Source organism: Cellulomonas fimi ATCC 484, from assembly GCF_000212695.1.
GTDB classification, from domain to species: domain Bacteria; phylum Actinomycetota; class Actinomycetes; order Actinomycetales; family Cellulomonadaceae; genus Cellulomonas; species Cellulomonas fimi.
Genome location: NC_015514.1, coordinates 401,288 through 631,973, shown reverse-complemented (window position 1 = coordinate 631,973; position 230,686 = coordinate 401,288). Strand labels below are relative to the sequence as shown.

Below are 230,686 nucleotides of genomic sequence, written 5' to 3'. Positions count from 1 at the left end.
CCACTCGTCCGGCACCCGGCCCGGGTCGTCGCCCAGCTCCACGATCCGGTTCTCGGCGTCCACCAGCACGACGTGCGGCTGGTACGTGCGCGCCTCGGCGTCGGACATCGTGCCGTACGCGATGAGGATGACCACGTCGCCCGGGTGCACCAGGTGCGCCGCCGCTCCGTTGATGCACACCTGCCCCGAGCCGGCCTCGCCCGCGATCGCGTACGTCGTCAGCCGGGACCCGTTCGTCACGTCGACGACGTCCACCTGCTGGCCGGGCAGCAGGTCCGCCGCCGCGAGCAGGTCCGCGTCCACCGTGATCGAGCCGACGTAGTGCAGGTCCGCCTGCGTCACCGTCGCCCGGTGGATCTTGCCGGTCATCATGGTCCGCTGCAGCGTGGTCACGCGCGCGCTCCTCCCTGGGTGGTCGCACCAGGCGCCACCGCACCGTCGGGCAGACGGGACGCCCCGAGCGTCACCGCCGTGTTGTCGATGAGCCGCGTCGTCCCGACGCGCACCGCGAGCAGCAGCAGGGCCACGCCTGCGGTCGTGTCCGCGACCTCCGTGAAGTCGTCCGGGTCGACGAGCGCCACGTAGTCCACGTCGTCGTCCGCGACGCCCGCGGCCGTCAGCGCCGAACGTGCCGCGTCCCGCACCTGCTGCGCGCCCGCCCCCGCCCGCGCCCACTCGGCCCCGGCCCGCAGCGCGCGGGACAGGCCCCGCGCCCGCTGCCGCTCCGCCGGGGACAGGTACGCGTTGCGGCTGGACAGCGCCAGCCCGTCGACGTCGCGCACCAGCGGGGCACCGACGACCTCGACCGGCACGTCGAGGTCGCGCACCATCGCCCGGACCGCGGCGAGCTGCTGCGCGTCCTTCTCGCCGAACAGCGCCACGTCGGGCCGCGTCAGGTGCAGCAGCTTGAGGACGACCGTGAGCACGCCGTCGAGATGACCGGGGCGAGCCGCCCCCTCCAGGACGTCGCCGATCGGGCCCGCGCCCACGCGGACCGCCGGGTCACCCTGCGGGTACATCTCCTCGACGCCCGGTGCGAAGACCACGTCGGCCGCGTCGAGCAGGCCCGGGCCGCTCAGCAGCGCGAGGTCCCCGTCGAGGTCGCGCGGGTAGCGGGACAGGTCCTCCGCGGGGCCGAACTGCAGCGGGTTGACGAAGACCGTCACCACCACGACGTCCGCGAGGTCCCGCGCGTGCGCGACGAGCGACAGGTGCCCCGCGTGCAGCGCGCCCATCGTCATGACGACCGCACGGCGGTACGGCCGCCGCTCCCCGGGACCGCCGGGCCGTGCGTCCTGCTCGGCGAGCGCCGCGGCGAGCTCGGCGCGCGTGCGCGCGAGCACCGGCGTCGTGCCTGCTGTCATCGGTCGTCCTCCTGCGGGCGGGTGGGTCCGCTCGGGCCGGTCGGCCCGTCCTCGGTCCCCTCCGGCGGGTCGCCGGGGGACCGTCCCTCCTGGTCCAACCACCCAGCATCCCCCGTCATGCCCTGCGCCGCCGGTGGGGTGGTGGACGTCACGTCGCCCGGCTCGTCCGGGACCGCCTCCGCGAGCGCGTCGAGCAGGCGCGTGGCGGCGTCGTCGCCGACGAGGCCCGCGGCGAGCGCGCGCTGGGTGGCGCCGCGCGCGAGCGCCCGGTAGCCCGTCAGGACGTCCACGGCACCGGAGTCCGCGGCCAGCGCGCTGAGGACCGCGACGTGCTCGCGCACCGTGCCGTCGTCACCGCGCCGCACGGGCCCGGTGAGCGCACCGATCGCCCCCGTGCCGCGCTCCCCCGACGGGTCGGACGGCGACTCCGCGCGCAGCGCCCCGTCGAGCGCCGCCTCGAGGAGCGGCCCGAGCATCCGGCCCGGGTCCTCGACGCCCGCCGCCGCGAGCGCCTGCGCCGCCTGCGCGACCAGCACGACCAGGTGGTTCGCGCCGTGAGCGAGGGCCGCGTGGTACAGCCCGCGGGCGCCCTCCTCGACGACGACGGGCTCGCCGCCGACCTCGACGACGAGCGCCTGACCGATCGGCAGCACCGCCGCCGGGCCCGTCACCGCGAACGGGCAGCCCGCGAGCCGGGCGAGGTCCAGGGACGTGCCCGTGAACGTCATCGCCGGGTGGATCGCGAGCGGGATCGCACCGACCGCCCGGGCTGGTCCGAGCACGTCCGCGCCGAAGCGTCCCGAGGTGTGCACGACGATCTGCCCCGGCTGCCACGCGCCCAGGTCGGCCAGGCCCTGCACGAGGTCCGTCAGCGCGTCGTCCGGGACGGTGAGGAGCACGAGCTCCGCGCGTCGCACGACCTCCGGCACGTCGAGCAGCGGCACGCCGGGCAGCAGCGCGTCGGCCCGGTCGCGCGACTGCGCCGAGATGCCCGACGCCGCGACGACGGGGTGGCCCGCGCCGCGCAGCGCGTTGCCGAGCACCGCGCCGACCCGGCCCGTGCCCACCACGCCGACGCCCAGACGTCCCGGACGTGTCACGCGCGGTCCTCCGGGCCGGGTCCGGTCGGGTCCGCGAGCCGCGAAGGGGCGTCGGCCACGACCGCCACGGGGTCCACGAGCGGTACGGACGGCTCGGCGGGGTCCGTCGGTGCGTCACCGACGACCGCGACGACCTGCCGCATCCACAGCTCCGGCCCTTCGCTCGCACGGGCCGTGCGCGCGCGCTCGGACTGCTCGTCGAGGAGCGCGACCGCGACCGCCGCGTCGAGGTGCGCGATCTCGGGCGACACCGGACCGGGCGTCGAGTGCACCACGAGCGACGCGAGGCGCAGACGCCGCTGGAGCGGTCCCTGCTGCAGGCCCAGCGACTGCGTCCGCTCGTGCGGCACCACGTCGACCTGCCGGAACCAGCGGCCCCGCCGGATCACGAGCGCGCGCTCCGTGACCAGCACGCCGTGCCGGCGCCAGCCGAACGGGTCGACCCACCGCGACCGCGGGGGCGCGACCGTGAACCCGTGCGCCGTGTCCGTTCCCGTCAGGGCCGCGTCGACCACGGCGGCCGGGTCCTCCACGCCGAGGTCGTGCAGGACCAGCCAGACGGCGGTGCGGACCTCGTCGCGCGTCGCGACGGGGTGCAGCACGGTGTCGCGCTGCTGCTCGCCGGACACCGCGTACCCCGCGACGTTCATCTCGACGCGCCACCAGTCCGGGCCGCGCCACCACAGGCCCTGCGACGCGCGGATCGCCTGCACGCGGCCCGGCGGCACGGTCTGCGCGCGCGACTCGGTGAGCCCGTGCCGCAGCCGGATGCCGTCGGGCGAGGTCGCTGCCCGGAAGCTCGCACCCTGGTTGATGCGCGACCACGCGTACGACACGACGCCGAACAGCGCCGGGAAGAGGAAGAACACCGACGCGAACGACTCGGTCACCAGGCCGAGGACGACCGCCCCGATCGTGCCGACGACGACGCCGACGCTGGCTCCGGACCGAAGCGTCGCGACGACCAGACGGCCCATCGGCACCTCGTAGACCTGGTGCTCGGGCGCGGCCTCGAACACGGGCCGCACCGTCGCCGGGCCGCCCTTGCCGAGGTCGACTCCCGCGGTCGCCGGACCGGCGCCGTCGGGCAGCGGCGCCGCACCGCCGGCGACGACCGCGTCGGCAGGCGGCGGACCGCCGGCACCGGGACCCGTCCCGGTCGGCCGCTGCAGGCCCGCGGCGAGCGCGAGCAGCTCGGCCCGCAGCGCGAGCGCGTCCTGCTCGCGCAGGAAGGCGAGGGAGACGGCCGACCCGGAGCCGCCCGCGACCTCGAGCTTGAGCTCCGCGAGCCCGACGAGCCGCGCGAGCAGCGGCTGCACGACGTCCACGGCCTGCAGCCGGTCCAGGCGGGCCTGCCGCTGCTGCCGGAACACGATCCCGGTGTTGAGGTGCACGGCCTCGTCGGTCACCGCGAACCGCGTCATGCGCCACGCGACCGCCGAGTACGCGAACCCGACGAGCGCGACCGCCGCCAGCGCCCCGAGCACGATGAGCCAGCGCTGCCCCTCGAACAGCTCGAGCAGGCGCTGCACGTCGTCCGCGGCCTGGTACGACCCGACGACGAGCACGGCGACGACGATCTTCCACCCCTTGAGCACCGGGGTGACGGGGTGCATCCGCCGCCAGTCGACCTGCGGCGGGGCCGCGGTCCCGCTCACAGCCCCGCCAGCCGCGCCTCGCCCCGCGACGCGAGCCGGTCGCGCAGCCGCGCGGCCTCCTGCGGCGGCAGCCCCTCGATCGACGCGGTCGTCGAGGGCGACGCGGTGTGCAGCTGGACCGACGCGATGCCGAACCGGCGCGCGAGCGGGCCCGCCGTCACGTCGACGTACTGCATGCGGCCGTACGGCACGACGACGAGCTGGCGGAACAGGATGCCGCGGCGCACGAGCAGGTCGTCCGCTCGCTCGGCGTACGCGAGCGCCCCGACCTGCCGGGGCACGAGCAGCCCGATCCACAGCCCGAGCGCGGCGACGGCCGCGGGGAACACCCACAACCAGGCCGCGTCGACGAGGACGGCGAGCAGCACGGTCGCCGCGAGGAACGGCAGCAGGGAGATCGCGGTCACCGTCAGCCGGGCCGCCGCGAGCTTCGGCGAGACCCGCGTCCACGTCACCCCGAGCGGGTCGAACAGGTCGCCCGTCGCCGCGCGCGCCACCGTCTCCTCCGTGACCTCCATGCGTCCATCCTCCCACCGCGGCGACGACGCAGGGTCAGCCGTTGGTCGGAGGGGGCCGGTCGGGTGACGTGCAGGCACGGGCGGTCACGTTGCGGGCGCGGGGTGCGTCAGGGAACCGTGAGCACCGTGGACACCGCCCTGTTCGAGTCCGAGCGCGCCCGCCTGACGGCCGTCGCCGCGCGGATACTCGGCGGGACCGCCGAGGCGGACGACGTCGTGCAGGAGGCCTGGCTGCGCCTGGCCCGCACCGACCACGTCGACGACCCGCCCGCGTGGCTGACGACGGTCGTGACGCGCCTGTGCCTCGACCACCTGCGCCGCCGTCAGACGCGGTCGGCAGCCGAGGGTCACACTCCGGCCGGCCCGCCCGACGGCGCGGACCCGGAGGTCGACGCTCTGCTCGCGGACCGCGTCGGGGGCGCGCTGCAGGTCGTGCTCGACGCGCTCGCGCCCGCGGAACGCGCCGCGTTCGTGCTGCACGACGTCTTCGCGTACCCGTTCGACGAGGTCGGCGAGATGCTGGGCAGGTCGCCTGCTGCGGCCCGCAAGCTCGCGAGCCGCGCTCGGCTGCGGCTGCGCGGTGCGCCCGACGCCGACGACCCCGCCGTGCGCGCCGGCAACCGGCGCGTCGTCGAGGCGTTCCTGGCCGCCGCGCGCGGCGGCGAGCTCGGCGCCCTGCTCGACCTCCTCGCCCCCGACGCGGTGATGCGGGCCGACCGCGTCGGCCAGCGGATCGGCGCCGACGCGCTGTACGACGGCGCGGAGGCGGTCGCCGGGCGGTTCCGCGGCGGTGCCCGGGGGGCACGTCTCGTGTCCGTCGACGGCGAGCCGGGCCTCGCGTGGGTCGTCGGCGGCGACGTCAAGGTCGCGTTCGCGTTCCACCTCGACGGCGGGCTCGTCCGGGAGATCGAGCTCCTCGCCGACCCCGAGGTCCTGGCCACGCTGAGCATCGTCCCCGCGGGCGCTGCGGAGAGGGGCGACGCATGAGGTTCCGCACGGAGGTCGAGCCGCACGAGCCGATGCGCGGCCTGGAGGTCCCGCCCGACGTCGTGCGGGCCCTCGACGGCGGCGCACGCCCCCGGGTGGTCGTCACCCTGCACGGTCACCGGTGGAGCACGCGGGTCGCGCTGCTGCGCGGGCGGCACCTCATCGGGCTCAGCAACGCCCGCCGCGCCGCGACCGGCGTGCAGGTCGGCGACCACGTGGACGTCGACGTCGAGCTCGACACCACGCCCGTCACGGTGGACGTGCCCGACGACGTCGTCGCGGCCCTGGTGGCCGACCCCGGGGCGCGGCGAGCGTTCGACGGCCTCACCGTGAGCCGTCGACGCCAGCACGTCCGCACGGTCGAGAGCGCCCGCACGCCCGCGACCCGCGCGCGGCGGGTCGCGGCGCTGCTGGAGGCGATGCGCACCCGGGCGGAGCCCGGGCCGTAGTCCAGGCTCCGCCCGGGTGCGGCCCGGGTCGGCCCGCGTCGGTCAGGGTGCCTCGACGACGCGCACGACGTTGCCGGCCGGGTCGAGGAAGGCGAAGTCCACGCCGCCGAACGGCCGGCGGGCAGGCTCCTGCAGGAGGTCGACGACGTCGCACGCCTCGACGCGCGCGAACGCACCCGCGAGGTCGCCGGTCGCGAGCGACACCGTGGCGTACACGCCCTTGGCCATGAGCTCTCGAACGGTGCGGTGCTCGGCCTGCGTGACGCCGTGCGACGCGATCGGAGGGCCGAGCACGAGCGCCGCACCACCCGAGCCCGAGGCCTCGTCGGACGGTGCGGCCGGCGCGAACGTCAGCCAGCGCAGCGAGCCGGAGCCGACGTCCTCCCGCACCTCGAGGCCCAGCACGTCGCGGTAGAGCGCGAGCGACGCCGCCGGGTCGAGGTGCGGGAGGAACGCCCGGTGCACCCGGACGTGCACCGGTCAGTCCGCCGCAGCGGCGACGGGCTCCCACACGAAGCCGTCGGCGTCGACGCGCGCCGTGCCGTCCGTGCCGATCGCCAGCCGGTGCGACCCCGAGCCCTGGGGGTCCACACCGAACTCCGCCGCGAGGCCGGTCCGCTCGTACAGGCCGAGCGTGACGCGCCCGTCGCCCGGCTCGAGCTCGACGTACTCGCCGTAGTCCTTCGCGACCTCGAACCCCCGCTCGACGAGCGCGGCCGTCGCCGCCGCGACGGCACCGACGCCGAGGAGCAGGACCGTCCGTTCGACGGTGCCGCCGGTCGGCGCGGTCCCGGCCGGTGCCGCCGTGGCGACCTTCCAGACCGTCCCGTCGGGGGCCTCGACCACGCCCGAGTAGCCGCCCCACGGCTGCGCCTCGGCCCGCTTGACGACCCGGGCGCCGGCCGCGTGCGCGCGCTCGACGACCGCGTCGACGTCGGCCGGGGAGTGCAGGTCGACGCCCAGCGTGAACCCGCGGAAGCCCGTCGACGGCGCGTCCGACGCGCGCGTGCGCACCGGGACGTCCGCGCCGAGGACCGTGCGGTAGAAGGTGTCGGCCGAGGCCGTGTCGGTCACCTCGAGGGTGACGTGCTGGATGCTGGTCATGGTCTGCCCGTCGTTCGCTGGGGTGGGTCACCCTCCTGACGCGGGCCGCGGCGCGAGTGTGACGCTCAGACCGACGCGTCGGGTGCCGCCTCGTCGCCGCGCACCGCACCCTCGTCCGGCGGCGGGACCCGGCAGAAGCGCTCGACGACGAGCCCGACGACGGCCAGCACCACGGCCCCGCCCGTCGCGACCGCCGCCGCACCCGCGCGCCCGCCGTTGCCCGGGACGGCGAGGTCCGTGACCAGCGCGAGCGCCTGCCCGCCGTACCAGCCGGCCAGCAGCGCGCCCGTGTAGCACGAGGCCTTCGCGAGGACCGCGGTGCGGGCCGCGCGGATCGGGTCGAGGCCCGGCCGCTTCCCGCGCAGGAACTGCCGCACGGCCCAGCCCATCGCGAGCACCACGCCGGCGATCACCACCTCGACCGCCGCGACGAGCCACGGCACCTGCGGCGGCGCCGTGCCGTTGCCGACCAGCACGTCCAGGACGATCCACGTCACCGCCGCGACGACGGCCGCGACCGCGAGGAGCGTCGGCCAGCGGGTCGCCTGGATCACGGGGACGGCGTCCGCGGCACCTGCGACGGGTCGGCCGCGGGGGCGTACCCGTCGGGCGGGAGCACGGAGTCCCGCACGGGCGCCTCGACGACCGGCACCCCGCTCGTGCCCGGGACGGGGGCCGTCAGCCAGTCGAGCGCGAGCCACCGCACGCCGCCCCGGTCAGGTGCCGTCGCCGCGAGGGCCGCGACCGGGCCGCCGCCGAGGCCCGGCAGGATCGCGTCCGGGTCGAGCTGCGACCACGGCTCGAGCACGAACGCCCGCTCGTGCGCCCGCGGGTGCGGCAGCTCCAGGTCGTCCGTGACCGCCAGCACCGACCCGTACACGACGATGTCGATGTCGAGCGTGCGCGGCCCCCACCGCTCGGCGCGCTCGCGGCCGTGCGCGTGCTCGATCGCCTGGGTCGCACGCAGCAGGTCACGCGGCGAGAGCGTCGTGCGCGCGAGCACGACGGCGTTGAGGTAGTCGGGCTGCTCGGGCCCGACGGCGGCGGTCCGGGCCAGCGGCGAGACGTCCGTGACCTCGACACCGCGCGTCGCCGCGAGGTCGGACACCGCGTCCCGCAGCGTCTCCTGCGCCGCACCCAGGTTCGCGCCCAGCGCGAGCACGACCTCGACCGGCTCGGCCGGGGCGTCGTCCAGCGCGTCGGTGACGATCTCGCCCGTGACGAAGCCCTCGGGCTCGTCGTCGTACGCAGGCACGGGGCCGGGCATGACCTGCGTGGCCGACGGGTCCCACGACGCCCCCGTGAGCGCACCGCTCGGCGAGCCGGTCGGGACGTCGGGGCCGGGGGCGCCGAACGGGACCGGTCCGGCGCCGACGAGGCCCGGCGTCGGTGCGGCGGGACCCGGCGCGACCGGCCCGGGCGGCGGCAGGGCGGGCATCGCCGGGAGGACCGCGGTCTCGTCGAGCGGGCCGTCGACGGGACCGCTCGACGGCCCGCCGGGCGGCGGGGCGACGTGGCCCGACGGCGGGGTCGCGGGCAGCGCGACGGGCGCGACGGGTCCCGTCGGCGGCGACGTGAGGTGGCCCGCCGCCAGCGGTGCGGCGTGGCCCGCAGGTGGCGTCGTCGGCAGCGGGCGCGGCGCCGAGGCCCGCAGCTCGCCCGTGTACGGCTCGGCGGCCGGGAGCTTGGTGCGGTCGCGGCGGATCGCGACGACCACGTCGCCGAACGGCACCGGGATCGGCGCCTGCGGCTTGTGCACGGCGACGTCGACGGCCTGCACCGCCCCGGCGGCCAGCACCGTCGCGGCGATGCGCTCCGCGAGCGTCTCGACGAGGTCCACGGGCTCACCCGCGAGGACGGCAGCGACCTGCTGCGCGAGGACGCCGTAGTCCAGCGTGTGCGCGAGGTCGTCTCCCGCGGCCGCGCGGCGCGTGTCGAGGTGCACGACGACGTCCGCGACGAACGTCTGGCCCTCGCGCCGCTCGTGCTCGAACACGCCGTGGTACCCCGTGGCGGCGATCCCGCTCAGCCGGATCTGGTCGAGCCGCCGTCCGTTGCCGTCGTACGCCGCCCCGTGCTCGTCGTGCGTCGTCACGTGCTGCTCCTCATGCTCGCGTCCTCGTCGACCGGAAGCTCGTCCTGCTCGGGTGCCCACGCGCCGGGGGGTGAGGCGTCCCCGACGACGCCGGCCGGTCCGGCTCCGGCTCCGCGCCACGCGGCCGCCACCCGGACCGCGTCGGCCGAGCCTGCCACCTCGTGGACCCGCACGCACCACGCCCCCGCGGCGGCGGCGAGCGCCGAGATCGCGGCGGTCGCGCCGTCGCGGGCCAGGGGCGGTGCCGGGGTGCCGTCGGGACGCGCCAGCAGGTGCCCGAGGAACCGTTTGCGGCTCGCACCGACCAGCACCGGGAAGCCGTCACCGAGCAGCTCGGGCAGGCGCGCCAGCAGCGGCCAGTTGCTCGCGCCCGGCTTCGCGAACCCCAGCCCGGGGTCGAGCACGACCTGCCGGTCGTCGACACCCGCGGCCCGCAGGTGCGCGACGCGCGCCGCGAGCTCCGCCCGCACGTCGGCCACGACGTCGTCGTAGTCGTCGAGGTCGTCCATGACGTCGGCGTGCCCGCGCCAGTGCATCGCCACGTACGCGACCCCGGTCTCGGCGACCGCACGGGCCATGCCCTCGTCGGCCAGGCCGCCGGACACGTCGTTGACCAGCACCGCGCCGCGCTCCACCGCGGCCCGGGCGACGGCCGCGCGCGTCGTGTCGACGCTGACCGCGGCTCCGCGGGCCGTGAGCTCCTCGACCACGGGCAGCACGCGCGCGAGCTCCTCGTCGACGGGCACCCGGCGTGCACCGGGACGCGTCGACTCGCCACCGACGTCGAGGAGGTCCGCGCCGTGCGCCAGCAGCTCCAGCCCGTGCGCGACCGCGGCACCGGGGGTGAACCAGCGGCCCCCGTCGGAGAACGAGTCCGGCGTGACGTTGACGACGCCCATGACGAGGGTCCGCCCCAGCCCGCGCAGCCGGTCCGGGAACGGCTCCGGGCCGGGGTGCGGGCCGGTCGTCGCGGGTCCGTCGGGGCGGGTCACGGTGCCGAGCCTAGGGGTGGGTCGCGCTGCCGTCAGCGGCCGAGGACCAGGCTCATCGCCTCGGCACGGGTCGCGACGTCACGCATCTGCCCGCGCACCGCGGACGTGACGGTCCGGGACCCGGGCTTGCGGACCCCGCGCATGGACATGCACAGGTGCTCGCACTCGACCACGACGAGCACGCCGCGCGGCTGGAGCACCTCGACGAGCGCGTCCGCGACCTGCGACGTCAGCCGCTCCTGCACCTGCGGGCGCCGGGCGTAGACGTCGACGAGCCGCGCGAGCTTGCTGAGCCCCGTGATGCGGCCGTCCTCGCCAGGGATGTAGCCGACGTGCGCGACGCCGTGGAAGGGCACCAGGTGGTGCTCGCACGTCGAGTACACCTCGATGTCCTTGACCAGCACCATCTCCTCGTGGCCGAGGTCGAACGTGGTGGTCAGGACGTCGGTCGGGTCCTGGTAGAGCCCCGCGAAGATCTCCCGGTACGCGCGGGCGACGCGTGCCGGCGTCTCCAGCAGCCCCTCACGGTCCGGGTCCTCGCCGACCGCGAGCAGCAGCTCACGGACGGCGGCCTCGGCCCGCTGCTCGTCGTACTCGCCCACGGCCCGGCCGCCGCCCGTCACCGGGTTGATGCGCGACGGGACGCCGTCGGTCACGGCCTCACTCACCGTCGCGGCTCCAGCCCTTCGTGTCCGGCGTCTGCCCCGGCGGGAGCTCGATGACCTTGGTCGGCGGGTTCCCCTCGCCCACCACGGCGGCCTCGTCCTCGGGGATGACGGGGTGGCCGTTCTGCGCGGCCTTCTCGGCGGCGGTCATGACGGGGCCCTGGTTCGACACCGCGCGCTGGTCGCTGGAGAGCCACACCTGGCGCGGCTCGCGCTTCACGACGGGCGTGAAGATCTCCGCGAGCTGCTCGGCGTTCAGCGTCTCCTTCTCCAGGAGCTCCAGGACCAGGGTGTCGAGCACCTCGCGGTACTCGACGAGGATCTCCCACGCCTCGTCGTGCGCCCGCTCGATCAGCGCCCGCACCTCGAGGTCGATCGCGCCCGCGACGTCCTCCGAGTAGTCCCGCTGGTGGCCGACGTCGCGGCCCAGGAACACCTCGTTGGACTCCTGACCCAGCCGGATCGCACCCAGCCGGCTGCTCATGCCGAACTGCGTGACCATCCGCCGGGCCGTCGCCGTGGCCTTCTCGATGTCGTTGCTCGCGCCCGTCGTCGGGTCGTGGAAGACGAGCTCCTCGGCGACGCGGCCGCCCATCGCGTACGCGAGCTGGTCGAGCAGCTCGTTGCGCGTCGTCGAGTACTTGTCCTCGATGGGCATGACCATCGTGTAGCCCAGCGCTCGGCCGCGCGGCAGGATTGTCACCTTCGTGACCGGGTCGGTGTACCGGAGCGCCGCCGCCACCAGGGCGTGACCGCCCTCGTGGTACGCGGTGATCTTCTGCTCCTTGACGTTCATCACGCGCGTCCGCTTCTGCGGGCCGGCGATGACGCGGTCGATCGCCTCGTCGAGCGCGTGGTCGTCGATGACCTGCGCGTTCTTGCGCGCGGTCAGCAGCGCCGCCTCGTTGAGCACGTTCGCCAGGTCCGCACCCGTGAAGCCGGGCGTGCGCCGTGCGACGCCCACGAGGTCGACGTGCGGCGCCATCGGCTTGCCCTGCGCGTGCACCTGCAGGATGCGCTCGCGGCCCCTCAGGTCGGGCGGCTCGACCGCGACCTGCCGGTCGAAACGGCCCGGCCGCAGCAGGGCGGGGTCGAGGATGTCGGGGCGGTTCGTCGCCGCGATGAGGATGACGTTCGTCTTGACGTCGAACCCGTCCATCTCGACGAGCATCTGGTTGAGCGTCTGCTCGCGCTCGTCGTGCCCGCCGCCCAGGCCCGCACCGCGGTGCCGGCCGACCGCGTCGATCTCGTCGACGAAGATGATCGCCGGCGAGTTCTCCTTGGCCTGCTGGAACAGGTCACGCACACGGCTCGCGCCCACGCCGACGAACATCTCGACGAAGTCCGAGCCGGAGATCGAGTAGAACGGCACGCCCGCCTCACCCGCGACGGCGCGGGCCAGGAGCGTCTTGCCCGTCCCGGGCGGCCCGTACAGCAGCACGCCCTTCGGGATCTTGGCGCCGACGGCCTGGAACTTGGCGGGCTCGGAGAGGAACTCCTTGATCTCCTGGAGCTCCTCGAGCGCCTCGTCGACGCCCGCGACGTCCGCGAACGTGACCTGCGGCGACTCCTTGCTCACGAGCTTGGCGCGCGACTTGCCGAAGCTCATCACGCGCGAGCCGCCGCCCTGCATGTTGGACATGAGGAACCAGAAGACGCCCAGGATGATGACGAACGGCAGCACGATGCTCAGCAGGCTCGACCACCACGACGTCTGCGGGACCTCGGAGGTGTAGCCGTCCGGCAGGTCCGCCGACGCGATCGCGTCCGCCACCGCGGGCCCCTGCGGAACCACGTAGAAGAACTGGACGAGCTTGCCGAAGTTGTCGTCGCCCTTCTCGAAGTCCGCCTCGAGCGTCAGGTCGACCCTCTGCTGGCCCTCGGTGATCTTCGCCGACTCGACCTTGCCGTCGGCGAGCAGCTCGAGCCCGTCCGAGGTGTCGATGCGGCTGATCCGCGGGCTGGTGAGGGCCGTGGCGCCGATCCACAGCAGCACGACGGCGAGCACGATCCACAGGATCGGACCACGGGCAAGTCGCTTGAGGTTCATGGGCGATCGGGGCCAGGCCCCTCATCCTCCGCTCGCAGGGCTGGTGGCCTTCGAAAGTACACGGTGTTCCTGAGGCTTCCCTTGCCTGTTCGCCCAGGGCACATCCCGCCCGCGCGCCGTCACCCGGCCGCAGGCGGGCCGGTCAGGCGTACACGTGCGGCGCGAGCGTCCCCACGAACGGCAGGTTGCGGTACTTCTCCGCGTAGTCGAGGCCGTAGCCCACGACGAACTCGTTCGGGATGTCGAAGCCGACGTAGCGCACGTCGACCTCGACCTTGGCGGCGTCCGGCTTGCGCAGCATCGTCGCGATCTCGACCGACGCCGGACCGCGCGAGCGCAGGTTCGACAGCAGCCACGACAGCGTCAGGCCCGAGTCGATGATGTCCTCGACGATGAGGACGTGGCGCCCGAGCAGGTCGGTGTCGAGGTCCTTGAGGATCCGCACCACGCCCGAGGACTTGGTGCCCGAGCCGTACGACGACACGGCCATCCAGTCCATCTGCACCGGCGAGTGCAGACGCCGCACGAGGTCCGCCATGACCATGACCGCGCCCTTGAGCACGCCGACCAGCAGCAGGTCCTTGCCCGCGTAGTCCGCGTCGATCTGCGCGGCGATCTCCTCGAGCCTCGTGTGCAGCTGCTCCTCGGTGAGCAGCACGCGCTCGAGGTCGTCGCCCATGTCGACTGCGTCCACCGTCACCGCTCCTGTCGTCCGACGTGCTCCGGCCCGGGAGGGCCGAGGAAAAGCCTGCCACACGCCCGACGTGCCGCGACCCCGCCCGGCAGCGCCACCGCCCCCTGCCCGTGCCAGTCCGTGACCAGCGCGTCGACCGCGAGCACGTGCGCGCGGGCGAGCGACCCCGCGGGCGCCCCCGCCGCGACCGCTGCCGCCCGCAGCGCCCGCCGCCGCACGGCGTCCGGCGACCCGCCGAGCACCCGGACGTCGAGCACCACCCGCCCCCCACCCGCCCCGCCGCCGACCGTCGCCACGCCGAGCTCGTCACCTCCGGCCGAGTTCGCCAGCTGCAGCTGACGACCTCGCCTGGAGCTGACGCACTCGGCGGGGGTGGTGGGGGTGGGGGTGGGGGTGGTGGGGGTGGGGGTGGTGGGGGTGGGGGTGGGGAGGGTGGCGGTGGTGAGGAGGGTGGCGGCCAGGGTGTCGAGGGCGGCCGCGTCCTCGCGGAGCTGGTCGGCGGTGCGGGCCAGGGCGTCGGCGACGCCCGGTCCGAGCTCGCGCTCCAGGACGGGCAGCACGCGCCCGCGGACACGGCTGCGCAGGGGTGCGTCGTCGTCGGTGCCGTCGTTCGTGGGGTCGTGCCAGGGGTCGAGGCCGAGCGCCGCGCACGCACCGAGGGTGTCGGAGCGCCGGAGCCCGAGCAGCGGCCGCCGCAGGATCCCGCGCACGGCCGGCATCCCCGCGAGAGACAGTGCTCCCGAGCCGCGAGCGAGCCCCAGCAGCACGGTCTCGGCCTGGTCGTCGCGCGTGTGGCCCAGCAGCACGGCAGCCGCGCCGAGGCGGGTCGCGGCACGGTCCAGGGCGGCGTAGCGGGCCGTGCGCGCGGCCGCCTCGGGCCCCCCGGTGCCGCCCACGTCGGCGCGCGCGACGACCACGGGGTCGAGGCCCAGGTCACGGCACGTCGCCGCGGCGCGCTCCGCGACCTCGGCAGACCCGGCCTGCAGCCCGTGGTCGACCACGACCGCGCCCGCCCGCAGCATCCGCCCGGCGCGCCGCACCGACCGCCCCGCGACGAACGCGGTCGCCGCTGCGAGCGCGAGCGAGTCGGCACCGCCGGAGCAGGCCACGAGGACGAGCGCACCGTCCGGCAGGCCGTCCACGGACCGCGTGACGGCGGCGCGGACGGCGGCGACGCGGGGGTCGGGACCGGTCATCGCGGCGCCCGGACGGGCAGGGCCGGGCGCCGGGTCCGCGCCCGACCCGGCAGGCGCACGGGTGCACCCGAGTCGGCGAGCAGACGCGGGGTCATCCGTGGACGCGGCGGACCCAGGTGGCGGGGTCGGCGATCTCGGCGGGGCTCGGCAGGGCGTCGGGGCCGGACCACACGGCGTTGAACCCGTCCCGCCCGACGGTGCCCTGCACGGCGCGGACGAACGCGGCGCCGTCGCGGTACTGGGCGAGCTTGGCGTCGAGCCCGAGCAGCCGGCGCAGCACGCGCTCGAACCCCCGCGCGGCGGCACCTTCGTCCCGGCGGGCCTCGAACGCGCGGCGGATCGTCCGGACCGTGGGGACGACGCGGGGGCCGACCTGGTCCATCGAGACGTCGGCGTGCCCCTCGAGCAGCGCCATGACGGCCCCGACCTCCTCGAAGACTGCGCGCTGCCGCTCGGTGAGGACGTCGAGCACACCGCCGCCCCCCTCGGGACCGAGCAGCGCCTTGGCGACACGGCCGAGCAGGTCGAGCGCACCCGGGGCGTCGGGGTCGCGCGTGCCGTCGACGCCGGGCACGGTCGCGGCGACGTCGGCGAGGAGCTCCGCCGACCGGGTGCGGATCACGTCGGCGAGCCACGGCGCGGCGGCGAACTGCAGCGCGTGGGTCTGCTCGTGCAGCGCGACCCACAGGCGGAAGTCGGCGGCGTCGACGCCGAGCGTGCGCTCGAGGTGCAGCACGTTCGGCGCGACGAGCAGCAGCCGTCCGGGCTCGCCGGGTGCGGCGGTGAACGGGTCGAACTGGCCGAGGACCTTGCCCGACAGCAGCGCGAGGACGCTGCCCACCTGCGCGGCCCCGACGGTGCGCGCCCCCGGCGGCAGGGGCGTCGGGGTGCCGTCGGGCCGGCGGCCGAGCGGCGCTGCGAGACGCGCGAACATCTCGGTGTTGGCGAGCGCCCAGCGCGGGCGGTCGACGACGAGGACGCGGGAGACGTCCTCGGGCGCGGCGCCGTCCACCGCGGCGAGCCCGGTGATCCGGGACGCGTGGCCGCCGGCACGGTGGGCGGCGTCGCGCAGGCCCGCGACGAGGTCGTCGAGCTCGGCCCGCGACGCCGCGGGACCGGGCCGGGACAGGCGGCCCGCGACGCGTGCGGCGGCGGGCCAGTCGACGGGTGCGGTGTCGTCCATCACGTCACGGTAGACGGCCGCCACCGCCCAGGGGTTCCCGCGGGGCGGGTGTCAGCCGCAGCCGCAGCCCGACAGGGACGTGACGAACCCGTCGATCGCCGCGCGCGGGCCCCACTGGCCGGCGGCGGGCGTCTGGTCGGCGAGCACGACGAAGACGAGCTGGCGGCGGTCCGCGTCGAGCACGGTGCCCGCGAGGGCGGTGACGCCGGGGAGGCTGCCGGTCTTGGCCCGGGCCAGGCCGCGCGCGGGCGACGTCGTGTAGCGCTCGGCGAGGGTGCCGGTGAGGCCGGCCACGGGCATGCCGGTCGCGACGTCGCGCAGCCCCGGGTTCGCCGGGTCGGTCGACGCACGCAGCAGCCCGAGCAGCAGCTGGGGCGACAGGACGGACCCGGACCCGAGGCCGGACGCGTCGGACAGGTGCGCCCCCGCGGTGTCGACGCCGAGGGTGCCGACGGCGTGCAGGACGGCCTGCGCGCCGCCCTCGAAGCTCGCGGGCAGGCCGGCGTCGATCGCGACGAGCCGCGCCACGACCTCGGTGATCGAGTTGTCGGAGGTGTCGAGGAAGTAGTGCACGACGTCCTCGAGCGGCGCGGACCGGACCTCGCCGAGGACGGTCGCCCCGGGGGACGCGGTGACGCGGGTGGGCGTCCCCGTGACGGCGATGCCGGCCTCGGTGAGCCGCTGCGCGAACGTCTTGGCGGCGGCGAGCGACGGGTCGGGCCAGCGCGGCGGGTACTCGCCGTCGCGCATCTTCGCGATGTCGACGGCGAGCGCGGTGACGGGCGCGGCGAAGCCCGCGCTCACGTCGGCGGGGTTCCACGCGGGGCTCAGGGACGGGCCGGTGAACAGCGAGTCGTCGAACCCGAGCGCGACGCTCGTGCGGCCCTGGAGCGCGAGCTCGCGCGCGACCTGCGCGGCGAGGTCGGCCAGTCCGGCGTGCCCGACGGTGGCGTCGGGGTCGCCCTCCCCCGCGGCGAGCATCATGTCGCCGCCGCCGACGAGGACGACGCGCTCGCCGTCGGGCTGCACGACGCGGGTCGGGAGGGTCACGTCGGGACCGAGCGTCTGGAGCGCGGCGACGGCGGTGACGAGCTTCGCGGTCGACGCGGGGGTGCGGCCCTGGTCGGCGAGGTGCGACGCGAGCACCTCCCCGGTGAGCTGGTCGGCGACGACCACGCCGACGCTCGGCCCCATCCGCGGGTCGGCGACGAGCCCGTCGACGAGGCCCTGCAGCGCGGCGGAGGACGGCACGGGCGCCTGCGCGTCGAGCCCGGGGAGCGCGGCCGCGGGGTCGCCGGGGTCGGTCGCGCCCGGTGCCGTGGGGAACGGGGCGGGCGGTGCGGGCGACGGCTCGAGGGTCACCAGCCCGGGCACGGCGTCGTACGCGTCGGCGGTGGCGTACGCGCCGCCCGCGAGCACGACGACGAGCGCCGCCGTGCCGACGACTCGTACCGCTGTGGCCATGATCACCTCGTGCCTACCGGGGGCGGGGCGGGACGCCCGCGCGCCGGTGCGTCAGACTACTGTCCGAGACAAGGGCGCCCCCGACACCCCGGCGCGCCGTCACGACGACTGAGATGTCGCCGGGTCCGCCGACCCCACCGGGCGCGGACGTGGTGCGGAGGAGTGCTGTGGAGTTCGACGTCACGATCGAGATCCCCAAGGGGCAGCGCAACAAGTACGAGGTGGACCACGCGACGGGCCGCATCCGGCTCGACCGGATGCTGTTCACGTCGACGCGGTACCCGGACGACTACGGCTTCATCGAGGGCACGCTGGGCGAGGACGGCGACCCGCTGGACGCGCTGGTCCTGCTGGAGGAGCCGACGTTCCCGGGCTGCCTGATCCGGTGCCGCGCGCTCGGCATGTTCCGCATGCGCGACGAGGCGGGCGGTGACGACAAGGTGCTGTGCGTGCCGACGGGCGACCAGCGCGCGGCGTGGCGGCAGGACATCGACGACGTCTCCGACTTCCACCGTCTGGAGATCCAGCACTTCTTCGAGGTCTACAAGGACCTCGAGCCGGGCAAGTCGGTCGAGGGCGCCCACTGGGTCGGCCGGGCCGACGCGGAGGCGGAGATCGAGCGGTCCCGCCAGCGCGCGATCGACGCGGGCTACCACCAGCACTGACGACGCACGACGACGGCCCGTCGCCCCTGCGGGGGTGGCGGGCCGTCGTCGTGCGGCTGCGGGTCGCACCTGCGTGCGTGCCGCGCGGCGGTGCTCAGGCGGTCGTCAGGGCCGGCCGGCGAAGGGCATGGTCCCGGCCCAGCGCATCGAGACGAGCCGGACGGGCTTGTTGAACGTGGCAGCCTCGACGATCTGGCCGTTGCCGGCCCACATCGCGACGTGGTGGATCGCGTTCGGGTCGTCGGGGTTGGTCGACCAGAAGACGAGGTCGCCGGGCCGGAGCTGGTCGTAGGAGATCTTGAGGACCTGCTTGTACTGGTCGCGCGAGGTGCGGTTGAGGCTCACGCCACCCGCGGTGCGCCACGACGTCCCGGTCAGGCCGGAGCAGTCGTACCCGTCGGGACCGACGCCGCCCCACACGTAGGGCTTGCCGAGCTGGGTCTTCGCCCACTCCACCGCGGCGACGCCGCCGCCTGCCGAGCCGCGCGAGCGGCCCGTCCCGAGGCCGTACGCCCCGCCGGTCGCGGGCGGGGTCGTCGGCTGCGTGGTCGTGCCGCCGCCGGTGGAGCCGCCCGTCGAACCGCCCGTGGAGCCACCTGTGGAGCCACCTGTCGACCCTCCGGTCGAGCCGCCGGTGCCACCCGTGGAGCCTCCGGTCGTCCCGCCCGTGGACCCCCCGGAGCCGCCGGGCGTGCCGCCGGTCGAGCCCCCCGTGGTGCCACCGGTCGACGCGCCCCCGCCACCGGTCGACGCACCGCCGGAGCCACCGGCGGGCGAGGTGGGCGCGGCGGGTGCGGCCGGGGGCCGCAGGGCGGCCTGGCGCGCGGCCTCGTCGGCGCGGGCGCGGCGCTCGGCGTCGAGCGCCTCCTGCCGGGCGCGCTCGACCTCGGCGCTGGTCTGGCGCGCGGCCGCGAGGGCGGCGATGAGCGTCTCGCGCTCGGCTGCTCCCGCGGCGAGGGCCGCGTCGGTGTCGCGCTGGGTCTGCTCGGCGGCGGCGAGGGCGTCGGACGCGACCTTCTCGGCGGCGTCGGCCTCCTGCTCGGCGGCGCGCGCGCGGTCGGCGAGCACGGTCGCGACGAGCTGCGCGGCGCGGTACTCCTGCACGGCCTCGTCGGCCTTGCCGGTCATCTGGTCGAGCGCGCTGCTGCGGCGGGCGACGTCCTGGAAGCCGTCGGCGGACAGGACGGCCTGGAGCGCCTCGACGTTGCCGCCGGAGCGCGCGGCCTCGCGGGCCATCGCGACGAGCGTGCGGCGGGCGTCCTCGGCGCGGGCGTCGGCGTCGGTCGAGCGCTGCGCGGCGTCGGCGGAGGCCGCGCGGGCGGCGTCGGCGTCGGCGAGGGCCTGCGTGTAGGTCTCGCCGGCCTGCTGGACGGCGAGCTCGGCGGCGTCGGCCTGCGCGGTGAGCTGCGCGAGGCGCAGCTCCATCTCGGCGACCGAGCGGGCCGCGGTGTCGACGGCGCGGCGGGCGTCGCGGACGTCCTGCGCGGACGGCGGGGTCGGGTCGGCGCCCGCCACGTCGGCTCCGAGGAGCCCGGAGGTGGCGGCGACGACGGCGACGGTGACGAGCCGCAGGGTCCGGCGCGTGCCGCGTCGGCGGGCGCCGTCGTCGGTCGCCGACGACGGCGTGGGGTCGATCCGCAGCACTGATGGGCCTCCGTGGACGCTCTCACGGGCCCCTCCCCGGGCCCGTTCGCGCTTCGACGCTACCCAGCGAGTTCACAGAAGTGAACAGCAGTCACACGAGTCCCACGAGTCACACCGTTGTGGTTCGGGACGTACCGGACGTACGCTCACCCGTTCGGTCCATATCGGCATGTCGGCGCCTGTACTTCACCCCCTCCGGCCATCTCAGATGCCGGGACGGCTGTGTCATCCATCGGATGCCGCCTCGTACTCTCGACGACATGTCCCGCCGAATGTGTCGCTGACCAGCGCACGTTCGGCATGCCTGCGGGCAGGTTCCGGTCGCCCCGACCAGCACCCCCGCGACGAGCCAGCCGCTCGACACGTGCGCCGACGACGGGCGCCCGCGCGCTGCCGATCTACCAGACGACGTCGTACGTGTTCGACTCCGCGCAGCAGGCCGCCGACCGGTTCGCGCTCAAGGAGCTCGGGCCCATCTACACGCGCATCGGCAACCCGACGACCGAGGTCGTCGAGAACCGCATCGCGAACCTCGAGGGCGGCGTCGGCGCGCTGCTCGTCGCGGCGGGCCAGGCGGCCGAGACGTTCGCGATCCTCAACGTCGCCGAGGCGGGCGACCACGTCGTCGCGAGCCCGTCGCTCTACGGCGGCACGTACAACCTGCTGCACTACACGCTGCCGAAGCTCGGCATCGAGACGACGTTCGTCGACGACCCGCACGACGCCGACGCGTGGCGCGCGGCCGTCCGCCCGAACACCAAGCTGTTCTTCGCGGAGACGATCCCGAACCCGAAGTCCGACGTGCTCGACATCGAGCTCGTCGCGGACGTCGCGCACGCCAGCGAGGTCCCGCTGATCGTCGACAACACCGTGGCGACGCCGTACCTCATCAACCCGCTGCAGTGGGGCGCCGACGTCGTCGTGCACTCCGCGACCAAGTACCTCGGCGGGCACGGCTCCGCGATCGGCGGCGTGATCGTCGACGCGGGCCGCTTCGACTACACCGCCGACCCCGAGAAGTTCCCCGGCTTCAGCAAGCCCGACCCGTCGTACCACGGCCTGGTCATCGGCGAGGCGCTCGGGAAGGACGGCGCGTTCGGCGTCAACCTGTCCTACATCCTCAAGGCCCGCATCCAGCTCCTGCGCGACCTCGGTGCCGCGGTGTCGCCGTTCAACGCCTTCCTCATCGCGCAGGGCGTCGAGACACTGTCGCTGCGGGTCGAGCGGCACGTCGCGAACGCCCAGAGGGTCGCGGAGTGGCTCGAGGCGCGCGAGGACGTCGTGCGCGTGCACTACGCGGGTCTCGAGTCGAGCCCGTGGCACGCCAACCAGCTCAAGTACGCGCCGCGCGGCGCCGGTGCCGTGCTGGCGTTCGAGCTCGCGGGCGGCTCCGAGGCCGGCCAGGCGTTCGTCTCCGCGCTCGAGCTGCACTCGAACGTCGCGAACATCGGTGACGTGCGCTCGCTCGTCATCCACCCGGCGTCGACGACGCACAGCCAGCTCACGCCCGAGGAGCAGGCGAAGTCCGGCGTCACGCCGGGCCTGGTGCGGCTCGCGGTCGGCATCGAGCACGTCGACGACATCCTCGCCGACCTGGACGCCGGCTTCCGGGCCGCCAAGGGCGTCTGACCGCCCCGTGACGCCGTCCCCGCCGCCCGCCGACCGTGGCCCCCGTCCGGGGGACCGCGCCGGCGGCGCCGGGGACGGCGACGCACCCGTCCCCGGCGGCGGCGACGCGCCCGTCCCGCCGCCCGTCCCCCAGCCAGACGAGGTCCCCGTGCCCGAGGAGACGTTCACCGTCGCGCCGTCCCGCACGCGCGCCCGCACGCTCGCGAGCCGCGTCCCGCTGCCCGAGCGACCGCCCGTGCCCGCGTCGGCGGCCTGGCGCGAGGGCGACCCGGTGGGGCGGCGGCGGTTCGCGGACCTCGGACCGTTCGCCCTGGAGTCCGGCGGCCGGCTGCCGGCCGTGCGGCTCGCGTACGAGACGTGGGGCACGCTCAACGAGGACGGCACCAACGCGGTGCTCGTGCTGCACGCGCTCACGGGCGACTCGCACGTGACCGGCGACGCCGGGCCGGGGCACCCGACGCCGGGCTGGTGGCAGTCGATGGTCGGGCCCGGCGCGCCGATCGACACCGACGAGTGGTTCGTCGTCGCGCCCAACGTGCTCGGCGGGTGCCAGGGGTCGACGGGACCCGCGTCGACCGCACCCGACGGGCAGCTGTGGGGCGGGCGGTTCCCGCTGCTCACGGTGCGCGACCAGGTCGCCGCGGAGATCCGGCTCGCGGACCTGCTGGGCATCGACTCGTGGGCGCTGGTCATCGGCGCCTCGATGGGTGGCCTGCGCGTCCTGGAGTGGGCCGTCACCGCCCCGGAGCGCGTGCGCTCGCTCGCCGCGATCGCCACCGCGGCGCAGACGTCGGGCGACCAGATCGCCGGGTTCCACACCCAGCTCGCCGCCATCCGTGCCGACCCGAACTACCGCGACGGCGACTACTACGACGCGCCCGACGGGCACGGCCCGCACGTCGGCCTCGGCATCGCCCGCCAGATCGCGCACCAGACGTACCGCAGCGCGTTCGAGCTCGACGAGCGCTTCGGACGCATCCCCCAGGGCGCCGAGGACCCGCTCGAGGGCGGCCGGTTCGCGGTGCAGTCCTACCTCGACCACCACGGCGACAAGCTCGTGCGCAGGTTCGACGCGAACAGCTACGTCGTCCTCACGCGCACGATGATCACGCACGACCTCGGCCGGGACCGCGGCGGCGTCGCGGCGGCGCTCGCGCAGGTCACGGCCCGTGCGCTCGTGGTGGCCGTCGACTCCGACCGGCTCTTCCCGCCCGCGCAGTCCGAGCGGGTCGCGGCGGGCATCCCCGGCGCCGGCCCGGTCGCGACGATCCACTCCGACTACGGGCACGACGGGTTCCTCATCGAGGAGGACCAGGTGGGGCGTGTCGTCGCGCAGTTCCTGGCCGACGAGGTCCGCGCGCGCTGACTCGGGCACGATGGGCGGATGGCCCACACCGACCTCGCCACCGCGTCCGCCGCCCTGCACGCCCAGTGGGACCGGCTGCGCTCCTGGGTCGGGGAGGTCCTCGACGACGACGTCGTGGACGCCCCGTCCGTGCTCGACGGCTGGTCCGTCGCGGAGCTCGTCGCGCACCTCGGCCGGGCGATGGACGCGCTCGCCGCCTGCACACCCCTGCCCGACGGGACGGTGCCGTTCACGCTCGGCGAGTACGTCGGCACCTACGTCGCGCGCTCGCAGGACATCTCCGACACGACGCGTGACCTGGCCCGCCAGATCGCGCCCGACCCGCTGCGCGCCGTCGACGCGATGGCCGCCGCCGCGTTCGCGAACCTCGACGCGCTCGGGCCGCGGGACCGGGTCGTGCAGGCCCGGCGCGGCCCGGTGCTGCTCTCGACCATGACGGTGTCGCGCGTGCTCGAGCTCGTCGTGCACGCCGACGACCTGGCGCGCTCGGTGCGCCGCGTCCGTGGCGCGGGCCCCGGCCGCGACCCGGTGGACCCCGGCGCGCTGGACCTCGTCGCGGGCGAGCTGCTCGCGATCGTCGTCGCACGCGGCGGCTGGAGCGTCGACGTCGCCGACCCGCGCCGGTGGGTCCGGCTCGCGGCGGGGCGCACGCCCTACGACGTCGACGAGCTCGCGCTCGCGCTGCGGCCCGAGCACACGTCGGAGGCCGTGCCCGACCTCGGGCGGATGCTGCCGCTGCTCTGACACGCCTCGCGCGGCAGCCCCCCGGCCTGCGACCTGGGCGTACGGTGGCCCGGTGATCGCCGCCTCCGTGAGCCGCTTCGCCCCCGACGACCCGCTGGACGGCCTGGAGGTCGGCGAGCGACCGGCCCCCGAGGCACGCGACGGCTGGAGCGTCGTCGCCGTGCGCGCCGCCGCCCTCAACCACCACGACCTGTGGTCCCTGCGCGGCGTCGGGCTGCGCGCCGAGCAGCTCCCGATGATCCTCGGGACCGACGCCGCCGGGGTGACCGCGGACGGCCGCGAGGTCGTCGTGCACGGCGTCGTCGGCGGCCCGCACGGGCGCGGCGTGCCCGCGGACGAGCCCCGCAGCCTGCTGTCCGAGCGGTACCCCGGCACGCTCGCCGAGCAGGTCGCGGTGCCCACGTGGAACCTCGTCGACAAGCCCGCGGAGCTCTCGTTCGTCGAGGCCGCGTGCCTGCCGACCGCGTGGCTCACGGCCTACCGGATGCTGTTCACGACGGGCCGCGCCCAGCCCGGCCAGCGCGTGCTCGTGCAGGGTGCCGGCGGCGGGCTCGCGACCGCGGCCGTCGTGCTCGGCGCCGCCGCGGGCCTCGAGGTCGTCGTCACGTCGCGCGACGCCGCGAAGCGGGAGCGCGCGCTCGGGCTCGGCGCCGCCGCCGCGGTCGAGACCGGCGCGCGCGTGCCGCGCGTCGACCTCGTGCTGGAGAGCGTCGGACGGGCGACGTGGTCGCACTCGGTCCGGTCCGTGCGCCCCGGCGGGACGATCGTCGTCGCGGGCGCGACCAGCGGCGACGCGCAGGCCGCCGAGCTGCAGCGGATCTTCTTCCAGGAGATCGCCGTGCTCGGGACGACCATGGGCACGCGCGACGACCTGGAGCACCTGCTCGCGTTCCTCGCCCGCACGGGTGTGCGCCCCCTCGTCGACTCCGTGCACCCGCTGGCCGACGCGCGGACCGCGCTCGCGCGCCTTGCGGGCGGGGAGCAGTTCGGCAAGATCGTCCTCGAGGTCTGAGACGGCCGGCGGCCGCGGGGCCGCACGGCGACGGGAGGCGCGCGTGGGCGGGTGGTCGCCGGACGTGCTCGGCGACCCCTTCCAGGTGCGCACGCTCGAGCTGCGTCCCGACGACGAGGGCGACGTCGTCGCGAGCCTCGTGCGGTACGCGCCCCCGACCGACGAGCCCGTGCGGCCCGTGCGGGCGGTGCTGTACGTGCACGGGTGGTCCGACTACTTCTTCCAGACCGAGCTCGCGGCGCACTGGCACGCGCGCGGCGCCGCCTTCTACGCCCTCGACCTGCGCAAGTACGGTCGCAGCCTGCGCCCGTGGCAGACGCCCGGCTACGTCGACGACCTGACCACCTACGACGAGGATCTCGAGGCCGCGCTCGGCGTCGTCCGCGCCGACCTGGGCGTGCACGGCCGGATCATGGTCATGGGCCACTCCACCGGCGGGCTCGTCGCCGCCCTCTGGGCCGACCGGCACCCCGGCGAGCTGCACGGGCTCGTCCTCAACAGCCCGTGGCTCGAGCTGCAGGGGTCGTCCGTCCTGCGGCACGTGTCCGGGCCTGCCATCGCGCAGCTCGCGCGCTTCCAGCCGAAGGCGCCGCTGCCCAACATCGACCCCGGGTACTACGCCCGCACCCTGAGCGCCCAGAGCGGCGGCGAGTGGACGTACGACCTCACGTGGCGGCCCGTGCCCTCGTTCCCCGTGCGCGCCGGCTGGCTGCGCGCCGTCATGGCCGGGCACGCGACCGTCGCCCGGGGGGTGCACGTCGCCGCGCCGGTCCTCATGCTCGCGTCCGCGCGCACCGTCATCAGCCCCCGCTGGACCGACGACATGCGCGCCGCGGACGTCGTGCTCGACGTCGAGCTCCTCGCCCGCCGCGCCGTGCAGCTCGGGCCGCTGGTCACCGTCGTCCGCATCGACGGCGGCCTGCACGACCTCACGCTGTCCCCGCCGCCCGTGCGGGCGCGGTTCTACGCCGAGCTCGACCGCTGGACGGCCGCGTACGGCTGGGGCTGACACGAGGTCGGCGGACCGGGTCCGACGCACCTCGACCGGCGTCAGGCGCGGTCGACGCCCGTCGCCTCCGCGAGCGTCGGGCCGCCGTCACCCAGCCGCCACGCCCGCCAGCCGTCCACGCTGCTCTCCGCACCGATGACGGCCGCCGCGGCGACGTCCGGGTCGGCGTGCACCGAGCCGTCCTCCAGCTCGACGTACCCGTCGGGGCGCAGCATCGCCTCGAACCGCTGGCCCCGGCGCTCCCGCACCCAGACGAGCGTCGTCACGGCGCGGCGGCGCTTCGCGAGCGTCGCGAGCTCCGGGTGCGGCGCGTCGAGGAAGGTCGGCGCATCCTGCGGCTCGTCGTCGTCGAGCGGCAGGAACACGGCGGTCGGGGCCGTGACCGCGTCCTTCTCGCGGGCGACGTCGATCCGGTACGCCGGGAGCTCCGCCGACGTGGACGGCTCCGACGCGGCCGACGTGGGCGTCGCGGCCGGCGCGACCGGCTCCACGTCCGTCGGCTCGGCCACGCGGTCCACCGGCGGTTCGGCCGCGGCCGTCGGGGCGGTCGGCGCGGGGCGACGGCCGTGCACGTCGGTGTCCGACGGCAGCGGCGCCTCCGACGCCGGCACGAACGGCCGCGGACCGGCGACCTCGGGCGGCTCCGCGGCGGTCCGCGGGCGCAGCTGCTGCTCCGCGGCCGTGCGCAGCCCGTAGATCGGGGTCAGCGTCATCGGGGCGGGCGCGGTCGTCGTCGTCGCGGGGGTCGCACGCGTCGGCGGGTTGGTCAGGTTGGCGGGCGTCGGCCCCGTGCGGGCGAGCGACGACGGGCGGCCGTCCTTCGTGACGTCCTTCGGCTCGCGCGCCGGCCCGAACGGCAGCGGCGTCGGCTCGGTCACCGTGGTGCGCCGGGCGATCGGCGTCGGCGCGGGCGGGTTCGGGCGCGGCGGCGGCGTCACCGACCGCAGCTCACCCGTCATCGGGCGCCGCCCCGTCGTCCCGCGCTCCGGCTCGTAGGCCATCGCGGTCGCGAACGCCTCGCTGGACCGCACGAGCCGCAGCGCCGTGGGCTCGACCGGACGGCGCGCGCCCTCGTGCGTCGCGAGCGGGGACACGTCGAGCAGCCGGCTGTCGTCGACGCCGCGCACGACGCCGACCTGCAGCACGTCGACGTGCCGGCCCGGGCCGCGCAGGAAGCCGAGCGTGTCGGACGCCTCGGCCGCGACCTCCGAGCAGAGCACCACGAGCCGTACGCCCTCGCGGCGGCTGCTCGTCGTCCCGGACGCGACCTGCTCACGGAACGCCGCGAAGTCGATCCCGAACCGGCTCGGGTCCGCGTGGTAGGCGCGGGCCAGGTCCGTCGTCGTCATCCGGCCCGCCGCACCCGCGTGGCGCAGGGCCGCGACCACGGCGTCGTCGTCCACGACCTGCACGACCTCGACCACCACCGGGCGGCCCGTGGCGTCGAGCGCGAGGAGCTCCGGGAGGTCGGCGTGGTCCGGGGCGCTCGCGCGCCAGCGGACCGCGAACAGCGGCTCACCGGCGACCGCGCTCAGGTGGTGGGTGAGGACCGCGGCGCACTCCTGCGCGAACGAGCCCGCCAAGGGCTGCATCGGCTGGACGAGGCGCGGCCGCCCCTCGTCGAGCTCGAAGATGGGCATCGCGGTCCCCGGCCTTCCTGGGCAGGCGACGGCCGATCGCCAACCCCGTAGTCGCTCGCGGCATCCCCGACCGGATGCGCGTGCGACCACACTGTCCCACAGCGTGCTGGGCTCGTCAGCCCGTCGAACGGGTGGTGCGGCATGATTCCGCCGCACCCGCCCGGTTTCACCGGGTGCGTTCTTGGTCACCCGTCCGAGTGCTGGGCACCCGTCCCGGTTCGTCCCCCGCCCCGGCGGCGGTCCCGGACCGCCGGGTCAGCCGTCCGCCAGCGCCGCCTCGACCCGCTCGACCTTGCCCGTGAGCTCGCCCGAGCGGCCCGGCCGGATGTCGGCCTTCAGGACGAGGCTGACGCGGTGACCGTGCCGGCCGACCGCCGCGGTCGCGCGCTTGACGACGTCCATCACCTCGTCCCACTCCCCCTCGATCGTGGTGAACATGGCGTCGGTGCGGTTGGGCAGCCCGGACTCGCGCACGACGCGCACGGCGTCCGCGACGGCCTCGGTGACGGACTCACCCGCACCGAGCGGGGCGACGGAGAAGGCGACGAGCATGCGGCCACCCTGACCCGTCGTCGCCCGGGTGTCCAGCCGTGGCCGGCGGGTCAGAGGTGGGACGCCAGGAGCTCGGCGAGGTGCAGGCCCTGGACGCCCGCGAGCTGGTCGGCCTGGGTGCGGCACGAGTAGCCGTCGGCGAGGTACACGTCGCCCGGGGCGGCGTCGCGCAGCGCGGGCAGCAGGCTGTTCTCGGCGACCGCGACCGACACGTCGTAGTGGCCCTTCTCCATGCCGAAGTTGCCGGCCAGGCCGCAGCAGCCCGCGAGCGCCGAGAACTGCGCGCCCGCCTCGGTGAGCAGGCGGCGGTCCGGGGTCCACGTCATGACGGAGTGGTGGTGGCAGTGCGGCTGCACCACGGCGGTCACGTCGGACAGGTCGGGGAGCTGCCAGCGGTCGCCGGGGCCGATCGGCGTCGGGGCCGTGAGCAGCTCGGCGAGGGTGCGCGTCTCGCGCGCGACCGCGACCGCGCGCGGGTCGTCGGGGAGCAGGTCGCGCAGGTCGCTGCGCAGGACCGCGGTGCACGACGGCTCGAGGCCGACGATCGGGACCCCGTTGACGGCGAACGGGCCGAGGACCTCGAGCAGGTGCGTGAGCTGCTTGCGCGCGCCGTCGAGCTGGCCGGTGCTGATCCAGGTGAGGCCGCAGCACGCGTCGTGGTCGGGCACGAGCACCTCGTAGCCGGCCGCCCGCAGCACCTTCACCGCGGCGTGCGCGACGGACGGCGCGAGCGTGTCGCTGAACGAGTCGACCCACAGCAGGACGGGCGGGCGGCCGGACGACGAGGTGTCCGCCGCCGTGCCCGACGCGACGGTCACCGCGCCGTCCGCGCCGTGCCGCGCCCACGCCCGGAACGGGGTCCGGGCGAACGTGACCATCTTCCGGCGCGTGTCCATGCCACCCGCAGCGAGCACGAGCTTGGCGACCGGCCGGATCCCGAGGACCGCGTTGACCAGCGACGACACCCCGGGGACGGCGGTGATGAGCCGGGCCCAGCGGGGCAGCCAGCCGAGCGCGTAGTGGTTCACGGGGCGCAGCCGCCCGCGGTAGGTCCGGTGCAGCACCTCCGCCTTGTACTGCGCCATGTCGACGCCCGCGGGGCAGTCCGACGAGCACGCCTTGCACGACAGGCACAGGTCGAGGACGTCGTGCACCTCGGGCGACGACCAGCCCCGCGAGACGAGCGAGCCGTTCGCCATGTCCTGCAGCACGCGTGCGCGGCCGCGGGTCGAGTCCTTCTCGTCCTTCGTCGCGAGGTACGACGGGCACATGAACGCACCCGTCTCACGGCCGTCGGCCCGGCACTTGCCGACGCCGACGCAGCGGTGCACGGCCGTCGTGAAGTCGCCCGCGTCGTGCGCGAACGCGAAGCCTGTCGTCGCGGGCAGGGGCTTCGCAGCCGGGCGGCGCAGGTCGGCGTCGAGGGGGCGCGGCCGGACCAGCACGCCGGGGTTGAGCAGGTCGCGCGGGTCGAGCAGGTCCTTGAACGCGCCGAACACCTCGATGGCGCGCTGGGAGTACATGACGGGAAGCAGCTCCGAGCGCGCGCGCCCGTCGCCGTGCTCGCCGGACAGCGAGCCGCCGTGCGACGCCACCAGGCGCGCGGCGTCGGTCATGAACGCGCGCATGGGGTCGCCCGAGCGCTCGAGCGGCACGTCGATCCGCAGGTGCACGCAGCCGTCGCCGAAGTGCCCGTAGGCGAGCCCGTCGACGCCGTGCGACGCCATGAGCGCCTCGAGCTCGCGCAGGTACGCACCCAACCGCTCGGGCGGGACGGCGGAGTCCTCGAAGCCCGGCCACGCCTGCTCGCCCGACGGCGTGCGTCCGCCGAGGCCCGCGCCGTCCTCGCGGATGCGCCACATCGCGGTCGCCTCCGGCCCGGGCGGGAACAGCCCGACGGCCGTCGTGCCCGCGTCGGCCGCGAGCGCGCGCGCCCGGTCCAGCGCCTCGTCGAGCGTGTCGCCGCCGACCTCGACCATGAGCCAGCCGGCCCCCGGCGGGAGGTCCGGGACGGCAGCCGCGCCGCGCACGCGCCGCACGACGTCGACGAGCCGTGAGTCCATGCCCTCGATCGCGAGCGGGCCGTGCGCCAGCAGCGCCGGGACCGCGTCGGCCGCCGCGGGCATGTCGGGGTAGCCGAGCACGACGAGGACGGGGGCCGCGGCGACCGGGACCAGGCGCAGCGTGGCGCCGAGCAGCGTCGTCACGGTGCCCTCGGTGCCGACGAGCGCCTTCGCGAGGTCCGTGCCCCGCTCGGGCAGCAGGTGCTCGAGCGAGTACCCCGACACCTGGCGGCCGAACCGTCCGAGCTCGGTGCGCAGCAGCTCGAGGTTGCCGCGGACGAGCGCGTCGAGGCCCGGCACCGCGTCGAGCGCGCCCGCACCGGAGCGGGCCTCGAACCGGCGACCCGTGCCGTCGAGCACGTCGAGCGCGAGCACGTTGTCGGCCGTCCGGCCGTAGGCGACGGCGCGCGGGCCGCACGCGTTGTTGCCGATCATCCCGCCGAGGGTCGCGCGGGTCCACGTCGACGGGTCGGGGCCGAAGCGCAGGCCGTGCGGGGCCGCGGCCTTCTGCAGGGCCGCCATGACCGTGCCCGGCTCGACGCGTGCCGTGCGGGCCTCCGGGTCGACCTCGAGCACGCGGTTCACGTGGCGGGAGAAGTCGAGCACGATCCCCGGGCCGACCGCGTTGCCCGCGACCGACGTGCCCCCGCCGCGGGACGTCAGCGGGACGCCGAGGTCGCGCGAGACCTCGGTCGCCGCGAGGACGTCGTCGACGTCGCGCGGGAACGCGACGACCTGCGGCACGACGCGGTAGTTGGACGCGTCGGAGGAGTACTCGGCGCGGCGGCGGGACGAGTCGTCGACGACGCCGCGCAGCGCGGACCGCAGGGCGTGCACGACGTCGTCGGTACGCACGGCGGTGTCGGTCGGGGCAGCCACGGGGTGCAGTCTGGCACCGCCCACCCAGGACCCCGCCCACCACCCCGCAGGCTGGACACCCCGCATCCCCCGCCGCCGAGCGCGACGCGTCCCGGCGAGACCGCGACGTGCATGCGCCGGTCTCGAGGGGACGTGCCGGTCGGGGCGGGGCGCGGAGCGGGACGCGCCGGCGGGGTCAGTCGAGGGCGGCGTCCAGGGTGATGTCCGTGCCCGTCAGGGCCTTGCTCACCGGGCACGTCGCCTTGGCCTGCTCGGCGGCGCGGACGAACCCGTCGGCGTCGAGGTTCTCGACCTCGCCGCGGACCGTGAGCGTGATGCCCGAGATGCGGAAGCCGCCCGCGGGGTCGGGGCGCAGCGTCACGTCGGCGGACACGTGCAGCGCGACCGGCGTGCCGCCGGCCTCCGCGATGACCGCGGACAGCTGCATCGCGAAGCACGACGAGTGCGCGGCGGCGACCAGCTCCTCCGGGCTCGTCGTGCCGCCGGCCTCCTCCGCGGCGCGCTTCGGCCACGAGACGTCGAACGTGCCGGCCCCGGAGCTCGTGAGCTCGACCTGTCCACCGCCCTCGTTCAGGGTGCCGTTCCAGGCGGTGCGTGCGGTGCGCGTGGGCATGCGGGTCTCCTCGGTCGTCGGCGGCCCGCCCCTGCGACGGGCCGCGACCCACGCTAGGAGCCGGTGCGCGTCAGCGCGCGCGCTCCAGGTGCTGCGACACGATCTGCGTCGGCGCACCTGCCTCGCGCAGCGCCCACGCCGCCCGCGCGTGCATCGCCCGCCTCCGACGCTCCTCCAGACCCGCGTACAGCGCGCCCCGCACGATGTCGTGCCGGAACACGAGCCGGTCCGCCCGCGCGTGCACCAGGCCGGCCGCGAGCGCCGTCCGCAGCGTCCGCCAGCAGTCCGGCAGCGGGCAGCCGACGAGCGCCGCGAGGTCGGTGACGACGAACGACGTGCCGAGCACCGACGCGTGCGCGAGCAGGTCGACCACGTCGTCGTCCAGGTACTCGAGCCGGCCCCGCACGACCGTGTCGAGCGCCGGCAGCCACGCGGACCCCTGCACGTCCACGACGCCGTCGCGCGTCTCCAGCGCGCCCGCCGACCGGGCGGTCCGCACGACGTCGGTGACGAAGCGCGGGTTGCCCCCGGTCGTCGCGAGCGTGCCGCGCAGCGCGGGACCGACCGAGCCGCCGACGAGCCGCTGCGCGAGCTCCACGGTCGCGACCGGCCCGAGCGGCCGCAGCTCGACGTACCGGGCCCCGGCCCGCACCCACGCGTCGACGACGCCGGACAGCTCGGGGCTCGACGGCAGGGGGCGCATCGTCAGCACGACGAGCGCGCCGGGCAGGTGCCCCTCGTGCGCGAGGTCGAGCAGCACCCCCAGCGACTCCGCGTCGGCGTGGTGCACGTCCTCCAGCACGAGCACCCACGGCCCGCTGTCGCCGCGCCGCCGCAGGAGCGCCGCGAACAGCTCGGTCGCGCGCGCGGTGCGCTGCGCGGCGAGCGGCGCCCGCTCCCGGCCGGCGTCGGTGCGCTGCGCGTCGAGCAGGTCGGCGAGCTCGGCCTCCACGGGACCACGGGCCCCGACGCCCGGCGGGTGCGTGAGGACGGCGTCGGCGAGCAGCGTGAACGGCGCGCGCCGCTGCGTCGTGGCGCGGGCGGCCCGCAGCTCCAGGCTCAGCAGGCGCGCGCTCGACGCCAGCGCCTCGACGAGTCCCGTGCGCCCGATGCCCGCCTCGCCCTCGACGAGGACCGTGCCCCCGTCACCGCCCGCGGTCGTGGCGAGCAGGTCGTCGAGGTCGTCGAGCTCCGCGGCCCGCCCCACCAGCGGCCACGTCCGGCCGGGCTCGGCCGAGGTGCTCATGCGCCCGATCGTAGGACGCGACCCCCTGCCGCGTCCGGACGACCTGCGGTACGGCCGCGGGACGACGACGGCCCGGTCGCGCAGGGAGCGACCGGGCCGTCGGGCCGGTGGTGGGGGGACGCCACCGGCGGGGGGGAAGGGCTGTCAGCCCACGTACTCCCAGTGCCACGCCTCGGGCTTGCTGCCCGTGCGCGCGGCCCACGTCGGGTGGGTCCAGGAGAACGACGGGGCGTGGGACTGCATCCAGGCGAACTGCTTGGTCCCGAACGTCTCGATGCCGCCGCCGAAGTCGACCGCCACACCGGTGCCGTGGTTCGACGTGCCGGGCGCGGCGCACAGCCAGCCCTTGGTACGGCGGCACGCGACCTGCCCCGCGTACGAGCGGTAGGAGTCGGAGATCGTGAGGTTGGCACCGAACGCGGCGACGTACTCGGCGTTGAGCTGCTCGAGCGCCTCGGCGGCGTCGCAGCGCAGCTGCACGGACGAGTCCCACGAGACGCCGCACAGCGCCTCGCCGGGGATCCGGCCGTTGGCGTAGCCGAGCAGGGACCGCTTCCAGGCCTCCCGCTGGGCGGCCTGCTCGGCGGCGACGCGGGCCGCCTCCGCCGCGGCGGCGGCCTCGGCCTCGGCCTGCGCCTGCGCGGCGGCGGCCGCGGCGCGGTTCGCCTCGGCCATGCCGCGCACCTCCTGCGCGAGCGCGGAGACCTCGGCGGCCGCGGTCCGGACGGCGTCCGTGGTGGCGGACTGCGGGTCGACCACGGCGGCTGCCGCACCGTCCGTGGCCGGAGCGACGGGAGCGACGGCCTCGGGGGCGGCCGGGGCGGGAGTGACGTCGCTGCCCGCGGCCGAGGAGCCGGAGGTGGTGTCGACGCTCGACGGGTCGACCTCCTCCTCGACCGGCGCACGCTCGTCGCTGCGCGACGCGGAGTCGCGCGTGCGCGCCTCGAGCGGGTCGTCGATGGCCTCGACCAGCGCCTCGAGGTGGGCGGCTGCCTGGTCGAGCTCGGCCAGACGGGCCGCGTCAACGGCGGCCTGCTGGGCCTCCGTGCGCACGACCGTGCTGTCGGCGAGCACGTCGTCGGCGATGTCGACGGCGTCCGCGACGTCCGCGCGCTGCGCCGCGGCGGCGTTCTCGGCAGCCTGCTCGGCGGCCTCCGTGGCGGCCTGCGTGGCCTCGGCGCGCGAGGAGACCGTCGCGGTGAGGCCGCCGCCGAGCCCGACGGCGAGCGCCGCCACGACGCCGACCTGGGCGAGCCGGGTGTGCGGCCGGCCGCCGCGCGGCAGGACGTGCACGCGCGGCTGCTGGGCGCGGCGTCGGGCGACGCGTGTCGCAGCCGTGTCGGTGGTCGGCTGGTCGGCGGTCGGCTGGTCGGCGGTCCGCTGGTCCGTGGTCCGCGGGTCCCCGGTCGGCACGTCGGCGCGGCGGACCGCGGACGAGGACGACGGGTCCGACGACGACGCGGGCGACGAGGCGACGGACCACGAGGCCGTGGGCCACGAGGCGACGGACGTCGAGGTGGCGGACGACGCGGCAGCCGACGACGCGGCGGTCGATGCCGTGACGACGGGCACGGCCCCCGTGCGCAGGGCCCGGCGCGTGGGACCGGTCGTCGTGGGTACGGCGGGCGCGGCGGGCGCGGCAGGCGCGGCAGGCACGGCGGTGCGCGCCGCGGTCGCCCACGCCGGCGTGCGGCCTGCGGCGGGGGCGGTGCGCGGGACGTCGGCGGCCGCCGCGGGCGCGACGGAGGACGCCTCGGGGACGGCGGGACCGGCCGGGTGCGTGGCCGAGGGGACGACGGGTACGGCGGCGGTGCGCGGCGCGACGTGCTTGCCGCCCCGCGACCGACGCGCCGGGATCGGCAATCTGTCACTCACGCGTTTCACGTTAAGTGCGTCGGTCGCCCGGTCCGACCACTTGAGGCGCAGATCATGTGCGGATCCCGTCACACTCGCGTCACAGAATTCACAGGCGCCCGGATGGCAAGCGCGTTCCTGCAGGTCAGAGGCTTGTGTTTTGCGCATTTCGGACATATGTGGTGCCGCGCGGCGGGCGATCTCGGTCGGTGTGGCATTCGTCACGCAAGCGCGACAGAGAGGGCCCTTGCGCGCCCGCTAGGCTTCCGCCGTGCCCGCCGACCGCCCCACGCCGCCCGCCCCGCGCGGCCTCGACGACCTCTACGACATCGGCCGCCTGGCCGCGCGTCTGGGCGTCGAGCACTCGACCATCCGGGTGTGGCTGTCCCGCAAGGTGCCGTGGCTCCCGCAGCCCGACGGCCGCCTCAACGGCGGCGCCGTGTGGCGCGCCAGCACGCTCGAGGGCATCGAGGAGCGGCGCACGCCCGGACGCCCGGGTCGCAAGCGCGCCTTCGCCCCTGCGACGGCGTCGGCCGACATCGCGCGCACCGGGCCGCTGCCGGTGGTCGACGTCGCCACCGGCAGCATCCCCGTCGTCGCGACCGTCACCGGCTCCCTCCCCGCCGTCGCCGCCGTCACCGGCTCCCTCCCCGCCGTCGCCGCCGTCACCGGCTCCGTCCCCGCGGTCGCCACCGTCACCGGCTCCCTCCCCGCGGTCGCGGCCGTCGCCGCGGTCACCGGCTCCGTCGCGGCCGTCACCGGCTCCGTCCCCGCGGTCGCCACCGTCGCGCACGGGTACCCCACCGTCTGACCGCCCGAGCGGCCCGCCCGCCGCGGCCGCCGTACGCTCGCACGGTGGGTGCCGCACCGGACCCCGGACGCGCGGACGACGTCGCCGACGCGATGCGCGCGCTCGCGCGCGAGCACTTCCTGCCCCCCGACCAGCGCGGCCGCGCGGCCGAGGACCACCCGCTCCCGCTGTGGCACGGCCAGACCAGCTCGCAGCCGAGCACCGTCGCCGCGATGCTGCGGCTCCTCCAGGTGCCCGTGGGTGCCCGTGTCCTCGACGTCGGCAGCGGCTCGGGGTGGACCACGGCGCTGCTCGGCCGGCTCGTGGGCCCGACCGGCCGCGTCCTGGGGCTCGAGCTCGACCCGCAGCTCGCGGCCTGGGGTGCGGGCAACGTCGCCGCGTGGGACATGCCGTGGGCGCGCGTCGAGCAGGCCGAGCCCGGCGTGCTCGGGCGGGCCGTCCCCGGCGGCTGGGACCGCGTGCTGGTCTCGGCGGCGCCGCGCGAGCTGCCGCCCGCGCTGGTCGAGCAGGTCGCCGAGGGCGGGCGCATGGTCATCCCGGTGCGCTCGACGATGCTCCTCGTGGAGCGCGAGGGCGGGCACGTGCGGGTCAGCACGCACGGGTCGTACACGTTCGTGCCGCTGCGCTGAGCGGGACGGCCCCGCCCCGGGGAAGACCGGCGTAAGAGACATCCCTGCACAGGGGTGACGAATCTCGTGACTGGTCAGTAACGTGCACGAGGCACCCGGTGGTCCTCGGCGCAGGAGGCGCGACGCGGACGGGTGCCTCGGTCCCATCGAAGCCAGGGATGTGTCCATGTCACGTCGTCCGTTGCTAGCCGCGATCACCGCCTTGTCCGTCACCCTCGGCACCGCCGTCCTCGGCGCGCAGGCCGCGGTGGCGGCCCCGCCGCCGGACACGCCCGCGGCGGGCGACCCGGCCCTGATCGACCCGCGCGCCGCGGCGCGCGTCAGCCGTGACCTGCAGTCCGCCACCGGGCGGGTCACCGCGTTCGTCCAGCTCGACGCCAAGTCCGCCGCCGATGTCGTCGCGGACGGCGGCTCCCCGGCCGCGGTGCGCGCGCAGGCCGCGCAGACCGAGGAGATCGCCGAGGAGGTCGTCCCGCAGGAGCAGACGGCCCGCGCCGCGAAGAGCGCCGAGCCGCAGCGCATCGCGACCCTGACGAACCTCGTCGCCGGCACGCTCGTCACGGGCGACGCCGCGGAGGTGCGCGAGCTCGCCGAGAGCCCCGACGTCGTCGCGATCTACCGGGTCGCGCGCAAGACGGCCGACAACGCCAACCAGGTCGCGTTCACCCGGGCGCTCGAGACGTGGCAGGACACCGGCGAGACCGGTGAGGGCGTGCGCATCGGCGTCATCGACACGGGCCTCGACTACACGCACGCCGACTTCGGCGGCCCGGGCACGGTCGAGGCGTACGAGGCGGCCTACGGCGAGGACGGCTCCCAGCCCGTCCCCGCGGGCCTGTTCGACCCCGCGAAGTACCTCGGCGGCTACGACTTCGCCGGACCGCTGTACGACCCCAGCACCGACCCGCTGCCGGGCTCGACGCCCGTGCCCGCGCCGGACGAGAACCCGATCGACTCGCTCTACCTGTCCGACAACTCCGGGCACGGCACGCACGTCGCCGGCACCGCCGCCGGCTACGGCGTCACGCCCGACGGCACGACGTTCGAGGGCGACTACAGCGAGCTGACCGACGTCTCCGACTGGATGGTCGGGCCGGGCACCGCACCGGGCGCCGGGCTCTACGCGTTCAAGGTCTTCGGCGACATCGGCGGCTCGACGGAGCTGACGTCGCTCGCGCTCGACCGCGCGGCCGACCCGAACGGGGACGGCGACCTGGGCGACCGGCTCGACATCGTCAACCTGTCGCTCGGCTCCGACGGCGCCCCCGCCGACGACCCCGACACGCTCATCGTCGACGCGCTCGTCGCGCTCGGCACCGTCGTGGTCAACTCCGCGGGCAACGCGGGCGACCTCACCGACATCGGCGGCTCCCCCGGCAACGCCGCGGGTGCACTGACCGTCGCGAACTCCGTCGGCGCCCCGCAGACGTACGACGGCATCGAGGTCACGGCCGCGGCGAACCCGGCCCTGATCGGCATCCACCCCGGGCAGAACTCCGTCGCCTACGGCGGCCCGGACGTCACGGCCCCCGTCGGCTTCGTCGGCGCCACGTTCGACGGCTGCACGGCGTTCACGCCCGCGCAGGCCGCGGCCGTCGCCGGAAAGATCGCCTACCTGTGGTGGGACGACGACGACGCGACCCGACGCTGCGGCTCCGCCGCCCGGTTCAACAACGCGCAGGCGGCCGGTGCCGTCGGCGTGCTGCTCCCGACCGAGGAGACGGTGTTCCCCGCCGGCATCGCCGGCAACGCGAACATCCCGGGCGCGCAGCTCACGGCGACCGCGACCGACCTGCTGATGCCGGAGATCACCGCCGGCACGCTCACGGTGCACATCGGCCCGTCGCTCGCGGGCGCGGTCGTCACGGACATCGCGGGCGACGCGCTCAACCCGGGCTCGTCGCGCGGTGAGCACGGCTCGCTCGGGCACGCCAAGCCCGACGTCGCGGCGCCCGGCACGCTGATCTTCTCGGCGGCGTCCGGCACCGGCAACGAGCCGCACTCGCTGTCCGGCACGTCGATGGCCTCGCCGCACGTGGCGGGCATCGCGGCGCTGGTCCGTGGCGCGCACCCGAGCTGGGACGCGACGCAGGTCAAGGCGGCCGTGGTGAACACGGCGACGCACGACGTCTACACCGGCCCGCAGCAGACGGGCGAGGTCTACGGGCCGCGGCGCGTCGGCTCCGGCCGGGTCGACGCGGTGCAGGCCGTCGGCACGAACGTCGTCGCCTACAACACGCAGGACCCCAAGCAGACGTCGGTCGCGTTCGGCGTGGTCGAGGTCGGTGCGGAGACGGTCGTGCAGAAGAAGACCGTCACCGTGAAGAACCTCGGGTCCGCGAGCGCGCGGTACACGACGTCCGTCACCACGGCGACCACCACGGGCGGGGCCACGATCACGGCCTCCCCCGCGTCGTTCACGCTGCCGGCAGGCGGTTCCGCGATCGTCACCCTGACGCTCACGGCGGACCCGTCGACCCTGTCGCGCGACCTCGACCCGACGTCGTCGGCGACGACCGCGGGCGTGCCGCGCGAGTACGTGTCCGAGGTGGCGGGCCGCCTGGTCCTCACCTCGGGCAGCCAGGAGCTGCGGGTCCCGGTGCAGGCCGCACCGCGTCTCGTCTCCGACCTCACCGCCACGCCGGTCGCGTTCGCGGACGCGGCGGCCGACACGGCGGCGCTCGAGCTCGACGGCCGCGGGGTCGCCGAGGGCGGCTGGTACTCGCTGACCACGCCGCTCGTCCTGGGCGCGACCGACGCGCGGCGTGACGCCACGCCGACCGGGGTCGTCACGTCCGAGTCCACCGTCGCGGCCGGTGACATCCGGTACGTCGGGTGGGCGTCCACGGCTCCCGAGGTCGCGGCAGCAGGCGGCGACCCCGCCGCGGAGGGCGTCCTGGGCCTCGGCCTGGCGACCGACGCGGAGTGGGCGGACCTCGGGCTGAACTGGCTGCCGGTCTTCGACATCGACCTCGACGCCGACGGCACCCCCGAGTTCCAGACGGTCGTCGAGAAGCTGCCGGACACGGACATCACGCTGTCCAACACGTACGACTTCGCGTCGGGCGACGTGGTCAGCCAGTGGCCGGTCAACGGCTTCTTCGGCGACGTCGAGGCGGGCGTGTTCGACAACAACGTCCTCGTGGCGCCGGTGGACCTGGCGGGCATCGGCGTGACCCCGGGCACGACGCCGGAGATCACCGCCTGGACGTACTCGCCCGACTACGCGGTGACGCCGCCGTCGATCGACTCGGCGGAGCCGTTCACGATCGACCCGTTCGCACCGCCGTTCTGGTTCGAGAACGACATCGCGGGCGCGTTCTCCTCGCTCGGCACGGACGCCACGGCGATCCCCGTGCACCGGTCCTCCGGTGCGATGTCCGGGCAGCTGCTCGTCCTGCACCACCTGAACGCGGACGCCGCGTCCCGCGCGCAGGTCGTCGACGTCACCGTCCCCGAGCCGACCGCGACCACCACGACCCTCACGGCGAGCGGTGCGTCGCAGGCCGGCCAGGAGATCACGCTCACCGCCACGGTCGCCCCGGCGGCCGCGACGGGCACCGTGGCGTTCCTCGACGGTGACAAGGAGGTCGCGTCCGCACCGGTCGCGTCCGGCAAGGCGACCGCGAAGGTCCGGCTCGGCGCCGGCTCGCACGCGCTCACGGCGGTGTTCACGCCGGACAGCGCGCTGTACGCGGGCTCCACGTCGGCCGTCGTCACGGTGAACCTGAAGAAGTCGGGTTCGTCGACCGCGCTCACCCTGTCCCGCAACTCGGGGCCGTTCGGCGCAGCCGTCACCGCGACGGTCACCGTCACGGGCGCGACCGCCGCCCCGTCGGGCACGGTCGAGATCCGCGAGGGCTCGAAGGTGCTCGGCACCGGCGAGCTCACGGTGCAGGGCAACGTCGGCACGGCCACCGTGGCCCTGCCGCGGGACCTGACCGTCGGGAGCCACCAGCTCACGGCCGTCTACCCGGGCAGCGCCGACGTCGCTCCGTCGAAGTCCCAGCGCTCGTACCGGGTGACGCCGGCCACGGCGAAGGCGACGCTGTCCGCCGAGTCGTGGACGGTCGTGCGGGGCTCGAAGCCCGTCGTCACGGTCACCGTGAGCGGTGCGGCCGGTGCCCCGGTCCCCACGGGCAAGGTCACCGTGCTGCACAACCTGACGACCGTCGCCACGGTCACCCTCAAGGACGGCACCGCGACCGTCACCCTTCCGGCCGTCAAGGTCGGGGGTTACGTCACCGCGCTGTACAGCGGCGACAAGGGCTACCTGCCCACCGCGACCGCGCAGGCGATCACCGTCACACGGTCCTGACGGTCGGGGCCGAGGGGCCCTGACCTGCGGTTCCACGCCCGGGGGCGCGCTCCCGACCGGCACGGCTCACGTCGTCCGGTCGGGGGACGCGCCCCCGTCGCGTGTCAAGTCCTGTGCACGACGCGTCGATGCCTGACGTATGCCGATGTTCCGACGCAGTCCCCGGCCCACGGACGGGTCCGTGGTGCCCTCGCCGCACGGTCCTGCGGGCGCCGAGCGCGTGGACACCGCGCCCGGTGTCGTCGAGCCGCTGAACGCCGCCGAGCTCGTGTGGACCGCCCAGCAGCGGGGCCTCGTCGAGGAGCTGTGCGACGGTGCCGTCGAGCCGCGCACCGTGGGTGACCTCTTCGACCGTGTGCACGCCACGTGGCTCGCGACGCAGGACCGGCCCGACCCCGAGCCGCTCATCAACGCGTTCGGCGTCGCCCTCGGCGACCTGCTCACGCACCGCGTCCCCGGGCTCGCCTGGGCGTCGTTCCGCGACGCGGACGGCTCGGAGCTCGTCGTGTCCCACCCGACGAACGACCTCGTGCTGTTCCCCCTGGCCGCGGTCCGTCGGGAGTGGGGCACGGCGCCCGAGGGCTGGCTCGTGTCGTCCGTGCACCGGTCCGCCGGTGCCGCGCTCGCCGTGCTCGCGGGCGGTCAGCCCGAGGCCTGAGCCCCCGGCGGAGCGCGCGGCGCAGCGCCCGGAGCCGTCAGAACAGCGTCTCGACGACCGCGTCCGGCACGGGCTGCCGGGTGACGGCGACGGGCGCGAGCGCGAGTTCGACCTCGTGCGCGGGTGCCGTCGCAGCCCGGCGCACGTCGGACCGGTGCTCACCCCGGCCGTCGCGCGCCTCGCGCGCCGCGATGCCGGCCAGCTCGTCGGCGCGCTCGTTGAACCGGTCGCCGCGGTGCCCGCGCACCCACGCGAACGCGACCGGCCCCGGGCGCTCCGCGATGGCGCGGTCGATCGCCTGGACGAGGGCGAGGTTCTGCACGGGACCGCCGCTCGCGGTGCGCCACCCCTTGCGCTTCCAGCCGTGCACCCACTCCGACGAGCACTTGATCGCGTACTGCGAGTCGGCCTCGATCCGCAGGGGCTCGTCGCCGGGGTGCGCGAGGATCGCCTCGAGCACCGCCGTGAGCTCCGCGACCTGGTTGGTGCCTGACGGCCCGCCGCCGCTCGCGCACGTCCCGTCGTGGTTCGCCCACGCCCAGCCGATCGCCCCGCCGGGGTTGCGCAGGCACGAGCCGTCGGTGCTGACCGTGATCACGAGGGTCGATTCTGCCGTGCCGGACGACCTGGTCCGCGCAGGGGCTCAACCGTGGCGTGGTGCGCGCCGATGCAGGACGCATGACGACGATCGACGACGCCGACCTGTTCGGCGAGGCCTTCGGGGGCTTCCGCACGCTGGGCGAGGGACGCCGCCCCCGGCACGGGCTGCTGACGGCGCTCGTGCTCGTCGCCGGTCTCGCGCTCGTCGCGGTCGCGTTCGTCTGGGCGCGCGACGCGCGGGCCGCCGACGCGCCGGCGCACGTCGAGCCGCTCACGCTGCTCGCGGCGTTCGGGGACGCGCAGACCGCGGTGGACAGCATCCCCGCGGACGCCGCGAGGGCGCTGCTCGTCGAGCCGTCGTCGACCCGGTTCCTCGTCGAGACGGCGTCCGGCAAGCACTACGCGGCCGTGAGCCGCACCGGCGAGCTGTGCGTCGTGACGCTGCCGTCGGGCGACGTCCCGGAGGCAGGCTGCGTCGCATCGGTCGCCGACGCCCGCATCGCGAGCGGCGACGTGTGGCTGGCGGCCGACGCCGACCGTGCGCCGACCGACGAGGGCTGGCGCTCGGCGGGGCCGAACGTGTGGGTGCGCGGCTGACCCTCCGCCCGGCGGACGCCCGCCGCAGCGGCCCGACCGCGCGCGCCGGCCGGGGCGAGCACGTCGCCGGCCCGACCGCACCTCAGTCGGCCGAGGCGAGCGCGTCGACGACGCGCCTGACGCTCGACGCGAGCCCCCACCGCTCGGCGAGCGCGACGAGCCGCTCGGGGTCGGCCGCGACCCGCGGCAACGCGTCGTCCACGTCCGCGACGGGCGCGTCGTGCGCGACCGTGACGACGCGCGGCGCGACGGCCAGGTAGTCGGCCGCCTCGACGAGCCGCCGCCGCTGCGTCGCGGTGAGCCCCGCGTCGCCCGTGTCGCGCGCCGCGAGGATCCCGTCGAGCGAGCCGTAGCGGTGCACGAGGGTGGCCGCGGTCTTCTCCCCGATCCCGGCGACGCCCGGCAGCCCGTCGCTCGGGTCGCCGCGCAGCACGGCCATGTCGGCGTACGCGGGCCCGGACGCGACCGCGTAGCGCTCGGCGAGCCGCGCCTGGTCGACGACCTCGAGGTCCTTGATGCCGCGCACGGTGTAGAGCACGCGCACGTGCGCCTCGTCGTCGACGAGCTGGAACAGGTCCCGGTCGCCCGTGACGACGTCGACGGCGGCCCGCTCCCCCGCCGGCCGCGCCTTCTCGCGGGCGACGAGCGTGCCGATCACGTCGTCCGCCTCGAACCCGGGGGCACCCACGCGCGCGATCCCGAACGCCTCCAGGACCTCGACGATGACCGGCACCTGGGGCGTGAGCAGGTCGGGCACCTCCTCGACGTCGGACCCCCCGGGCACGGGCACCGCGACGCGGTGCGCCTTGTACGACGGGATCGCCTCGACGCGGAACGCGGGCCGCCAGTCGTCGTCCCAGCACGCGACGAGCCGGGTCGGGCGCCGGTCGACGACGAGCCGGGCGATCATGTCGAGCAGCCCGCGCACGGCGTTGACGGGCGTGCCGTCGGGCGCCTTGACCGAGTCGGGCACCCCGAAGAACGCGCGGAAGTACAGCGAGGCGGTGTCGAGCAGCAGCAGCCGTCCGTGCGCAGTCATGCCCGGGACGCTACCGGGGCGGTCCGACGCGGCGCCGCACGACCGCGCGTGCCCACGACACGGGCCGGCGCCTCGCGCGCGACGGAGGTGGCATGCTGCTGCCGCACGCGCACGGCGGCAACGGAACGGCGGCAGGGAGGGGGAGGACGTGCCTCGCATCGACGCCCCGACGGTGGCCGAGCACCGGGCCGCGCGGGAGCGCGCGCTGCTCGACGCGGCCCGGGAGCTGCTCACGGCGCAGCCGGACCGCGTGCCGACGCTCGCGGAGGTCGGTGCCGTCGCCGGGCTGTCACGGTCGAGCGTGTACGAGTACTTCCGCTCGCGCGAGGACCTGCTCCGCGCGCTCGTCAGCGACTCGTTCCCCCGCTGGCAGCGGCGCCTGGACGCGGGCCTCGCCGCGGCGGACGGTCCGGGCGGCCGGCTCCTGGCGTTCCTGCGCGTCAACCTCGAGCTCGTGGCGGACGGCGAGCACGCCCTGGCGCGCGCGCTGTCACTGGTCGCGCCGTCGGACGACCTCGCGCGCGAGTCGCGGGCGTTCCACGAGCGGCTCCTGCTGCCCGTGGCCGAGGCGCTGACGGAGCTGGGCGTGGCCGATGCCGAGACGGCGACCGAGCTGGTGAACGCGGTGGTCCACGCGGCGTCGCGCCGGGTCGAGCAGACCGGCGACCTCGAGCGGGCCCACGAGGCGGCGCGCGCGCTGCTCGCCGCCTACGTGGACGCGCTCGCTCCCGGCGGCGACGCCGCCTGAGGACGGGGTCAGGCGGGCCGCAGGCGCCCGTCGACCATCTCGAGCACCCGGTCGCAGTGCTCCAGGACGTCGTGGTCGTGCGTGACCATGACGGTCGCGACGGCGTGCTCGTGCGTCTGCCGGGCGAGCAGCTCGACGACCTCGTGGCTGCGGCGCCGGTCGAGGGCCGCGGTGGGCTCGTCGACGAGCAGCACCGAGGGCGACGCGACGAGCGCGCGGGCGATCCCGACGCGCTGCCGCTCCCCGCCGGACAGCCGCCCGGGACGCCGGTGGGCGTGCTCGGTCATGCCGACGGCGGCGAGCAGCTGCTCGGGCGGCGTGGCGGCGCGGCGGCCGGTGATCGTCTCGACGAGCCGGAGCTGGTCGATCGCGGTGAGGGCGGGGACGAGGTTGCCGGACTGGAAGACGAAGCCGACGTGGTCGCGCCGGAACCGTGCGAGCGCGCGCGTGGTCAGCGTCGTGAGGTCGGTGCCGTCGACGACCACGGAGCCGCCGGTGGGCCGCGTGAGGCCGCCGGCGACGGCGAGCAGGCTCGACTTGCCCGCGCCGGACGGGCCGACGACGGCGACGAGCTCGCCGGGCGTGACGGCGAGGTCGACATGGTCGAGCGCGGCGACCTCGCGGTCGCCGTCGCCGAAGGTCAGGGTGACGTCCGCGAGGGCGAGCCCGGTGCGGGTGCGGGGTTCGGTGGTGGTGGTCATCGGTGCTCTCCGAGTGCGGTGACGGGGTCGACGGACGCGATGCGGGCGGTCGCGACGGTGGCGCCGACGAGCCCGAGCCCGAGCAGGAGGGCCGCCCCGGCGGCGATCGGGCCGCCCTCGAGCGCGAACGGCATGCCGGTGCCCTGCAGGAGCGCGCCGAGGCCGAGCCCGGCGGCGACGCCGAGGGCGACGGACCCCGCGAGCAGGATCGCCGCCTGCAGGACGCCGTCGGTGAGCAGGTACCGGGTGGAGGCGCCGATGGCGCGCAAGACGGCGAGCTCGCGGGTGCGCTGCACGGTCCAGAGCGTGAAGAACGCGCCGACGACGAGGGCCGAGATCGCGTAGAGGAAGGCCTGGATGAGCTGCATCGTCATGAGCTCGGCGGTGTAGCCCGGGGAGGAGTCGAACGCGGCCTCGATCGTGCGCGCGGTCGTGCCGGCGGCCGCGTCGCCGGCGGCGAGGTCGGGGGTGCCGTCGACGCCGCGGAGGGCGACGACGCTCGCGACGTCGTACGCGTCGGGGTCCGCCGTCTCGCCGACGGCGACGCCCGCGTGGACCTCCTGCCAGGTGCGCAGGGGCACGAAGCCGATGTCGACGTGCCCGAAGGTGCGCTGGTCGGTGGTGAAGCCGACGACCTCGAGCGGGATGCCGAGGCGGTCGACGGTCACGACGTCGCCGAGTGCGACGCCCTCGTCCTGCGCGGACACGCTGAGCAGGACCTCTCCCTCGGCCCCGGGGACGCGGCCCTCGCCGGCGGCCGGCAGGACGAACCCGCCGGGCTCGACGCCGAAGAGGGTCAGGTCGAGCGCGGTGCCGTCGTCGTCGTGCGCGTTGACGATCGCGGTGCCGAGGAGCTCGGCGTCGCTGACGTCGGGGCGTGCGGCCCACGCGTCCCGCTCGGCGGCGGTGACCTCGGAGCGCGTGAACGCGGAGTCGGTCCTCGTCCCGGAGGAGAACGCGACGGCGTCGACCGGGCTGCGCATGAGCCCGGAGACGCCGTCGACGACGAGACCGGAGGACAGGCCGGACAGCAGGACCATGAGGACGGCGATGAGGGCGACGACGGCGCCCATGAGCCCGAACCGGGTGCGGGCGAAGGCGAGCTCGCGCAGGGCGAGGAACACGGTGGACCTCTCGAGAGGGCGGACGCGCCGGGTTCCCGACACGATGTCGCCATCTTACCGACATGCTGTCGGCGCCCGTGCCGTCTGCTGCGTCACACGTTCCGCAGCCGAGGCTCAGACAGTCGCCGGCTCGCGCGGTGGCAGGCCGAGCTGCTTGCGGAACAGGCGGCGCTGGACGACCCACCCGGCGGCGGCGACCGCGAGCCAGACGACGAGCAGCAGCACCTGCTCGGCGCCCTCGTCGGGCCGGCGCAGGAAGCCGAGCGTCGACGGCCACAGGAGCGCGAGGCCGGTGAGGATCACGCTGGCACCGCCCAGGACGGTGAGCCACAGCAGCGCGCGGCGCCGGTACTTCTCGGCGAGCGTCGCGGACGCGACGGCCACGGCGGCGACGAGCACGAGACCGAGGACGGCGCTCGTCCCGTCCGTGGCGAGGGCGGACCACAGCTTCGCGCCGATGACCGCACCGGCGACGAGCCCGACGACCACGGCCGCGAAGCGGAACACGAGCGACACGACCAGCCAGACGAGGACGGCGGTGATCCCGCCGACGAGCAGCGCCGTGCCGGTCGACTCGCCGAGCGCGTCACCGGCGAGGTACCCGACGGCGAACCCCGACGCGAGGAGCGCGAGGTTGACCGACCGGATCCCGAAGAAGCAGAGCAGCACCCCGACGGCAACGACCACGAGCGCAGTCCCCATCGCGCACCCCCTCGCGTCTCACGGTAGCGACGACGCCGGTCGCCGCCCAGAGGCGTGGAGGGGGACCTGTCAGGTGGAGGCGCGCACGACGAGCGACGTCGGGAGGGTGATCGCGGCGGGCTCCTCGCCCTCGACGACCTCGAGCAGCAGCCGCACCATCTCGGTGCTGATCCGCTCGAACGGCTGGCGCAGCGTCGTGAGCGGCGGGTCGAGCGTCGCGGCGAGGCCCGAGTCGTCGAACCCGCCGACGGCCACGTCGTCAGGCACGGTGCGCCCGGACTCGCGCAGCACCGGGATCGCTCCCGCCGCCATGAGGTCCGACGCGACGAACACGGCGTCGAGGTCGGGGCGGCGGGCGAGCAGGTCGCGCATGCCGGCGGCCCCGCCCTCGCGCGTGTAGTCGCCGTGCGCGACGAGGCTCTCGTCGTAGGCGTCGCCGAGCTCTGCCCGGTACCCCTCGAGGCGCATGCGGCCGCCGGGGGTGTCGAGCGGGCCCGTGATCGTCGCGATGCGGGTGCGGCCCCGGTCGAGCAGGTGGCGCACCATGCGCCGCCCGCCGCCCAGGTCGTCCGCGGCGACGTACCCGAGCTGCCCCTCGAAGCCGAGCGGGATGCCGCAGGCGATCGTCGGTATGCCCTGCCGGACGAGCTCGGCAAGCACCGGGCTGCCTGCGTGCGACGAGATGAGCAGCACCCCGTCGACGTGCCCGGCGCCGACGTAGGACAGGACCTGGCTCTGCTCCTGGGGCGTGCCCGCGACCATGAGCAGCAGCGGCATCGACCTGCCCGCGAGGGCCTGCGCGGCGCCGCGGAGCAGGATCGAGAACGTGGGGTCCTCGAACAGCAGGTGCTGCGGCTCGGTGAGCAGGAACGCGACCGAGTTGGACCGGCCGGTCACGAGCGAGCGCGCGTGCTGGTTCATCGAGTAGCCGGTGGTGCGGATCGCCTCCTGCACGGCGGCGAGCGCCTCGGGCGAGACCCAGTGCCCGCCGTTGATGACGCGGGACACCGTGCCGCGGGACACGCCGGCGGCGGCGGCGACGTCGCGGATCGTCGGCCGTCGTCGCTGCGCGGGGGCGGAGGTCGTCGCGTCCATCGGACCAGACTCTATGCGGCGGACCACGTCGTCAGGCCTTGACCGAGCCGGCGGCGAGGTCGACCTTCCAGTACCGCTGCAGCGTGAGGAAGAGGGCGGCGAGCGGGATGATCGACAGCAGCGAGCCCGTGATGACGGAGGTGTACATCGCGGGCTGCGACGCACCCTGGTTGAGCAGGCCGTTGAGGCCCACCGTGAGGGGGTACAGCCGGTCGTTGCCGAGCATGATGTAGGGCAGCATGAAGTTGTTCCAGATGCCGACGAACTGGAACAGGAACACCGTCACCAGGCCGGGGCCCATGAGCGGCACGGCGATCCGGGAGAACGTGCGCCACTCGCTCGCGCCGTCGGTCCGCGCGGCCTCGAGCAGCTCGTCCGGGACGGACGCGGCGGCGTAGATGCGGCACAGGTAGATGCCGTAGGGGCTGATGAGGCTGGGCAGGAGCACCGACCAGTAGGTGTTGGTCAGGTTGATCTCGGCCAGCAGCAGGTACTGCGGGATCGCGAGCACGACGCCGGGCACCAGCACGCCCGCGAGGATGAGGTTGAAGACGAGCTTCTTGCCGCGGAACGGGTACTTGGCCAGCGCGTACCCGGCCATCGCCGAGATGAGCACGGACAGCCCGCCGCCGACGCCCGCGTACAGCGCGGTGTTGAGCATCCACCGCCAGTAGAGGCCCCCGCGGTAGCCGGAGAGCTCCGCGACGTTGTCGAGCAGGTGCGTCGACGGCAGGAACGTGAACGTCGAGAACAGCTCGTTGGCCGACTTGGAGGACGCGACGAGCACCCACAGCACGGGCAGCAGGCAGTACACGGCGCCGACGACGAGCACGGCGCTGCCGAGCACGGACGGGCGCTCCCGGCGCTCCGGCCGCAGCGGCTGCGCGACGCGCACGACGGGACGCGTGAGGCTCGTGGTCGTCATCGGGACTCCTGGGAGAAGGCGCGGCCGTCCTGCACGACGCGCAGGAACAGGTAGGAGAGGGCGAACGTCGCGAGCGCGATCACGACGGACGTGGCGGCGGCCGAGTAGATGTCGTCGCGCGTGAACGCGTCGCGGTACACCTTCATCAGCGGGCTCCACGTGGTGGAGATCGTGTTGGTCAGGGGCCGCAGCGTCATGGGCTCGGCGAACACCTGGAGCGTCGCGATCATCGAGAACAGGAAGGTCAGGACGAGCGACGGCAGGACGATCGGCACCTTGATCCGCAGCGCGACCACGAGCTCGGACGCGCCGTCGAGGCGCGCCGCCTCGTACAGCTCGCTCGGGATCGCCTTGAGGGCGGTGTAGATGACGATCATGTTGAAGCCGACGCCGCCCCACAGGCCGATGTTCGCGATGGCGAAGACCACGAGCTGCGACGACAGGATCTGCGGCGCGTCCCAGCCGACCTTGTCGAACAGGAAGTAGAACGGGCTCACGCGCGGCAGGTAGAGGAAGCCCCACAGGAGCGACGCGATGACCGCCGGGACCGCGTAGGGCAGGAAGATCGAGACGCGCGAGAACCCCTTGGCGCGCGTGCGCCGCGCGTCGAGGAGCAGCGCGAACAGCAGCGCGAGCCCGAGCATGGTGGGGACGAGCAGCAGGCCGTACAGGCCGACGCGGCCGACCGACGCGAGGAACTCGGGGTCGTCGAGCGCGCGCGTGTAGTTGTCGAACCCGGCCCAGACCTCGGTGCGGGCGCCGGCGCCGAGGCCGAGGCCCTTGACCTCGACCGTGCGGAAGCTGAGGTAGAGCGCGTACCCGATGGGCAGCGCGAGGAACAGCGCGAACAGCGTGAGCGCGGGCGCGAGGAACACGTACGGCGCGGCCGTGCGCCGGCGGGGACGCCGGTGCGTCCGCGCGGGGCGGGTGTCCGCCGCCCGGGGCGAGGCGAGGGTGGTCACTGGGGGTCCTTCCGGGACGCGGGGGCGCGAGCGCGGGCCGACGGTGGCGACGGGGTGGGCGGCCGCCCGGCGGAGGGGTGCCGGGCGGCCGCGCCGTCAGGAGCTGCTCACTCCTTGACGGTGAAGCCCGAGCTCTCGAGGTCCTCGACCGTCGCGGTCTGCATCGCCGTGACGGCGTCGAGGAACGCCGCGGCGCTCTTGGCCTCGGTCGCCTTGCCGAACTCGTCGTTGTACGCGGAGTACGCGACGTTGACGTTGGGGCCGTACGTGAACGGCTGCACCGACCCGGCGATCTCCGAGGCGATCGTGTAGAAGTCCGGCTGGTTGCTGAAGAACGCCGGGGGCGCCGACAGGGCCTCGGCCTGGCTGGGGATGTCGGCCGGGTACAGGCCACCCTCGGAGACGAGGAGGTTGACGCCCTCCTGGGAGGCGTTGAGCCACGCGATGAACTTCGCGGCCTCCTCCTTGTGCGTCGACTGGGACGTCACCGAGGTGGCCGAGCCGCCCCAGTTGCCCGTCGCGGCGTCGCCCTCCTCCCACTGGGGCATGGGCGCCATCTTCCACGTGCCGGCGGTGTCGGGAGCGTTGCCCTCGAGCACGCCGGGAGCCCAGATCGCGGAGATCCAGCCGACCTGCGTGCCGTCGTTGAGCGCGGCGTTCCACTCGGGCGTGTACATCGGCTTGTTGTCGATGACGCCCTTCTCGACGAGGCCGCCCCAGTACTCGGCGACCTTCTGGACGGGCGCGTCCTCGATGTCGACGGTCCACGCGTCGCCGTCGATGCCCCACCACGAGGCGCCGGCCTGCTGCGTGAGCCCGGTGAACCAGCCGGCGTCGTTGGCGGAGAACGTGCCGAGGTACTTGGTCGGGTCGGCCGCGTGCAGCTGCTCGGCGACCTGCGCGTACTGCTCCCACGTGGTCGGCACGGCGAGGCCGTACTGCTGGAAGATGTCCTCGCGGTAGTAGAACTCCATCGGCCCGGAGTCCTGCGGCACGCCGTAGACGGCGTCGGAGCCGAGCGTGACCGACTGCCAGGTCCCGTCGGCGAACCGCTCGGCGGTGCCCTCGGGCAGCACGTCCGCGATGTCGGCGAGCGCGTCGGACGAGACCAGCGTGGGGATCTTCTGGTACTCGGTCTGGAACAGGTCGGGCGCACCCGAGCCGGCCTTGATGGCCGTGAGCAGCTTGGTGACGGCCGGGTCGCCGCCGTCCTGCTTGTTGACCGTCACCTGGATGTCGGGGTTGGCCTCGTTCCAGACGGCCGCCGCCTCCTCCATGCCGGGGGCCCAGGTCCAGAAGGTCAGTTCGACCTTCCCGCCGTCGCCACCGCCGTCGCCGGAGCCGCCGTCGTCCGTGCCGGAGCACGCGGTCGCGAGCAGCGCGGTCGCGGCGACGACCGCCGCGACGCGGATACCTGTGTGCAGGCGCATGTGACCTCCTCGTCAAGGGTCCGCCGCTGCGTCGCGACGGACAGGCGCCGTCTGTGGCGCCGTGCCTGTGCGCGTTCACAGTGAGGCAGGCCGCGGAATCTTGTCAACACGGGTCGCCCTGGTGTTACCTCCTCGTTGTGAACGGTCCCAGCGGCGTCCCATGGCGCTTCCAGGCTGGGACCGATCACAGCAGACGAACCTGACTCGACGGAGTGTCATGTCTTCCCAGCCTTCCTCCGAGCCCGTGCGCCCCACCTGGCCGCTCGGGCTCGACCGCATCGCCTACGGCGGCGACTACAACCCCGAGCAGTGGCCGGAGGAGGTCTGGAAGGAGGACGTCACCCTCATGCGCGAGGCGGGGGTGAACCTCGTCAGCGTCGGCATCTTCTCCTGGGCGCTGCTCGAGCCCCGCGAGGGCGAGTTCGACTTCGGCTGGCTCGACCGGCTGCTCGAGCTCCTGCACGACAACGGCATCCGCGTCGACCTCGGTACCCCCACCGCGTCCCCGCCCGCCTGGTTCTTCGCCGCGCACCCCGACGCGCGTGTCGTCACGCGTGACGGCACCCCGCTCGGCTTCGGCTCGCGCGGCATGGCCGGCCCGTCGCACCCCGCCTACCGCGCGGCCGCCGTGCGCATCGCCGACCAGCTCGCGCGCCGCTACGGCCGCCACCCCGCCGTCGCGCTCTGGCACGTCCACAACGAGTACGGCGCACCCGTCTCCGAGGACTACTCCCCCGCCTCAGCCGGCGCCTTCCGCGCCTGGCTGCAGGGCCGCTACGGGACCCTCGACGCGCTCAACGCCGCGTGGGGCACCGCGTTCTGGGGCCAGCGGTACGGCGACTGGGCGCACGTCGACGTGCCCGCCGTCGCCCCGAGCGTCGTCAACCCCGCGCAGCGCCTCGACTTCGCACGGTTCACCGACGACGCGCTGCGGGCCTGCTTCGTCGCCGAGCGTGACGCGATCCGCGCGCACTCCGACGTGCCCGTCACCACCAACTTCATGACGACCAACTGCCCGTCCACCGACCTGTGGAAGTGGGCCGACGAGGTCGACGTCGTCTCCAACGACCACTACCTCACCGCCGCCGACCCGCGCGCGCACGTCGACCTCGCACTCGCCGCCGACCTCACGCGCTCGCTCGCCCGCGGCCGCCCCTGGATCCTCATGGAGCACTCCACGTCGGCCGTGAACTGGCAGCCCCGCAACATCGCCAAGCGTCCCGGCGAGATGGCCCGCAACGCCCTGTCCCACCTCGGCCGCGGGTCCGACGCGATCCTCTTCTTCCAGTGGCGCGCCTCCCGGTCCGGTGCCGAGAAGTTCCACTCCGCGATGCTGCCGCACGCCGGCACCACGTCCCGCGTGTGGCGCGAGGTGCGGGCGCTCGGCGCCGACCTCGGCCGGCTCGACGAGGTGCGCGGCTCCACGGTCCGCGCCGACGTCGCGCTGCTGTGGGACTGGGAGTCGTTCTGGGCGCAGGACCTCGAGTGGCGGCCGTCGGTCGACCTCGACCACCGCGAGCGCGTCCGGGCCTACTACGAGCGGCTGTGGCGCGACGGCCTCACGGTCGACCTCGCCCACCCCGGCGCGGACCTGTCCGGGTACCGGCTCGTCGTCGCGCCCGCGTCGTACCTGCTCACGGCCGCGTCCGGGGACAACCTCAGCCGGTACGTCGCGCAGGGCGGCACGCTCGTCGTGTCCTACTTCTCGGGCATCGTCGACGAGCACGACGCGGTCCACCCCGACGGGTACGGCGCGCCGCTGCGCACCACGCTCGGCGTGTCCGTCGAGGAGTTCCTGCCCCTGCGCGAGGGCGAGACCGTCCGTCTCGCGTGGGACCACGACGGCGAGCGCACCGAGCTCGTCGCGGACGTCTGGGCCGACGACCTCGTGCTCGAGGGCGCCGACGTCGTCGCGACCTACCTCGACGGTCCCGCCGCGGGCCGCGCGGCCGTCACGCGGCACCGGCACGGCGCCGGGACGGGCTGGTACGTCTCCACGCGGCTGGACGTCGACGCGCTCGCGCACGTGCTCCGCGGCGCCTACGCCGACGCGGGACTGACCCCGGCCGGGCTGCCGGACGAGGTCGAGGTCGTCCGGCGGGACGGGCCCACGGCGCGCTTCGTCGTCGCGATCAACCACGCCGACGCGCCCGTCGACGTGCCCGCCGACGGGACCGAGCTGCTCACGGGGACGGCCGTCCGCGGCCGCGTGACCGTCCCCGCCGGGGGCGTCGCCGTCGTGCGGGAGCACCGCGGAGGCTGATCGGCCCGCGCCCGTCGGCGCCCCGGGTCCCGGGCCGCCGACGCCGGGCACGACGAGGCCCCGGCGGCGTCCCTCCACGCCGACGGGGCCTCGTCGTCACTCCGCCCGGGTCACCCCACGGCGGAGAAGTCCAGCTCGTCGTCCGCGACCGCGACGACCGTCCACGTCCGCCCGTCGTCCGCGCTGAGCTCGTACGTGGGCAGCAGCACCGCGGCACCGTCCGGCAGCGTCGTGAACGCCACGCCCAGGCGCGCCGACGTGATCGTCACGTCCTCCACGGGCCACGCGATCGGGCCACCGGTCGCCGTCGGCGGGACCGTCGGCTCCGCCGGCGCCATGTCGGTCGCCGCACCCTCCTCCGCGATGCGGGCCGTGTCGTCCATGAACGGCATGATCCCGCCGGACGCCCCGAACCGCGGGTCGCCCAGACGCGCCACGGCGTCCTTCGCGCTCACGACGTCGTACTCGCCGAGCTCGACGAGCGGCGCGAGCGAGCCCCACAGCGACTGCACGCCGTCGCCCACGAGCGAGACGTTCCACTGGATGCCCGTGCGCTGCCCGGCGACGACCTGGTGCGCCGTCACCTGGACCAGCTGCGGCGTGCCGGTGTCCGACGCCACGTCGAGCTCGAAGCCCGCCGGGTCCAGCCCCAGCGACGCGAGCACCTCGCGCGCCTTCGCGAGCGCGGCGTCCCCCGTCGGCGCGGCCGGGAGGTTCGGGTCGGTGCACTCGACACCGAGACCGGGGTCGACGACCGCGGGCTCGGGCTCGCCCGTGGCGCCCGCGAGCTCCTCGGCCCCGTCGATCGTCTCCTGGGCCGAACGCACGCACGCCCACGGGTCGAGCGACGGGTCGTAGTACGACACGCTCGCCGACCCGTCCGGGGACACCGACACGCTCGGTCCGGAGCCGTCCGCCGAGCCGACCGTCCACGACCCGTACTCCTGCCGCGGCTCGCCGCTCACGCCCAGCGCCGCCGCGACCCGGGCAGCCGTCTCCGCCGAGACCACGCTCGCCGCGTCCAGCGCCCACGCCGTCCCGCGGCCCGCCTCGTCCGAGAGACCGTCGCCGGCCGTGAACACGACGCGCCCGCCGAACCACGCGAGCTTCGACGCCGCCGAGTCCTCGGCCGCCATCGCGGTGTCCGCGGCCCCGGCCATCGACTCGGCCCGCCCCTGGACCGGCTGGTCGAGCGCCATCGCCGGCGCCGCCTGGTCGCCCGCCGGCGTCCCGCCGTCCTGCGCGGCACCGACCGCGTACCCGCCGCCGCCCACGACCACGAACCCCGCGACGGCCGCCGCGACCGGCAGCCAGCGCAGGCGCGCCGTGCGCCGCGACCGGGCCGCCGCGAGCTCGTCCGGCACCGCGGGTGCCGCCTGCCGTCCGGCCTCGTCCGGCGGGGCCGTGGCCGCCGTGGCCGCCGCGACGACGGCGCGCAGCCGGTCGGCGTCGGGCGTCGCGTCCACCGCCGGGTCCGCGGCCCGCAGCCGCGCGAACGCGACGTCGTCCTCGTCTCCCGCCGCGTCGAGGTGCTCCGTGTCGAGGTGCTCCGCGTCGAGGTGCTCCGCGTCCGTCACGTCCCGGGGCGGGGCGGTCGGCTCGCCAGCCGGCGTCGGCTTCGGCGGCTGCGGGGCGTCGGGGACGGGACCGGGGGTCTGGTCGTCAGGCACGGGGGGCTCCTGGGAACGTCGGGATCCTGCTCTGCCCTGCTTGTGTCCCGAGCGCCCCGCCGCTTGCACCCGCCCCAGCACAGGCCCTCACGAGACCTCGGCTCCGCCGGGTGACGACGCCGATCAGGCGGTCGAGCCCGCCGGGGTGTCGGCGTCATGGGCGTCCCACGCCTCACGGAGGCGGGCGCGGGCGCGGCTCAGCGCGGCGTCCGCGCCGCCGCGGGAGATGCCGAGCACGTCCGCGAGCGCCTGACCCGCGAGACCCTCCCACGCGTTGAGCAGGAGGATCTGCCGGTCGCGCACGCCCAGCGCGGCGAGGACGGTGCGGACCTGCTCGTCGCGGACCGCGAGGACCGCCGGGTCCGTCGGGTCGAGGCCCTCGGGCACGTCCGCGACGGGCACCGGGCGGGACTTGCGCACGTGGTTGGCGAGCACGAAGCCCGCGGTCCGGTAGAGCCACGGCAGCTCCGCGCCGCGCGGTACGTCGTCCCGACGCCGCCACGCCACGGTCAGCACGTCGGCCGTCAGGTCGTCGGCGTCGTTCCGCCCCACGCGGCGCACGACGAAGCGGTGCACGGCCGTTGCGTGGTCGCGGACCAGCGTCTCGAACCACGCGGTGTCGGCGGGCGTCGGCGCCGCCGCAGGGGCGCTCGTGGGGGCCGGTCCCGCGCCGGCCGCGTCCTCGGGCGTCTCGAACCGGGGTTCGTCGCCCTCGTGGGGCGTCTCGTCGCGCACGGCGTCCTCGTCTCCCGGGCCGGTGCCCGTGCGCGCGGCAGCCGCGTCGCCGTCGGCGGTCACGTCGGCGACCGGTGTGGTCGGTGTCGGCGTCGGCACGCTGCTCCCCCGGGGTGGTCGGACGTCCTCACCCGCTCTCTGTGCCGACCGGCCCGGATCTTGCACGGCACGTGCACCGACTTTCGCGACGTCGTCCCGGCGGACGTGTCAGGCGACCGCGACCTCCGGGCGGGCACGGAGCGCGTCGAGCGCCCCCGCGAGCGAGCGCCGAGCGGCGACCGCGTCCAGCCGCACGAGACCGTCGCGGCCCTGCCGTCCGAACTCGTCGACCAGCTCGGCGAGCAGGTCGCGCTCGACGAGCGGCTCGTCCACCTCCAGCACGGTGCCCGCCTCGTCGTGCACCACGTAGGTCACGTGCGGGACGTAGCCCTGCGCGGGCGCCACCCGGAACCACGTGCCATCCACCAGCACCGGCGACGGCAGCGCACGGCCCGCCACCCGGGTGCCACGCAGCGCCGCGCGCAGCCTCCGGGCCTCGTCCTCGTCGAGACCCGCGCACGCGTCGAGCTCGTCCAGGTCCACGAGCACCACGCACGCCGGACCGGGCTCGTCCGAGCCGGGGTGCCAGGCCGCGTCGAGCTCGAGCGTGAGGAAGCCGTCGTGCGCCGAGAACGCCGCCTCGACGAGCCTCAGCCGCTCCGCGACGTCGAGCCCGCGCAGCGGGTTGCGGCGCGAGTCGCACACCGACCCGCAGGAGCAGGAGATCGTCACCATGCGCACCAGGGTGGACCCGACCACCGACATCGGCCCGCACGCGCGGCGGCGTGCCGGACGATCCGGCGCGACCCTCCACAGCTCCAGAACACGGCAGCCGCAGCGTTGATGTAGCCGAGCAGGATGTCGTCCGGCTCACCCGGCACACGGGAGAACACCGCCCCTTGACCGCGCGGCCTGCGGCCCTTCGGCTCATCCCCGCACGCGGGGAGACGACCGGACCGACTCGGCCGACCGCCACGCCTTGTTGGGCTCATCCCCGCACGCGGGGAGACGACGGCATGACGTCGCTGGCCTTTGACGTGCTCGGCGGCTCATCCCCGCACGCGGGGAGACGACGAGGGTGACATCGTCGCCGACGACGCGTCGCCGGGCTCATCCCCGCACGCGGGAGACGACCACGGGCAGCAGTCGATGCAGGCGTCTCCGGCGGGCTCATCCCCGCACGCGGGGAGACGACTTCGCGTCGATGTGGGACTTCCTCAAGACGGTGGGCTCATCCCCGCACGCGGGGAGACGACGGACTCCACGCGCGACAGGTCCGACAGGGCGCCGGCTCATCCCCGCACGCGGGGAGACGACTTGTTCGAGCCGGTCGTCGTCGCGAGGTACTCGGGCTCATCCCCGCACGCGGGGAGACGACCAGACGGCCGCGTTCGCCGCGACCCTGGACGACGGCTCATCCCCGCACGCGGGGAGACGAGTCGCCAGGGAAGTACGCGACGTCCCGGCCCTTGGGCTCATCCCCGCACGCGGGGAGACGACACCAGCCGCCCCCGGACCGTGACCCGGTTCCCCGGCTCATCCCCGCACGCGGGGAGACGACTCGAGCTCGCGAGGGGCCCCGCTTGCGGGGACGGGCTCATCCCCGCACGCGGGGAGACGACTTCTGCAGGGCGGTCAGGATCTTCGAGTCGAACGGCTCATCCCCGCACGCGGGGAGACGACGTCATGACCCCGGTCACCCCGAGCACGGCGGCCGGCTCATCCCCGCACGCGGGGAGACGACCGGTTCGTCGGCTGCGTGGTGCCGACCTCGTAGGGCTCATCCCCGCACGCGGGGAGACGACGGCCGCTGCGACGCCTCCCGCAGGTGCCAGTCGGGCTCATCCCCGCACGCGGGGAGACGACGCGGTGGACGGGTCGACGCTGACGGCTCAGTCGGGCTCATCCCCGCACGCGGGGAGACGACCACCCCGGCGTGCCGCCCGCCGGGACGTCGGAGGGCTCATCCCCGCACGCGGGGAGACGACGCCGGCACCACGGTGTTCAAGCGCCTGGCCACGGGCTCATCCCCGCACGCGGGGAACCGACACCCGCCACGGGCCCACCGCGCGCTCCCAGCGCGGCTCATCCCCTCACGCGGGGAGACGACTTCTCCGCGTCGTTAGCAGGCGACCGGATCTCGGGCTCATCCCCGCACGCGGGGAGACGACTACGAGTGGGCGCGCCCGGCTGAGGTCGGAGCGGGCTCATCCCCGCACGCGGGGAGACGACGACCGGGTACGCCAGTCGATCGACCACGAGGAGGGCTCATCCCCGCACGCGGGGAGACGACATGGGCCGTGCGCTGTTCGGGATCGTCGCGGTGGGCTCATCCCCGCACGCGGGGAGACGACGACCACGTCGGTCTCCCGGGGCTCGCTGGGGACGGCTCATCCCCGCACGCGGGGAGACGACTACCGGGACCGGGCGACGCAGGAGCGGATCTTCGGCTCATCCCCGCACGCGGGGAGACGACGACGGGGCGTGGATCTTCCACCAGTGGTTCCAGGGCTCATCCCCGCACGCGGGGAGACGACCACAGGGCAGGCACAGCGCACGGGGCCACGGTGGGCTCATCCCCGCACGCGGGGAGACGACCACGCGGCCGACTCCGCCGCGGCGTCATCGGTGGGCTCATCCCCGCACGCGGGGAGACGACGCGCAGACGGTGCCCTTGTAGTACCACCACGGGGGCTCATCCCCGCACGCGGGGAGACGACGCCATCGCAGCACTACTCAACGCAGTTCAGACCGGCTCATCCCCGCACGCGGGGAGACGACATGTCCTTGCGCGGGTTCGTGGCGTCGGCCGCGGGCTCATCCCCGCACGCGGGGAGACGACCAGGTGTGGGACGAGGCCGCCTACGAGCGCAAGGGCTCATCCCCGCACGCGGGGAGACGACCTCCCCCCTAGGGGTGGGGAGGCTCCCACTCAGGGCTCATCCCCGCACGCGGGGAGACGACGGCGTAGGCCAGGGCGACTTCCTCGGACGACGTCGGCTCATCCCCGCACGCGGGGAGACGACCAGCTCGGCGCCGACGGGATCGCGGTGACCGTGGGCTCATCCCCGCACGCGGGGAGACGACTTCGCGTGGGAGTCCGACGCTCTGATCGCGTCGGGCTCATCCCCGCACGCGGGGAGACGACCTCCCGGCTCGCACCAAGCGCGGCCGGGTCGTGGGCTCATCCCCGCACGCGGGGAGACGACCCGACCGCTGACCCAGATCACCCCCGCCCGACCGGCTCATCCCCGCACGCGGGGAGACGACCCGGGGCGGGATCCTGTGATGATGGTGCCGGAGGGCTCATCCCCGCACGCGGGGAGACGACGCCCCGGCACCGATCGTGACGGCCCCGATGACCGGCTCATCCCCGCACGCGGGGAGACGACTGGCTCGGGCTCGAACGGCCCGTGCGTGGACCGGGCTCATCCCCGCACGCGGGGAGACGACACCCCCCGGGGGTCGACCCCATCGAGGAGGACGGCTCATCCCCGCACGCGGGGAGACGACGGTGACACGCCGGTCGTCGGCGGGCAGATCCGGGGCTCATCCCCGCACGCGGGGAGACGACTGCGACCCGGGGTCGCCGCGGCGTGGGCGCGGCGGCTCATCCCCGCACGCGGGGAGACGACAAGTGACCAAGGGAGGCGGTGAGCATGGGCCAGGGCTCATCCCCGCACGCGGGGAGACGACACACGCCGGCGCCGACCGCTCTGCCGTCTGCCAGGCTCATCCCCGCACGCGGGGAGACGACGACACCTGGGACTGGACCGTGATCGCGGCGACGGGCTCATCCCCGCACGCGGGGAGACGACGTGTAGCCGAACACGGCGAAGTCCTTGCCGCCGGGCTCATCCCCGCACGCGGGGAGACGACTCCTGCCCGGCGGTGCCCGTGTCGTCGGTGGCCGGCTCATCCCCGCACGCGGGGAGACGACGTGGGCCAGGTGTTGGTGTGGTGGACGTCGACGGGCTCATCCCCGCACGCGGGGAGACGACGCGCAGGAGCTGTCCGACGAGCAGTTGGAGGCGGGCTCATCCCCGCACGCGGGGAGACGACGAACCCATCGCACGCGACCTCTACAGCAAGCACGGCTCATCCCCGCACGCGGGGAGACGACCGCCGCGAGGGCACGTACAAGGTGACTGTGCCGGGCTCATCCCCGCACGCGGGGAGACGACGTCCGCCCGCGCAGCACGAACAGGGCGGCCTTGGGCTCATCCCCGCACGCGGGGAGACGACCACCGGTGGCGGTGTGAGTGGGTCGCGGCGTCGGGCTCATCCCCGCACGCGGGGAGACGACATCACGCCGACGACGCCGAGCACGACGCCCTTGGGCTCATCCCCGCACGCGGGGAGACGACGGGCATCTACTCGGCTGCGGGCGTCGGGTTCTCGGCTCATCCCCGCACGCGGGGAGACGACTGGGTCGAGTCCTGCCCGGACGAGTGCGACGCCGGCTCATCCCCGCACGCGGGGAGACGACTGGCGTGCGGCCTGGCGTGCGTCCTCCACGGCGGGCTCATCCCCGCACGCGGGGAGACGACTGCCGGCGGCTGCGGCGGTGTACCGCGGTCAGGGGCTCATCCCCGCACGCGGGGAGACGACCGTGCTGCCGCAGGGCTCCCGTGCGGACCAGGAGGCTCATCCCCGCACGCGGGGAGACGACGCCGGCCTCAACGCGGAGGACATGGCCGCGCGGGGCTCATCCCCGCACGCGGGGAGACGACCCCATGGTCGGCATCGGCGACCCCGGGTCGAACGGCTCATCCCCGCACGCGGGGAGACGACCGCACCGTCGGACCGTCACGCGACCGCTACCCGGGCTCATCCCCGCACGCGGGGAGACGACGGCGACTCCACAGGGGACTCCGACACCGAGTGGGGCTCATCCCCGCACGCGGGGAGACGACGGACTTCGCCCGCGAAGTTCACTCGGGCTCGACGGCTCATCCCCGCACGCGGGGAGACGACAACGCGTTCAACACCTCGCGTGTCACGGCCGCGGGCTCATCCCCGCACGCGGGGAGACGACGAGTACACCCTGACCCTCCCGGTCACGACCGCGGGCTCATCCCCGCACGCGGGGAGACGACATTGTGCGCGGCCCGGTGGTCGTGAGCCACGCCGGCTCATCCCCGCACGCGGGGAGACGACTGGTGCCCAGTGAGCGCCGCAGCCCGTGTGTGGGGCTCATCCCCGCACGCGGGGAGACGACGAGTACACCGGCCGACCGGCGCGGAGGTCGTCAGGCTCATCCCCGCACGCGGGGAGACGACGCCGGCGTCCGGGAGCCGGTCGACGGCCTGTTCGGCTCATCCCCGCACGCGGGGAGACGACACGCGCGGGTGGCTCACCGGCGGCGACTACTGCGGCTCATCCCCGCACGCGGGGAGACGACCAGTTCGCCCGCGAGTACGGCGGACAGTGGCCGGGCTCATCCCCGCACGCGGGGAGACGACTGCGAGTGCCGCAGGTCGTGGATGCGCGGGACCGGCTCATCCCCGCACGCGGGGAGACGACCCGGACGGCGCGTCGAGCGCCTTCTCGATCGCCGGCTCATCCCCGCACGCGGGGAGACGACGACTTGGTGCGGTGCCGACGCGCCTCGGCGTCGGGCTCATCCCCGCACGCGGGGAGACGACAGTGGATCGATGTGGACATGGAGGCGCGGACGGGGCTCATCCCCGCACGCGGGGAGACGACAAGTGCGGCGCGCCGCGCCCCTGGAACTCGTACGGCTCATCCCCGCACGCGGGGAGACGACACAGGAGACCCGCCACCATGGCGACCACCACCGGGCTCATCCCCGCACGCGGGGAGACGACTTCCGTGACGCGCCCGCCGCGTCGACGCCGTCGGGCTCATCCCCGCACGCGGGGAGACGACTCCGGGTCGGGCGCCTCACCAGACCCGCCGCAGGGCTCATCCCCGCACGCGGGGAGACGACTGCGCACCCTCCCCGAAGACGCTGCGCACGACGGGCTCATCCCCGCACGCGGGGAGACGACGTCCTCGGCGTGGAGCCCGCGTGGTTCTCCGAGGGCTCATCCCCGCACGCGGGGAGACGACCTGCGCCGCGTCACCGACGAGCGCGTCGCGCGGGGCTCATCCCCGCACGCGGGGAGACGACGTGGCCGCGCTCGTCGCCGGGCTCGTGTGGTTCGGCTCATCCCCGCACGCGGGGAGACGACTCGAACCCACGGGTATCCCCGGGCCCGTCGTCGGGCTCATCCCCGCACGCGGGGAGACGACCGATGGTCGCACAGACCTCACTCGCCGTCGCGGGGCTCATCCCCGCACGCGGGGAGACGACTCCTCGATGAGGCACCGGACCGTCTTGAAGCCCGGCTCATCCCCGCACGCGGGGAGACGACCCGCCCGCGCAGCACGCTACGCACCGTGTCCAGGGCTCATCCCCGCACGCGGGGAGACGACCACGGCTGGTCCATCACGGAGGTCATCGGCCGGGGCTCATCCCCGCACGCGGGGAGACGACGGCCTGCCGATCCTCAAGGACGTCGCGGCGTGGGGCTCATCCCCGCACGCGGGGAGACGACCACGGGCTCGGGAAGGTCAAGGTCGGCGGGTCGGGCTCATCCCCGCACGCGGGGAGACGACTACGACCCGCACGGTGAGGACCCGGACGCCACAGGCTCATCCCCGCACGCGGGGAGACGACGCGCCCGGCGATGTCGTCCTGACCCTCGGCCCGGGCTCATCCCCGCACGCGGGGAGACGACTAGGCATCGACGCCCTGCGGGTCCTCCGAACGGGGCTCATCCCCGCACGCGGGGAGACGACTGGCGGGTCGATCGTGAACCCCACCGGTTGCGGGGCTCATCCCCGCACGCGGGGAGACGACTTCTGTGCGAACGCAGCGGCGGCCTGGTCCCCGGGCTCATCCCCGCACGCGGGGAGACGACGAACCACGGGTGGGGTCGCGCGATCGACTTCGGGGCTCATCCCCGCACGCGGGGAGACGACGCGGTGCAGGGTGGCCGGATCGCGCACAACAACGGCTCATCCCCGCACGCGGGGAGACGACGCGGGCTGGCGTGAGGTCCCGATCGCCCCGCCGGGCTCATCCCCGCACGCGGGGAGACGACTCCTGCCCGGCGGTGCCGGTGCCGTCGGTGGCCGGCTCATCCCCGCACGCGGGGAGACGACCGCCGGCATGCCCGCCACCGAACGCATCGACCACGGCTCATCCCCGCACGCGGGGAGACGACAGGGCGTCGTCGACGGAGATGATGCGGCGGTGCGGCTCATCCCCGCACGCGGGGAGACGACGCGACGAATGGGTTCGAGATCGTCCGCAACCGGGGCTCATCCCCGCACGCGGGGAGACGACACATCCTGACCTGCGTGATGACGCCAGGACAAGGCGAGTCAGCATCGGTTTGAAGGATCAGCGCTGGCGCCGCCTGGAGACGTTGCTCCATCCGCTGCTGCTGGAGTCGGCAGGTGGTGGGTCCACGGGCCGACGCATGAGCGTGAGGCCATCGATGTCCTCGGGGACCCAATGGTGCCCGTGGCTGCGGATCTCGAAGCGTTGCTCAGTGTTGGCGGTGATGACCATAAGGGCGCGACCGCGGCCGAATCAGCTCGACAGTGCGGTTCCAGAGCTCGTCGCGGACGCGGGTCGAGGTGTGGCCGACGAAGACACCGGCGGACACCTCCAGGAGCCAACGCGTCAGATGGCCGCGCAGGCCGGCCGGGCAGGCGGTCAGCACGAGGACGATCACCAGTCCACCTCGTCGCCCCATGACGTGCCGCCGGCGACGGTACGGGTTCCGCCGTCCCAGAGGCGGACGACATCAGGTCCGAGGTCGGCGGTCGCCTCGTCCGGCTCGGCGGGAAGCAGGAGGTTGTGGATGTCGCTGCTGCATCGTTCAAGCAGGTGTCCGTCGCGAAAACGGTCACGCATGGCGCGGCGGGTCTCGGCGCCGATGTCGCTGTACCCCGCGGCGGCGGTCTCGAACGCGCAGGGAATGGCGTAGTCCGCCTTATAGAGGTCGGCGATGTCGAAGACGAAGGACCGCACGTGCCCGGTGTGGACGAAGCCGAGGCCGGGGGAACAGCCGAGGGCGACGACGACGGCGTGGACGATGCCGTACAGGGCAGTGGTCGCGGCGGACAGGGCCTGGTTGACCGGGTCGCCCGACGTGAAGTCGTCGGGGTCGTAGCGACGCTTCTCCCAGGCGATGCCGTGAAGAGCGGCCTGCTCCCGGTAGGTGCGACGCACGCGGGCGCCCTCACGACCGCGCAGCTGCTGCATGGTCAGGCCGCTGGTGTCCTCTCCGGGGAAGCGCATGGCGTACATCTGGCGGGCGACACGCAGGCGCGACGACTGGTTGGTGACGAGCTCGGCCTGGGCGAGGAGCAACCGGGACGAGCGCGCGAGCGAGCGTCCGTGTGCGTAGTAGCGGACCCCGCGCTCACCGACCCACACGGCCGTAGAGCCGGACTCCGCGAGCAGGGTCATCGCGGCGTGGCTGGCGGTCGTTCCGGGGCCGAGCAGCAGCGCGCCGAGCGAGGCGGCGGGGATGTGCACGGTGCCCCGCTCGTCGGTGGCCGTGATCGCGTTCGAGTCGCGGTGGATGACGCTGCGCTCCAGGTAGAGGAAGGTGATGCGGTCCTGGGCGCGAGTCAGCTCCGACAGATCGGGCGGACGGACGCCGGGGATCTTGGTCATGTCACGAGACGGGGGCGAGCGTGAGCAGGCCGCAGCCGTACGCCTTGCCGGGGCCGATCCCGGCGATGAGGGTGCGGCGAAGCACGTCGGCGTCGTGGACGACCAGCACTCCGTCGAACTGGGCGGCGGCGAGGGTGACGGGCTTGTCCGCACCGCGGCGCGAGAACTGATGGGTGGTGCGTCGCGTCACCCGAAGGACCGGAGCGGCGACATCGCTGTCGACGCCTGGCAGGGGCGTCATGGCGATGTGGAAGCCTGCAGACTCGGCGCGCTCGGTGAGCCACTTCTCCTGGTGCGGGACGGAGACGTGCGCCACCCGCTTGGCCCGTCCGCCGTGCTCAGGCACGACGTACTGGGTGGGGTTGGCGGTGAGGCGGAACGCCCACCGCTGCCCCGGTGCGAGGCGATCAAGGAAGGGCCCGTACTCCTTGGACGTGCCGCGCTCGGTCGACGGCCACCCGGCCTGCTCAGCGAGGTGCGCGAAGTCGGGACGGTCGGGGCTGACGACGTACAGGAAGGTACGCGCGTCGGGCTCGACGTCGAGGCGCCACAGCACCCGCGGGGCGCCGTCGAGCGCACCGGTCGGAGCGTCCGGATAGGACGCGAGCACCGCGGCATGCAGGCGTTGCGGGCTGCCCAGCAGCCTGCGAGCGTCCCGTCGCTGGGGGTTGAGCTGGATGCGGGAGAGGTACACGTCAGTCCACCGCCTCGAACGGGTCGTGTGTGAGGCGCACGCCGGAGGGTGCGGGTGCGGGTGCCCCGGGCACCGGGACGCTTCCGAGGTCGACGGTGCGCCACCCGTACTGGCGGTGCTCGGGGTCGAAGGACACGGGCTCGTCGCGCTGCACGGTCGATCCGTCGACGCGGTCTGCGAGCTCGGGAGCGGCGCCACGGTCGACGCGGAACTCGAGCATCGGCGGCTCGTCGCCGCAGCGTCGCCGCCACCACGGGGCCGCGCGCCAGGGCTCGTCACGCAGTGCCATGCCGAGCGGGGCGTCGAGCAGTCGCGGGACGAGTGGCTCTGCGGGCGGGCACGAGCGACGCCCGAGGTAGAGCGGGAAGACCGGGTGTCGTAGTGCGTCGACGAAGAGCTCGAGGAGCGAGTCCTCCGCGTGCACGACGGCCAGGAAGCGGGCGTCTTCCCGGTAGTACCGGTACGACAGGGGCATGGGCTGCCTCCCGTCGAGCGACCTCGCCGTCTGGAAGTCGCGAAGCAGCCGTCCCGGTTGGTCGATCCGCACACCGAGCCGCAGCCCAACGTAGTCCTCCAAGGAGTCGGAGCGGCGGCGTCCCTGCGCGGCGGCCAGCAGCCCGACGATTCCCGACTTGGTCGGGGCGTCGTCGGTGGCGCGCGTGGTGAACCGGCTCTCGCTCCCCCACGCCTGCAGGGGGCCGGCCAGCGTGAGGACGAGGACCGTCATGCCGACACCCCGAGGCGCTCGGCGACCAGCTCCCCTACCGCCTCGTAGAGCCCCGGGAGGGTGGTCCGCGCCGCATCGGCCCAGGAGTCCTCCAGGCCCGCCCGCGCATCGCCGATCGCGACGACCCAGGCGGCGACGGGCTCCTGCCCGAGCACCTCGGCGACCTCCGTGGCCCGCACACCGAGCCGGTGCGCGGCGACGTGCAGGCGCGTGCGGTCACCCTGAGCCGTGACGGCGTCCTCGAACGCCCCGACGAGGTTGACCGGCTGGGTGTCGCGGACCGTCACCACGACCGCCTCGGGCAGCGTCCGGTTCGCGAACGTGTTCTGCTTGCCCGTCGGCATCGACTCCACGAACGCCTGCACGAACGCGCGCACCGCGCGACGAGCCGCCTCGGCGTCACCGAGGTTGTCGTGGAGACGGTTCACGTCGACGGTGGCATACCGGTAGAGCGTCGAGGAGTTGAACTCGACGGTGCCGATCATCCCGGCGCCGGAGTCCTCGTCGGTGGCGTCGCGCTTCACGTCGTCGACCGCGGTGAAGTAGTCGTACTCGTTGTCGACCGCGTGCACCGAGATCGCGTGCGCGACCTGCGCGGCTGCGTCGACGTTGAGGTCGGTGACGTCGGCGACCATGCGTCCGAAGAGCGACACGTCGACGGCATGCTCGGTGTCGAGCAGGCCCTTGCCCTTGAGTGCCTTCAGCGCGCCGGTGACGTCGCCGGCACCGGCGATCTCGACGGCCTTCTCCGCCAGCAGGTCAACCTGCCGACGAGAGACGAAGACGAGGTATCCCGTCTCCTGGTGCTCCGTGGTCTCGCCGGCCTTGACGCGCTTGGCCTTCTCGAGCTTGAGCCCGGTCGACGCGACGACCCCGGCGGCCAGGGTCTCGGCCGACTCGCTCAGCGTCGGTTCGAGCTCGCAGATGCGCGCGGCGACCAGCTCGACGACTCGCTTGGTCCGCACCCCCAGCTCGGAACGGTCGAGCAACGTCCCGAAGGACACCCGGGTCGCGCGCTTCCAGGCCTGGGACGACACCCGGGCGCGTCGCTTGCCACCGAACACCGCGGTCTTGGGGCTGCCGGTGTCGTCACGGTTGACGTTGCTCGGCGGGACGGTCTGCAGGGCGTGGACCTCGACGATGGTGCGGGACATCACTGCTCCTCGGCGGTGGTGGTGGACGTGCTGGTGGTGGGTGCCGTGGTGACGCGGTAGAACGCGCGGCCCCAGCGCAGGCGGACACGGTCCGCGGAGGCGGGGTGCTGGAACTGCACGAGGTCCTCCGCGAAGCGGCCGTAGTCGAAGCCCTGCTGCCGGTCGCGCAGTAGCTGCACGAGGCCACGGGCGTGGTGGACGAGCTCGTCCCAGGTCTGGGCGGTGCCGAGCGCCTGGAACCGGCGGGTGACCCCGCGGACCTCGTCGCCGTCACGCAGGCGGATGCGCCCGACGGCGTCGCCGAAGCCCACACTGCGCAGGTGCATCGGCACCGACTGCGACTGCTGGTGCACCGCGTACAGCCCCAGGGCGGTGACGATCGACCGCTCGTCGGGCGTCTCCGGCCCGTCCGTCGTCGGCGCCGACGGGTTGACGACGAACTCGAGCACCGCCGGCGACGAGCCGAGCGGCTGGGTGAGGCTGCGCCGCAGCTCGGCCAGCGACGCCCGCGCCCACGAGCTCTGGACCGGCGGCAGGTACTCCCTCTGCAACCTGCCCACCTGCCAGGACACGAACTCCCGGGTGGTACGCGGCGGGGTCGTGCTCTCCTCGAGGTCGTCGTCGACAGGTGGGGTCCTCGTCTCGGTCATGCTGCGGGCTCCTCGGGCGTGGTGAGAGTGGTGGGCAGCGCCTGGTCGACGGCTCGGCGGAACTGCTTGTCCGCCTCAGGTGTGGAGACGTGCCGGGTGCCGCTGCCGATGCTGACCTCGCGTCCGACCCACGCGTCCGGCCCGGCCGACTCGACGAGCTCGGCACCGACCCGCCGCACGAGTGCAGCGGCTTGCCGGTGCCACTCCTCGCGCTGGGCGAGCGGGTCGACGCTCGGGTCGAGCCCGGCCAACCACGCCCGGTACGGCCCGTCGAGAACGGCGTACGCCTGACGCTGCGCCTCATCGCGGGCACCGTCGAGGAGCTTGGGCTCCCTGGCGCCCGCGGCGCTCGCGAGGTTACGGGCCAGGAAGCCGACGGCACGCACCGCACCCTCGGACGCGTCGACCGCGTCGACCGCCGCCTGGGCGAGAGCCGGGTGCTCCTCGGACAACAGGGCCACCGGCACGACGAGGCGGTCGTCGACGACCTCCTCGACTGACGCGTTCTGCGTGCCGTAGACCATGCCGGCCGTCCGCAAGGTGACCCTCGCCGTCGCCTCCAGGGCCTCGGCCGCCCACTCCACGACGGCTGCCGTGACGAACGGCTGACCGCCGTCGGCCTTGCCGCGCGGGGCGACGAGCGGGAGCAAGGAAGCCAGTCCTCGCCACACCGCGCGGCCAGGTACGTGCTCGCGCGGCATGTAGACCACGGGCAGCCCGAGCTTCTTCTGCTGCGGCTCGCTGCGCCGCCACGCGGACATCGGCTCCTGCCGGTGCCGGTTCTGCGGGGTCAGCTTGTCCCCGTTGGCGACGAGGACGCCGGTCACACCGTCGGGACCGCCGTGCAGCAGCACGCGGCGGCTCTGCCACGTGAACAGGTCGAGGGATCCGTACGGGCGGGCCGCTGCATCGTCTGCCTCGGCAGGGCCAGAGGGCTCTGCCTCCCAGGCGGGCCGGTCACGAACGTCGCGCTGCAGGCCGAGGTGGTCGAGCGGCACCGTGTTCAGCAGGAGCGTGCGCCACAGGTCGCCACCGTCGACGGACAGCCCGCCGAGGTGACCGGCGAAGCCCTGGCCGATCGGGTAGCCCTTGCCCCCCGTGACGCGCGGGTCACCCACCGCGCCGGACTTGATCCCGGACACGTCGAACGCCTGCACGTGCACCAGCCACCGGGCCGCCTCAGCCGCGCTGATCCGCTGCACCCCCCGTCCGGCGCGCGTCGTGAAGTACGGGTGACCCGCGGGGACGTCGGCGATCAACCGTTCGAGCCCGAAGACCTCGTCCCTCGCGGTGCGCAGGCCTGCCACCTGGAAGAACGGCGTCTCCGGGTGGAACAGGTCGAACCGCTCAGCGTGCTCCTGCAGGTACGCCTCGATCGCCTCCATCGGCGGAGCAGTCCCGTCCCAGAGGTGTTCCCAGTCGCCCGTGGTCCGTGGCCCCCCGACGGAGCGCGCCAGCACGGCCAGCGCCACGCGCAGGACCGCGTAGCCCTGCGTGGGGATGTCTCCGACGATCTCCCGGATCTGCGGCGCCCGCCGGAAGAGGTCGAGCAACGACACCTCATCCGTCGTCCCGTCCTGCGTCAGCACGAGCACCCACGGCTCGTCGATCAGCGAGTACCTGCCGCTCATCGCCATGCTCCCTCTCTCCCCGGTGAGTGGTGCGGCCCGCCTCGTCATGACGGCGACGCGACCGACGTGACGGTCAGCCCGTGGTGGCGGTCGTAGTGCAGGTCGAACCCAGCGACGCTGGCGCGGCGGTCGTCGTCGATGACGAGAGCGAGCTGGTTCTTGAGCAGAGGGCTGGCGTCCCACCCCTCGAAGCGCTCACGCTCCAGATCAGCAACGACGCGGTCGAAGACCGCAGGGTTCAGCGACATGGCGGGTGGCAGTCGCAGTGCGCAGCGGGCGAGGGCACGCGCATCCGCCTCGTCGAGCGGGACGTGTGGGAACGGCAGCGCAGTGCCGCCCCCGGGAACCCAGTCGGGCACGCGGTCGGAGCCGTCGCCTCCGCGCTGCACCACGACGACCTCGATGCTGTCGCCGCTCTCGCGCACGCACGCCTGCCCCTGCGGGGAGTCCTCGTCGAGGTCGCCGACGCCACCCGACGAGAGGCCGTAGAGGGCGCCGTCGGTAGGCTCGTGGACCAGAAAGGTCGACGCACGCCGCCGCCGCTCGTCGTGGCGCCGCAGCTCCTGCGTCGCGGCCTGCGCCCAGCTGTCCTCCCAGCCCGCGGGTGGCACCGCGTCGGGCGCGTACGCGGCCTGGACCAGGCGAGCGATGTCGAGCGGCAGGAGCAACGGCGCACCGTCCAGGTGCAGGCCGAGGACTGCCGCGGAAGCCAGCAGCGCGTAGCGCCCGTAGACGTGCACGCTGCCGCGCACGGGCTGCGGAACCACCGCAGCCCAGTCCACGCCCGTGACGTAGCACCGTGGGGTGGCGACCGGATCGGGCCGGTGGGCTCGCCGGTGGCGGTGCAGGCGCCCGATGCGCTGCAGCACGAGGTCGACGGGCGCGAGGTCGGTGACCAGCACGTCGAGGTCGATGTCCAGCGACTGCTCCAGCACCTGCGTGCCCACGACGATCCGCCGGTCCGGCCGGGCACCGTCGCGCCCGAGCTCGGCGAGCAGCCGTAGGTCGTTCTCCCGCCGGTCTGCGGCGAGGAACCGCGCGTGCGCGACCGTGACGACCTCCGGCCCAAACCGGGCCTCGAGATGGCGGGCCGCCTCCTGGGCGCGGGCGACCGTGTTGCGCACGACCCCGGCACACCCGCCGTCGCGCAGCGCGTCGTCGAGCAGGTCACCCACAGCATCGAGGTCGTCGTCCAGGCGCACGACCTGCACGTGCGTACTCGTGGCGGCGTCGTCGAGGGTCGTAACCGCCGGGCCATCGTCACCTGTCGTCACGACGACCGGGTAGCCGATGTCGCCTGCCAGGACCGACGTGTCGACGGCGTCAGGGTCACGGCTGAGCCGTCGACGCCGGCCGCTCTCGTACGCCCGGTACAGCTCGGCTCGGCGAACCGACGGCAGGGTCGCGGAGAGCAGCACGACGGGCGTGCCTTCGGCGCCCAACCACTCCAGCGTGCGGTCCAGGAACGTCGCCATGAACGTGTCGGCGGCGTGGACCTCGTCGACGACCACGACCTTGCCGGCCAGCGCGAGGTGCCGGAGCATCACGTGCCGCGCCATCAGCGCGCCGAACAGCACCTGGTCGATCGTCCCGACGACGAACGACGCCAGCGCGGCCCGTTTGCGCCCGCGCATCCAGAGGTCGGCGGCCGGCACCACCGTCGGCCGCGTCCGGTCCCCGTCGTGCACACCTCGAACCCGCAAGACCGGCAGGTGCGCGACGTCGTCGTTGAGGGCGGCCTTGCCGTGGACGAGCGCGAGCGAGTGCTGCGCGTGGTCGTCCGCGGGCAGGTGCTCCAACCAGCCCCGCACGCGCGCGAACATCGCGTCCGACGTCGCCTGCGTCGGGAGTGCCACGAACACCCCGGCCGCGCCCGTGCGGTGGGCCAGCACCTCGGCCGCCATGAGTGCCGCTTCCGTCTTCCCCGATCCCATGGGCGCCTCGACGACCATCAGGCCGGGCGCCGGCATCGTTCGTGCCGCATCCACCACAGAGGCCTGCACCGGGTGCGGCGCGCCCCCTACGCCGGGGAAGCGGTCGCTGAACACAGCAGCCAGCGCTGCCTCAGGCGCGGGGGGCCGCCAGCGGGGACTCAGCTGCAGGCGGGCCCACGCGCGCTGCGCACGCCCGGACTCGCTGGTCGAGACGGGCTCGATCTCCGGGACGGTGTCGACGTCGTCGAGCGGGAACAGGTGGTCCGACGACGCGATCCAGTCGGCCATCACCACGAGACCCGTCAGGAGGACACCCGCAGGTCCAGGCACCCGGAGAGCAGCCCATCCTGGCCAGTCCGCCACAAGCCCCGCCCTGGCGGCCGCGCGGTCGAGCAGGACGCCCCGCACGGTCTCCCACTGTCCGCCGCCGAACAGGTGCGGTCGCGCGGCTGCACCCTGGACGGAAGTCAGCGGTGGGTAGGCACCGTGATGCCCGGCCAGGACGGCCGTCAGCTGCCGGCGTGCCTGCCGCGGTGCCGCGGTACGTGTCGTGAGCCAACGGTCGAGCGCTGCCGCGCCCGCGATCTCGTGGCGCAACATCGACCGGTCAGTGACCGTGGCCGGTGACAGCCTGAGCCCGGCGTGCGTCATCCGATCGCTCAGCGCGGCCACCTGGCACGCGAACGCCGGCGTCGTCTTGCCCACGTCGTGGGCACCGGCCAGGAACCGCACCAGCCGCCGGGCCCCCGCTGCTCCGCCCGGGACCCCGCTTGCGAGCAGGCTCCGGATGTCGTCGGCCAGCCAGTGGTCCCACAGCAGCCCGGCAACGTCGGCGGTGTCGTCGAGGTGCCGCCACAGCGGCGCCCAGTGCGAGGGAGGGACGTCGTACGGCCACGACTTGGCCCAGACGACACGGCACGGCTCATCGACCGCGGCTCCCGCGTCCTCGCGCAGCACCAACGCCCCCTCAGGCTGTTACACGCACTGGTGCGAACCTAGACGCGGTGCGCGGGTGCGCGGGCCGCTTTGATCGCACTTCACCCGCGCAGCCGGACCAACGTCGGGCCATCAGCCCCGCACCTCCGGCGGTGCGGCGCTCGGCGTCCGACGTGTCAGAGACCGTCCGCGACGATCGCCGTCGCCCGCAGCCACGCGTCCCGCGTCGCCGGCTGCAGCGCCTCGTAGTCGATCGGCCCGCCGGAGACGAGGGCCTTGTCGTGCGGCACCTCCACGACCGCGCGCGTCAGGGCGCCGAAGTGGCCCCGCAGCCGCGTGCGCAGGTCCTTGTCGACCTTCGGGGAGGGCGCGGACAGGATCGTGACCGCGCGGCGCACGGCCTCCTCGTGGCCCTTGGCGCGCAGCGCGTCGAGCGCCCACGCCGCCGACTGCGCGGTGTCCTCGCGGATCGTCGAGACGACGACGATCTGGTCGGCGGCGTCGACCGACGCCTGCCAGTTCGAGGCGCGCATGTTGTTGCCGGTGTCGATCACGAGGACCCGGTAGAACCGCGACAGCACCTGGTGCAGCGCGACGAACGACGCGGCGTCGACCGACGACAGGGACGACGAGCTCTCGTCGGACGCGAGCACGTCGAACTGCTCGTTGGCCTGCGTGCGGACGAAGCCGTCGAGGTCGCCGATCCGCACGGTCGCCCGACCGCCCAGCCGCGGCAGGGCGTTGAGCAGGTCGACCGCCGTGCGCTGGTGCTCGGTGTGCGCGGACCGCCAGCCGAGGGTGCCGCGCGTCTCGTTGTTGTCCCACGCGAGCGTGTAGCCGCCGCGCTGGATGCCGAAGGTCGCGGCCAGCAGCATCGTCGCGGTCGTCTTGTGCGCGCCGCCCTTGGGGTTGACGACGACGACCGTCTTGGGGCCGTCGAACGTGCGCCGGACCGACGCGGACTGCGACCGGCGGTTGCGCTCGGCGCGCCCCGGCCCGGGCGAGACGAGGCCGAACGTCACGCGCCGCACACCCCCGCGCCAGCCGTGCTCGGCGGGGCCGTCGGACGCGGGGTGCCGCGCGGCGAGCAGGTCGTCGAGGGTGGGCAGGGACGTCGCGCCGGACGGCTCCGCGGTCCGCGTGCCGCCCGAGCGGGACCGGCTCGCCTCCGCGCGCGAGGACGGGGTGGCGCCCGCGCCCGCGGCGGTCGCCGGGTCGGAGCCCGGCCCCGGCGCCGCGTCCGCCGTCCCGCCCGTCGAGGCGGGTGCCGTCGGCGGGAGCAGCGTCGTCGCGTCCCCGCCGGTGGCCACGTCGGGGAGGCGGTCGGCGGGCGTCGTGGGCGGGCCCGCGGGCGGCAGCACGACGCCGGACGCGGGCGTCGTGACCGGGTCGTCGACCGTGGCCTCGTCGACCAGGCCGTCGGGGTGGATGAGCAGGGACCACACGCCGTCGGGGTCGCGGACCTGGGCCGGCAGGGGCGACCCGACCGACCCCGCGAGCGCCGCTATGCGCGCGGTGATCGCCGCGCCGGCCTCCTGCAGGTTGGCGGTCTGCACCTGCTCGACGACCCCGTCGACGCTGATCTCCCCGGTGCCGTCCTCGCGCACCTCGGCCCGGATCTCGGGGATCCGCGCGGGTGCCGTCGGGGACTGCTGGTCGGTGTCGTCCGTCATCGTTCGCCCCTCGCTGCCTGGTCGCACGTCCCAGAACCTACGCGCACCGGGCGAACCGCGCATCGCAGAGCCGCAGGCCAGGACCCTGCCGGGAGGCGGTCCCGCAGGGCCGTCAGTCGGTGTGGTCGAGCTCGAACCAGACGGTCTTGCCGGGCTGCCCGTCGCCGCGCGCGACCGTGCCCCAGGACGCCGCGAGGGCCTCGACGAGCGCCATGCCGCGACCGCTGGGGGCGGTCGGCTCGGGGTGGCTCACGGTCGGGCGGCCAGGTCCGTCGTCGCTCACGCCCACGCGCACGAGCCGCGGCCCGACGCTCACGTGCACGTGGATGAGCCCGTCGTCGGGCCCGTGCACGACCGCGTTGGACACGAGCTCGCCCGTGAGCAGCTCGACGACCTGGTTGGTCGCACCCGTGACCCCGGCGCCGGCGACCGCACGCATGACCCAGTGCCGCGCCGCGCGCGGCGCGGACCGCTCGGCCCGCACGACCACCTCGTCGTCGACCACCAGCTGCTGCTGGCGGCGCACGCTGGCCGCACTCCTGAGGTCCCGGACGTCACCCACCCGTCCAGGGTGCCCGAACGTCCGCCGTCGCGCCGGGCGGGACCACGACGCGTCCGGGTGATCCGGCGGCGCTCAGGTCGTGGCGGGCGCGCGGTGCTCGACGAGGCCGACGAGGTTCCCGTCGGGATCACGCACGAACGCCTGCCACTCGTCGGTCCCGGCCGGCCCGAGGGTGCCGTCGTCGTGGTGGAAGATCACGTGCGGCTCCCCCTCGACGGGCACGCCCGCGGCCCGCAGCCGCTCGACCGTCGCGGGCACGTCGTCGACGGCGAGGTACAGCACGGCCGACGGCGCCCCCTGCTCGAGCAGCAGTCGCACGCCGCCGAGGTCGAAGAACAGCAGCCCCGGCGGGTCGAACCGGGCGGCCGGCCCGTGCCCGAGCAGGTCCGTGTAGAACGCCGCGGCGCGGTCGAGGTCGGTCGCGCGCTGGGCCACCTGGACGAGGGTCATCCCGCCATGCTGCCCCGCGCCCCGCCTGCGGCGACACCCCTGGCGCACGCCGTCTGAGGTACCTCAGACGCGCCTCAGCGGTCCCGGGTGCCCAGGACCCGTCGACCGACCGATCCCGGGCGGCGCGCCTCACGAGCATCGTCAGGGTGGTCGGAAGAAGGAACGCGAGAAGGAGAAGACCATGACCGAGCTGTGGGGACCCGCGCTCGACGCCGAGCTCGCCTTCCGCCGCGAGCAGATCGAGCAGGCGGCCCACCGCGGGGCGCCGGCCCGCCCGCCGCAGGGCCTGTCCCGTCCCGCGGCGGCCGACCGTCGCACCGTCCGTCCCGCGCAGTCGCGGGGGGCAGCGGTGCGTGGGTGGCTGCTGCGAGGATCGGGGGCGTGGCACGTGGCCCGATGAGCACCCCGTTCGTCGCCCGCGCGGCGCAGGTGTCCGAGCTGTCGGACGGCCTGCGCCGCGCGGCTGCGGGCGACCCCTCGGCCGTCCTGCTCGCGGCCGACGCGGGTGTGGGCAAGTCCCGGCTGCTGCGGCACGTCGCGGAGCTCGCCGCGGAGCAGGGTGCGCGCGTCGTGCTCGCGCACTGCGTCGACCTCGGCGAGATCGGCCTGCCGTACCTGCCGTTCGCCGAGGCGCTCGTGCAGCTGCGCGACCTCGACCCCGAGGCGGTCGACGCGGTCGTCGGGCAGCGGCCCGCGCTGCGCCGCCTGCTGCCGGGCACGGTCCCGGCGGGCGAGCCCGCGGACGACGCCGCGAGCCGGCTGCAGCTGTTCGACGGCGTCGTCGAGGCGCTGGCCGCGGTCGGCACGGCCGAGCACCCGCTGCTGCTGGTGCTGGAGGACCTGCACTGGGCGGACGCCTCCAGCCGCGACGTGCTGCGCTTCGTCGTCTCGCGGCTGCGCGACCAGCACGTGCTGCTCGTCGCCAGCTACCGCACGGACGACCTGCACCGGCGCCACCCGTGGCGGCCCGTCGCCGCCGAGCTGGTGCGGCACCCGCGGGTGCTGCGGATGGACCTGCCCCCGTTCACCGAGGGCGAGCTGCGCGAGTTCGCGACGGCGGTCGCAGGGGGACCGCTGCCCGAGCAGGCGCTGCGGACCGTCCTCGACCGCTCGGAGGGCAACGCCTACTTCGCGGAGGAGCTCGTCGAGTCCGGGGCCGACGGGGCCCTGCCGTGGTCGCTCGCCGACGTCCTGCGCAGCCGGCTGGAGGTGCTCGACCCGCAGGTGCAGCTGCTCGCGCGGGTCGCGTCCGCGGCCGGGCGCCGGGTGACGGAGCCGCTGCTGCGGGCGGCGGTCGCGGCGCACGGCGACCCGTCGCTGGCCGCGCCGGGCGCGCTCGACACCGCGCTGCGCGAGGCGGTCGCGCACCACGTGCTCGTCGGGGACGGCTGGCACATCGCGTTCCGGCACGCGCTGCTGGCCGAGGCCGTCTACGCGGACCTGCTGCCCGGCGAGCAGGCGGCGCTGCACCGCGCGTACCTGGGGGCGCTGCGCAGCGACACGTCGCTCGGCACGTCGTCGCAGCTCGCGTGGCACGCGCTGCACGCGCCCGACCTGCCGACCGCGCTCACGGCGTCGCGCGACGCGGCCCGGCAGGCGCACGAGGTGTTCGCGCCCGTCGAGGAGCTGCGGCACCTCGAGGTCGTGCTGCGCCTGTGGTCCGCGGTCCCGGACGCGGCCGACGCGCTCGGGGAGGACCACGTCGCGGTGCTCGACGCCGCGGCGACGGCCGCGAGCCGCGCGGGTCAGCTCGACCGGGCCGTGCAGCTCGCACGTGCCGCGGTCGACGAGTGCGACGACGACCCACCGCGGCAGGCGCAGGAGCGCACGTGCCTGGCGCGCCACCTGCTCGGCGCGGAGCGCCTGCAGGAGGCGTTCGAGGTGGCCCGCCTCGCGGTCGAGGGGCTGCCCGACCCGACGCCCGCTCGCGCCTGGGCGCTCGCGACCTACGCGCGCGCGGCGCTCAACGCGGACGTCGACGACGAGGCGGAGCGCGCCGCGACCGACGCCGCCGCCGTGGCCCGGCAGGTGCGGGCCGTCGACGCGGAGGCGGACGCCGTCACGACCCTGGCGGTGCTCGTCGTCGAGGACCCCGACCACGCCGCGGCGCTGCTCGACGAGGCGCTCGGGCTCGCACGCGAGTCGGGCGACCTGTCGACCGAGCTGCGGACCATGTACAACCTCGCGAGCAACCGCTACTACGCGGGCGACGTGGCGCACGCGGCCCGGATCGGCGAGCTGGCGGTCGAGCGCGCGCGCTCGTCGGGGATGCTGTGGAGCACGTTCGGCATCGAGCTCGTCATGCTCGGCCACCTCTTCCGCTTCGTCCAGGGCGACCTGACGCCCGGCGAGTCCTACTCCGACGCCCCGGAGTGGCTGGGGGCGACGGCGCGCCTCATGACGCTGTACGCGGCCGTGGCGCGCGGCGACGCGGACGTGGTCGAGCGGGGGCGGGCACGCGAGGCGCACTGGTCGCGCGACGGCCTCGTCGCGCTCATCGGCGGGGGCTGCACGGTCGACGCGCTGACGTGGCGCGGCGAGCTCGACGAGGCGATCGAGCTCGCGCTGCGGGTCATCGAGCACCTGGGCCGCGAGTGGAGCGACTACTTCCTCGGCGGCATCTGGCTGTCGGCGCTGGCGCTGGCCGCGCTCGCGGACGCCGCGGCGCAGGAGCGGCTGCTGGGCCGGGACGTCGCGGAGCGGGTCGCCCTCGGGGACCGGCTGCTGGAGCGCGCGCGCACGACGGCCGAGCGCGGGCGGCCCCGCGGCGGCGTGCTGGGCCCCGAGGGGCGTGCGTGGCTCGCCCGGGCGCACGCGGAGCACGGCCGGCTCGTCGGCGGGAACGACCCCGAGGCGTGGCGCGCTGCGCTGCGCGAGTTCGGTTACGGGCACCGCTACGAGCTGGCCCGCACCCGGTGGCGTCTCGCGGAGTCGCTGCTGGAGCGCGGCGAGCGGGACGCGGCCCGGGACGAGGCCGCGACCGCGCTGGCGGAGGCCGACGCCATGGGCGCGGTGCCGCTCGCGACGGCCGTGCGCGGGCTCGCCCGGCGCGGACGGCTGGACCTGCCCGGCGTGCGCGCGGCCGGGGCGGACGTGCTGACAGCACGCGAGGTCGAAGTGCTCGGGCTCGTCGCGCAAGGCCTGTCGAACCGGCAGATCGGCGAGAAGCTCTTCATCTCCGGCAAGACCGTCTCGGTGCACATCTCCAACCTGCTCGCGAAGCTCGGCGTGTCCGGGCGGGCCGAGGCGGTGTCCGTGGCGCACCAGCGCGGGCTCATCGGCTCGGACGTCTGACGCCGGCACGCCGCGCTGGGCAGAGCCGTCGGCCGTCGCGGGCGGCGGCCCGGGTGCACGATGCGCCGACCTGCACGGGCGCGTGTCGGAGCCCGGCCCTAGCGTGGGGCCCATGTCACCGTCGAAGACGCCGGCCGTCGAGCTCGACGTGCGCGGCCGCACCGTCCGTGTGAGCAGTCCCGACAAGGTGTACTTCCCCGAGCGCGGGCTGACCAAGCTCGACGTCGTCCAGTACTTCGTGTCCGTGGGCGACGGCATCCTCGGCGCGCTGCTCGACCGCCCGACGACGCTCGAGCGCTGGCCCAAGGGCGTGTTCGAGGGCGCCAAGCTCGCGACGCGCGCCGACTCGACGGGCGACGCATTCTACCAGAAGCGCGTGCCGCAGGGCGCGCCGGACTACGTCCGCACCGCCCGGATCGCGTTCCCGAGCGGGCGCACTGCGGACGAGGTCGCCCCGAGCGAGCTCGCCGTCGTCGCGTGGGCGGCGAACCTCGGCACCCTCACGTTCCACCCGTGGCCCGTGCTGGGCGAGGACGTCGACTCGCCCGACCAGCTGCGCATCGACCTCGACCCGCAGCCGGGCACCGACTTCGACGACGCCGCGCGCGTCGCCCCGCACGTGCGCGAGCTCCTCGCGGAGCACGGCATGGAGGGCACGCCGAAGACGTCCGGCGGCCGGGGCATCCACGTGTTCGTGCCGATCGAGCCGCGCTGGTCGTTCACCGACGCGCGCCGCGCGACGATCGCGTTCGGTCGTGAGCTCGAACGGCGCATGCCGGAGCAGGTCACGATGAAGTGGTGGAAGGAGGAGCGCGGGCAGAAGATCTTCGTCGACTACAACCAGATGGCCCGCGACCGCACCATCGCCTCGGCGTACTCGATCCGCACCAACCCCCGCGCGACGGTGTCGGCGCCGCTGCGGTGGGAGGAGATCGGGGACGTCCACCCCGACGACTTCGACGTGACGACGATGCCCGCGCGGTTCGCCGAGGTCGGCGACCTGTTCGCGCCGCTCGTCGCGCACGCGACGCCGCGGTACTCGATCGAGTCGCTGCTCGAGCTCGCCGACCGGCAGGAGCGCGACGAGGGCCACGCCGACCTGCCGTACCCGCCGGAGTACCCGAAGATGCCGGGCGAGCCGAAGCGCGTGCAGCCGAGCCGCGACCGTGACAGGGCCCGCTGAGCCGTCCGCGCACGCCGGTGCGACGGTCGGCTACCGGTCGGCGCGCGGGCGGTGGGTGCTCGTCGCGACCGTGCTGGGCTCGGCGCTCGCGTTCATCGACGCGACCGTCGTCACGATCGCGCTGCCCCGCATCGCGGACGAGCTCGACGCGACGACGGCCGACCTGCAGTGGACCGTCAACGGGTACGCGCTGACGCTCGCGGCGTTCCTGCTGCTGGGCGGCTCGCTCGGGGACCGGTTCGGGCGGCGGCGCGTGTTCCTCGTCGGGGTCGTGTGGTTCGCGGTCGCGTCGCTCGCGTGCGCGCTCGCCCCGACCGTGGGGCTGCTCGTCGCGGCCCGCGCGTTGCAGGGCGTCGGGGGTGCGCTCCTCACGCCGGGGTCGCTCGCGATCATCCAGTCGACGTTCGCGGGCGAGGACCGTGGGCGGGCGATCGGCGCGTGGTCGGGGCTCGGGGGCATCGCGGGCGCGGTCGCGCCGTTCCTCGGCGGGTGGATCGTCGAGGTGACGACGTGGCGGTGGGTGTTCGGGATCAACCTGCCGCTCGCCGCCGTGGTCGTGGCGGTCACGCTGCGCGCGGTGCCCGAGACGGTGGACCCGGAGGCGGTGCGCCGGCTGGACGTCGCCGGGACGGTCCTCGCCGCGCTGGGCCTGGCCGCGCTGACGTGGGCGTTCACCGCCTGGACCGAGGACGGGACCCTGCGCGCACCGGTCGCCGCCGTGCTGGCCGCCGGGGTGCTCGCGCTCGTCGCGTTCGTCGTGGTGGAGTCCCGCGCCGCCGCGCCCCTCGTGCCGCCGCGGCTGTTCCGGTGGCGCCCGTTCGCGGGCACCAACGCCGCGACGCTGCTGGTCTACGCGGCGCTGTCGGGCGTGTTCTTCTTCCTCGTCCTCACGCTCCAGGTCGTCTCCGGCTACTCGCCGCTCGCCGCGGGGCTCGCCCCGGTCCCGGTGACGCTCCTGCTGCTCGTGCTGTCGTCGACGTCGGGTGCGCTCGGCGTGCGGATCGGCCCGCGCGTGCCCATGACCGTCGGCCCGCTCGTGTGCGCGGCCGCGACCGTGCTGCTCGCGGGCATCGGCCCGTCCGCGCCGTACCTGACCGCCGTGCTGCCGGGCGTGCTGCTGTTCGGCCTCGGTCTCGCCGCGGTCGTGGCACCCCTGACGACGACCGCGCTCGCCGCCGCGCCCGACCGGCTCGCCGGGGTCGCGTCCGGGGTGAACAACGCGGTCGCGCGCGTGGCGGGACTGCTCGGCATCGCGGTCCTGCCGCTCGTCGCGGGTGTCGGCACCGGGCTCACCGACCCGACGGTGCTCGCCGACGGCCACCGCGTCGCGATGCTCGTCTGCGCGGGCCTGCTCGCGGCCGGCGGGGTCGTGGCGTGGTGGACCGTCCCGTCGTCCGCCGAGGCCGTCCGCCCCCGCTGAGCGCTGACCTGCGGCTCGGCCGTACGACCCCGGTCGCACACCGCGGGCGGCGACGTACGACCTGCGGCGTTGCACGCGTGTCCTCGCGGACCGCCCGGCGGTCCCCGCGGTGGAGGCGGTGACGCCGTCGCGGGCGGCAGCGTGGACGGCATGACGATCCTGCTGTCCGACCCGCGCGTCGCCGCCGTCCCCGTCCGTGACTGCGGCGAGCCCCTCGTCCGCCTCGGGGCCCGCTTCGGGCCCGCCCGCGCGCTCGTCCGCGTCGGGCTCGCGGACCGGCTGGCCGCCGCGACGCTCCCGCGCGGGGTCCGGCTGCGCGTCCTGGAGGGTCACCGGTCGCTGTCGGCGCAGCACGCGATCGTCGCCCGGTACACCCGCGAGGTCCGCCGGGCGCACCCCGCGGTCGTCGACCCGACCGAGGTCGCCCGGCTGGTCAGCCGCTTCGTCTCCCCCGTCGACGTCGCCCCGCACGTCGCCGGGGCCGCCGTGGACCTCACGCTCGTCGACGCCTCGGGCCGCGAGCTCGACCTCGGGACGCCGGTCGACGCGACCCCCGAGGAGTCCGACGGCCGGTGCGCGACGGCCGACGACCGCATCTCCCCCGAGGCACGCGCGCACCGCGACCTGCTGGCGCGCGCCCTCGGCGACGTCGGGCTCGTGAACTACCCGACCGAGTGGTGGCACTGGAGCGTGGGCGACCGGTACTGGGCGCTCACGACCGGGGCGCCGTACGCGCTGTACGGCCCGGTGGACGTGGCGGTGGCGGCGTGACGACGACGACGCTCACCCGCCCGCGGGTCTCCGACGCCGCGGGGCCGCGGCTGCTGGTCGACCCCGCGGCCGTCGCCGCCAACACGCGCCTGCTCGCGGGCCGCGCGCGGGGCGACCTCATGGCGGTCGTCAAGGCGGACGGGTTCGGCCACGGGGCGGTGACCGTCGCGCGGACGGCGCTCGCGCACGGAGCGACGAGCCTGGGCGTGACGACGGTCGCGGAGGCGCTCGCGCTGCGGGACGCCGGGCTGCGCGCACCGGTGCTGAGCTGGCTGAACCCGGTCGACGCCGACTTCGCGTCGGCGGTCGCCGCGGGCGTCGAGCTGGCCGTGCCGGACGCCGCCCACCTGCGCGCGGTGCTGGACACCGCACCGGGCGCCCGCGTGCACCTGCACCTCGACACGGGCCTCGCACGCGACGGCGCCGAGCCCGCGGCGTGGCCGTCGCTGTGCCGGCTCGCGCGGTCGGCGGAGCGCACGGGGCGCGTGCGGGTCGTTGGCGTCATGGGTCACCTCGCGTGCGCGGACCGCCCGCGGCACCCCGCGAACGCCGAGGGGCGGTCCCGGTTCGCGTGGGGCGTCCGCACGGCCCGGGCCGCCGGGCTGCGGCCGTCCGTGCGGCACCTCGCCGCCACCGCGGCGACCCTCACCGACCCGCGCTCGCACCACACGACGGTGCGCGTCGGCGCCGGCCTGGTCGGGATCGACCCGTCGGGCACGACGCGGCTCGCGTGGGCGATGTCGCTCACCGCGCCCGTCGTCTCGGTGCGTCGGGTCCGGGCGGGCACGCCCGTGGGCTACGGGCACACGTGGACCGCACCGCGCGCGACCACGCTCGCGCTCCTGCCGGTCGGGTACGCCGACGGGCTGCCGCGCGCCGTGCCCGGGCGGGCCGAGGTGCTGCTGCGCGGGCGGCGGCGGCCCGTCGTCGGACGCGTGTCGATGGACCAGACGGTGGTCGACGTGGGCGACGAGCCCGTGCGGCCGGGCGAGGTCGCGGTGCTGCTGGGTCCGGGGACGGGCGGTGAGCCGACGCCGGAGGACTGGGCGGACTGGTTCGACGTCCTGCCGCACGAGGTCCTCACCGGGTTCGGCCCGCGCGTCGCGCGCGGCACCGTCGGCACGTCGCTGCGGGACGCCGGATGAGCGCCGGGCGCACGCGTGTCGCGGTCGTCGGCGGGGGGCAGAGCTGCGAGCACGAGGTCAGCCTCGCGTCGGCCGCGTCCGTCGTGGGGGCGCTCACGGACCGGTACGACGTGGTCCCCCTGACGATCACCCGCGACGGGACGTGGTGCGACGAGGTCGGCCGCCCGGTCGGCCTGGCACGCGCCGTGCAGACGCTCGGCACGTGCGCGGCGGTCGTGCCGATGGTGCACGGGCCGCGCGGGGAGGACGGCACCCTCGCGGCGCTGTGCGAGCTCGCGGGCGTCCCCTACGTGGGCTCCGGGGTGGGCGCGGGGGCGCTCGCGATGGACAAGTGGGCCACGAAGCTCGTCGCGCAGGCCGTGGGCGTCGCGACCGCGCCGGGGAGGCTGCTGACCGCGGCCACGGCCGCCGCCTACGTCTTCGAGCACCCGGTCGTCGTCAAGCCCGTCGCGGCCGGGTCCAGCCACGGCGTCACGCTCGTGCGGGACGCGGGCGGGCTGCGGCCCGCGCTCGACGCGGCGCTGCGGCTCGACGGCCGCGTGCTCGTGGAGGACGTCGTCGAGGGCCGCGAGGTCGACGTCGCGGTGCTCGCCACGGGCGACGGGCACGTCGTCGCACCGCTGCTCGAGGTCGTCGTCGACGGGCTCTTCGACCACGCCGCCAAGTACGGCGGCACGGCCGACCTGCGCGTGCCGGCCGACGTCCCCGAGGCCGACGCGCAGGCCCTGCGGGACGCGGCCGTGCGGGTGTTCGACGCGCTCGGCTGCGCGGGCGTCGCACGCGTCGACTTCTTCCTCACGGCCGACGGTCCCGTGCTCAACGAGGTGAACACGACACCTGGCCTGACGGAGCACTCGCAGGTGCCGCGCATGTTCGCGGCCGCGGGGCTGTCGTACCCGGACCTGCTCGACCGCCTCGTGCGGGACGCGGTGGCGGGGGCCGCGGCGGCCGCGGCGGCCGGACGGTGAGGCGCCGCATCGACGGGCTCGACGCGCTCCGGGGCGTGGCCGTCGGGCTCGTCGTCCTGCGGCACGCCCTGCCCGACGTGTTCCCCGGGGCGGGCGTCGTCGGCGTCGTCATGTTCTTCGCCGTGTCCGGGCACCTCATCACGGGCGTGCTGCTCGACGAGCTCGACGGGACGGGCCGCGTGGACCTCCCGCGCTTCTACGTCCGGCGCGCCCGCCGCCTCGTGCCCGGGCTGCTCGTGCTGCTCGTGGGCGTCGCGGCCGTCACCCTCGTGCTCGACCCGCTCGACGACCGCGCGGACCTCACGCGCGACCTCCTCGTCGCGGCGACGTGGACCGGCAACCTGCCGGGCCTGACGCCCGACGGCGTCACGTTCCACCTGTGGACCCTCGCGACCGAGGAGCAGTTCTACCTGCTGTGGCCGCTCGCGCTCGCCGTCGCGCACCGGCGCGGCCGGGTCACGTGGCTCCTCGCGGCGGCGGGCGTCGCGTGCGCGCTCGCGTGCGTCGTGGTGCTGCTGCGGCTGCGCGACGACCCCGACCTCGCGTACGCGCTGCCGACGTCGTGGGCGGGCTGCTTCGTCGTCGGTGCCGCCAGCCGGGTGCTGACCGTCCGGTGGACGCCACCCGGCGCCGTGCAGGTCGCGGCGCTCGCGCTGCTGGGCGCTGCGTGCGTGCTTTCATTGCGGGGTCATGCGCTCACGTACCTCGTCGCCGGGCCGGCCGTCGCGCTCCTCACCGCGCTGCTCCTGGTCGCGTGGCGCACGCGGGTCACGATGACGGCGCGCGCGGTCCGCCCCCTCGTCTGGCTCGGCACCGTCTCGTACGGCGCCTACCTGTGGAACTACCCGCTGACGCTGTGGCTGCGCCCGCACGTCCCGCACGCGGGTCTGCTCGCCGCGGCGCTCACCGTGCCGGTCGCCGCCGCGAGCTGGTACCTCGTCGAGCGTCCGCTGGGTCCGCGGCCGCGCGTCGCCGACCGCCCGCGGGTGGCGGTCGCATGACGCCGCGCACCGCGTCCGCGTGGGGCCCCGACGTCGCGTCGGGCCTCGCGGTCCTCGCGCTCGGGTGCGTGGAGGCGACGTCCCGCGCGGCGTCGGCCGCGGAGGCCGCGTCGCTCCTGCTCGTCGCGGGCACGATCGCGCTCGCGGTGTCGCTCAGCCGCCACCGGCCGGGCGTCGCGCTCGCGCTCGTCTGGGGCACCGGGCTCCTGCAGGTCGCGGGCGAGGCCGACGTCATGCTCGTGCAGCTCGCCGTCGGGGTCGTCGCGTTCGGGTGCGCGCGCTGGGGGTCGACCGAGACCGTGTGGGCGAGCGCGCTGTCCGTGCCCGTCGCGGCGGTGATCGCGGTGCTGACGTTCGGTGCGTCGAGCCTCGCGCACCTCACGCACCTGCTCGGCCTCGACGTGGTCGTCCGCGCCGCGTACACGACCGGCGACCGGTGGGAGATCGGGGCCGTCGTCGTCGGGACGGCGCTGCTCGGCGCCCCGTGGCTCGCCGGGCTCGCCGTCCGGTCCGGCGCGACCGCCCGGTCGTCGCGCCTGTCGCAGGCTGCCGCCGAGGACGACGCGGCCCGCGCCCGGCGGGACCGCGAGCGCGCGGAGGAGGTCGCGCGGCTCCGCGAGGACCAGACGCGGCTCGCCCGGGACGTGCACGACGTCGTCGGCCACTCGCTCGCGGTGATCCTCGCGCAGGCCGAGTCGGCGCAGTACCTCGACGACGACCCCGCTGTGCTCAAGCGGACCATGGCGACGATCGCCACGTCGGCCCGCACGTCGCTGCAGGACGTCCGGCAGGTCCTCGGGCAGTCCGCGGACCACGCCCGCGGGCCGGGTGACCTCGACGAGCTCGTCGAGGGCGTCCGGGCGGGCGGTCGCGACGTCCGCTCCACGGTCGTCGGTGCGCCGCAGCCGCTGCCGCCCGAGCTGGCGACCACGGCGTACCGCGTGCTGCAGGAGCTCCTCACGAACGCCCTGCGGCACGGCGACCGCGACGCACCCGTGCTCGTCGAGCGCCGCTGGCCGGACGGCACGTGGCTGGAGGACCTGCGGATCGAGGTCGTGAACGGTGTGCCGCCGACCGCGCCCGCGGCGGACCCGACGCCGGGCAGCGGGCTGACGGGTGTGCGCCGCCGGCTCGAGGCGGTCGGGGGGCGCATGGCGGTGCGGGCGGAGACGGGAGAGGACGGGCCGACGTTCGCGGTGACGACCTGGGTTCCGGTGCGGCCACGATGACGTCCGACGACGAGATCCGGGTGCTGCTGGTCGACGACCAGGAGCTGTTCCGCGCCGGCCTCGCGGTCATCGTCGACGCCCAGGACGGCATGCGCGTCGTCGGGCAGGCCGGCGACGGCCTCGAGGCGGTGCGCCTGGCCGACGACCTCGAGCCCGACGTGGTGCTCATGGACCTGCGCATGGCCGACATGGACGGCGTGGAGGCGACCCGGCAGCTGTTCCTCCCGGAGCGTGCCGCGCGCCGCACCCGCCCGCTGCGCGTCCTCGTCCTGACGACCTTCGACCTGGACGACCGCGCCGCGGCCGCGATCCGGCACGGCGCGAGCGGCTTCCTGCTGAAGGACACGACGCCCGCGATGCTGCGCGACGCGATCCGCACGGTGCACGCCGGCAACGCGGTGCTCGCCCCGCAGGACCTGTCGACGCTGCTGGAGGGCCGGTTCCGCACGCCCACCCCCGCGCCGCCGGGCTACCTCGCGCTCAGCGACAAGGAGCGCGAGGTGTTCGAGGCCGTCGCGCGCGGCCTGAGCAACACCGAGATCGCGCAGGCGGTCCTCGCGAGCGAGTCGACCGTGAAGACCCACGTCGGCTCGATCCTGCGCAAGCTCGCCCTGCGCGACCGGGTCCAGGTCGTGGTCTTCGCGCACGAGCACGGCCTGGTCTGACCGAGGCTGCCGCCGCTGGTCGCACCCGGGCGGCAGGAGAGGTCAGCCGCGGTACTCGAAGTGCCAGTACTCGGGGTTGGAGCCGTTCTGCCGCGCCCACGACGGCACGACCCACCCGTACGACGGCCCGTTCGCGACGAGCCACTCGCGCTGCGGCGTCCCCCAGCCGTACTCGCACGGCAGCTCCGGCACGTCGAGCGCGAGCCCCGTGCCGTGCGACGACGTGCCGGGCACGGCCGCGACCGACCCGAGGGCGTCGCGCATCGCGACCTGCGTCGCGTAGTCGCGGTACGTCAGGTCGAGGTCCAGGTCGTGGCCGAACCGGGCGCGGAAGGCGGCGTTGAGCCGCTCGAGCGCGGCGGTCGCGTCGGTGCGCAGGTAGTAGGGGGTGCCCCGGGGGTCGACGTCCCACGAGACGGCGGCGAGGGCGGACGGCGGGAGCTTGCCGTTGGTGCCGTCGCCGCCCTCGGTGGCGGGCGAGGTGTAGAACGGCGGACCCGAGTAGGTCGTCTCGCACGACGGCGGCGTGCTCCCCGAGCCGGGGCCCGGCGACGTGGACGTGCCGGACGGGCGGGCGGCCCGGGCCGCTGCCGCTGCGGCCGCCGACGCCTGCGCCGCGGTCCACTCGGCGTGCGCCTGCGCGGCCGTCGCCTCGGCGGCGGCCAGGGCGGCGGCGAGGCGGCGCAGCGTCGCCACGGACGCACCGGGGGATGCGGGGTCGGCCGCGGGCTCGGCCTCGGCGAGCACCGCGGCGACGGCCTGGCGCACGGCGTCGTCCGCGACCGCGCCCTCGCTCGCCGCGAGCGTGGCGCGCGCCTGCTCGACGAGCCCGGCGAGGGCGGCGCGGGCCTCGTCCTGCGTGCGCGCAGCAGCGGACCGCTGGGCGGCGGCGTCCACGGCGGACCGCACGGCGGCGTCGTGCGCCTCGGACGCCGCCGCGTCGGCGACGCGTTCGTGCGCGGCGTCGGCGGCGCGCACCCGGTCCTGGTGCTCGACGCCCGCCCACGCGCCGGCGGCACCGCCGACGAGGACGACGGCGGCCGCGACGGCGGCGACGAGACGGACGTGGATGACGGCTCCCGGGGACGGCCGGCGACCCCCTCGCAGCCGCCGGTTCGCCCGCCAGGCTAACCACGGCCCGCGCGGCCCGCCCAGCGGCCGGCCACGGACCGGGACGGACCGGACGGTCCGCACCACCCGTCCGGAGGAACCTGGACGCACGTCCTCAAGACGGGCCCCCGCCGGGTCGATCCGGCCGGTATGAGCGACGACCGGACCGCCCACGCGCCGGCGGCCACCGTGCCGGGCCTGCGCCCCCTCACCCCGGGCGAGCAGGGTCACCTGGACCAGCTCCGCGCGCACGTCCGCGCCAGCCGGACCGACCTGGGCGACGTCGCGGCGGTCGCGGCGCTCGTGCACGACACGTACACGGGCTGGGCCGGCCAGCCGGGTGCCGCGGTGCCGGAGGGCGTCGTCGCGGCCCTCGGCGTCGTCCTCGGCGACCTCGTCGTCGCCCGCGCGCCGGGCGCGCACTGGGTCCTGCGCACCGCCGGGCCCAAGCCCGTGCCCGCGGTCGTCTCCCCCGACGGCGAGGCCGCGGTCCTCCCGCTCGACGACATCCGCGCCCGCTGGGACATCGGCGTGACGCCGGACTGGGCGAGCGGCTACGTGACGGCCGCCGCGGCGCACCTCGCCGTGTCGGGGCTCCCCGAGCACGCCCCCGGGTCCGCCCCCACGCCCGTGGTGGAGGTGCCGCAGCAGCGACCGCCCGCCGGTGGTGCGTCCCTGCCGCGCCGCTCGACCGCGCACGCCGCCGCGACGCCGGACGCCCAGGCCCCGACCAGCGGGTACCGGACGCCGGGCGACCTGCCGCACCCGCCGTCGCCGTCCGCGCAGGACCTCGGGCTGCGCGCCCTGGAGCACGCCCTCGACGCGGTCGTCGGCGGCGAGTCGCCGCTGCAGACGTTCGCGATGACGCACGACGGCGTCCGCCGCACCGTGCAGGTCTTCCCGGGCGACCCGCGCGAGACGGCGCCGCAGGCCCGTGCGTGGGTGCGCGCGTCCGGCGCGGTGTGCGGCGCGGTGGCCTGGGACGGCGAGCTGCCCGGGGTCGACGGCCCGGCCGTGGTCGTCGAGGCCTCCGACCCCGGCCGGCCCAGCATGGTCGTCGGGCACGGGTACGCCCCTGCGCGCGACGGCGGCGAGGGGCGGTCGCGCGACGCGCGGGCGGTCGGCGTGCCGGTCGTCGTCGGGCCGGGCGAGCCGCTGCTCTGACCGGTCGCCCGCCGTCAGACGGCGGGTGCGTCCAGCGTCTTGCCGTGCTTGACCTCGGCACCGCCCATGACCGCGGTGACGTGCACGACGAGCTGCGGTGCGTCGGGGTCGCTCGGCGGACGCGTCTTGTCCTCCCACCCGCCGAGCAGCGGCAGGCCGCTGACGTGCACCCGCCAGGTCGGCGGCACCTTGATCTCGACGCCGCCCCACATGACGAACACCGCGATCTCGGCACGGCCCACGATGTCGGCGTCCCGCAGGTCGAGCTCGATGCCGCCCATGAGCGCCGTGAGGCTCCCGCCGCGGAACTTCTGGGACCGCGAGCGCCGCTGCGACCCCCACCACATGACGGTGGAGTTCACGACGTCGTCGTCCTCGGTCGAGCGGCCCACGCGCGTCAGCAGCGCGAGGCCGACGAGGATGATCGCGAGCGGCCACAGGATCTCCCAGACGGAGAACTGCACGAGGTCCAGGGTCTGCAGCAGGAACAGCACGCCGACGCCGATCACGAGGGTCGGCCCCACCCACGCGCGCGGCACGGTGACGAGCGCCGCGACGCCGACGCCGATGACGACGAGCGGCCACCAGTCCGCGGCGACCTGACCGAGGTCGGCCGTGATGACGTCGAGCTGGACCAGCAGCGCCACCACCCCGAACACCAGCAGCAGCGTGCCGAGGAACACCTGGACCGGCGGCCGTCCGTTCATGCAGGTCACGCTAGTGCCGGACCGGGTCGCCCGGGAGGGTCACCGGTCCCGGATTGCAGGCGACACGCCGGCCGGAGGCTGTCAGGATCGCCCACCATGACACGCCAGCACCTCACGAAGACGCTGGTCTCCTGGGCCTCGATCCTCGACGACAAGGCCCGCGACCAGGCGGTCGCCACCTCCACCCTGCCCTTCGTCTACCCGCACGTCGCGCTCATGCCCGACGCGCACCTCGGCAAGGGCGCCACCGTCGGCTCGGTGATCCCCACCCTCGGCGCGCTCATCCCCGCCGCCGTGGGTGTCGACATCGGCTGCGGGATGATCGCCGTCCGCACCCAGTGGTCGGTCGAGCAGGTCCGCGCCGCGGGCAGCCTGACGCCGCTGCGCGAGCGCATCGAGCGGACCGTGCCGCTGTCGGCGGGCGCGGCCAACCAGCGCCTGACGCCCAGCGCGGAGGCGCGGGTCGCGACGCTCGAGGCCGCCGCGGAGAAGGCCGGGTTCGACCCCGGCGCGTACGCGGGCCGGTGGGCGCTGCAGCTCGGCTCGCTCGGGTCCGGCAACCACTTCATCGAGGTCACGGCCGACGAGACCGGCACCGTGTGGCTGTTCCTGCACTCCGGGTCCCGGGGCGTCGGCAACAAGATCGCGCAGCACCACATCCGCGTCGCCGCCGAGCTGTGCCAGAAGTGGTGGATCTCGCTGCCCGACCGTGACCTCGCGTACCTCGTCGAGGGGACGCCCGAGTTCTGGGCGTACGTGCGCGAGCTGCGCTGGGCGCAGGAGTTCGCCCGGCTCAACCGCGAGGAGATGATGGACCGCGTCGTCGCCGCGATCGCCGAGCACATGGGCGAGGACGTCGTCGAGGCCGAGCGCGTGAACTGCCACCACAACTTCACCGAGCAGGAGCAGCACTTCGGGAAGTCCGTGTGGGTGTCCCGCAAGGGCGCGATCCGGGCGCGGGCCGGCGACCCCGGGCTCATCCCGGGGTCGATGGGCACGGCGTCCTACGTGGTCGTCGGCAAGGGCGACCCGCTGTCCCTGTGCTCCTCGCCGCACGGCGCGGGCCGTGAGCACTCCCGGACCCAGGCCCGCAAGCTGTTCACCCGCGAGCAGCTGCGGGAGTCGATGGCGGGCATCGAGTACCGGGACACCGACGCGTTCCTCGACGAGATCCCCGCCGCGTACAAGGACATCGACCGGGTCATGGCGGACGCCGCCGACCTGGTCGAGGTCCGGCACGTGCTGCACCAGCTCGTCAACGTGAAGGGCGACTGACCACGACGGCCCGGGGCACCCGCTCCGGGCCGTCGTCGTCGCCGGTGCACGACCGGGCTAGGACCTTCGTCCGGGCCGACGGCGCCCCGGGGTCGCCATGCTGGGCGCAGTGCCCCACGGCGGCGCACGCCCCCTTCCGGCGGACGCGCGTGGGACTCCCGACGGACGTCGGGCACGCGGTTGTGGCGGCCGCGCCCGTCCGTCCGGTGGGCGGCCCCTGGACCCCTCGGGGCCGCCCACCGTCTCCGGGCCTCACGGCCCACGACACGTCGGCGCGTCCGCGGGCGGTGTCGGCGCGTCGCCCCGCGCAGCACAGGCCCGGTGGCCGATCCTGGGTCGTGCCCCACAGCCACCCCACCCTGACCGCCCCGCCTGACGCGGCCGCGGAGCGCCAGGTGCGGGCCACCGCCGCCCGCGCCCGGACCGCCCTCGTCGCGACGCTGGTGCCCGTCCTGCTCCTCACCCTCCTCGGTGCGTGGTGGCTGTGGCCCGACGCGGACGCGCGCCCGCCCGTGCTCGACACCGACGGTCCCGGGGTCGTCTACGCGTCGGGCGTCGTCACGCAGGTCCGGCCCGACGCGACCGGGATGGACCAGGCGTCGGCGCGCCTCGACCGCGGCGACGAGGTCGACCTGCACGTGCCGCCCGAGTACGTGCCCGAGCTCGCCGTCGGGGACCACGTGCGGGTCGCGGCGCTGTCCGCCCCCGAGGTCGCGCTCGACGCCCCCGCGGGCACCGAGCCGACGCTGACGACGACGTACCTGTTCGTCGACTTCGAGCGCGGGCCGCCGATGCTGCTGCTCGCCGCCGTGTTCGCCGGGCTCGTCGTGCTCGTCGCGCGGTGGCGTGGGCTCGCCGCGCTCGTCGGCATGGGGGTCGGGCTCGGCGTCGTCGGCGTGTTCACGCTGCCCGCCCTCCTGCAAGGGCGCCCGGCCGTGGGCGTCGCGCTCGTCACGAGCGTCGTCATCATGTACGCCGTGCTCTACCTGGCCCACGGCGTCTCCGTCCGCACGTCCACCGCGCTCGCGGGCACGCTCGTCGGCCTCGTGGCGACCGCGGGGATCGCGACCTGGTCGAGCGGCGCCGCGCACCTGACGGGGCTGTCCGGCGAGTACGCGCTCGACCTCATGTCCGCCGCGCCCGAGGTCCGGCTGCGAGCCGTGCTGCTGTGCGGCATGGTGCTCGCCGGGCTCGGGGTGCTCAACGACGTCACCATCACGCAGGCGTCGGCGGTGTGGGAGCTGCACGCCGCGCGGCCGGAGAGCACGTGGCGGCAGCTCATCGGGCGCGGGATGCGGATCGGGCGCGACCACATCGCGTCGACCGTGTACACGATCGTGTTCGCCTACGTCGGCGCGGCCCTCCCGCTCGTCCTGCTGGTCAGCCTGACCGACCGGGGGCTGCTCGGCGTGCTCGGCAGCGGCGAGATCGCCGAGGAGGTCGTCCGGACGCTCGTCGGGTCGATCGGCCTCGTGCTGGCGATCCCCGTGACGACCGCGCTCGCGGCGCTGCTGGTCCGCCTCAGCGCGGCCCCCGCCGCCGCGGCCCGCGCACGTGACGGGGACGACGGCACGGCGCCGGGCGCCGGCGTGCCGGGCACCACGACGGCCGGCGCCCTCGGCGCCCCCGCCGGCGACACCGTGGAGGTCCCGTCGTGAGCGTCGACGCCCCTGCCGCCCCCCGGCGTGCCGCCCGGTCACGCACCGGTGTCGTCCTCGTCGTGCTCGTGGTGCTCGCCGCGACCGCGGCCGTCGTCGGGCTGCTCGCGACCTGGCCCGGTGAGGACCGCCGGCCGGACACCGGGTTCGTCGACGTCGAGGTCGAGCGCCTGTCGGCGACCGTCGTCGGTTCCCGGTGGGACACGTGCGACGGCACCGTCGAGGACATGGAGCCCGACGGGTCCGTGCCGCAGACGGTCCGCTGCCTGCACGTGAGCGCCGAGGTCGGGGCGGGGGCGTCGGCCGGGACGACCGTCGAGGTCATCGCGACGTCCGGCCTGACGCGGGCCGACGTGCCGCCCGGCACCGGGATCGTGCTCGAGCACTACCCCGCCGACCAGAACGGTGACGAGGTGTGGGCCTGGGGCGACTTCCGCCGCGGCGTCCCGCTGACGACGTTCGCGCTCGCGTTCGCCCTGGTCACCGTCCTGGTTGCCGGCATGCGCGGGCTGCGGGCGCTCGTCGGGCTCGCCGTCGCGTTCGGGGTGCTCGCGGTGCACCTCGTCCCCGCGCTCGTGCAGGGGCAGCCCGCGCTCGTCGCGACGCTGTCCGCCGCGACCGTCGTGGTCGTCGTCGTGCTGTACCTCGCGCACGGGTTCTCGCTGCGGACCACCACGGCGTTGCTCGGCACGCTCGGCGGGCTCGTGCTCGTCACGGTCCTCGGCGTCGTCGGCGCGCACGTCGCGCACCTGCACCCCGGGTCCACGGAGGACACATACCAGCTCGCGCGGCTGCTCGGCGACGACGGCGTGCGGATCCTGCAGGGCGTGTTCCTCAGCGGCGTCGTCCTCGCCGGGATCGGTGTGCTCAACGACGTGACCATCACGCAGGCGTCGGCCGTCTTCGAGCTGCGGGCCGCGGACCCCGCCGCGTCGTGGCGCACGCTGCTCGCCCGCGGCATGCGCATCGGCCGCGACCACATCGCGTCGACCGTCTACACCATCGCGTTCGCGTACGCGGGGGCGTCGATGCCCGTGCTGCTGCTCCTCGAGCTGTACGACCAGCCGCTCGGCCAGACCCTCACGTCGGGGGCGTTCGCGGAGCAGGTCGTGAGCACGCTCGCGGGGTCGATCGGCCTGGTCCTGGCCATCCCGCTCACGACGGCCGTCGCCGCCGTCGCGGCCGTGCGCCTCGCCCCCGCACGCATCTCCGGAGGCCACCGGCACTGACCTCGGCCCGCCGGAGGGGCGGGTCAGGACGACGGTCCGGCGACCGCGTCCCCCGCGTCGCCGAGCCGCGGACGGGCGGACGCCGTCGGCCCGTCCCCGTCGACCACGAGGGTGCCGCGGCGCAGCGCCACGACCGTCAGGTCGTCGTCGGCGGTGCCGCGGCGCTGGACGGCTGCGACGACGCCGTCGACGACGTCCTGCGCCGTGGCCGCCGCCCGCACGACGTCGCTCAGGACGCGCAGGTCGTCGAGGTGGCCACCGAGCCCGTCGAGGACGCCGTCGCTGAACGAGACGAGCGTGTCACCCACGTGGAGCTCCGCGTGGCCCACGGCGCGCGGGGCGCCGAACATCATGCCGAGCGGCGGACCACCCGCGGCCAGCCGCTCGGTGCTCCCGTCGCGGCGGACCACGACGCTCAGCCCGTGGCCGGCGTCGGCGTACGCGACGTCGCCGGTCGACGCGCGCACGTGCAGGCGGGTCGCGGTGATGAACGCGCCGGAGCTGGCGAGCTGGCGGTCGAGGCGCTCCTCGGTCGCGGCGAGCACGCTGCCGACGTCCCGCTCGGGGTCGTGCTCGTGCAGCGCGGTGACGAGCGTCGCCGCGAGGATCGCCGCCGCCGGTCCCTTGCCCATGACGTCGGCGACCGTGAGCACGACGCCGTCGCGCGTGCGCTGCCAGTCGTACAGGTCGCCTCCGACGGACCCCTCGGGGACGAACGACGCGGCGAGGTCGTACCCGGGCACGGCGGGCGCCTGCGTCGGCAGCAGCGCCGCCTGGACCCGCGCGGCGAGCAGCAGCTCGAGCCGCTCGGCGGTCACGTCGCGCATCACGGAGACCACGCCACCGCCGACGAGCGAGGGCAGGGGCGTCGAGTTGAACCGCACGACACGCCCGTCGGGCAGGCCGCTGTTGCGGACCAGCACGTCGGCGTCCCGGACGGCGACGCCGGTGCGCAGCGCGACGCGGTGCGGGGCCTCCTCGTCGGGCAGCTGCGTCCCGTCGAGCCGGTGGAACCCGTAGAAGTCGCTTCCGGCGACCCGCCCGGTGAGGCTGCGGATGCCGCCGAACAGCGCGGTCGCCTTGGCGTTGCGCATGAGCAGGCGCCCGTGGTCGTCGATCACGCCGACGCCCTCGTCCATGGTGTGGATGATCGTGTCGAGCAGGTTGGCGCGCCGCTCGACCGCCGCGCGCGCCTCGGCCAGGTCGCGCAGGGCCGTCTCGCGCTCGGCGCGCGCGACCGCGAGCGACAGGCCGATGAGCGCGACCATGCCGACGAACAGCTGCGCGACGAGCAGCCGGGCCGTGCGGTCCTCGATCGACGCGAACGGCCCGCTGCCGAGCATCGTGAGCACGACCGCGAACGCCCCGAGCAGGGTGTCGTGCACGACCACGTACGGCAGGCTCAGCCGCGAGCCGACCCACACCGTCAGGCCGATGAGCGGGAAGGCCACCGGAAGGTCCAGACCGGGCACGAACCACAGCAGGTACGCGGCGGGCGACAGGACGGTGACGAGCGCGTACTCGACGCGCCGCCGCGTCCGCCGCCGACCCTCGACGCGCCGCTGGAGCCACCACGCGCGCAGCACCACGACGGTCGACCCGAGCGCGAAGATGCTGACCGACCCGCGTGCGAACCACACGACGACGGTCGGCCAGGACCAGGCGTCCGACGTGAGCGTCGCCAGCCCGACGGGGATCGCCGACACCGCCGACGCCACGACGGACGCCTCGAGGAACCCCCACACGTCCTGCATGCTCAGCTGCTGCGACGCACGGCTGCGCCACAGCTCCGGGCGACGCCGGCGCAGCACGAGCGCGAACACGAGCACCTGCGCGGCCGCCGCGGCGGCCAGCACGGACGCGGTCGCGACGTCCATCCCGGTGACCACGAGCAGGACGACGGTCAGCACGACGCCAACCCCTACGTCGACCGCGGCGTGCCGGTCGCGTCGCCGCACGAGCGCCCACGCCGCCGCCACGCTCGCGGCGGGCCACACGAGCGCGAGGTCGCTCACCTGGAGCGCGGTCCCCCGGCCCAGCAGGACCGCCGCCGCGTACGTGACCGCGAAGGCCAGCTCCGGCAGCAGCCGGCGCGCTCGTCGCACTGACGTCCCCCCGATCCCCGCGCCGCCGCCAGCCGGCGTCGACCCTCGCACACCATCAGATCGGACGGAGCGGTGCCGTGCCAGCCGCACCGCCGCGACGGGGCTCCGTGCGATGCGGCCGTCTCCGCAAGACCGCCCGATCGGGCGCACCCTCAGCAGGACGGCGGGGCGGCGCACCTGGAGCGAACCGTGTCTCCCGGGCAGCGCCGAGGGCGAGCCGTCGCCGCGGGAGACCAGGTCGACGACGGCGAGGCGTCCGGTCTGGGCAGAGCCTCGTGCCATGCCGCGCGACGCTCCAGCCCGACCTCCACTCAGTGTTCATTGAGTCAATCTTGACTGAGTGGACTCCCGGTGGCCACGATGTCGGCGTGACCCCCACGGAACGGCCGTCGACACGGTCCTCGCTCGGTCGACGTCTGGCCGCCGAAGCCACCGGCACCGCGCTGCTCGTCGCCGTCGTCGTCGGCTCCGGGATCGCCGCGTCGCGGCTGTCGCCCGACGACGTCGGCCTTCAGCTCCTGCAGAACAGCCTCGCCACGGTGCTCGGCCTGGCCGTGCTGATCACCGCACTCGGGCCGGTCTCCGGTGCGCACCTCAACCCGGTCGTGTCGCTGGCGGACTGGTGGCTCGGTCGCCGTGACGGCGGCGGGCTGAGCCTGCGCGAGGTCGGTCAGTACACGGTCGCGCAGTGCACCGGAGCCGTCCTCGGCGCGGTGCTGGCCAACGCGATGTTCGACGTGCCGACGACGATCGCCGGCACGGACCGGGTCGGTGGCGGGCTCCTGGTCGGTGAGGTCGTCGCCACGGCGGGCCTGGTCGGGCTGATCCTCACGTTGGTCCGCACCGAGCGCACTACCCTGGCGGCACCTCTCGTGGGGGCGTGGATCGGGGCCGCGTGCTGGTTCACCAGCTCGACGTCGTTCGCCAACCCCGCGGTCACGGTCGGGCGGATCTTCTCCGACACCTTCGCCGGGATCGCCCCTGGATCGGCCGCACCGCTCGTGGCCGCACAGCTCCTCGGTGCCGTGGTCGGCGTGGCCGGCGTCGTCCTCCTCTACCCCTCGCCGCGCGCCACCAACGTCCCGCAGCACGACGAGGTGGTGACGACGCTGTGATCACCGTGCTGTTCGTCTGCGTGCACAACGCCGGCCGCTCCCAGCTCGCCGCGGGCGTCGCCGAGTCCGTCGGCGACGGCCGCCTGCGGGTCGCGTCTGCCGGCACCGACCCCGAGGACCACGTCAGCGACGTCGTGATCGGCTCGCTCGCCGAGATCGGCGTCGACTGGACCGACCACACCCCCACGCGCCTCACCCGTGAAGCGGTCCAGGCCGCCGACGTCGTGGTCGCGCTCAAGCCCGGCCTCGACCTCCCCCGGGTCGACGGGGTCCGCTACGAGACCTGGCCGCTGCCCGACCCCGCCGGGTGGGACGTCGACGGCATCCGCCCCTTGCGCGAGCACCTGCGGGAGCGCATCGAGTCCCTGGCGTCGACCTCGACGCCCGCCCCCTGAAGGAGCCTCGCCATGGCCACGACCGACTCCCCCGTCATGCTCGTCTGCGTGCACAGGCCGTGCGCCCCATCCGCGACGAGATCCGCACCCGCGTCCTCGGGCTGCTCGACGAGCCCGGCATCGAGCCGGTGACCGCATGAGCACCGTGCGCGACCTCGTCATCGTCGGATCGGGCCCTGCCGGCTACACCGCTGCGATCTACGCGGCGCGTGCCGGACTCGCGCCCCTCGTCGTCGCCGGCTCCGTGACCGCCGGTGGCGCGCTCATGAACACCACCGAGGTCGAGAACTTCCCCGGCTTCCCGGACGGCATCCAGGGCCCCGAACTCATGGACGCGCTGCAGAAGCAGGCCGAGAAGTTCGGGGCCGAGGTCCTGTGGGACGACGCCGTCTCGCTCTCCCTCGAGGGCCCGGTCAAGACCGTCACCGTCTCGGGCGGTGAGACCTATGCCGCGCGCGCGGTCATCCTGTCGACCGGGTCCGCCTACCGTGAGCTCGGCCTGGACGACGAGAAGCGTCTGTCCGGGCGTGGGGTGTCCTGGTGCGCGACCTGTGACGGGTTCTTCTTCCGCGACCAGGAGATCATCGTCGTCGGCGGTGGTGACTCCGCGGTGGAGGAGGCGACCTTCCTGACCCGGTTCGGCAAGCGCACGCTCGTGCACCGCCGTGACCAGCTGCGTGCCTCGAAGATCATGGCCGACCGCGCCGCGGCCGACCCGAAGATCGAGTTCGCCTGGAACTCCGAGGTTGTCGCGATCCACGGCACCGAGAAGGTCACCGGTGTGACCCTGCGTGACACCGTCACCGGCGAGACCCGCGAGCACCCCGCGACCGGCGTGTTCGTCGCGATCGGGCACGTCCCGCGCACCGACCTGCTCGTCGGTCAGGTCGACCTCGACGACAACGGCTACGTCTCCGTGCAGGGCCGCTCGACGCTGACCAACCTGCCCGGCGTCTTCGCGGCCGGCGACGTCGTCGACCACACCTACCGCCAGGCCATCACCGCCGCCGGATCCGGCTGCGCCGCCGCGCTCGACGCCCAGCACTACCTCGCCGGACTCGCCGACACCGCACACGACGTCGTCGACCCCGTCCCGACCACCGATCTGGAGGGTGCCCGATGAGCTCCACCACCGTGACCGACGCGTCGTTCGCCACCGTCGTCCTGCAGTCCGAGCTGCCCGTGCTCGTGGACGTCTGGGCGACGTGGTGCGGACCGTGCCGCCAGCTCTCGCCCGTGGTCGACGCGATCGGCGACGAGTACGCGGGTCGGCTCGCTGTCGTGAAGGTCGACGCCGACGCCAACCCTGCGACGGTCCAGCAGATGGGCGTGGTGTCGATCCCGACACTCGCCGTCTTCGCGGGTGGCCGGCTCGTCACGTCCCTCGCAGGCGCCCGGCCGAGGTCGGCGATCGTCGCCGAGCTCGAGAAGGTGCTCCCCTGACGACGAGAACGTCGCGCGTCACGTCGCCGTGAGCGGGTGGACAGCACCTCTGGTCCAGCCCGAGCAGTCCCCGGCCAGGCGTCCCGGCCGGGGTCAGCCGGCGGCGACCAGGGGCGCGAGGATCTCGCGCAGGTGCGAGGCCGTCGGGACCCGCCCCGACAGCAGGACGACCTCGTCGACGACGAGCGCGGGCGTCGACATGACGCCGTACGCCGCGATGGTGGAGTAGTCGGTGACCTTCTCCACGTCGGCGTCCACGCCGAGCGCCTCGATCGCCACGCGGGTCGCACGCTCCAGGTTGGTGCAGTTGGCGCAGCCAGGGCCGAGGATCTTGATCTGCACGGTGCTCACTCTCCTTGGTGGGGCTCACACGCCGAGGACGGCGTTGAACAGGTAGCCGACCGCGACGATCCCCGCGGCCGTGACGCCGACGAACGCGGCGATGAGCTGCGGCTTCAGGACGCGCCGCAGCAGGATCAGCTCGGGCAGGCTGAGGGCGACGACGGCCATCATGAACGCCAGGAGGGTGCCCATCGGCAGGCCCTTGTCGTGCAGCGCCTCGACCAGCGGCAGGATCCCCGCAGCGTTGGAGTACAGCGGGATCCCCACGAGCACCGCCACCAGCACGGCCAACGGGTTGCCCGCGCCGGCGTGCCGGGCGAAGAAGTCCTCGGGCGCCCACCCGTGGATCACGGCGCCGAGCGCGATGCCGACGAGCAGGTAGGGCCAGATCTTGCGCAGGATGACACCGACCTCGTCGACGCCCATCCGCATGCGGTCCGCCCAGGTGAGCGCGGCCGCGGGGTCGACGACCTCCCCTCGCAGGCGCGTCTCGAAGACGAACGGCTCCACCCACCGCTCGACGCGTAGACGCCCCAGCACGACCCCGGCGACGACCGCGATCACGAGCCCGGCACCGACGTACAGGAGCGTCGGGCCGAGACCGAACAGGCCGAAGAGCAGCGCGATCGCCACCTCGTTCACGAGCGGGCTCGCGATCAGGAAGCTCAGCGTCACGCCGACCGGGACACCGGCGGCGACGAACCCGATGAACGCCGGCACCGCACTGCACGAGCAGAAGGGCGTCACGACGCCGAGCCCGGCCGCCATCACGTTCCCGAGGCCCTCCCGGCGTCCGCCGAGCAGCGCACGCGTGCGCTCGACGCTCATGAACGAGCGCAGCACGGTCACCAGGAAGATGATGCCGACGAGCAGCAGCGCGATCTTCACCGAGTCGTAGAAGAAGAACCGCACGCCGGAGCCGAGCCGCCCCTCGCCGTCCAGGCCGATCCGGTCGAGCAGCAGCCAGTCCCAGAACGGCCCGTTGGCCGCGTACAGGACGACCCACAGCATGGCCGCAGCGCCGGCGCGCACCCACACGCCCGTCGGCGTCCGCGCGGTCAACCGCTCGCTGATGCTCACGTCACCGCCCGCCCGCCGCATCCTCCAGCGCACCGGGGAGGCTCGCGAGCATGCGCTCGCGCGCGTCCGGAGCCAACGCGTAGTCCACCCAGCGACCGCGACGCGTCGTCGTGACCAGTGCCGCCTCGCGCAGGACCTTCAGGTGGTAGCTCAGCAGGTTGCCCGGCACGGTCACGTGCTCCTGCAGGTTGCACACGCACGCCGGCCCGCTCGCCAGCACGCGCAGGACCGTCCATCGCACCGGGTCGGCGATCGCCTGGAGCACGGCCAGAGCGGCGACGCCTGCCTGCTGGGGCTCGCTCACCTCGACCCCGGTTGAATCAGTCACGCTTGAAGCGTCCGCCCGGGCCGGCCGCGGCTCGACGGACCAACGTCCCGGCACGCCGGCGGCACGATCGACACGACGCGTGCCCGCTCGGGCCGACCGGCGAGCCTGACGGCCGCGGGGTGCCGGGGAGCTCTCGACGACGCGGTCTCGGGCGCCTGCCGACAAGAAGAAACCCGCGCCGTGCCAGGCGGAGATGCCTGGCCGGACGCGGGTCCCTGGTGGAGCCGCCTTGGGGAATCGAACCCCAGACCTTCTCATTACGAGTGAGACGCTCTGCCGACTGAGCTAAGGCGGCGTCGTCGTGCGAGCACGGCGAGCGCGCCCACTGTACCCGGACCGGTGCCCGTGCTCCAAAGCGGGCGTGTCAGGGCTCCGGCACCATCGCCGCGGCGAGCAGGGCGGCCGCGTCGGCGTCGACGAGGTCGTAGTCCTGGCCGTTGCGCAGCACGTCGAGCGCGGACGGGTTCGCCACCCACCCGACGCCGGGCTGGTAGGCCTCGCCGTGCAGGCCCTCGTCGTCGGTGCGCAGGCGCACGAGCGCGAGGACGGTGCCGTCGTCGTCGCGGCGGACGTGGAACGTGGTCGCGGGGTCGGTCACCGGCGCCGCCCCCCGGTCGCGGGCGGGGGCGTGGAGACGCCCTCGGGGACAGGGACGGTCGCCCAGCGCCGCCGCATCTCGTCCTGCAGCTCCTTCACGCGCGCGGCGGGGGTCGCGGGGTCGCGGACCTCCTCGTACATGGCGTGCAGCTCCTCCTTCATCGCGAGGCTCTCGCGCGTGTGCACCTGGACCTCGAAGTCGAGGCCGTCGGCGGTGCGGAACGTCGCGTTGATGCCACGGTAGGACCCGCCGAACCGCTCCGGCTCCGCCCACGCGTTGCCCTCCCGCACGAAGGTGTGCCCGGCGCCCTCCAGCGCCGTGCGGACGGCGGTGTGCACCTCGGCGTACCGGGGCATGTCGACGACCACGGTGTACCGCAGCACGTCGTTGATCTTGCGCGCCTCGGCGTCGAGCCGGGCGTCGGTCGCGGGTCCGCGCTGGCCCGCGCGGTCGTGGATCTTGCGGGTGAGGGAGTCCTCCGACTTGAGCTCGTACTGCAGGCCCGCGAGCTCCGCGCCGTGCGCGGCGGCCGCGCGTTCGAGCGCCCCACGGACGCCGGGCGCGGCGGCCTCGGCGCGGGTCCGTAGGGCACGGGCGCGCTCGCGGGCGCCGATCATGGCGGGGGTGGTGTCCTCGGCGGCGACGATGCCGCGACCCGACTCGTAGGAGTCGAGGCGGGCGGCGTGCTCGTCGAGCTGGGACTGGATCGCCTCGATCTCGCGCCGCACCGAGTCGGCCTCGCGTGCGGCGTCGACGCCGTCGCGGGTCATCCGGTCGGCGCGTGCCTCGACGCCGCGCAGCTGCGCCTCGAGGTCGTCGCGGATCGCGGTGAGCTTCTGCACCTCGAGGTTCGCCTCGAAGCCGGCCGTGCCGTACGCGGGGTGGCCGGTGAGCGCCTGCCGGACGCGGCTCAGCAGCCGCCGCAGCAGCCCCATGACGCCCTCGTACCGGCGCAGCTGACGCACCGTCTCCGCGTGCCGCCGGACGTGCTCCGGCTCGGCGCGCGGGCCGACCTCCAGGCGGACCCCGCCGTCGTCGCCGTACCGCACGTGCACCGCGTTGCCGGTGAGCGTCGTGGACTCGACGAGCGTCACGCCCGCCAGGTCGGCCGGGAGCGCGGCATGCAGGGCGGCCCTGTCGGCCGCGCTGCGGCTCCGCTCGCCCAGGAAGACCGCCGCGGCGCCCGGGTCGGTGGCCGCGGCGGCACCCGGGAGGTCCGCCTCCGCCGCGAGCGCGGTCTCGGGCGTCGACCGGCCCAGCAGCCCGTCGCGGAACGCACGCAGGCCGTCGAGCTCCGCGGAGCTCGCGTCGGGGCCGACGAGCGCCTCCTGCGCCGTGATCTGCGCCTCGACCTCCGCGAGCGCCGCCGCGCGGGTCGCCGGGTCGGACATCATCGGCGCCAGGGCGTCGGCGAGCTCGCGCGGGCTCGCCGGACGCGACGTCGTCAGCGCGTGCAGGCCTGCGGTGACGGGGCTCGTCACGAGGTTCTCGAACAGCTCGCTCGCGTCGTCGACGACGTTGCGGCTCATGTACCCCCACGCGCGCGCCCGGTTCAGGCTGTCCGCGTCGGCGGCGTTGCGGCAGAACGCGGCGACCGAGATGAGCGCCGCGACGTTGCTCACCCCCTGCGCGCTCAGGTACGCCTGGTACGCGCGCGCCGCGATCCCGCCGAGCGGGCCCAGACCCTGCAGCGTCATGACGATCGCGGAGATCTTCACGGCCTCGGCGATCATCGTCGCGAGCGTCGCCGGGTCGAGGAGCCTCTGGATGCCGGCGCCGATCGCGTGCTCCGTGTTCGCGAGCGCGAAGATCGCCGCGAGCCGGTACTCCGTGGACTGCCGCTCGACGAAGAACGCGTCGAGGTACGTGCGCAGGTCGCCCTGGAGCTGCGTGACGACCGTCTCCGACGTGACCGGCCGCCCGCCCGGGCGGACCCCCGACTCCTCCCGCGCCGCCTCGAGCTGCGCGGACAGCGTCGCGACCGCGCGCGGCGTGCGAGGGCTCGTCTCGCCGCGCACCATCCGGTCGGCGCTCGTGCCCGTCGCCGCCTCGACGCCGCCCGACCGCATCGCCGCCGACCCCACCGGGCGGCCGTCCACCGTCGGCGCGTGCGTGCGGGCGAGCGTCGCGCGCTGCTGCGCGGACGCGAGCAGGAACGCCGCGACCTCCGGCGGCACGGTCTTCTGCTCGCGGGCGACGACACCGCCGTCCGGCTGCGCGACCACGTCCGTGAGGTACGTCCAGCCCTCGTGCGCGCCCGCCGCGCGCACGCCCACGAGCGGGACGTCGCCCCGTCCCGTGACGAGCCCGGTGCGACGCGCCTGCGCGGGTCGGAGCACCGCCGGCACGGCCGCGACGTCCGTGGCGGCCTGCGCGGTGGCCCGCTGACGCTCCGCGAGCACGTCCTCACGGGAGCGGACCTCACCGCCGCGGTCCGCGGACGCCCCGGCGCGCGTCGGGAACAGCTCGCCGAACTCGTGCTCCACGTCGTCCGCCGACCCCGTCAGCGACTCCGAGCGGCGGGGCCGGACCGCGTCGACGCGTGCCCCGAGGTCGGACGTCTCCCCGTGCAGCGAGGACGCCATGAGGTCGACCCCGAGCTGCATGAGGTAGGCGCGCGCGATCCCGCCCTCGACGGCCACGGTGGCCGAGCCGACGTCGGCGCCCATGAGCCGGTACGGCTCGCCCATGAGCTCGAGCACCATCTGCACGGTCGGGTCCCGCTGCTCCTGCGCCGCGCTGTAGAGGCTGAACCAGCGGCGGTGCACGTCGACGAACTCGTCCACCTGGTACGACGGGCTCCCGGGGACCACGGCCCCGCGCAGCCGCGTCAGCTCCGACCGCTGGTCGGCGATGCGGGCGGCCAGCCCGGCGGCCATCTCGACCTCGGCCTCGTCGGTCGTCTCCGGCAGCGCCTCCTCCGGCAGGATCGTCGTGCCGGACGTCTGGTCGAACGGCAGGACCGGCTCGTCGGGCGTCTCGCCGTGCGTGATGGTGACGTCCTGCGTGGTGAGCAGCGACAGGCGGTCGTCGAGCGCGCCGCGGGTGCTGTCCTCCGTGGCCGCGAGCCCACGCAGCCGGGCGATGTCGGCGGCCCGCGCCTCCACGGCCGTGTCGAGCGCCGTCGTCCCGGTCCGGCCGGCCGTGCCCGCCGCGGTCGCGAGCGCGTCGTTCAGCAGCAGCGCACGCCGCGCCGCCTCGCCCAGCGCCGCGCCGGCCTGCGCACGCGCCGCCTCGTCGGTCGCCCGCAGGTGCGCCTCGCGCAGGTCCACGACCTCGGTGACCGTGCCCTCGAGCTCGAGGCGCAGCAGCGCCGTCGCGTCGTGCACGGCGGCGGCCGCCGACGACACGTCGACGCGTACCTGTCCCACGTACAGCCCCGCGAACGACGCGCCGCCCGGCAGCACCTCCGCGACGGCCTGCGCGGTGTGCCGGGCGATCGCCCGCACGACCAGCCGCAGGCCCGCCGACGCCGCCAACCCCTCCACCCCCGCGACGCCCGCGTGCAACGTCTCGAGCTCGGTGAGCGTGGTCGCGATGTCGTAGGGCACCGGGCCGTGCGGCGGGACGTCGACCTCCTCCTCGACCTCCGCGACCTCGGTCGCCGTCGCCGCCGCCCGGTCGAGCGCGTCCGCCGCGTGCGCCGGCAGCGCCGCGCGCACCGCGTCCGGCAGCGCGGCGTCGAGGTCGCCCTCGCCCCGCGCGGCGGCGACGAGGGCCGCCTCGACAGCCGTCGCGACCGCCCGCTCGTCAGCCGCGCGCTGGGCGACGGCCGGGTCGTCCGCCGTCGTCCCCGTCGGCGGGTCGCGCTGCACGACCGGCGCCGACCTGGCCTGCACCAGCCCGGCGACCGCGCGGTTGCCCGCAGCGCGCTGGAGGTCGAGGACGTCATGGGGGTCGACGACCGCGTCGGAGCGGCGCACGGGCGGCGCGCGGCGGGGGCGCACGGCCCGGTCGGCCGCCGCGGCACGGTCGGCGCCCGTGGCGCGCTCGGCCCGGCCTGCGAGCGCCGGCGTCGACGGGCGCGGGCCGTCCGGGCGTCCACCCGCGCGGGCCTCGTCGTGCGCCACGGTGCGTCCCTCCCCCGGCGACGGGTCGCGACGCTACGGGGGCGCAGGTGCGCGGTCGCCGGCGGAGGGTCCGCCCGCGGGGACGGGTGCGCTGCCCGATCGGGCGACGGGAGTCGGTCGGGCGGCGGCGCGCACCGGCGCCCACGGGACCGCGCCACCCGGCGCGACGGCGCTCCCGGTCAGTGGCGCACGGCCGTCAGCAGCGGGTGCCCTCGGGCGGCACCGTGCCGGACAGCAGGTAGCCGTCGACCGCGTCCGCGACGCAGTCGTTCGACGAGCCGTACGCGGTGTGCCCCTCGCCCTCGTAGGTGAGCAGCGACGCCGACGAGAGGGTCGTCGCGAGCTTCTCGGCCCACGCGTAGGGCGTCGCCGGGTCGTTCGTCGTCCCGACCACGAGGATCGGCGCCGCACCCTGCGCCGAGTAGTCCTCGAGCCCGCCCACGAGCGGGACCGGCCACTGCGCGCAGACGACTCCGCCGTACGAGAAGAACGAGCCGACGGTCGGGGCAGCAGCCTCGATCCGCTCCGCCTGGGCGCGCATCTCGTCGGGGTCGGCGCTCTGCCGGTCGTCCACGCAGCCGATCGCCCAGAACGCCTCGGTCGAGTTGGTCGCGTACGTGCCGTCGGGCTGGCGGTCGAAGTACGCGTCGGCGAGCTGCAGCAGGACCGAGCCGTCGCCGCCCTCGATCGCCGCCGTCAGGCCCTGCGTCAGGTAGGGCCACAGCTGCTGCGCGTACAGGGGCATCGCGATGCCGTAGAACGCGAGCGACCCGGTCAGGCGCCGGTCGGTGCCCGTCGGCAGCGGGTCCGCCACCGCGAGGTCGAGCAGGTCGCGGACCTGCTGCATGCCCTCGTCGACCGAGCCGTCCAGCGGGCACGACGTCCCCGCGAGGCAGTCGGCGACGTAGGCGCGCAGCGCGTTCTCGAAGCCGACGGCCTGCCCCTCGGCGAGCTCGTCGGACGTGAGCGTCGGGTCGAGCGCGCCGTCGAGCACGAGACGCCCGACCCGCTCCGGGAACAGGGCCGCGTAGGTCGCGCCGAGCTGCGTGCCGTACGAGTAGCCGAGGTAGGTGAGGGCGTCGTCGCCGAGCGCCGCGCGCAGGACGTCGAGGTCGCGCGCCGCGCTGACCGTGTCGACGTGGCCCAGGGCGGCACCGGTCCGCTCCAGGCACGCCGCGCCGAGCTCGCCGAACACGTCGGCGGCCTCCTGGATGCCCTCGTCCGTCGAGTAGTCGGCGTCGAACGAGACGACCTCGTCGAGCTGCGGGCCGTCCACGCACGCGACCGGGCTGGACCGCTGCACGCCTCGCGGGTCGAACGCGACGAGGTCGAACTGCCGCTGCACGTCGTCGCTCACGGTCGACGCGGCCTGCGCGAGGAAGTCCACGCCCGAGACGCCCGGCCCGCCGGGGTTCACCAGGAGCGACCCGAGGGCCTCGCCGCCCGTCGCGCGCTGCCGCGCGAGTGCGATGCCGATCGACGCACCGGTGGGGTCGGCGTAGTCGAGGGGCACGGTCGCGGTCGCGCACTCGCCCTGCGCGCACGACGACCACTCGAGCACCTGGTCGTAGAACGGGGCCAGGTCGGGGGTCGGGGCGCCCGACGACGTCGCGGCCGACGTCGGCACCTGCGCCTGGTCCTTCGCGGGCGCGCAGCCCGCGACGACGAGCACCGCGACGACGGCGCCGGTGAGCGCGCGCAGCGTCCACCGGGCGGGGCGGGCGGGGGCGTCAGGGCGGGTCACGACGGCAGGCACGCGCCCACGGTAGTCGCCACGCGGCGGCCGCCGGTGCTCACGACCGCCGTGCGTACCGCAGGTACACGAACCCTTCGGAGAACCTGCGCTCCTCGACCAGGTCCAGGTCGAGCCGCAGGCCGTCGGGCAGGAACCGCGTGCCGCCGCCGACGACGACCGGCACGACGAACAGCCGGACCTCGTCGACCAGCCCCGCGTGGTACGCGTGCGCCGCGAGGCCCGGACCCGCGATCGACACGTCCGTGGGCGCGGCGTCGACGAGCGTGCGCACCGTGTCGGGGTCGAACGACCCCTCGACGCGCGTGCGCGCCGTCGGCACCGACTCGAGCGTCGTGGAGAACACGACCTTGTCCGCCGCCTGCCACACCTCCGCGAAGTCCCGCACGACGGGCGGGGCGTCGGGCAGCAGGTGCGCCGTCTCCCAGAACTGCATGACCTCGTACATCCGGCGCCCGTACAGGTACGTCCCGACGGGCCGCTCCAGGTCGTTGACGAACGCGTGCACGTCCTCGGGCGGCATCGCCCAGTCGAACGCACCCGTGGCGTCGGCCACGTACCCGTCGAGCGACGTGATCCCGGTGCTGACCAGCATGGCGTGCTCCTCCCCCGGTGTCCGGCCCGGGCGGGCCGTCGATCTCAGCCCTGCGGCCGCAGCGCGATCGCCATCGCCTCGACCGCGAGCAGCGGCGCGACGTTGCCCGCGATCCGCGTGCGGGCCTGCCCCACGGCGTCCATCCGCCGCAGCGTCTGCTCGGGCGTGCTGTGCTCCGCGAGCTCGCGCACCGTGGCGGCGTGCTCGACGTTCACGAGCTCGACCTCGGCGCCGAGCTGCACGACGAGCACGTCCCGGTACAGCGACAGCAGGTCCACCATCGCGCGGTCCAGCACGTCGCGCTGCGCGCGCGTGGCCCGGCGCTTCTGCTCGTCCTCGAGCTGGCGGACCTGGGAGCGCAGCGCGGGCGGCAGCGTCGAGGCGCCCTCCGCGCCCAGCGAGCGCAGCAGCTCGGCGCGCTCGGCCGCGTCGCGGTGCTCGGTCGCCGCCTTGGCGTCGGCCTGCGCGGTCTCGACGAGCTCCCCGGCCGCGAGGACCGCGTCTCCCACCCCGCGGATCCGCGCGGCGATCGCGAGCACCGCCGAGCGCCGGGCGCGCGCCTCGGGGTCGCGGGCCAGGCGCCGGGCGATCCCGACGTGGCTCTGCGCGGCCCGCGCCGCGACGCCCGCCACCGCCGGGTCGACGCCGTCGCGCGAGACCAGGAGCGCAGCGACCGCGTCCACGGGCGGCACGCGCAGCGCGACGGACCGGCTGCGCGAGCGGATCGTCACGAGCACGTCCTGCGGGCTCGGGGCGCACAGCACCCACACCGTGCGCGCGGCGGGCTCCTCGATGGCCTTGAGCAGGGCGTTCCCGCTCGTGTCGTTGAGCCGGTCGGCGTCCTCGACCACGATGACGCGCCAGCGTCCCTGCGACGGCGACCGCTGCGCGAGCTCGACGAGCGGGCGCACGGTGTCCGCGCGGATGACCACGCCCTCGGTCGCGACGTAGGTGACGTCGGGGTGCGTGCCGCCGAGCGTCGTCGCGCAGTCGTGGCACGCGCCGCAGCCGCCGCGCGGGCACTGCAGGGCCGCCGCGAACGCGCGTGCGGCGTTGCTGCGGCCCGAGCCCGGCGGTCCCGTGAGCAGCCACGCGTGCGTCATCGCGGACGCGTCCGCGACCGCCGTCCGCAGGACCTCGACGGCCGGCTCCTGGCCGACGACGTCGTCCCAGACGCTCACGGCGTCACCTCGACGCCACCGGCGACCGCCGGCTCGGCCGCGTCGTCGCCCGCCGGGCCCGCCGCCGCACCCGCGGCCAGCAGCGTCGCCACCCGGCCCCGGATCGCCTCCGCGAGGTCCTCCGGGGCGCGCGTGGCGTCCAGCACGAGCCAGCGGTCGGGGTCCGCGGACGCGCGGTCGAGGAACGCCAGCCGGGTGCGCCGGTGGAAGTCGTCGCCCTCGGACTCCAGGCGGTCCGGGGCGCTCGTCAGCCGCGCGCGCCCGACGTCGGGGTCCAGGTCGAGCAGGACCGTGAGCGCCGGCAGCAGGCCGCGCGTGGCCCACAGCGACAGGTTCTCGACCTCGTCGGCGCCCAGCTCCCGTCCGGTGCCCTGGTAGGCCACCGAGGAGTCCAGGTAGCGGTCCGTCACGACGACCGCACCGCGCTCGAGCGCCGGGCGGACGAGCGACGCGACGTGGTGCGCGCGGTCGGTCGCGTACAGCAGCGCCTCGGTGCGCGCGTCGACGTGCTCGCCGTGCAGCACCGCGTCGCGCAGCGTCTGCCCGAGCGTCGTGCCGCCGGGCTCGCGGGTCAGGACGACCTCGCGCCCCTGCGCGCGCAGCCACTGCGCGAGCAGGCGGGACTGGGTCGACTTGCCCGCCCCGTCGCCGCCCTCGAACGACACGAACAGGCCCGCACCGGAAGTCACCCCGTCAGGGTAGTCGGGCGCACCGACGTGCCCCGCGCGCCCCGGCGGGGACCGGGGTTCACTCGCCCGGGTAGACGACCCCCACCTGGCGGCGGACCTCGTCCATCGTCTCCATGACGGCGAGCGTGTCCGCCCACGTCAGGCGCGGGCTCTCCGTCTCGCCCGCGGCGACCCGGCGCGCGACCTCGGCGGCCTCGAACTGCAGGCCCTTGCGGCCCGGCTGGTCGAACGTCCACACGCGGCCGTCGGTGCGCTGCACACGGAACGACGTCGGCGCGTAGAAGCTGCCCGCGACCTGGATGTGGCCCTCGGTGCCGGAGATGAGCGCGACCGTCGGGGTCTTGGCCCACAGGGTCGTCGACAGCGTCGCCTGCGCGCGCTCGCCGAACGACAGGACGATCGACACCTGCCCGTCGACGCCCGTCTCGGTCAGCGCGCCGACCGCGCGCACCGCGTCGGGGACGCCGAGCAGGTCGTGCGCGAACGACACCGGGTAGACGCCCAGGTCCAGCAGCGCGCCGCCCGCGAGCTCGGGCGCGAACAGCCGGCTCGCGGGGTCGAACGCGAACGCCTGCCCGTGGTCCGCGGACACGTTGACGACGTCACCGATCTCGCCCGCGTCGATGACCTGGTGCAGCGCGGCGACGTGCGGCAGGAACCGCGTCCACATCGCCTCCATGACGAACACCCCGGCCTCGCGGGCCGCGTCGAACACCTCCCGCGCCTCGGCGGCGTTGCGCGTGAACGCCTTCTCCACGAGCAGGTGCTTGCCGGCCCGGATCGCGAGCAGCGCGTTCTCGCGGTGCTCGGAGTGCGGCGTCGCGACGTACACCGCGTCGACCTGCGGGTCCTCGACGAGCTGCCGGTAGCCCACGTGCGTCGTCGGGATGCCGTGCGCCGTGGCGAACCGCTCGGCGCGGTCGCGGTTGCGGGAGCCGACGGCGACGAGCTGCGCGCGCGTGTGCTCCCGGACGGCGTCGGCGAACGACGCGGCGATGTTGCCGGCGCCGAGGATGCCCCAGCGGATCGGAGGTGCGGTACGGGGGTCCTCGGTGCGAGCCATGCCCGACAACCTAGCGCGACGACGAGCGCGCGCAGCCCGGGGCGCGGACGCCCCCGGGCTGCGCGGGCGCGGCTATTTCTTGGTCGCGGCCTTGCTGCGCGTGGCGGTCCGGCGGGCCGGCGCCTTCTTCTTCGCGGGTCCCTGCGCGCGCTTCTCCGCGAGCAGCGTGACGGCCTGCTCGGGCGTGATCGTCTCGGGCGTGACGTCGCGCGGCAGCGTGCGGTTCGTCTCCCCGTCGGTCACGTAGGCGCCGAAGCGGCCGTCCTTGACGACGATCGGCTTGCCCGACGTCGGGTCGTCGCCGAGCTCGCGCAGCGGCGGGGTCGCCGTCGCGCCGCGACCCCGCTTGGGCTGCGCGTAGATCGCGAGCGCCTCCTCGAGCGTGGTCGTGAAGAGCGCCTCCTCCGAGGCGAGCGTGCGCGAGTCCGTGCCCTTCTTCAGGTACGGGCCGTAGCGGCCGTTCTGCGCCGTGATCTCGGCACCCGACTCCGGGTCGACGCCCACGACGCGCGGCAGCGACAGCAGCCGCAGGGCGTCGTCGATCGTGATCGTCTGCAGGGACATCGACTTGAACAGCGACGCCGTGCGCGGCTTGGGGGCCGCCGCGAGCGCCTTCTTGCGCGCGGCCGCGGACAGCGCCGGGTCGAGCTCCGGCTCGGGCAGCAGCTCCGTGACGTACGGGCCGTAGCGGCCGTTCTTCGCGACGATCGTCGTGCCCGTCGACGGGTCCTCGCCGAGCACGAGGTCGCCCTCGGGCTGCGTCTCGAGCAGCTCGCGGGCCTTCTCGACCGTCAGCTCGTCGGGGGCCAGGTCCTCCGGCACCGACGCGCGGCGCGGGTTGCCGTCCTCGCCCAGGGCGTTCGCGTCCTCGAGGTACGGCCCGTACCGGCCGACGCGCAGCGTGATGCCGTCGCCGATCTCGATCGAGTTGACCTCGCGCGCGTCGATCTCGCCGAGGTTCGCGACCAGGTCGCGCAGGCCCTCGCCCTCGCCGGGCAGGGCCGGGTCGCCGAAGTAGAACTGTGCGAGCCAGTCGCTGCGCTCCTTCTCCCCGGACGCGATGAGGTCCAGGTCCTCCTCCATCGACGCCGTGAAGTCGTAGTCGACGAGCCGGTCGAAGTTCTCCTCCAGCAGGCGCGTCACCGCGAACGCGAGCCACGACGGCACGAGCGCCTGCCCACGCGCCGTGACGTAGCCGCGGTCGAGGATCACCGAGATCGTCGCGGCGTACGTCGACGGGCGGCCGATGCCGCGCTCCTCGAGCGCCTTGACGAGCGACGCCTCGGTGTAGCGCGGCGGCGGGGACGTGCGGTGGCCGTCGGCGGCGAGGTCGCGCGCGCCCAGCGGGTCGCCCTCGGCCATCGTCGGCAGGCGGGCCTCGCCCTTCTCGGCGGCAGCACCCTCCGCCGCGTCGTCCTCGTAGCGGGAGACGTCGCGACCCTCCTCGTACGCGGCGAGGAACCCGCGGAACGTGATGACCGTGCCGGACGCGGAGAACACGGCCTCGACGGGGGCGTCGCCGACGCTCGTCGCACCGGTCGGCGTCGCGGTCGCCGCGATCCGCACCGACGCCGTCTGGCCGCGCGCGTCGGCCATCTGCGACGCGACGGTCCGCTTCCAGATGAGCTCGTAGAGCCGGAACTGGTCGCCCGTGATCTCGCGGGCGACCTGCGCCGGGGTGCGGAAGTGGTCGCCCGCGGGGCGGATCGCCTCGTGCGCCTCCTGCGCGCCCTTCGCCTTCGACGTGTAGACGCGCGCCGCGTCCGGCACGTACTCCGGGCCGTACAGCTCGGACGCCTGGCGGCGGGCCGCGTCGATCGCCTGCGACGAGAGCGCGGGCGAGTCGGTCCGCATGTAGGTGATGTAGCCGTTCTCGTACAGCGTCTGCGCGGTGCGCATCGTCTGCCGCGACGACATGCGCAGCTTGCGGGACGCCTCCTGCTGGAGCGTCGACGTCGTGAACGGCGCCGCAGGGCGGCGGGTGTAGGGCTTCGTCTCGAGGCTGCGGACCGCGAAGGCGGCGTCGTCCAGCCCCGCGACGAGCGCGTGCGCGCCGGCCTCGTCGAGCTGCACGGCCTCGGCCGAGCGCAGGCGGCCACGGTCGTCGAAGTCGCGCCCCGACGCCACGCGGCGGCCCCCGAGACCCGTCAGGCGCGCGGAGAACGCCGGCTGCGTCGCGTCCTCGACGGCGAACGTGCCCGTCACGTCCCAGTAGTCGGCGGGGACGAACGCCATGCGCTCGCGCTCACGCTCGACCACGAGGCGCGTCGCGACGGACTGCACGCGCCCGGCGGACAGGCCCTGGCGGACCTTGCGCCACAGCACGGGGCTGACCTCGTAGCCGTACAGCCGGTCGAGGATGCGGCGGGTCTCCTGCGCGTCGACCAGCCGGTCGTCCAGGTCACGCGTGCTCTGCAGGGCGCGCTGGATCGCCTCCCGGGTGATCTCGTGGAACACCATGCGCTTGACCGGGACCTTGGGCTTGAGCTCCTGCAGCAGGTGCCACGCGATGGCCTCGCCCTCGCGGTCCTCGTCGGTCGCGAGGTAGAGCTCGTCGGAGTCCTTCAGCAGCTTCTTGAGCTCGCTGACCTTCTTCCGCTTGTCGGGGTCGACCACGTAGTACGGGACGAAGCCGTTGTCCACGTCGACGGCGAACTTGCCGAACGGGCCCTTCTTCATGTCCGCCGGCAGCTCCGACGGCTGCGGGAGGTCGCGGATGTGACCGACGCTCGCCTCGACGTCGTACCCCTCGCCGAGGTACCCGGCGATCGTGCGCGCCTTCGCAGGCGACTCCACGATGACGAGCTTGCGCCCTGAAGACATTGCGTCCGGCCTTCCTGCCGACAGCCCTACCTGATGAGCGCGCCGACCCCGGCCCGCCCGACCTCACCGCTGGGGACTCTACGACGTGCCGTCAACTCTCCGGCAACCGCGCCGCTGCGGCCTGCCGCAGCACCAGCAGGACCGCGAAGGCCATGCACGCCGCCGCGAGGGCGCCCGACGCACCCCCGGCGTAGGCCAGCACCTGGTCCGCCCGGGACGGGTCCGCGTCGACCCCCTGCCAGGTCCGGGACAGCGCGAGGGCCGCGACACCGGCCGCCGCCGCACCGACCACGAGCAGCAGCGTCACCGCGACGCGCAGCGACCGGCGGCCCGCAGGCCGCACGCCGTCGTCGACCCGTCGCAGCGCGCCCGTCGAGGTCGCCGCACGCGGCGAGGTCAGGGCGACGAGCGCGCACGCCACCGCCCCCCAGCCGAGCACCACGAGGACCCCGGCCACCACGTCGGAGGGCCGGTGCCACTGGCCGATGAGCGTCGAGACGCCCGTGGCCGTCGTGTACCCCGCGCCGGCGACGGCCGCCCACGGCCGCACGCGCGGCGGGACGACGAGCAGCAGCGCGACCGAGACGGACGCCGCCGCGGTCGTGTGCCCGCTCGGCAGGGTGTTGCCGTAGCTCGCCGCGACGTCGAGCTCCGGCCGCTCGAGGACCCCGAGCTTGAGCACCCGCGTCGTGACGTTCGCGCCCACCATGAGCACCGCGACCTGCAGCGCGAGCTCCCACCGGCGGCGCAGGACCGCGATCGTCATGGCCGCCAGGATCACCGCCGCGATGAACCCGACGGAGACGACGTCGAGCACGCGCTCGGCGACGCGCCACAGCTGCGTCTGCCCGTACTCCGCGCCGCGCAGCGCCGCGAGCTCGACGACCTGCCCCGACGTCGTGGTGACGAACACCCGCCAGAGCGCCCAGACGCCCACGGCCGACGCGACCGCGACCAGCAGGCAGCCGAGCACGACGCCCGCACGCCCCGACGGCGCGCGCGTCGGCGCGACCGGTGCGGGGCGGGTGACGGGCGCGCTGCTCACCGCACCACGGTAGGTCACCCGGACGGCCCTGCCGTCACCTCCCGACCGGGACGGGCTCCCCGGGGGCGACGACGACCGCGTGCCGGCAGCCCACGAGCCGGCGGCGCACGTCCTCGTCCGCGTTGATGCACAGCAGGCACCCGCCGCGCTCCTCCAGCGCGGCGGCCGCGTCGTCGATCGCCTGTGCGGCGCGGGAGCTGCGCAGCGTCACCGCCTGCAGGTCCAGCACGACGAGGGACGCGCACGCCGACAGGGCGTCGAGGAGCGCGCGCAGCCGCCCGACGTCGCCGCGACCGAACGAGCCCGCGGGGCGGACGTTGGCCGTGAGCCAGGGCAGGGGGTCGTCACGCTCGTCGGTGCTGGTCATCGTCGCCTCCGCTGCCGGGATGTCGTCGTGACCATCCGACCGCCCGACCCTGTGACCGGCCTGGACGCCGCCGCCCGGTCTCCTGTGAACGGTGGTCAGGCCGGGTCGTCCTGCCACGTCCACGTGGCGAGCACCGCGTCGAGCGCCTCGACGGCGCGCGCGTGCCAGGACGACGACAGCACGCCGACGACGAACGCCCACCCGTCCCGGTCGACGTGCGTGTCGGTCAGGACCGACCGGCCGCCCGGGCTCGCGGTGACGCGCCACCCCGTCCCGATCGCCCCGTCGACGCGGTCGACCGGCCCGTGCGCCTGCCACGCGTCCGGCGGCTCGGTCGCGAAGCGCTGCGCCCGCTCCTGCGCGGGCCGCAGCTCGTGCCCGTCGGTGACGGCGCCGAGCCGCCCGAGGCACACGACGAGCAGGTGCGTGCCGTCCGTGAGCAGCACGCGCGCGTCCTGGCGGGACCCGTCCCGTCCGAGGTCGCCGGTGCTGAGGTTCGGGCCGGGCGCGCGCAGCGACCAGCCCGGGCGGCCGTCGCCGAGGGGCGCGACCGCGACCTCGTGCGTGCGGGCGTACGGGTCGGACGGTGCGAGCTGCGGCATCCCGAGGAGCGGGACGGCACGCACGGCACGGGTCAGCTCGCGCGCCTGGTCGGGGTGCTCGCGGCGCAGGCGGCGCAGCATCCGCTCGCGCCACAGCACGATGCCGACGACGCGCAGCACCACGGCCACCCCGGCGACGAGCGCGACGTACAGCGCGAGCTCGAGGAGCGACTGCTCGGGGTGGTCGACGACGGTCCCGGCCGTACGCGCGACCGCTGCGGGGAGGGGCACGCGGTCTCATCGACACCGTGACGCCGGTGCTTGACCCGGTCAGGCCGCCTTCTCGACGTGCACGTGCACGCTCGTCGTCGACTGCCGGGTCGACGCGACGCGGTACACCGCGGGCAGGTCCGCGAGGTCCTCGAACAGCCGCTCGCCGCGACCGAGCAGGACGGGGGCGACGACGAGGTGCAGGTCGTCGACGAGGTGGGCGCGCAGGTACTGCCGGACGGTCGCCGCTCCCCCGCCGAGCCGCACGTCGAGCCCGGCTGCGGCCTCGCGGGCACGGTCGAGGGCCGCGTGGACGCCGTCGGTGACGAAGTGGAACGTCGTGCCGCCCAGCTCCAGCGGTCGCCGCGGGTGGTGCGTCAGCACGAACACGTCGCAGTGGTACGGCGGCTCGTCGCCCCACCAGCCCGTCCACGACTCGTCCGGCCACGGGCCGCGGACCGGACCGAACATGTTCCGGCCGAGGATCCACGCGCCGATCCCGTCGAAGCCCGCCGTCATGGCGGCGTCGTCGACGTCGTCGACCGGTGGGGGCGTGGGTCCGCCGAGCTCGTCGCGGTACCGGTTCGTGGCGAACGCCCACTGGTGCAGCTCCATGCCGCCGACGCCCATCGGGTCGTCGGCGGACTGGTCGGGGCCGGCCGCGAAGCCGTCGAGGCTGATCGAGAAGGCGTGCACGCGGAGCCGGGTCATGGCGTCCTCCGGGAGGTGTCGGGATGCTGTCGTGGGGTGGTCGGAGCAGGTCGGTGACGATCGACACGGCGGCGGTGTCGAGATCGGCCGGTCGGCTCCGACCAGAGCGCGGACCACCCGCACGGGGTGGTCGACGGACGAGAGGGACGACCCATGAAGTACATGCTGCTCATCTGGAACCGACCCGGCTTCACGGACGAGCTGTCCGAGGCCGACCGCACGGCGCTGTTCGCGGAGGTCGGCGAGATCATGGCGGAGCTGTCCGAGCGCGGCGAGCTCGTCGGCGGCGAGGCGCTGGCGGACCCGTCGGCGGCCCGGACGACGCGGCTGGTCGACGGCCGCACCACGCTCACGGACGGCCCGTTCGTGGAGAGCAAGGAGCAGTTCGCCGGGTACCTCGCGATCGACGTCGAGACGCACGAGCGTGCCGAGGAGATCGCCGCTCGCTGGCCGGACACCCGGTTCGGCGGCGCGATCGAGCTGCGTGCGGTCATGACGGACGCCGGCGCGGAGATGTGACGGTGGCCCCCGCTCGCGTCGAGGACCTGCTGCGCACGACGGGCCCGCAGGTGCTCGCGGCCCTCGTGCGCCGGCACGGGCGGTTCGACGCGTGCGAGGACGCCGTGCAGGAGGCGCTGCTCGCGGCCGCGACCCAGTGGCCCGTCGAGGGCGTGCCCGCCGACCCGCGGGCGTGGCTCACGACCGTCGCGCGGCGGCGGCTCACCGACGCGTGGCGCTCCGAGCGTGCCCGCCGGGTCCGGGAGGCGACGGTCGCCCTGGACCCGGCGGTGCGTCGCACCGCGCCGGGCGCCGACGAGGAGCCGCCGTCGCACGACGACACGCTCACGCTGCTGCTCCTGTGCTGCCACCCCGCGCTGTCGCCCGCCTCGCAGGTGGCGCTCACCCTGCGGGCGGTCGGCGGGCTGACGACGGCCGAGATCGCCGCCGCGCACCTCGTGCCGGAGGCGACCATGGCGCAGCGCATCACCCGCGCGAAGCGCACCATGCGCGGCGAGCCGTTCACGCTCCCGTCCGCCGCCGAGCTGCCCGTGCGCGTCGCCGCCGTCCGGGAGGTCCTCTACCTCGTCTTCACCGAGGGCTACACGGCGTCCGGCGGCGCCGACCTCGTGCGCGTCGACCTCACCACGGAGGCGATCCGGCTGGCGCGCCTGCTGCACGCCCTGCTCCCCGACGACGGGGAGAGCACCGGCCTGCTGGCGCTCATGCTGCTCACCGACGCGCACCGCGCCGCCCGGCTCGGCGCGGACGGCACGCTCGTGCCGCTCGCCGAGCAGGACCGCACTCTCTGGGACCCGGAGCAGATCGCCGAGGGGGTCGGCCTCGTCGAGGCGGCGCTCGCCGTGCACCCCGCGGGGCCCTACCTGCTGCAGGCCGCGATCGCCGCGGTGCACGCCGAGGCCCCGACGGCCGCCGGCACCGACTGGCCGCAGGTCGCCGCCCTCTACCGCCTCCTCGACCACGTCGCGCCCGGCCCGATGGTCACGCTCAACCGCGCGGTCGCCGTCGCGATGGTCTCGGGTCCGCGAGCGGGCCTCGACCTGCTACGTCCCCTGCACGACGACCCGCGCACCGCGGACCACCACCGGCTCTGGGCGGTCCGCGCGCACCTCCTGGAACGCGCGGGCGACGAGGAGGCTGCACTCGACGCCTACCGCCGTGCCGCCCGCCTCACCACGAGCCTCCCCGAACGCCGCTACCTGGAGTCCGCCGCGGGCCGCCTCGCGCCCGCCCCCGACGCGCGGCACGCGGGCACCTGACGAGGTGCCGTCCGCCCGGCGGGCGTCGGCCCGCCGGAAGCCGGGTGCGACGGGACGTCGTCAGGCGCCGCCCACGGCGCGTGCACCGGCCCACAGGGCCGCCCCGTCCCGGGTGGTCGCGACCGGAGGGACGCGACCGCCCACAGTGCTCCCGGGACGGGGCGGCGGTTCAGGGGGCCGGGCCGCAGCGACGGTCCGGGGGGCGGGCTGCCGGCGCCCGACCCGCGGTCAGCGCACGGCGAGCTCCGGCGGGACGGGGACGGGGGTGAAGCCGGCCGCCGCGACGCGGTCCGGGTCGTGGCGCAGGCACGCGACCGAGCGCCGCGGGTCGTCGCCGGCGACCGCGGGGGCGACGAGCTCGGGCTGGACGTGCGCGCACGCGTCGAAGACGAACGGGCAGCGGGCGCGGAACGGGCAGCCGGAGGGCAGCCGCGCGAGGTCCGGCGGGGAGCCGGGGATGCCGCCCAGCTCGCGCCGCGGGCCCCGCAGCGGCGGGAACGAGTGCAGCAGCCCGTTGGCGTAGGGGTGGCGGGGGCGGCGGTAGACGTCCTGCGCGGAGGCGTCCTCGACGATCTCGCCGGCGTACATGATCGCGATGCGGTCGGCGATCTCGATGAGCAGCGAGACGTCGTGCGTGATGAAGACGACGGAGAACCCGAGGCGGTCGCGGAGCTCGGCGATCTGCTCGACGATCTGCCGCTGCATGACGACGTCGAGGGCCGTGGTGGGCTCGTCCATGATGAGGACCTGCGGGTCCAGGGCGAGCGCCATGGCGATCATGACGCGCTGCCGCATGCCGCCCGAGAGCTGGTGCGGGTAGGCACGCAGCCGGTCGGGCGAGATGCCGACCATGTCGAGCAGGTCGGCGGCGCGCTCGAGGGCCTCCTTCTGCGAGACGCCGGGGCGGTGCGCGCGGATCGCGTCGGCGATCTGCCGGCCCACCCGGAACACGGGGTTGAGCGAGTTCATCGCGCCCTGGAAGACGATCGCCAGGTCCTGCCACCGCGACGCGCGCAGCTCGGCGTCGGACATCGTGAGGATGTCGGCGGTCGAGCCGTCACGGCCGTGGAACAGCACCTGCCCGCCCGTGATGAGGCCGGGCGGCGGCAGCAGCCGGGTCGCGGCGTACGCGAGCGTCGACTTGCCGCAGCCGGACTCGCCCGCGAGGCCGAGGACCTCTCCGCGGTTCAGGGTCAGCGACGCCTGGCGCAGCACGTGCACCGGGTTCTCGTCGTACCCGTAGTCCACGGACAGGTTGCGGATCTCCAGGACGGGGTCCGCGGCCGGGACCCGCCGCTCGACAGGTTGCGCGCTCACGACCGGTCCTCCTTGGCCTCGTGCACGACCGGCGTGAAGCCGATGCGGGGGCGGATGCCGCGCTTGCGCAGGCTGCGGGCGTGCAGCCCGGTCGAGCGCAGGCGCGGGTTGACGAACTCGTCGATGCCGAAGTTGATGAGCGTGAGGGCCATGCCGAGCAGGGCGATGCACAGGCCTGCGGGCACGAACCACCACCAGGCCCCGCGCTGGAGCGCGAGGTTGCCCTGCGCCCAGAACAGGATGGTCCCCCAGTTCCACTCGGACACCGACGTGACGCCGATGAACGCGAGCGTGATCTGCGACAGGACCGCGAAGGTCACCGTGCCGACGAACCCGGCGGCGATGATCGCGGTGAGGTTGGGCAGGATCTCCGCGAGGACGATCCGCCAGGTCCGCTCGCCGTTCGCCCGGGCGGCCTCGACGAAGTCGCGCCTGCGCAGGGACAGCGTCTGGGCGCGCAGCACGCGCGCGCCCCACGCCCAGCCGGTGACGGCGATGACGGCGGCGACGGTGAGCCCGCCCGCGGACGGCAGCTGCCCGGCGATGAGGATGATGAGCGGCAGCTGCGGGATCACGAGGAAGATGTTCGACAGCGCCGACAGCGTCTCGTCGCCCGCTCCCCCGACGAACCCGGCGGTGACGCCGACGAGCACGCCGATGACGGTCGCGAGGACGCCCGCGACGAGCCCGACGACGAGCACGCCGCGGGTCCCGACGAGCACCTGCGACAGGATGTCCTGGCCCAGGTGCGTGGTGCCGAACCAGTGCGCGCCCGACGGTGGCTGGAGGATGTCGGCGCTCACGGCGCTCGGGTCGTAGGGCGCGATCCACGGCCCGACCACGGCGAGCACGCCGAAGAACCCGAGGATCGCGAGGCCGGTGAGGGCCTTGGCGTTGCGCAGGAACAGCAGCGTGCGCTTGCCGGTGACGGGTGCGGTCGCGTCGGTCGCGACCGTCTCGGTCTCGGTGAGGACGGAAGTCTCGACGGCCATGTCAGCCCTCCTGCCGGGTGCGCGGGTCGAGCACGGCGTAGACGAAGTCCGCGACGACGTTCGCGACCAGCACGGACAGGGTGATCACGAGGAAGCAGCCCTGCATGAGCGTGTAGTCGTGGTTGGTCGTCGCGTTGTAGAGCAGGAAGCCGATGCCCGGGTAGGAGAAGACCATCTCCATGATGAGCGTCCCGCCGACGATGAAGCCGAGGGACAGGGCGAACGACGAGATCTGCGGGAGGACCGCGTTGCGGGCGGCGTAGCCGAAGACCACGGCCCGCTCCGACAGGCCCTTGGCCTGCGCGACGGTCACGTAGTCCTCCGAGGAGACGGTCACCATCATGTTCCGCATCCCGAGGATCCAGCCGGCGATCGACGAGATCACGATCGTCAGCGCGGGCAGCGTCCCGTAGTAGAGGACGGACCCGATGAACTCGGGCGTGAACGCGGGCACCATGGACCGGTCGTACGCGCCGGACGACGGGAACCACCCGAGGTTCACCGAGAAGATCGCGATGACGACGAGCCCGAGCCAGAAGTACGGCACCGCGGAGAAGAACGTCGAGATCGGCAGCAGCGAGTCGGCCCACGTGCCGCGCCGCCAGCCGATGCCCGTGCCGACGAGCGTCCCGACGAGGAAGGCGACGACGGTCGCGATGCCGACGAGCCCGACCGTCCACGGCAGCGTCTGCTGGATCATCTCCGCGACGGGCGTCGGGTAGTAGGTGAACGAGACGCCGAGGTTCCCGTGCAGCAGCAGGTTCCAGTAGTCGAGGTACTGCTGCCAGACGCTCTTGTCCTCGTCGAGCCCGAACAGCGTGCGGATCGCGGCCTCGGCGGACGAGTCGAGCTTGCCCTGCGACTTGGCCATGATCGCCTTGACCGGGTCGCCGGGCATGAGCCTGGGGATGATGAAGTTGATGGTCACCGCGGCCCAGGCGGTGACGACGTAGAAGATGCCGCGTCGGACGAAGAACCTCACCGGTCGCCCTCCTTGGTGTCGACGGTCAGGGTCTCGACGGCCACGGTCTCGACGGCCACGCTCTCGACGTGCGCCTCGTCCTCGGCCGCGTGCAGCAGGTCCACGTCGATCGACGGGCGCTCGCCGTACGCGTCGAGCACGTCCCCGACGTGTGGCCGGTCGGCCCGGTCGGAGTACCCCCAGCACGCGGCCTCGCGCCCCTCGCCCACGGCGAGCAGCGGCGGCACCTCGGTGCGGCACAGGTCGACCGCGAACGGGCAGCGGGGGTGGAACCGGCAGCCGGTCGGGGGGCGGACGAGGGACGGCGCCTCCCCCCGGGCTCCGCGGGCACGCGCGTCGAGGTCGTCGGGGTCGGGCGCCGAGCGGACGAGGAGCTGCGTGTACGGGTGCCTCGGGTCCTGCGTCACCGACTCGGAGTCGCCGGTCTCGACGATGCGCCCCGCGTACATGACCATCGTCCGGTCGGCGAAGTAGCGGGCCGAGGCGATGTCGTGCGTGATGTAGAGGATCGCGATCTGCAGCCGGTCGCGCAGGTCGCGCAGCAGGTTGAGGATGCCGAGGCGGATCGACACGTCGAGCATCGAGATCGGCTCGTCGGCGAGCAGCACCTCGGGGTCCGCGGCCAGGGCCCGGGCGATCGCGACGCGCTGCCGCTGCCCGCCGGACAGCTCGTGCGGGAACTTGTCGACGTACCGCTCGACGGGCGTGAGCTGCACACGCTCGAGCAGCGTCGTGAGCGCGTCCTCGAGGTCCGCGCCGCGCAGCCGGCCCTGGTGGATCCGGATGCTGCGGGTCAGCGTGTAGCGCACGGTGTGCACCGGGTTCAGCGACCCGAACGGGTCCTGGAAGATCATCTGGACGCGCCGCACGTAGCGGCGGAACGCGCCGCGTCGGCGGACGACGGCGTCCTGCCCGTGCAGCAGGATCTGCCCGCCGCTCACGGGGAGCAGCTGCGACAGCAGCCGCGCGATCGTCGACTTGCCCGAGCCGGACTCGCCGACGAGGGCGACGACGCGGCCACGGTGCAGGGACAGGTTCACGTCGTCGACGGCGTGCACCGTCGCGCGGTTGCGGAACGAGCCGGTGACGAAGTGCTTGCGCAGGTCGACGGCCTGCAGCACCGGGGTGTCGTCGGGCTGCTGGTCCGCGACGGGCGCGTCGGGAGGGGCGGGGAGGGTCATGGAGCTCACCTGTGGGCTGGTGGAGGGTCGGCGAGGACGGGTCGGCGGGGACGCGGCGCGGTGGTCGGGCACCGCGCCCCCGCCGACGAGGTGGGGTCAGTCCTGCGTCGGCTCCAGGTTCATGACGATCCGCGCGGCCTGCGGGCCCGTGGGCTGCGGGTTCGCGTAGAGGTCGTCCGCGGTCGGGAAGCCCGTGTAGTTCTTCGTCGAGTACTGCGCGACGGCCGGGCGGGACCAGATGACCAGGCCCGGGACGTCCTCGACGTACGCCTTCTGCACGGTCGCGATCGCGGCGGACCGGGCGGCCTCGTCGGACGCGCCCTTGAACTCCGCGAGCGCCTGCGTGACCTCGTCGTTCTTGTACCGGCCGAAGTTCCACGTCGCGGTCTCGCCGAGCGGCACGTACGACGCGCCGTCCATGAGGTTCGCGTACATGTTCCACGGGGTCGCGCCGCCGTCGGTCCAGTGCAGGGTCGCCTGGAAGTTGCCGAACGGGATGATGTCGTTGAACCACGCGTCCTGGTTCGCGGCGTTGACCGTGGCGTCGACGCCGAGCTCGGCGGCGGCCGTCTTGATGAGGTCGAGCGCCGTCAGGTAGTCGTTCCAGCCGGCGGGGTTGACCAGCTCGAACGTCACGACCTCGCCGTCGGGGTCGACGAGCTTGTCGTCGGCGTTCCACGTGTAGCCGGCGTCGGTGAGCAGGTCCTTGGCGGCGTCGACGTCGACCTCGAGCTCCTCGCCGACGAGGTCGTCGGCGAGGTACTGCTCGCCGGACGGCATCGGCATGCCCGTGACGCTCGTGATGACGGGCCAGACCCCGGCACCTGCGAGGTTCGAGATCTGCGCGCGGTCGACGACGAGGTTGAGCGCCTTGCGGAACGCCACGTCGTTGAACGGCTTCGTCTCGTTGTTGAGGAACAGGATGTCGCTGCCGAAGCCGCCGCCCGCCACCTGGTGGTTGTGCTCGGGGTCCTTGGCGATGAAGACGTCCTCGAAGTCCGCGATGAACGTCCAGCCCCACTGCGCCTCGCCCGTGGTGAGGGCGGTCGTCAGGGCGTTGTTGTCGTTGTACGACGAGTACTGCAGCTTCGCGACCTTCGGCTCGCCGCCCCAGTAGTCGGGGTTCGGGACGAGCGTCGCGGCCTGCGGCGTCCAGGTGTCGAGCAGGTACGGCCCGGTGCCGACGGGGTCGGTGTCGGTGTAGGTCGTCGGGTCGACGTCCTTCCACAGGTGCTCGGGGACGATGACCTGCTGGAGCAGCTTGACCTGGTTGACGTACTGCGGGGCGGTGAAGGTGATCGTCACCGTGTCGCCCTCGGTCGAGACCGACCCGATCTGGTCCGGAAAGTTGTTGTTGATCGCCGGGTAGTCGATGAGGAGCTGCAGCGTGAAGCCGATGTCCTCGGCCGTGAACTCCTCGCCGTCGGACCACGTCACGCCCTCGCGGGCGACGATCTTCGCCTCCGTGTAGTCGGCGTTCCACGTGACGGACTCGGCGAGCCAGGGCTCGGGGTCCTCGAGCGGGTTGACGTCGTTGACCTGCATGAGCGACTCGTAGATCACCCAGGCGTACCCGAGGGACTTCGCCGCCGACCCCGTCGGGATGAGCGGGCTCTGGTTCTCGTTCTGCGGGCCGTTGGGCATGCCGATCGTCAGGACGGCGCCGTCGCCGCCTCCGGTGCTGTCGTCGGACGTGCCGCCGCCGCCCGAGCAGGCGGTGGCGAGCAGCGCGACGGCGGACAGACCGGCCACCATCGTTGCGAGCTTGCGCGTTCTCACGAGTGCCTCCTTGCACTGACTGCTGGGTTGTGGGTCGGGCGTGCTCTGTGGGGTCAGGGGGTGCCGGCCGCGGGGGCCGACGGGTGGGCCGGCGACGACGGGACGTCGACGTCGATCGAGAGGCGCAGGTCGCCCGACGAGCGGCCGACGCGCAGCGTGTACGTCCCGGCGGGGGTCACCCAGCCGTGGCTCTCGATGTCCCAGGTGCGCAGCGCGTCGGCGCGCACGTGCACCCGGGTGGTCGCGCGCCCGCCGGGTCCGGCGTGGACGACCGCGAAGCCGCCGAGCCAGCGCACGGGCCGGTCCTCGCCCGTCCCGGTGGGCGGCTCGACGTAGACCTGGACGACCTCGCGGCCCGCGCGGGTGCCGGTGTTGACCACGGTGACGTCGACGAGCAGGTCGCCGTCGCCGGTCCGGGCCGCGACCTCCGCGTGCTCGTGGTCCCACGTCGTCCAGCCGAGCCCGTGCCCGAACGGCGCCGCGGGCGTCCGGCCGAGCCTCAGCCACGACCGGTACCCGACGTGCACGCCCTCGTGGTAGTCGACGACCCCGCCGACGGGGACCGCGTCCGGGACCGGGACGTCGTCCTCGTGCGCGGGCAGCGTCCACGGCAGCCGGCCCGACGGCTCGGTCGCGCCCGTGAGCACGTCGGCCAGCGCCTCGGGCCACTCCTGCCCGCCGAGCCAGCCCCACACGACGCACGGCGTCTCGTCGAGCCACGGCAGCAGCACGGGCGCGCCCGCGTTGACGACGACGACCGTGCGCGGGTTCGCGGCGACGACCTCCTTCACGAGCTGGTCCTGCGTGCCCGGCAGCGCGAGGCTCGTGCGGTCGTACCCCTCGGACTCGATCTCCTCGTTGGTGCCGACGACGACGACGGCCAGGTCCGCGGCGGCGGCGGCCGCGACGGCGTCGGCGAGCAGCTCGTCGGGGGTCGTGCCCGGGGTGCGGTGCACGAGCTCGGCGCGCGCGAACGACGCGTACCCGACGGGGTGCACGGCCTGCACGTGCGCGTCGACCTCGACGGTCGTCGGCTCGGTCACGTCGAGGACGACCGTCGTGGGCACCGGCTGGTTCACGGACGAGTCGAGGATCACCTCCGCCCCGACGACGCGGTCCCCGCGGGACACGACCCGCCCGCCGATCGCGACGAGGTGCCGGCCGACCGTCCCGACGCCGACCTCGTGCCGCCCGGGCTCGTCGAGCCGGACGGTGGTGCGCAGCCGGACGGTCACGGCGTCGGCGCGCACGTCCCGCAGCCAGCCGCCCCAGCTCGTGGTCGTACGGGCGTCGAGGACCGTGCCGTCGGCGTCGAGCAGCTCGACGAGCGCACCCGCCTGCCCGTCCGGGTCGGTGCAGCGCGCCGCGAGGTCGAGCTGCGGCGGCAGCATCCGCGACACGGCGCCGGCGTGGACGTCGACCTCGGCCCCGGCGAAGGCCGCGGCGAGCGCGTCCGCGGGGGTCGCGGAGCGCTCGGGCCGCACGTACGCCGACCCGCCGCCCTGCACGAACGGGCTCACGGCGTTGGGCCCGAGCAGGGCGACCCGGCGGACGTCGCCGGGCGCCGCGGGCAGGCCGTGGTCGGTGTCGCGCAGCACGACCATCGACCGGCCGACGAGGCGGCGCAGCACGGCCCGCACGTCGACGTCGGCCACGTCCGCGCGCCGCTCTCCCGCGGGCTCGACGCCGTCGAGCGCACCGACGCGGCCCGCGAGCCGCAGCACGCGCAGGACCTTGTCGTCGAGCGTCTGCCCGCTCACGCGGCCGTCGCGGACGGCGTCGAGCAGCCCGTCCCCCCACGGCCCGTCCGGACCGGGCATCTGCAGGTCGAGGCCGCCGTGCGCCGCGTCCTCGACGGTGTTGGTCGCGACCCAGTCGGAGACGACGACGCCGTCGAAGCCCCACTCGTCCTTGAGCACGCCCGTGAGCAGCGGCCGGTGCTCGAGCACGGGGGCGGCCGTCGTGCCGTCGTCGACGCCGGAGTACGCGCCCATCACGGACCACGCGCGCGCCTCGCGGACGAGCCGCTCGAACGGCGCGAGGTAGACCTCGCGGAGCGTGCGCTCGTCGACGCGGGAGACGTAGGTGGTGCGCTCGGTCTCGGAGTCGTTGGCGACGAAGTGCTTGACGCACATGCCGACGCCGCGGTCCTGCGCCGACCGCACCACGTGCACCGCGATCTCGCCGGTGAGCAGCGGGTCCTCGGAGTAGCACTCGAAGTGCCGGCCGCCGACCGGGGTGCGCTGGAGGTTGACCTGCGGGGCGAGGACGACGTCGACGCCGTGGCGGCGGGCCTCGGCGGCGAAGAGCGCGCCGACCTCGTCCGCCAGGTCGCGGTCCCACGTGGCGGCGAGCGCGCTGGGGGCGGGGAACGACGCGGCCGTCTCGGTCGGGTCGTCGGTGACGCCGCGCACGCCCGCGGGGCCGTCGGACAGGTGCATCGCGCGCAGCCCGATCCGCGGGACCGCGGTGGTGCTCCACAGCCCGGCGCCGACCACGAGGCGGACCTTCTCCTCGGTGGTGAGCGCCGCGAGCAGCGCGGCCTCGTCGGCCTGGGTGGTGCGGGGTGTCTGCGTCGACACGAGTGGGTGCTCCGTCCGGACGTCGTCCTTGCCGTCAGCGGCAGTAGAGCACAACTTACTGACTTGTTAGTAAGCGGGATGGTCACAGTATGGTTTCGACCATGGACGAGGCCGTTCCCCCCGCCGCTCCCGCCGCCGCCGGGCCCACGACGCCCCGACGCACCCGCCGACCGCGCCAGGCGACCGTCGAGCGCCGCGCCGAGATCCTGCGCGCCGCCGCGCACACGTTCGGCACGAAGGGGTACAAGACCGGCTCCCTCGCCGAGGTCGCGGAGCAGGTCGGCATCACGCACGCCGGCGTCCTGCACCACTTCGGGTCCAAGGAGCAGCTGCTCGTCGAGGTGCTCGAGTACCGCGACAAGGAGGACGTGCGCGACCTCGAGGGGCAGCACATCCCCGGCGGGCTCGAGCTCTTCCGGCACCTCGTCCGCACCGCGCGCATGAACGCCGACCGCCGCGGGATCGTGCAGGGCTACACCGTCCTGACCGGCGAGTCCGTCACGGAGAACCACCCCGCGCGCGCCTGGGTCACCGACCGCTTCCACGTCCTGCGCGGCGAGATCGCGGACGCCGTCGTCGAGGTGGGCGGAGGGAGCGTTCCCACCGACGTCGCGCAGCGTGCCGCGAGCGCGATCATCGGCGTCATGGACGGCCTGCAGGTGCAGTGGCTGCTCGACGACACCGTCGACCTGCCCGAGGCCACCGCCTTCGCGATCGAGGCGATCCTCGCCGCCGCCGTCGCCGGTGACGCCCGCCCCCGCCCCCTCACCTGACCCCCACCCCACCCGCCTCTCTCCTCCTCACCCGCCCGTCCCCCTCGCCCCGGCCTCACCCCCACACCTGCCGTCGAGCTCGTCAGCTCCAGGCGAGTTCGTCAGCTGGAGGTGACGAACTCGACCCCAGAGGACGAACTCGGCGAGGGCGCGGCGCTCAGGGGATTCACAGGAACGGGTCAGGGCGCGCCAAGGTCGCCGCCGCACCATCGACCGCATGACGACCTCGACCGTGCGCCGCCCCGACACGCTCACCCGCGCCGACGGCTCCCCCGTCCGCGCCCTCGTCGTCGACGACGAGCCCACCCTCGCCGAGCTCCTGTCCACGGCCCTGCGCTACGAGGGCTGGACGGTCGAGCACGCGCTGTCCGGGCACGCCGCGGTCCGCCAGGCCCGCGCGACGACGCCCGACGTCATCGTGCTCGACGTCATGCTCCCCGACCTCACCGGGCTCGAGGTCCTGCGTCGCATCCGCGCCGCCCACCCGCACGTCCCCGTCCTGTTCCTCACCGCCAAGGACGCCGTCGAGGACCGCATCGCCGGCCTCACGGCAGGCGGTGACGACTACGTGACGAAGCCGTTCAGCCTCGAGGAGGTCGTCGCCCGGCTGCGGGCCCTGCTGCGCCGCGCGGGCGCGGTCTCCGCGCGCGAGGAGGCGGTGCTCGTGGTCGGCGACCTGACGCTCGACGAGGACTCGCACGAGGTCACGCGCGGCGGCGACGACATCCGCCTCACCGCCACCGAGTTCGAGCTGCTGCGCTACTTCATGCGCAACCCGAGGCGCGTCCTGTCCAAGGCGCAGATCCTCGACCGCGTGTGGCAGTACGACTTCGGCGGGCAGGCGAACATCGTCGAGCTGTACGTCTCCTACCTGCGCCGCAAGATCGACAAGGGCCGCGAGCCCATGCTGCACACGCTGCGCGGCGTCGGTTACGTGCTGAAGCCGGCGTGACCGGGAGCACCGCACCGACGGCCCCCGAGGCCCGCGGCCCCGGGCGCGACCAGGGCCCGACGCGCGCGGACCGGTCCGGCCCCCGTCTCGCGGACCTGCGCCGCCGCGTCTCCCCCGGCGCCCTGCCGCGCTGGACCCTGCGGCGGCGCCTCGTCGCGCTCGTCGTGACGCTCGTCGCCGTCGTCGCCGTGGCCATGGGCACGGTGACGACCCTCGCGCTGCGCGCGTCGCTCGTCGGGCAGCTCGACGACCGGATCCAGGCCGCGCACGGGCGTGCCGTCATGGAGGCCGGACCTGACCGGACCGTCGGCGGCGGGATCGGGGACGGCACGGACGGCGAGGAGGACGTGCTGCGGCGCGCCCCCGGCCCCGGCGGCGTCGACCTGCCCGGGCAGGGGCCCGGGACGGTGCACGTCGTCGCGGAGCCCGGCGCCGACCCCGCCGCCGTGTCGGCGCTCTACTACACCGACGACGGCGAGTCGCACGTGCTGAGCGAGTCCGCGACCGCGACGCTGCTCGCGCTGCCCACCGACGACACCGTCCGGTCCGTGCACCTCGACGGCGCCGGCGCCTACCGCGCGCTCGCGACGCTGTCGCCCGGCGGCGACGTCGTCGTCACCGCGATGCCCACCGACGCCGTGACCGCGACCCTCACCCCGTACGTCGCGATGGTCGTCGTCGTCGCGCTGCTGGCCGTCCTGGCCGCCGCCGCCGTCGGGCTCGTCCTCGTCCGGCGCGAGCTGCGGCCGCTGACGCGCGTCGCCGCGACCGCCGCCCGCGTCGCGCGGCTTCCGCTCGACCGCGGCGAGGTCGTGCTGGCCGACCGGGTGCCCGCGGCCGACACCGACACCGCGACCGAGGTCGGCCAGGTCGGGGCCGCGCTCAACCGCCTGCTGGGGCACGTCGAGGGTGCGCTCGCCGCGCGGCACGCGTCGGAGTCGCAGGTCCGGCAGTTCGTCGCCGACGCGTCGCACGAGCTGCGGACCCCGCTCGCGTCGATCCGCGGGTACGCCGAGCTCGTGCGCCGCCTGCCCGACGACCTCCCGCCCGAGGCGCTCGTCGCGATGGGCCGCGTCGAGTCCGAGTCGCGGCGGATGACCGGGCTCGTCGAGGACATGCTCCTGCTCGCCCGGCTCGACGCGGGCCGCCCGCTCGACACCGAGCCCGTGGACGTCGTCGAGCTCGCCGTCGACGCCGTCGCGGACGCGCACGCGGCCGGTCCGGACCACCGCTGGTCGCTCGACCTGTCCGGCCTCACCGGCCCGGCCGCGGGCGGCCCGGCCACGGGCGGCCCCGACACCGGGGCGGACCTCGACCTCGACGCCGCCGGGGCGCTCGTCGTCGGGGACGACCACCGGCTGCGGCAGGTGCTCGCGAACCTGCTGTCCAACGCGCGCCTGCACACACCCCCCGGCACGGCCGTGACGGTCCGCGTCGCGCACGACGGGCCCGACGTGCGGCTCGACGTCGCCGACGACGGCCCCGGCATCCCGGCCGACCTGCGCTCGCGCCTGTTCGAGCGGTTCGTGCGCGGCGACGCCTCCCGCAACCGCGCGTCCGGGTCGACCGGGCTCGGCCTGTCCATCGCGCACGCCGTCGTCACCGCGCACGGCGGCACCCTCGCCGTGACGCCCACGGCCGGCGGCGGCACCACGTTCACCGTCCGTCTCCCCGCGGCCGTCGCCGGCGCGGGACCGGACGTGCGCCGGCCCGTCCCGCTCGGAGCCTGAACCCCACCGCGTCGCCCGAGCCAGCGGCTACGGTCGGCGCGTGGACCTCCAGGAGCTGCAGGACATGGCCCGCGACGTGCGCGCCCGGTACGCCGCCGTCGAGACCGCGCGGTACGGGCGGTCGTGGACGCGCGAGGAGATCATGCTGGGCTTCCTCGGCGACGTCGGCGACCTCGCGAAGCTCGTCCAGGGCAAGGCCGGCGTGCGGCCGCGCGACGACCTCGACGAGGCCCTCGCGCACGAGCTCGCCGACTGCCTGTGGTCGGTGCTGACCCTCGCCGACGCGTACGACGTCGACCTGGAGACGGCGTTCGTCAGCACGATGCGGTCGCTGTCCGCGCACCTCGGCACGGAGGGGGGCCGGTGAACGCGTACGACCTGTGGTTCGAGGTGCCGGACGGGATCGCCGACCACCCGCGGCGGCCCGCGGCCCAGGCCCGTCCGGCGGGACCGGCCGACGGGTGGATCGGGAGCGCCGGACCCGGCATCGACCCGACCACGTGGCCCCGGGGCACCCAGACCGGGCTGCCGATGTTCCACGGGATCACCCTCCTGCTGCCGCCCGAGTTCCGACGGCGAGGGCCGGACCTGCCCGCCGTCGCGTTCTTCCAGGGAGAGGGTCAGTTCGCCGCACCGCGTGGCGTGGACGACCCCGACGACCCGTTCGTCGTCGATCTCGCACGCGCCGTCGACCACCCGCACCTCGCTCGGCGCGTCGACATCATCGACGGGGAGTTCGCCCTCGTGCGGCTCACGCAGGACGAGTACGACGCCGGTCCGACGCCGCCGCCCGCCGACCCCCGCGGGCCGGGCACGCACGGACCGGACGACGAGGGCCCGAACGCCTGGGACACGCAGGAGCCGACACGTCGCGTCTGGCTGCTCGGGCGTCCGGACCTCAACGCCGGCCACGTGCCGGTCGACGCGCTCGACGCGGCGAGCACGCCCGGTTTCGTCACGCCGTTCGACGACGGGTTCCACCTCTTGCCCTGGGCGCAGGCCCTGGCGCCGAGCCACCTGGGCGGCACGGCCTTCCCCATCCAGGCGCTGCAGCCCGGGTTCACCCCGTACTACCTGGAGCTCGACGAGCTGCCGGGCATGAACTTCGGCTCCGGGAGCGCGCAGGTCGACCTCGAGTCCGACGCGTTCGACTGGGCCTGCTGACGTCGACCGGGCCTGCTGACGTCAGGACGCGTGAACGCCCGCCGTCGCGGCCTCGACGAAGCGCGCCAACGCCGCTGCGACGTCGCGCCCCTCCGGTCCCGACGGGCCGGGCACGTCGACCGAGGGCAGCGCCGGTGCCTCGTCCACGGCCCCGACGCGCTGTGCCGCGAGCAGCGCCGCCCCTGCGGCAACGGGCTCGGCCTCCGCGACAAGCCGGACCGGCACCGGCGTCACGCGCGCCTTGAGCCGCCGCCACGCCGGGTTCGCCGCCATGGGCCCGCCGAGCACGGTGAGGGACGTCGCGGCGGCGGTCCCGGCGAGGCGGCCCTGCTCGTCGAGCATCCACCGGGCCTGGAGCGAGAGTCCCGCGAGGAGCGCGAACGCCTCGTCGCGCGGTGGGCGCTCGGCGGCCTCGCCGACGCGCCGGAACGTCGCGGCCGCGTCCGGTGCGGGCGTCTGGCGGCCGTGCACGTAGGGCAGCACGAACGGGTCGAGGGGCGCGTCCCCGAGCGCTTCGACCTCGGCCATGAGAGCGTCCACGTCGGCGTCGGGGGCGTGGGCCGTGAGCCACCACGCAACCGCGCCGCCCGCGCTCGACGAGCCGGCGAGCAGCGCCGGGTGCGCACCGGTGACGGTCCGGACGAGGCTCATGCCCGCCGCTGCGACCGGTCCGGGCTCGGGGTCGGCGACCAGCACGGAGCACACCGCCTCCGCCGTCCCGACGGAGTCGGCGGACTGCCCGGGCTCGCGCACCCCGGCCGCCCACGTGCCGACGGGGTGGTCGTGGCCGGCGATCGTCACCGGGGTGCCCGCCGGCAGACCGGCGGCGGGGAACGGCCCGTCGACGACCGTGCCCAGCAGCTCGCCGGGCGCCAGCACGTCCGGGACCCGCGACAGGACGAGACCGACCTCCGCCAGCAGGTCCGGGTCGAAGGCCGCCGGCAGCGCTCCCGGCCGGCCGAGGCGGTACGCGCCGGTGCGACCGGCGAGCGTGTGGTCCGTCGCGAGCCGGCCCGTGAGCAGCAGCCCGACGAGGTCCGCCGCGCCCGCCCACCGGCCGGCGCCTGCGTGCAGCGCGTCCGGCTCGTGCGTGCGCAGCCACTCCCACGTCGCGAGCGGGATCTTGGCGCTCGCCCGCACACCCGTCGCCGCGAACAGCTCCTCCCGGCCGATGCGCGCCGCGAGCGCTGCCGCTTCCGCACCGGCGCGGTGCCCGTCCCAGCGCAGCCAGTCGCCGCGCGGGCGGTCGTCCGCCGTCAGCGGGACGCCGGTCTCGGCCATCGACGCGATCCCGACCGCGACCGGCGCGGGCCCCTCCCCCGGCGCGCGCAGCACCCGTCCCACGAGGCCGGCCAGCACGCCCGCCATGTCGGAAGGTGCGGGCGTGGGCGCCGACGCGACGGCGAGGACCGACGGCGTCAGCACGTCGACGAGCACGACCTTGGTGTTGGTGGTCCCGACATCGATCCCGAGCGCGGTCAGCACGCCCCCATCCTCCCGCCTGCGCGCGCCCACCCGGCCCGGCGCCGCCCGACCCGAGTCGCCCTCGCGCTCCGCACGCGCCGAGATCGTGAGGTCACGCCGACCCCGCGAGTCCGAGCTCGCGATCGTGACGCGAGCTCGCGATCTCGGCGCAGACTCACGCTCGACGCACGGTCGGGTGGGCCAGGGGGTCGCAGGGCCGGTGGAGCCCGAGAGGGTCGTCCGGGAGCGGACCCGTCAGGGGCGGGGGCGCCAGAGGACCAGGGCGCCCGTGTCCTCCGAGGGGCGGCGGCGGGCCTCGCGGGCGCGGCGCTGGACGGCGACGACGTCGCCGCGCGGGTCGGCCGTGAAGACGCGGCGGCCCGGCTCGACGAACGCGCGCAGGTACTCGACCTGGCGGCGCAGGGTGTCGACCTCGGCCTCGAGCTCGAGGATCCGCTTGATCCCGGCGAGGTTCACGCCCTCGTCCTGCGAGAGCCGCTGCACCTCGCGCAGCAGGGCGATGTCGCGCAGGGAGTAGCGGCGGCCGCGACCGCTCGTGCGCCCCGGGGACACCAGCCCGAGCCGGTCGTACTGCCGGAGCGTCTGCGGGTGCATGCCCGCGAGCTCGGCGGCCACGGAGATCACGTAGACCTTCGCGTCGTCCGCCACCACGTCACCTCACCGCCTTCGCTCGTCGCCCCGGACGCCGTGCACGTCGCCCTCGCGACCGTCGTCACCCGCTGCTGCCGTCCTCGTCGCGGACCTCGTCGCGGGCCGTGCCCGTCGTCGTCGCGCTCCGTCGTGCCCCCGCGGTCACGTCGCCGGACGGGGGTGCCGTCCGGCGACGCGCCGGTCACTTCCTCGCGGACTGGATCAGGTCGGCCCGCACGTCCTCGCCGGACGTCGCGATGCCGAACGCCTGCACGGCCTCCCGCGCCGCGGCGGACAACCGCTGCGGCACGACGACCTGCACGGTGACGAGCAGGTCGCCCGTCGTCGAGCCGGTCGTGATGCCCTTGCCCTTGACCCGCAGGACACGCCCCGACGGGGTGCCCTCGGGGACGCGGACCTTGACGGTCCCGCCGTCGAGCGTGGGCACCTCGACGGTCGCGCCGAGCGCGGCCTCGTCGAACGCGACGGGGACGGTGATCCGCAGGTGCGGTCCGTCGGCGGAGAACACCGGGTGCGGCGTGACGTGCACGGTGATGACGAGGTCGCCCGCGGGGGCGCCCACGTCGCCGGTCCGGCCCTTGCCGCGCAGGCGGATCTTCTGCCCGTCGCGCACTCCGGGAGGGATGCGCGCGTTGACGGTCTTGCCGTCGACCGTGAGCGACACCGTCGAGCCCTCGGTGGCCTGCCGGAACGGCAGGGTCACCTCGGCGACGAGGTCGGCGCCGGGCTGCGGGCCGCGCGCACCGCCGAAGCCGCCGCCCTGGTTGAACAGGCCGCCGAGCAGGTCCTCGAAACCGGCCGGCGCGCCCGAGCCCGACGTGGTGTAGCGCACGCGCCCGCCGGGACCGTTGGCCCCGCCGAACATGCCGCCGAACAGGTCCTCGAACCCGGCGGTGCCGCCGCCACGACCACCCGCCGTGAAGCGGGCGCCGCCCGCCATGGCACGCAGCTGGTCGTACTGCTGGCGCTGCTCGGTGTCGGACAGGACCGCGTAGGCCTCGCCGATCTCCTTGAACTTCGCCTCCGCGGACGCGTCCCCCGGGTTGTGGTCCGGGTGCATGCTGCGCGCGAGCTTGCGGTACGCCTTCTTGATCGTCGTGGCGTCGGCGTCCTTGGGGACGCCGAGAACCGCGTAGAAGTCCTTCTCGAGCCAGTCCTGCCCGGTCACGGCGCCTCCCTCCTGGTGGTGATGATCGTGTCAGCCCTCCGGGTCGACAACGGCGACGCGCGCCGCGCGCAGGATGCGCTCGGGCGTGCGGTAGCCGTGCTGCAGCACCATCTGCACGGTCGGCTCGGTGACGTCGGCGGAGTGCGAGTGCATGAGCGCCTCGTGCACCACCGGGTCGAACGCCTCGCCGGCCTGCCCGTACTGCTCGACGCCGAACCGCTGCAGGGTCGCCGTGAGCTTCTCGGCGATCGACGCGAACGGGCCGCTGAGGTCACCGTGCTGGCGGGCGAGCTCGATGTCGTCGAGCACCGGGATGAGCGCCTCCGCGAGCGCGGCGATCCCCCGGTCGTGCGCGGCGAGGGCGTCGGCCTTCGACCGCTTCACGTAGGCGGAGTACTGCTGCTCGAGGTTGTAGTGCGCCGCCTGCGCGCGCTGCAGCTCCTCGAGCCGCTCGGCCGCGAGCTTCTGCGCCTCGATCAGGCCCTCGAGGACGACCTCCTCCTCCGCCCCCTGGGCGATGGTCTCAGCGTCCGCGAGCACCTGCTCCTCCGGTGTGGGCTGCCGCACCTGGCCCGTCTCCGGGTCGATACGGCGCTTGTCGGTGAACCGGGGCGCCCCCTCGGCGGGGTCGGGCTGGCCCGACCCCGCCTCCGGACGGTCCTTGTCCTGCGTCACTTCTTGTCGTCCTCGTCGTCCACGATCTCGGCGTCGACGACGTCCTCGTCGGAGGACGACGCCGCGGCGGGCTGCTCGTCGGCCGGCGCGCCCGCGGGGGCGGACTGCTGCTGCGAGTAGATCGCCTCACCGATCTTCTGGCTGACCTGTGCGAGGTGCTGCGTCTTGGCCTTGACGGCGTCGACGTCGGTGCCCTCGAGGGCCGTCTTGAGCTCGCCGACCGCGGCCTGGACCTCGGTCTTCACCTCGTCGGGCAGCTTGTCCGCGTTGTCGACGAGGAGCTTCTCGGTCGAGTAGACGAGCTGCTCGGCGGAGTTGCGGGCCTCGGCGTCCTCGCGGCGCTTCTTGTCCTCGGCCGCGTGCTCCTCGGCCTCCTTGACCATGCGGTCGATGTCCTCCTTGGGGAGGGCCGAGCCGCCGGTGATCGTCATCGACTGCTCCTTGCCCGTGCCGCGGTCCTTGGCGGACACGTGCACGATGCCGTTCGCGTCGATGTCGAACGTGACCTCGATCTGCGGCACGCCACGCGGCGCCGGCGCGATGCCGGTGAGCTCGAACGTGCCGAGCGGCTTGTTGTCCCGCGCGAACTCACGCTCGCCCTGGAACACCTGGATGAGGACGGAAGGCTGGTTGTCCTCGGCCGTGGAGAAGATCTCCGAGCGCTTGGTCGGGATCGCCGTGTTGCGCTCGATGAGCTTCGTCATGACGCCGCCCTTGGTCTCGATGCCGAGCGACAGCGGCGTGACGTCGATGAGCAGGACGTCCTTGCGGTCGCCCTTCATGACACCGGCCTGCAGCGCGGCACCGACGGCCACGACCTCGTCCGGGTTGACGCCCTTGTTGGGCTCCTGGCCGCCCGTGAGCTCCTTGACGACCTCGGTCACCGCGGGCATGCGGGTCGAGCCGCCGACGAGCACGACGTGGTCGATCTGGTCGAGCTTGATGCCCGCGTCACGGATGACCGAGTGGAACGGCGCCTTGGTGCGGTCGATGAGGTCCTGCGTCATCTGCTGGAACTGCGCGCGCGTGAGCTTGGTGTCCAGGTGGACCGGGCCGTTCTCGCTCATGCTCAGGTACTGCAGCGAGATGTTGGTGGCCGTCGCGGACGACAGCTCCTTCTTGGCCTGCTCCGCCGCCTCGCGCAGACGCTGCAGGGCGATCTTGTCCTTCGACAGGTCGACGCCCGTCGTGTTCTTCACCTCGGAGACGAGGTGGTCGACGATCCGCTGGTCCCAGTCGTCACCGCCGAGGCGGTTGTCGCCGGACGTCGCGCGGACCTCGATCGTCGAGAAGCCGTCGTCGTCCTTGCCGACCTCGAGGAGCGAGACGTCGAACGTGCCACCGCCGAGGTCGAAGACGAGGATGAGCTCGTCCTCCTTGCCCTTCTCCAGGCCGTAGGCCAGGGCCGCCGCGGTGGGCTCGTTGATGATGCGCAGGACGTTGAGGCCCGCGATCGTGCCCGCGTCCTTCGTCGCCTGGCGCTCGGCGTCGTTGAAGTACGCCGGGACGGTGATGACGGCGTCCGTGACGGGCTCACCCAGGTACGCCTCGGCGTCACGCTTCAGCTTGGAGAGCACACGCGCCGAGATCTCCTGCGCCGTGTACTTCTTGTCGTCGATCGCCACGGACCAGTCCGTGCCCATGTGGCGCTTGACCGACGTGATCGTCCGGTCGACGTTGGTGACGGCCTGGCGCTTGGCGATCTCGCCGACCAGCACCTCGCCCGTCTTGGAGAACGCGACCACCGACGGCGTCGTGCGCGACCCCTCCGCGTTGGCGATGACCGTGGGCTCGCCACCCTCGAGGACCGAGACCACCGAGTTGGTGGTGCCGAGGTCGATGCCGACTGCTCGTGCCATGTGTGTGCCTTCCTTCTGCTGCTCCGGGTCTGCGGGGCCCTGATCGCTGTCGTGCGAGCGGGCCACTCTTGAGTCCGCCGGGCTCAAGTCTGCGTCGCACGTGCCGGTGACGCAACCTCGACCCGTCGATCTTGAGTCTGCTTGGCTCAACTCTGAAGCGACCCGCCGTGTTCCCGCACACGCGCGCACGCATGCACAGTCCTGGTCGCGTCCCAAGGGCTCGGGAAGACGCAGAATCGCTCGGAGGGCCCGTGGTGCCGGCAGACTCTGCGGCTGCGTCCACCAGGGGCCGTGCGCGGCGGAACCACGCACGGGCGGCTCCGCAGCCTCGGAGACGGATGAGCGGGCCTTACCACGGGGGTGAGGCCCGCTGCGCGGGGATCCGTCAGAGCCGGTTGTAGTCGCTGTCGTCGACGTGCTCGAGCCAGGTGACGACGCTTCCGTTTTCGGCGGGTTCCTGGAGTGCGATGTGGGCCATGAACCGGTCGGGGGTGGCGCCGTGCCAGTGCTCCTCGCCGGGCTCGATGTGGACGACGTCGCCGGGGCGGATCTCCTGGACCTGGCCGCCGCGGCGGGCGACGTAGCCGATGCCGTCGGTGACGTAGAGGGTCTGTCCCTTGGGGTGGTGGTGCCAGGCGGTGCGTGCGCCGGGTGCGAACCGCACGTGAGCGCAGCCGATCGCGGACTGGTGGTCCGGATCGCGGACCGCGTCGATGAAGACGGCGCCGGTGAACCAGTCGCCGGGGCCTGGCGCGGTCCGGCCGCCGCTTCGCGTGAGCTTCATGGTCTTGTCCTTGCGTTCGCTGTGGTCGCCGGTCAGAGGGTGAGGAGCACCTTGGTGGCGCGGCGCTCGTCCATGGCCTTGTAGCCGTCGGCGGCCTGCTCGAGGGGCAGGGTGAGGTCGAAGACCTTGCCGGGGTCGATCTGCCGGCGCCAGATGAGGTCGATCAGCTCGGGCAGGAAGCGGCGGACGGGGGCGGGGCCGCCGAGGATCTGCACCTGGGAGAAGAACAGCAGCTGGCCGGGCAGCTCGACGTCGTGCGTGACGCCGACGAACCCGACGTTCCCACCGGGGCGGGCGGAGCTGATGGCCTGGACCATCGACTCCTGCGTGCCGACGGCCTCGATGACGGAGTGGGCGCCGAGCCCGTCGGTGAGCTCCTTGATCCGCGCGACGCCCGCGTCGCCGCGCTCCTCGACGATGTCGGTCGCGCCGAAGTGGCGGGCGAGGTCCTGGCGGTCCTTGTGTCGGGACATCGCAATGATGCGCTCGGCGCCGAGCTGCTTGGCGGCGAGGACGCCCATGAGCCCGACCGCGCCGTCACCGACGACGGCGACCGTCTTGCCGGGGCCGGCCTGTGCGGCGACGGCGGCGAACCAGCCGGTGCCCAGGACGTCGGAGGCGGCGAGCAGGTGCGGGATCAGGTCGGGGTCGGGCTGGCCGGGGGTGGCCACGAGGGTGCCGTCGGCGAACGGGATGCGGGCCTTCTCCGCCTGGGTGCCGATGGCGCCGTCGACGAAGATGCGGTGCACGCAGCTGGACGGGTACCCGGCGCGGCAGATCTCGCAGGTGCCGTCGGAGATGACGAACGAGCCGACGACGAAGTCGCCGGGCTTGACCGTCCGCACCTCGGCGCCGACCTCCTCGACGACGCCGACGTACTCGTGGCCCATGGTTGCGTGGTCCACGGGGTCGGCGCCGCGGTAGGGCCACAGGTCGGACCCGCAGATGCAGGTCGCGGCCAGCCGGATGATGGCGTCGGTCGGGTCGACGATCGTGGGGTCATCGCGTTCCTCGACCCGCACATCGCCGGGGCCGTGCATGATCACGCCACGCATGAGTTCTCCTTCGTCTTGGGTTGGTTCGCCTCGACCTTGCGCCGGATCCCGCGGGCGCGGGAGTCCCTGACGTGGGGTGTACCGGCAGTGCACCTTTCAGCAGTGCCTCCCCCGCCGGCTGTCGGCGTCCTACGGTCGAGGTATGGACAACCGGGCGGACGTGCGCGAGTTCCTCATGTCGCGACGGGCGAAGGTGACCCCGGAGGCCGCCGGTGTCGTCGGCGGGGCGAACCGGCGGGTGCCAGGGCTGCGACGCAGCGAGGTCGCCGCGCTAGCTGTACTCGGCCGGGACGTTGGTGACGTCGGGGGCCGTTGACGACAGGAGAACCTCCGGTTGGGCTGTGGCTTGTCGAAGGCCCACACCCACCCGGAGGTTCTCGTGCCTCACGCTAACGCCCGACTGAATCTGCGTGGCCGCCAGCTGCTGATCGACCGCGTCGTGCATCAGGGTCGACCGGTCGCTCACGTCGCCCACGAGCTCGGGATCGCCCGCCAGACCGGTTACCGATGGGTCCGGCGCTGGCGCGCCGAGGGGGCCGACGGTCTCGTGGACAGGTCGTCACGGCCGCGGACGAGCCCGAGCAGGACACCGGCCGCCCTGGAGGACGCGATCTGCGCGGCGCGAGCACGTGACCGGTCAGGGCCGGACGTGCTGGGCGCGGCCCTGGGTGTCCCGGCGCGCACGATCACCAGGGTGCTGCGCCGGCGCGGGATGCCGTTGCTGCGCGACCTGGACCCGCTGACCGGCCAGGTCGTCCGGGCCAGCAAGGCCACCGCGGTCCGCTACGAACGCGACCGGCCCGGCGAGCTGGTCCACGTCGACGTCAAGAAGCTCGGGCGCATCCCCGACGGCGGCGGCTGGCGCGCCCTGGGCCGCGACGTCGCCGACCGGCACCGGGACGACCCCATCGGCTTCGACTACGTCCATTCCATGGTCGACGACCATTCCCGGCTCGCCTACTCCGAGATCCTCGCGGACGAGAAAGGCGCCACCTGCGCGGGGTTCGTGACGCGCGCCGCGGCCTACTTCGCCGCTCACGGCATCACCCGGATCGAGCGGATCATGACCGACAACGCCTGGGCCTACCGCTGGTCACTGCGCGACGTCGCCGCCGACCTCGGCGCGAAGCAGGTCTTCATCCGCCCGCACTGCCCCTGGCAGAACGGCAAGGTCGAGCGACTGAACCGCACTCTGCAGACTGAGTGGGCCTACCGGCAGGTCTTCACCACCAACGACGAACGAGCCGCCGCCCTTGCCCCCTGGCTCGAGCACTACAACACTCGACGACGCCACAACGCCCTGGGCGGACTCCCACCCGTCAGCCGACTGTCACCAACCTGACGGCCGAGTACAGCTAGCGGGCGTGAGCGTGGAGTACTACGCCAAGCTCGAGCGCAGCGCGATCGCCGGGGCGTCGGCCTCCGTCCTGGACGCCGTCGCGACGGCGCTGCAGCTCGACGACACCGAGCGCGCGCACCTGCTCGACCTCGCCCGGGCCGCCGACGGCATCCCGTCGTCCGGCCGGCCGCGCCGTCGCGCGGCCCGCTCGGCGACTCCTCGGCCCAGCCTGCAGTGGGCCCTGGCCGCGATCACCGACGGGGTCGCGTTCGTGCGCGACCAGCGCCAGGACCTGCTGGCGACCAACGCGCTCGGTCGCGCCTTCTACTCCCCCGTCATCGGCGACGGCGGCCGCGCCCCGAACCTCGCGCGCTTCCAGTTCCTCGACCCCGCGGCGCGCGACTTCTACCCCGACTGGGAGCTGTTCGCGGAGATGTGCGTGGCGATCATGCGCGCCGAGGCGGGCCGCGACCCGCACGACAAGGGGCTGCAGGACCTCGTCGGTGAGCTGTCCACCCGCAGCGACGTCTTTCGCCGGCTATGGGGCGCACACGACGTCCGCACCCACGGGTCGGGCACCAAGCGGTTCCACCACCCCGTCGTCGGTGAGCTGACCCTGGCCTACGAGGAGCTCGCGATCACCGCGGAGCCGGGCCAGGTGCTCATGGTCTACACCGCCGAGCCGGGCTCGCCGTCGGCCGAGCGCCTGCGCCTGCTCGCGTCGTGGGCCACCGACCCTGCACCCGCGGCCCGGTCGGAGGCGTGATGGAGCTGCAGGAGTTCCTCGACCACGTCGCCCGGGGGGCGGTCATCGAGGGTGGCTCCGAGCAGCACGCGTTCCTGCACGCCGCGGCCCAGGACGCGCTGCGGGTGCTGGCGGAGCTCAACTCCGGCTACCGCACGCCCGCGGAGGTGCGCGCGCTGCTGTCCCGGCTCACGGGGCGGCCCGTGGCGGACTCGGTGGCCCTGTTCCCGCCGTTCCACTGCGAGTTCGGCCAGAACCTCACGCTCGGCCAGGACGTCTTCATCAACATGGGCTGCCGGTTCCAGGACGCCGGCGGCATCACCCTCGGCGACGGGACGCTGATCGGGCACGGCACCACCATCGTGACGCTCAACCACGTCGCCGACCCCGCGCGTCGCGCCGACATGGTCCCGGCGCCCGTCGTGATCGGCCGCAGGGCCTGGCTCGGCGCCTCTGTCACGGTCCTGCCGGGAGTGACGATCGGAGACGGCGCCATCGTCGGCGCCGGCGCGGTCGTCACCAAGGACGTGCCCGCGAACGCGATCGTCGCCGGCGTCCCGGCACGGCTCGTCCGTATGACGGGGTTCAGTGCCTGACCGCTCGCGCCCCCCGCGTGAGGATCTGGACACGATGGTGAGACGACGGTCGTCCCACGCGCCTGTCCGCAGCGAGTTCACCGCGCTGGACGGCAGACATGCATGGCGCGTCCCTACAGCCGCTCGCGCGACCACCGCTGCGGCACCGAGCGGCCTACCCGGTCACCACCAGTAGTTGTCCTGGGTCGTGTAGGGCTCCTCGAGCGCGGCGATCTCCTCGTCGGTGAGGTCCACGTCGAGGGCGGCGACGGCGTCGGCGAGGTGGTGCGGCTTGGTGGCACCCACGATCGGGCAGGCGACCACCGGCTTGGAGAGCAGCCACGCCAGGGCAACCTGGGCCATCGAGGCGCCACGGGCCTCCGCGACCCGCTGGATCGCATCGACGACCGCCTGGTCGACGTCCCGGTCGAAGGCCTTGGCGACGGCGTCCGTCGAGGACCGGGCCGTCTGCTCACCCCAGGGTCGTGCAGCCCGGCCCTTCGCCAGCGGTGAGTACGGGGTCAGGCCGACGCCCTGGTCCAGGCAGAGCGGGATCATGTCCCGCTCCTCTTCCCGGCGCAGGACGTTGTACTGGTCCTGCATCGCGACGAAGGGGGTCCAGCCGTGCAGGCGCGCGGTGTGCTGCAGCTTGGCGAACTGCCAGGCCCACATGGAGGAGGCGCCGAGGTAGCGGACCTTGCCGGCCTTCACGACGTCGTGGAGGGCCTCCATGGTCTCCTCCACCGGGACGTCGTCGTCGAAGCGGTGGATGTAGTAGACGTCGACGTAGTCGGTGCCGAGCCGGTGCAACGAAGCATCGAGCTGCTCGAGGATCGCCTTGCGGGACAGGCCGCTGCCGCCGGGACCGTCGTGCATCTTCCCGTGGACCTTGGTGGCCAGGACGATGTCCTCGCGGCGGGAGTAGCGCTGGATCGCTCGGCCGACGAACTCCTCGGACGTGCCGCCCTGGTAGACGTTCGCGGTGTCCCAGAACGTCACGCCGACCTCGACGGCCTGGCGGAAGAACGGCGCCGCCGCGTCCTCGTCGAGCGTCCACTGGTGCATGCCGGTCGCGGCCACGCCGTAGCTCATGCAGCCGAGGCCGATGCGGCTGACCCTGAGGCCGGAGCGCCCCAGCCGTGTGTACTCCATGGTCGCTGCCCCTTCAGGTGCTGGCACTCCCCGCCGAGAGCGGCGGTCCACCCGCCGCTCGCAGCGTAGGCACGTCCGAACGCGGTCCGCCGGGCGCTGGGCGTGATCCTGAGGATCTGGACACGAAGATGAGACGGCCGCCGTCTGAGGCTGCTGTCACGGCGCAGGTCAGAGAGCCTGGCGGCTGACAAGTCCGGTGCGTTCCTACAGTCGGTGCTCTGTAGGAAGACGTGGCGGATCCTGTGGGAAGACGCTCAGATGGCTCGGCACTTCTGCCGCTGCGTCAGGCGGTTGAGCTTGTCCGATTCGCGTTGCTGTGAGCTGATCCGCCACCAGGACCGGCTGGCCGACGAGGATCTGCGGGCGGCCGCGACGGCGCTCGGTGTGTCCGCCGTCGCGGTTGCGTGTCCGCGGTCCAGGAGGGCCCGGTGCACAAGCGGCCGCGGCGACCTTCACCACCGCGACGAGCCGATTGATCGTCGTGACGAGGCAGTCGACGACGCGCTGGCCCGCGGCATCTGCGGATGCCGCGCTGCGCGGTTAGGTGGGTCGAGCGTCGGAGCTGAACTGATCTGCGCCGTAGAGCCCGACGAGGTCGTCGTAGCCGGTCCAGAATTCTCCCAGCGGAAGGTCTCGCCCGCGCAGGTGCGCCTCGAGGAATTGGAGGTGCCGGTGCCAGCCGGCGGCGTAGGACACCGCATCGTCCACGGACTCGTGATGCACGGTGAGCATCGCTGTGGACGCGCTCGTCTCGGCGAGGCCAAAGCTGACGCGACTCGAGTGCTCCTCGGGGAAGTCCCACGTCAAAGCCAGCAGTCGTCGAGGGTGCCACTGCACGACGGTGTGCCGGGAGCTGACGTCCTCGTCGTGCCACAGGTCGAAGTGCCCGCCCTCAACGACTCGCTCGACATTGAGGCGGCCTAGCCAGCTGACTGTGTGCCGACCATCCGTCAGCGCCTGCCAGACGCGGTCCACGGGCCCCGGAGCCGCGAGCTGCATGCTTACATGTCGCGCCGCCATGTCGGCGCGGCCAGCAACCGCGGATGTCTGCACACAGTCGATTGTGCCGCCAGGCAGCCTCGAACGCCCTCGCCTCTCGGCATGACCGGCGCAAGCGTCCTTCGAGCCAGACGAGGCTCCGGGCCGAGGAATCGGACATGTAGGTGAGACGCGCACCGTCTCACCTACATGTCCCACCGCAGGTCAAAGGGTTGGGCTCCGGACACGTTCGATGAGTTCCTACACCTGTGGTGTCGGTTCGCACGCGAAGTGGCGAATTCGCGTTCGGCTGTCGGAGGAGTGGCGAGTTTCGCGTTCGGCTGTCGGCGGCAGGGCGCGGTCTACCGGTGTAGCCCTGCGGCTACGGTGCGGTCGTGCACTCACTCTCCGACCTGTCGCTGGGGGCGGTCGTCGCGGCCGCGCTGGCGGAGGTCCGCCACGACACCGGCGACAGCCCTGTGCCTCACGTGGTCGAGCTTCAGCGGCGTGCGACGGCGGAGGTGCTCGACCTGGCGCTGCGCTGGACGGCGAGTGACGACCCCGATGCGTGGGAGCTGGGCGTCAGCGTCCTGCGCGAGCTCGGCCCGGCGGACCCGGTGGGTCGCCGTCCGTTCAGCGACCGGGTCGTCCCGCACCTGCTCGGGCTCCTGGACGGGTCGGACGACCCGGCGAGGGAGCGGAGCCTGTTGCAGGCGCTGGCCTACAACGGCGCTCGAGAAGCGGTCGGGCGGTTCCTCGACCGGGTCGACCACCCGGACGACGGGGTCCGCACGACCGTCGCGTTCCAGCTGCCGTACCTCACGGACCCGGACGACCCGGCCACCGAGGTGCTCGACGCCCTGGAGCACCTGACCGCCGACCCGGACGCCGACGTCCGCCACTACGCCCTGTACGCCCTGGTCCAGGAAGGCGGGTTCGTCGTCGACCCGCCACGGGCGCTGCTCGTCGCCCGCCGGCTCGTCGACGACCCCGACGACCAGGTGCGCGACCTCGCCGCCGCGCACAGCGGCGAGCGGATCGCGACGCCGCTCGGGCCGCTCGCGATCTCCCTGACGTGCGGCGGCGTCCCGCTCGGCCTGCCGTCCGCGACGTCGGTCCTGCCGTCCGGCGCCCGCACCGCCCGGTGGGACGACGTCGGCGGGCTGACCGTCGACGCCCTCGTCGTGCCCTACACCTACGAGAACGAGCTCCTCGAGCACCCCCAGTGCACGTGCTGGGGCATCGAGTGGCGCATGCACGCCCGGGCCGACACCGGACCGATCCGCGTCGACGCGCAGCTCCCGGACGGGATGGAGGGTGGGCCCGGCGGCGGCTGGCACCTCGCGGCGACGCACTTCGACGACGACGAGCACACACTGACTGTGGGCGGGCCCCACCACGACGCCTTCGAGGACGAGCTGCGCGCCGGACTCCACGCGCTCTCGTGGCAGGGATCGTTCACCTGGGACGACCCCTACGGACCGCTCGAGAACCCCCGAGGCCTGTCCTGGCTGCTGCCCGCCCTCCTCGCCGGCGAGAGCGCGGCAACGCACGTGGCGGTCGCGTGGACGCGGCTCGGCCCCGAGAAGGCCGACGACGCAACCGAGTGGGCTGTCGAAGTCACCCGCGCGAGCCTGCGCCAGGACGCCGGGGTCGAGGAGCACGGCCGCACGGTCTGACCCCTGCGGCGTACCGAACCACAAGCGGATGCCGCCCTCTTCGGAACGAAGACGTCGCCATCCCGCTGCGAACGTGCCACCGACACGGCTCTGCGAAGCGCCTGGCCCTCGTGTCGCGACTCCGTCAGGATCCGCGCGAACCTACATCATCGACCTGTCATCGCGATGTCGCGTTGTCATCGACGTGTCACCCGGGGTAGCAGCACAGCGCGGCCCCGGAACGGCTCGAGGACGAGGGCACCAGAGGTGGCGATCGCCCCGTTGCTGCTGCGATCCTCCGACCAATCGTCGTGTCGTCGTTCGTGCGTACGTGTCACGGAAGCATGGGGAGGGTGGGTGCTCGCGAGTCGCTCGCTACGAACGTGGCGTGCGGTGGCGAGGCCACGAGCACGAGTCGTCACTGCTCGTGTCCGTCGCTGTCGCGCGACCGATCGTGCGGCTCATGCCGTCGAGCGTGCGCCCGTGAACGATGTAGTTGGCGACGGTCGATGCCGATGCGTCCGAAGTGACTCGACACGACCCGGCAGGAACATCGGCGGCGCCCACCCGTCCCGGGGTCCGACGCATCGCCCTCGACCTCCTGCTCGGACAGCGGCCGGACATGCCTCGCCCCCACTACCCACGAGCACCCAGGACCAACTGGAAACGGGCGGTCGTGACGTCCGAGGCTGTCCAGTGGAGGAACCGGGCGGGTCGTCAGCGGCGCATCGAACGAGCCCGGATCTCCCGCGTCGAGCTCGTCCAGACGGTGCCCTTCCTCGACCGCGGCATGCGGGGCACCGACATGGCCGTCGACCACCACCTCGTCATCGGAACGACGGGAGGTGTGCTCCTTCGCGTGCGGGACACGAGCACAGACGGCGACACAGCCATGCGCGCACGCTGGTCACCACTCGATGTCCCCACAGCGCGGATCAACCTGCCCATCAACCGGTTGAAGGACGCCCGCCGTCGGTGGCCCGAAGCGTTCTGGATCGTCACGGCGTACCCGGTCCTCGCTTCCGCGCTCGCCACCGTCGCATTCATGTACGGGCTGCCGAGGCTGCTGTAGATCCTTCGGAGCACCAGGCTGGGGATTCGGACAACTTGCTGAGACGAGTGACGTCTCTCCGAGCTATCCCGCCGCAGATCAGAGCCTGGCCCTCCGGACGAGTCCGATGAGTTCCCACAGTGTCTTGTCTTCGGATACCGGTGACGCCAGATCGGCTGCCACCCTCACACCGTCCGAACGAGCTCGCGCATCTGCTCGGCCAGCGATCGCAGCGTCGCCTCTTCCGGTTCGGCCCGACGAGCGAGGCTGGAGACCGAACGGACGTGGCCCCGACGTCCTGCAGGACGCTCTGCGCGACTACCTCGTCCAGCTCGTCGTCGTCACCGGGCATGGCGACGTCGCCCGTCATCTCGAGAGAGACCGTGGTGATGAGTGCGCAGAAGGCATGCTCGATCCATGGCCCGACTCGCCTGTTGGGGTCGAGAGCGATGGCCAGGGGTGTGCTGAGGCACACGATCGTGGAGTGCAGCCGTTGTGACTCGTCGCTACCCGTCGGGGTGTCCACCCCCTCCCGGAGCTCGGCGGCGGCTGGACGCACCACGCCGGTCGTGGCGAACTCGAATCCAGCATGATTGGCGGCGGCGATCCAGTCATGCCAGCTGGGAGGCGTGACCAGCGTCGCGCGCAGTGCCGATCCCGACAGCCAGAAGACGGAAGCCCGTGCGCGGGGAGCGAGATCGTCAACAGCTGCCGCGAGCTCGTCGATGTAGCTGCCGTACCTCACCGCGCCACCACTCACGGAATCTGCAAAAAGCTCAAGAGCGGACCGCAACGAGAGGGGCAAGGGCGAGCGGGGACAGCCACGTCCGAAGAGCCCCGAGCAAGTTCTCCACTGCGTGCAACTGGTCTCCTGTCACTGTGCGAGACGGCTCGCCGAGAATCCCGAGCTCGTCCATGAGTGCTGTCCGGCCCCGGGTGAACGACGAGCTCGTGTTGCTCGCCGCGACTACTCAGCGGACCCTCGGGCGTCGTCTGAGATCCAGACGCGAACGAGACATCGGTCGTCTCCCGTTCCTGTCAGGACTCAGGTCACGGCGACGGACGGCGGACAAGTCCGGTGCAGAATGGCCCGGTGCCGGTCGTCGTCTGGGTCCCCGAGCTGACGCTGACGTGCTGCGGGAGCGTCTTCGGCGTGGGGGACTCCGTCGACTGGCACGTTGCAGATCCTGAATCCGACTCGCTCGAAACCGTGCTTCCCCGTGACGTCGCCCAGCGCATCTCTCTTGTCGAGAACAGCCACGGCGCGTCGGACGACACCAGTCGTTCGACGCACGGAACCGTGCTCGAGATCCACGCTGCCTTCGTCGGCTACGCAGGCTCCGGTGTCGGGGGCGTGCTGTCCCCGGTGCCAGGCACGGCGTTCCTGCGCGAGGTGGCGCACGTCGAGGAGACCGCCACGGGCGGTCCTGGCGTCCGGCTGAGCGGCTACGTCGTCACGCTGGACGTGCAGCCCTCACCTGGCTGATCCGGCCCCTTGGAGCGGCACGAGTGCGAGGGCGACGTCACCGGACGGGCGCCCATCTCGGGGCCACGCGGGCGCAAGCGCAGCACGACCGGGCAGTAAGCCCAAGGGCTCGGCGCGGCATCCTCGCCGCCGGCGTGACGCTCGGCGCCCCGGTCCCGGCTGCACTCGACGCATCCGCACGGTGTCCGCCGGAGCTCGCGCACGCTCGACGCCGGGCACGTCTGTGGCGGGCTCCCCCAGCTCGCTGAGGACTCGGACAGGCAGATGAGACGAACGCCGACTGACCACCGTGACCGCTCGCACGCCAGGCGCACGCCTGCCGGACACGTTCCGAGAGCTTCTACAGCCGCTGATCACCCCCTGTAGGTTGCTGCGCATGCGCTTGGACGTCGACGCGATCCTGTTCGACATCGACGGGACACTGGTGGACTCGACCGCCGTGGTCGAGCGCACGTGGGGGGCATGGTGCGCTGCCCGCGGGATCGACGCTCGGGAGGTCCTCAGGGTCTGTCACGGGCGCCGCTCGGAGGACACGGTGGCCGAGTTCCTGCCGAGAGACCAGCGCGCCGCAGCGGTCGATGAGCTCGAGCGGCTGGAGATGGCAGACCTCGACGACGTGACCGCGCTCCCCGCCACGCGAGACCTCTTGTCGCGCCTCCCATCCGATCGATGGGCCGCGGTGACGTCGGGGTCGCGATTGCTGATGCGTGCGCGGCTGGCCGCCGCCGGGCTGCCGGTGCCCGACGTCTTGGTAGCGGCAGAGGATGTCCTCCTGGGCAAGCCTGACCCGCAGGGATATCTGAACGCAGCCCGGCAGCTCGGCTTCGACCCTCGCCGGTGCCTCGTCGTGGAGGACGCACCAGCCGGCCTGGAGGCGGGACGTGCAGCGGGGGCGCACGTGCTCGGGGTGGCGACCTCCCACCCGGCCCACGACCTGAGCGCAGCGCACGTCGTGGTGCCCGACCTCGCGGCCTGCGCCGTCGAGGTGACTGCCGAGGGCCTGGTCATCAGCACGGCCGGCTGAGTCGACAGGTCCTTCGGCGCTTCACCACCGTGACGCGATCTCGTCGCGTGAGCTCCTGGGTTCGGCCTGGCCGAGGTCTTGTCCTAGGACTCCGCGGTCACCGCTGGCGCCCGGTGAACGCGCCCGTCGGGTGCGTAGTCTCAGAGCCGTGGTCGATGGGATCGAGAAGATCGTGGCCGAGCTGCCGGAGCTGCAGGACGTCACCGGCGTGTTCGCGCTGGCCGACGCCCGGGTCGCGCAGGGGGACGCAGCCTTCGCGGCGGACCTGGGCCTCGCCCTCGCCCGGGCGTACGGCTCCAGCGAGCGGATGTGGCAGTACACCAGCGTCTTCGGCCATCTGCTTCGGCTGCTCGCGACCACCGCTGGTCCGGAGAACGTGGTCCAGGCACTGCGGCTCGTCTCCGCGGCGGAGGTCACCAGCCCGAAGCGCGATCGCTCCATGGCCTCGTTGCTGGCATCGAGCCACGAGGTCGCGCACCTCGCTGCGGCGTTCACCGGACCCGCGTCGGAGGAGCTGCGGGCGTGCCTGGTCCAGGAGCTGGTTCTCCGGGGCGTCGTCGTCGACGAGACACCTGGGATCGCGGAGTGGGCGACGTCGCCCCACGGGAGTCGTCACCCTCTGGGGTGGTTGCCGCGGACACGCTCCGAGCTGGAGGCCGGCGCAGCTCTGCCGAGCTACCACGCACGTGGTGGCAGCCACGCGATGCCCTACGGGCCGTCGACGAGCCGCGAGCCGGCGGTGATCTCCGGCGCACCTGTCCCGTCGTCGAAGGAGACGACGACACCGGCCGTCGCCACAGCGATGGCCGCCGCCGTGTCGAACTGGGCCGACGAGTCCAACGGCCGCATCGAGGCGCGGGTGTTCGCGCTGGCAGAACCCCTGGACGCCGCGTCGGTCCCGGATGCGCTCCTGACGCTGGGGCTGAAGTGCCTGCACGGCGCAGGGACGGGGGCCGCCGTGTCGGTCGCCGTCCACCCCCCGGCTCGGGCATGGCAGGTGCTCTTCGCTGCGGCCTCCACGGGAGGGGCGTACAACCACGGCGCCTACGGCGCCTACGGCCGGCTGGCCGCCTGGCGGTCGCTGGCCGCGCTGGCGGGCAGCCCGGAAGGCGACGGCGTCGGTGACGTCGAGGCTCGTGCGCGGGACAGCATCTGGTACGGCTTCGAGGCGGGCACGGAGTGGTTCGAGCGTGTGGCCTGGGACATCGGCCTGGCCGCCCTCGGGCCGGACCGTCGGCGCCTGGCCGTGCTGGCCGCGACCGACACCGACTGACGTCCCGTGATCCGCGCGTGCCCGACGTGCTCACGCAGGGAGACGCACGCCGGCAGCACACCCGTCAGCGACGCGCTTCCTGCGGTCGGCCGTGCGTTCCGGGGCATCGTGCGAGGATCGCGGCCGTGATGCTGCGCGACGCGACCGGCGACGACCTCGACCTGCTCCACAACCTGCTGCTCGAGGCGTTCAACTGGGACGGCACGCCGCGGTTCACCCGCGCCGAGGTGGTCGCGGACGCCCACACAGGGCGCTACCTCGGAGGCTGGAAGCGACCGGACGACTTCGGGCTCGTCGCGACCGACGAGGACGGCTGCCCGCTCGGCGCCGTCTGGGCGCGCGCCCTGCCGGCCGCCACGCCGGGCTACGGCTACGTGGCGGACGACGTCCCGGAGCTGGGCATGGCGGTCTCTCGTCCGTACCACGGCCGGGGTGTGGGGTCCGCGCTCCTCGCCGGATGCCTCGAGCAGGCGCGCGGTCTCGGGTGGCGGGCTGTGAGCCTGAGCGTCGAGGACGGGAATGCCGCCGCCCGTGCGCTCTACGTCCGGCACGGCTTCGTGACGGTCGGCCGCAACGGGGGCTCGGACACCATGCTGCGCGAGCTCTGAGCGCTCCCGAGTCTCATCCGTCGCCACAGGGACCCGCCCAGCGGCGGCCGGCTACTGCTCGATCGCGGCCACGTCCTGGCCGACCCACCCGGGTGCGTCCGGGTCCACCGTCGCTCCACCGACGACCTTCACCAGGCTTGCCTCGAGGTGCGCGAGCTCCGCGGCGCCCAGCGTCTCCTCCCACCGCGCGCGCAGGTCGTCGAAGACCGCTTCGCCCTCGCGCAGGACGTCGAGCCCGCGGGCGGTGACCTGGAGCCGGTTGCGTCGGGCGTCGGACGGGTCAGGGTCGCTCGACACGTAGCCGCGGTCGACGAGGACCGCGACGGTCTTCGCGGCCGCCTGCTTGGAGACGGACAGGCGTCGTCCGACGTCGGACGCACTGTCGGCGCCGGCGAGGATCGCGCGCATCGCGAACTCGTGAGTGGGACGGAAGTCGTCGTAGCCGCGAGCGGCCAGCTCGACCATCGCACCGTCCACGAGCGTGCGGAAGCCGCTGAGCAGCAGCAGGGCGAGGTCGGCACCGGACCGGGACATGACGAGGAGCCTAGACGCCACGGTGGACATGGACAACCCGGTTGTCTACAGTAGTCGACAACCTAGTTGTCCATCCGAGGAGTCGACGATGAGCACCACGCAGGCGACCATCCCCGCCGCCACCCACCACACCGCGCGGATCAACGGTGCGCGGATCCACTACGTGACCGCGGGCTCCACCGGGACGCCGGTCCTGCTCGTGCACGGCTTCCCGGAGACGTGGTGGGCGTTCCACAACGTCATCCCCCTGCTCGCCGAGGCGCACCGGGTCGTCGCCGTCGACCTGCGCGGCTTCGGCGACTCCAGCACCGCCGACGACGACCACGACAGCACGACCGCCGCACGGGACCTGCACGGGCTGATCGAGCACCTGGGCTGGGGACCCGTGCACGTGACCACGCAGGACATCAGCGGAGGGACGGTGTTCCGGCTCGTCGCCACCCACCCGCAGGACGTCCTCAGCCTCACGGCGATCGAGGCGGGCCTGGCGGGGTTCGGCCTGGAGGGCCTGGCGGACGTCACGCACGGCGGCTCGTGGCACATCGGGGCCCTCGCGGCAGCCGGCATCCCGGAGCTGCTGTTCACCGGCCGCGAGCGCGAGCTGCTCGGCCGGTGGGCCTTCCCGAGCATGACCGCCGTCGCCGGGTCCGTCACCGACGCCGACGTGGACGAGCTCGCTCGCACCTACGCCCGCCCCGGCGGCTGGCGCGGGGCCGTCGGCCTCTACCGCTCGATGCTCACGGAGGGCGAGGACCTCAGGGCACTGGCGAAGTCGAGACCGCTGACCGTGCCCGTGCTGGCCGTCGGCGCAGGCGGTGGACCGTTCACCTCCGCGACGCTCGACCAGGTCACGGCAGGTGAGGTCACCGCCGTCCAGCTCGAGGGCGTCGGTCACTACGCGGCCCTGGAGGCCCCGGACGCGCTCGCGGCGGCCATCCTCGACTTCACCGCGGCCGTCGACGCAGCATGACCAGGGGCGCCGGGGCGTTCGTCACGGCGCCCGGCACGACGCGGTGGGAGCATGCCGACTGTGAGCGGCTCGCATCTCGTGGTCATCGGCGGACGGTCCGGCGTGGGGAAGTCGTCCGCGGCCTTCGCTCTGCACGACCTGCTCAGGCAGCGCGACGTCCAGCACGCCGTCATCGAGGGTGACGCCCTCGACCTGGCGCACCCTGCTCCGTGGGAGCACCGACTCGCCGAGCGCAACCTCGCGGCCGTCTGGGCGAACTACCGGTCGCTCGGCTACCGCCGCCTCGTGTACACGAACACCGTCGCAGTGCTCCACACCACGAGCATCGCGGCAGCGATGGGTGACGAGCCGCGCGTCACGGCTGTCCTTCTCTCGGCATCCGACGTCACGACATGCGCACGGCTCGCCTGCCGAGAGCGGGGCGAGAGCCTGGCCCGTCATCTGGAGCGCAGCGCCCAGGCCGCCGAGCTGCTCGAGGAGAAGGCACCGCCCGAGGTCCATCGGCTCGCGACGGACGGCCTGCTCCCCGTCGAGGTCGCTCAACGCATTCTGCCTCTGCTGGACTGGCTCCGAGCGTGATCACGCACGGCCACGGCCACGGCCACGGGCTCGCGGCCGTGGCCGCCCGAGCGGCCGGAGCACCCGCGGGCCGCCGCTATCGTGCTGGCGTGAGCACCGCCCCGCTGCTGACCGGCCGCCGCCTGGCGCTGGCTCGCGCCGTGTCCGTCGCGGTCCTGGGCGTGCTGACGTTCGGGGTGCTCGTCGCGCTCGTCACGTACCCGAGCTGGCAGCTCGCCCTCGCGCTCGTGTGCCTGCTGCCGTGCCCGGTGATCGTCTGGTTCAGCCTGCCGACGTGGATCCCGCCGTTCGCTCCGGGCGTGCCGGCCGGCGCGTACGTGCGCAGCCTCGTGCCGCCCGTCATGGTCCTGGCGCTCGTCACCCTCGGTGGTTGGCTGCTGTCGGCCGCACCGACCTGACGTCCGGCACGACCGCAGGCCGCCACGCTCGGAGCGTGAGGACGACCGGGATGCGCTCAGCGTGGAGGTAGCCCGAGCCGGTCCGTGAACGGTGCTGCGGCGTCTCGGGTGACTGCCAGTACGGCGAGTCCGTGCAGGCGCGCTCGCTCTCGTCCATGCCGTCGTCGCCGAGCTCGTAGTCGAACCCCGGGTACAGCAGACGCCGTGCGTGCGCGAGCGGCGCGTCTCGGTGGCGCGCTCGCCGCTGGCCCGGACGACGGCGCGCTCGGCGTGCTCATCGAGCCATACCTGCTCGACGCGTTCGGGTTGGCCCACGAGCCGGGCCTCGCGTCCGCCGTCGGCGAGCGTCTCGGCCGGCTCCCTGCCGACCTCGGTGACGTGGCTACCGGTCGCAAGCCCGTCACCTTCCTCAGCCCGGGCGAGGGCGCGGCTGCCGCCTACTCCCCCGACGCGTTCGCGCGGCTGCAGGAGCTCAAGCGCTCGCGCGACCCCCTCGGCACGCTCGGCGGCGCGTACCCGCTGCTCGGCCGGAGGCCGGTCGCCGCCTCGACCACGATGCGTCGCGGCCGCTCAAGGGATCCCGTCAGACCGACGCGAGCAGCGGGGGCAGTGCCCGCATGTCGTCGAACACGGTCGTGCCCGGCCCCTCGAGCCACTCCGCCGGTGTGAGCCCACCGCGTACCCGAGCGAACGCATCCCGGCCGCGCGCGCCGCCTGCACCCCCGTACCGGCTGTCCTCGACCACGACGCACGCCGCCGGGCTCACACCCATCTGCCGGGCGGCGTGCAGGTACAGGTCCGGCGCCGGCTTGCCGTGCGCGACCTCGGCGGCGCTAACCGTCAGGCAGACCCGTGGACCGGGCGTGGTAGACCCCGACGGACGACCAGCTCCCTAAGCGTTTCGGGACGCGACCGGGAGGTCCGTACGAGGCCGGGCGCTGGCACGATGGTGGTCGTCCGCTCGTGTGAACGCTCACATCCCGCGCGCCGACCCGGCCTGGTCACCGCCGACCTCGCCACGGGCCGCCTCGCCGTTCCGCCACCGCCACGACCGCCGCACAAGGGAGTGCTCTCGTGAGAAGTCCTCGTCGCTGGACCACGACGCTGGCCACGGCCGCCCTGACCGTCTGCGCCGTCGGCCTCGGGACGGGCGCCGACGCGGCCGCCCCGCGGGCCCCTGGCGCCGCGGCGGTCCCGCTCGCTGCACCCACAGTCGACGAGCCCGCTCCCTTGCCGCCGCTCGGCTGGAACAGCTGGAACACGTTCTACTGCAACATCGACGAGCAGATGATCCGGCAGACGGCGGACGCGATGGTGAGCTCGGGGATGGCCGCCGCCGGGTACCAGTACGTCGTCGTCGACGACTGCTGGATGCAGGACACCCGCGACGCGAACGGCAACCTGCGGGCACGGACCGACCGCTTCCCGTCGGGGATGAAGGCGCTGGGCGACTACATCCACAGCAAGGGGCTGAAGTTCGGGATCTACCACGCGCCGCGCGAGAAGACGTGCAACCAGTACTTCGCGAACCTCCCGGGCACGTCGTCGTACGGGCGCGAGGCGCAGGACGCGACCCTCTTCGCGTCGTGGGGCGTCGACTACGTCAAGCACGACTGGTGCGACCCGCGCGGCAGCGCGACCGAGCAGGCGGCCGTCTTCCAGCGGTTCGGCGCCGCGCTCAAGGCCACCGGCCGCCCGATCGTCTACTCGATCAACCCGAACAGCGCGCACTCCAACACGGCCCCGACGTACTCCGGCTGGGGCGCGTTCTCGGACATGTGGCGGACCTCCGAGGACCTGTCGGCCTCGTGGTCGACCGGCTGCGCGCCATCCGCCGACTGCTTCGTCGGGATCACCGAGGCGCTGGACATCGTCGAGCCGATGCGCGAGTGGACGAGGCCGGGCCAGTACAACGACCCCGACATGCTGATGGTGGGCGTGCGGAACGCGCTCACCGCCACCGAGAACCGGGCCCACATGAGCATGTGGGCGATGCTCGGCGCTCCCCTGATCGCCGGCAACGACCTGCGCAGCATGAGCGCCGACGTGCGCGCGGTGCTCACCAACCGCGACGTCCTCGCGATCGACCAGGACCCGCTCGTGCGGCAGGCCGACCGCGTGCGGGACGACGGCGACGCCGAGGTGTGGGCGAAGCCGCTCGCGGACGGCTCCGTCGCCGTCGCGCTGCTCAACCGCGGCTCTGGCACCCGGCAGATCTCGACCACGCTCGGGCAGGTCGGCCTCGGTGCCGGGACGTACCAGTACCGCGAGGTGTGGACCGGCGCGACGGGCTCGACGACGGGCCAGATCTCCGCGCAGGTCGCCCAGCACGGCGTGGCCCTGTTCCGGGTCGGTGCCGGCGGCACGACCCCGCCGCCGACCGGCACCGCGCTCGTCAGCGCGTCGTCGGGGCGCTGCCTCGACGTGCCCGGCAGCGCGACCGCGAACGGCACCGGGCTCGTGATCTGGGACTGCCACACCGCAGCCAACCAGACCTGGACCGCCGGCGCGGACGGCACCCTCCGCTCGCTCGGCAAGTGCCTCGACGCGCCGCCGAGCGCGACCGCGGGCACGCGCGTGCAGCTCTGGGACTGCAACGGCGGCACCAACCAGCAGTGGACGTCCCAGGCCGACGGCACGATCCGTGGCGCCCGGTCCGGGCTGTGCCTGGACGTCGACCGGAACCTCACGGCCAACAGCACGGCCGTGCTGCTGTGGACCTGCACGGGAGCGGTGAACCAGCGCTGGTCGCGCCGGTAGGCCGCACCGGCGCAGGTCGGGCCGCCGCACCGGGTCGACGTCGCGCACGGGTGGCGTTCGGGCGAACCGCTCAACGCCGCGGGAACGCGTGCCGATGGGCAGGCGCGCCCGACGACCGTCCGGGCCGGCACGCCCGGAGGTTCAGTGACCACCCACACGTCCGCCGCAGGCGGGCCGCCCACCCCCGACGCCGACGACTCCACGGCGCGCGCGCCCGGGGGTTCGGACGACGTCCTGTCGGAGACCCTCCGCCGCCTCCGGGCCTACGGACCGCATCACGACGACCCGGTGTGGCCCCCGTTCGGGCCGCACCAGCTGCGGGTGCCCGAGGTGCCACCCCTTCCGGCACCCGAACCCGCGCACGTCCCGGGCCTGCGCGGCGCTCGGGTCGTCTGGTGGGTCTCCGTCGCGCTGCAGGTGGTCTGGGCAGCCCTGGTCGTCCTGAACTACGTCGGCGACGCTGCCGGCTGGTGGGTCGACGACACCTCGGTGGCCGACAAGGTGTACCAGTGGCTGGCCAACGCGACCGGCCTCGCGTTCGTCACGCTGCTGCCGGCAGGCGTCTGGCTGGCGACGGCCAGGAGCAGGCGCGACCTCCCGCTGCGGCAGCATGCGGCAGCGGCGCGGGCACGGCAGGCGCACGTGGACCACCTCACGCAGATCGAGGGCTACCGCACCGCACAGGCCAACCACCTCGACGAGACGACCCCGCTCGAGGTGACGAGCCGGCCCGCCCACGGCTTCGCGGGCGCCGGGCTGTCGACCACGACGTTCGGTGAGAACGCCGCCGCGGGGCGAGCCGGTGAGGAGCTCACGAGCGCCCTCCTGACCGACGGCGTCAACACGCGGTGGTTCACCGCTCGCCTCGTCAACGGGGTCCGCTGGCCCGGGACCGACAACGCCGACCTGGACCACGTGGTGTTCGCCGGCCGGAAGGTGGCCGTCGTCGACTCCAAGATGTGGCCCGCGGGCGACTACACCTGGGACGGCACCACGCTCACCCGGGACGGCGAGACGCTCCGCCACCCGCCCCGCCTCGAGCACGCCGTGTCCGCCCTCCGCCGGGCACTCGCGACGGAACCTGCCCTCGTCGAGCTCGAGACCCTCGGCGGCGCGATCGGCAAGCACCGGACCGTGTCGGGCCGGTACGACGTCGTCTCCGGCGATCCGCGCAAGCCCTACCACGACGGGTACCGGGTCCGCGGGTGGGTCGTCGTGCACACGAAGGGGCCGGTCCGCCTCGTCAACGTCGGCGAGCCGTCCATCCCCCTCGTGACGCCCGCCGAGCTGCTCGAGGCCCTCGACTCCTACTTCGAGCAGCATGCGGACGTCGTGGACCGACCCCTGCTGGACTACCTGCTGCGCCACCAGGTGGAGGCAGCGGACGCGTAGGCGGTCGGCGACACGCCGCTCCTCGGTCCCGCCGTGCGGCGCTGACGGCGACAGCCTGCCACGCGACGGTCCGCCGGCTGCGGGCCCGGCCGCGAGCGCGCACGGCGCCGACCCGACGGGCTCAAACGCGTGGACCGTCCGCGGACTCGCTGCGATCGTCGTCGGCATGGACCCGCAGCAGATCTGGGACGCCGAGACCGCGCAGCAGTACGACACCCCGGGCGTCGGGATGTTCGCGCCCGAGGTGCTGGACCCGACCGTCGACCGGCTCGTCGAGCTCGCGGGCGGTGGGCGGGCGCTCGAGCTGGCGATCGGCACGGGCCGGGTGGCCGTCCCCCTCGCGGAGCGCGGGGTGGAGGTCGTCGGCATCGAGCTGTCGGAGCCGATGGTCGAGCAGCTGCGCGCCAAGGTCGACGAGGCGACGATCCCCGTGGTCGTGGGTGACATGGCGACCGCGAGCGCGCCGGGTCGGTTCTCGCTCGTCTACCTCGTGTTCAACACCATCTCCAACCTGCTGACGCAGGAGGAGCAGGTCGCGTGCTTCCGGAACGCCGCGCGGCACCTTGTCCCGGGCGGCCGGTTCGTGGTCGAGCTGTGGGTCCCGGAGCTGCGCAAGCTCCCGCCGGGCACCGGCGCGACGGTCTGGGCGCTGGAGCCCGGCTACATCGGGCTGGACACCTACGACGTGCTGCAGCAGCGCGTCGTGTCGCACCACTTCCGGTTCGACGAGGGCCGCGAGGCGCGCCTCGGCCGCAGCGCGCACCGGTACGTCTGGCCGGCCGAGCTCGACCTCATGGCGCAGCTGGCGGGCCTGAGCCTCGAGAGCCGGCACGCCGACTGGTCCGGCGCCGAGCTCACCGCCGACTCCCGTTCCCACGTGTCGGTCTACCGGGCGCCTGCGGCGCCGGCGCCGGTCTAGAGGAAGGGCTCTCGGGCACGCCACCGCCGTCGACGGGACGCGCGGCGGACGACCCTCAGAGCAGCTCGACGCGGTCGGCCTGCGGGCCCCTGTCGCTCTGGCGGACCTTGAACCGGACGCGGTCGCCCTCCTCGAGCACCTCGCCGTTCCGCACGACCGACACGTGCACGAACAGGTCGGGCCCCCCGGCGTCGGGGGTGATGAAGCCGAACCCGCGGTCGGGGTCGAAGCGCGCGACCACGCCGTCACCGCCGCGCACGGGCGCGTCGCCCGACGACGGGCGCCCCTGCCGGCCGTGCGCCGGCTGCGCGGCCCTGGCCCGGCGGGTGGAGCCACCCGCGAGCCGGACGTCGCGGGCCTGCGGGCCCCGGTCCCCGGCCGCGACGTCGTACGTCACGCGGTCGCCCTCGACGAGCTCGCTCAGGTCGCCCACCAGCGAGCGGGCGTGGACGAACAGGTCCTCGCCCCCGTCGTCGGGGCTCACGAACCCGAATCCCTTGTCGGGGTCGTACCAGGTGACGGTGCCGTCGGCACCGTCGGAGACCGCCGCGGGGGTGGCCTGGGCGCCGAGCGGGAGCAGGTGGTCGGCCTGGGGGCCCTTCTCGCCGGGCACCACGAGGAACGCGACCCGCTGGCCCTCCGTGATCACCCCGCCCCCCACGATGGCCGAGCTGTGCACGAAGATCTCGGGACCGCCGCCGTCCGGGCCGACGAAGCCGTACCCCTTGGTCGGCTCGTACCAGCTCACCGTGCCCAGCACGCCGAGCGGCGCGTCGCCGGCCACGTCGCCGACGACGCGGACGCGACGCGCGACGGGACCCCGGTCGCCCTCGCCGACCTCGAACTCGACCTCCTGGCCCTCGCGGAGCACGCGCGGCCCGTCGTCGCCGACGATCTCGGACGCGTGGACGAACAGGTCCTCGGCCTCGTCCCCGAGGCTGAGGAAGCCGAATCCCCGCTCGGCGTCGAACCATCGGACAGTTCCCTGGGGCACGGCTCACTCCTCGTCGACATGCGTTGCTCGCGTCCAGTGTCCCCGATCGGGGAGCACCCGGCGACGAGCTACGGGGCCGGGCGCAGGACGAGGCGGATCTCCGCGTGACGCAGGAGGAAGGCGCGTTCGTCGAGCCGCTTGCGCCGCAACCACGACACGACCTCGGCGTTGCACTTGCTCGCGTTGCAGGGCCCGCACGCGGGGACCACGTTGTCGACGGTGTACCGGCCCCCGCGGGAGATCGGCAGGATGCAGTCGCGCTGGAGCGGGCGGTCGGTCGCACCGCAGTAGGCGCAGCCGCCCCAGGCAGCCCGCAGCGCGCTCCACTCGGTCGTCGTGAGGTCGTTCTCGACCCGCGCGAGCCGGCTGCGTCGGCGTCGGGCGTACCGCGTCGCGCGGGTGGGTCGGGCCATACCGGGAGCGTAGGAGCCGCGACGGCCCCGACGGCTCGCACGCGCCGGGCGCGGCGACCGGCGCGTCGTGCTGCGCCGTGGCGAGCGGGGACGGTCGCGCGACGTCGACCACCTGCGACCGCGTCCCGCGCGCCGGGCAGGGTGACGGCCGCAGCCGGCGGTCGCTCGATCGGGCGACGCGCGTACCGCCGACCGCGGGGTGCGAGACCCCCGACCCGGGCGCCCGGGCACGCGGCGGTCTACGGTGCCGGGATGCCCACCGCGCGACCCTCCGACGAGCCCGCCGCCACGGTCACGTGCCGGGACGAGCCCGAGGTCTCCGTGCGGCTGCACAGCCGGTACTTCCCGAGCGAGCAGGGGGTGGGGTTCTCCGTCTCCGCGGCGGCGAGCGGGCTGCGGGCCGACGTGCACGGGGTCGAGGTCTGGGGGTTCGACACCGTCTGGCTGCCGGACTTCGTCGGGGCGCTCGCCGCGCAGAGCGACGGCTGGGTCGGTGAGCGGCTGTGGGCGACGGACCGGCTGGAGGTGCGCGCGGCCTTCCACCCCGGCGGTCGCGTCAGCCTCGCGTGGGAGCTGTACCCGCTGGTGTCGCGGCCGGACGACTGGAGGCTCTCGGTGACGACCTGGGTCGACGCGGGCGAGCAGCTGAGCCGGTTCGCCGCGGACCTGCGCGGGCTGCTGCCCTGGCCGAGCACGGGCTCGGCGATCCCCGACCCGCTCTGACCTGCCGGCGCCTCGACGCGGAACAGCCGCGTCGACGACGACGGCCGTGCCAGGGCGTCGTGGAGGCGCAGCCCCGGACGTCGTACGGCACGTTCGTCGTCCAGGACTACCCCGTGCTCGGCGGCGAGCCCACCGGCGGTGCTGCGCGACCGCGACGTCAGCGGCGGGGCGTGCGGACCGTGCCCGTCCACGGGCTGACGGCGACGAGCACACCGGCGTCCGTGGCGATCTCCACCTCGACCGCGACGTCGACCGCGAGCCCCGACTCCAGCGGGACCCCGGCGAACGACACCTCGAACTCGTCCTCACGACCGGCGGGGACCTCGATCGCCCCGGCGGGGACCTCGTCGTACGCGGGCAGCCGGTAGACGAACACGTCCCCCACCGTGACGGTCCGCTCCGGGAACCGCACCCGCACCCCCGACACGGCCAGGCGGCGCGCTGCGGTCCCGGAGCTGCGGGCCGTGAACCGCGCGTGCGTGACCGCAGGGACGGCCGGGTCGGTGACGACCTGCTCGACCGCGACCCCCGTCACGTCGAGCGCGCCCGCGCCGGTCATCGCCACTCCGCGGCCGCGACGACGTGGCGCGGCGGCGTGATCGTGCGCGGCCCGGGGACCGTGTCGCCCGCGACCGCGTTGCGGACCGTGATGCTGCCGTTCGGCATCCGCACCCGCACCCGCGTCGCGCCGACCTTCGCGATCACCTCGCCGACCGCGGGCCCGCCGACCCCGGGGTAGCTGCCGACCGTCGCACCGACGCCGGACGGGTCGATCGACACGGCGCCCGTCGTGGGGTCCGTGGTCGTCAGGCCCGGGTCGGCGGCGAGCCCGCGGTCGATCGCCCAGTAGGTCTCCATCTCGAACACCCGCGTCTCCTCCGCCTCCCAGCTGCGCGTCTGGTAGGCCCGCGGCTGCCGCGCGTGCTGGTACTCGTGGTACAGCGACTTGGCCACGTTCTCGTTGGTGTCACCCGTCGCGATCGTGATCGACGTGCCGGCCGTCTCCCCCGCGCCCGGCATGGGGTGCGGCACCCAGCCCGTGCCGTCGAACTGCTCGTCGGCCCACGAGAGGCCGGCGACCATCTCGACCCGCAGGTTCTGCAGGTCGGCGAGCATCGCGGAGTTCCACTGCGCGAGCACCGCCTTCATCCCCGCGAACGTGTACGGGTCGCCGGCCGTCGACGGCAGCGCCATCGCGGGGAACCGTGCGTCGAGCGACCGGATGGTGTGCGCACCGACCGCGCCGGCGGTGTCGCCGCCGACGGACTCGCGCTGCTGGTACTGGCGCACGCGCCGGGCCGTCTCCGCCTCGAAGATCCCGTCGACGCCGAACGTGCGGAACAGCACGCCCGCGTCGTGCACCGCGTGCTGGACCTTGCGCACCGGGTCGCCCGTCGCGCCGCGCGCGAGCGTCGCCCGGCCGGCCTCGACGTCCTGCAGCACGGTGTCGGACGCGAACCGCGGCGACGTGAGCGCCCGCTGCAGCGCGACCGCGTCGGCCCGGGGCGACCGCGCCGCCCCGAGGAGCCCGGCGACCGCGCGGTTGCCCGCCGTCGCCTGCAGGGCCAGGAGCGCCGCAGGCGGCGACGCACGACGCTCCGCCGGCTCGGCGGCCTCGTGGTCGGGCTGCCGGCGTGCCGACGCCCGCCTCATGCGTGCCGTCCCATCGGTGCCTCCCCGGGGTCCGCCGACCTCCCGATCGTAGCGAGGGGCCGGGTTCCCGATCGGGCACGGTCCGGCTCAGGGGCCGGGGACCTCGAGGACGAAGAAGAGGAACGTGATCTTCGTGGAGAGGTCCCGGAAGTCGTCCGGGAAGAGCTCGCGCGCAGCGGGGTCCGGCTGCGGCTCGCTGACGACGGACAGCCGGAACCCCGCGGCGGTGAACGCCTCGGTCATCGCGTGCAGCGGGCGGCGCCAGAAGGTCATCGGGAACGCCTGCTCGCCGAAGGTCCACTCCTCGGTCCAGCTGGTGGTCGCGTGGTAGTCGGGACGGGGATCGAGGTGCGCGTAGTCCGCGAACGGGTGGTGCACGGCCACGACGAGACGGCCACCGGGACGCAGGACGCGACGCAGCTCCGCCAGCGCCGGGCCCCAGTCCTCGAGGTAGTGCAGGACCAGCGACGAGACCGCGTCGTCGAAGGACGCGTCGTCGTACGGCAGGGGTTCGCCGAGGGCGGCGACGCGCACGTCGACGTCGTCACCGAGGCGCTCGCGGGCGAGGGCCACCATCGCGGCGCTGGCGTCGAACCCGGAGACCGTCGCGCCGCGGTCGCGCAGCCGGGCGGTCAGGGCCCCCGCGCCGCACCCGGCGTCGAGGACGTGACGGCCCCGCACGTCGCCTGCGAGCGCCTCCATCGCCGGCAGCGCGTAGTACGCGTTGAGCACGTTGCTCTCGGTCTGCGCCGCGTAGAGCGCCGCGAAGCTGTCGTAGTCGTTCGCCGTCCCGCCGTCCGTCATACCGGCAGCGTGGCAGACGACCCCGACGAGGACGAGGCGTCGCGCCGCTGCCCGTCGAGGGCTACCCGCCGTGCCGGGCCAGCCAGGTGAGGATCACCTCGGTCGCCTGCTCGGGGAGCTCCTGCTGGATCCAGTGGCCGCAGTCCAGGTCGACGACGTCCACGTGCGGCACGAAGTCCGTGAGCCGCTCGGAGCGGACCACGGTGTCGCGCGTGCCGTAGACCATGAGCGCGGGCTGCCGGACCACGGGGTCGGCGTCCGCCAGCAGGTGCCAGTTGCGGTCCAGGTTCCGGTACCAGCTCAGGCTCGGTGTGAAGCCCGTCGCCGTGAACGCGGACACGAGCACGGCGAGCTCGTCGTCGCTCAGCAGCGGCTCGCCGGGCGGGTCCTGCGTGCGGGCGAGGTCGATGAGCGCCATGCCCGGCTGCGGCGGCGCAGGCGGCTGGCCGGTGCGGAAGAGGTTGCGCAGGAACCGCTCGGGGTCCGCGTCGAGGACGGCGTCCGCGACGCCGGGTCGGCGGTTGAGGTGCACGAGGTAGAAGTCCTCGCCCAGCGCCTCCTCCAGGGCGTCGACCCACGGCCGTCCGCCGCGCTCCTGGTACGGCAGGCTCAGGTTCACGACCGCGTTCACGCGCTCGGGGTGCAGCTGGGCGAGGCTCCACACGACGAAGGCGCCCCAGTCGTGGCCGACGAACGTGGCGTCCTCGTGGCCGTAGTGGTCGAGCAGCCCGACGAGGTCGCCCGTCAGGTGCGCGACGTCGTACGCGGCGACGTCGGCCGGGCACGACGACCGGCCGTAGCCGCGCTGGTTGGGGACGATCACGTGGTAGCCCGCGGCAGCGAGCGCGGGCACCTGGTGGCGCCAGGAGTAGGCGTGCTCGGGCCAGCCGTGGCAGAGCACGACGGCCCGGTCCGCGTCGCGCGGGCCTGCCTCGTAGACCTCGAGCTCGACGTCGTCGAGGGCGACGAGCGTGGGCTCGGGGAAGTCGGTCGGGATGGGCGTGGTGCTCGGCTGCGTGGTCATGTCGTCATGGTGCGGAGGAGAACCGGTCATCTCGTGGCCGGTTTCTCTGGGACGGTCGTCGTGTGCGCGCCGACCGTCTCGTGGCCACCCTGCTCCTGCTGCAGCAGCGGCGGCAGGTGACCGCGGCCGAGGTCGCCCGCGAGCTCGAGGTGTCGGAGCGGACCGCGCGCCGTGACCTCGACGCGCTCGCGACCGCCGGCGTGCCCGTGTACTCCGTGCAGGGCCGCGGCGGGGGCTGGCGGCTCGTCGGGGGCGCCCGCACCGACCTGTCGGGCCTGACGTCCGGCGAGGCCCGCGCGCTGTTCCTCGTCGCCGGCCCCGCGGCCGACGCGACGCCGGCCGTGCGCGCCGCCCTGCGCAAGCTGGTCCGCGCCCTGCCGGAGCCGTTCCGGGAGCAGGCCGAGGCAGCGGCGGCGTCGGTCGTCACGGACCCGCAGCCGTGGGGCTCGGACGGGACGAGGCGCCCACCGCCGCCGTTCCTCGACGTGCTGCAGGAGTCCGTGGTGCGCGGCGTCCAGGTGCGGCTCGGCTACGTCGACGGGTCGGGCGCCACGTCGACGCGGACCGTGCACCCGTGGGGCCTGGTCGCGAAGGGCCCGACCTGGTACCTGGTCGGCGGCACCGGCGCGGGCCGGCGCACGTTCCGGGTGGACCGCGTGTCGTCCGTCGACCCGACCGACGACCCCGTCGACCGGCCCGAGGACTTCGACCTCGCCGCGAGCTGGCGGGAGATCGCCGACGAGGTCCACCGGCGGCGCACGCCCCTGGAGGCCCGGGCGCTGTGCGTCCCGCACGGCCTGCCGATCCTGCGCCGCGGGTTCGGCGGTCGCCTCGAGGTGGGGGGTCCGACCCCCGACGGTCGTGTCGAGGTCGTGGTCCGGGGGCGCGACGCGTCCGTGCTCGCGGGTGAGCTCGCCGGGCTCGTCGAGTGGGTCGAGGTCACCGGCCCGCCGGAGGTGCGCGAGCACCTGGCCGCCACGGGCCGCGCGATCGTGGAGCGGTACCGCTGAGCGCGCGCGCGACGACGCGCCAGGTCCTCGCGCTGTCCCCCGGTCTCCCGGCTCAGCCGCGGGCCGCGCTGCCGGCGAGCCCGCACTCGTACGCGATGATCACCGCCTGCACGCGGTCGCGTGCGCCGAGCTTCGCGAAGACGTTGCCCACGTGCGTCTTCACCGTCGCCTCCGAGACGACGAGCTCGGCGGCGATCTCGACGTTCGACGCGCCCTCGGCGACGAGCCGCAGCACGTCGAGCTCGCGCGGCGTCAGGGCGGCCAGGCGGGGGTCCTGACCGTCCGGGGCGGGCGCGCGGCCGCCCGTCGGCAGGTGCGGCGCGAACAGGTCGAGCATCCGGCGCAGCACGCGCGGCGCGACGACGGACGTGCCCGCCGCAACCGTGCGGATCGCGTCGACGAGCTCGTCGGGACGGGCCGTCTTCAGCAGGAAGCCCGACGCACCGGCCCGCAGCGCGGCGAACGCGAGGTCGTCGACGTCGAACGTCGTGAGCACCAGCACGCGCGAGCCCGGGTGGGCGGCGACGATGCGCCGGGTCGCCTCGATGCCGTCCATCCCGGGCATCCGGATGTCCATGAGCACGACCTCGGGTGCGAGCGCGGCGACCTGGTCGAGCGCGACGCGCCCGTCGGCGGCCTCGCCGACGACCCGCAGGTCGGGCTCGGACTCGATGACGAGCCGGAAGCCGCTGCGCAGCAGCGCCTGGTCGTCGACGAGCAGGACGGTCGTCATCGGGCGTCTCCCTCGTCGTCGGTCCACGGCAGCTCCGCGTGCACGCGCCACCCGCCGCCCGGGCGGGGGCCCGCCTCGACGTGGCCGCCGAGCAGCGCGGCACGCTCGCGCATGCCGACGATGCCACGGCCCGTGCCGCCTCCGCCGCCGGGCCGCGTGCCGCCGCTGTCGGTGACTTCGACCTCGACGCCCGCGGGCGTGCGCCGCACCGCGACCTCGACGGACGGCGCCCCGGGGGCGTGCCGCAGGACGTTGGTCAGCGCCTCGCCGAGGATCCGCACGACCGCGAGCCGCACGGCCGTGTCCTGCGGCAGCGCGACGTCGAGGCCGGTCGCCGTCACGGGGACGCCCGTGACCGCGAACCGCTCCACGACGGTCGTCAGGTCCACGTCGGTCGGCTCGGTCGCGTCGCCGCCCGCCGGTCCGAGCGCCCCGAGGACCCGCTGCATGTCGGTCAGTGCGGTCCGGCCGGTGCGGGCGACCTGCCGCAGCGCCTCGCGGGAGCGGTCGGGTGCGCGATCGAACGCCGCGTCGGCGCCGCCGGCGAGCGCGACCATGACCGTGAGGTTGTGCGCGACGACGTCGTGCATCTCGCGCGCGATGTGCTGGCGCTCCGCCGCGCGCGCGAGGGCCGCGCTCTGGTCGCGCTCGCGGGCCAGCGCGCGGTACCGCTCGACGAGGTCGGCCGCGTGCAGGCGACGCGCCCGCTCTGCCGACCCGACGGCCACGCCGAGCAGGAGCAGCGCGAGCAGCAGCAGCACGGAGCCCATGCGCCGCCCGGCGGAGAACAGCGGCTCCTCCAGCCCCGGCCCGAACGCCGACCGGGGACGGGTGCCCTCGCCGAACCACGCGATGATCTCGATCAGGCCGATGTCCTGCCACTGCCACAGTGCGGTCGTGACGACGACGAGCACGCCGCCGCACACGGCCCAGGCGGTCGCGGCGCCCCGCTCCGCCGCGACGCTGTAGAGCGCGCACGCCAGGCACGCGCCCAGGACGCCGAGCACGCCGTCGGCCCACAGCGACGCGAGGGCGGCGACGGCGAGCAGCGCGGTGACCGTGATCGGGCGGGTGCGGCGCACGAGCAGGAGCGTCGCGCCGACCGCGGTGCCGAGCAGCCACGTGCGCGTCACCGAGTGCACGACGTCGGAGCCGCGCGGGTACAGCCCGAGGGCGACGGCTCCCCCGGCGGTCTCCCACACGAAGATCGTGCCGACGAGCCCGACGACCGCCATGGCCCCCGCGACGGCCACGTCCATGACCCACGGCCGCGCCGTGACCAGGCGGGCGACCGGGCTGGCCCCCCGCACCTGCTGCTCGGTGAGCGTCTCGTCGGCGGAGCGCGCCGCGCGCACCGCGACCGCGCGCCGGATCACCACGGGCCCACTCTCCCATCCGGCGGCGACCTGCCCGCCCACGGTGCGGGTCGGCGCGGCGGCCGGGCTGGGCCGGACGACCCCGCCCGCGCCCGGCCCGTCAGCGGAGGTCATGCCGCCGCAGCCGGTACGCGGCCGCCACCAGGACGGCGGTCACCCACGCGGCGACGACGGCGCCGCCGCCCCACGTCCCCAGGTGAGGGCCGTGCGTCGCCGCGTCCAGGGCCGCGAGCGCGGCGTCGTCCTGCACGAGCCGCGCACCGGCCGACGGCAGCAGCGCCCGGATCGTGTCGGTGACACTGCCGGGGTTCGCGGCGAGCAGGTGGTCGCCGACGACCGCCAGCACCATGCCGACGACGACCGCGTCCGCGGGGCGGCGCAGCAGCGCGCCGAGACCGAGCCCGAGCAGCGCGACGGCCACGCCCGCCAGGACGAGGCCGAGCAGGGCACGGGCCGTCCCGGGGACGGCGAGGTCCAGCTCCGGCGCGTCGCCGCCGCGGACGCCGGCGGTCGCCAGCCACGAGGTGCCCAGCGCGGCGGACGCCGTGACGAGCGCCGCAGCAGCCGTGACGACCGCCTGCGCGGCGAGGACGGGACGACGCCGCGGCACGGCCGTGAACGTCGTGCGGCTCGTGCCTGTCGTGTGCTCGCCCGTCCCCACGAGCACCCCCAGCACGAGGAACCCGACCTGGGCGAGCACGAACCCGGACGTGACGACCCAGGAGCCGGAGCGGCCGTCGCCGGGCCGGACGAACAGCCCGAGCCCGTACGCGGTGCCCGCCGCGACGACGACCGTGCCCAGCACCAGCCACAGGTGCGCCGGGACGCTCGTGAGCTTGGTGGCCTCGGCACGCAGGACACGGCGGGTGGTGACGCCCGTGCGCGCCGGCGCGCCGCGCGGGGTGCGCCGCACCGGGGGGCGCCCCTGGTCGACGGCCGTCACCGGACGTCCCGGGTGCGCAGCCGCACGGCCGCGGCGACGAGCAGGACGAGGACCCACGCGGCGAGCACGAGTCCGCCGCCGACCGGTCCGAGGTCGGGCGTGCCCTCCATGGCGCCCGCCGAGGGCGACGTCGTCATGAGGCTGCCCGCCGTGCCGGGCGTGAGGATGTTGAGCGTCCCGACGAGGGTGACGCGCGGGACCGTGCCGGCGGCCGTCAGCGACGCCGGGTCGCCCCCGGCCAGGAGCGGGTCGCTCGCGGTCATGAGCACGACCGGCAGGACCAGGACGACGACGAGCGCCGTCACCAGCGCCGGGACGGTCCGCCGCAGCAGCGCGCCGAGCGCGTGCCCGAGCAGGGCGAGCCCGACGACCAGCAGGGCCGTCCCGAGCAGCAGGCCGGGACCGTCGCCGGCCGCGAGGTCGACCGTGATGCCCCGCGACGCCGCCGGGGGCAGGATCCCGAGGGCGCTCGCGAGCGCCGTCAGGACGCCGACGCCGAGCGCGAACGCACCGACGACGAGCGCCTGCGCCGCGAGCACGGGCCACCGACGCGGCACCGTGGTGAACGTCGTCCGGACGGCGCCGGTACGGAACTCGCCCGCGCCGACGAGGACGCCGAGCACGAGCGGGCCGATCTGCGCGAGCACCAGGCCGGTCGTGAGGGAGTCGACCGGCTGGAACCCCGGGTCGACCGACGACGCCTGCGCGCTCAGGTAGGTGATCGCCCCGCCGACGAGGACCGTCGCGGCGGCGGTCCACCACGGCGATCGCAGCGAGACGACCTTGGTCCACTCGGCGGCGAGCACACGCCCGAACGCGGGTCCGCGGGTGCCCGCCGGGGTCACGGCCCGCTGGGGCGTGGTGGTCGCGGCGCTCATCGGGCACCGCCCGCGGTGACGTCCGTGCGGTACTCGACGGCGTCGCCCGTGAGCTGCAGGTACGCCTCCTCCAACGACCCCTGCTCGGTGGCGAGCTCGAGGACCGCGACGCCGCACGCGCGCGCCGCGGTGCCCACCTCGTCGACCGTCGCGCCCCGCACGTGCAGCACCCCGCCGTCCTGCGGCGTGACGTCGGCGCCCGCGGCCGTCAGCGCGCGGACCAGCGGCTCCGGCTCGTCCGTGCGGACCCGGACCACGCCGGCCCGCTCCGAGCGGTCGACGACCTCCTGCACGGACGCGTCGGCCAGCAGCCGCCCACGGCCGATGATGACGACCCGGTCCGCGCACAGCGCGAGCTCGTGCATGAGGTGCGACGACAGCAGCACCGTCCGCCCCTCCGCCGCGAGCTCCCGCACCAGGCGCCGCACCCACAGCACGCCGTCGGGGTCCAGGCCGTTGACCGGCTCGTCGAGGATCAGCGTGGCCGGGTCGCCCAGCAGCGCGCCCGCGATGCCGAGCCGCTGCCCCATGCCGAGCGAGAACGTGCCCGCCCGGCGGTGCGCGGCCGGCTCCAGGCCCGTCTGCGCGAGGACGTCCCGCACGCGCGCCCTGCCGATGCCGTGCGTCTGCGCCATCGCCAGCAGGTGCTTGTACGCCGTGCGGCCCGGGTGCACCGAGCGCGCGTCGAGCATGACGCCGACCGCGTGCAGCGGGGCCGGCAGGTCGGCGAACCGCCGGCCGTCGACCGTCGCCGACCCCGACGAGGGGCGCTCCAGCCCGACGACCACGCGCATGGTCGTCGACTTGCCCGCGCCGTTCGGCCCGAGGAACCCCGTGACCGTCCCCGGCCGCGCGGTGAACGTCAGGCCGTCGACCGCCGTCGTGCTGCCGTAGCGCTTGGTCAGCGCCTCCACCTCGATCATCGCGTCTCCTCGTCGTCGGGCCCGTGCGGGCGTCCGTCGGCGACGCTACGAAGACGGCGCAGCGCCCAGCACCGACCGCCGGCGGAAACCCGCGCGGCCGCCGTCTCCCCCCACGGGAGGAGGGGACCCACCCGGCGACGAATCCGCTAGGCCCGCCGCCGCGCGGCGACCTAGCGTCGGCGCGTGCCCGACTACGACGCCCGGCTCGTGGAGCTGTACGACACCGACAACCCCGCGGGGCCCGACCTGGACCACGTCCGCGAGCTCGCCGACGCGATCGGCGCGACGTCCGTGCTGGACCTCGGCTGCGGGACCGGCCTCGTCACCGCGGCCCTCGTGCGGCCCGGGCGCCGGGTCGTGGGCGTCGACCCGTCCGCCACGATGCTCGCGTACGCCGCGCGGCGCCCCGGCGGCGACCGCGTGACGTGGGTGCACGGCGACTCGCGCGACGTCCCCGACGGCCCGTTCGACCTCGCGCTCATGACGGGCAACGTCGCGCAGCACATCCCCGACCCCGCGTGGCAGCGGACCCTGGCGGACCTGCACGACGCGCTGCGGCCCGGCGGCGTGCTCGTCTTCGAGAGCCGCAACCCGCGCGTGCGTGCCTGGGAGGCCTGGGCGGGCGCCGAGCCGACGACCCGCCCCACCGACCACGGCCCGCTGCGGGAGTGGACGGAGGCCGAGGAGCTGGAGCCGGGGCGTGTGCTGCTCACCTTCTCCAACGAGCTCACGGACCTCGGCGAGCTCGTCGTCGAGCGGCTGACCCTGGAGTTCCGCGAACGCGAGCAGCTCGAGCGCCAGCTCGCCGAGGCGGGGTTCGACGTCGCGCACGTCTGGGGCGACTGGTCCCGCTCCCCGTGCACCGACGACGCACCGCTCCTCGTCGTCGAGGCGCGGCGGGCCTGAGCGTCGCGCGGCGACGGGCCGGTCCCGCCGTTAGCGTCGGCCCCATGGGTGTGCTGCGCGTCCCCGCGCCCCAGGTCGCGGCGCTCGCCGCGCGGCCCCGGTCGCGCCCGGCCGGTCCCCGGGAGTCCGCGGTGCTGGCCCTCCAGCGCGCCGCAGGCAACCGGGCCACGACCCTCGCCGTGCAGCGGGCGCTGTGGACCACGGTGCCCGAGCGCCGCGCGGTCCGCCCCGAGAACGTGCACGCGCTGCCCCGGGGGACGTGGCTCGTGGACGACTTCGGGCGCGACCACGAGCTCGTGAGCCCGTTCACCCGCGACGAGGTGCTGCTGCGCCGGCTCGACGGCAGCGTCGTCGTCCACCACCTGCTGACCGACGACACCGAGCCCTACGAGCCGGGGCGGCCCGCCTTCCTGCTCATGCGTGACCCGCAGGTTCTCGACGGTGCGCAGGTCCCCGGGTCGGCCGAGCACCACTGCGGGATGTCCTTCGGGATCTCGCTGTACGGCGAGGACGAGAAGCGGCTGCAGACGAGCGGCGTCGCCATCCTGGAGTCCGTCACGACGCAGCAGGCCACCGGCTGGTTCGCGTCCGCGCCGGCCGTCGCGCAGCGGGACTTCGGCGCGTGGTTCCCCGGCGGGAGCATGGTCGACCTCCTGACGATCAGCACCGTGAGCCGACCCGAGCCCCGCGACGAGGGAGCGGAGCCGGTCACCGACGAGCAGCCGGCGTCCGCGGCGAGCACCAGCGACGGCGTCTACGAGGCCTTCCAGCGGTTCGACTTCGTCGACGAGACCGGCGCGGTCCGCCCGATCCCGAGCAGCGGGTTCCAGATCCGCAAGCAGATGCGCGACGGCGTGCTGACGGTGCGCCGCACGCCTGCCGCCGGGGACGGAGCCGGTCCCGGTGTCATGGACGGGACGGGCGAGGCGAGCGTGCGGTTCGCCTGAGCACGGCCCACCCGACGAGCCCCTGCAGCCCGCGGCGTGATCGCGTCGATCGACGGGACCCACGTCGACACACCTCGGGAGTCACCCCGAAGCGCGTCGCCGAGCTGATCGCCGGGGCCGTCCAGCGGTGACCGGCGTTCGCCCCGACGCGGTGCGCGCGAGTCCACGGTTGACCCTCGTGCAAGTGGAGGGCCGAGCGTGCCGCCATGACCGTCGTCGACGCACCGGCCCCGCCCCTGCCCCGCACCTACCTCGTCTGGCTGGCGGGGCTCACGGTCGGCCGGCTCGGCGACGCGACGCTCGCGTTCGCGCTCGGCTGGGCGGCGACCGGGCTCGGCGGGACGACCGCCGCGCTCGTCCTGGCGTCCGGGGGGCTCCCGCGCGTGGTCCTGCTGCTGGTGGGCGGCGCGGTCGCGGACCGGTCCGGGGCGCGGCGGCTGCTGGTCGCCGGGGAGGCGGCGCTGCTGGTGCTGGCCGCCGTCCTCGCCGTGGCGCTCGCACGGTTCGGGACGCCCACGTGGCTGCTCGCCGGCGCGGCGGCGGCGCTCGGCACGGTGACCGCGCTGTGCCTGCCCGCCTCGGGGTCGATGCCGCGCCGGCTGGTTCCGGACGGACTGCTCGCCCGCGCGCTCGCCGTGCGCCAGGGCTCGGGGCAGGTCGTGCTGCTCGCCGCCGCACCGCTGGGCGGCCTGCTCGTGGGAGCGGGCGGGCTGCAGGCGGTCGCATGGGGCGCCGTGGCCGCGTCGGCCGTCTCGCTGTGCAGCCTGCTGGTCGTGCGCGAGCGCGCCGACCCGGCGACGGTGGACGGTGCCGTGCGTCGCGCGGCGCCGAGCGCCCTCGGGGTCGTGCTGCGCACACCGGGGCTCGGTGCGGCGCTGCTCCTGACGGGTGCCTCCGCCGCGCTCGCGCTGCCCGTCGCGACGCTCCTCGTGCCGCTGCTCGGCCGCACCTCGGGCTGGGGGCCCGGCGCGACCGGGGCGGTGACCGGTGCCGTCGGCGTCGGGTCGGTGTGCGCGGCGCTGCTCGCCGCCCGACCGGCGAGGCGCGCGGGCCGCGCCACGACGCTCCCGCTCGCGACAGGGCTGACCGTGAGCACCGCGGGGATCGTCCTCGTCGCCGCGGGCGGGTCGTCCGCCCCCGCCGTCGCCGCGGTGGGCGGGCTGGTGCTCGGGTTCGGCAACGGCGCCCTCGCCGCGCGGCTCGCGCCGCTCGTCCTGGGTACCGCGCCCCGCACGCACCTGGCGCGCGTGCAGGCCCTGGTCGGGCTGGTCCAGGCGGTGCCGGTCATGGCGACGACGGCCGCACTCGGAGCGGTCGCGGAACGGACGACGCCGGGCGCGGCGCTCGTGCTGACGGCCGCGGGCCTCGCCGCGTGCGCCGTGTGGGCCCGACGCCGGTTCACGGGTTGACCCTCGTGCCGGTGGAGGGCCCACAGTGGGTCCGTGCACGACGACCTCCTCAGCATCGGCGAGCTCGCCCGCGCGGGCGGCCTGCCGGTGACCGCGCTGCGGTACTACGACGCGACGGGGGTGCTGCGCCCCGCGCACGTCGACCCCGTCACCGGGTACCGCTGGTACACCGGCGCGCAGGTGCACCCCGCGCGCCTCGTCGCGAGCCTGCGCCGGGCCGGGCTGCCGGTGGCCGACCTGGTCGCCGTGCTCAGGGCTCCCGAGCACGCGGCCGTGGTCCTGGACCGGCACCGGCGCCGGCTGGTGGAGGACCTGGTCGCCGCGCAGGCGCACCTCGACGACGCCGCGGGCCTGCTCGCCGCACCGGCACGGTGCGTCGTCGCCGCGGACGCGCTCGTCGGTGCCGTCGGCGCCGTGCGGCACGCGGTGGGTGCGGCCGACGCCCGGTGGCCCGGCCTGGCCGGGGTCCTCCTGCACCTGGACGGGGCGACGCTGCGGCTCGTCGGGTGCGACCGGTCCCGCCTGGCCGTGGCCTCGGTCCCCGTCGCCGAGCCGTCCGGCCCGCCCGTCCGGGTGCTCGCTCCGCCGGCGTTCCTGGACGCGCTGACCGCGGCGACGCTGCCCGCCTCCGGTCCCGTGACGCTGCACCCGCACCGCCTGGAGGTCCTGGGCCGCACGAGCGCCGCGCTCGCGGGCGCGTACCCGGACTACGAGCGGCTGCTCCCGCCCAGCGGCCTCCCGGCCGCGACCATGGCGTCCGGCGCGCTGACGGAGGCCGTCGTGGGCGCCGGCGACGTCGTCGTCGTGCGGCTCGACGGCGGGCGCGTCGCGCTGGCTCCTCCGCGGCCCGGCGACACGCTCGGCTACTCGCGCTCGTTCCTGCTCGACGCCGTGCGCGCGGCACGTGCCGAGCACGTCGCGCTGTCCCTCGACGACGAGCGCGCCGCCCTCGGCGTCTCGCCCGCGGACCGCCCGGCCGACGTCGGGCTCGTCATGCCGGTGCTCCTGCACCGCTGACCGCGCGGCGGCCGGGCGGTCGTGCGCACCCGATCGTGGCCACCACCCCCGGAACGCGCTGGTCGCCGGTAGATTCCGAGCGGCCGGTGGCGTCTGCCGGTCGGCGACCCACGGAAGGATCCTGGTGGACCAGCTCACCAAGGGGGCCAACGCCCCGCTGACCGCGCCCCGCGTCACGCTGACCGTCGACGTCCCGGCGCCCGCCGACCTGTCGGCGCTGCTCGTCACCGAGAGCGGCAAGGTCCGCTCCGACGCCGACTTCGTCTTCTACAACCAGCCGACCGGCCCGGGCGTGCGGTGCGTGCAGCCGTCCGCGGGGCAGCCGTGGCGGGTCGAGGTGGACCTCGCGTCCGTCCCGGCCGACGTGCACGCCGTCCGGCTCGTCACCAGCCTGGACGACACGTCGGCGACCTTCGGCCGCGTCGGGCAGCCGGTCGCGCGGGTCGCGGACGACGCCGGCACGCCGCTGTTCGCGTTCACGATGGACGACCTCGCGACCGAGAGCATCGTCGTCGCGCTCGAGCTCTACCGCCGTGCGGGTGCGTGGAAGGTGCGGGCGGTCGGTCAGGGCTACGCGGGCGGGCTCGCCGACCTCATCACGGACCACGGGGTCTCCGTCGAGGACGCGCCGCCGCCCGCTCCCCCGGCTCCTGCCGCTGCGGTCCCGCCGCCGCCCGCCGCCGCCCCGCCCGTCGTCGCCCCGCCCGTCGTCGCCCCGCCCACCGCCGCCCCGCCGGTGCCCGCGGCGCCGCCCGCACCCGCCGAGACCGGCGAGGTGCAGCTCACCAAGGCGCGGCCGGTGAGCCTGACGAAGGGTCAGAAGGTCACGCTGACCAAGGACGGCGGCGTCGCGCTGACGATGATCCGCATGGGCCTCGGGTGGGACCCGGTCCGCAAGCGCGGCATGTTCGGCAGCCGTGAGGTCGAGATCGACCTGGACGCCTCCGCGATCCTCTTCGCGGGCACCGACCCCGTGGACGTCGCCTTCTACAACAACCTGCGCACCCGCGACGGGTCCGTGCAGCACACGGGCGACAACCGCACCGGCGAGGGCGAGGGCGACGACGAGACGATCCTCATCGACCTCACGCGCGTCCCGGTGCACGTCACCAACGTGATGCTCGTCGTCACGTCCTACGAGGGCCACACGTTCGAGCAGGTGCAGAACGCGTTCTGCCGGCTCGTCGACCAGACGACCGGTGCCGAGCTGGCGCGCTACACGCTCGCGGGCGGGATGCCGTACACGGGGATGCTCATGGCGCGGGTGTACCGGCACGGCTCGGCGTGGAAGCTGCAGGCCGTCGGCGAGGGCATGCAGGCCCGCGTCCCGACGGACACCCTCCCGGCGCTCGCCCGGTACCTCGGGTGAGCTCACCGCTCGAGCTCGCGAAGGGGCAGAACGCACCCTGGCCGGACGCGGGGCTCCTCGTGGAGGTCGTGGGCGCGGCGGTCGCGGACTGCGACGTGTCCGTGCTGCTCGTCGACGAGCGGCAGCGGGTCGCGTCGTCCGACGACTTCGTGTTCTACAACCAGCCGTCGGCGCCGGGCGCCACGCTGGAGCCGGGCACCCCGGCGCGCGTCCGCCTGACGCTCGCCGCGGTCCCCGCCCGCGTGCACGCGGTGCTGTGCCTGGTCAGCGTCGACGCGCACCGCCCGCCGCTCGGCGCTCTGCCGCCTCTCACGGCGGTGCTCCGCGGCGCCGACGGGACGGAGCGTGCCCGTTTCGCGCTGGCCGGGCTGACGAGCGAGCGCGCGGTCGTCGCCGTCGAGGTGTACCGCCGCGGTCCGGCGTGGAAGGTGCGCGCCGTCGGGCAGGGGTACGACGGCGGGCTCGCGCAGGCGGTCACCGAGCACGGGGTCGACGTCGACGACGACGCCCCTGCAGCCCACGCGGCCCCCGCGGCCCCGGCCGCCCACGGTGCGGCGCCGCCTCCGGCACCCGCACCGGCGGCCATGGGCCCGACGACGCCGCCGGGCACCAGCGACGGCGAGCGTCTGCTGCGCCACGCCGCGGCGATCTTCGAGGACGCCGCACGCTCCACCGCCGCGCTGCGGTCCAGCGTCGGGTACGCCGACGGCCGCCGCGACGAGGCCCTGGCCGCGCTCGTCGCCGACCCGCGGCTGCGCGGCGGGCCCGAGTACGCGCGCGCGGCCGCCACGGCGGAGCGTGAGCGCGACGACCTCGTCGCGCAGGCGCGGGCGCGGCACGACGCGGACCTGCGCCAGCTCGGCGGCGAGCTCGCCACGTTCGAGGCGCGGCTGCCCGCGGCGATGGCGCCCTGGGCGTCCGGTGCGTGGCGGGGGTGGCGGCCGCCGACGGTGCCGTCCCCGGCCGTGCGCGTCGGGGAGCTGCACGTCGAGGAGGCCCCGACGCTCCGCTTCCCCATGCTGCTCGGCCTGCCGCTGTCGCAGCCCCTGTGGGTCGACACCGCGACCGGCACCGGCGCTGCCGCCGTGCGGATGGTGCGCGCGCTCGTCACCCGGCTGCTCGCGGCGCACCCGGCCGGCGGGCTCGAGGTGCACGTCGTCGACCTCACCGGCGGGCTTGCACCCTCCCTCGCCGCGCTGGCGCAGCCTGGCAGCCGGGTCATGACGACGCCCGCGGCGACGTCCGTGGCGGCCGCGGCCGGGGTGCTCGACGCGCTCGTGCGCCGGGTCGACCTCGTGCAGATGGCCCGGTCCGCCGGTGCGATGGACGCGCTGGACGGCGCAGGCGGTGCGCGGCTCCTCGTGCTGCACGACTTCCCGACCGCCCTCGACGACGCGGCCGTGGGCCGCGTGCGCTACCTGGTCGACGAGGGCCCGGCGTCCGGCGTCCAGGTGCTCCTCACGGGCGAGCGCAGCCCCGTCCTGGACGGCAGCCCGCTCGTCACGACGCTGTTCCGCGAGTCGCTGCGGCTGCCGGTCGAGCCGGACGACCACATCGCCGACGGCTGGACCGGCACGCAGTGGCGCTACACCCCGGACCTGGGCCCGGACGACGCGACGGTGCTCGACGGCGTCCTGCGGGCGGCGGCGGGCACGGACCGAGCCTGACGCCCCGGTCGGCTCCGGGCGGTCGTCCGGCGTCGCCGGACGGGTGCGCAGCGTGGGCGCCCAGCGGGCTCGCCGGGGCGCAGCGGGCGCGGGGTGGCCGTGGGGCGACCGAGGCTCAGGACCGGCCCGGAACGGCCTGCTGGGAACGACGCATGAAGACCACCGCCACGACCTGCAGCAGCGCGACGACGACGGTGAGCGCGACCGGCGCGTCCGCCGCGAGGGCGCCCGCGAGCCCGCCGCCGACGACCGCGGCGACCCCCTGCACGGCGGCGAACCAGCCGTAGGCGGTGGCGCGGCGGCCTGCGGGCACGAGCTCGGCGACGCGCGCCTTCACGGTCGAGTCGAGCAGCCCGCCGGCCAGGCCCCACAGCACGACGCCGACCAGCACCGCCGGAAGCGTCGCGCCGAACGCGAGCGGCGGGACGGCCGCGGCGAGCACGGGGACCGCCAGGACGACGCGGGGCCCGAACCTGTCGTGCACCGCCCCGACCACGAGGGCCCCCACGGCGGCGGCGAGCATCGCGCCCGCGTAGACGACGGGCACGAGGGCGGCGTCCAGCAGCCCTTCGTCGACCAGGTGGTACGAGATGACGGCGAACGTCGTCAGACCGGCCCCCACGGCGGCAGCCGCGGCGGCGAACGACCAGAACGGCCGGGGCAGCTCCCGGGCCGGCCGGAGCCACGCGCCGCGGCCGGCGGGTGTGCCGACCCGGGGGTCGACCGTCGTCGGGGGCGGGTCGTCCGGGGCGAGGCGGCGGACGGCGACCAGCAGCAGCATCGCCACCGCGCCCGGGACGGCCAGCACCGCGAGCGACGGGCTGAGCGAGCCCGTCGCGGCGAGGACCCCGGCGACGAGCAACGGCCCGACGAACGCCCCGAGCTGGTCCATCGCCTTGTGCACGCCGAACCCGCGGCCGAGCCCGACGTCCTCGGCGGCGCGCGCGAGCAGCACCGACTTCGACGGGCTGCGCACGGCCTTGCCGACCCGCTCCAGCAGCAGCAGGGCGCACGCGACCGCGGCGCCGCCCGCGCCGAGCAGGGGCGTCACCGCCAGCAGCGGCACCCCGACGGCGGTGAGCCCGTAGCCGGCGAGCGTCGTCGGCCAGTACCGGCCGACCCGGTCGGCGCGCGCCCCGAACGGCAGGCGCAGCACGAGCGCGGCGGCCTCCCCGAGGCCCGTGACGAGGCCTGCGACGACCATCGGGACGCCTAGCAGCGCGAGCAGCGGTCCCGTGACTGAGCGCGCGCCCTCGTAGACCATGTCGGCCGCGAGGGACACGACCCCGAGCCCCAGCACGACCCGCCAGGCCGCGGAGCGTCCGGTGCCCGTCGCGTCCGTCGTCACGCGGGGACGGTACGCGTCCGGCAGCCCGGGCGCCCGCGCGTCCGTCGGCGCGGCCGGACTCCGTGCCGCCCGACGCCGCCCGGGGGTGTCACTGCGCGGCCCGGTCCCGGCCGAGCGTCGCGAGCAGGTCCTCGTGCAGCTCGAACCAGACGCGGTGGCACGAGTCGACGTCGCTGCGGTCGACCCACCCGTGCTCGCCCGCGCGCGCCCGGCTCAGGGCGGCCGTGAACCGGTGGTGGTAGCCGTCGAACCGGGCGAGCACGCGCGCGAGGCGGTCGGCGAGGGGCGCGAGACCGTCGGCGACCGCGGCGAGCTCGTCGTGGACGCGGGCGTCCCAGGCGACGTCGGTGTGGTCGTTGACGGCGAGGCGGTCGTCGGCGGTGGGACGCAGCTGCCAGTCGGTGCACGCCTGCTGGAGGCGCGCGTTGAGCGGGAGGAAGGCGTCGTGGACGGCGTGGACCTCGTCGAGCCCGCCGGCCTCGGCCAGCTCGGTCGCGAGCAGCCGCTCCCCTGCCGCGCGCCCTCGTGCGGTCAGGGACCAGCCGCCGAGACCGGCGAACGACGTGTGCGTGACCCAGCCGTGGGCCTCGGCGTCCAGCAGCGCCTCGGCGGTCGCGGTCTCGTCGAGGTCGAACCTGCGGGCCACCGCGGCGGTGTCGGCGAAGCCCGTGATCCGCACGGCGTGCAGCACGAGCAGGTCGGGCGCCGAACGGTGCGTCATGTCGACGCCCCGCGGCGGGCGGCGAGCCGGGTGTGGTGCTGCTGGCAGGCCTGCGGCGAGTTGAACCCCATGGCCTGCGCGATCTGGGCCCACGTGAGGCCGGCGGCGCGCGCGACGAACAGCAACCCGTCCTCGAGCCCGTCGACCTCGGCGCGCGCGGCGGCCACGAGCGCGAGCGCCGCGAGGAGGTCCTCGTCGTCGAGCCGGTCGGAGCGCCACAGCGCGAGCTGGACGAGGTCGACGGCGGACGGGGGCACGGGGGCGTGCCGCCAGGGCCGGTCCGCGAGCGCGTCGCCACCGGCCCGCATCAGGCGGGTGCGGGCGTCGTGCTCGCGGCGGGCCTGCTCCTGGTCGGCACGGGCGGCGTCCTGCTCCTTGCTCGGCACGCGTCGATCGTGCATTCTCAACAGAACGTTGTCAACGACTTGTTGAGGAGCCGGTCCGTGATCGTCCCCCTGCGGGAGGCCGTGCCCGCGACCTGCGGAGGCAAGGCCGGCACGCTCGGCGCCCTGCTCCGCGCGGGGCTCCCCGTGCCCGACGGGTTCGTCGTGCCGCGCTCCGTGCACCGCGCCGTCCCGGCCGCCGCCGCGGGCACGGCGCAGGACGCACGCCCCGGCCGACCACCCGTCCGGCCGCCGACGGCGCCCACGGGGCTGGCCGACGCCCTCGCCCGCGGGCTGCGCACGCTCGGCGACCCGCCCGTCGCCGTCCGGTCCTCGGCGGACGACGAGGACACCGCGCACGCGTCGGCGGCCGGGCAGTACGACACCGTCCTCGCAGTGGAGGGCGCGGAGCGGCTGGCCCAGGCTGTGCGTGCGTGCTGGGCGTCGCTGCACGGGCCCCGCGCGGCCGCGTACCGCCGGGGCAGGGCCGGGCACGGGGCCGACGCGCCCGGGATGGCGGTGCTCGTCCAGCGCCATCTGGACCCGCAGGTCGCGGGGGTCATGCTCGTGCCCGGTGACCCGGACGGCCCGACGCTGATCGAGGCGACCTGGGGGCTCGGCACCTCCGTCGTGGACGGCACCGTCACGCCCGACACGTATCGCGTCGCCGCCGACGGGTCCGTGACGTGCACGGTCGCGGACAAGCGCACGCGCACGGACCGGCGCGACGGGCGGCTCGTGACGAGCACCGTCGCCGACGTCGACCGGCGCCGCCCCGCCCTCGACGACCCCACCGCCACGCGCCTCGCCGCCCTCGGCCGTCGCGTCGCCGCCGTCCTCGCCGGGCCGCAGGACGTCGAGTGGGCCGTCGTCGACGGCGAGGCCTGGGTGCTCCAGGCGAGGCCGGTGACGGCCGACGTCCCGGCCGGACGACCGGGACCGGTCGGGGCCCCCGCGGCGTCGCGCGCTCCCGCGGGCCCACCCGACGCGACGCGCCTTCCCGACGCGACCGCAGGCCCGCCGACGCGCCTCGTCGGAACCCCGGGCAGCGCGGGCCGCGCGACCGGCCCGGCCCGCGTGGTCCGGGGACCGGCGGACTTCGCGCGCACCCGGCCCGGTGACGTCCTGGTCTGCCCGTGGACCGACCCCGGCTGGACGCCGCTGCTGCACGTGGCCGCCGCGGTCGTCACCGAGGCAGGCGGCGTGCTCGCCCACGCCGCGATCGTCGCCCGCGAGCGCGGCATCCCCGCCGTCCTCGGGGTCACGGACGCGACGACGGCGCTGCTCGACGGGACGACCGTCACCGTCGACGGCACCGCCGGGACCGTCACCGTCCAGGAGGTGCAGTGAGCACACGGCACCTCTACCTGGCACGCCACGGCGAGGCTGACCCTTTCGGCGAGCTCACCGCCGCCGGTCGACGCCAGTCGCGCCTGCTGGGCGAGCGGCTCGCGCACCTCCCGGTCGACGTGGTGTGGCACTCGCCCCTGCCGCGCGCCCGCGCCGCCGCCCGCGAGCTGGCCCGGCACCTGCCCGGCGTCCCCGTCGGCGAGGCGGCCGAGCTCGTCGACCACGTGCCGTTCGTGCCCGAGCCGGCCGCGACCCCGCCCGCCTGGCGCGGCTTCTTCGACGGCTACGACCTCGCCGAGGCAGCAGCCGGCCGGGCAACCGCCGATGCGCTCGTCGCCCGGTTCGGGACACCGCCCGCCCGCGGCGACCGCGACACGCACGAGGTCGTCGTGACGCACGCGTACCCGATCGCCTGGCTCGTGCGGCACGCGCTCGACGCCCCGCCCGGCCGGTGGCTGGGCCTCGACAGCGCGAACGCCGCCCTCACGGTGATCGAGCTCCGCCCCGACCTGCCGCCGACGCTCGTGACGTTCAACGACCTGGCCCACCTGCCGACCGACCTGCGCTGGACCGGCTTCCGGCCGGCACCACGACCCTGAGCGGGTCAGCCGGTCGGGGCCCAGCGGGACCGCAGCGACTCGGGCAGCAGGACGCCTCCGTGGTTCGGGCTGTGCCCGCCGTCCCCGACGACGAGGCGCGGGCCGTGGCCCGCCTCGGCCGGCGCGGCCGCGATCCGCAGTCCCGCCGCCGGCGCGCGCGCTAGGGTCCCCGGCGTGCGGACGCTCTCGTGGGACGGCTACCGGAACGTGCGTGACCTGGGCGGGCTGCCGACGCCGCTGTCGGCGACCGGCACGACCCGCTCGGGCCGCGTGGCCCGCGGTCCGCGGCGGGAGCTGCTGACGGCTCAGGGCCGCGAGGACGCGGTCCGGTGGGGCGTGCGGACCGTCGTCGACCTGCGCAACGCCGACGAGCACGGCCCGCGGGACGGCGACCCGGACGTCGCGGGCCGGGAGTGGGTGGGCATCACCGTGGTGCACGCCCCGACCGAGGACCCGACGCACGCCGGGTTCCTGGAGACGTGCGGGCCGATCCTCGACTCGCCGGAGTACTGGGCGCACAACGTCCGCCTGCTGCCGGACCTGCTGCGCGTGACGCTCGAGGCGGTCGCGTCGGCCGAGCCGGGCGTCCTGGTGCACTGCAGCGCCGGGCGGGACCGGACCGGGATGGTCACGGCGCTGCTGCTCGCGCACGCGGGCGTCCCGCCGGAGCACGTGGCGGCCGACTGGGCCGAGTCGGTGCGGGCGGTGGCCGGACGCGGGCACCATGCGGACGACCGGCAGTCCTCGTGGGACGAGGACCAGGTCGAGGCGTTCCTCGCGCAGACCGTGCCGGTCGCGCAAGAGGTGGCGGCCGACGTGGCCGGGCTGCTGGACGTCGTCGGCGTCGACGACGACACCCGCACGCGGCTGCGTGACCTGCTGGTCGGCTGAGCGGCACCGGACGAGGAGTTCGCGTCGATCCTGCGCAGCTGGACGGGGGGCGACCTCGGGTCGACGGCGCCGCGCGCGGGCGTCGGGACGTCAGGGGGACGCCGTCGTCGGGGCGTCCGGCGCGGCGGCGACCGGTACCGGCTCGCGACCCGGCGTGTGGACGGACGTCTCCGGCTCGGGGTGCCGGCGTCCCTGGACGACGACGATCCCGGCGCCCAGCAGCACCGCGGCGAGCGCGCCCCACACGTTGGCGGGCAGCCCGAGCGGCGTGACGCTCGTCGGGTCGATGCGCAGGAGCTCGAGCCACACCCGCGCGAGGCCGTACCAGACGAGGTAGAGCCCGAAGGCCCGGCCCCACCGCAGCGCGAACCGCCTCTCGGCCCACAGGATCACAGCCACGCCCAGCAGGTTCCACAGCGACTCGTAGAGGAACAGCGGGTGGAACAGCGTGCCCGCGGGCAGGTCGTCGGGGTACGCCGGGTTGCTGGACGGGATCTCCAGCCCCCAGGGCAGCGTGGTGGGGCTGCCGTACAGCTCGTGGTTGAACCAGTTGCCGAGACGCCCGATCGCCTGCGCGAGGAGCATCCCGGGGGCGAGCGCGTCGGCGAACGACCAGAGGCGGATGCCGGCGCGGCGGCACCCGATCCAGGCGCCGACGGCGCCGCCGAGGAGCGACCCGAAGACGGCGAGCCCGCCCTCCCACACGTAGAGGACGGTCAGCGGGTCGCGGCCCGCCCCGACGTAGTCGCCCCAGTGGGTGAGCACGTGGTAGATCCGCGCCCCGACGATCCCGAGGGGGACGGCCCACAGGACGACGTCGAGGACGGCGCCCTCGTGCCCGCCGCGGGCCGTGAGCCGCCGGGACGTCAGCCAGGTGGCGGCGACGATCCCCGCGAGCAGGCACAGCGCGTAGGTGTGGACGGTCAGCGGGCCGATCGACCACGTCGCCCACGCCGGGTCGGGGCTCGGGATGCTCACGTGCACGGCGGTCCTCCCTGTCGTCTGCGCGCAGCCTACGAGCAGGACCGATCGGGGTTAAGGTAGACAGACTAGTTCGTCTACTTGAGGAGCCACCGTCATGGCAGCCGTCTACACCGCCACCGCCGTCGCGACCGGAGAGGGCCGGGCCGGAGGCCGCGCGCAGTCGGACGACGGCCAGCTCGACGTGACGCTCGCCGTCCCGACGGGCCTGGGCGGCCCGGGCGGCGGCACCAACCCCGAGCAGCTCTTCGCCGCCGGGTGGGCGTCCTGCTTCCACTCCGCGCTCAAGTCCGTCGCCGCGCGGGAGAAGGTCACGTTGCGCGACTCGGCGGTCGTGGCCCACGTCGGGCTGCTCGCGCTGGAGACCGGCTACACGATCGAGGCCGCGCTCGACGTGGAGATCGGCGGCCTGCCGCAGGCCGAGGCCGAGCGCCTCGTGCACCTCGCGCACCAGGTCTGCCCGTACTCCAACGCCACGCGCGGCAACGTCGAGGTCCGGCTCACGACGACGACCGACGACGCCGACCGATGACCGCGACCACGATCGCCCCGCCCGCGCGCGACGGCGTGCTGCGCACGGTCGGGCGCGTGTGGCTCGGCCTGACGCTCGCGTTCGCCGGGACGACGCACCTCACGGTCGCGCGCCAGGAGTTCCTCGCGCAGGTGCCCGCGTGGGTGCCGGTCGACCACGACCTCGTGGTCCTCGCGTCCGGCGCGGTCGAGATCGCGCTCGGCATCGCGCTCGTGGGTGCGCCCCGCCGGTGGCGGCCCTGGGTCGGGGCGGTCGTGGCGCTGTTCTTCGTCGCGATCTTCCCCGGCAACGTCGCGCAGTACGTCGAGGGCGTCGACGGCTTCGGGCTCGACACCGACGCCAAGCGCCTGGCCCGCCTGCCCTTCCAGGCGGTCCTCGTGCTGTGGGCGCTGTGGTCCTGCGGGACGTGGAGGGCGTACCGCGCGCACCGCGCCGCGACGCAGACGGCGGACGCGCGATGAGCACCCCGGTCGCGCTGGAGGACCCGACGGCGCCCGTCGTCGGCCGGCCGCGGCGCGACGGCGGCCAGTCCGAGGCGGCCCGGCGCATCCTCGCCGCCGCGGGGCCGCGGTTCTACCGCGAGGGGATCCGCGCGGTGTCCGCCGACGCGGTCATGGCGGACGCGCAGGTCACGAAGGCGACGTTCTACCGGCACTTCCCCACCAAGGACGACCTGGTCGCGGCGTACCTGGCGACGGTCGCGGCCGCCGAGCGGGCCGCCGTCGAGGGGTGGCGCGCTGCGCTGCCCCCGCAGGACGTGCTCACGGCGTACGGCGACCACCTCGCGGCGCAGACGTGCGGCGAGGGGTTCCGGGGCTGCCCGTTCCTCAACGCGGTCGCCGAGTACCCCGACCCGGAGCATCCCGTCCGCCGGGTCGCGGACGACCACCGCGCCTGGCTGCGCACGACGGCCGGTGAGCTGCTGCGCGCGATGGACGTCCCGCGCCCGGACGAGGTCGCCGTGCAGCTCGTGATGCTGCGCGACGGCGCGATGGTCGCGGGCCCCGCGGTCGGTCCGGACGTCGTCGCCCGCACCCTGCACGACGCCGGGCGCACCCTCGTCGAGCACGCCCGCGCGGGGCGCACCGGGCGCGCCTGAGGCCACCCTGCCGCGCGCGCCGGGCTTGTCGTCGGCGCGCGCAGCAGGTGCGTGGCGCAGCATCGCCACGCGCCGGGCGGGGTCGGTCCTCCGGGCCCGGCGACGGGTCGGGACGAGGATGCGTCCGCTCTTGACAACATTTGTTGTCAAGGCCAGCCTGGAGCCATGCACGACATCGAGGTCATCGAGGACGCGGAGGCCGCCGCGGCGGCGCTGGACCCCGTCCGGGCCCAGCTGCTCCGTGAGCTCACCGTCCCGGCGTCGGCCGCCGGGCTCGCCGCACGGGTCGGCATCACGCGCCAGAAGGTCAACTACCACCTCAAGGCGCTCGAGGCGCACGGCCTCGTCGAGCTCGCCGAGGAGCGGCGGCACGGCGGCATCACCGAGCGTGTGCTGCAGGCCTCGGCGGCGTCCTACGTCGTCTCGCCGACAGCAGTCAGCGCCTCGGCGGCCGACCCCGGCGCGTCCGCCGACCACCACTCGGCCGCGTACCTCGTCGCGCTCGCCGGTCGGCTCGTCCGGGAGGTCGGTGCCCTCGCCCGCCGCGCCGGCACGTCCGGCCGGCGCCTGCCGACGCTCACGATCGACACGCAGATCGGCTTCCGCTCGGCCGCCGACCGGGCCGCGTTCGCCGACGACCTCACCGCCGCGGTGCTCGACCTGGCCGCGCGCTACCACCATGACGACGGGCGCCCGCACCGGCTCGTCGTCGCCGCGCACCCCGTCCCGGAGGAGTCCTCATGACCAGCACCCCGCACGTCCCCTACCGCCTGGAGTTCAGCGTCGAGGTCCCGGGCACTCCCGAGCAGGTGTGGGAGGCGCTCGCCACCGCGAAGGGCATGAGCGCGTGGTTCACGACCACCGAGCTCGAGGAGCGCGAGGGTGGCGCCCTGCGGTTCGTCATGGGCCCCGAGATGGACTCGGTCGGCAAGGTCGTCCGATGGGACCCGCCGCACCGGCTCGTCTACGAGGAGGACTGGGCCGCCCTCATGGGCAAGGACCCCGACAGCCTCAGCCCGCTGACCTCGGAGTTCGTCGTCGAGGCGACGTCGGGCGGCACGTGCGTCGTGCGCGTCACCAGCAGCGGGTTCGGGGTCGGCGCCGACTGGGAGCCGCAGTGGTGGGACACCCTCGGCCCCGACTGGAAGCCGTTCTTCGACAACCTGCGCGTCTACCTGGAGCACTTCGCCGGGCAGTCCGCGACGCAGCTCGAGGCCCAGGCCACGCACGCGGGCGACCCGGTCGCGGTCTGGCAGGCCGCGCGTGACGCGCTCGGCGTCGGCGACGAGGGCACCTCCGTCGAGCTGCGGGGCGCCACCGGGACGGTCGAGAAGGTCGTCGACCGCCACGCGCTCGTCCGCCTGACCGCACCCGTGCCCGGCGTGCTCAACCTCTGGTCGTACGGCGAGGAGGACGGCAAGGCGACCGTCGGGGTCCGCGCCTACCTGTTCGGGGCGGAGGCACCGGAGTACGCCCGCCGCGAGGAGCCCGCCTGGCAGTCCTGGCTGCAGGGGCTCACCGTCTCCGCCTGACCACGTCACGGGCCGGGCCCGGAACCGCCACGCGCGGTCCGGGCCCGGCCCGCGTCGTCACGAGGCGGTGCAGGACAGCGTCGGCGTCGGAGCCGTGCCGCTGCCGAGCAGGCCGAACGTGGCCGTCCCGCCCGTCGCCAGGCGCCCGTTCCACTCGACGTTCGTGACGACGACCGCGCCGCCCTGCGTGCTCACCGAGCCGTTCCAGACCTGGTCGACGCGCTCGCCGGCGGGCCGCCAGCTCACGCTCCACGCGGTCGTCGGCGCACCGGCCCGCACCGTCACCTCGCCCTGGAACCCGCCCGGCCACGCGTTGACCGTCCGGTACGTCGCCGTGCAGCCGCCGGGCGAGGTCGTCGGCGTGGGCGTCACGGTCGGCGTGGGCGTCGGGGTGGGCGTGGGCGGCGGGGTGGGCGTCACCGTCGGCGTGGGCGTCGGGGTGGGCGTCGTCGACGGCAGCGACGTGAAGAACCGCCAGACCTCGCCGGGCACCCACGACTGCTGCTGCCCGCGGTCACGGGCATCCCACTGGTGCCCGCTGTCGGACGCGATCCACACGACCGGGAACCCGTCGCGGCACGTGTACGCCGTGCGCACGTGGGTGCCGCTGCCCGCCGCGGGCTCGGGTGCCTGCTGGGGCTGGCAGCCGTTGGTCCGCAGCGCCCGGTCGCGCAGCGCGCGACCCTGGGAGATCGCGAGGACGTCGTCCACGACGCCGTGCGACCCGAGGTACGCGATCGGCTGGGTCCCGCCCGCGCACCCGGACAGCTGCGCGCCGTTGAGGACGGCGACGGCGCGGAACACGTCGGCGCGCGCGCACGCGAGCGCGTTGCTCATGCCGCCGCCGTAGCTGAAGCCGGTCGCGAACCGCTGCGTGGTGTCGATGCACAGCCCGGACTCGACGACGCGCAGCACCGCGTCGATGAACGCGACGTCCTGCCCGTTCGTGTTGGGCCAGGCGTTGTCGATGCCCTGCGGCGCGACGAACACCGTGCTGGTGCCGGCGAGCGGCTCGAGGCCGTAGAAGCGCTGGTTGACGACGTCCGCGGACGTGCCGTGCCACCAGTGCAGCCCGACGACGAGCCGGTACGCCCGGTTCGGGTCGTACCCGTCGGGCACGTCGAGGCGGAAGGTGCGGGCCGTGCCGCCGACGCTGACGGTGTGGCTCCCGCTCGCCAGCGCGGCCGGGCGACCGCACCCGGACGTCGCCGCGGCCGGGACCGCGGCCGGGACCGCCGCCGGGGTGGCGCCGCCGAGCAGCGCCGACGCGGGCGCGGTCAGCCCGACGACCGTGAGCAGCGCGGCGGCGGCCGCCACGAGCAGGGTTCGTGCACGTCGGGTGGGAGTGGGGTGTCGCACGGGGCCGCTCCTTGTGCCGTCAGCCGGGCCCGTTCTCCGGGCCACCGCGGGACGCCCCCGGCGGTCCGGCGACCGTAGTGCGGCCCCGCGACGGTGCGGCAGCGTCCGAAACGATTTTCTTCACCGAAGTAGAGCCGTTGCCCTGGACACCTCGGCGGTGTCCCCTCCACGGTGGTCAGCGGCGACAGGGACGTCGACGGCCGACCGGTCGCGACGCTGCGGCACACGACCTCGGAGGCAGCACGATGGGACGACTCGCTCGGGCGGCACGCTGGGCCGCGGTCGGCGTCAGCACGCTCCTCGCCGCGGCGGTCCTGGCACCACCGGCGGCAGCGGCCGGCGGCTCGGGCCCCTACCCCGCCGACCACGAGACGTCGAGCACCCTGCCGAACCACACCATCTACCGGCCGGCGACGCTCCCGTCGCGCCCGATGCCCGTCCTCGTGTGGGGCAACGGCGCGTGCTCCGGCAACGGCACGTCGGCGGCGAACTTCCTGCGCGAGATCGCGTCGCACGGGGTCCTCGTCATCTCCAACGGCGCCCCGAACGGCTCCGGCTCCACGACCGCGGCGATGCTCACGCAGTCGATCGACTGGGCCTTCACCGAGAGCACGCGGTCCGGCAGCGCGCTGCGGGGGCGCATCGACACCACCCGGGTCGCGGCAGCCGGCTTCTCGTGCGGCGGCCTGGAGGCCTACGCCGTCTCGGGCGACCCCCGCGTGACGACCACGATGATCTTCAGCAGCGGCCTGCTCAACGACGCCGACGACTACCAGCTCCGGCGCCTCGACCACCCGGTCGCGTACGTCATCGGCGGCCCCGGCGACATCGCCTACCCGAACGCGATGGACGACTGGGGCAAGCTGCCCGCCGGGCTGCCCGCGTTCATGGGCAACCTGCCCGTCGGCCACGGCGGCACCTACGACCAGCCGAACGGCGGCGAGTTCGGCCGGGTCGCGGCCCTGTGGGCGAGGTGGCAGCTCCTGGGTGACACGGACGCGGGCCGCGCGTTCGTCGGCCGGGACTGCGGGCTGTGCACGGACGGACGGTGGACGGTCCAGCAGAAGAACCTCGTCCTGGGCCCGACGCCGACCCCGACGCCGACCCCCACGCCGACGCCCACCCCCACCGTGACGCCCACCCCCACGCCTTCCCCCACCGGCGGCGCGGCGTGCACCGCTACCTACACGGTCGTCAACCAGTGGCCGGGCGGCTTCGTCGCGAACGTCGACGTGACCGCGCGGCAGCCGCTGGCCGGGTGGACCGTCCGGGTCGCGCTCCCGTCGGGCGCGTCGGCGACCTCGGTGTGGAACGGCGTGAGCTCCGGCCCCGCCGCGACGCCGACCGTCCGCAACGCCGCCTGGAACGGCACGCTGTCCGCGGGGCAGTCGACCGGGTTCGGCTTCCAGGGCGTCGGCACGGGCGCGGGCGCGACCGTGACCTGCGACGCCGCCTGAGCGCGCCGAAACGCCGCCGACGGCGGCCCACGACTCGACCGGCGGCGGGAGCGGGCGCGCCCCGCCGCCGGTCGGCTTCACCGCCCGGCGCCGGACGGGACGGCCGACGTCAGGGCGTGACGAGCTCCCGCGGGTAGGCGAGGACGTCGACGAGGGCGCCGTTGCGCCACACCGTCACCTCGATGCGCCGGTCGATCGCGTCCTCGACCATGAGCCGCTGCACGGCCGTCGCGGTCACCACGCGGTTGCCGTCGAGCTCGACGACCACGTCCCCGCGGTGCAGGCCGGCCTCGGCGGCGGGGCTGCCGGGCGACACCTCGACGACCTGGAGCCCCGTGCGGGAACCCATGCGCGCCGCGAGCTCGGGCGACAGACGGACCTGCGTGCCGGCGATGCCGAGCCACGCGCGCCGCACCCGGCCGCGCGTCATGAGCGCGTCGACGATCCGCCGGGTCGTGTCGTTGACGGGCACCGCGAGCCCGACCCCGATGCCCGCGAGCGCCGTGTTCACCCCGACCATCCGCCCCGTGCCGTCGGCGAGCACGCCGCCGCTGTTGCCGGGGTTGAGCGCCGCGTCGGTCTGCACGACCTCGTCGACGACGCGCCCGGACGTCGTGGGCAGGGACCGCCCGAGCGCCGAGACGATCCCGGCGGTCACGCTGCCCGCGAGGCCGAGGGGGTTGCCGAGCGCGATGACGAGCTGCCCGACGCGCAGACGTGCGGCGTCGCCCATCGGCACGGGATCGGGCAGGTCGTCGTGGGCGCGCAGGACCGCGAGGTCGGACAGCGGGTCGCGCCCCACGACGTCCGCGTCGACGGTCGTCCCGTCGAGGAACGCGGCCTCGACGCGACGCGCGCCCGCGACGACGTGCGCGCTGGTCAGCAGGTGCCGGTCGTGCGTGATGACGCTCGCCGATCCCGCGCCGGTGCCGGTCGCGGTCGTCACCGTGAGGCTCGCGACGCTCGGCAGCACGCGCTCGGCGACCCCCGAGACGGTGCGCGAGTAGGCGTCCAGCACGTCCTCGTCGTCCATGCCCTGGTGCAGCACCCCAGCGGGCCGTGTCCATACCCGCGTTCGCCGAGGGCCGACAGCCGAGAGCCGGCGGGGTGCGGCGGTGGGCAAGCCCGTGAGCGCGGTGGGCGGCGGGGGCCCCGCCGCCCACCGCGCATCTCAGGCAGGCTCGACCGGAAGCCAGAGCTCGACGGTGGCGGTGCTGAAGTCGTCGGCGCGGTCGAGCACCGCGACCACCTCCGGCCCTGGACGCAGGCGCCAGGGGTTGGACGGGAACCAGTCGGTCGCGGTGGCCGCCCACACCGACTGCAGGGTCGCGGGGTACGGGCCGGTGGCGCGGAAGACGGCCCACGACCCGGCGTCGACGGGCACGACGTCCAGGTCGGCGGGGACGTCGACGCCGTCGGTGACGGCGACGCCGTGCAGGTAGGTGAGCTCGGTGCTCTCCCGGCGATCGGGGTCGAGGTCGGTGCTCACGGCGAGCAGTCCGTGCGGCTCGGCGTCACCGAGCGCCTTGAGACGGTGGTGCTCGGTGGGCGGCAGCGCGGCGACGTGCTCCCGGATCGCGGGGTTGACGCCCTCGTGCACGAGCGGCACGCGTGCGGCGTGCCCCACGAGGCGGAAGGCGGGGCGGGTGACGAGGCGGACGTCCATGGGCAGCGCTCCTTCGACTGTCAGGCGGAACCTGAGGCGGGGTTGGGTGCGGAAGGGGCCACCGTCGCGCCGGGCTCGTCCCGGGGTGACGCCGTGGACGGCCTGGAACGCCCGTCCGAACGCCTCGGCCGACCCGTAGCCGTGCCGCACGGCGATGTCGAGCAGGTCGCCGGAGCCGGAGACGACGTCGGCCGCCGCCACCGTCATCCGCCGGCGGCGCACGTAGTCGGACAGCGGCATGCCGGCGAGCGACGAGAACATGCGTCGCAGGTGGTGCTCGGTGGTGCCGAGCGTCGATGCGAGCCGGTCGACGTCGAGGTCGTCGGTGAGGTGGTCCTCGACGAGGTCGACGAGCCGGTTGAGCCAGGCGATCACGGTGCTCCCTTCCGTCGTCCACCGTGCCGTCACCGGAGGGTGCTGGACCCGATCATCGCGGTCCGGTCCGGTCAGCCGGCGTTCGCGGCGACCAGCTCGGCGCCGATGCGGGCGAGCTCGACCCGGACGGACGCGGGCTCGACCACCTCGACGTCGGCGCCCCAGCCCGCGAGGTGCCGCGCGACGTCGAGCGCGCGCGGCGCGGTCACGTGGGCGCGTGCTCGTCCGTCGGGGTGGGTGCCGGCCGGCTCGCAGTGCCGCCCCATGCGGGCCTGGAGGATCGGCAGCAGGTGCGGGGCGATCAGGACCGTCGCCCGCAGCGTCGAGCGCCGCCGCTCGACCTCCTCGACGGTCCGTTCCCACATCCGCTCGACGTCGAGGTCGTCGGGTCGGGCCGCCGGCAGCTCGGTGACCTCGGCGTGCACGACGCGGTCGAGCCGGAACGTCCGCGGCCCGGCGTCGGTGCCCGCGAGGAGATACCAGGTGCCGTCCTTGTCCGCCAGGCCCCACGGGTCGACGAGCCGCTCGGACGGTTCACGCGTGCGGCCCGCGTACCGGAGCCGGACCTGCCGGCGCCGCACGACCGCGGGCTCGAGCGCGTCGGCGAGCGCCGGGCGCGCGCGCCCCTGCTCGCCCCACCCGACGGGGTCGACGACGACGGCGTCCGCCGCGGCGGCGGCCTCGGCGCGGAACGTCTGCGGCAGCGCGCGCAGCACCTTGCGGAGGGCCGAGCGGGCCTCGGGCCGCGCGCGGCCGGAGGACGCGGGCCCGAGCAGCGCGAACAGGGCGCGCGCCTCCGGCGCGGTGAGCCCGGTGAGGTCGGTGCGGGCGCCGCCGACGAGCTGCCACCCGCCCCCGCGGCCTGCCTGCGGGTAGACCGGGATGCCCGCGGCGGACAGCGCCTCGAGGTCCCGTCGGGCCGTGGCGAGCGACACCTCGGTCGCGGCCGCGACCTCCGCGGCGGTCGTCCGGCCGCGGGTCTGGAGCAGCAGGAGGGTGGCGACGAGCCGGTCTGCGCGCACGTCGTCAGTCTGCTGCACAACGTGCTCAGGAGGTGAGCACTTCACGGAGCATGGTGGGAGTTGTCGGGCGGGAGGGACCGCCCCCGAGGGAAGGACCGGACCCGTGCTCCGTGGGATCGCCACCGTGAACGTCTACGCCGCCGACCACGCCGCCGCCTCGCGGTGGTACACCGAGGTGCTCGGCATCGAGCCCTACTTCCAGCGCCCCGGGTACCACGAGTTCCGCGTGGGCGACCTCCAGCAGGAGCTCGGCATCATCGACCGCCGGTACGCGCCCGCCGGCGAGCCGGACGCGCCCGGCGGCGCCGTCGTGCACTGGCACGTGGACGACCTGCCGCATGCCGTCGACCGCCTGCTGGAGCTCGGCGCGACCCTGCGCGAGCCGGTCACCGAGCGCGGCGAGGGGTTCGTCACGGCCTCCGTCGTCGACCCGTTCGGCAACGTGCTCGGCGTGATGTCGAACCCCCACTAGCTCGAGGTCCTCGCGCGCACCGCCCACTGAGAAACCCGAGAAACCGGCGCCTTCAACGATTCACACCCTGTCGCGGGGTGGCGGGCCCGTGCTTGGTTCGCCGGGAAAGCGCTTTCGACGCAGAGAGGAAGCACATGTCCCGCCACTCCGCAGCGACACGGCGACGCACCGTGCGCGTCGTGCTCGCCTCCGCCCTCGCACTCGTGCTGGGCGGCACGCTCGGGCTCGGGTCCGCGCTGACCGCGACAGCGGCCAGCGTCGACACGGGCGCGTACTACGTCCTGGTCAACCGCCAGAGCGGCAAGGCCATGGAGGTCGCCGACTGGTCGACCGCCGACGGCGGCGTCGTCCAGCAGTGGTCCCGCAACGACGGCAGCTGGCAGCAGTGGAGGTTCGTCTCCGTCGGGGACGGCTGGTACAAGCTGCAGAACCGCCACTCCGGCAAGGTCCTCGACCTGTGGGGCTGGAGCACCGCCGACGGCGGCGAGTTCCGCCAGTACGCCGACCTGAACGGGGCCAACCAGCACTTCAAGCTCGGCGACTCGGAGAGCGGCCGCATCCGGCTGGTCAACCGGCACAGCGGCAAGGCCGTGACCGTCACCGACCGCTCCACGGCGGACGGCGCGCGGATCACGCAGCTCACCGACAACAACCAGTACAACCAGCAGTGGGAGCTCGCGAAGGTCGGCTCGGGCGGCGGCACCACGACCCCGCCGCCCTCGGGCTCGTTCCCGTCCTGGCCGTCGGCCACGGGCGAGAAGAAGGTGTCGAGCACCATCAGCGTCTCCGGCACGCTCGACGGCGGCTACGTCCGCTACTACGGGATCTCCTCGGGCGACCAGGGCGAGTCGCAGCCGCCGATGTTCCAGCTCTCCGACGGCGCCGTGCTGAAGAACGTCATCCTCGGGACCGGCGCGGGTGACGGCGTGCACTGCACCGGCACCTGCACGCTCGAGAACGTCTGGTGGGAGGACGTCGGCGAGGACGCGGCGACCCTCAAGGGCTCGTCGTCGTCGCAGGTCATGACCGTCAACGGCGGCGGCGCGAAGAGCGCCTCCGACAAGGTGTTCCAGCACAACGGCCCGGGCAGGTTCGTCATCACGAACTTCCAGGTCTCGAGCTTCGGCAAGCTCTACCGCTCGTGCGGCAACTGCTCCAAGCAGTACGCCCGCACCGTCGTCGTCGACAACGTCCAGGTCACCGCACCCGGCAAGTCCCTCGTCGGGATCAACTCCAACCTCGGCGACAAGGCGACGATCACCAACGTGACGATCATCGGCGACTCCTCGAAGAAGATCGCGATCTGCGAGGAGTACAAGGGCGTGACGTCGGGCGAGCCGACCAAGATCGGCTCCGGCCCGTCGGCCGCCTGCGGCTACTCGACCTCGTCGATCACCTACAGGTGACACCCGTCGGCACCTGCGGCTGAGCCGGTGGCTGCACCGCCCGGAACGGGGCGGTGCAGCCACCGCGCACCGGACTCCCGCGCCTCCGGGCCGGCTCGACGGCCGCCGGAGGTCCGGCGTCGAGGTGCAGCCGCCACCCGGCAGACCACGTCCGCTTGGTGTTTTCTTGACGATGTTCTGGGAATGGTCGAGAAATCGTGATAGGTTTCCCATATCTGCACGCCCCGCACGACGGGGCGTCACACCGAGAGCCGCGGGTAAATGCCGGATGTTCGGCGCGCGCCGTCCTGACAGCCGCGGAGCTCTCCACACGACACGATGCGCCGCACGATGGCCGGGCCGGTGAGGTTCGGTCAGATCGGTCTGCAAGGCCCGAGGTACGAAGGCCGTCGCCCCTGGGGGCGGCGGCCTTCGCGCGTCCCGGGGCGACACCCCTTGACCTCACGCTTGCTTTTTGCAAGTGTGAGCGGGTCAGCAGGTCACACCCAGACGAGGGAGTCCGTCATGACCGCGATGTTCGTCAACCTGCCGGTGACCGACCTGGACCGCGCGAAGGCCTTCTACGCGGCCCTCGGCTTCACCATCAACCCGATGTTCACCGACCACAACGCCGCCTGCGTCGTGGTCGAGGAGGACCACAGCGCGTTCATGCTGCTCACCCGCGAGTACTTCCAGACGTTCACGGACCTGCCGCTCGGCGACCCGGCCGTGAGCCCGTCGGTCTCGACCGCGGTCTTCCTCGACAGCCGGGACGCCGTCGACGCCACGGCCGCCGCGGCTCTCGTCGCGGGCGGCGCCGAGCCGCGGCCCGCCACCGACTACGGGTTCATGTACCAGCGCGGCATCACCGACCCCGACGGGAACGTGCTCGAGTTCGGCTGGATGGACCCCGCTGCGGCCGAGCAGGGCCCCGAGGCGTTCGCGAGCCAGCAGGCCTGACGTGGCCGCACGGGAGTACGGGCAGTACTGCGGGGTCACGCGCGCCCTCGAGCTCGTCGGGGAGCGGTGGGCCCTGCTCATCGTCCGCGACCTGCTCGTCGGGCCGCGCCGCTACGGCGAGCTCGCCGCGGGCCTGCCGCGCATCCCGAGCAACATCCTGGCGGCGCGGCTCAAGGAGCTCCAGGAGGCCGGCGTCATCCGCCGCGCCCCCCGCTCGCGCGTCATCGTCTACGAGCTCACGCCGTACGGGCACGAGCTCGAGCCCGTGGTCCTCGCGCTCGGGACCTGGGGGTTCAAGGCGATGGGCGACCCGCGCGACGAGCAGGTCGTGACGCCCGACTCGATGACGATGGCGCTGCGCACCGCCTTCCGGCCCGACGTCGCCGCCGGCCTGCCGTCGACCGTCTACGGGGCACGCGTCGGCCCGGCCGAGCTGCTCGTCCGCGTCGACGGCCCCACGCTCGACGTGGGGCGTGGCGACGGGCCGGCCGACCTCGCGTTCGCGGCCGGCCCCGCGATCCGGCACGTCATCTCCGGGCAGCTCGCGCCGTCCCGCGCGATCGAGACCGGCGTCGTGCAGGTCCTGCACGGGCGCGCGGAGCTGCTCGACCGGTTCGCGAGCACGTTCCACCTGGCCGCCTGACCGCGGCCGGGTCAGGCCCCGGTGGCGTGGCGCTCCCCGTCCCCCGCCTCGGCGGCGGCCGGGTGCGCCGCGTCGCCACCCGCCGCCGGGGCGGACGCGGCGCGGGAGCGACGGCCGCGTGCGAGCTCGGTGGCGAGCGCGTCGAGCGGCTGGGCGAACGGGTCCTGGAAGGCGCGGAGCCAGTCGCCCACCACCGCGAGCGCCGCCGGGTCGGGCGCGTACAGGCGGCGGCTCCCGTCGGCGCGCACCGTCACGACGCCCGCGTCGCGCAGGACGCGCAGGTGCTGCGACGTCGCGGGCTGCGAGATGCCGAACTCCGCGCGCGCGAGCGCGACGAGGTCGCCCGCGGCGCACTCCCCGGCCGCGAGGCGCTCCAGCAGGCGGCGGCGCACCGGGTCCGCGAGTGCCGCGAGCACGGCGTCGAGGTGCGGCCGGAGGGCCGACCCACCGGCCCGGGTGCGGACGGTCGTGGCGGGGCGCACGGCGGCGGGCCGCGTGGCGGCGGACGCGGTGCGGTGACCGCCGGCCGGCGCGTCCGCGGCACGATCCGCGGTGCTCAACGCGTCTGCTCGTCCCCGTCGGCGGGCGCAGCCGCGTCACCCGTCGGGGCCTCCTGGCCCGTGTAGAACGCGATGGTCCGGGCGCCCGCCTCGCGGGCCGCGGCGGGGTCGTCCCCGTCGGCCGCGGCCGCGTCGGCCCAGCCGGTCGCCGCCGTCGTGACGAAGGCCCGACCCTCGGGTCCGACCGTCCACGCCTCGGCGGCGGCGGGGTCGACGGCGGCGCGCGTCGCGAGGTGCGTCGCGAGCCCCCACAGCGCCAGGTCCCAGCCGACACCGACGGCGCCCGGGCCGAACTGCTCCCAGAAGGCGGGGTCGACGTGCGCCTCGTGGACGAGCCGCAGCTCGGTGCCGTCGCCGGCGGGCGCGAGGTGGACCTCGACCCAGCTGACCTCGCCGTTGTACTCCCAGGTCACCGCGAGGCGTCCGGGGCGCTCGCACGCCTCGACCGTGCCCCCCGCGTTGCCCTCGAGCTGGTAGCGGCCGCCGACCCGCAGGTCGCCGCTGACCGGCAGGAACCAGCGGGGCAGCCGCTCGGCGCTGGTGAGCGCGTCCCAGACGTCCTCGACCTCGGCGCGGTAGGTGCGGCGCGCCTCGGCGACCTTGGTGGGCCGCCCGCCCCGCTCCCCCGTGCGCACCTCGCGTGCGACCAGCCCGACCTGCTCCAGTGCGTCGATCGTCATCGCCCGTTCCCTTCGTATAAGCCGACACTTATACGTTAGCCCCGGACGGACGCCCTGTCGAGGGGTGTCGGACGCGGTCGCTACCGTCGCGCGATGGAGCCCGTCACCGCGCACCTGCCCGAGGGGACGCTGGCCGACCTGCGGGCCCGCCTGGCCCGGACCCGTTGGCCCCCGACGCTGCCCGAGGTCGGCTGGGACCGCGGCGTGCCGGCCGACGTCCTGCGCGACCTCGTCGACGCCTGGCTCCGGCACGACTGGACGCCCTGGCAGGACCGGCTCGACGCGCTGCCGCAGGTCGTGACGCACGTCGACGGCCAGCGCGTGCACGCGCTGCACGTGCGCAGCCACGACCCCGACGCGCTCGCGCTCGTCCTCACGCACGGCTGGCCCGGCTCGATCCTTGACTGGCTGCCCGTCGTCGAGCGGCTGCGGGACACCTTCCACCTCGTCGTCCCCAGCCTGCCCGGGTTCGGCTTCTCGACGCCGTTGGCCGGTCCCGGCTGGGACTACCCGCGCATCGCCCGCGCCTGTGCCGCGCTCATGGCACACCTCGGGTACACCCGGTACGGCGCGGCCGGCGGTGACTCCGGCTCGATCGTCTCGCCGTGGCTCGCGCGCGTGGACCCCGTGCACGTGGTCGGTGTCCACGTGCACGGGTCGCTCGACGTGCCGGACGTCGACGCGTCTTTGCTCGACACCGCCGAGGCCGAGCGCCTCGCCGCGGCCCACCGCCGCACGGCCGAGGACACCGGGTACGCGGTGCTGCAGGGCACGCGCCCGCACACCGTCGCCTACGCGCTGCACGACTCGCCGGTCGCGCAGCTCGCGTGGGTCGCGGACAAGGTGCACGACTGGGGCGCCTGGCCGCCCGACGTCGACCACCTGCTCGCCACGGCCACGCTGTACTGGTGCACCGGCGCCGGCGCGACCTCCGCCCACCTCTACCGCGAGACGCGCGGCGCGCCCCCGCTGCCGCCGAGCGACGTCCCCACCGCGGTCGCGCTCTTCCCGACCGACCCGACGGTCCGCCGCGTCGCCGCGCAGCAGCACCGCCTCGTGCGGTGGACCGAGCACGCCGCCGGCTCGCACTTCGCAGCCGTCGACGCGCCCGACGCGCTCGCCGCGGACCTGCGCGCCTTCTTCGACCCGCTCCGGCGCTGACCTGGGCCTTCGTCGCGGGGTGACGGACCCGGCCGTGGGCTACCGTTCCGCCGATCGGCTACGTCGCACGGACACCCCTCAGCACCCCGCGATACCCGCCGATCCGACAGGCACGGGACAGCACCGCTCGCCTCGCGGCTGCCGCCCTCGACCGGACGGACAGACCATGCACGACCTCGCACGCTGCGCCCTCTCGGCCGGTGACCGCGTGATCGAGGGCTTCGTCGTGGAGTGCGACGACGGCACCATGACGGTCGGCACCGAGCTCGGCGCGAGCGGGACGCTGCAGCCGGGCACGGACGTCAAGATCCTCGTGCTGGACGACGTGCGCGGCGAGGTCCGGTACAGCGGCTGGGTCACCGAGGTCGGCCTGACGCGCCTGCACGTCACGGACCTGGAGCTCACGTCGATGCTGCAGAAGCGCAAGGTCGCGCGCGTCCGCATCGCGCAGATCTGCACGGGCACGGTGGTGTCGGGCGACGCGGAGCCGGAACCGGTCACGTTCGTCGTCGTCGACGTCGGTGCGCACGGCATGCGCATCTCGACCGCCGCGACCCTGCGCGAGCACGACCGGATCGACTTCCGCTTCCCCGCCGGCGACCGCGTCGTCCCGCTCGTGGCCGAGGTGCTGCGGCGGCAGCGCACCAGCTCGGGGGCGACGCAGTACGGGTGCCGGTTCGTCGAGCTGGGCGAGCGCGAGTCCGACGACCTGTTCCGCTTCGTGCTGCGGACCCAGCTCGAGCAGCGCCGCAGCCGGCTGCACTCCTGACGCCGCGCCGCCGGCGCGGGTTGCGGAGGTGCCGGCGTCCGCGGTCCCAGGTCACAGCTTGGACACCGTTCTCCGAAACCCGTCACACAGCGGGTGCACAGGCTGTCACGATGACGGGCCGCCCCGGACCGCGGCGGCACCCCACCCAGCGGTCCGGCACCCCAGGAGGTCCCGTGCGTCCCCGTCCCCTCGTCGCCCTGAGCGCCACCGCGCTGCTCGCCGTCACGCTGACCGCCTGCTCCTCGGCGGAGCCCGAGCCGGCCGCCGCGTCGCCCTCGAAGACGGCCACGGCGACACCCACCCCGACGCCCACGCCGACCGTCGAGCCGCTCAGCGCGGCGAACGTGGTCGCCCGCCTCGACGCCGCCTCGAACGCGCAGACGAGCTACGACACGACGATCGACGAGACGGGCAGCGCGCCGTTCCACGGCACCGCGTCGGTCGACTTCGCCGGCGGCAAGCGGAACATCGCGATGGTGGGGTCGATGCCCGACGGCGACATCGAGATCCGGATCGTCGACGGCCTGCTGTTCGTGCGCATGCCCGCGCTCCTCGGCGAGAAGTACTTCCAGGTCGACCCGGCGGACACCAGCAACCCGCTGGCGGAGCTCGGCACGCTGCTCGACGAGCTCGACCGCAGCGAGTTCTCGGGCATGGAGCAGGCGATCGTCTCCTTCGACCCCGTCGGTGCTCCCGAGGACCTCGGCGGCGTGACCGTGCAGCCGTACCAGCTGGTCGTCGACACCACGAAGATCGCCCCGGAGGTGGCGGCCGGGATGCTGCCCGAGGGCGTCGCCGCCCTCCCGCCGACCCTCACCTACCAGTACTGGGTCTCGGACGACGACCTGGTGCACAAGGTCGCCTACGACATCGCGGGCAACGGGACGACGATCACCTTCGCAAACTACGGCGCGGGCGCGCCCGTCACCGCTCCCCCGGCCGACCAGGTCACCACGGAGATGCCCTTCTGACGGCACGGGCGGCCGCGCCCGGCAGGGTCGCGGCCGCTCGTCCCGCGGGACCACACGGGCACGGGGCCGGCACGGGACCAGCACCGTGGCGTCGCGCCCAGCCTGACGTCAGCCGCAGCGCGCCCGGAGGGTCGCGACGCCCGGACCGGTCAGGTCGTCGCAGAAGTCCGCCCGACCGGCGATCGCCATCGTCAGCGCGAGCGTCGGGCCCTGGACCGGCTCGGTGCCGTCGCCCGCCCGGAACGGGCCGTCGGTCGCCTCCACCCGCAGGCCCCGGACCGCCGCGCGGCCGTCCACGGTGAGGTCCCGGCCGACGAACAGCTCGGCGACCGCGGTCGACGCGGCCACCGGCACCGCGGACGGCAGCCCGAGCGGCCGCCGGACGTCCTGCGCGTGCACGACGACCTCCCCGAGCCACGCGGCGGCGGGACCGGGTGGGGCGGTCGTGCTGCGCACCACGGCCCGGAAACGGGCCAGCGTCTCCTGCGGCGACGCACCGAGGTGCTCGGCCAGCCGCCGGTCGTTGTGCACGGCGAAGTCGAACCGCGCCCCGGCGACGCTGCGCAGCCACGCCGCGCGACCGTGGCTCGCGGCCGCCGTCAGGTGCGCGACCACGTGGCGCACCGACCAGCCACGGCACAGCGACGGCGCGTCCCACTGCGCCTCGGTCAGGAGCGCGAGGTCGTCCGCGAGTGCCGCGCGCTCGGCGTGCACGGCACGCCACAGGGGGTCACGGGAGCGGGGACGCAGGACGCCGGTCGACAGAGGCACGACACGGAGCATCGCAGAGCCGACCCACACCCGCCGCCGCGGCCCCGCCGCGGGTGGGCAGGGCCGCACTCCCCGGCGTGGGTGGCCCGCAGTACCGTCGCGGCATGGCTGACGAGGGCGTCCCGGACCGGCTCGCGCCGTTGCTCGCGCAGTACGACTGGGCGAGCGAGCGGCTGCTGGCGCGGCTCACGGGGCCGGACATGGACAGCGGCGACGGCGAGCGGGTCGCCGTGCCTCCGCTCACCGACGCCGAGTACCTCTGGGAGCCCGCGCCGGGCGCCTGGTCGGTCCGGCGGAAGGTCGACGGGCCGGGCCCGGGGGCGACGGTGCTGGTCGGTGCCGGGGACTGGGGCCGAGACGGCGGGCGCCCGCACCCCTGGCCGCCTCCCGTGACGACGATCGCGTGGCGCATCGCGCACGTGGCGGAGATGCTTCTCGGCCGTGCGGAGTACACGGTCGGCAGCCGGCAGGGGTCCGAGGCGGACCTCGTCTACCCGGGGGACGCCGACGGCGGCGTGGCGCTGCTGGCGCGCGGGGTCGCCGCGTGGCGCGAGGCCCTGGTGACGGCGGACGACGCGGCGCTCGACGAGGTCGGCCGCTGCACGTACCCGGACGGCGACGACGCCGACCAGCCGTTCCTCGAGATCGTCTGGTGGGTCAACCAGGAGGTGCTGCACCACGGTGCGGAGATCGCGCTGCTGCGTGACCTGCACGGCGCGCTGCACCGGTCCTGACGTCCGCCGGGCACCGCCCGGTCGCGCCCGTCACCCGGCCGCCGGTCCGGGCGGAGCGGCCACGGGCCCGGCCGGTGCCCGCGTGACGAGCGCGACGGCGTGCCGCACCTCGTCGCGCTCGTGCGGCTCGGTGTCGAGCGCGCGGTGGATGGTCAGGCCCTCGATCAGCGCGTCGAGCAGCCGCGCCGTCGCCGGGTCGAAGTGCCGTTCGAGCGCGTGCCGGCTGCGGGCCATCCACGCGTGCGTGAGCCGCCGGTAGCGGGGGTCGCGCGCGGCGAGCGTGTAGAGCTCGTGCGTGAGGACGAGCTCGCGGGGGTCGGCGAGGAGGTCGACGGTGATGAGCTCGACGACGGCCCGCCGGGCCTGCTCCACGTCCGCGGCACCGCCGAGGTACGTCTCGAAGCGGTCGCTGATGCGGCGCGTGAAGCGCTCGAACGCCTCGTGCAGCAGCTCGTCGACGCCGTCGAAGTGGTACGTGAGCGAGCCGAGGGGGACGTCCGCGGCGGCAGCGATCCGGCGGGTCGACGCACCGGCGACACCGACGTCCCCGACCACGTCGAGGCACGCGTCGAGGATCCGTTCCCGCCGCTCGGGGTCGTGCCGCCGCGCGCGCCGTTCGGTCACGCCGGCTGCTCCTCCCCGATGCGACGCACGACGCGGGCCGGGTTGCCGACGGCGACGACGTTCGCGGGCAGGTCGCGCACGACGACCGAGCCGGCGCCGACGACCGTGTTCTCGCCGATGGTGACGCCCGGGCAGACGATGACGCCGCCGCCGAGCCACACGTTGTCGCCGAGCGTGATCGGCTGCGCGGCCTCGAGCTTGTCCCGTCGGGGCTGCGGGTCGACGGGGTGCGTCGGGGTGAGCAGCTGGACGTTCGGGCCGATCTGGCAGTCCTCGCCGATGGTGATCGTCGCGACGTCGAGCGCGGTGAGGCCGGAGTTGACGAAGGTCCGGGCTCCGACGTGGATGTTCTCGCCGTAGTCGACGGCGAGCGGCGGCTTGATGAACGCGCCCTCCCCGAGGCTGCCGAGCAGGTCGGTGAGCAGCAGGCGGGCGGTGGCGTCGTCGGACGCGACGACCGCGCGGTGGTACGCGTCGACGAGTGCGGTCGCGCGGCGCGCGATGCGCTCGTTGTCGGGGTCGTCGGCGATGTAGAGGTCGCCGGCGAGCATCCGCTCGCGGTTGGTGCGCGGGTCTCCGGCGAAGTGGTCGGTGCTCATGGCGACGAGCGTAGCCGCGTTATGTACGAACGAACATATCGTCGCCGTCGAATCCGCGCACGCCCGGGCGTCATCCTGGCGAGAGCGCCCGAGCACGGGCGGCCAGGGAGAGGGAGACGACGATGCGGTTCCTCCTGTCGGTGATCCACGACGGCACGGACCTCGCGACGGACGCCGAGAGGGCGGCGATCGACGCGTTCAACGACGGGCTCCGTGCGCACGGCCACTGGGTGCTCGCCGGTGGTCTGGGCGCGCCGACGACTGCCGTCGTCGTCGACCACCGCGGCGACGGCGAGCCCGTCGTGACGGACGGGCCGTTCGTCGAGACGACCGAGTTCGTCGCCGGCTTCTGGGTCGTCGACGCCCCGGACCGGGACACCGCGCTCGCCCTGGCCACGGCCGGGTCGCACGCGTGCCGCCGCACGGTGGAGCTGCGGGCGTTCCTCTGAGGTCGCACCGCGCCGCACCGGATGCGCGGGCGACCGCACCGACGCACCCTGGTGCCCGGCTGCACCGCCCGGGCGCGGCCGGGTGACGGCCCTGCGGCCGCGAGGAGGCGGACCGTGGACCAGCCGGAGGCACCCGACCGGTCCGGCGCCGGCTCGCGCCGCGCGGGTGACGCGGTGCGCCTGCTCGCGGCGGTCAGCGTCGTCGTCGGCGGGCTCTGGCTCGGCGCGGTGGCCGCGGCGCTGTTCCTGCTCGTCCTCGGCGGCACGGTGCTGCCCCGTCGGCTGGGCACGCCCGCCCGGCTCGACGCCGCGTACGGCGTGGCGCTGCTCGCGTCGGGCTGGGCCGCTCAGCTCGGGTGGTACGAGCGGGTGTGGTGGCTCGACGTCCTCGCGCACACCGTCACGACGGGGCTGATCGCGGCCGTCGCCGTCCTCGCGGCCGTGCGGCACGGGGTCGTCGCCGACCCGCGCGACGCGTCCCTCGCCCACCCGGTCGCCGGGTGCGTCGTCGTCTCGACCGGCGTGGGCGCGACTCTTTCGCTGCTGTGGGAGATCGGCGAGTGGCTCGGGAACGCCTACCTCGACCCGACGATCAACGTCGGGTACACCGACACGCTCGGGGACCTGGTCGCGGGGGCCGTCGGGTCGCTCGCCGCCGGCGCCTGCCTCGCCCGGTTGCGGAGGTCGGCGCCCCCGCGTAGCGTGACCGGCGAGTCGACGACGACGCCAGGGGGCAACGATGGTCGAGCGCAACGACGCGCGCACCGGGACCGAGCTGATCCGTACCGACCCGGCACTGCCGCCGGTCGCCGTCGTGGAGCGCGGGCCGGTGCCCCCGGCCCGGCGCGCCGTGCTGGCCGCCGTCGCCGTCGTCGGGGCCGTCGCGTGGTCGGTCCTCGCGCTCGCGCGCGGGGAGAGCGTCAACGCGGTGTGGTTCGTGTTCGCGGCCGTGTGCACCTACGTCATCGGGTACCGGTTCTACGCGCGGCTCGTCGAGGCCAAGGTGGTGCGGCCCCGCGACGACCGGGCGACCCCCGCGGAGCGGTACGACAACGCCAAGGACTTCATGCCGACCGACCGGCGCGTGCTGTTCGGCCACCACTTCGCGGCCATCGCCGGCGCGGGTCCGCTCGTCGGGCCCGTGCTCGCCGCGCAGATGGGCTACCTGCCCGGGACCGTCTGGATCATCGTCGGGTGCGTCCTGGGCGGTGCCGTGCAGGACTACCTCGTCCTGACGCTGTCCGTGCGCCGCCGCGGCCGCAGCCTCGGGCAGATGGCGCGCGACGAGCTGGGCCGGTTCGGCGGCGTGGCGGCGCTCGTCGCGGTGCTCGTCATCATGATCATCCTCATCGCCGTCCTCGCCCTCGTCGTCGTCAACGCGCTGGCCGAGAGCCCGTGGGGCGTCTTCTCGATCGCCATGACCATCCCGATCGCCCTGTTCATGGGCGCGTACCTGCGGTTCCTGCGGCCCGGGCGCGTGTCCGAGGTGACCGTGATCGGCGTCGCGCTGCTGCTGCTCGCGATCGTCGCCGGCGGCTGGGTCGCCGAGACGTCGTGGGGGCAGGACTGGTTCACGCTCAGCCCGGTCGCGCTCGCGTGGTGGCTCGCGGCCTACGGCTTCGCCGCGTCGGTGCTGCCCGTGTGGCTGCTGCTCGCGCCGCGCGACTACCTCTCGACGTTCATGAAGGTCGGGACGATCGTGCTGCTCGCGGTCGGCATCCTGCTCGCGCGGCCCGAGGTGCAGGCGCCCGCGGTGTCGTCGTTCGCGCTGCGCGGCGACGGGCCCGTGTTCGCCGGGGCACTGTTCCCGTTCCTGTTCATCACCATCGCGTGCGGCGCGCTGTCCGGCTTCCACTCGCTCATCGCGTCCGGCACCACCCCCAAGCTCCTCGAGAAGGAGAGCCAGGCGCGCGTCATCGGGTACGGCGGGATGCTCACCGAGTCGTTCGTCGCGGTGATGGCGCTCGTCACGGCGGTGGTCATCGACCAGCACCTGTACTTCGCCATGAACGCGCCCGCCGGCGCGACCGGCGGCACCCCCGAGACCGCCGCGGCGTACGTGAACGGCCTCGGGCTGGGCGGCACACCCATCACCGCGGGCGAGATCGCGGGCGCCGCCGAGTCCGTCGGGGAGGAGTCCGTCGTCTCCCGCACCGGCGGCGCCCCGACCCTCGCGTTCGGCATGTCGCAGGTGCTCAGCACCGTGCTCGGCGGCAGCGGCCTCGCGGCGTTCTGGTACCACTTCGCGATCATGTTCGAGGCGCTGTTCATCCTCACGACCGTCGACGCGGGCACGCGCGTCGCGCGGTTCATGCTGTCCGACAGCCTCGGCAACGTCGGCGGGCCGCTGCGCCGGTTCCGCGACCCGTCGTGGCGCGTCGGCGCATGGGTCTGCTCGGTCGTCGTCGTCGCCGCGTGGGGCGCGATCCTGCTCATGGGCGTGACCGACCCGCTCGGCGGCATCAACACGCTGTTCCCGCTGTTCGGCATCGCGAACCAGCTCCTCGCCGCGATCGCGCTCACGGTGGTGACCGTCGTGGTCGTGAAGAAGCGGCTCTACCGCTGGGTGTGGATCCCCGCGCTGCCGCTCGCCTGGGATCTCGCGGTGACGATGACCGCGTCCTGGCAGAAGGTGTTCTCGGCCGAACCGCGCATCGGCTACTGGGCGCAGCACAGGGCGTTCCAGGACGCGCGCGCCGCGGGCGAGGAGACGTTCGGCGTCGCCGGGTCGCCTGCCGAGATCGACGCGGTCATCCGCAACACCGCGATCCAGGGCACGTTGTCGATCGTGTTCGCCGTGCTCGTGCTCGTCGTCGTGGCCGTCGGTGTCGTCGTCATGGTCCGGTCGGTGCGCGCGGGCGGCTCCCCGACGACCGAGGAGCCGGACGAGCCGTCCCGCCTGTTCGCCCCGCGCGGCCTGGTCCCGACCGCGGCCGAGCGCGCGGTGCAGGCGCAGTGGGACGCACGTGGCCGCGACGACGCAGCCGCGGGGGCACGGTCGTGACGCCGGCCGGCCCGGCCGCGACGCCCCACCCCCGCGGCGTCCCGCGCGCGAGCGGGACCGCGCTCGCCCACGCGGTCGTGCGCGCGGGCAGGGCGGTCCGCTGGTACACGACGACCCTGCTCGGCGACCACGACTACGCGCGGTACGTCGCGCACGTCGCCCGCACCCACCCGGGCAGCGAGCCGGTCTCGGAGGCCGCCTACTGGCGGGCCCGGCACGCCGAGCAGGACGCCAGCCCGGGCGCCCGCTGCTGCTGACGCCGTCAGGCGCCTGCGGGCGCCGTCTGCCCCGCGGCGATCGCGTCGAGGTCCCGCACCGCGAAGCGGTGGTGCTCCCACTCCTCCTCGAGGATCGTGTGCAGGCACGACAGGACCGTCTCCGGGTACGCGGGCGCCCACGGGTTGCGCCGCTCCGCCGCGAGCTCCTCCGGCGTCACCGTCGCGAGCAGGTCACCCACCATCGCGACGCGCTCGGCCCGGACCGCGAGCACCTCGTCGTACGTCGGCGCGGCCCCCGCGAAGATCGACATGTCCAGGCCGTCGTCCTCCGCCTCCGCATTCGCCAGCCCGAACGGGTGGTACGGCTGCTCGAGGCCCAGCACGGCCTTGCCGAGCCAGGTGTCGGTCGCCATCACCAGGTGCCGCAGCGTCTGCGCGAACGACCACTCCCCGTCGACGGACACGTCTACGGTGCCGGGCGGCATCCCGGCGACCCGCTCGAGCGTCCGCCCCCACGCCGCCTGCAGCGCCGCCCACGCCTGCCGCAGACCGTCCGGGTCGGCCGCGCGCCGCTGCCCGCGCCCCGGGAACCGGCGGTCCAGCTCCGCCTCGACGAACGGCACGACGTCCACCCCGTTCACGAGGAACCGGCCGTCGGGGAGCCACGGCGCGTCGACGTCCGCACCGTCGACGTCGACCCCGCGCATCACCGCTCCGGACAGCCGGGACCGCACGAACCGCGCGCCGCTCAGGTTCACGTCGACGAACTGCGCCCCCGTGAGGTCGTCGGACTGGTCGAACGTCGCCATGGTGTCTCCTCGTCGCCGGGGCACGCGCGGGCAGTGACCGCCCCGGTCTACCGTCACCGCGGCCGGCACGACAAGGGGTCGGGCCGGCGACGCCCGTCGCTGTCCTGCGCGCGACCGCACCACCCACCACGAGGTCGGGCTCGCGGCGGGCGTCGACGACGCGTACCCCCACCTGCGTCACCTCGTCGTCTCGACGACGCTGGCGTCCGTCCCTGCGCCGGCCGTCGAGCTGGTGCGCGAGGACGCGCTCGGGCGGGTGCGCGAGGACGCTCGGGCGGGTGCGGGCGCTGAAGGCGGAGGACGGCAAGGACCTGTGGCTGGTCGGCGGCGGGAAGCTGGCCCACGCGCTCCTGCCCGAGATCGACCGGCTCGTCGTCAAGCAGAACCGGTCGGTCATCGGCTCGGGTGTCCCGATGTTCGACGGCCCCTTCGCACCGCACCTGTTCCGGCCCGCGGGCGAGACGCTGCTGGAGTCCGGGGTGCGCGTCCTGACGTACGACCGCGCCTGAGGCGGTACGCCGAGGTCGTCGCGGACCCGTGGGGCCGGCGGACGCCCCGGGCCCGCGGCACGGCCCTGCCCTACCCTCGGCGGGTGCTCCGCTCCCGTGCCGCCGTCCTCGTCCTGCCCGTGCTGCTGCTGGCCGCGTGCTCGGGAGGGTCCGGCGGCGCGGACGCGACGCCGACGCCGGCCACCTCTGTCCCGGCCGCCTGGCTCGACGCGACCACGCAGGGGTGGTCGGACTCGGACGCGCACGGCGGGTCCGTGCCGGTCCTGAGCGGCGAGCCGTGCGTCCTCACCGACGAGGTCACCGCGCACGGGGCCACCGGGAGCACCGACCTCAGCGGGTGGGGACCCTACGGGGAGGACGCCGACGCGTTCCGGTACCTGTGCGAGTTCCGCGGCGACGACCTCAGCGCGCAGCTCCAGCTCATCCGCACGACGTCCGCGTCGGACGGCGCACGCACGGTCGAGCTGTTCCTCGACCAGGGGACGAGCACCGACCAGGAGAACGACCCGACGACCGTCGAGGTCGCCGGCGTCGACGTGCACGTCAACGTCCGCTGGTACCCGAAGACCGCGTACGGCGAGGTGACGGCGCTGTTCCACGACGAGGAGGCGGGAGCGCTCGTCCAGCTCGAGGTCACGTCGCTCGACGAGGACGCGCTCGCCGCGTACACGCCCGAGCAGGCGGCGACGGACCTGCTCGTGCAGCTCGGCCGCGCCTGACCCGCCCGGGTCGCCCCGGGACCGGCCTCGCGCGACGATCGACGGACGGTCACCGCCCGACCGTCCGGCCGGGGGGCCGCGAGGGGACGAGGGCACCATGGCCACCTACCAGATCGGTTACGTCGTCGGGAGCCTGTCGGCCGGGTCGATCAACCGGGTCCTGGCCCGGGCGCTCGTCCGGCTCGCGCCGCAGGAGCTGGAGTTCACCGAGATCCCGATCCGCGACCTGCCGCTGTTCGACTACGACCTCGAGGACGACTTCCCCGCCCCGGCGCGCGCACTCAAGGACGCCGTCGAGTCTTCGGACGGCATCCTGTTCGTGACGCCCGAGTACAACCGCTCGATCCCCGGACCGCTGAAGAACGCCATCGACTGGGGCTCGCGGCCGTGGGGCCAGAACTCGTTCGCGCGCAAGCCGACGGGCATCATCGGTGCCTCGCCGGGCGGGATCGGCACCGCGGTCATGCAGGCGTCGATGCGCAGCGTCCTGAGCTTCCTCGACGCGCCGCAGCTCAACGCCCCGGAGGCCTACGTCACCTTCCGCCCCGAGGTGTTCGGTGCCGACGGCGAGGTGCGCGACGCGTCGACGGCCGACTTCCTGCGGCACTACATGAGCGAGTACTGCGCGTTCGTGCAGCGGGTCCTCGCGGCGAACGCGCCGGGGCACATCGGCGACCCGGACGTCGACTACGCGCGCAAGTGAGCCGCCACCCCGTCCGCCCCGGCGGTGCCGCGTCCGGCGCGGTCAGCCCGGCGGGCGCGGCGCGAACGGCACGAGCTCGTCGACGCCGTCGCCGATGACGAGGCACGTCGACTCGGGGACCTCCAGCCACGCGCCGCGCAGGTCGCCGAGCGGCTCGGAGACGACGAGCCGCGTGTCGTCGGCCAGGTCGTGCAGCACGGGGTTGTCCGGGTACTGCTGGCGCAGCACGGTGACGTCGGCGTTGCGGAACAGCGAGCGCGACCGCCCCTCCGAGGAGTAGCGGAACGCCCACACGTGCCGCCCGTCGGTCGTCGCGAACGTGCCCTGCACGGGGAACGGCACGCCGTGCGCGCGGGCCACGTCCTCGACGACGCCGACGGCCGCCGCGACCGCCGACGGCGGGTCGTCGGTGAGCCCGAACGACAGCGCGAGGTGGAACAGCGTCTCGGAGTCGGTCGTGCCCTCGATGTGCGGGAACAGGTCGGGGGCGACCGCGAGCTGCAGGTCGCGCTTGAGCTCGAGGAACCGGTCGATCACCCCGTTGTGCATCCACAGCCACTGCCCGTGCCGGAACGGGTGGCAGTTGGTCTGCTGCACCGCCGTGCCGGTCGTCGCGCGGATGTGCGCCAGGACGACGCCGGAGCGCACGTGCCGCGCGAGCTCCTGCAGGTTCCGGTCGCTCCACGCCGGCTCGACGCTGCGGAACAGGCCGGGGTTCGGTGCGTGCCCGTCGTACCAGCCGACCCCGAACCCGTCGCCGTTCATGGGCTCCACCCCGAGGCGGCTGTGCCGGCTCTGCATGACGAGCGAGTTCGCGGGCTTGTAGAGCAGCTCGTCGAGCGTCACCGGGGAGCCCGAGTAGGCGAGCCATCGGCACATCGTCGCCTCCTTGCCGCGGACCCCGGAGGTGGGGCGCGCTCTCCCACCACCCTGGTGCCGCCGGCGGTCGACGCACCTCGCCCGTGCCGGGTGAGCACGCCACGTGTCCGGACCGGTCGGGACGCGTTCCTAGACTGGGCGCGGCCGTCGCCCGACGGCCGACCCGCCCCCCTCGGAGGAGCACTCATGCGCGCGACCGTCATCCACGGCGAGCGGGACGTCCGCGTGCAGGACGTCCCGGACCCGGTGCTGCTGGCCGACGGGAGCGGGCGGGACGCGGTCGTGCGGGTCGTCGCGGCGTGCGTGTGCGGGTCCGACCTGTGGCCGTACCGCGGCGTGGAGCGCGTGCGCGCGCCCAAGCGCATCGGGCACGAGTTCATCGGTGTCGTCGAGCAGGTCGGGGACGCCGTGCAGGGCGTCGCCGTGGGCGACGCGGTGATCGCGCCGTTCTACGTCTGCGACGGCACGTGCGTGAACTGCCGCAACGGCGTCTCGACGTCCTGCCTGAACGGCGGCTGGTGGGGCACGAAGGACACCGACGGCACGTCGGCGGACGGCGGGCAGGGCGAGCGCGTCCGGGTGCCGCTGGCCGACGGCACGCTGGTCGTCGTGCCGGGCGTGGACCTGGAGAGCGAGGAGGGCCGCGCGCTCGTCCCGCACCTGCTCACGCTGTCCGACGTCATGGGCACGGGCCACCACGCGGCGGTCTCGGGCGGCGTGCGGGAGGGGTCCACGGTCGCGGTCGTGGGTGACGGCGCGGTCGGGCTGTGCGCGGTCGCGGCGGCCCGGCGGCTGGGCGCGACGCGCGTGGTCGCGATGTCGCGGCACCCGCAGCGGCAGGAGCTCGCGCGCACGCTCGGGGCGACGGACGTCGTGCCGGAGCGGGGCGACGAGGGCGTCGCGCGGCTGAAGGAGATGTTCGACGGCGTCGGTCCCGACGTCGTGCTGGAGTGCGTCGGCACCAAGGAGTCGATGGACCAGGCGCTGCGGTCGGCACGTCCCGGCGGGCAGGTGGGCTTCGTGGGTGTCCCCGCGGGTGGTCCGGAGCTGCCGGTCGGGACGATGTTCTCGACGAACGTCGGCGTGCGCGGCGGCGTGGCCCCCGTGCGCGGCTACATCGGGGAGCTGCTGCCCGAGGTCCTCGACGGGCGCCTGCAGCCGGGCGTCGTGTTCGACCTGGAGCTGCCGCTCGAGCAGGTCGCCGACGCGTACGCGGCGATGGACGAGCGGCGCGCCACGAAGGTGCTGCTGCGCCCCTGACGTCGTGCCGCGCCTGCGGGGGCCGCGAATCGCTTCGGTGGGTGCGGTCCGGGCGGTTCCTCCCTACACTCCGTCGAAGCGCTTCGATCGACGCGGTTCAGAGCGCTGCCGGGTCGACGACAAGGGCGACGACGCCCCCGACGGAAGGTCCCCACGTGAGACGGGCTGTCCGCACCACCCTCGCCGCAGCGCTGGCCGCGCTGACCGTCGCCGTCGGCGTCGGGGCCCCCGCGCAGGCCGAGAGCGGGCCGAGGCCGACCGCCGCGGAGAAGGTCGTCGCCGCAATGCAGCCGGGCTGGAACCTCGGCAACACCCTCGACGCGGTCGGCGCCGACGAGACGGCGTGGGGCAACCCGCGGGTGACGCAGGATCTCTTCGACGCGATCGAGGACGAGGGCTTCCGGAGCGTCCGCATCCCGGTCACGATCGGCCAGCACGAGGGCCCGGCACCCGACCACACGATCGACCCTGCGACGCTCGACCGGGTCGAGGAGGTCGTGGGCTGGGCGCTCGACGAGGACCTGACGGTGCTGCTCGACGTCCACCACGACTCGTGGATGTGGGTCAACCAGATGCCGACCCGGCACGACGAGGTGCTCGCGCAGTTCCGCGCCACGTGGCAGCAGCTCGCCGACCGGTTCCGCGACCACCCGCGCACGGTGCTGTTCGAGAGCATCAACGAGCCGCAGTTCGCCGGCGTCGACGACGCGCAGTCGTACGCGCTGCTCGACGAGCTCAACGTCGCGTTCCACGAGGTCGTCCGGGCGACCGGCGGGCGCAACGCCGAGCGCGTCCTCGTCCTGCCGACCCTGCACACCGACTCGGGACAGGCGCGGCTGGACTCGCTCGTCGCGACCTTCGACGCGCTCGACGACCCGAACCTCGCCGCGACGTTCCACTACTACGGCTACTGGCCCTTCAGCGTGAACGTCGCCGGCGGCGACCGGTACGACGCCACCGCCCAGCAGGACACCGTCGGTGCGTTCACGCGCGTGAGCGACACGCTGCGGGCCCGCGGCGTCCCGGTGATCCTGGGCGAGTACGGGCTGCTCGGGTTCGACCGGCACACCGGCACGATCGAGCAGGGCGAGAAGCTGAAGTTCTTCGAGCACCTGGGTCACCTCGCGCGCACGACGGGCGTCACGACGATGTGGTGGGACAACGGCCAGCACCTCGACCGCACGTCGTTCCAGTGGCGCGACCCGGAGCTGTTCGCGCAGATCGAGTCGAGCTGGAAGCGGCGCTCGGGCACCGCGTCGACGGACCAGATGTTCGTCCGCCCCGGCGCGGTCGTCGACCAGCAGGTGACCCTCCAGCCGAACGGGACCACCGTCACAGGCCTGTACGCCGGCTCGAAGAAGCTCCGAGCGGGCCGCGACTACACGCTGGCGGGCGACACGCTGACGCTGCCCGCGGCGCTGCTCGGCCGGCTGACCGGCGACGGCGCCTACGGCCCGCAGGCCGAGCTGACGGTCCGGTTCTCGAAGGGCGTGCCGTGGCGCATCGACGTCGTCGGGGCTGACACTCCCGTCCTTGAGGCGGCCACGGGCACGACCGACGCGTTCTCGATCCCGACCGACTTCCGCGGCGACCGGCTCGCCACGATGGAGGCCCGCTACGCCGACGGCACGAACGCCGGACCCCACGGGTGGACGTCGTTCAAGGAGTTCGACGTGACGTTCGCGCCCGACGAGGTCGCCGGCGTGATCCTGCTGCGCCCCGCGTTCTTCGCCGAGGTCGCGGACGGCGCACCGGTCACGCTGACGTTCCACTTCTGGAGCGGCGACCGCGCGACCTACACGGTGCTCCGCGACGGCACCACGGTGACCGGCACGACGGTGACCGGCACAGCCGGCTGACGGCGCGGCGGGGGCGGGGTCGGGCCGCAGCGCGCCGACCCCGCCCTCGCACGTGTCGCGGGGTCAGCCCGGCACGGGCACGTCGTAGCGGCGGGTCGGACGCCCCTGCGGGTCGACGACGACGTCGCGCAGCACCCCGCCCGCCGCCTCGACGGTCCGGGCCGAGGCGACGTTGCCGTCCGCGCACGTCAGGACCGCCACGTCGACGCCCAGCCCTCGCAGGACGTCCAGGCAGCCCCGCAGGATCACGGTCGCGACGCCCTGCCGCCGGAATGCCGGGCGGACGGCGTAGCCGACGTGTCCGCCGACGACCTCGAGCTGCGGTGTCAGACGGTGCCGCACGGAGCCGCGGCCGGCAACCACGCCGTCGACGAGCGCCAGGACGAACGTCTCGGGCACGATCCCGACGGGCAGGGCCCGTCCGGTCTCGCGGTCCCGCATCATCGCGAGCCACCCGTCCCAGCCAGACCCGGCGAGCCCCGGAGCGAAGTCGACGCCGTCGGCCTCGAGCTCGGCCTGGGCGGCGCGGACGGCGCGCTCGTCGGCAGGTTCCGGTCGGCGCAGGACGACGGCGGGGCGGACCACGTCGTCAGCATGCCGGGTGCGACGCCTCAGGGCCAGGCGTGCGCGACCGCCCGCGCCAGGTATCGAAAGTTCTGCCGAGCATCGGTACCCGCGCCTCGCTGCTCGGCTGTTGCGCGCGACTCGGCTACCTAAACGGTTCGTCCCACGATCAGGGGGTTGCGTCCCGTCCAGCGTCGGCCAGACTCGGCGTCGATAACGATTTCTACGCGGCGGCCAGCACAGCGGTCGCCGCCGACGCCCCTGGCCACCGCGCCGCCACGGCGGGCCGGCTCTGCGCCACGGTCGTCCACGTCCCGTTCCGACGAGCGCACGAAGGAGTGCACGATGTCCGACAGTTTCGAAGCGACGCGCACCACGCGACGTCGCCGCCCGCTCCAGGCACTGACGGGCCTGCTGGCCGCCGGTGCCCTGGTCGCGGGCGCCCTCGCAGCAGCAAGCCCGGCCGCCGCGGCCGTCACGTCCAACACGACCGGCACGCACGACGGGTACTTCTACTCGTTCTGGACCGACAGCCCGGGCTCGGTCTCGATGGACCTCAACTCCGGCGGCGGGTACGCCACGCGCTGGAGCAACACCGGCAACTTCGTCGCCGGCAAGGGCTGGAGCACGGGCGGCCGCAAGACCGTGAGCTACTCGGGCCAGTTCAACCCGTCCGGCAACGCCTACCTCACGCTCTACGGCTGGACCCAGAGCCCGCTGGTCGAGTACTACATCGTCGACAGCTGGGGCACGTATCGGCCGACGGGCACCTTCATGGGCACCGTCACCAGCGACGGCGGCACCTACGACATCTACCGCACGCAGCGCGTCAACAAGCCGTCGATCGAGGGCGACAGCTCGACGTTCTACCAGTACTGGAGCGTCCGGCAGCAGAAGCGGACGGGCGGCACCATCACGTCCGGCAACCACTTCGACGCGTGGGCGTCCAAGGGGATGAACCTCGGCCGGCACAACTACATGATCATGGCGACCGAGGGCTACCAGAGCAGCGGCTCGTCCAGCATCACCGTGAGCGAGGGCTCCGGCGGCGGGGGCGGCGGCGACACGGGCGGAGGCGGCGGCAGCACCGGCTGCTCGGTCACCGCGACGCGCGCCGAGGAGTGGTCGGACCGCTTCAACGTCACGTACTCCGTGAGCGGCAGCAGCGCGTGGACCGTCAACCTCGCGCTCAACGGCAGCCAGACCATCCAGGCGTCGTGGAACGCGAACGTCACCGGCAGCGGCTCGACGCGCACCGTGACGCCCAACGGGAGCGGCAACACCTTCGGCGTGACCGTCATGAAGAACGGCAGCAGCACGACCCCGGCGGCGACGTGCGCGGGCAGCGGCGGCGGCACGGCGACCCCGACCCCCACGCCGACGCCGACGCCGACGCCCCAGTCCTGCTCGGCCGGGTACGTCGGCCTGACGTTCGACGACGGACCCAACACGGGCACGACCAACCAGATCCTCAGCACCCTCACGCAGTACGGGGCGACCGCGACGGTCTTCCCGACGGGCCAGAACGCGCAGGGCAACCCCTCGCTCATGCAGGCGTACAAGAACGCGGGCGTGCAGATCGGGAACCACAGCTGGGACCACCCGCACCTGGTCAACATGAGCCAGAGCGACATGCAGTCGCAGCTGACCCGCACCCAGCAGGCGATCCAGCAGACCGCCGGCGTCACGCCGACGCTGTTCCGGCCGCCGTACGGCGAGTCCAACGCGACCCTGCGCCAGGTCGAGTCCTCGCTCGGGCTGCGCGAGATCATCTGGGACGTCGACTCGCAGGACTGGAACAACGCGAGCGCGAGCCAGATCCGCCAGGCCGCGTCCCGGCTGACGAACGGCCAGATCATCCTCATGCACGACTGGCCGGCCGCGACGGTGCAGGCGCTGCCCGGCATCCTGCAGGACCTGCGCTCGCGCAACCTGTGCACGGGCCACATCTCGTCGAGCACGGGACGCGCCGTGGCACCGTCGTCCGCCGGTGGCGGCGGCGGGGGCGGCGGCGGGACCGGGTCGTGCTCGGTGAGCGCCGTCCGGGGCGAGGAGTGGGCGGACCGCTTCAACGTCACCTACTCGGTGAGCGGTTCGAGCAGCTGGGTCGTGACCCTCGGCCTGAACGGCGGCCAGTCGGTGCAGAGCAGCTGGAACGCGGCGCTGACCGGAAGCTCGGGCACGGTGACCGCGCGGCCGAACGGGTCCGGGAACTCGTTCGGGGTGACGTTCTACAAGAACGGCAGCAGCGCGACGCCGGGCGCTACGTGCGCCACGGGCTGACGCCCCCCTGAGCGGGAGGGACGACCGGCACCCTCCTGGCAACGAGGCCGTCCGCCGGCCACCTCGACCTGAGCGGGGTGGCCGCGGGCGGCCTCGGTCGTGCGCCGACCTTGTCCGATCGAACGCGGAACGATAGCCTTCTATCGTTATTCGATAGATCGATCCTCGATCGACGACCCTGTGAGGTGCCCATGGGCCGCTTGGCCATCCTCGCCCTGCGCGTGGTGATCGTGCTCGCGTTCACCGGCCTGCTGTTCGTGCAGGGCTTCCTCATGCCGCTGCTCGGCATCGACCTGCAGGAGGCCGGCCCCGAGGTCGCGCACCTGCGCTGGACCCTGCCCGTCATCGGCGCGCTCGCGGCACTCTGCGGCCAGGTGGCGCTCGTCGGCATCTGGCGGCTGGTGACGATGGTCCGCCGCGACACCGTCTTCTCCACGAAGGCGTTCCGGTACGTCGACGTCGTGATCGGCGCCGCCGTCGCCGCGACCCTCCTCGCGGTCGTCCTGTCCTTCGTCCTCGCCCCCGGCGAGGCCGTCCCGCCCGGCATGGTCATGCTCGTGGTCATCGGCGGCGTCGGCACCGCGCTCATCGCGCTCGTCGTCTTCGTGCTGCGGATGCTGCTGCTGCAGGCCGTCGCCCTCGACACCACCGCGACGACCCTGCGCGCCGAGCTCGACGAGGTGATCTGATGCCGATCGTCGTCGACATCGACGTCATGCTCGCCCGCCGCAAGATGTCGGTCGGCGACCTCGCCGACCGCGTCGGCATCACGCCCGCGAACCTCGCCGTGCTGAAGAACGGCCGCGCCAAGGCCGTCCGCTTCACGACGCTCGAGGCGCTGTGCGAGGTCCTCGACTGCCAGCCCGGCGACCTCCTGCGCTGGGAGCCCGCCGCCGCGGGCGACCCCGGCACCGACGAGGACCTGCGCTCCGTCGGCTGACACCGCGCGCGTCGCCCGGCCGCACCCGCCCGGCGCCGGCCGGGCGCCGCCTGCCGCGGTCAGTTCAAGGACGCGTCCTCCGCGAACGTCGACACGATCGCCAGGTCGCCACCCTGCCGACGCAGCACGCGCCGCCACAGCAGCTCCGGCTCCGGCGTCACCGCATCCGTCGACTCGGCGTCCAGCACGTACCAGGACCCTTCCTCGACCTCCGCCTCGAGCTGCCCCGGCCCCCAGCCGGCATGCCCTGCGAACACGCGGACGCCCGTCACGAGACCGTCGAGCTCCGCCGGGTCGGAGTCGAGGTCGACGAGCCCGAACGGCCCGACGAGCCGGTCGACGGTCCCCGGCAGCCTCGCCCCGGGCGGGGCGGTGACCACGCCGATGGCCCCGTCCAGACCGACCGGACCACCCTGGAACAGGGTCGACGGCACGCACACCGCCTCCTGCCAGGCGGGCAGGACGACGTCCACGTCGACGTCCACGGGCCGGTTGAGGACGACGCCGAACGCGCCCTCGTGCCCGTGGTCGAGCAGCAGCACCACGGTGCGGTGGAAGTTCGGGTCGAGCAGCCGGTTCTTGGCCACGAGGAGCCGACCGCTCAGTGAGCTGTCCGTCACGGTCCCATCATCCGCGCGCACCGCCCCCACCGCACCGCCCACCGGTCCGCCTCGGGGAGCGGACGCCAGGTCGGGCCCGAGGACGGAACCGGCGGACGGGGAGGCCGGGGGCGTTCGAGGAGGCGACGCCCCCGCGGGAGCGAGCGGGGGAAATGGGGGTCGGCGGGCGGGGAGGCGCTGGCAGGATCCTCGGGTGACCGGCACGGAGACGACCGACCCCCGCCCCGCCAGCGACCGCCGCGCGGCCGGGCAGGGCAGCGCACCGGTCGAGCAGAGCAGCGCACCGGCCGAGCAGAGCACCGCCCTCGCGGCGTCGGTGCGAGCCGGCCTCGGCCGGACCCGGTCCGCGTTCTCCTCGCTCGCCGAGCCGCGCTACCGCTGGTGGTTCCTCGGGCAGGTGCTCTCGTCGTCGGGCCACGTCACGCAGGCCGCGGGCCTCGCCTGGCTGGTGCTCAGCCTCTCGGGGCGGGCGGTCGACCTCGGCCTGGTCACGACCGCGGCGATGCTGCCGATCCTCGTCGGCGCCGCCCCGGCGGGGATGCTCGTGGACCGGTTCGACCGGCGCCGGCTCCTGCTCGTGACCCAGGTGCTGCTGCTGTCGATCGGCGCGCTGCTCGCCGTCCTGACCGCGACGGACGTGATCACGGTGCCCATGGTGCTCGCGATCGCGTTCGTGTCCGGTGCGGTCGCTGCCGTCGACGGGCCCGCGCGCCAGGTGTTCGTCCTCGACCTCGTGGGCCGGGAGCGCCTGGCGAGCGCGGTGAGCCTGTACGAGGTCGTGATGAACGCGGCGCGCGTCGTCGGCCCGTCGATCGGCGGGGTGCTCCTCGCCCTGGTCGGCCCGGCCGCGTGCTTCGCGTTCAACGCCTCGACGTACCTGCTCCCGCTCGGTGTGCTGGTGGCGCTGCGGGTGCGTCGCGGTGCCGCACCCCCAGCCGTCGACAGCCACCCCGCCGTGACGATGCGCGCGGGCCTCGCGTACGCGTTCCGGCACCCGCTCGTGCGGGCGTGCCTCCTGCTCGCGGCGGCGAGCACGATGATCTTCAACCAGGGCGTGCTCGTCCCTGTCCTCGCGACCGACGCGCTCGACCTGCCGCCGCACGGGTTCGGGGCGCTCATGGCCGCCTTCGGGCTCGGTGCGCTGCCGGGCGCGATCGCCGCCGCGGGAGGTCGGGGTGAACCCTCGGGGCGGCTCGTGGCCGGCCTGGCACTCGCGACGGGGCTGGCGATCCTGCCGGTGGGGCTCGCGCCCGGCTTCGCGGCCGCCGTCGTCGCGGCGGCGGTTCTCGGGTTCGTGTCGATCTGGTTCGTCGCCGCGGCCAACACTCTCGTGCAGCTGACCTCCCCGCCGCACCTGCGCGGCCGGGTCATGGGCGCGTGGACCGCGGCGCTGCCCGGCAGCGGGCTCGTCACCGCGCTGCTGCTCGGCTACGTCGCGGACACCTGGGGCATCCGGTGGGCCTACGTGGTCCTCGCCGCGACATTCCTGGCCGCGACGGCCGCGGGAGCCCCCGCGCTGATCGCCCACAGGCCCGCCCCCGACGCCGAGGCGTGACCCTGCGCGCCACACGGACCGACTGGTCGGTCGGGTCTTCCGTCGGGCGCCTCGGCGCAGTAATGTCACCGATCACCTGAGTTGTCCTTCGTCTGACTCCTGGGGGGGACGTCATGAAGAACCTCACCACCCGCGCGCGCCTCACCGTCGCGGCGCTCGCGGTCGCACTCACCGGGGCCGTCGCACCGGCGCAGGCCGCCGACAACCCGTACGAGCGCGGACCCGCACCCACGGTGGCCAGCATCGAGGCCAGCCGCGGACCGTTCGCCACGGCCAGCACCTCCGTCTCCCGGTGGGCGGTGAGCGGGTTCGGCGGCGCGACCATCTACTACCCGACCGACCGCTCGCAGGGCACCTTCGGGGCCGTGGCGATCTCGCCCGGGTACACCGCGCGGCAGTCGAGCATCGCGTGGCTCGGGCCCCGCCTGGCGTCCCAGGGCTTCGTCGTCATGACGATCGACACGAGCACGACGTCCGACCAGCCGTCGTCGCGCGGCGACCAGCTCCGCGCGGCCCTGCAGTACCTCACCACGTCGAGCGCCGTGCGCGACCGCGTCGACCCGTCGCGGCTCGCCGTCATGGGGCACTCGATGGGTGGCGGCGGGACGCTCGAGGCCGCCAAGGACGACCCGGCGCTGCGCGCCGCGATCGCGCTGACTCCGTGGAACCTCGACAAGACGTGGCCCGAGGTGAGCACGCCGACGCTCGTCGTCGGCGCGGAGAACGACACGATCGCGTCCGTCACGACCCACGCCGAGCCGTTCTACTCCACGCTGCCGGCGACGACCCCGCGCACCTACGTCGAGCTGCGGGGCGCGAGCCACTTCGCGCCGAACACCTCGAACACGCCGATCGCACGCAACGCGATCGCGTGGCTCAAGCGGTTCGTCGACCAGGACACGCGGTACACGCAGTTCCTCTGCCCGCCGCCGTCCGGTCTCGCCTACTCCGAGGTCCGCAGCAGCTGCCCGTTCTGAGCGCGTCGACCACCGGGCAGCGACCCCGGCGGCCGGGCCACTGGATCCACCACCACGCCGTCCCCCGCGGGTCTAGCCTGCGGGGGACGGCGTGTCGACGAGAGGTCGCGAGATGACGGACAGGACCGACCCCGAGCCCGACCCGGCTGCGCGGTACGCCGCGCTGCCCGAGCCGGTGCGCCTGGCGGACACGATCACGTCGCAGGCGACGACCGACGCGCCCGACCCGACGATGGGCCGGGACACCGAGACGGAGCTCATGCTCCGCCACGCCTGACGCCGGACCCGGGGGCCGCACCCCACGACCGCCGGCGTCGCGTGGGATCGTGCGTTGCTTGCTATTTGCGCATCTGCGCAGACAGCGAGAAGGTGGCCTCGTGCGCCGCGCCCTCTCCCACGCCGTCTACCGCCGGCTGTTCCTCGCCCAGGTCGTCGCCCTCGCGGGCACCGGCCTCGCGACCGTCGCCCTGGCCCTCCTCGCGTTCGAGCTCGCGGGCAGCGACGCCGGCACGGTGCTCGGGACCGCGCTCGCGGTCAAGATGGTCGCGTACGTCCTGGTCGCGCCCGTCGCCGCGGCCGCCGTCGTCCGGCTCCCCCGCCGGGCGGTGCTGGTCGCCGCGGATCTCGTGCGGCTCGCCGTCGCCGCGACGCTGCCGTTCGTCGGCGAGGTGTGGCAGGTCTACGTCCTCGTGCTCGTCCTGCAGGCGGCGTCGGCGACGTTCACCCCGACGTTCCAGTCGACGATCCCCGACGTCCTCACCGACGAGGACGACTACACCGCGGCACTGTCGCTGTCCCGCCTCGCGTACGACCTCGAGGCGGTCCTGTCGCCCGTGCTCGCGGCGGCGCTCCTCCTGCTCGTGCCGTCGAACGCGCTGTTCGGCGGCACGGCCGTCGGGTTCGCCGCCTCGGCGGTGCTGGTCGCCGGCACGGCGCTGCCCCCGCGCGCGACCCACGCCGACGTCGACACGCCCGAGCGGGCCTTCGGCGCGCAGGCCCGGCACGGCATCGACCTGCTGGTGCGCAGCGCCGCGCTGCGTCCGGTGCTCGCGCTCAACGTCGCGGTCGCGGCCGCAGGTGCGTTCGTGCTGGTCCAGACGGTCGTCGTCGCACGCACGGCGCTCGGGCAGGACGAGGGGGTCGTCGCACTCCTGCTCGCGGTGATGGGCGGCGGGTCGATGCTCGCCGCGCTCGCGCTGCCCGCGGTGCTCCGGTCGGTCCCGGAGAAGCCGCTCATGCTCGGCGGCGGCGTCCTGCTCGCGGTCGCCACGGCCCTCGTCCCGCTCGCGCTGGGTGCGCACGGCACCGCCGCGCTGGTGGCGGTCGGGGTGCTGTGGCTGCTCGTCGGCGTCGGCTGGTCGGCGGTCGAGACGCCCGTCGGGCGGCTGCTGCGCCGGCACGTCGACGGCCCCGACCTGGGCGCGGCGTTCGCCGCGCAGTTCTCCCTGTCGCACGCGTGCTGGCTCGTCACCTACCCGGCGGTCGGGTGGCTCGGGGCCGTGACGCTCGACGGCGCGGCGCTGACGATGGCGGTCGTCGCGGCGGGTGCGACGGTCGCGGCGGCACTGCTGTGGCGCCGCGCACCCGGAACCGGTGCGCGGAACCGGGCCGGCGACGCGACCTCGGTGCGATCATGACGTCCGTGGCCGCCACCCACCCCACCGACCGTGCGCACGCCGCTCCGCCCGACGAGGACCTCGACCACGCCGTCGAGGTGCTGCGGCTGCTGGCCGACCGCACGCGGCTCGCGATCCTCGCGATGCTCGACGGCACCGAGATGCCGGTGAACGCGATCGCCGAGGCCCTCGGACGGCCCGCACCTGCGGTGTCGCAGCACCTCGCACGCCTTCGGGCGGGGCGGCTCGTCACGTCCCGGCGCGACGGCACGACGGTGTTCTACGGCCAGCCCGACGAGCACGTCGCAGCGCTCGTCGCGAACGTCCTGCAGCACACCGAGCACGCCCTGTACGACGTCCCGCCGCACCACCGTCCGCGCTGACGCGCGGGGCGCGACCGGACCGGCCGTCCGGACGGAGGACTCAGATTGCACTCCGTGCAACGGTGCACTTAGTGTCGTGACGTGATCGATCGGACCGGAGGCCGACGCGCGGCCCTGCGCGAGCGTCACCACCGCGCGATCCTCGACGCCGCCGCAGCCCTGCTCGACGAGACCGGCGGGACCGCCTTCACCGTCGACGAGCTCGCCGCGCGCGCCGACGTGTCCCGGCGCACCGTCTTCAACCACTTCGAGTCGCTCGACGACGTCGTCACCACCGTGTGCGGCGAGATCCTCGGCACGGTCTTCGACAGCCTCGAGCAGCACAGCGCGGCCGCGGACCCCGACGCCACGATGTTCGACGAGCTCGCGCACGCCCTCACGACGACCGACCTCGTCACGCCCATGGCCTACCTCACGCGCCTGCTCGGCGGCGCGACCCCGGACGCCCTCACCCCGCGACGCGAGGCGATGGTCGGGCGCGCGCTCACCGAGGTCAGCGCCCGGCTGTCCACCGAGCTCCTGCGCCGGCACCCCGACGCCGACCCCTTCGACGTGCAGCTGCTCGTCGGCTCGCTCATGAGCGGCGTGCTCGTCATCCACCCGTACTGGCACCGCGCGACGGGCGCCGTCGACGACGCCGCGTCCCGAGCGGTGTGGGACGCGCTGCTGGGCCGCCTCCTCGCCTCCGCGCGCGCCGGCTACGGCGCGGCCGGTCCCCTGCCGACCAACCCGCCGGTGCCCACGGCCGACGCGCCGCTGCCCGTCTTCTCCGTGGCACCCACCTGCGGCACGGAACCCGTCCCGTCGGCCGCGTCCACGCGCACCCCCTGAACAGCACCACCCGCCACCGCCACCCCGGCGTCCGCCCCGACCGGAAAGACCACCATGGCTGAACTCCTGTACCGACTCGGTCGCGGCTCCGCGCGCCACGCGCGGGCCGTCGTCGCCGCCTGGTTCGCCGTCCTGATCGCGGCCGGCGTCGCGTTCGTCGTCGCCGGCGGCACGCTCGCCAGCAGCTTCTCGATCCCCGACACCCCCACGGGGAAGGTCACCGACCGCCTGGAGGAGAAGCTGCCGTCCGCGTCCGGCGGGACCGGGACGATCGTGCTGTCCACGCAGGACGGCTCGGCGTTCACCGACGAGCAGCGCGCCGCGATCGCCGACCTCGTCGCCGAGGCGTCGGACTCCCCCGAGGTCGAGGAGGTCGTCGACCCGTTCGCCGCGCAGGAGCAGCTCGACCAGCAGCGCCAGCAGGTCGAGGACGGACGCGCCCAGCTCGAGCAGGGACGCGCGCAGCTCGCCGACGGCCAGGCCCAGCTCGACGCCGGTGCCGCCCAGCTCGAGGCCGGCGCCGCGCAGCTCGACGCCGCCCAGGCCCAGCTCGACGCCGCGCGCCAGCAGGCCGAGGCGGCCGGTGCGCCGATCCAGGTCACCGCGCAGCTCGACGCGCAGCAGGCGCAGCTCGACGCGCAGCAGGCCGCCGTCGACGCGCAGCTCGCGGTCGTCGCCGAGCAGCAGGCCACGATCGACGCCGGCACCGCCGAGATCGAGGCGCAGGAGCCGCAGCTCGAGGCCGGCGCCGAGCTGCTGGAGATGTCCGACCAGATCCGGCTCGTGTCCGCCGACGGCAGCGCCGCCGTCGCACCCGTCACGTTCACCGTGCCGCAGATGGAGCTCGCGCAGGAGTCGAAGGACGCGCTCGTGGCCGTCTTCACCGACGCGCCCGTCGACGGCGTGGACGTGGACTTCTCCGCGGAGATCGCGGGCGGCGTGCCCGAGCTGCTCGGCGCGGGCGAGGTCATCGGCGTCGTCGTCGCCGGCATCGTCCTCGTCGTCATGCTCGGCACCTTCGTCGCCGCGGGCCTGCCGATCCTCACCGCGCTCGTCGGCGTCGGCATCGGTGCGCTCGGCGCGATGTCCCTGTCGGGCGTCGTCGAGATGGTGTCGGTGACCCCGATCCTCGGCGTCATGCTCGGCCTCGCGGTCGGCATCGACTACTCGCTGTTCATCGTCAACCGGCACCGCCGCCAGCTCAAGCAGGGCTACGACGTCGACGAGTCCGTCGGGCTCGCCAACGGCACGTCCGGCAACGCGGTGGTGTTCGCGGGCGCGACCGTGCTCATCGCGCTCCTCGCGCTCAACGTCACCGGCATCCCGTTCCTCGGGCTCATGGGCACCGTCGGCGCGTTCTGCGTGCTCGTCGCCGTGCTCATCGCCGTCACCATGACGCCCGCGCTGCTCCGGCTGCTCGGCATGCGCGTGCTCAGCCGCAAGGAGCGCGCCACGCTCGCGAGCCGGGACCCCGACGCCGACACCGCACCCGCGCCCCTGCCGGGCAAGCCGCTGCGCCCCATGTCGACCCTCGGCGCCGTGGCCCGCGCGCTGCTGTCCGTCGTCGCCCTCGTGGTCGTCGCGCTGCCCGCGACCGAGCTGCGCCTCGGCCTGCCCGACGGCTCGTCCGAGCCGCACGACTCCACGCAGTACCGCGCCTACTCGACCGTCGCCGAGCGCTTCGGCGAGGGGCAGAACGGCACGCTGCTCGTCGTCGCCGAGCTGCCCGAGGCCCCTGCCGAGGGTGAGGAGACCGCCGTCCAGGCGGCCGTCGGCCGGCAGGTGTTCGAGCAGGACGACGTCGTCGCCGTCGCCCCCATCGGCACCTCCGACGACGGCCGGACCGTCGCGTTCCAGGTGATCCCCGCCGAGGGCCCGACGAGCGAGTCGACCGAGGAGCTCGTGCACACGCTGCGCGGCCTGACGCTCGACGGTGGCGTGACCATCGGTGTCGCCGGCCAGGCCAGCGGCAACATCGACGTGTCCGACACGCTCGCCGACTCCCTGCCGACGTACCTCGCCGTCGTCGTCGGGCTGTCGCTGCTCATCCTCATCGTCGTGTTCCGGTCGCTGTTCGTGCCGCTCATCGCGACGCTCGGGTTCATCCTGTCGTTCTTCGCCGCGCTCGGCGGGGTCGTCGCGATCTACCAGTGGGGCTGGCTGTCCGGCGTCTTCGGCGTCGAGAACCCGGGCCCGGTGCTGAACTTCCTGCCGACCGTCCTCGTCGGCATCCTGTTCGGCCTCGCGATGGACTACATGCTGTTCCTCGGCTCCGGGATGCGGGAGGCGTACGCCCACGGGGCGCCCGCGCGGCTCGCCGTCGTGCAGGGCGTGCGGGCCGGACGTTCCGTCGTCACCGCCGCGGCGATCATCATGATCTCCGTGTTCGGCGGCTTCGTGTTCTCGCACTCCGCGATGATCCGGCCCATCGGGTTCGCCCTCGCGTTCGGCGTGCTCGTCGACGCGTTCGTCGTGCGGATGGTGCTCATCCCCGCGCTCATGCACCTCGCCGGCGACGGCGCGTGGTGGCTGCCGCGCTGGCTCGGCCGCGTCCTGCCCGACGTGGACGTCGAGGGCGCCGCCCTCGAGCGCCGGCACCCGCACGAGCACGAGGTCGCCATGGCCGCGGAGACCGCCGCACCCCGCTGACGGGCGCGGCGCGCGAGCCGCCGCACCCCGCTGACGGGCGCGGCGCGCGAGCCGCCGCACCGTGCTGACGGGGCGCCCGGCGCCCGCGCTCGCGCGCTGCACCCACCCGGACCACGCTGGACGGGCGGGAGCAGACCGCGCCGGTGCGGGAGCCGGGGACGGTCCGACGTGGAGTGGTTCGACGCGCAGGGGTACACGGTCGCGCGCGCCGTCGTGCAACGAGGCGTCGCCGCCGTCTTCGTCGTCGCGTTCGTCGCCGTGCTGCACCAGTTCCGCCCGCTGCTCGGCGAGCACGGGCTGCTCCCCGTCCCGGCGTTCGTGCGGCGCGTGCCGTGGCGGTCGTCGCCCAGCCTGTTCCACCGCTGGTACTCCGACCGGCTCGTGCTCGTCGTCGGCTGGGCCGGGCTGCTCGTCGCGGGAGCGCTCGTCGTCGGGCTGCCGCAGCAGGGGCCGCCCTGGGCACCCGCGCTCGCGTTCCTCGTGCTGTGGGCGCTGTACCTGTCCGTCGTCAACGTCGGGCAGGTGTTCTACGGGTTCGGGTGGGAGTCGCTGCTGCTCGAGGCGGGGTTCCTCGCGGCGTTCCTCGGCTCGGCGGACGTCGCGCCGCCCCTGCCGGTGCTGGTGCTCCTGTGGTGGCTCGTCTTCCGGCTGGAGCTGGGGGCGGGCCTCATCAAGTGGCGCGGCGACCCCGCGTGGCGCGACCTGACCGCGCTCTACTACCACCACGAGACGCAGCCCATGCCCGGGCCGCTCAGCCGGCTGTTCCACCTGCTGCCCCGGCCGCTGCACCGGGTTGAGGTCGCCGCGAACCACGTCGCGCAGCTCGTCGTGCCGTTCACGCTGCTGGTCCCCGGTCCCGTCGCGAGCGTCGGGGCGGGCGTCATGATCGTCACGCAGCTCTGGCTCGTGCTGTCCGGCAACTTCGCGTGGCTCAACTGGCTCACGATCGTGCTCGCCGCGTCCGCCGTCGACGACCGGTCGTGGGCCGTCGTCCTGGACCCGCTCGGCGTCGACGTTCCCGCGCCCGCGAGCGCCGACGCGCCCGCGTGGTTCGTCGTCGTCGTCCTCACGGTCGCCGCGCTCTGCGTCTGGCTGAGCCGTCATCCCCTGCGCAACCTGCTGTCCCGGCACCAGCGCATGAACGCGTCGTTCAACGTGTGGCACCTCGTCAACGCGTACGGCGCGTTCGGCAGCATCACGCGGCGGCGCACCGAGGTCGTCGTCGAGGGGACGCCCGACGCGGACCCCGGCGCGGGCGCGACGTGGCGCGAGTACGGGTTCCGGGGCAAGCCCGGCGACGTGCGGCGGCTCCCCCGGCAGTACGCGCCGTACCACCTGCGGCTCGACTGGGGGATGTGGTTCCTCGGCCTCGGGTCGTCCGCGCAGCTGCGCTGGTTCACGCCGTTCCTCGCCCGGCTGCTCGAGGCCGACCGCCCGACGTTGCGGCTGCTCGCGCACGACCCGTTCCACGGCGAGCGACCCCGCTGGGTCCGCGCGCACCTGTGGCAGTACCGGTTCGCGTCGCCGTCCGAGCGCCGCGCCACCGGGCAGCGATGGGTCCGCGAGGACGCCGGGCTGCTCGTCGACGCCGTCGACCTGCGTGCGCTGGCCCGGTTCGGGTCCTGACGTAACCCACGGCCCCGCCCGGACACTTCCTGGTGTGAGCCACCACGACGACACCCTCCGCCTCGCGGCGCTGTGGGACCGGTACGCCGCCCGCGTGCAGGCCTACGCGCTGCGGCACGTCGACCCCGACACGGCGCAGGAGGTCGTCTCCGAGACGTTCCTCGTCGCGTGGCGCCGGCTCGTCGACGTCCCCGGCGACCCGCTGCCGTGGCTGCTCGTCGTCGCGCGGAACACCGTCGCGAACCAGCGTCGCTCGCAGCACCGCGCGCGGGTCGTGGCGGACGAGGTCGCCCGGCTGGAGCGCGTCATGCCCGCGCACGACGAGCACGCCGGCGCGCTGGTCGTCGAGCGCGACGCCCTGCTGCGCGCGCTCGCCGCCCTGAGCGCCCGCGAGCGCGAGGCCCTCCTGCTCGTCGCCTGGGACGGGCTCGACCCGACCGCCGCCGCGGCCGTCGTCGGGTGCACCCCGGGCGCCTTCAAGGTCCGCCTGCACCGGGCTCGCCGCCGCCTCGACGCCGCGCTCGACACCACCGACGACACCCCCGCACCGGGCGCCCCCCGCACGCCCCGCGCCGCCCCCACCACCCCCCGCACCGCGACCGCCCCGACGACGAGAGGCTGACCCATGACCGGCACCGACACCCTCACCCGCCACGCGCCGCGGCCGCCCGTCGACCCCACCGGCCTGGCCGCAGCCCGCACCCTGACCTTCGCCCGGCTCGACGCCGCCGCCGCCCCGGCCCGCCCGACGCGGCACCACCCCGTCCGCTGGGGTCTGGCCGCCGCGAGCGCCGCCGCGCTGACGGTCGCCGGGCTCACGCTCCCCTCCCCGGGCGACCAGCCCGCGTTCGCGGGATGGACGGCCGTGCCGACGCCGCTCACGGGCGACGCGCTCGCAGCCCGCGGCGGCGAGTGCGAGGCCGCGGCGTCCTCCCACGACATGCCCGCGGCCGACGGTGCGACGCCGCTGCTCGCCGAGGAGCGTGGCCCGCACACGTTCACGGTCATCGCGTCGGACGCGTGGGTGCGGTACTGCTTCACCGGCCCGGGCTTCTCGTTCGTCGACGGCCACTCGACCGACGGCGGCATGGCGTACGCCGGGTCGGGGTCGCCCGCCGTCGACGGGGAGAGCGTCGCCGTCGTCAGCACCGACGCGTTCGCCGCACCGTCCGCGGGAGGGCTGACGGTCGCCGTCAGCGGGCGGTACACGGTGGCCGGCGAGCAGTGGAGCATGGCGCTGGGCCGCGTCGCGCCGGACGTCGGCGCCGTGGAGGTCGTGCTCGCCGACGGGACGAGCGTCGAGGCGACCGCCGCGTCCGGGACCTGGGCGGCGTGGTGGCCGGGCACCGCCGAGCCGCGCGAGGTCGTCGGCACCCTCGCCGACGGCGGGACCGTCGCCGTCGAGGTCGAGGCGACCGTGTCCGGCGTCCCGAACCCCGGAGCGACTCCCTGAGCCCGGCGGGCGGCGTGGTGGGATGGGCGCCGTGACCGGCCCCACGTATCCCCCCACGCCGCCCGTCCCGCCGCAGCCGCCCGTCCCGCCGTACCCGCCCGCAGGCCCGCCCGTCACCGGGTCGGCCGCCTGGTGGCTGGGCCTGCTCACGCTGCTGTGCGCCCCGGTCGTCAGCAACGCGATCGCCGCCGGGGCGGTCCTGGTCTACCGGTCGAGCGTCCGGGCGCGCCTGGAGCCGACCGCGGCCGAGGTCGTGCGGCGGGCCGTCAACTGGCAGCTCAGCCAGCTCGCCTACACGGTCGTTCTGCTCCTGGTGCACGTCGTGCTGGTGCTCGTGGTGGCGCGCGACGAGCCGCAGGGGTTCTTCCCCATCGGGGTCGTGATCCTCCTGGTCCCGGTTCTCGGCATCTACGGACTGGTCCTGTCCGTGAGGTCCGCGATCCGCGCCGACCGCGGCCTCCTCACGCCGACGCCGGGCGCGATCCCGTTCCTGCTGCCCCGCTGACGCCGCGCGCGGTGCCCGACGTGCGGCACGATGACGGCGTGCGCGTGGTGTGGACGACCCTCTTCCTGGACCTCCCGACCGACCGGTTCGACGCCGGCGTGACCTTCTGGCGGGCGGTGACCGGCACCGTCCTGTCACCGCCGCGCGGCGACCGCGGCCAGTTCGCGACGCTCCTGCCGCCGTCCGGGGACGCCTTCCTGCGCGTGCAGGACCTGCCGGGCGAGCCGCGCGTCCACCTCGACCTGCACGTCGACGACGTGGACTCCGCCGCCGCGAGGGCCGTCGAGCTCGGCGCGACCGAGCTGATGCGCGAGGAGCACGTGGTGCTCTCCTCGCCCGGGGGCTTCGTGTTCTGCGTCGTGCGCGACGCCGGGGAGCGTGTCCGCCCGACGCCGGTCACGGGGGCGCGGGGCGGCCGGTCGCTCGTGGACCAGCTCGCGGTCGACGTGCCCGCACCGCTGGTCGACGAGGAGCGTGCGTTCTGGTCCGCACTCACCGGCTGGGCCGTCGACGGCGACACGGCGCGCGAGCTCGTCCCGCTGGAGCGCCCGGCCGGCATGCCGCTGCGGATCCTTGTCCAGCGGCTCGGCGACGACGACGTCCGCACGCGCGTCACCGGTCACGTCGACCTCGCGGCGGCCGGTCCGGACCGCGACGTGGTGGTCGCGGAGCACGTCGACCTGGGCGCGACGCTCGTCGAGCGGTTCCCGCAGTGGACGGTGATGCGCGACCCGGCCGGCCTCGTCTACTGCCTGACGGACCGCTCCCCCGACACGGGCCGCACCCCCACCTGACGCATCCCCCTTCGCCCCGCTCCCCGCCGAGACGGCGACGTCACCACGCGTCCGCGACCTGGCCGTGCCGCCCCCGCCGGTCTGGCGCCGTCTCGGTGGCGCGCGGCAGGGCCGCGGCGGGATATCGGGAGGAGGGCCGGGGTCGGGGATGGGTAACGTCGGCGCATGACTGCCGCCCCGACCGCCTTCCCCACCGATGCCGGCGCCTGGCCGGCCTTCCTCACCGACACCGTCGACGCGTCGCTCGACGCGGCGCGCGCGCACCTCGCGACGCTCAAGGACGGCACGCCGCGCAGCACCGCCGAGGTGCTCGACCTGTGGGACGCGAGCGACCTCGCCCTCGGTCGCGCCTCGGCCGCCGCCCACCTGCTGTCCGAGGTGCACCCCGACGCCGACCTGCGGGCGGCCGCGGAGGAGCGCGCGCAGGCGGCCGAGGACCTGGGCACAGAGCGCGGCCTGGACCGCGAGCTGTGGGAGGTCCTGGCGGCGACGACGGAGGACGGGCTCGACGACGACGCCCGCCGGCTGCGCGAGCACGTGCTGCGCGACTTCCGCCGGGCGGGTGTGGACCGCTCCCCCGAGGAGCGGGACCGGCTCAAGGCGCTCGCGCAGCGCTGCACGGAGCTGGGGCTCGAGTTCGCGCGGCACATCCGCGACGGCGCACGGAGCATCCGGGTCCGGCCGGAGCAGCTCGACGGCCTGCCGGAGGACTTCCTCGCGGCGCACCCGGCCGACGACGAGGGCCTCGTCACGCTCACGACGGAGTACCCCGA

At 74.9% G+C, this 230,686-nt stretch carries 214 protein-coding genes, 1 tRNA gene, 3 pseudogenes and 1 CRISPR repeat array (2 of these 219 cut by a window edge); of the genes and pseudogenes, 107 read left to right on the top strand and 111 right to left on the bottom strand.

The annotated features are described in order from the left end of the window. The 5 genes in view from panD to CELF_RS02830 are tightly spaced (each overlapping or abutting the next) and all read right to left on the bottom strand, a layout consistent with a single transcriptional unit that may run on beyond the window. On the bottom strand, positions 1–393 hold the 5' portion of the coding sequence (gene panD / locus CELF_RS02850; RefSeq protein ID WP_013769741.1) for an aspartate 1-decarboxylase. Its footprint begins 102 nt before the window's first position; only the first 393 of its 495 coding nucleotides appear in the window; the start codon lies at positions 391–393; its stop codon lies off the left edge, out of view. Further along, complete coding sequence (panC, locus tag CELF_RS02845) at positions 390–1,364, bottom strand: pantoate--beta-alanine ligase (RefSeq protein ID WP_013769740.1); 975 nt, start codon at positions 1,362–1,364, stop codon at positions 390–392. Before panC ends, panD begins: the two co-directional genes overlap by 4 nt. After that, complete coding sequence (locus CELF_RS02840) at positions 1,361–2,464, bottom strand: Rossmann-like and DUF2520 domain-containing protein (protein WP_013769739.1); 1,104 nt, start codon at positions 2,462–2,464, stop codon at positions 1,361–1,363. The genes panC and CELF_RS02840 overlap by 4 nt, the downstream gene beginning before the upstream one ends. Beyond that, entirely contained in the window at positions 2,461–4,122 is a 1,662-nt protein-coding gene (locus CELF_RS02835) for a PH domain-containing protein (RefSeq protein WP_013769738.1), read from the bottom strand. The genes CELF_RS02840 and CELF_RS02835 overlap by 4 nt, the downstream gene beginning before the upstream one ends. Continuing rightward, complete coding sequence (locus CELF_RS02830) at positions 4,119–4,640, bottom strand: PH domain-containing protein (RefSeq protein WP_013769737.1); 522 nt, start codon at positions 4,638–4,640, stop codon at positions 4,119–4,121. The genes CELF_RS02835 and CELF_RS02830 overlap by 4 nt, the downstream gene beginning before the upstream one ends. A 126-nt stretch (positions 4,641–4,766) precedes the next feature. Between CELF_RS02830 and CELF_RS02825 the strand changes: the two genes are divergently transcribed. Next, entirely contained in the window at positions 4,767–5,627 is an 861-nt protein-coding gene (locus CELF_RS02825) for a sigma-70 family RNA polymerase sigma factor (protein ID WP_041553733.1), read from the top strand. After that, entirely contained in the window at positions 5,624–6,076 is a 453-nt protein-coding gene (locus CELF_RS02820; protein ID WP_013769735.1) for a YdeI/OmpD-associated family protein, read from the top strand. Before CELF_RS02825 ends, CELF_RS02820 begins: the two co-directional genes overlap by 4 nt. A gap of 42 nt (positions 6,077–6,118) precedes the next feature. Here CELF_RS02820 and CELF_RS02815 read toward each other — a convergent pair whose 3' ends face one another. The 11 genes from CELF_RS02815 to dacB all read right to left on the bottom strand — a co-directional run bounded on the left by CELF_RS02815 (position 6,119) and on the right by dacB (position 17,519). Continuing rightward, positions 6,119–6,553, bottom strand: a complete 435-nt coding sequence (locus CELF_RS02815) for a VOC family protein (protein ID WP_013769734.1) — start codon at positions 6,551–6,553, stop codon at positions 6,119–6,121. A 3-nt stretch (positions 6,554–6,556) separates the two neighbouring features. Next, positions 6,557–7,180 (bottom strand): VOC family protein, encoded by a 624-nt coding sequence (locus CELF_RS02810; RefSeq protein WP_013769733.1) that lies wholly within the window; start codon positions 7,178–7,180, stop codon positions 6,557–6,559. Between the two features lie 65 nt (positions 7,181–7,245). After that, entirely contained in the window at positions 7,246–7,734 is a 489-nt protein-coding gene (locus tag CELF_RS02805; RefSeq protein ID WP_013769732.1) for a DUF3180 domain-containing protein, read from the bottom strand. After that, positions 7,731–9,275, bottom strand: a complete 1,545-nt coding sequence (gene folK, locus CELF_RS02800) for a 2-amino-4-hydroxy-6-hydroxymethyldihydropteridine diphosphokinase (protein ID WP_013769731.1) — start codon at positions 9,273–9,275, stop codon at positions 7,731–7,733. The genes CELF_RS02805 and folK overlap by 4 nt, the downstream gene beginning before the upstream one ends. Further along, complete coding sequence (folP, locus tag CELF_RS02795; RefSeq protein ID WP_013769730.1) at positions 9,272–10,267, bottom strand: dihydropteroate synthase; 996 nt, start codon at positions 10,265–10,267, stop codon at positions 9,272–9,274. The genes folK and folP overlap by 4 nt, the downstream gene beginning before the upstream one ends. A 32-nt stretch (positions 10,268–10,299) precedes the next feature. Further along, a complete protein-coding gene (gene folE / locus CELF_RS02790) occupies positions 10,300–10,899 on the bottom strand; it encodes a GTP cyclohydrolase I FolE (protein WP_041553731.1) in 600 nt (199 codons plus the stop codon). 28 nt (positions 10,900–10,927) lie between these two features. Continuing rightward, positions 10,928–12,982: an ATP-dependent zinc metalloprotease FtsH gene (gene ftsH / locus CELF_RS02785; RefSeq protein WP_013769728.1), complete on the bottom strand. Its 2,055-nt coding sequence runs from the start codon at positions 12,980–12,982 to the stop codon at positions 10,928–10,930. Between the two features lie 142 nt (positions 12,983–13,124). Beyond that, entirely contained in the window at positions 13,125–13,676 is a 552-nt protein-coding gene (gene hpt, locus CELF_RS02780; protein ID WP_013769727.1) for a hypoxanthine phosphoribosyltransferase, read from the bottom strand. 2 nt (positions 13,677–13,678) lie between these two features. Beyond that, complete coding sequence (gene tilS / locus CELF_RS02775; RefSeq protein ID WP_013769726.1) at positions 13,679–14,872, bottom strand: tRNA lysidine(34) synthetase TilS; 1,194 nt, start codon at positions 14,870–14,872, stop codon at positions 13,679–13,681. Between the two features lie 91 nt (positions 14,873–14,963). Then, a complete protein-coding gene (locus CELF_RS02770) occupies positions 14,964–16,055 on the bottom strand; it encodes a zinc-dependent metalloprotease (RefSeq protein WP_041553730.1) in 1,092 nt (363 codons plus the stop codon). 51 nt (positions 16,056–16,106) lie between these two features. Then, positions 16,107–17,519: a D-alanyl-D-alanine carboxypeptidase/D-alanyl-D-alanine endopeptidase gene (gene dacB / locus CELF_RS02765; RefSeq protein ID WP_013769724.1), complete on the bottom strand. Its 1,413-nt coding sequence runs from the start codon at positions 17,517–17,519 to the stop codon at positions 16,107–16,109. A gap of 167 nt (positions 17,520–17,686) precedes the next feature. Here dacB and CELF_RS02760 point away from each other — a divergent pair, with 167 nt between their 5' ends. Next, positions 17,687–18,184: an inorganic diphosphatase gene (locus tag CELF_RS02760; RefSeq protein WP_013769723.1), complete on the top strand. Its 498-nt coding sequence runs from the start codon at positions 17,687–17,689 to the stop codon at positions 18,182–18,184. A gap of 105 nt (positions 18,185–18,289) precedes the next feature. On the opposite strand, the gene CELF_RS02755 is transcribed toward CELF_RS02760, so the two are convergent. Next, the gene (locus CELF_RS02755) at positions 18,290–19,828 is read right to left on the bottom strand and encodes a C40 family peptidase (protein WP_013769722.1); all 1,539 of its coding nucleotides are present in this window, start codon (positions 19,826–19,828) and stop codon (positions 18,290–18,292) included. Between the two features lie 300 nt (positions 19,829–20,128). Between CELF_RS02755 and CELF_RS02750 the strand changes: the two genes are divergently transcribed. From CELF_RS02750 to CELF_RS02730, 5 genes are all read left to right on the top strand, one after another. Next, positions 20,129–21,457, top strand: a complete 1,329-nt coding sequence (locus tag CELF_RS02750; protein ID WP_013769721.1) for a bifunctional o-acetylhomoserine/o-acetylserine sulfhydrylase — start codon at positions 20,129–20,131, stop codon at positions 21,455–21,457. 148 nt (positions 21,458–21,605) lie between these two features. Further along, the gene (gene metX, locus CELF_RS02745; RefSeq protein ID WP_085953202.1) at positions 21,606–22,823 is read left to right on the top strand and encodes a homoserine O-acetyltransferase MetX; all 1,218 of its coding nucleotides are present in this window, start codon (positions 21,606–21,608) and stop codon (positions 22,821–22,823) included. Between the two features lie 18 nt (positions 22,824–22,841). Continuing rightward, positions 22,842–23,567 carry a maleylpyruvate isomerase N-terminal domain-containing protein gene (locus CELF_RS02740; protein ID WP_013769719.1) on the top strand — a complete coding sequence of 242 codons (726 nt, stop codon included), beginning with the start codon at positions 22,842–22,844 and terminating at the stop codon, positions 23,565–23,567. A 52-nt stretch (positions 23,568–23,619) separates the two neighbouring features. Next, a complete protein-coding gene (locus CELF_RS02735) occupies positions 23,620–24,579 on the top strand; it encodes a zinc-binding dehydrogenase (RefSeq protein ID WP_013769718.1) in 960 nt (319 codons plus the stop codon). A 43-nt stretch (positions 24,580–24,622) separates the two neighbouring features. Next, positions 24,623–25,588 (top strand): alpha/beta hydrolase, encoded by a 966-nt coding sequence (locus CELF_RS02730; RefSeq protein WP_013769717.1) that lies wholly within the window; start codon positions 24,623–24,625, stop codon positions 25,586–25,588. A gap of 41 nt (positions 25,589–25,629) precedes the next feature. Here the strand turns inward: CELF_RS02730 and CELF_RS20715 are convergent, their stop codons facing one another. The 6 genes from CELF_RS20715 to CELF_RS19355 all read right to left on the bottom strand — a co-directional run bounded on the left by CELF_RS20715 (position 25,630) and on the right by CELF_RS19355 (position 34,456). Then, positions 25,630–27,228 (bottom strand): restriction system modified-DNA reader domain-containing protein, encoded by a 1,599-nt coding sequence (locus CELF_RS20715; RefSeq protein WP_013769716.1) that lies wholly within the window; start codon positions 27,226–27,228, stop codon positions 25,630–25,632. Between the two features lie 255 nt (positions 27,229–27,483). Beyond that, a complete protein-coding gene (locus tag CELF_RS02720; RefSeq protein WP_013769715.1) occupies positions 27,484–27,780 on the bottom strand; it encodes an MTH1187 family thiamine-binding protein in 297 nt (98 codons plus the stop codon). A gap of 50 nt (positions 27,781–27,830) precedes the next feature. Further along, positions 27,831–30,722, bottom strand: a complete 2,892-nt coding sequence (locus CELF_RS02715) for an FAD-binding and (Fe-S)-binding domain-containing protein (RefSeq protein ID WP_041553318.1) — start codon at positions 30,720–30,722, stop codon at positions 27,831–27,833. A 175-nt stretch (positions 30,723–30,897) separates the two neighbouring features. Then, positions 30,898–31,335: an OsmC family peroxiredoxin gene (locus CELF_RS02710; RefSeq protein ID WP_013769713.1), complete on the bottom strand. Its 438-nt coding sequence runs from the start codon at positions 31,333–31,335 to the stop codon at positions 30,898–30,900. A gap of 70 nt (positions 31,336–31,405) precedes the next feature. Next, a complete protein-coding gene (locus CELF_RS02705; RefSeq protein ID WP_013769712.1) occupies positions 31,406–32,581 on the bottom strand; it encodes an AAA family ATPase in 1,176 nt (391 codons plus the stop codon). Positions 32,582–32,725: 144 nt separating this feature from the next. Further along, the gene (locus CELF_RS19355; protein ID WP_126297655.1) at positions 32,726–34,456 is read right to left on the bottom strand and encodes a M15 family metallopeptidase; all 1,731 of its coding nucleotides are present in this window, start codon (positions 34,454–34,456) and stop codon (positions 32,726–32,728) included. 250 nt (positions 34,457–34,706) lie between these two features. On the opposite strand from CELF_RS19355, the gene CELF_RS21095 reads away from it, so the two are divergent. The 4 genes from CELF_RS21095 (at position 34,707) to CELF_RS02680 (ending at position 40,851) form a co-directional block, all read left to right on the top strand. Then, positions 34,707–35,246: a hypothetical protein gene (locus tag CELF_RS21095; RefSeq protein WP_013769710.1), complete on the top strand. Its 540-nt coding sequence runs from the start codon at positions 34,707–34,709 to the stop codon at positions 35,244–35,246. Between the two features lie 44 nt (positions 35,247–35,290). Further along, positions 35,291–35,875 carry a protein-L-isoaspartate O-methyltransferase family protein gene (locus tag CELF_RS21090; RefSeq protein ID WP_013769709.1) on the top strand — a complete coding sequence of 195 codons (585 nt, stop codon included), beginning with the start codon at positions 35,291–35,293 and terminating at the stop codon, positions 35,873–35,875. Positions 35,876–36,077: 202 nt separating this feature from the next. After that, on the top strand, positions 36,078–40,193 hold the full coding sequence (locus CELF_RS02685) for a S8 family serine peptidase (protein WP_232014295.1): 4,116 nt from the start codon (positions 36,078–36,080) through the stop codon (positions 40,191–40,193). Between the two features lie 181 nt (positions 40,194–40,374). Next, on the top strand, positions 40,375–40,851 hold the full coding sequence (locus CELF_RS02680; protein WP_013769707.1) for a DUF3806 domain-containing protein: 477 nt from the start codon (positions 40,375–40,377) through the stop codon (positions 40,849–40,851). A gap of 37 nt (positions 40,852–40,888) precedes the next feature. Here the strand turns inward: CELF_RS02680 and CELF_RS02675 are convergent, their stop codons facing one another. After that, positions 40,889–41,449: a ribonuclease H family protein gene (locus CELF_RS02675; RefSeq protein ID WP_013769706.1), complete on the bottom strand. Its 561-nt coding sequence runs from the start codon at positions 41,447–41,449 to the stop codon at positions 40,889–40,891. An 80-nt stretch (positions 41,450–41,529) separates the two neighbouring features. Between CELF_RS02675 and CELF_RS02670 the strand changes: the two genes are divergently transcribed. Beyond that, entirely contained in the window at positions 41,530–42,048 is a 519-nt protein-coding gene (locus tag CELF_RS02670; protein WP_013769705.1) for a hypothetical protein, read from the top strand. Between the two features lie 82 nt (positions 42,049–42,130). Here CELF_RS02670 and CELF_RS02665 read toward each other — a convergent pair whose 3' ends face one another. Beyond that, the gene (locus CELF_RS02665; RefSeq protein WP_013769704.1) at positions 42,131–43,087 is read right to left on the bottom strand and encodes a 5'-3' exonuclease; all 957 of its coding nucleotides are present in this window, start codon (positions 43,085–43,087) and stop codon (positions 42,131–42,133) included. A gap of 148 nt (positions 43,088–43,235) precedes the next feature. On the opposite strand from CELF_RS02665, the gene CELF_RS02660 reads away from it, so the two are divergent. Continuing rightward, on the top strand, positions 43,236–43,835 hold the full coding sequence (locus tag CELF_RS02660; RefSeq protein WP_013769703.1) for a TetR/AcrR family transcriptional regulator: 600 nt from the start codon (positions 43,236–43,238) through the stop codon (positions 43,833–43,835). 8 nt (positions 43,836–43,843) lie between these two features. Here CELF_RS02660 and CELF_RS02655 read toward each other — a convergent pair whose 3' ends face one another. The 7 genes from CELF_RS02655 to CELF_RS02625 form a co-directional block, all read right to left on the bottom strand. Then, positions 43,844–44,536 carry an ABC transporter ATP-binding protein gene (locus tag CELF_RS02655; protein WP_013769702.1) on the bottom strand — a complete coding sequence of 231 codons (693 nt, stop codon included), beginning with the start codon at positions 44,534–44,536 and terminating at the stop codon, positions 43,844–43,846. Beyond that, complete coding sequence (locus CELF_RS02650) at positions 44,533–45,660, bottom strand: FtsX-like permease family protein (protein WP_013769701.1); 1,128 nt, start codon at positions 45,658–45,660, stop codon at positions 44,533–44,535. The genes CELF_RS02655 and CELF_RS02650 overlap by 4 nt, the downstream gene beginning before the upstream one ends. Positions 45,661–45,774: 114 nt before the next feature. Then, positions 45,775–46,362, bottom strand: a complete 588-nt coding sequence (locus CELF_RS02645) for a hypothetical protein (RefSeq protein WP_013769700.1) — start codon at positions 46,360–46,362, stop codon at positions 45,775–45,777. 69 nt (positions 46,363–46,431) lie between these two features. Beyond that, positions 46,432–47,457, bottom strand: coding sequence for a LacI family DNA-binding transcriptional regulator (locus CELF_RS02640; RefSeq protein ID WP_013769699.1), 1,026 nt, complete (start codon positions 47,455–47,457; stop codon positions 46,432–46,434). A gap of 31 nt (positions 47,458–47,488) precedes the next feature. Further along, positions 47,489–48,382: a carbohydrate ABC transporter permease gene (locus CELF_RS02635; RefSeq protein WP_013769698.1), complete on the bottom strand. Its 894-nt coding sequence runs from the start codon at positions 48,380–48,382 to the stop codon at positions 47,489–47,491. Further along, positions 48,379–49,344 (bottom strand): carbohydrate ABC transporter permease, encoded by a 966-nt coding sequence (locus tag CELF_RS02630; protein WP_013769697.1) that lies wholly within the window; start codon positions 49,342–49,344, stop codon positions 48,379–48,381. The genes CELF_RS02635 and CELF_RS02630 overlap by 4 nt, the downstream gene beginning before the upstream one ends. Positions 49,345–49,451: 107 nt before the next feature. Next, the gene (locus CELF_RS02625; protein ID WP_013769696.1) at positions 49,452–50,774 is read right to left on the bottom strand and encodes an ABC transporter substrate-binding protein; all 1,323 of its coding nucleotides are present in this window, start codon (positions 50,772–50,774) and stop codon (positions 49,452–49,454) included. Positions 50,775–50,991: 217 nt separating this feature from the next. Between CELF_RS02625 and CELF_RS19350 the strand changes: the two genes are divergently transcribed. Beyond that, positions 50,992–53,037, top strand: coding sequence for a beta-galactosidase (locus tag CELF_RS19350; protein ID WP_013769695.1), 2,046 nt, complete (start codon positions 50,992–50,994; stop codon positions 53,035–53,037). A gap of 110 nt (positions 53,038–53,147) precedes the next feature. Here the strand turns inward: CELF_RS19350 and CELF_RS02615 are convergent, their stop codons facing one another. The 15 genes from CELF_RS02615 to CELF_RS02550 form a co-directional block, all read right to left on the bottom strand. After that, on the bottom strand, positions 53,148–54,707 hold the full coding sequence (locus CELF_RS02615) for a hypothetical protein (protein ID WP_013769694.1): 1,560 nt from the start codon (positions 54,705–54,707) through the stop codon (positions 53,148–53,150). A 123-nt stretch (positions 54,708–54,830) separates the two neighbouring features. Next, a complete protein-coding gene (locus tag CELF_RS02610; RefSeq protein WP_013769693.1) occupies positions 54,831–55,541 on the bottom strand; it encodes an RNA polymerase sigma factor in 711 nt (236 codons plus the stop codon). 108 nt (positions 55,542–55,649) lie between these two features. Then, positions 55,650–56,216 (bottom strand): hypothetical protein, encoded by a 567-nt coding sequence (locus CELF_RS02605; protein WP_126297654.1) that lies wholly within the window; start codon positions 56,214–56,216, stop codon positions 55,650–55,652. A gap of 431 nt (positions 56,217–56,647) precedes the next feature. Continuing rightward, positions 56,648–62,838: a CRISPR direct-repeat array (repeat unit 28 nt; unit sequence GGCTCATCCCCGCACGCGGGGAGACGAC). Positions 62,839–62,895: 57 nt separating this feature from the next. Further along, positions 62,896–63,066, bottom strand: a complete 171-nt coding sequence (locus CELF_RS21485; RefSeq protein ID WP_197722522.1) for a hypothetical protein — start codon at positions 63,064–63,066, stop codon at positions 62,896–62,898. Then, a complete protein-coding gene (gene cas2e / locus CELF_RS21350; protein ID WP_013769691.1) occupies positions 63,044–63,232 on the bottom strand; it encodes a type I-E CRISPR-associated endoribonuclease Cas2e in 189 nt (62 codons plus the stop codon). Before cas2e ends, CELF_RS21485 begins: the two co-directional genes overlap by 23 nt. Further along, positions 63,229–64,182 carry a type I-E CRISPR-associated endonuclease Cas1e gene (cas1e, locus tag CELF_RS02595; protein ID WP_013769690.1) on the bottom strand — a complete coding sequence of 318 codons (954 nt, stop codon included), beginning with the start codon at positions 64,180–64,182 and terminating at the stop codon, positions 63,229–63,231. The genes cas2e and cas1e overlap by 4 nt, the downstream gene beginning before the upstream one ends. A 1-nt stretch (position 64,183) precedes the next feature. Then, the gene (gene cas6e, locus CELF_RS02590; protein WP_013769689.1) at positions 64,184–64,876 is read right to left on the bottom strand and encodes a type I-E CRISPR-associated protein Cas6/Cse3/CasE; all 693 of its coding nucleotides are present in this window, start codon (positions 64,874–64,876) and stop codon (positions 64,184–64,186) included. 1 nt (position 64,877) lies between these two features. Continuing rightward, positions 64,878–65,603, bottom strand: coding sequence for a type I-E CRISPR-associated protein Cas5/CasD (gene cas5e, locus CELF_RS02585; RefSeq protein WP_013769688.1), 726 nt, complete (start codon positions 65,601–65,603; stop codon positions 64,878–64,880). Then, the gene (cas7e, locus tag CELF_RS02580) at positions 65,600–66,757 is read right to left on the bottom strand and encodes a type I-E CRISPR-associated protein Cas7/Cse4/CasC (protein WP_013769687.1); all 1,158 of its coding nucleotides are present in this window, start codon (positions 66,755–66,757) and stop codon (positions 65,600–65,602) included. The genes cas5e and cas7e overlap by 4 nt, the downstream gene beginning before the upstream one ends. Next, entirely contained in the window at positions 66,757–67,407 is a 651-nt protein-coding gene (gene casB, locus CELF_RS02575) for a type I-E CRISPR-associated protein Cse2/CasB (RefSeq protein ID WP_013769686.1), read from the bottom strand. The genes cas7e and casB overlap by 1 nt, the downstream gene beginning before the upstream one ends. Beyond that, positions 67,404–69,038, bottom strand: coding sequence for a type I-E CRISPR-associated protein Cse1/CasA (casA, locus tag CELF_RS02570; protein WP_197722521.1), 1,635 nt, complete (start codon positions 69,036–69,038; stop codon positions 67,404–67,406). The genes casB and casA overlap by 4 nt, the downstream gene beginning before the upstream one ends. 44 nt (positions 69,039–69,082) lie before the next feature. Continuing rightward, complete coding sequence (locus tag CELF_RS02565) at positions 69,083–71,929, bottom strand: CRISPR-associated helicase/endonuclease Cas3 (RefSeq protein WP_013769684.1); 2,847 nt, start codon at positions 71,927–71,929, stop codon at positions 69,083–69,085. A gap of 155 nt (positions 71,930–72,084) precedes the next feature. After that, positions 72,085–73,581, bottom strand: coding sequence for a MinD/ParA family ATP-binding protein (locus CELF_RS02560; protein ID WP_013769683.1), 1,497 nt, complete (start codon positions 73,579–73,581; stop codon positions 72,085–72,087). A gap of 112 nt (positions 73,582–73,693) precedes the next feature. Continuing rightward, positions 73,694–74,143 (bottom strand): ATP-binding protein, encoded by a 450-nt coding sequence (locus CELF_RS02555; protein WP_232014293.1) that lies wholly within the window; start codon positions 74,141–74,143, stop codon positions 73,694–73,696. Between the two features lie 72 nt (positions 74,144–74,215). Beyond that, positions 74,216–74,593: a VOC family protein gene (locus CELF_RS02550; protein WP_013769681.1), complete on the bottom strand. Its 378-nt coding sequence runs from the start codon at positions 74,591–74,593 to the stop codon at positions 74,216–74,218. Positions 74,594–74,774: 181 nt separating this feature from the next. On the opposite strand from CELF_RS02550, the gene CELF_RS02545 reads away from it, so the two are divergent. From CELF_RS02545 to CELF_RS02500, 10 genes are all read left to right on the top strand, one after another. After that, positions 74,775–74,993 carry a hypothetical protein gene (locus CELF_RS02545; RefSeq protein WP_013769680.1) on the top strand — a complete coding sequence of 73 codons (219 nt, stop codon included), beginning with the start codon at positions 74,775–74,777 and terminating at the stop codon, positions 74,991–74,993. Then, positions 74,990–77,887 carry a helix-turn-helix transcriptional regulator gene (locus CELF_RS21345; protein WP_013769679.1) on the top strand — a complete coding sequence of 966 codons (2,898 nt, stop codon included), beginning with the start codon at positions 74,990–74,992 and terminating at the stop codon, positions 77,885–77,887. The genes CELF_RS02545 and CELF_RS21345 overlap by 4 nt, the downstream gene beginning before the upstream one ends. A 112-nt stretch (positions 77,888–77,999) precedes the next feature. Beyond that, positions 78,000–79,070, top strand: coding sequence for a non-homologous end-joining DNA ligase (gene ligD / locus CELF_RS02535; protein WP_013769678.1), 1,071 nt, complete (start codon positions 78,000–78,002; stop codon positions 79,068–79,070). Then, positions 79,054–80,490, top strand: coding sequence for an MFS transporter (locus CELF_RS02530; RefSeq protein WP_013769677.1), 1,437 nt, complete (start codon positions 79,054–79,056; stop codon positions 80,488–80,490). Before ligD ends, CELF_RS02530 begins: the two co-directional genes overlap by 17 nt. 150 nt (positions 80,491–80,640) lie before the next feature. Continuing rightward, the gene (locus CELF_RS02525; protein WP_013769676.1) at positions 80,641–81,261 is read left to right on the top strand and encodes a M15 family metallopeptidase; all 621 of its coding nucleotides are present in this window, start codon (positions 80,641–80,643) and stop codon (positions 81,259–81,261) included. Next, positions 81,258–82,406 carry an alanine racemase gene (alr, locus tag CELF_RS02520; RefSeq protein WP_013769675.1) on the top strand — a complete coding sequence of 383 codons (1,149 nt, stop codon included), beginning with the start codon at positions 81,258–81,260 and terminating at the stop codon, positions 82,404–82,406. Before CELF_RS02525 ends, alr begins: the two co-directional genes overlap by 4 nt. After that, positions 82,403–83,374, top strand: coding sequence for a D-alanine--D-alanine ligase family protein (locus CELF_RS02515; protein ID WP_013769674.1), 972 nt, complete (start codon positions 82,403–82,405; stop codon positions 83,372–83,374). The genes alr and CELF_RS02515 overlap by 4 nt, the downstream gene beginning before the upstream one ends. Next, entirely contained in the window at positions 83,371–84,375 is a 1,005-nt protein-coding gene (locus CELF_RS02510; protein WP_013769673.1) for an acyltransferase family protein, read from the top strand. The genes CELF_RS02515 and CELF_RS02510 overlap by 4 nt, the downstream gene beginning before the upstream one ends. Further along, positions 84,372–85,604, top strand: coding sequence for a sensor histidine kinase (locus tag CELF_RS02505; protein WP_013769672.1), 1,233 nt, complete (start codon positions 84,372–84,374; stop codon positions 85,602–85,604). Before CELF_RS02510 ends, CELF_RS02505 begins: the two co-directional genes overlap by 4 nt. Then, positions 85,601–86,269 (top strand): response regulator, encoded by a 669-nt coding sequence (locus CELF_RS02500; protein ID WP_013769671.1) that lies wholly within the window; start codon positions 85,601–85,603, stop codon positions 86,267–86,269. The genes CELF_RS02505 and CELF_RS02500 overlap by 4 nt, the downstream gene beginning before the upstream one ends. A gap of 42 nt (positions 86,270–86,311) precedes the next feature. Here the strand turns inward: CELF_RS02500 and CELF_RS02495 are convergent, their stop codons facing one another. Beyond that, on the bottom strand, positions 86,312–87,247 hold the full coding sequence (locus CELF_RS02495) for a M15 family metallopeptidase (protein ID WP_232014292.1): 936 nt from the start codon (positions 87,245–87,247) through the stop codon (positions 86,312–86,314). Positions 87,248–87,529: 282 nt separating this feature from the next. Here CELF_RS02495 and CELF_RS02490 point away from each other — a divergent pair, with 282 nt between their 5' ends. Beyond that, entirely contained in the window at positions 87,530–88,543 is a 1,014-nt protein-coding gene (locus tag CELF_RS02490; RefSeq protein ID WP_013769669.1) for a DUF3806 domain-containing protein, read from the top strand. Between the two features lie 14 nt (positions 88,544–88,557). On the opposite strand, the gene CELF_RS02485 is transcribed toward CELF_RS02490, so the two are convergent. Continuing rightward, complete coding sequence (locus CELF_RS02485; RefSeq protein WP_013769668.1) at positions 88,558–89,250, bottom strand: LiaI-LiaF-like domain-containing protein; 693 nt, start codon at positions 89,248–89,250, stop codon at positions 88,558–88,560. Positions 89,251–89,346: 96 nt separating this feature from the next. Here CELF_RS02485 and CELF_RS02480 point away from each other — a divergent pair, with 96 nt between their 5' ends. The 3 genes from CELF_RS02480 to CELF_RS02470 all read left to right on the top strand — a co-directional run bounded on the left by CELF_RS02480 (position 89,347) and on the right by CELF_RS02470 (position 93,412). After that, the gene (locus CELF_RS02480) at positions 89,347–90,525 is read left to right on the top strand and encodes an RtcB family protein (RefSeq protein ID WP_013769667.1); all 1,179 of its coding nucleotides are present in this window, start codon (positions 89,347–89,349) and stop codon (positions 90,523–90,525) included. A gap of 338 nt (positions 90,526–90,863) precedes the next feature. Then, complete coding sequence (locus CELF_RS02475) at positions 90,864–92,183, top strand: YibE/F family protein (RefSeq protein WP_013769666.1); 1,320 nt, start codon at positions 90,864–90,866, stop codon at positions 92,181–92,183. Continuing rightward, complete coding sequence (locus tag CELF_RS02470; RefSeq protein WP_013769665.1) at positions 92,180–93,412, top strand: YibE/F family protein; 1,233 nt, start codon at positions 92,180–92,182, stop codon at positions 93,410–93,412. The genes CELF_RS02475 and CELF_RS02470 overlap by 4 nt, the downstream gene beginning before the upstream one ends. Before the next feature lie 23 nt (positions 93,413–93,435). On the opposite strand, the gene CELF_RS19345 is transcribed toward CELF_RS02470, so the two are convergent. Then, entirely contained in the window at positions 93,436–95,517 is a 2,082-nt protein-coding gene (locus tag CELF_RS19345) for a SpoIIE family protein phosphatase (protein WP_013769664.1), read from the bottom strand. Positions 95,518–95,885: 368 nt separating this feature from the next. On the opposite strand from CELF_RS19345, the gene CELF_RS02455 reads away from it, so the two are divergent. The 4 genes from CELF_RS02455 to trxA all read left to right on the top strand — a co-directional run bounded on the left by CELF_RS02455 (position 95,886) and on the right by trxA (position 98,470). Beyond that, positions 95,886–96,632 (top strand): aquaporin, encoded by a 747-nt coding sequence (locus tag CELF_RS02455; protein ID WP_049791417.1) that lies wholly within the window; start codon positions 95,886–95,888, stop codon positions 96,630–96,632. Continuing rightward, positions 96,629–97,027 carry an arsenate-mycothiol transferase ArsC gene (locus CELF_RS02450; protein ID WP_013769662.1) on the top strand — a complete coding sequence of 133 codons (399 nt, stop codon included), beginning with the start codon at positions 96,629–96,631 and terminating at the stop codon, positions 97,025–97,027. Before CELF_RS02455 ends, CELF_RS02450 begins: the two co-directional genes overlap by 4 nt. A 136-nt stretch (positions 97,028–97,163) precedes the next feature. Then, positions 97,164–98,150 carry a thioredoxin-disulfide reductase gene (trxB, locus tag CELF_RS02445; protein WP_013769661.1) on the top strand — a complete coding sequence of 329 codons (987 nt, stop codon included), beginning with the start codon at positions 97,164–97,166 and terminating at the stop codon, positions 98,148–98,150. Beyond that, positions 98,147–98,470: a thioredoxin gene (gene trxA / locus CELF_RS02440; RefSeq protein ID WP_013769660.1), complete on the top strand. Its 324-nt coding sequence runs from the start codon at positions 98,147–98,149 to the stop codon at positions 98,468–98,470. The genes trxB and trxA overlap by 4 nt, the downstream gene beginning before the upstream one ends. Positions 98,471–98,563: 93 nt before the next feature. Here the strand turns inward: trxA and CELF_RS02435 are convergent, their stop codons facing one another. The 16 genes from CELF_RS02435 to CELF_RS02360 all read right to left on the bottom strand — a co-directional run bounded on the left by CELF_RS02435 (position 98,564) and on the right by CELF_RS02360 (position 115,927). Next, positions 98,564–98,821, bottom strand: coding sequence for a thioredoxin family protein (locus CELF_RS02435; protein ID WP_232014291.1), 258 nt, complete (start codon positions 98,819–98,821; stop codon positions 98,564–98,566). 15 nt (positions 98,822–98,836) lie between these two features. Further along, on the bottom strand, positions 98,837–99,892 hold the full coding sequence (locus CELF_RS02430) for a permease (RefSeq protein WP_232014290.1): 1,056 nt from the start codon (positions 99,890–99,892) through the stop codon (positions 98,837–98,839). Position 99,893: 1 nt separating this feature from the next. After that, positions 99,894–100,220, bottom strand: coding sequence for an ArsR/SmtB family transcription factor (locus tag CELF_RS21070; protein ID WP_013769657.1), 327 nt, complete (start codon positions 100,218–100,220; stop codon positions 99,894–99,896). Between the two features lie 219 nt (positions 100,221–100,439). After that, positions 100,440–100,515, bottom strand: a tRNA-Thr gene (locus CELF_RS02420). 69 nt (positions 100,516–100,584) lie between these two features. Beyond that, a complete protein-coding gene (locus CELF_RS02415) occupies positions 100,585–100,818 on the bottom strand; it encodes a hypothetical protein (RefSeq protein WP_013769656.1) in 234 nt (77 codons plus the stop codon). After that, positions 100,815–104,888 carry a hypothetical protein gene (locus tag CELF_RS19340; RefSeq protein WP_013769655.1) on the bottom strand — a complete coding sequence of 1,358 codons (4,074 nt, stop codon included), beginning with the start codon at positions 104,886–104,888 and terminating at the stop codon, positions 100,815–100,817. Before CELF_RS19340 ends, CELF_RS02415 begins: the two co-directional genes overlap by 4 nt. Before the next feature lie 196 nt (positions 104,889–105,084). Beyond that, the gene (locus CELF_RS02405) at positions 105,085–106,644 is read right to left on the bottom strand and encodes an alpha/beta hydrolase (RefSeq protein WP_013769654.1); all 1,560 of its coding nucleotides are present in this window, start codon (positions 106,642–106,644) and stop codon (positions 105,085–105,087) included. 37 nt (positions 106,645–106,681) lie between these two features. Continuing rightward, a complete protein-coding gene (locus tag CELF_RS02400; RefSeq protein ID WP_013769653.1) occupies positions 106,682–107,236 on the bottom strand; it encodes a dihydrofolate reductase family protein in 555 nt (184 codons plus the stop codon). Positions 107,237–107,280: 44 nt separating this feature from the next. Further along, complete coding sequence (locus CELF_RS02395; protein WP_013769652.1) at positions 107,281–108,417, bottom strand: DNA polymerase III subunit delta'; 1,137 nt, start codon at positions 108,415–108,417, stop codon at positions 107,281–107,283. Further along, entirely contained in the window at positions 108,414–109,106 is a 693-nt protein-coding gene (gene tmk, locus CELF_RS02390; protein WP_013769651.1) for a dTMP kinase, read from the bottom strand. The genes CELF_RS02395 and tmk overlap by 4 nt, the downstream gene beginning before the upstream one ends. Positions 109,107–109,164: 58 nt before the next feature. Continuing rightward, complete coding sequence (locus CELF_RS02385; RefSeq protein WP_013769650.1) at positions 109,165–110,169, bottom strand: Gfo/Idh/MocA family protein; 1,005 nt, start codon at positions 110,167–110,169, stop codon at positions 109,165–109,167. Positions 110,170–110,241: 72 nt separating this feature from the next. Then, positions 110,242–112,992: a type I DNA topoisomerase gene (topA, locus tag CELF_RS02380; protein ID WP_013769649.1), complete on the bottom strand. Its 2,751-nt coding sequence runs from the start codon at positions 112,990–112,992 to the stop codon at positions 110,242–110,244. Positions 112,993–113,083: 91 nt separating this feature from the next. Continuing rightward, on the bottom strand, positions 113,084–114,037 hold the full coding sequence (locus CELF_RS02375) for a phosphatase PAP2 family protein (RefSeq protein ID WP_126297651.1): 954 nt from the start codon (positions 114,035–114,037) through the stop codon (positions 113,084–113,086). A 34-nt stretch (positions 114,038–114,071) separates the two neighbouring features. Beyond that, the gene (locus CELF_RS02370) at positions 114,072–114,404 is read right to left on the bottom strand and encodes a hypothetical protein (RefSeq protein WP_013769647.1); all 333 of its coding nucleotides are present in this window, start codon (positions 114,402–114,404) and stop codon (positions 114,072–114,074) included. 95 nt (positions 114,405–114,499) lie between these two features. After that, positions 114,500–115,237 carry a hypothetical protein gene (locus CELF_RS02365; RefSeq protein WP_013769646.1) on the bottom strand — a complete coding sequence of 246 codons (738 nt, stop codon included), beginning with the start codon at positions 115,235–115,237 and terminating at the stop codon, positions 114,500–114,502. A gap of 39 nt (positions 115,238–115,276) precedes the next feature. After that, entirely contained in the window at positions 115,277–115,927 is a 651-nt protein-coding gene (locus tag CELF_RS02360; protein WP_013769645.1) for a dihydrofolate reductase family protein, read from the bottom strand. A gap of 153 nt (positions 115,928–116,080) precedes the next feature. Here CELF_RS02360 and CELF_RS02355 point away from each other — a divergent pair, with 153 nt between their 5' ends. Beyond that, a complete protein-coding gene (locus tag CELF_RS02355) occupies positions 116,081–116,446 on the top strand; it encodes a YciI family protein (protein ID WP_013769644.1) in 366 nt (121 codons plus the stop codon). A 2-nt stretch (positions 116,447–116,448) separates the two neighbouring features. Beyond that, positions 116,449–117,705: an RNA polymerase sigma factor gene (locus CELF_RS02350; protein ID WP_013769643.1), complete on the top strand. Its 1,257-nt coding sequence runs from the start codon at positions 116,449–116,451 to the stop codon at positions 117,703–117,705. Between the two features lie 228 nt (positions 117,706–117,933). Here the strand turns inward: CELF_RS02350 and CELF_RS02345 are convergent, their stop codons facing one another. The 6 genes from CELF_RS02345 to CELF_RS02320 form a co-directional block, all read right to left on the bottom strand. After that, positions 117,934–119,022, bottom strand: a complete 1,089-nt coding sequence (locus CELF_RS02345) for an ABC transporter ATP-binding protein (protein ID WP_013769642.1) — start codon at positions 119,020–119,022, stop codon at positions 117,934–117,936. Continuing rightward, entirely contained in the window at positions 119,019–120,014 is a 996-nt protein-coding gene (locus CELF_RS02340; RefSeq protein WP_013769641.1) for an ABC transporter permease, read from the bottom strand. Before CELF_RS02340 ends, CELF_RS02345 begins: the two co-directional genes overlap by 4 nt. 1 nt (position 120,015) lies before the next feature. Then, the gene (locus CELF_RS02335; RefSeq protein ID WP_013769640.1) at positions 120,016–120,996 is read right to left on the bottom strand and encodes an ABC transporter permease; all 981 of its coding nucleotides are present in this window, start codon (positions 120,994–120,996) and stop codon (positions 120,016–120,018) included. Then, a complete protein-coding gene (locus tag CELF_RS02330; RefSeq protein WP_013769639.1) occupies positions 120,993–122,177 on the bottom strand; it encodes an ABC transporter ATP-binding protein in 1,185 nt (394 codons plus the stop codon). Before CELF_RS02330 ends, CELF_RS02335 begins: the two co-directional genes overlap by 4 nt. A 96-nt stretch (positions 122,178–122,273) precedes the next feature. Then, entirely contained in the window at positions 122,274–123,956 is a 1,683-nt protein-coding gene (locus tag CELF_RS02325) for an ABC transporter substrate-binding protein (RefSeq protein WP_013769638.1), read from the bottom strand. A 53-nt stretch (positions 123,957–124,009) separates the two neighbouring features. Continuing rightward, positions 124,010–126,538, bottom strand: coding sequence for a beta-d-glucosidase (locus CELF_RS02320; RefSeq protein WP_013769637.1), 2,529 nt, complete (start codon positions 126,536–126,538; stop codon positions 124,010–124,012). Positions 126,539–126,627: 89 nt separating this feature from the next. Between CELF_RS02320 and CELF_RS02315 the strand changes: the two genes are divergently transcribed. The 5 genes from CELF_RS02315 (at position 126,628) to CELF_RS02295 (ending at position 131,157) form a co-directional block, all read left to right on the top strand. Further along, positions 126,628–127,311, top strand: a complete 684-nt coding sequence (locus CELF_RS02315; protein ID WP_013769636.1) for a TetR/AcrR family transcriptional regulator — start codon at positions 126,628–126,630, stop codon at positions 127,309–127,311. 217 nt (positions 127,312–127,528) lie between these two features. Then, positions 127,529–128,263: a response regulator transcription factor gene (locus CELF_RS02310; RefSeq protein WP_013769635.1), complete on the top strand. Its 735-nt coding sequence runs from the start codon at positions 127,529–127,531 to the stop codon at positions 128,261–128,263. Continuing rightward, on the top strand, positions 128,260–129,993 hold the full coding sequence (locus CELF_RS02305) for a sensor histidine kinase (protein ID WP_013769634.1): 1,734 nt from the start codon (positions 128,260–128,262) through the stop codon (positions 129,991–129,993). The genes CELF_RS02310 and CELF_RS02305 overlap by 4 nt, the downstream gene beginning before the upstream one ends. 40 nt (positions 129,994–130,033) lie before the next feature. Continuing rightward, a complete protein-coding gene (locus tag CELF_RS02300) occupies positions 130,034–130,360 on the top strand; it encodes a MazG nucleotide pyrophosphohydrolase domain-containing protein (RefSeq protein ID WP_232014289.1) in 327 nt (108 codons plus the stop codon). After that, positions 130,357–131,157: a hypothetical protein gene (locus CELF_RS02295; RefSeq protein WP_013769632.1), complete on the top strand. Its 801-nt coding sequence runs from the start codon at positions 130,357–130,359 to the stop codon at positions 131,155–131,157. Before CELF_RS02300 ends, CELF_RS02295 begins: the two co-directional genes overlap by 4 nt. Before the next feature lie 21 nt (positions 131,158–131,178). Here CELF_RS02295 and CELF_RS02290 read toward each other — a convergent pair whose 3' ends face one another. From CELF_RS02290 to CELF_RS02260, 7 genes are all read right to left on the bottom strand, one after another. Next, positions 131,179–132,642: an FGGY-family carbohydrate kinase gene (locus CELF_RS02290; protein WP_013769631.1), complete on the bottom strand. Its 1,464-nt coding sequence runs from the start codon at positions 132,640–132,642 to the stop codon at positions 131,179–131,181. Between the two features lie 234 nt (positions 132,643–132,876). Beyond that, entirely contained in the window at positions 132,877–133,290 is a 414-nt protein-coding gene (locus tag CELF_RS02285) for a heat shock protein transcriptional repressor HspR (protein WP_041553715.1), read from the bottom strand. A gap of 184 nt (positions 133,291–133,474) precedes the next feature. Continuing rightward, positions 133,475–134,461 (bottom strand): DnaJ C-terminal domain-containing protein, encoded by a 987-nt coding sequence (locus CELF_RS02280; RefSeq protein ID WP_013769629.1) that lies wholly within the window; start codon positions 134,459–134,461, stop codon positions 133,475–133,477. Between the two features lie 30 nt (positions 134,462–134,491). After that, the gene (grpE, locus tag CELF_RS02275; protein WP_013769628.1) at positions 134,492–135,136 is read right to left on the bottom strand and encodes a nucleotide exchange factor GrpE; all 645 of its coding nucleotides are present in this window, start codon (positions 135,134–135,136) and stop codon (positions 134,492–134,494) included. Next, positions 135,133–136,995 carry a molecular chaperone DnaK gene (gene dnaK / locus CELF_RS02270; protein WP_013769627.1) on the bottom strand — a complete coding sequence of 621 codons (1,863 nt, stop codon included), beginning with the start codon at positions 136,993–136,995 and terminating at the stop codon, positions 135,133–135,135. The genes grpE and dnaK overlap by 4 nt, the downstream gene beginning before the upstream one ends. Positions 136,996–137,380: 385 nt before the next feature. After that, a complete protein-coding gene (locus CELF_RS02265; RefSeq protein ID WP_013769626.1) occupies positions 137,381–137,779 on the bottom strand; it encodes a (R)-mandelonitrile lyase in 399 nt (132 codons plus the stop codon). 32 nt (positions 137,780–137,811) lie between these two features. Next, entirely contained in the window at positions 137,812–138,834 is a 1,023-nt protein-coding gene (locus tag CELF_RS02260) for a zinc-dependent alcohol dehydrogenase family protein (protein WP_013769625.1), read from the bottom strand. A 142-nt stretch (positions 138,835–138,976) separates the two neighbouring features. Here CELF_RS02260 and CELF_RS21065 point away from each other — a divergent pair. From CELF_RS21065 to CELF_RS02240, 4 genes and pseudogenes are all read left to right on the top strand, one after another. Further along, positions 138,977–139,111, top strand: a pseudogene (locus CELF_RS21065) (transcriptional regulator); the annotation flags it as partial. A gap of 102 nt (positions 139,112–139,213) precedes the next feature. Next, positions 139,214–140,176: an IS481 family transposase gene (locus tag CELF_RS02250; protein WP_083835766.1), complete on the top strand. Its 963-nt coding sequence runs from the start codon at positions 139,214–139,216 to the stop codon at positions 140,174–140,176. 13 nt (positions 140,177–140,189) lie between these two features. Beyond that, a pseudogene (locus CELF_RS02245) lies at positions 140,190–140,939 on the top strand (MmyB family transcriptional regulator); the annotation flags it as partial. Beyond that, on the top strand, positions 140,939–141,514 hold the full coding sequence (locus tag CELF_RS02240; RefSeq protein WP_013769622.1) for a DapH/DapD/GlmU-related protein: 576 nt from the start codon (positions 140,939–140,941) through the stop codon (positions 141,512–141,514). The pseudogene CELF_RS02245 and the gene CELF_RS02240, both read left to right, overlap by 1 nt. A gap of 162 nt (positions 141,515–141,676) precedes the next feature. Here CELF_RS02240 and CELF_RS02235 read toward each other — a convergent pair whose 3' ends face one another. Together CELF_RS02235 and CELF_RS02230 are read right to left on the bottom strand one after the other, a co-directional pair. Continuing rightward, complete coding sequence (locus tag CELF_RS02235; protein ID WP_013769621.1) at positions 141,677–142,645, bottom strand: aldo/keto reductase; 969 nt, start codon at positions 142,643–142,645, stop codon at positions 141,677–141,679. A 540-nt stretch (positions 142,646–143,185) separates the two neighbouring features. Further along, on the bottom strand, positions 143,186–143,698 hold the full coding sequence (locus CELF_RS02230; RefSeq protein WP_013769620.1) for an SRPBCC domain-containing protein: 513 nt from the start codon (positions 143,696–143,698) through the stop codon (positions 143,186–143,188). 320 nt (positions 143,699–144,018) lie between these two features. Between CELF_RS02230 and CELF_RS02225 the strand changes: the two genes are divergently transcribed. The 6 genes from CELF_RS02225 (at position 144,019) to CELF_RS02200 (ending at position 150,723) form a co-directional block, all read left to right on the top strand. After that, entirely contained in the window at positions 144,019–145,302 is a 1,284-nt protein-coding gene (locus CELF_RS02225) for a HEAT repeat domain-containing protein (RefSeq protein ID WP_013769619.1), read from the top strand. A gap of 655 nt (positions 145,303–145,957) precedes the next feature. Next, positions 145,958–146,353, top strand: coding sequence for a hypothetical protein (locus CELF_RS02220; RefSeq protein ID WP_041553315.1), 396 nt, complete (start codon positions 145,958–145,960; stop codon positions 146,351–146,353). Positions 146,354–147,425: 1,072 nt separating this feature from the next. Next, positions 147,426–147,818, top strand: a complete 393-nt coding sequence (locus tag CELF_RS02215; RefSeq protein WP_126297649.1) for a DUF6578 domain-containing protein — start codon at positions 147,426–147,428, stop codon at positions 147,816–147,818. A gap of 376 nt (positions 147,819–148,194) precedes the next feature. Beyond that, complete coding sequence (locus CELF_RS02210; protein WP_013769617.1) at positions 148,195–148,842, top strand: HAD family hydrolase; 648 nt, start codon at positions 148,195–148,197, stop codon at positions 148,840–148,842. Between the two features lie 148 nt (positions 148,843–148,990). Then, entirely contained in the window at positions 148,991–150,115 is a 1,125-nt protein-coding gene (locus CELF_RS02205; protein ID WP_013769616.1) for a DUF6183 family protein, read from the top strand. Between the two features lie 128 nt (positions 150,116–150,243). Next, the gene (locus CELF_RS02200) at positions 150,244–150,723 is read left to right on the top strand and encodes a GNAT family N-acetyltransferase (protein WP_212758597.1); all 480 of its coding nucleotides are present in this window, start codon (positions 150,244–150,246) and stop codon (positions 150,721–150,723) included. A 51-nt stretch (positions 150,724–150,774) separates the two neighbouring features. On the opposite strand, the gene CELF_RS02195 is transcribed toward CELF_RS02200, so the two are convergent. Then, positions 150,775–151,257, bottom strand: a complete 483-nt coding sequence (locus CELF_RS02195; protein WP_041553313.1) for a MarR family winged helix-turn-helix transcriptional regulator — start codon at positions 151,255–151,257, stop codon at positions 150,775–150,777. 28 nt (positions 151,258–151,285) lie between these two features. Here CELF_RS02195 and CELF_RS02190 point away from each other — a divergent pair, with 28 nt between their 5' ends. The 4 genes from CELF_RS02190 (at position 151,286) to CELF_RS20710 (ending at position 153,873) form a co-directional block, all read left to right on the top strand. Next, positions 151,286–152,227, top strand: coding sequence for an alpha/beta fold hydrolase (locus tag CELF_RS02190; protein ID WP_232014288.1), 942 nt, complete (start codon positions 151,286–151,288; stop codon positions 152,225–152,227). Between the two features lie 51 nt (positions 152,228–152,278). Beyond that, a complete protein-coding gene (locus tag CELF_RS02185) occupies positions 152,279–152,806 on the top strand; it encodes an ATPase (RefSeq protein WP_013769612.1) in 528 nt (175 codons plus the stop codon). Positions 152,807–152,895: 89 nt separating this feature from the next. Then, positions 152,896–153,204, top strand: coding sequence for a hypothetical protein (locus tag CELF_RS02180; protein ID WP_126297648.1), 309 nt, complete (start codon positions 152,896–152,898; stop codon positions 153,202–153,204). A gap of 204 nt (positions 153,205–153,408) precedes the next feature. Further along, positions 153,409–153,873 carry a hypothetical protein gene (locus tag CELF_RS20710; RefSeq protein ID WP_174302266.1) on the top strand — a complete coding sequence of 155 codons (465 nt, stop codon included), beginning with the start codon at positions 153,409–153,411 and terminating at the stop codon, positions 153,871–153,873. On the opposite strand, the gene CELF_RS02175 is transcribed toward CELF_RS20710, so the two are convergent. Next, positions 153,788–154,048: an HAD family hydrolase gene (locus CELF_RS02175; protein WP_269471696.1), complete on the bottom strand. Its 261-nt coding sequence runs from the start codon at positions 154,046–154,048 to the stop codon at positions 153,788–153,790. The two genes, CELF_RS20710 and CELF_RS02175, sit on opposite strands and share 86 nt — an antisense overlap. A 230-nt stretch (positions 154,049–154,278) precedes the next feature. On the opposite strand from CELF_RS02175, the gene CELF_RS02170 reads away from it, so the two are divergent. The 3 genes from CELF_RS02170 (at position 154,279) to CELF_RS02160 (ending at position 158,275) form a co-directional block, all read left to right on the top strand. Then, positions 154,279–155,964: a glycoside hydrolase family 27 protein gene (locus CELF_RS02170; RefSeq protein ID WP_013769610.1), complete on the top strand. Its 1,686-nt coding sequence runs from the start codon at positions 154,279–154,281 to the stop codon at positions 155,962–155,964. Between the two features lie 144 nt (positions 155,965–156,108). Beyond that, on the top strand, positions 156,109–157,356 hold the full coding sequence (locus CELF_RS02165; RefSeq protein ID WP_013769609.1) for a hypothetical protein: 1,248 nt from the start codon (positions 156,109–156,111) through the stop codon (positions 157,354–157,356). 166 nt (positions 157,357–157,522) lie between these two features. Then, the gene (locus tag CELF_RS02160; RefSeq protein ID WP_013769608.1) at positions 157,523–158,275 is read left to right on the top strand and encodes a class I SAM-dependent methyltransferase; all 753 of its coding nucleotides are present in this window, start codon (positions 157,523–157,525) and stop codon (positions 158,273–158,275) included. Positions 158,276–158,330: 55 nt separating this feature from the next. Here the strand turns inward: CELF_RS02160 and CELF_RS21340 are convergent, their stop codons facing one another. Together CELF_RS21340 and CELF_RS02150 are read right to left on the bottom strand one after the other, a co-directional pair. Beyond that, positions 158,331–159,269, bottom strand: coding sequence for a cold-shock protein (locus tag CELF_RS21340; RefSeq protein WP_013769607.1), 939 nt, complete (start codon positions 159,267–159,269; stop codon positions 158,331–158,333). Between the two features lie 68 nt (positions 159,270–159,337). Beyond that, the gene (locus CELF_RS02150) at positions 159,338–159,682 is read right to left on the bottom strand and encodes an HNH endonuclease (protein WP_013769606.1); all 345 of its coding nucleotides are present in this window, start codon (positions 159,680–159,682) and stop codon (positions 159,338–159,340) included. A gap of 252 nt (positions 159,683–159,934) precedes the next feature. On the opposite strand from CELF_RS02150, the gene CELF_RS02145 reads away from it, so the two are divergent. Next, the gene (locus CELF_RS02145) at positions 159,935–160,405 is read left to right on the top strand and encodes a DUF6228 family protein (protein ID WP_013769605.1); all 471 of its coding nucleotides are present in this window, start codon (positions 159,935–159,937) and stop codon (positions 160,403–160,405) included. A gap of 157 nt (positions 160,406–160,562) precedes the next feature. On the opposite strand, the gene CELF_RS02140 is transcribed toward CELF_RS02145, so the two are convergent. The 4 genes from CELF_RS02140 to CELF_RS02125 form a co-directional block, all read right to left on the bottom strand. Next, positions 160,563–160,964 (bottom strand): hypothetical protein, encoded by a 402-nt coding sequence (locus CELF_RS02140; protein ID WP_013769604.1) that lies wholly within the window; start codon positions 160,962–160,964, stop codon positions 160,563–160,565. Then, positions 160,961–162,058 (bottom strand): peptidoglycan-binding domain-containing protein, encoded by a 1,098-nt coding sequence (locus tag CELF_RS02135; RefSeq protein WP_013769603.1) that lies wholly within the window; start codon positions 162,056–162,058, stop codon positions 160,961–160,963. Before CELF_RS02135 ends, CELF_RS02140 begins: the two co-directional genes overlap by 4 nt. Before the next feature lie 87 nt (positions 162,059–162,145). Beyond that, complete coding sequence (locus CELF_RS02130; protein WP_013769602.1) at positions 162,146–162,862, bottom strand: class I SAM-dependent methyltransferase; 717 nt, start codon at positions 162,860–162,862, stop codon at positions 162,146–162,148. 61 nt (positions 162,863–162,923) lie between these two features. Then, positions 162,924–163,886: an alpha/beta fold hydrolase gene (locus CELF_RS02125; protein ID WP_013769601.1), complete on the bottom strand. Its 963-nt coding sequence runs from the start codon at positions 163,884–163,886 to the stop codon at positions 162,924–162,926. 62 nt (positions 163,887–163,948) lie between these two features. Here CELF_RS02125 and CELF_RS02120 point away from each other — a divergent pair, with 62 nt between their 5' ends. Then, positions 163,949–164,896, top strand: coding sequence for a helix-turn-helix transcriptional regulator (locus CELF_RS02120; protein WP_013769600.1), 948 nt, complete (start codon positions 163,949–163,951; stop codon positions 164,894–164,896). A gap of 52 nt (positions 164,897–164,948) precedes the next feature. Here CELF_RS02120 and CELF_RS02115 read toward each other — a convergent pair whose 3' ends face one another. Genes CELF_RS02115 through CELF_RS02095 form a run of 5 tightly spaced genes read right to left on the bottom strand, consistent with a single transcriptional unit; the run spans position 164,949 to position 169,749 of the window. Next, on the bottom strand, positions 164,949–165,629 hold the full coding sequence (locus tag CELF_RS02115; RefSeq protein ID WP_013769599.1) for a response regulator: 681 nt from the start codon (positions 165,627–165,629) through the stop codon (positions 164,949–164,951). Then, positions 165,626–167,119 carry a sensor histidine kinase gene (locus CELF_RS02110; protein ID WP_013769598.1) on the bottom strand — a complete coding sequence of 498 codons (1,494 nt, stop codon included), beginning with the start codon at positions 167,117–167,119 and terminating at the stop codon, positions 165,626–165,628. Before CELF_RS02110 ends, CELF_RS02115 begins: the two co-directional genes overlap by 4 nt. Then, positions 167,106–167,948 (bottom strand): membrane protein, encoded by an 843-nt coding sequence (locus CELF_RS02105; protein WP_013769597.1) that lies wholly within the window; start codon positions 167,946–167,948, stop codon positions 167,106–167,108. The genes CELF_RS02110 and CELF_RS02105 overlap by 14 nt, the downstream gene beginning before the upstream one ends. Continuing rightward, positions 167,945–168,826, bottom strand: coding sequence for an ABC transporter permease subunit (locus CELF_RS02100; protein ID WP_013769596.1), 882 nt, complete (start codon positions 168,824–168,826; stop codon positions 167,945–167,947). The genes CELF_RS02105 and CELF_RS02100 overlap by 4 nt, the downstream gene beginning before the upstream one ends. After that, positions 168,823–169,749, bottom strand: coding sequence for an ABC transporter ATP-binding protein (locus tag CELF_RS02095; protein ID WP_013769595.1), 927 nt, complete (start codon positions 169,747–169,749; stop codon positions 168,823–168,825). The genes CELF_RS02100 and CELF_RS02095 overlap by 4 nt, the downstream gene beginning before the upstream one ends. Positions 169,750–169,932: 183 nt before the next feature. Here CELF_RS02095 and CELF_RS02090 point away from each other — a divergent pair, with 183 nt between their 5' ends. The 6 genes from CELF_RS02090 to CELF_RS02065 all read left to right on the top strand — a co-directional run bounded on the left by CELF_RS02090 (position 169,933) and on the right by CELF_RS02065 (position 177,064). After that, positions 169,933–170,655, top strand: coding sequence for a class I SAM-dependent methyltransferase (locus tag CELF_RS02090; RefSeq protein ID WP_013769594.1), 723 nt, complete (start codon positions 169,933–169,935; stop codon positions 170,653–170,655). Positions 170,656–170,699: 44 nt separating this feature from the next. Further along, on the top strand, positions 170,700–171,602 hold the full coding sequence (locus tag CELF_RS02085; protein ID WP_013769593.1) for a hypothetical protein: 903 nt from the start codon (positions 170,700–170,702) through the stop codon (positions 171,600–171,602). 206 nt (positions 171,603–171,808) lie between these two features. Further along, on the top strand, positions 171,809–173,011 hold the full coding sequence (locus CELF_RS02080; protein WP_013769592.1) for an MFS transporter: 1,203 nt from the start codon (positions 171,809–171,811) through the stop codon (positions 173,009–173,011). A 33-nt stretch (positions 173,012–173,044) separates the two neighbouring features. Further along, the gene (locus CELF_RS02075) at positions 173,045–174,028 is read left to right on the top strand and encodes a MerR family transcriptional regulator (protein ID WP_013769591.1); all 984 of its coding nucleotides are present in this window, start codon (positions 173,045–173,047) and stop codon (positions 174,026–174,028) included. 124 nt (positions 174,029–174,152) lie between these two features. Continuing rightward, positions 174,153–175,397: a TerD family protein gene (locus CELF_RS02070; protein WP_013769590.1), complete on the top strand. Its 1,245-nt coding sequence runs from the start codon at positions 174,153–174,155 to the stop codon at positions 175,395–175,397. Continuing rightward, positions 175,394–177,064 (top strand): TerD family protein, encoded by a 1,671-nt coding sequence (locus tag CELF_RS02065; protein WP_013769589.1) that lies wholly within the window; start codon positions 175,394–175,396, stop codon positions 177,062–177,064. The genes CELF_RS02070 and CELF_RS02065 overlap by 4 nt, the downstream gene beginning before the upstream one ends. Positions 177,065–177,179: 115 nt before the next feature. On the opposite strand, the gene CELF_RS02060 is transcribed toward CELF_RS02065, so the two are convergent. From CELF_RS02060 to CELF_RS02050, 3 genes are all read right to left on the bottom strand, one after another. Further along, positions 177,180–178,412, bottom strand: a complete 1,233-nt coding sequence (locus CELF_RS02060) for an MFS transporter (protein ID WP_013769588.1) — start codon at positions 178,410–178,412, stop codon at positions 177,180–177,182. Positions 178,413–178,500: 88 nt separating this feature from the next. Beyond that, positions 178,501–179,133, bottom strand: coding sequence for a hypothetical protein (locus tag CELF_RS02055; RefSeq protein ID WP_013769587.1), 633 nt, complete (start codon positions 179,131–179,133; stop codon positions 178,501–178,503). Continuing rightward, a complete protein-coding gene (locus CELF_RS02050) occupies positions 179,130–179,519 on the bottom strand; it encodes a DNA-binding protein (protein WP_197722520.1) in 390 nt (129 codons plus the stop codon). The genes CELF_RS02055 and CELF_RS02050 overlap by 4 nt, the downstream gene beginning before the upstream one ends. A gap of 57 nt (positions 179,520–179,576) precedes the next feature. Between CELF_RS02050 and CELF_RS02045 the strand changes: the two genes are divergently transcribed. The 3 genes from CELF_RS02045 (at position 179,577) to CELF_RS02035 (ending at position 182,356) form a co-directional block, all read left to right on the top strand. Then, positions 179,577–180,866 (top strand): PEP/pyruvate-binding domain-containing protein, encoded by a 1,290-nt coding sequence (locus tag CELF_RS02045; protein ID WP_013769585.1) that lies wholly within the window; start codon positions 179,577–179,579, stop codon positions 180,864–180,866. Next, positions 180,863–181,465, top strand: coding sequence for a histidine phosphatase family protein (locus CELF_RS02040; protein WP_013769584.1), 603 nt, complete (start codon positions 180,863–180,865; stop codon positions 181,463–181,465). Before CELF_RS02045 ends, CELF_RS02040 begins: the two co-directional genes overlap by 4 nt. 174 nt (positions 181,466–181,639) lie before the next feature. Next, positions 181,640–182,356 carry a tyrosine-protein phosphatase gene (locus tag CELF_RS02035; protein WP_013769583.1) on the top strand — a complete coding sequence of 239 codons (717 nt, stop codon included), beginning with the start codon at positions 181,640–181,642 and terminating at the stop codon, positions 182,354–182,356. 90 nt (positions 182,357–182,446) lie between these two features. Here the strand turns inward: CELF_RS02035 and lgt are convergent, their stop codons facing one another. Further along, complete coding sequence (gene lgt / locus CELF_RS02030) at positions 182,447–183,340, bottom strand: prolipoprotein diacylglyceryl transferase (protein ID WP_013769582.1); 894 nt, start codon at positions 183,338–183,340, stop codon at positions 182,447–182,449. Positions 183,341–183,434: 94 nt separating this feature from the next. Here lgt and CELF_RS02025 point away from each other — a divergent pair, with 94 nt between their 5' ends. From CELF_RS02025 to CELF_RS02005, 5 genes are all read left to right on the top strand, one after another. Next, positions 183,435–183,869, top strand: a complete 435-nt coding sequence (locus CELF_RS02025; RefSeq protein WP_013769581.1) for an Ohr family peroxiredoxin — start codon at positions 183,435–183,437, stop codon at positions 183,867–183,869. After that, a complete protein-coding gene (locus tag CELF_RS02020; protein ID WP_013769580.1) occupies positions 183,866–184,330 on the top strand; it encodes a DoxX family protein in 465 nt (154 codons plus the stop codon). Before CELF_RS02025 ends, CELF_RS02020 begins: the two co-directional genes overlap by 4 nt. Then, a complete protein-coding gene (locus tag CELF_RS02015) occupies positions 184,327–184,968 on the top strand; it encodes a TetR/AcrR family transcriptional regulator (protein WP_013769579.1) in 642 nt (213 codons plus the stop codon). The genes CELF_RS02020 and CELF_RS02015 overlap by 4 nt, the downstream gene beginning before the upstream one ends. 165 nt (positions 184,969–185,133) lie before the next feature. Further along, complete coding sequence (locus CELF_RS02010) at positions 185,134–185,712, top strand: ArsR/SmtB family transcription factor (protein WP_013769578.1); 579 nt, start codon at positions 185,134–185,136, stop codon at positions 185,710–185,712. Continuing rightward, entirely contained in the window at positions 185,709–186,500 is a 792-nt protein-coding gene (locus tag CELF_RS02005) for an SRPBCC family protein (RefSeq protein ID WP_013769577.1), read from the top strand. Before CELF_RS02010 ends, CELF_RS02005 begins: the two co-directional genes overlap by 4 nt. A gap of 57 nt (positions 186,501–186,557) precedes the next feature. Here CELF_RS02005 and CELF_RS21045 read toward each other — a convergent pair whose 3' ends face one another. Next, on the bottom strand, positions 186,558–187,859 hold the full coding sequence (locus CELF_RS21045; protein ID WP_013769576.1) for a CE1 family esterase: 1,302 nt from the start codon (positions 187,857–187,859) through the stop codon (positions 186,558–186,560). A gap of 245 nt (positions 187,860–188,104) precedes the next feature. On the opposite strand from CELF_RS21045, the gene CELF_RS01995 reads away from it, so the two are divergent. Beyond that, entirely contained in the window at positions 188,105–189,316 is a 1,212-nt protein-coding gene (locus tag CELF_RS01995; protein WP_013769575.1) for a cellulose binding domain-containing protein, read from the top strand. A gap of 109 nt (positions 189,317–189,425) precedes the next feature. Here the strand turns inward: CELF_RS01995 and CELF_RS01990 are convergent, their stop codons facing one another. The 3 genes from CELF_RS01990 to CELF_RS01980 form a co-directional block, all read right to left on the bottom strand. Beyond that, entirely contained in the window at positions 189,426–190,349 is a 924-nt protein-coding gene (locus CELF_RS01990) for a S1C family serine protease (RefSeq protein ID WP_041553711.1), read from the bottom strand. A gap of 138 nt (positions 190,350–190,487) precedes the next feature. Continuing rightward, positions 190,488–191,357, bottom strand: a complete 870-nt coding sequence (locus CELF_RS01985; protein ID WP_013769573.1) for an AraC family transcriptional regulator — start codon at positions 191,355–191,357, stop codon at positions 190,488–190,490. 71 nt (positions 191,358–191,428) lie between these two features. Continuing rightward, positions 191,429–192,379 carry a helix-turn-helix transcriptional regulator gene (locus CELF_RS01980; protein ID WP_041553310.1) on the bottom strand — a complete coding sequence of 317 codons (951 nt, stop codon included), beginning with the start codon at positions 192,377–192,379 and terminating at the stop codon, positions 191,429–191,431. Positions 192,380–192,482: 103 nt separating this feature from the next. Between CELF_RS01980 and CELF_RS01975 the strand changes: the two genes are divergently transcribed. From CELF_RS01975 to CELF_RS01960, 4 genes are all read left to right on the top strand, one after another. Next, positions 192,483–192,851, top strand: coding sequence for a VOC family protein (locus CELF_RS01975; protein ID WP_013769571.1), 369 nt, complete (start codon positions 192,483–192,485; stop codon positions 192,849–192,851). Between the two features lie 179 nt (positions 192,852–193,030). Further along, positions 193,031–194,257 (top strand): pectate lyase, encoded by a 1,227-nt coding sequence (locus tag CELF_RS01970; RefSeq protein WP_232014287.1) that lies wholly within the window; start codon positions 193,031–193,033, stop codon positions 194,255–194,257. 504 nt (positions 194,258–194,761) lie between these two features. After that, positions 194,762–195,196 (top strand): VOC family protein, encoded by a 435-nt coding sequence (locus tag CELF_RS01965; RefSeq protein ID WP_013769569.1) that lies wholly within the window; start codon positions 194,762–194,764, stop codon positions 195,194–195,196. A gap of 1 nt (position 195,197) precedes the next feature. Continuing rightward, positions 195,198–195,839, top strand: a complete 642-nt coding sequence (locus CELF_RS01960) for a winged helix-turn-helix transcriptional regulator (protein ID WP_013769568.1) — start codon at positions 195,198–195,200, stop codon at positions 195,837–195,839. Between the two features lie 11 nt (positions 195,840–195,850). Here CELF_RS01960 and CELF_RS01955 read toward each other — a convergent pair whose 3' ends face one another. Beyond that, on the bottom strand, positions 195,851–196,399 hold the full coding sequence (locus CELF_RS01955; RefSeq protein ID WP_232014286.1) for an ArsR/SmtB family transcription factor: 549 nt from the start codon (positions 196,397–196,399) through the stop codon (positions 195,851–195,853). After that, positions 196,396–197,079 carry an SRPBCC family protein gene (locus tag CELF_RS01950; RefSeq protein ID WP_013769566.1) on the bottom strand — a complete coding sequence of 228 codons (684 nt, stop codon included), beginning with the start codon at positions 197,077–197,079 and terminating at the stop codon, positions 196,396–196,398. Before CELF_RS01950 ends, CELF_RS01955 begins: the two co-directional genes overlap by 4 nt. Positions 197,080–197,172: 93 nt before the next feature. Here CELF_RS01950 and CELF_RS01945 point away from each other — a divergent pair, with 93 nt between their 5' ends. The 3 genes from CELF_RS01945 (at position 197,173) to CELF_RS19335 (ending at position 199,980) form a co-directional block, all read left to right on the top strand. After that, positions 197,173–198,240, top strand: a complete 1,068-nt coding sequence (locus CELF_RS01945) for an epoxide hydrolase family protein (protein ID WP_013769565.1) — start codon at positions 197,173–197,175, stop codon at positions 198,238–198,240. A gap of 166 nt (positions 198,241–198,406) precedes the next feature. Next, positions 198,407–199,009 carry a flagellar brake protein gene (locus CELF_RS01940; RefSeq protein ID WP_013769564.1) on the top strand — a complete coding sequence of 201 codons (603 nt, stop codon included), beginning with the start codon at positions 198,407–198,409 and terminating at the stop codon, positions 199,007–199,009. A gap of 173 nt (positions 199,010–199,182) precedes the next feature. Next, positions 199,183–199,980 carry a hypothetical protein gene (locus tag CELF_RS19335; protein WP_013769563.1) on the top strand — a complete coding sequence of 266 codons (798 nt, stop codon included), beginning with the start codon at positions 199,183–199,185 and terminating at the stop codon, positions 199,978–199,980. A 108-nt stretch (positions 199,981–200,088) separates the two neighbouring features. Here the strand turns inward: CELF_RS19335 and CELF_RS01930 are convergent, their stop codons facing one another. Next, positions 200,089–200,751, bottom strand: a complete 663-nt coding sequence (locus CELF_RS01930; RefSeq protein WP_232014285.1) for a maleylpyruvate isomerase family mycothiol-dependent enzyme — start codon at positions 200,749–200,751, stop codon at positions 200,089–200,091. 104 nt (positions 200,752–200,855) lie between these two features. Here CELF_RS01930 and CELF_RS01925 point away from each other — a divergent pair, with 104 nt between their 5' ends. Beyond that, positions 200,856–201,485: a DinB family protein gene (locus CELF_RS01925; RefSeq protein ID WP_013769561.1), complete on the top strand. Its 630-nt coding sequence runs from the start codon at positions 200,856–200,858 to the stop codon at positions 201,483–201,485. A gap of 30 nt (positions 201,486–201,515) precedes the next feature. Here CELF_RS01925 and CELF_RS01920 read toward each other — a convergent pair whose 3' ends face one another. Together CELF_RS01920 and CELF_RS01915 are read right to left on the bottom strand one after the other, a co-directional pair. Next, positions 201,516–202,109 carry a TetR/AcrR family transcriptional regulator gene (locus CELF_RS01920; RefSeq protein ID WP_013769560.1) on the bottom strand — a complete coding sequence of 198 codons (594 nt, stop codon included), beginning with the start codon at positions 202,107–202,109 and terminating at the stop codon, positions 201,516–201,518. Then, positions 202,106–202,708: a sugar O-acetyltransferase gene (locus CELF_RS01915; RefSeq protein ID WP_013769559.1), complete on the bottom strand. Its 603-nt coding sequence runs from the start codon at positions 202,706–202,708 to the stop codon at positions 202,106–202,108. The genes CELF_RS01920 and CELF_RS01915 overlap by 4 nt, the downstream gene beginning before the upstream one ends. Before the next feature lie 122 nt (positions 202,709–202,830). Between CELF_RS01915 and CELF_RS01910 the strand changes: the two genes are divergently transcribed. The 4 genes and pseudogenes from CELF_RS01910 to CELF_RS01900 all read left to right on the top strand — a co-directional run bounded on the left by CELF_RS01910 (position 202,831) and on the right by CELF_RS01900 (position 206,418). Continuing rightward, positions 202,831–203,157 carry a YciI family protein gene (locus CELF_RS01910; protein ID WP_013769558.1) on the top strand — a complete coding sequence of 109 codons (327 nt, stop codon included), beginning with the start codon at positions 202,831–202,833 and terminating at the stop codon, positions 203,155–203,157. A gap of 21 nt (positions 203,158–203,178) precedes the next feature. Continuing rightward, positions 203,179–203,829 (top strand): annotated as a pseudogene (locus CELF_RS21555) (hypothetical protein); the annotation flags it as partial. 67 nt (positions 203,830–203,896) lie between these two features. Then, positions 203,897–206,161: a carbon starvation CstA family protein gene (locus CELF_RS01905; RefSeq protein ID WP_013769557.1), complete on the top strand. Its 2,265-nt coding sequence runs from the start codon at positions 203,897–203,899 to the stop codon at positions 206,159–206,161. Continuing rightward, positions 206,158–206,418, top strand: a complete 261-nt coding sequence (locus CELF_RS01900; RefSeq protein ID WP_013769556.1) for a YbdD/YjiX family protein — start codon at positions 206,158–206,160, stop codon at positions 206,416–206,418. The genes CELF_RS01905 and CELF_RS01900 overlap by 4 nt, the downstream gene beginning before the upstream one ends. Before the next feature lie 5 nt (positions 206,419–206,423). Here the strand turns inward: CELF_RS01900 and CELF_RS01895 are convergent, their stop codons facing one another. Continuing rightward, positions 206,424–207,188, bottom strand: a complete 765-nt coding sequence (locus CELF_RS01895) for a DinB family protein (RefSeq protein WP_013769555.1) — start codon at positions 207,186–207,188, stop codon at positions 206,424–206,426. A 278-nt stretch (positions 207,189–207,466) separates the two neighbouring features. On the opposite strand from CELF_RS01895, the gene CELF_RS20705 reads away from it, so the two are divergent. The 3 genes from CELF_RS20705 to CELF_RS01880 all read left to right on the top strand — a co-directional run bounded on the left by CELF_RS20705 (position 207,467) and on the right by CELF_RS01880 (position 209,119). Further along, positions 207,467–207,697 (top strand): dihydrofolate reductase family protein, encoded by a 231-nt coding sequence (locus CELF_RS20705; protein ID WP_049791414.1) that lies wholly within the window; start codon positions 207,467–207,469, stop codon positions 207,695–207,697. Between the two features lie 83 nt (positions 207,698–207,780). Further along, positions 207,781–208,416, top strand: coding sequence for a hypothetical protein (locus CELF_RS01885; RefSeq protein ID WP_013769554.1), 636 nt, complete (start codon positions 207,781–207,783; stop codon positions 208,414–208,416). A gap of 97 nt (positions 208,417–208,513) precedes the next feature. After that, positions 208,514–209,119, top strand: coding sequence for an NADPH-dependent FMN reductase (locus CELF_RS01880; RefSeq protein WP_013769553.1), 606 nt, complete (start codon positions 208,514–208,516; stop codon positions 209,117–209,119). 42 nt (positions 209,120–209,161) lie between these two features. Here CELF_RS01880 and CELF_RS01875 read toward each other — a convergent pair whose 3' ends face one another. Continuing rightward, complete coding sequence (locus CELF_RS01875; protein WP_013769552.1) at positions 209,162–209,998, bottom strand: class II glutamine amidotransferase; 837 nt, start codon at positions 209,996–209,998, stop codon at positions 209,162–209,164. A gap of 186 nt (positions 209,999–210,184) precedes the next feature. On the opposite strand from CELF_RS01875, the gene CELF_RS01870 reads away from it, so the two are divergent. Both CELF_RS01870 and CELF_RS01865 read left to right on the top strand, forming a co-directional pair. Then, complete coding sequence (locus CELF_RS01870) at positions 210,185–211,258, top strand: zinc-dependent alcohol dehydrogenase family protein (RefSeq protein ID WP_013769551.1); 1,074 nt, start codon at positions 210,185–210,187, stop codon at positions 211,256–211,258. 155 nt (positions 211,259–211,413) lie between these two features. Continuing rightward, positions 211,414–213,117 carry a cellulase family glycosylhydrolase gene (locus CELF_RS01865; RefSeq protein ID WP_013769550.1) on the top strand — a complete coding sequence of 568 codons (1,704 nt, stop codon included), beginning with the start codon at positions 211,414–211,416 and terminating at the stop codon, positions 213,115–213,117. Between the two features lie 63 nt (positions 213,118–213,180). Here the strand turns inward: CELF_RS01865 and CELF_RS01860 are convergent, their stop codons facing one another. Beyond that, positions 213,181–213,702: a GNAT family N-acetyltransferase gene (locus CELF_RS01860; RefSeq protein WP_013769549.1), complete on the bottom strand. Its 522-nt coding sequence runs from the start codon at positions 213,700–213,702 to the stop codon at positions 213,181–213,183. Positions 213,703–214,026: 324 nt separating this feature from the next. On the opposite strand from CELF_RS01860, the gene CELF_RS21335 reads away from it, so the two are divergent. From CELF_RS21335 to CELF_RS01845, 3 genes are all read left to right on the top strand, one after another. Further along, complete coding sequence (locus CELF_RS21335) at positions 214,027–215,964, top strand: glycoside hydrolase family 11 protein (protein WP_013769548.1); 1,938 nt, start codon at positions 214,027–214,029, stop codon at positions 215,962–215,964. Between the two features lie 191 nt (positions 215,965–216,155). Continuing rightward, positions 216,156–216,653: a DUF2975 domain-containing protein gene (locus tag CELF_RS01850; protein ID WP_013769547.1), complete on the top strand. Its 498-nt coding sequence runs from the start codon at positions 216,156–216,158 to the stop codon at positions 216,651–216,653. Then, positions 216,653–216,904: a helix-turn-helix domain-containing protein gene (locus tag CELF_RS01845; RefSeq protein WP_013769546.1), complete on the top strand. Its 252-nt coding sequence runs from the start codon at positions 216,653–216,655 to the stop codon at positions 216,902–216,904. The genes CELF_RS01850 and CELF_RS01845 overlap by 1 nt, the downstream gene beginning before the upstream one ends. 59 nt (positions 216,905–216,963) lie before the next feature. Here the strand turns inward: CELF_RS01845 and CELF_RS01840 are convergent, their stop codons facing one another. Further along, positions 216,964–217,524, bottom strand: coding sequence for a YqgE/AlgH family protein (locus CELF_RS01840; RefSeq protein WP_041553309.1), 561 nt, complete (start codon positions 217,522–217,524; stop codon positions 216,964–216,966). Between the two features lie 193 nt (positions 217,525–217,717). Here CELF_RS01840 and CELF_RS01835 point away from each other — a divergent pair, with 193 nt between their 5' ends. The 13 genes from CELF_RS01835 to CELF_RS01775 all read left to right on the top strand — a co-directional run. Further along, entirely contained in the window at positions 217,718–219,079 is a 1,362-nt protein-coding gene (locus tag CELF_RS01835; protein WP_013769544.1) for an MFS transporter, read from the top strand. Positions 219,080–219,192: 113 nt separating this feature from the next. Then, positions 219,193–220,056, top strand: a complete 864-nt coding sequence (locus CELF_RS01830; RefSeq protein WP_013769543.1) for an alpha/beta hydrolase family protein — start codon at positions 219,193–219,195, stop codon at positions 220,054–220,056. 112 nt (positions 220,057–220,168) lie between these two features. Beyond that, positions 220,169–220,333 (top strand): hypothetical protein, encoded by a 165-nt coding sequence (locus CELF_RS01825; RefSeq protein WP_013769542.1) that lies wholly within the window; start codon positions 220,169–220,171, stop codon positions 220,331–220,333. A gap of 100 nt (positions 220,334–220,433) precedes the next feature. Then, positions 220,434–221,693, top strand: a complete 1,260-nt coding sequence (locus CELF_RS01820; RefSeq protein ID WP_013769541.1) for an MFS transporter — start codon at positions 220,434–220,436, stop codon at positions 221,691–221,693. Next, positions 221,690–222,055, top strand: coding sequence for an ArsR/SmtB family transcription factor (locus tag CELF_RS01815; protein ID WP_013769540.1), 366 nt, complete (start codon positions 221,690–221,692; stop codon positions 222,053–222,055). The genes CELF_RS01820 and CELF_RS01815 overlap by 4 nt, the downstream gene beginning before the upstream one ends. An 81-nt stretch (positions 222,056–222,136) precedes the next feature. After that, complete coding sequence (locus CELF_RS01810) at positions 222,137–222,886, top strand: TetR/AcrR family transcriptional regulator (protein WP_013769539.1); 750 nt, start codon at positions 222,137–222,139, stop codon at positions 222,884–222,886. A gap of 54 nt (positions 222,887–222,940) precedes the next feature. Beyond that, on the top strand, positions 222,941–225,535 hold the full coding sequence (locus tag CELF_RS01805; RefSeq protein ID WP_013769538.1) for an MMPL family transporter: 2,595 nt from the start codon (positions 222,941–222,943) through the stop codon (positions 225,533–225,535). Positions 225,536–225,703: 168 nt separating this feature from the next. Then, a complete protein-coding gene (locus CELF_RS01800) occupies positions 225,704–227,161 on the top strand; it encodes a lipase maturation factor family protein (RefSeq protein ID WP_013769537.1) in 1,458 nt (485 codons plus the stop codon). A gap of 34 nt (positions 227,162–227,195) precedes the next feature. Beyond that, positions 227,196–227,783: an RNA polymerase sigma factor gene (locus tag CELF_RS01795; RefSeq protein ID WP_013769536.1), complete on the top strand. Its 588-nt coding sequence runs from the start codon at positions 227,196–227,198 to the stop codon at positions 227,781–227,783. A gap of 3 nt (positions 227,784–227,786) precedes the next feature. Further along, positions 227,787–228,614, top strand: coding sequence for a hypothetical protein (locus tag CELF_RS01790; RefSeq protein WP_013769535.1), 828 nt, complete (start codon positions 227,787–227,789; stop codon positions 228,612–228,614). Positions 228,615–228,645: 31 nt separating this feature from the next. Continuing rightward, a complete protein-coding gene (locus tag CELF_RS01785; RefSeq protein WP_126297643.1) occupies positions 228,646–229,119 on the top strand; it encodes a magnetosome magnetite crystal formation protein family in 474 nt (157 codons plus the stop codon). Positions 229,120–229,157: 38 nt separating this feature from the next. Then, complete coding sequence (locus CELF_RS01780; RefSeq protein WP_041553704.1) at positions 229,158–229,913, top strand: VOC family protein; 756 nt, start codon at positions 229,158–229,160, stop codon at positions 229,911–229,913. A 165-nt stretch (positions 229,914–230,078) separates the two neighbouring features. Continuing rightward, positions 230,079–230,686 carry the 5' end (the start) of a M3 family metallopeptidase gene (locus CELF_RS01775; protein ID WP_013769532.1) on the top strand. 1,312 nt of this gene lie beyond the right edge of the window, so only the first 608 of its 1,920 coding nucleotides appear in the window; its start codon is at positions 230,079–230,081; its stop codon lies off the right edge, out of view.

What these genes read in the sequence shown, in the direction of transcription:
- panC (WP_013769740.1), bottom strand. Translation starts at nt 1,364, where the DNA reads ATGACAGCAGGCACGACGCCGGTGCTCGCGCGCACGCGCGCCGAGCTC.
- CELF_RS02830 (WP_013769737.1), bottom strand. Translation starts at nt 4,640, where the DNA reads ATGGAGGTCACGGAGGAGACGGTGGCGCGCGCGGCGACGGGCGACCTG.
- CELF_RS02820 (WP_013769735.1), top strand. Translation starts at nt 5,624, where the DNA reads ATGAGGTTCCGCACGGAGGTCGAGCCGCACGAGCCGATGCGCGGCCTG.
- CELF_RS02810 (WP_013769733.1), bottom strand. Translation starts at nt 7,180, where the DNA reads ATGACCAGCATCCAGCACGTCACCCTCGAGGTGACCGACACGGCCTCG.
- ftsH (WP_013769728.1), bottom strand. Translation starts at nt 12,982, where the DNA reads ATGAACCTCAAGCGACTTGCCCGTGGTCCGATCCTGTGGATCGTGCTC.
- tilS (WP_013769726.1), bottom strand. Translation starts at nt 14,872, where the DNA reads ATGACCGGTCCCGACCCCCGCGTCGCCGCCGTCCGCGCCGCCGTCACG.
- CELF_RS02770 (WP_041553730.1), bottom strand. Translation starts at nt 16,055, where the DNA reads ATGGACGACACCGCACCCGTCGACTGGCCCGCCGCCGCACGCGTCGCG.
- dacB (WP_013769724.1), bottom strand. Translation starts at nt 17,519, where the DNA reads ATGGCCACAGCGGTACGAGTCGTCGGCACGGCGGCGCTCGTCGTCGTG.
- CELF_RS02750 (WP_013769721.1), top strand. Translation starts at nt 20,129, where the DNA reads ATGCCTGCGGGCAGGTTCCGGTCGCCCCGACCAGCACCCCCGCGACGA.
- CELF_RS02740 (WP_013769719.1), top strand. Translation starts at nt 22,842, where the DNA reads ATGGCCCACACCGACCTCGCCACCGCGTCCGCCGCCCTGCACGCCCAG.
- CELF_RS20715 (WP_013769716.1), bottom strand. Translation starts at nt 27,228, where the DNA reads ATGCCCATCTTCGAGCTCGACGAGGGGCGGCCGCGCCTCGTCCAGCCG.
- CELF_RS02720 (WP_013769715.1), bottom strand. Translation starts at nt 27,780, where the DNA reads ATGCTCGTCGCCTTCTCCGTCGCCCCGCTCGGTGCGGGTGAGTCCGTC.
- CELF_RS02710 (WP_013769713.1), bottom strand. Translation starts at nt 31,335, where the DNA reads ATGCCCACGCGCACCGCACGCACCGCCTGGAACGGCACCCTGAACGAG.
- CELF_RS02705 (WP_013769712.1), bottom strand. Translation starts at nt 32,581, where the DNA reads ATGAGCACCTCGGCCGAGCCCGGCCGGACGTGGCCGCTGGTGGGGCGG.
- CELF_RS02670 (WP_013769705.1), top strand. Translation starts at nt 41,530, where the DNA reads ATGACGACGATCGACGACGCCGACCTGTTCGGCGAGGCCTTCGGGGGC.
- CELF_RS02665 (WP_013769704.1), bottom strand. Translation starts at nt 43,087, where the DNA reads ATGACTGCGCACGGACGGCTGCTGCTGCTCGACACCGCCTCGCTGTAC.
- CELF_RS02655 (WP_013769702.1), bottom strand. Translation starts at nt 44,536, where the DNA reads ATGACCACCACCACCGAACCCCGCACCCGCACCGGGCTCGCCCTCGCG.
- CELF_RS02645 (WP_013769700.1), bottom strand. Translation starts at nt 46,362, where the DNA reads ATGGGGACTGCGCTCGTGGTCGTTGCCGTCGGGGTGCTGCTCTGCTTC.
- CELF_RS02640 (WP_013769699.1), bottom strand. Translation starts at nt 47,457, where the DNA reads ATGGACGCGACGACCTCCGCCCCCGCGCAGCGACGACGGCCGACGATC.
- CELF_RS02635 (WP_013769698.1), bottom strand. Translation starts at nt 48,382, where the DNA reads ATGACGACCACGAGCCTCACGCGTCCCGTCGTGCGCGTCGCGCAGCCG.
- CELF_RS02625 (WP_013769696.1), bottom strand. Translation starts at nt 50,774, where the DNA reads ATGCGCCTGCACACAGGTATCCGCGTCGCGGCGGTCGTCGCCGCGACC.
- CELF_RS19350 (WP_013769695.1), top strand. Translation starts at nt 50,992, where the DNA reads ATGTCTTCCCAGCCTTCCTCCGAGCCCGTGCGCCCCACCTGGCCGCTC.
- CELF_RS02605 (WP_126297654.1), bottom strand. Translation starts at nt 56,216, where the DNA reads ATGGTGACGATCTCCTGCTCCTGCGGGTCGGTGTGCGACTCGCGCCGC.
- CELF_RS21485 (WP_197722522.1), bottom strand. Translation starts at nt 63,066, where the DNA reads ATGGTCATCACCGCCAACACTGAGCAACGCTTCGAGATCCGCAGCCAC.
- cas1e (WP_013769690.1), bottom strand. Translation starts at nt 64,182, where the DNA reads ATGACCAAGATCCCCGGCGTCCGTCCGCCCGATCTGTCGGAGCTGACT.
- cas5e (WP_013769688.1), bottom strand. Translation starts at nt 65,603, where the DNA reads ATGACGGTCCTCGTCCTCACGCTGGCCGGCCCCCTGCAGGCGTGGGGG.
- cas7e (WP_013769687.1), bottom strand. Translation starts at nt 66,757, where the DNA reads ATGTCCCGCACCATCGTCGAGGTCCACGCCCTGCAGACCGTCCCGCCG.
- casB (WP_013769686.1), bottom strand. Translation starts at nt 67,407, where the DNA reads ATGACCGAGACGAGGACCCCACCTGTCGACGACGACCTCGAGGAGAGC.
- casA (WP_197722521.1), bottom strand. Translation starts at nt 69,038, where the DNA reads ATGAGCGGCAGGTACTCGCTGATCGACGAGCCGTGGGTGCTCGTGCTG.
- CELF_RS02560 (WP_013769683.1), bottom strand. Translation starts at nt 73,581, where the DNA reads ATGACGGACGACACCGACCAGCAGTCCCCGACGGCACCCGCGCGGATC.
- CELF_RS02550 (WP_013769681.1), bottom strand. Translation starts at nt 74,593, where the DNA reads ATGACCCTCGTCCAGGTGGCCCAGCGCGCGACCGACCTCGACCGCGCC.
- CELF_RS02545 (WP_013769680.1), top strand. Translation starts at nt 74,775, where the DNA reads ATGACCGAGCTGTGGGGACCCGCGCTCGACGCCGAGCTCGCCTTCCGC.
- CELF_RS21345 (WP_013769679.1), top strand. Translation starts at nt 74,990, where the DNA reads ATGAGCACCCCGTTCGTCGCCCGCGCGGCGCAGGTGTCCGAGCTGTCG.
- ligD (WP_013769678.1), top strand. Translation starts at nt 78,000, where the DNA reads ATGTCACCGTCGAAGACGCCGGCCGTCGAGCTCGACGTGCGCGGCCGC.
- CELF_RS02525 (WP_013769676.1), top strand. Translation starts at nt 80,641, where the DNA reads ATGACGATCCTGCTGTCCGACCCGCGCGTCGCCGCCGTCCCCGTCCGT.
- CELF_RS02515 (WP_013769674.1), top strand. Translation starts at nt 82,403, where the DNA reads ATGAGCGCCGGGCGCACGCGTGTCGCGGTCGTCGGCGGGGGGCAGAGC.
- CELF_RS02505 (WP_013769672.1), top strand. Translation starts at nt 84,372, where the DNA reads ATGACGCCGCGCACCGCGTCCGCGTGGGGCCCCGACGTCGCGTCGGGC.
- CELF_RS02500 (WP_013769671.1), top strand. Translation starts at nt 85,601, where the DNA reads ATGACGTCCGACGACGAGATCCGGGTGCTGCTGGTCGACGACCAGGAG.
- CELF_RS02490 (WP_013769669.1), top strand. Translation starts at nt 87,530, where the DNA reads ATGAGCGACGACCGGACCGCCCACGCGCCGGCGGCCACCGTGCCGGGC.
- CELF_RS02485 (WP_013769668.1), bottom strand. Translation starts at nt 89,250, where the DNA reads ATGAACGGACGGCCGCCGGTCCAGGTGTTCCTCGGCACGCTGCTGCTG.
- CELF_RS02480 (WP_013769667.1), top strand. Translation starts at nt 89,347, where the DNA reads ATGACACGCCAGCACCTCACGAAGACGCTGGTCTCCTGGGCCTCGATC.
- trxB (WP_013769661.1), top strand. Translation starts at nt 97,164, where the DNA reads ATGAGCACCGTGCGCGACCTCGTCATCGTCGGATCGGGCCCTGCCGGC.
- trxA (WP_013769660.1), top strand. Translation starts at nt 98,147, where the DNA reads ATGAGCTCCACCACCGTGACCGACGCGTCGTTCGCCACCGTCGTCCTG.
- CELF_RS02400 (WP_013769653.1), bottom strand. Translation starts at nt 107,236, where the DNA reads ATGCTGGTCAGCACCGGGATCACGTCGCTCGACGGGTACGTGGCCGAC.
- CELF_RS02385 (WP_013769650.1), bottom strand. Translation starts at nt 110,169, where the DNA reads ATGGCTCGCACCGAGGACCCCCGTACCGCACCTCCGATCCGCTGGGGC.
- topA (WP_013769649.1), bottom strand. Translation starts at nt 112,992, where the DNA reads ATGTCTTCAGGGCGCAAGCTCGTCATCGTGGAGTCGCCTGCGAAGGCG.
- CELF_RS02370 (WP_013769647.1), bottom strand. Translation starts at nt 114,404, where the DNA reads ATGACCAGCACCGACGAGCGTGACGACCCCCTGCCCTGGCTCACGGCC.
- CELF_RS02360 (WP_013769645.1), bottom strand. Translation starts at nt 115,927, where the DNA reads ATGACCCGGCTCCGCGTGCACGCCTTCTCGATCAGCCTCGACGGCTTC.
- CELF_RS02355 (WP_013769644.1), top strand. Translation starts at nt 116,081, where the DNA reads ATGAAGTACATGCTGCTCATCTGGAACCGACCCGGCTTCACGGACGAG.
- CELF_RS02340 (WP_013769641.1), bottom strand. Translation starts at nt 120,014, where the DNA reads ATGGCCGTCGAGACTTCCGTCCTCACCGAGACCGAGACGGTCGCGACC.
- CELF_RS02330 (WP_013769639.1), bottom strand. Translation starts at nt 122,177, where the DNA reads ATGACCCTCCCCGCCCCTCCCGACGCGCCCGTCGCGGACCAGCAGCCC.
- CELF_RS02315 (WP_013769636.1), top strand. Translation starts at nt 126,628, where the DNA reads ATGGTTTCGACCATGGACGAGGCCGTTCCCCCCGCCGCTCCCGCCGCC.
- CELF_RS02310 (WP_013769635.1), top strand. Translation starts at nt 127,529, where the DNA reads ATGACGACCTCGACCGTGCGCCGCCCCGACACGCTCACCCGCGCCGAC.
- dnaK (WP_013769627.1), bottom strand. Translation starts at nt 136,995, where the DNA reads ATGGCACGAGCAGTCGGCATCGACCTCGGCACCACCAACTCGGTGGTC.
- CELF_RS02265 (WP_013769626.1), bottom strand. Translation starts at nt 137,779, where the DNA reads ATGAAGCTCACGCGAAGCGGCGGCCGGACCGCGCCAGGCCCCGGCGAC.
- CELF_RS02260 (WP_013769625.1), bottom strand. Translation starts at nt 138,834, where the DNA reads ATGCGTGGCGTGATCATGCACGGCCCCGGCGATGTGCGGGTCGAGGAA.
- CELF_RS02240 (WP_013769622.1), top strand. Translation starts at nt 140,939, where the DNA reads ATGGAGCTGCAGGAGTTCCTCGACCACGTCGCCCGGGGGGCGGTCATC.
- CELF_RS02235 (WP_013769621.1), bottom strand. Translation starts at nt 142,645, where the DNA reads ATGGAGTACACACGGCTGGGGCGCTCCGGCCTCAGGGTCAGCCGCATC.
- CELF_RS02210 (WP_013769617.1), top strand. Translation starts at nt 148,195, where the DNA reads ATGCGCTTGGACGTCGACGCGATCCTGTTCGACATCGACGGGACACTG.
- CELF_RS02200 (WP_212758597.1), top strand. Translation starts at nt 150,244, where the DNA reads ATGCTGCGCGACGCGACCGGCGACGACCTCGACCTGCTCCACAACCTG.
- CELF_RS02195 (WP_041553313.1), bottom strand. Translation starts at nt 151,257, where the DNA reads ATGTCCCGGTCCGGTGCCGACCTCGCCCTGCTGCTGCTCAGCGGCTTC.
- CELF_RS02190 (WP_232014288.1), top strand. Translation starts at nt 151,286, where the DNA reads ATGGACAACCCGGTTGTCTACAGTAGTCGACAACCTAGTTGTCCATCC.
- CELF_RS02185 (WP_013769612.1), top strand. Translation starts at nt 152,279, where the DNA reads ATGCCGACTGTGAGCGGCTCGCATCTCGTGGTCATCGGCGGACGGTCC.
- CELF_RS02160 (WP_013769608.1), top strand. Translation starts at nt 157,523, where the DNA reads ATGGACCCGCAGCAGATCTGGGACGCCGAGACCGCGCAGCAGTACGAC.
- CELF_RS02150 (WP_013769606.1), bottom strand. Translation starts at nt 159,682, where the DNA reads ATGGCCCGACCCACCCGCGCGACGCGGTACGCCCGACGCCGACGCAGC.
- CELF_RS02145 (WP_013769605.1), top strand. Translation starts at nt 159,935, where the DNA reads ATGCCCACCGCGCGACCCTCCGACGAGCCCGCCGCCACGGTCACGTGC.
- CELF_RS02140 (WP_013769604.1), bottom strand. Translation starts at nt 160,964, where the DNA reads ATGACCGGCGCGGGCGCGCTCGACGTGACGGGGGTCGCGGTCGAGCAG.
- CELF_RS02135 (WP_013769603.1), bottom strand. Translation starts at nt 162,058, where the DNA reads ATGAGGCGGGCGTCGGCACGCCGGCAGCCCGACCACGAGGCCGCCGAG.
- CELF_RS02130 (WP_013769602.1), bottom strand. Translation starts at nt 162,862, where the DNA reads ATGACGGACGGCGGGACGGCGAACGACTACGACAGCTTCGCGGCGCTC.
- CELF_RS02125 (WP_013769601.1), bottom strand. Translation starts at nt 163,886, where the DNA reads ATGACCACGCAGCCGAGCACCACGCCCATCCCGACCGACTTCCCCGAG.
- CELF_RS02115 (WP_013769599.1), bottom strand. Translation starts at nt 165,629, where the DNA reads ATGACGACCGTCCTGCTCGTCGACGACCAGGCGCTGCTGCGCAGCGGC.
- CELF_RS02110 (WP_013769598.1), bottom strand. Translation starts at nt 167,119, where the DNA reads ATGACCTCCGCTGACGGGCCGGGCGCGGGCGGGGTCGTCCGGCCCAGC.
- CELF_RS02100 (WP_013769596.1), bottom strand. Translation starts at nt 168,826, where the DNA reads ATGAGCGCCGCGACCACCACGCCCCAGCGGGCCGTGACCCCGGCGGGC.
- CELF_RS02095 (WP_013769595.1), bottom strand. Translation starts at nt 169,749, where the DNA reads ATGATCGAGGTGGAGGCGCTGACCAAGCGCTACGGCAGCACGACGGCG.
- CELF_RS02085 (WP_013769593.1), top strand. Translation starts at nt 170,700, where the DNA reads ATGGGTGTGCTGCGCGTCCCCGCGCCCCAGGTCGCGGCGCTCGCCGCG.
- CELF_RS02080 (WP_013769592.1), top strand. Translation starts at nt 171,809, where the DNA reads ATGACCGTCGTCGACGCACCGGCCCCGCCCCTGCCCCGCACCTACCTC.
- CELF_RS02055 (WP_013769587.1), bottom strand. Translation starts at nt 179,133, where the DNA reads ATGACGCACCGTTCGGCGCCCGACCTGCTCGTGCTGCACGCCGTGCGG.
- CELF_RS02025 (WP_013769581.1), top strand. Translation starts at nt 183,435, where the DNA reads ATGGCAGCCGTCTACACCGCCACCGCCGTCGCGACCGGAGAGGGCCGG.
- CELF_RS02020 (WP_013769580.1), top strand. Translation starts at nt 183,866, where the DNA reads ATGACCGCGACCACGATCGCCCCGCCCGCGCGCGACGGCGTGCTGCGC.
- CELF_RS02015 (WP_013769579.1), top strand. Translation starts at nt 184,327, where the DNA reads ATGAGCACCCCGGTCGCGCTGGAGGACCCGACGGCGCCCGTCGTCGGC.
- CELF_RS02010 (WP_013769578.1), top strand. Translation starts at nt 185,134, where the DNA reads ATGCACGACATCGAGGTCATCGAGGACGCGGAGGCCGCCGCGGCGGCG.
- CELF_RS02005 (WP_013769577.1), top strand. Translation starts at nt 185,709, where the DNA reads ATGACCAGCACCCCGCACGTCCCCTACCGCCTGGAGTTCAGCGTCGAG.
- CELF_RS01995 (WP_013769575.1), top strand. Translation starts at nt 188,105, where the DNA reads ATGGGACGACTCGCTCGGGCGGCACGCTGGGCCGCGGTCGGCGTCAGC.
- CELF_RS01990 (WP_041553711.1), bottom strand. Translation starts at nt 190,349, where the DNA reads ATGGACGACGAGGACGTGCTGGACGCCTACTCGCGCACCGTCTCGGGG.
- CELF_RS01965 (WP_013769569.1), top strand. Translation starts at nt 194,762, where the DNA reads ATGACCGCGATGTTCGTCAACCTGCCGGTGACCGACCTGGACCGCGCG.
- CELF_RS01950 (WP_013769566.1), bottom strand. Translation starts at nt 197,079, where the DNA reads ATGACGATCGACGCACTGGAGCAGGTCGGGCTGGTCGCACGCGAGGTG.
- CELF_RS01945 (WP_013769565.1), top strand. Translation starts at nt 197,173, where the DNA reads ATGGAGCCCGTCACCGCGCACCTGCCCGAGGGGACGCTGGCCGACCTG.
- CELF_RS01940 (WP_013769564.1), top strand. Translation starts at nt 198,407, where the DNA reads ATGCACGACCTCGCACGCTGCGCCCTCTCGGCCGGTGACCGCGTGATC.
- CELF_RS01925 (WP_013769561.1), top strand. Translation starts at nt 200,856, where the DNA reads ATGGCTGACGAGGGCGTCCCGGACCGGCTCGCGCCGTTGCTCGCGCAG.
- CELF_RS01915 (WP_013769559.1), bottom strand. Translation starts at nt 202,708, where the DNA reads ATGAGCACCGACCACTTCGCCGGAGACCCGCGCACCAACCGCGAGCGG.
- CELF_RS01910 (WP_013769558.1), top strand. Translation starts at nt 202,831, where the DNA reads ATGCGGTTCCTCCTGTCGGTGATCCACGACGGCACGGACCTCGCGACG.
- CELF_RS01905 (WP_013769557.1), top strand. Translation starts at nt 203,897, where the DNA reads ATGGTCGAGCGCAACGACGCGCGCACCGGGACCGAGCTGATCCGTACC.
- CELF_RS01895 (WP_013769555.1), bottom strand. Translation starts at nt 207,188, where the DNA reads ATGGCGACGTTCGACCAGTCCGACGACCTCACGGGGGCGCAGTTCGTC.
- CELF_RS01880 (WP_013769553.1), top strand. Translation starts at nt 208,514, where the DNA reads ATGGCCACCTACCAGATCGGTTACGTCGTCGGGAGCCTGTCGGCCGGG.
- CELF_RS01875 (WP_013769552.1), bottom strand. Translation starts at nt 209,998, where the DNA reads ATGTGCCGATGGCTCGCCTACTCGGGCTCCCCGGTGACGCTCGACGAG.
- CELF_RS01870 (WP_013769551.1), top strand. Translation starts at nt 210,185, where the DNA reads ATGCGCGCGACCGTCATCCACGGCGAGCGGGACGTCCGCGTGCAGGAC.
- CELF_RS21335 (WP_013769548.1), top strand. Translation starts at nt 214,027, where the DNA reads ATGTCCGACAGTTTCGAAGCGACGCGCACCACGCGACGTCGCCGCCCG.
- CELF_RS01850 (WP_013769547.1), top strand. Translation starts at nt 216,156, where the DNA reads ATGGGCCGCTTGGCCATCCTCGCCCTGCGCGTGGTGATCGTGCTCGCG.
- CELF_RS01845 (WP_013769546.1), top strand. Translation starts at nt 216,653, where the DNA reads ATGCCGATCGTCGTCGACATCGACGTCATGCTCGCCCGCCGCAAGATG.
- CELF_RS01830 (WP_013769543.1), top strand. Translation starts at nt 219,193, where the DNA reads ATGAAGAACCTCACCACCCGCGCGCGCCTCACCGTCGCGGCGCTCGCG.
- CELF_RS01825 (WP_013769542.1), top strand. Translation starts at nt 220,169, where the DNA reads ATGACGGACAGGACCGACCCCGAGCCCGACCCGGCTGCGCGGTACGCC.
- CELF_RS01815 (WP_013769540.1), top strand. Translation starts at nt 221,690, where the DNA reads ATGACGTCCGTGGCCGCCACCCACCCCACCGACCGTGCGCACGCCGCT.
- CELF_RS01805 (WP_013769538.1), top strand. Translation starts at nt 222,941, where the DNA reads ATGGCTGAACTCCTGTACCGACTCGGTCGCGGCTCCGCGCGCCACGCG.
- CELF_RS01790 (WP_013769535.1), top strand. Translation starts at nt 227,787, where the DNA reads ATGACCGGCACCGACACCCTCACCCGCCACGCGCCGCGGCCGCCCGTC.